Annotated in this window: 233 protein-coding genes, 1 tRNA gene and 5 pseudogenes (2 of these 239 cut by a window edge); 156 read left to right on the forward strand and 83 right to left on the reverse strand. The window is 63.0% G+C overall.

Annotated elements, in window-relative coordinates; genetic code table 11:
* A protein-coding gene (locus tag AFIDRAFT_RS04705; protein ID WP_009338046.1) for a DUF2865 domain-containing protein crosses the window boundary here: on the forward strand, positions 1-229 show its end. Its footprint begins 572 nt before the window's first position; only the last 229 of its 801 coding nucleotides appear in the window; the start codon falls outside the window, past its left edge; the stop codon is at positions 227-229.
* A gap of 21 nt (positions 230-250) precedes the next feature.
* Here AFIDRAFT_RS04705 and AFIDRAFT_RS04710 read toward each other — a convergent pair whose 3' ends face one another.
* Together AFIDRAFT_RS04710 and AFIDRAFT_RS04715 are read right to left on the reverse strand one after the other, a co-directional pair.
* On the reverse strand, positions 251-694 hold the full coding sequence (locus AFIDRAFT_RS04710; RefSeq protein ID WP_009338048.1) for a YbgA family protein: 444 nt from the start codon (positions 692-694) through the stop codon (positions 251-253).
* A 157-nt stretch (positions 695-851) separates the two neighbouring features.
* Complete coding sequence (locus tag AFIDRAFT_RS04715) at positions 852-1,553, reverse strand: winged helix-turn-helix transcriptional regulator (protein ID WP_009338050.1); 702 nt, start codon at positions 1,551-1,553, stop codon at positions 852-854.
* Between the two features lie 174 nt (positions 1,554-1,727).
* Here AFIDRAFT_RS04715 and AFIDRAFT_RS04720 point away from each other — a divergent pair, with 174 nt between their 5' ends.
* The gene (locus AFIDRAFT_RS04720; protein ID WP_009338052.1) at positions 1,728-1,949 is read left to right on the forward strand and encodes a tautomerase family protein; all 222 of its coding nucleotides are present in this window, start codon (positions 1,728-1,730) and stop codon (positions 1,947-1,949) included.
* A 60-nt stretch (positions 1,950-2,009) separates the two neighbouring features.
* Here AFIDRAFT_RS04720 and AFIDRAFT_RS04725 read toward each other — a convergent pair whose 3' ends face one another.
* Together AFIDRAFT_RS04725 and AFIDRAFT_RS04730 are read right to left on the reverse strand one after the other, a co-directional pair.
* Positions 2,010-3,626 carry a phosphoenolpyruvate carboxykinase gene (locus AFIDRAFT_RS04725; protein ID WP_009338054.1) on the reverse strand — a complete coding sequence of 539 codons (1,617 nt, stop codon included), beginning with the start codon at positions 3,624-3,626 and terminating at the stop codon, positions 2,010-2,012.
* A gap of 159 nt (positions 3,627-3,785) precedes the next feature.
* Positions 3,786-4,523: a HugZ family pyridoxamine 5'-phosphate oxidase gene (locus tag AFIDRAFT_RS04730; RefSeq protein ID WP_009338056.1), complete on the reverse strand. Its 738-nt coding sequence runs from the start codon at positions 4,521-4,523 to the stop codon at positions 3,786-3,788.
* 223 nt (positions 4,524-4,746) lie between these two features.
* On the opposite strand from AFIDRAFT_RS04730, the gene AFIDRAFT_RS04735 reads away from it, so the two are divergent.
* The 13 genes from AFIDRAFT_RS04735 (at position 4,747) to modC (ending at position 15,370) form a co-directional block, all read left to right on the forward strand.
* A complete protein-coding gene (locus AFIDRAFT_RS04735; RefSeq protein WP_009338058.1) occupies positions 4,747-5,451 on the forward strand; it encodes a response regulator transcription factor in 705 nt (234 codons plus the stop codon).
* A 74-nt stretch (positions 5,452-5,525) separates the two neighbouring features.
* Positions 5,526-7,358: a sensor histidine kinase gene (locus AFIDRAFT_RS04740; protein WP_009338059.1), complete on the forward strand. Its 1,833-nt coding sequence runs from the start codon at positions 5,526-5,528 to the stop codon at positions 7,356-7,358.
* A complete protein-coding gene (locus AFIDRAFT_RS04745; protein WP_009338062.1) occupies positions 7,355-7,798 on the forward strand; it encodes an HPr kinase/phosphorylase in 444 nt (147 codons plus the stop codon). The genes AFIDRAFT_RS04740 and AFIDRAFT_RS04745 overlap by 4 nt, the downstream gene beginning before the upstream one ends.
* A 211-nt stretch (positions 7,799-8,009) precedes the next feature.
* On the forward strand, positions 8,010-8,411 hold the full coding sequence (locus AFIDRAFT_RS04750; protein WP_002718288.1) for a PTS sugar transporter subunit IIA: 402 nt from the start codon (positions 8,010-8,012) through the stop codon (positions 8,409-8,411).
* Positions 8,412-8,414: 3 nt separating this feature from the next.
* Positions 8,415-8,711 carry an HPr family phosphocarrier protein gene (locus AFIDRAFT_RS04755; RefSeq protein ID WP_009338065.1) on the forward strand — a complete coding sequence of 99 codons (297 nt, stop codon included), beginning with the start codon at positions 8,415-8,417 and terminating at the stop codon, positions 8,709-8,711.
* A gap of 103 nt (positions 8,712-8,814) precedes the next feature.
* Positions 8,815-10,620 carry a translation elongation factor 4 gene (gene lepA / locus AFIDRAFT_RS04760; RefSeq protein ID WP_009338066.1) on the forward strand — a complete coding sequence of 602 codons (1,806 nt, stop codon included), beginning with the start codon at positions 8,815-8,817 and terminating at the stop codon, positions 10,618-10,620.
* Positions 10,621-10,771: 151 nt separating this feature from the next.
* Complete coding sequence (locus tag AFIDRAFT_RS04765) at positions 10,772-10,954, forward strand: YegP family protein (RefSeq protein WP_009338067.1); 183 nt, start codon at positions 10,772-10,774, stop codon at positions 10,952-10,954.
* A gap of 134 nt (positions 10,955-11,088) precedes the next feature.
* Positions 11,089-12,012 carry a penicillin-insensitive murein endopeptidase gene (mepA, locus tag AFIDRAFT_RS04770; protein ID WP_009338068.1) on the forward strand — a complete coding sequence of 308 codons (924 nt, stop codon included), beginning with the start codon at positions 11,089-11,091 and terminating at the stop codon, positions 12,010-12,012.
* Between the two features lie 195 nt (positions 12,013-12,207).
* Positions 12,208-12,417: a TOBE domain-containing protein gene (locus tag AFIDRAFT_RS04775; protein WP_009338069.1), complete on the forward strand. Its 210-nt coding sequence runs from the start codon at positions 12,208-12,210 to the stop codon at positions 12,415-12,417.
* Positions 12,417-12,920: a hypothetical protein gene (locus AFIDRAFT_RS04780; RefSeq protein WP_009338070.1), complete on the forward strand. Its 504-nt coding sequence runs from the start codon at positions 12,417-12,419 to the stop codon at positions 12,918-12,920. The genes AFIDRAFT_RS04775 and AFIDRAFT_RS04780 overlap by 1 nt, the downstream gene beginning before the upstream one ends.
* Before the next feature lie 257 nt (positions 12,921-13,177).
* Complete coding sequence (gene modA, locus AFIDRAFT_RS04785; RefSeq protein ID WP_009338071.1) at positions 13,178-13,990, forward strand: molybdate ABC transporter substrate-binding protein; 813 nt, start codon at positions 13,178-13,180, stop codon at positions 13,988-13,990.
* A gap of 17 nt (positions 13,991-14,007) precedes the next feature.
* Positions 14,008-14,703, forward strand: a complete 696-nt coding sequence (modB, locus tag AFIDRAFT_RS04790) for a molybdate ABC transporter permease subunit (protein WP_009338072.1) — start codon at positions 14,008-14,010, stop codon at positions 14,701-14,703.
* A 1-nt stretch (position 14,704) separates the two neighbouring features.
* Positions 14,705-15,370: a molybdenum ABC transporter ATP-binding protein gene (gene modC, locus AFIDRAFT_RS04795; protein ID WP_009338073.1), complete on the forward strand. Its 666-nt coding sequence runs from the start codon at positions 14,705-14,707 to the stop codon at positions 15,368-15,370.
* Here the strand turns inward: modC and AFIDRAFT_RS04800 are convergent.
* Positions 15,367-16,209, reverse strand: coding sequence for an ABC transporter substrate-binding protein (locus tag AFIDRAFT_RS04800; RefSeq protein WP_009338074.1), 843 nt, complete (start codon positions 16,207-16,209; stop codon positions 15,367-15,369). The genes modC and AFIDRAFT_RS04800 overlap by 4 nt on opposite strands.
* Before the next feature lie 94 nt (positions 16,210-16,303).
* Between AFIDRAFT_RS04800 and AFIDRAFT_RS04805 the strand changes: the two genes are divergently transcribed.
* Together AFIDRAFT_RS04805 and AFIDRAFT_RS04810 are read left to right on the forward strand one after the other, a co-directional pair.
* Positions 16,304-17,311, forward strand: coding sequence for a FecCD family ABC transporter permease (locus AFIDRAFT_RS04805; protein ID WP_009338075.1), 1,008 nt, complete (start codon positions 16,304-16,306; stop codon positions 17,309-17,311).
* Positions 17,308-18,093: an ABC transporter ATP-binding protein gene (locus AFIDRAFT_RS04810; RefSeq protein ID WP_009338076.1), complete on the forward strand. Its 786-nt coding sequence runs from the start codon at positions 17,308-17,310 to the stop codon at positions 18,091-18,093. The genes AFIDRAFT_RS04805 and AFIDRAFT_RS04810 overlap by 4 nt, the downstream gene beginning before the upstream one ends.
* Positions 18,094-18,111: 18 nt before the next feature.
* On the opposite strand, the gene AFIDRAFT_RS04815 is transcribed toward AFIDRAFT_RS04810, so the two are convergent.
* The gene (locus AFIDRAFT_RS04815; protein ID WP_009338077.1) at positions 18,112-19,905 is read right to left on the reverse strand and encodes a potassium/proton antiporter; all 1,794 of its coding nucleotides are present in this window, start codon (positions 19,903-19,905) and stop codon (positions 18,112-18,114) included.
* Between the two features lie 232 nt (positions 19,906-20,137).
* Here AFIDRAFT_RS04815 and AFIDRAFT_RS04820 point away from each other — a divergent pair, with 232 nt between their 5' ends.
* The 26 genes from AFIDRAFT_RS04820 (at position 20,138) to AFIDRAFT_RS04945 (ending at position 44,308) form a co-directional block, all read left to right on the forward strand.
* Positions 20,138-21,487, forward strand: a complete 1,350-nt coding sequence (locus tag AFIDRAFT_RS04820) for a mechanosensitive ion channel family protein (RefSeq protein ID WP_009338078.1) — start codon at positions 20,138-20,140, stop codon at positions 21,485-21,487.
* Positions 21,488-21,585: 98 nt separating this feature from the next.
* A complete protein-coding gene (gene map, locus AFIDRAFT_RS04825; RefSeq protein ID WP_009338079.1) occupies positions 21,586-22,413 on the forward strand; it encodes a type I methionyl aminopeptidase in 828 nt (275 codons plus the stop codon).
* An 86-nt stretch (positions 22,414-22,499) separates the two neighbouring features.
* Positions 22,500-23,117, forward strand: a complete 618-nt coding sequence (locus AFIDRAFT_RS04830) for a JAB domain-containing protein (protein ID WP_009338080.1) — start codon at positions 22,500-22,502, stop codon at positions 23,115-23,117.
* 148 nt (positions 23,118-23,265) lie between these two features.
* Entirely contained in the window at positions 23,266-24,564 is a 1,299-nt protein-coding gene (locus tag AFIDRAFT_RS04835; protein WP_009338081.1) for a site-specific integrase, read from the forward strand.
* A gap of 65 nt (positions 24,565-24,629) precedes the next feature.
* Positions 24,630-25,931: a PDDEXK nuclease domain-containing protein gene (locus tag AFIDRAFT_RS04840; protein ID WP_009338082.1), complete on the forward strand. Its 1,302-nt coding sequence runs from the start codon at positions 24,630-24,632 to the stop codon at positions 25,929-25,931.
* Positions 25,924-26,553 (forward strand): hypothetical protein, encoded by a 630-nt coding sequence (locus tag AFIDRAFT_RS04845; protein ID WP_009338083.1) that lies wholly within the window; start codon positions 25,924-25,926, stop codon positions 26,551-26,553. The genes AFIDRAFT_RS04840 and AFIDRAFT_RS04845 overlap by 8 nt, the downstream gene beginning before the upstream one ends.
* Before the next feature lie 57 nt (positions 26,554-26,610).
* Positions 26,611-27,426, forward strand: a complete 816-nt coding sequence (locus AFIDRAFT_RS04850) for a hypothetical protein (RefSeq protein WP_009338084.1) — start codon at positions 26,611-26,613, stop codon at positions 27,424-27,426.
* 7 nt (positions 27,427-27,433) lie between these two features.
* Positions 27,434-28,183 carry a hypothetical protein gene (locus AFIDRAFT_RS04855; RefSeq protein WP_009338085.1) on the forward strand — a complete coding sequence of 250 codons (750 nt, stop codon included), beginning with the start codon at positions 27,434-27,436 and terminating at the stop codon, positions 28,181-28,183.
* Positions 28,184-28,293: 110 nt separating this feature from the next.
* Positions 28,294-28,767 (forward strand): hypothetical protein, encoded by a 474-nt coding sequence (locus AFIDRAFT_RS04860; protein WP_009338086.1) that lies wholly within the window; start codon positions 28,294-28,296, stop codon positions 28,765-28,767.
* Complete coding sequence (locus AFIDRAFT_RS04865) at positions 28,764-29,069, forward strand: hypothetical protein (RefSeq protein WP_009338087.1); 306 nt, start codon at positions 28,764-28,766, stop codon at positions 29,067-29,069. Before AFIDRAFT_RS04860 ends, AFIDRAFT_RS04865 begins: the two co-directional genes overlap by 4 nt.
* A gap of 83 nt (positions 29,070-29,152) precedes the next feature.
* Positions 29,153-29,935: a hypothetical protein gene (locus AFIDRAFT_RS04870; protein ID WP_156786844.1), complete on the forward strand. Its 783-nt coding sequence runs from the start codon at positions 29,153-29,155 to the stop codon at positions 29,933-29,935.
* 38 nt (positions 29,936-29,973) lie between these two features.
* Positions 29,974-30,174: a hypothetical protein gene (locus AFIDRAFT_RS04875; RefSeq protein ID WP_009338089.1), complete on the forward strand. Its 201-nt coding sequence runs from the start codon at positions 29,974-29,976 to the stop codon at positions 30,172-30,174.
* A 313-nt stretch (positions 30,175-30,487) separates the two neighbouring features.
* Complete coding sequence (locus AFIDRAFT_RS04880; protein ID WP_009338090.1) at positions 30,488-31,441, forward strand: ArdC family protein; 954 nt, start codon at positions 30,488-30,490, stop codon at positions 31,439-31,441.
* A gap of 164 nt (positions 31,442-31,605) precedes the next feature.
* Positions 31,606-33,747 (forward strand): ParB/RepB/Spo0J family partition protein, encoded by a 2,142-nt coding sequence (locus AFIDRAFT_RS04885; RefSeq protein ID WP_040297808.1) that lies wholly within the window; start codon positions 31,606-31,608, stop codon positions 33,745-33,747.
* A gap of 99 nt (positions 33,748-33,846) precedes the next feature.
* Positions 33,847-34,326 carry a DUF6878 family protein gene (locus AFIDRAFT_RS04890; protein ID WP_009338092.1) on the forward strand — a complete coding sequence of 160 codons (480 nt, stop codon included), beginning with the start codon at positions 33,847-33,849 and terminating at the stop codon, positions 34,324-34,326.
* Positions 34,327-34,336: 10 nt separating this feature from the next.
* Positions 34,337-34,711, forward strand: a complete 375-nt coding sequence (locus AFIDRAFT_RS04895; RefSeq protein ID WP_009338093.1) for a DUF6915 family protein — start codon at positions 34,337-34,339, stop codon at positions 34,709-34,711.
* Positions 34,712-34,713: 2 nt separating this feature from the next.
* Positions 34,714-34,908 carry a hypothetical protein gene (locus tag AFIDRAFT_RS04900; RefSeq protein ID WP_009338094.1) on the forward strand — a complete coding sequence of 65 codons (195 nt, stop codon included), beginning with the start codon at positions 34,714-34,716 and terminating at the stop codon, positions 34,906-34,908.
* Positions 34,909-34,983: 75 nt separating this feature from the next.
* Positions 34,984-35,382, forward strand: a complete 399-nt coding sequence (locus AFIDRAFT_RS04905; protein WP_009338095.1) for a hypothetical protein — start codon at positions 34,984-34,986, stop codon at positions 35,380-35,382.
* A gap of 84 nt (positions 35,383-35,466) precedes the next feature.
* Positions 35,467-36,021: a hypothetical protein gene (locus tag AFIDRAFT_RS04910; RefSeq protein WP_009338096.1), complete on the forward strand. Its 555-nt coding sequence runs from the start codon at positions 35,467-35,469 to the stop codon at positions 36,019-36,021.
* Positions 36,022-36,108: 87 nt separating this feature from the next.
* Positions 36,109-36,381 carry a hypothetical protein gene (locus AFIDRAFT_RS04915; RefSeq protein ID WP_009338097.1) on the forward strand — a complete coding sequence of 91 codons (273 nt, stop codon included), beginning with the start codon at positions 36,109-36,111 and terminating at the stop codon, positions 36,379-36,381.
* A 68-nt stretch (positions 36,382-36,449) separates the two neighbouring features.
* Positions 36,450-36,875: a hypothetical protein gene (locus tag AFIDRAFT_RS04920; RefSeq protein WP_009338098.1), complete on the forward strand. Its 426-nt coding sequence runs from the start codon at positions 36,450-36,452 to the stop codon at positions 36,873-36,875.
* Positions 36,872-37,114 carry a DUF6117 family protein gene (locus tag AFIDRAFT_RS04925; protein WP_009338099.1) on the forward strand — a complete coding sequence of 81 codons (243 nt, stop codon included), beginning with the start codon at positions 36,872-36,874 and terminating at the stop codon, positions 37,112-37,114. The genes AFIDRAFT_RS04920 and AFIDRAFT_RS04925 overlap by 4 nt, the downstream gene beginning before the upstream one ends.
* Before the next feature lie 144 nt (positions 37,115-37,258).
* The gene (locus AFIDRAFT_RS04930) at positions 37,259-37,567 is read left to right on the forward strand and encodes a DUF4326 domain-containing protein (protein ID WP_009338100.1); all 309 of its coding nucleotides are present in this window, start codon (positions 37,259-37,261) and stop codon (positions 37,565-37,567) included.
* 98 nt (positions 37,568-37,665) lie between these two features.
* Entirely contained in the window at positions 37,666-42,003 is a 4,338-nt protein-coding gene (locus AFIDRAFT_RS04935; protein ID WP_009338101.1) for a strawberry notch family protein, read from the forward strand.
* Entirely contained in the window at positions 42,003-43,064 is a 1,062-nt protein-coding gene (locus tag AFIDRAFT_RS04940; RefSeq protein ID WP_009338102.1) for a DUF7146 domain-containing protein, read from the forward strand. Before AFIDRAFT_RS04935 ends, AFIDRAFT_RS04940 begins: the two co-directional genes overlap by 1 nt.
* A gap of 305 nt (positions 43,065-43,369) precedes the next feature.
* Positions 43,370-44,308: a DUF2493 domain-containing protein gene (locus AFIDRAFT_RS04945; protein ID WP_040298080.1), complete on the forward strand. Its 939-nt coding sequence runs from the start codon at positions 43,370-43,372 to the stop codon at positions 44,306-44,308.
* An 18-nt stretch (positions 44,309-44,326) separates the two neighbouring features.
* Here the strand turns inward: AFIDRAFT_RS04945 and AFIDRAFT_RS04950 are convergent, their stop codons facing one another.
* Positions 44,327-44,893: a flavin reductase family protein gene (locus AFIDRAFT_RS04950; protein WP_009338104.1), complete on the reverse strand. Its 567-nt coding sequence runs from the start codon at positions 44,891-44,893 to the stop codon at positions 44,327-44,329.
* Positions 44,894-45,062: 169 nt separating this feature from the next.
* Between AFIDRAFT_RS04950 and AFIDRAFT_RS04955 the strand changes: the two genes are divergently transcribed.
* The gene (locus tag AFIDRAFT_RS04955) at positions 45,063-45,545 is read left to right on the forward strand and encodes a hypothetical protein (RefSeq protein WP_009338105.1); all 483 of its coding nucleotides are present in this window, start codon (positions 45,063-45,065) and stop codon (positions 45,543-45,545) included.
* Positions 45,546-46,088: 543 nt separating this feature from the next.
* Positions 46,089-46,412, forward strand: coding sequence for a DUF736 domain-containing protein (locus AFIDRAFT_RS04960; RefSeq protein ID WP_009338106.1), 324 nt, complete (start codon positions 46,089-46,091; stop codon positions 46,410-46,412).
* Positions 46,413-46,678: 266 nt separating this feature from the next.
* Here AFIDRAFT_RS04960 and AFIDRAFT_RS04965 read toward each other — a convergent pair whose 3' ends face one another.
* Genes AFIDRAFT_RS04965 through AFIDRAFT_RS04980 form a run of 4 tightly spaced genes read right to left on the reverse strand, consistent with a single transcriptional unit; the run spans position 46,679 to position 49,528 of the window.
* On the reverse strand, positions 46,679-47,221 hold the full coding sequence (locus tag AFIDRAFT_RS04965; protein ID WP_009338107.1) for a phosphatase PAP2 family protein: 543 nt from the start codon (positions 47,219-47,221) through the stop codon (positions 46,679-46,681).
* A 42-nt stretch (positions 47,222-47,263) separates the two neighbouring features.
* Complete coding sequence (locus AFIDRAFT_RS04970) at positions 47,264-47,740, reverse strand: DUF2127 domain-containing protein (RefSeq protein ID WP_009338108.1); 477 nt, start codon at positions 47,738-47,740, stop codon at positions 47,264-47,266.
* Complete coding sequence (locus AFIDRAFT_RS04975) at positions 47,737-49,002, reverse strand: MFS transporter (RefSeq protein WP_009338109.1); 1,266 nt, start codon at positions 49,000-49,002, stop codon at positions 47,737-47,739. The genes AFIDRAFT_RS04970 and AFIDRAFT_RS04975 overlap by 4 nt, the downstream gene beginning before the upstream one ends.
* Positions 48,986-49,528, reverse strand: coding sequence for a Chromate resistance protein ChrB (locus AFIDRAFT_RS04980; protein WP_009338110.1), 543 nt, complete (start codon positions 49,526-49,528; stop codon positions 48,986-48,988). The genes AFIDRAFT_RS04975 and AFIDRAFT_RS04980 overlap by 17 nt, the downstream gene beginning before the upstream one ends.
* A gap of 430 nt (positions 49,529-49,958) precedes the next feature.
* On the opposite strand from AFIDRAFT_RS04980, the gene AFIDRAFT_RS04985 reads away from it, so the two are divergent.
* The 12 genes and pseudogenes from AFIDRAFT_RS04985 to AFIDRAFT_RS05040 all read left to right on the forward strand — a co-directional run bounded on the left by AFIDRAFT_RS04985 (position 49,959) and on the right by AFIDRAFT_RS05040 (position 57,686).
* Positions 49,959-50,237, forward strand: coding sequence for a hypothetical protein (locus tag AFIDRAFT_RS04985; protein ID WP_009338111.1), 279 nt, complete (start codon positions 49,959-49,961; stop codon positions 50,235-50,237).
* 50 nt (positions 50,238-50,287) lie between these two features.
* Positions 50,288-50,566, forward strand: coding sequence for a DNA -binding domain-containing protein (locus AFIDRAFT_RS04990; RefSeq protein ID WP_009338112.1), 279 nt, complete (start codon positions 50,288-50,290; stop codon positions 50,564-50,566).
* A gap of 123 nt (positions 50,567-50,689) precedes the next feature.
* Entirely contained in the window at positions 50,690-50,995 is a 306-nt protein-coding gene (locus AFIDRAFT_RS20495) for a transcriptional regulator domain-containing protein (RefSeq protein WP_009338113.1), read from the forward strand.
* Entirely contained in the window at positions 50,955-51,461 is a 507-nt protein-coding gene (locus AFIDRAFT_RS05000) for a DUF2285 domain-containing protein (RefSeq protein WP_245258115.1), read from the forward strand. The genes AFIDRAFT_RS20495 and AFIDRAFT_RS05000 overlap by 41 nt, the downstream gene beginning before the upstream one ends.
* 132 nt (positions 51,462-51,593) lie before the next feature.
* Positions 51,594-51,878: a helix-turn-helix transcriptional regulator gene (locus tag AFIDRAFT_RS05005; protein ID WP_009338115.1), complete on the forward strand. Its 285-nt coding sequence runs from the start codon at positions 51,594-51,596 to the stop codon at positions 51,876-51,878.
* An 11-nt stretch (positions 51,879-51,889) separates the two neighbouring features.
* Entirely contained in the window at positions 51,890-52,948 is a 1,059-nt protein-coding gene (locus AFIDRAFT_RS05010; protein WP_009338117.1) for a replication initiator protein A, read from the forward strand.
* Positions 52,945-53,582, forward strand: a pseudogene (gene parA, locus AFIDRAFT_RS05015) (ParA family partition ATPase). The gene AFIDRAFT_RS05010 and the pseudogene parA overlap by 4 nt, the downstream one beginning before the upstream one ends.
* Positions 53,579-53,833, forward strand: a complete 255-nt coding sequence (locus tag AFIDRAFT_RS05020; protein ID WP_009338121.1) for a hypothetical protein — start codon at positions 53,579-53,581, stop codon at positions 53,831-53,833. Before parA ends, AFIDRAFT_RS05020 begins: the two are co-directional and overlap by 4 nt.
* On the forward strand, positions 53,830-54,336 hold the full coding sequence (locus AFIDRAFT_RS05025) for a DUF2840 domain-containing protein (RefSeq protein ID WP_009338123.1): 507 nt from the start codon (positions 53,830-53,832) through the stop codon (positions 54,334-54,336). Before AFIDRAFT_RS05020 ends, AFIDRAFT_RS05025 begins: the two co-directional genes overlap by 4 nt.
* Positions 54,333-54,845, forward strand: coding sequence for a S26 family signal peptidase (locus AFIDRAFT_RS05030; protein WP_009338125.1), 513 nt, complete (start codon positions 54,333-54,335; stop codon positions 54,843-54,845). Before AFIDRAFT_RS05025 ends, AFIDRAFT_RS05030 begins: the two co-directional genes overlap by 4 nt.
* A 2-nt stretch (positions 54,846-54,847) precedes the next feature.
* A complete protein-coding gene (locus tag AFIDRAFT_RS05035) occupies positions 54,848-55,687 on the forward strand; it encodes a lytic transglycosylase domain-containing protein (RefSeq protein WP_009338126.1) in 840 nt (279 codons plus the stop codon).
* A 247-nt stretch (positions 55,688-55,934) separates the two neighbouring features.
* Entirely contained in the window at positions 55,935-57,686 is a 1,752-nt protein-coding gene (locus tag AFIDRAFT_RS05040; RefSeq protein ID WP_009338127.1) for a relaxase/mobilization nuclease domain-containing protein, read from the forward strand.
* Positions 57,687-57,733: 47 nt separating this feature from the next.
* Here AFIDRAFT_RS05040 and merBA read toward each other — a convergent pair whose 3' ends face one another.
* The 4 genes from merBA to AFIDRAFT_RS05060 form a co-directional block, all read right to left on the reverse strand.
* Entirely contained in the window at positions 57,734-59,998 is a 2,265-nt protein-coding gene (merBA, locus tag AFIDRAFT_RS05045) for a bifunctional organomercurial lyase/mercury(II) reductase MerBA (RefSeq protein ID WP_009338128.1), read from the reverse strand.
* A complete protein-coding gene (merT, locus tag AFIDRAFT_RS05050; protein WP_009338129.1) occupies positions 59,995-60,252 on the reverse strand; it encodes a mercuric ion transporter MerT in 258 nt (85 codons plus the stop codon). Before merT ends, merBA begins: the two co-directional genes overlap by 4 nt.
* A 31-nt stretch (positions 60,253-60,283) precedes the next feature.
* Complete coding sequence (locus tag AFIDRAFT_RS05055) at positions 60,284-60,592, reverse strand: heavy-metal-associated domain-containing protein (protein ID WP_009338130.1); 309 nt, start codon at positions 60,590-60,592, stop codon at positions 60,284-60,286.
* Positions 60,593-60,662: 70 nt separating this feature from the next.
* Positions 60,663-61,070 (reverse strand): mercuric transporter MerT family protein, encoded by a 408-nt coding sequence (locus AFIDRAFT_RS05060; RefSeq protein ID WP_009338131.1) that lies wholly within the window; start codon positions 61,068-61,070, stop codon positions 60,663-60,665.
* Between the two features lie 94 nt (positions 61,071-61,164).
* On the opposite strand from AFIDRAFT_RS05060, the gene AFIDRAFT_RS05065 reads away from it, so the two are divergent.
* Entirely contained in the window at positions 61,165-61,593 is a 429-nt protein-coding gene (locus AFIDRAFT_RS05065) for a MerR family transcriptional regulator (RefSeq protein WP_009338132.1), read from the forward strand.
* A gap of 46 nt (positions 61,594-61,639) precedes the next feature.
* Here AFIDRAFT_RS05065 and AFIDRAFT_RS05070 read toward each other — a convergent pair whose 3' ends face one another.
* The 3 genes from AFIDRAFT_RS05070 to AFIDRAFT_RS20165 all read right to left on the reverse strand — a co-directional run bounded on the left by AFIDRAFT_RS05070 (position 61,640) and on the right by AFIDRAFT_RS20165 (position 65,652).
* A complete protein-coding gene (locus AFIDRAFT_RS05070) occupies positions 61,640-62,365 on the reverse strand; it encodes a cytochrome c biogenesis CcdA family protein (RefSeq protein WP_009338133.1) in 726 nt (241 codons plus the stop codon).
* Positions 62,362-64,806, reverse strand: a complete 2,445-nt coding sequence (locus tag AFIDRAFT_RS05075) for a heavy metal translocating P-type ATPase (RefSeq protein WP_009338134.1) — start codon at positions 64,804-64,806, stop codon at positions 62,362-62,364. The genes AFIDRAFT_RS05070 and AFIDRAFT_RS05075 overlap by 4 nt, the downstream gene beginning before the upstream one ends.
* A 141-nt stretch (positions 64,807-64,947) precedes the next feature.
* Positions 64,948-65,652, reverse strand: a complete 705-nt coding sequence (locus AFIDRAFT_RS20165) for a MerR family DNA-binding protein (protein WP_009338135.1) — start codon at positions 65,650-65,652, stop codon at positions 64,948-64,950.
* Positions 65,653-66,073: 421 nt separating this feature from the next.
* On the opposite strand from AFIDRAFT_RS20165, the gene AFIDRAFT_RS05090 reads away from it, so the two are divergent.
* From AFIDRAFT_RS05090 to AFIDRAFT_RS05150, 13 genes are all read left to right on the forward strand, one after another.
* Complete coding sequence (locus tag AFIDRAFT_RS05090) at positions 66,074-68,059, forward strand: conjugal transfer protein TraG (protein ID WP_009338136.1); 1,986 nt, start codon at positions 66,074-66,076, stop codon at positions 68,057-68,059.
* Between the two features lie 5 nt (positions 68,060-68,064).
* Positions 68,065-68,502, forward strand: coding sequence for a hypothetical protein (locus AFIDRAFT_RS05095; RefSeq protein ID WP_009338137.1), 438 nt, complete (start codon positions 68,065-68,067; stop codon positions 68,500-68,502).
* Positions 68,503-68,695: 193 nt separating this feature from the next.
* A complete protein-coding gene (gene trbB / locus AFIDRAFT_RS05100; RefSeq protein WP_009338138.1) occupies positions 68,696-69,613 on the forward strand; it encodes a P-type conjugative transfer ATPase TrbB in 918 nt (305 codons plus the stop codon).
* A complete protein-coding gene (locus AFIDRAFT_RS05105) occupies positions 69,613-69,936 on the forward strand; it encodes a TrbC/VirB2 family type IV secretion system protein (protein ID WP_009338139.1) in 324 nt (107 codons plus the stop codon). Before trbB ends, AFIDRAFT_RS05105 begins: the two co-directional genes overlap by 1 nt.
* The gene (locus AFIDRAFT_RS05110) at positions 69,936-70,205 is read left to right on the forward strand and encodes a VirB3 family type IV secretion system protein (RefSeq protein WP_009338140.1); all 270 of its coding nucleotides are present in this window, start codon (positions 69,936-69,938) and stop codon (positions 70,203-70,205) included. The genes AFIDRAFT_RS05105 and AFIDRAFT_RS05110 overlap by 1 nt, the downstream gene beginning before the upstream one ends.
* 10 nt (positions 70,206-70,215) lie before the next feature.
* A complete protein-coding gene (gene trbE, locus AFIDRAFT_RS05115; protein WP_009338141.1) occupies positions 70,216-72,648 on the forward strand; it encodes a conjugal transfer protein TrbE in 2,433 nt (810 codons plus the stop codon).
* Positions 72,645-73,388: a P-type conjugative transfer protein TrbJ gene (trbJ, locus tag AFIDRAFT_RS05120; protein ID WP_009338142.1), complete on the forward strand. Its 744-nt coding sequence runs from the start codon at positions 72,645-72,647 to the stop codon at positions 73,386-73,388. Before trbE ends, trbJ begins: the two co-directional genes overlap by 4 nt.
* On the forward strand, positions 73,388-73,702 hold the full coding sequence (gene trbK-alt, locus AFIDRAFT_RS05125; protein WP_009338143.1) for a putative entry exclusion protein TrbK-alt: 315 nt from the start codon (positions 73,388-73,390) through the stop codon (positions 73,700-73,702). The genes trbJ and trbK-alt overlap by 1 nt, the downstream gene beginning before the upstream one ends.
* Positions 73,703-73,707: 5 nt before the next feature.
* Complete coding sequence (gene trbL, locus AFIDRAFT_RS05130) at positions 73,708-74,973, forward strand: P-type conjugative transfer protein TrbL (protein WP_009338144.1); 1,266 nt, start codon at positions 73,708-73,710, stop codon at positions 74,971-74,973.
* 3 nt (positions 74,974-74,976) lie between these two features.
* A complete protein-coding gene (gene trbF / locus AFIDRAFT_RS05135) occupies positions 74,977-75,657 on the forward strand; it encodes a conjugal transfer protein TrbF (RefSeq protein WP_009338145.1) in 681 nt (226 codons plus the stop codon).
* On the forward strand, positions 75,654-76,643 hold the full coding sequence (gene trbG, locus AFIDRAFT_RS05140) for a P-type conjugative transfer protein TrbG (protein WP_009338146.1): 990 nt from the start codon (positions 75,654-75,656) through the stop codon (positions 76,641-76,643). Before trbF ends, trbG begins: the two co-directional genes overlap by 4 nt.
* The gene (locus AFIDRAFT_RS05145) at positions 76,640-77,812 is read left to right on the forward strand and encodes a TraB/TrbI/VirB10 family type IV secretion system protein (protein ID WP_009338147.1); all 1,173 of its coding nucleotides are present in this window, start codon (positions 76,640-76,642) and stop codon (positions 77,810-77,812) included. Before trbG ends, AFIDRAFT_RS05145 begins: the two co-directional genes overlap by 4 nt.
* Before the next feature lie 10 nt (positions 77,813-77,822).
* Positions 77,823-78,092, forward strand: a complete 270-nt coding sequence (locus tag AFIDRAFT_RS05150) for a DUF2274 domain-containing protein (RefSeq protein ID WP_009338148.1) — start codon at positions 77,823-77,825, stop codon at positions 78,090-78,092.
* On the opposite strand, the gene AFIDRAFT_RS05155 is transcribed toward AFIDRAFT_RS05150, so the two are convergent.
* The 3 genes from AFIDRAFT_RS05155 to AFIDRAFT_RS05165 all read right to left on the reverse strand — a co-directional run bounded on the left by AFIDRAFT_RS05155 (position 78,075) and on the right by AFIDRAFT_RS05165 (position 80,597).
* The gene (locus AFIDRAFT_RS05155) at positions 78,075-78,962 is read right to left on the reverse strand and encodes a LysR family transcriptional regulator (protein ID WP_009338149.1); all 888 of its coding nucleotides are present in this window, start codon (positions 78,960-78,962) and stop codon (positions 78,075-78,077) included. The two genes, AFIDRAFT_RS05150 and AFIDRAFT_RS05155, sit on opposite strands and share 18 nt — an antisense overlap.
* Before the next feature lie 152 nt (positions 78,963-79,114).
* Complete coding sequence (locus AFIDRAFT_RS05160; RefSeq protein ID WP_009338150.1) at positions 79,115-79,780, reverse strand: acyl-homoserine-lactone synthase; 666 nt, start codon at positions 79,778-79,780, stop codon at positions 79,115-79,117.
* A gap of 91 nt (positions 79,781-79,871) precedes the next feature.
* Positions 79,872-80,597 (reverse strand): helix-turn-helix transcriptional regulator, encoded by a 726-nt coding sequence (locus AFIDRAFT_RS05165; RefSeq protein ID WP_009338151.1) that lies wholly within the window; start codon positions 80,595-80,597, stop codon positions 79,872-79,874.
* A 460-nt stretch (positions 80,598-81,057) separates the two neighbouring features.
* Here AFIDRAFT_RS05165 and AFIDRAFT_RS05170 point away from each other — a divergent pair, with 460 nt between their 5' ends.
* The 8 genes from AFIDRAFT_RS05170 to AFIDRAFT_RS05205 all read left to right on the forward strand — a co-directional run bounded on the left by AFIDRAFT_RS05170 (position 81,058) and on the right by AFIDRAFT_RS05205 (position 88,456).
* On the forward strand, positions 81,058-82,092 hold the full coding sequence (locus tag AFIDRAFT_RS05170; RefSeq protein WP_009338152.1) for a radical SAM protein: 1,035 nt from the start codon (positions 81,058-81,060) through the stop codon (positions 82,090-82,092).
* 377 nt (positions 82,093-82,469) lie between these two features.
* Positions 82,470-83,324 carry a methyltransferase domain-containing protein gene (locus AFIDRAFT_RS05175; protein ID WP_245258145.1) on the forward strand — a complete coding sequence of 285 codons (855 nt, stop codon included), beginning with the start codon at positions 82,470-82,472 and terminating at the stop codon, positions 83,322-83,324.
* A 13-nt stretch (positions 83,325-83,337) separates the two neighbouring features.
* Positions 83,338-84,408, forward strand: coding sequence for an inorganic phosphate transporter (locus AFIDRAFT_RS05180; protein WP_009338154.1), 1,071 nt, complete (start codon positions 83,338-83,340; stop codon positions 84,406-84,408).
* A gap of 182 nt (positions 84,409-84,590) precedes the next feature.
* On the forward strand, positions 84,591-85,160 hold the full coding sequence (locus tag AFIDRAFT_RS05185; protein WP_245258116.1) for a TVP38/TMEM64 family protein: 570 nt from the start codon (positions 84,591-84,593) through the stop codon (positions 85,158-85,160).
* Positions 85,161-85,163: 3 nt separating this feature from the next.
* A complete protein-coding gene (locus AFIDRAFT_RS05190) occupies positions 85,164-86,585 on the forward strand; it encodes a dihydrolipoyl dehydrogenase family protein (RefSeq protein ID WP_009338158.1) in 1,422 nt (473 codons plus the stop codon).
* A 5-nt stretch (positions 86,586-86,590) separates the two neighbouring features.
* Entirely contained in the window at positions 86,591-87,286 is a 696-nt protein-coding gene (locus AFIDRAFT_RS05195) for a TIGR04283 family arsenosugar biosynthesis glycosyltransferase (RefSeq protein WP_009338160.1), read from the forward strand.
* Positions 87,287-87,288: 2 nt separating this feature from the next.
* The gene (locus AFIDRAFT_RS05200; protein WP_009338161.1) at positions 87,289-87,897 is read left to right on the forward strand and encodes a TIGR04282 family arsenosugar biosynthesis glycosyltransferase; all 609 of its coding nucleotides are present in this window, start codon (positions 87,289-87,291) and stop codon (positions 87,895-87,897) included.
* Positions 87,898-87,964: 67 nt separating this feature from the next.
* Positions 87,965-88,456, forward strand: a complete 492-nt coding sequence (locus tag AFIDRAFT_RS05205; RefSeq protein ID WP_245258117.1) for a carboxymuconolactone decarboxylase family protein — start codon at positions 87,965-87,967, stop codon at positions 88,454-88,456.
* Between the two features lie 14 nt (positions 88,457-88,470).
* Here AFIDRAFT_RS05205 and AFIDRAFT_RS05210 read toward each other — a convergent pair whose 3' ends face one another.
* Genes AFIDRAFT_RS05210 through AFIDRAFT_RS19325 form a run of 5 tightly spaced genes read right to left on the reverse strand, consistent with a single transcriptional unit; the run spans position 88,471 to position 91,693 of the window.
* Positions 88,471-88,758, reverse strand: coding sequence for a DUF427 domain-containing protein (locus AFIDRAFT_RS05210; RefSeq protein WP_009338165.1), 288 nt, complete (start codon positions 88,756-88,758; stop codon positions 88,471-88,473).
* Positions 88,759-88,795: 37 nt separating this feature from the next.
* Entirely contained in the window at positions 88,796-89,668 is an 873-nt protein-coding gene (locus AFIDRAFT_RS05215; protein ID WP_009338166.1) for an S-methyl-5'-thioadenosine phosphorylase, read from the reverse strand.
* A 32-nt stretch (positions 89,669-89,700) separates the two neighbouring features.
* Positions 89,701-90,342 carry a TlpA disulfide reductase family protein gene (locus tag AFIDRAFT_RS05220; protein WP_083801622.1) on the reverse strand — a complete coding sequence of 214 codons (642 nt, stop codon included), beginning with the start codon at positions 90,340-90,342 and terminating at the stop codon, positions 89,701-89,703.
* A 26-nt stretch (positions 90,343-90,368) separates the two neighbouring features.
* A complete protein-coding gene (locus tag AFIDRAFT_RS05225) occupies positions 90,369-91,040 on the reverse strand; it encodes an NrsF family protein (protein ID WP_009338170.1) in 672 nt (223 codons plus the stop codon).
* Entirely contained in the window at positions 91,037-91,693 is a 657-nt protein-coding gene (locus AFIDRAFT_RS19325; protein ID WP_009338172.1) for a sigma-70 family RNA polymerase sigma factor, read from the reverse strand. Before AFIDRAFT_RS19325 ends, AFIDRAFT_RS05225 begins: the two co-directional genes overlap by 4 nt.
* Before the next feature lie 220 nt (positions 91,694-91,913).
* Here AFIDRAFT_RS19325 and AFIDRAFT_RS05235 point away from each other — a divergent pair, with 220 nt between their 5' ends.
* The 11 genes from AFIDRAFT_RS05235 to AFIDRAFT_RS05285 all read left to right on the forward strand — a co-directional run bounded on the left by AFIDRAFT_RS05235 (position 91,914) and on the right by AFIDRAFT_RS05285 (position 98,303).
* Positions 91,914-92,336 carry a DsrE family protein gene (locus AFIDRAFT_RS05235; protein WP_009338174.1) on the forward strand — a complete coding sequence of 141 codons (423 nt, stop codon included), beginning with the start codon at positions 91,914-91,916 and terminating at the stop codon, positions 92,334-92,336.
* Positions 92,337-92,441: 105 nt separating this feature from the next.
* A complete protein-coding gene (locus tag AFIDRAFT_RS05240) occupies positions 92,442-92,789 on the forward strand; it encodes a BufA1 family periplasmic bufferin-type metallophore (protein WP_009338176.1) in 348 nt (115 codons plus the stop codon).
* A gap of 101 nt (positions 92,790-92,890) precedes the next feature.
* A complete protein-coding gene (gene bufB, locus AFIDRAFT_RS05245) occupies positions 92,891-93,775 on the forward strand; it encodes an MNIO family bufferin maturase (RefSeq protein ID WP_009338178.1) in 885 nt (294 codons plus the stop codon).
* Complete coding sequence (locus AFIDRAFT_RS05250) at positions 93,759-94,565, forward strand: HvfC/BufC N-terminal domain-containing protein (protein WP_009338180.1); 807 nt, start codon at positions 93,759-93,761, stop codon at positions 94,563-94,565. The genes bufB and AFIDRAFT_RS05250 overlap by 17 nt, the downstream gene beginning before the upstream one ends.
* 29 nt (positions 94,566-94,594) lie before the next feature.
* On the forward strand, positions 94,595-95,089 hold the full coding sequence (locus tag AFIDRAFT_RS05255) for a DoxX family protein (protein WP_050789572.1): 495 nt from the start codon (positions 94,595-94,597) through the stop codon (positions 95,087-95,089).
* A 23-nt stretch (positions 95,090-95,112) separates the two neighbouring features.
* Positions 95,113-95,625, forward strand: coding sequence for a peroxiredoxin-like family protein (locus tag AFIDRAFT_RS05260; RefSeq protein WP_009338184.1), 513 nt, complete (start codon positions 95,113-95,115; stop codon positions 95,623-95,625).
* 45 nt (positions 95,626-95,670) lie between these two features.
* Positions 95,671-96,357 carry a haloacid dehalogenase type II gene (locus AFIDRAFT_RS05265; protein WP_009338186.1) on the forward strand — a complete coding sequence of 229 codons (687 nt, stop codon included), beginning with the start codon at positions 95,671-95,673 and terminating at the stop codon, positions 96,355-96,357.
* 22 nt (positions 96,358-96,379) lie between these two features.
* A complete protein-coding gene (locus AFIDRAFT_RS05270) occupies positions 96,380-96,922 on the forward strand; it encodes a carboxymuconolactone decarboxylase family protein (RefSeq protein WP_009338188.1) in 543 nt (180 codons plus the stop codon).
* Positions 96,923-96,955: 33 nt separating this feature from the next.
* A complete protein-coding gene (gene nrtS, locus AFIDRAFT_RS19985; protein WP_040297814.1) occupies positions 96,956-97,210 on the forward strand; it encodes a nitrate/nitrite transporter NrtS in 255 nt (84 codons plus the stop codon).
* A gap of 12 nt (positions 97,211-97,222) precedes the next feature.
* Positions 97,223-97,663, forward strand: a complete 441-nt coding sequence (locus AFIDRAFT_RS05280; protein ID WP_009338191.1) for a DoxX family protein — start codon at positions 97,223-97,225, stop codon at positions 97,661-97,663.
* A 37-nt stretch (positions 97,664-97,700) separates the two neighbouring features.
* Positions 97,701-98,303, forward strand: a complete 603-nt coding sequence (locus AFIDRAFT_RS05285; RefSeq protein WP_009338192.1) for a carboxymuconolactone decarboxylase family protein — start codon at positions 97,701-97,703, stop codon at positions 98,301-98,303.
* 52 nt (positions 98,304-98,355) lie between these two features.
* Here the strand turns inward: AFIDRAFT_RS05285 and AFIDRAFT_RS05290 are convergent, their stop codons facing one another.
* The 4 genes from AFIDRAFT_RS05290 to AFIDRAFT_RS05305 all read right to left on the reverse strand — a co-directional run bounded on the left by AFIDRAFT_RS05290 (position 98,356) and on the right by AFIDRAFT_RS05305 (position 102,534).
* The gene (locus AFIDRAFT_RS05290; protein WP_009338193.1) at positions 98,356-99,198 is read right to left on the reverse strand and encodes a DUF547 domain-containing protein; all 843 of its coding nucleotides are present in this window, start codon (positions 99,196-99,198) and stop codon (positions 98,356-98,358) included.
* Positions 99,185-100,606 (reverse strand): radical SAM protein, encoded by a 1,422-nt coding sequence (locus AFIDRAFT_RS05295; RefSeq protein ID WP_009338194.1) that lies wholly within the window; start codon positions 100,604-100,606, stop codon positions 99,185-99,187. The genes AFIDRAFT_RS05290 and AFIDRAFT_RS05295 overlap by 14 nt, the downstream gene beginning before the upstream one ends.
* A 62-nt stretch (positions 100,607-100,668) precedes the next feature.
* Positions 100,669-102,018 (reverse strand): dihydrolipoyl dehydrogenase family protein, encoded by a 1,350-nt coding sequence (locus AFIDRAFT_RS05300; protein ID WP_009338195.1) that lies wholly within the window; start codon positions 102,016-102,018, stop codon positions 100,669-100,671.
* Positions 102,019-102,075: 57 nt separating this feature from the next.
* A complete protein-coding gene (locus tag AFIDRAFT_RS05305) occupies positions 102,076-102,534 on the reverse strand; it encodes a DUF6789 family protein (RefSeq protein ID WP_009338196.1) in 459 nt (152 codons plus the stop codon).
* A 439-nt stretch (positions 102,535-102,973) separates the two neighbouring features.
* On the opposite strand from AFIDRAFT_RS05305, the gene AFIDRAFT_RS05310 reads away from it, so the two are divergent.
* Genes AFIDRAFT_RS05310 through AFIDRAFT_RS05335 form a run of 6 tightly spaced genes read left to right on the forward strand, consistent with a single transcriptional unit; the run spans position 102,974 to position 107,778 of the window.
* A complete protein-coding gene (locus tag AFIDRAFT_RS05310) occupies positions 102,974-103,237 on the forward strand; it encodes a heavy-metal-associated domain-containing protein (protein ID WP_009338197.1) in 264 nt (87 codons plus the stop codon).
* On the forward strand, positions 103,224-105,626 hold the full coding sequence (locus AFIDRAFT_RS05315) for a heavy metal translocating P-type ATPase (protein WP_009338198.1): 2,403 nt from the start codon (positions 103,224-103,226) through the stop codon (positions 105,624-105,626). The genes AFIDRAFT_RS05310 and AFIDRAFT_RS05315 overlap by 14 nt, the downstream gene beginning before the upstream one ends.
* A 19-nt stretch (positions 105,627-105,645) precedes the next feature.
* A complete protein-coding gene (cueR, locus tag AFIDRAFT_RS05320; protein WP_156786847.1) occupies positions 105,646-106,041 on the forward strand; it encodes a Cu(I)-responsive transcriptional regulator in 396 nt (131 codons plus the stop codon).
* Between the two features lie 10 nt (positions 106,042-106,051).
* Positions 106,052-106,402 carry a 4a-hydroxytetrahydrobiopterin dehydratase gene (locus AFIDRAFT_RS05325; protein WP_009338200.1) on the forward strand — a complete coding sequence of 117 codons (351 nt, stop codon included), beginning with the start codon at positions 106,052-106,054 and terminating at the stop codon, positions 106,400-106,402.
* A gap of 21 nt (positions 106,403-106,423) precedes the next feature.
* Positions 106,424-107,092: a DUF4396 domain-containing protein gene (locus AFIDRAFT_RS05330; protein ID WP_009338201.1), complete on the forward strand. Its 669-nt coding sequence runs from the start codon at positions 106,424-106,426 to the stop codon at positions 107,090-107,092.
* A 53-nt stretch (positions 107,093-107,145) separates the two neighbouring features.
* On the forward strand, positions 107,146-107,778 hold the full coding sequence (locus AFIDRAFT_RS05335; protein WP_009338202.1) for a class I SAM-dependent methyltransferase: 633 nt from the start codon (positions 107,146-107,148) through the stop codon (positions 107,776-107,778).
* Positions 107,779-108,101: 323 nt separating this feature from the next.
* Here AFIDRAFT_RS05335 and AFIDRAFT_RS05340 read toward each other — a convergent pair whose 3' ends face one another.
* From AFIDRAFT_RS05340 to AFIDRAFT_RS05380, 10 genes are all read right to left on the reverse strand, one after another.
* On the reverse strand, positions 108,102-108,722 hold the full coding sequence (locus AFIDRAFT_RS05340; RefSeq protein ID WP_245258120.1) for an SCO family protein: 621 nt from the start codon (positions 108,720-108,722) through the stop codon (positions 108,102-108,104).
* A gap of 53 nt (positions 108,723-108,775) precedes the next feature.
* On the reverse strand, positions 108,776-109,390 hold the full coding sequence (locus AFIDRAFT_RS05345; RefSeq protein ID WP_009338205.1) for a class I SAM-dependent methyltransferase: 615 nt from the start codon (positions 109,388-109,390) through the stop codon (positions 108,776-108,778).
* On the reverse strand, positions 109,387-111,591 hold the full coding sequence (locus AFIDRAFT_RS05350) for a protein-disulfide reductase DsbD family protein (protein WP_245258121.1): 2,205 nt from the start codon (positions 111,589-111,591) through the stop codon (positions 109,387-109,389). Before AFIDRAFT_RS05350 ends, AFIDRAFT_RS05345 begins: the two co-directional genes overlap by 4 nt.
* A 9-nt stretch (positions 111,592-111,600) precedes the next feature.
* Positions 111,601-111,723 (reverse strand): hypothetical protein, encoded by a 123-nt coding sequence (locus AFIDRAFT_RS20330; RefSeq protein ID WP_009338207.1) that lies wholly within the window; start codon positions 111,721-111,723, stop codon positions 111,601-111,603.
* A gap of 89 nt (positions 111,724-111,812) precedes the next feature.
* On the reverse strand, positions 111,813-112,088 hold the full coding sequence (locus AFIDRAFT_RS05355) for a hypothetical protein (protein ID WP_009338208.1): 276 nt from the start codon (positions 112,086-112,088) through the stop codon (positions 111,813-111,815).
* A 1-nt stretch (position 112,089) separates the two neighbouring features.
* A complete protein-coding gene (locus tag AFIDRAFT_RS05360) occupies positions 112,090-112,386 on the reverse strand; it encodes a hypothetical protein (RefSeq protein WP_009338209.1) in 297 nt (98 codons plus the stop codon).
* Between the two features lie 166 nt (positions 112,387-112,552).
* The gene (locus AFIDRAFT_RS05365; protein WP_009338211.1) at positions 112,553-113,389 is read right to left on the reverse strand and encodes a c-type cytochrome; all 837 of its coding nucleotides are present in this window, start codon (positions 113,387-113,389) and stop codon (positions 112,553-112,555) included.
* A gap of 12 nt (positions 113,390-113,401) precedes the next feature.
* Positions 113,402-113,860 carry a DUF411 domain-containing protein gene (locus AFIDRAFT_RS05370; RefSeq protein ID WP_009338212.1) on the reverse strand — a complete coding sequence of 153 codons (459 nt, stop codon included), beginning with the start codon at positions 113,858-113,860 and terminating at the stop codon, positions 113,402-113,404.
* Positions 113,857-114,489 (reverse strand): TlpA family protein disulfide reductase, encoded by a 633-nt coding sequence (locus AFIDRAFT_RS05375; RefSeq protein ID WP_009338213.1) that lies wholly within the window; start codon positions 114,487-114,489, stop codon positions 113,857-113,859. Before AFIDRAFT_RS05375 ends, AFIDRAFT_RS05370 begins: the two co-directional genes overlap by 4 nt.
* The gene (locus AFIDRAFT_RS05380) at positions 114,489-115,913 is read right to left on the reverse strand and encodes a multicopper oxidase family protein (protein WP_009338214.1); all 1,425 of its coding nucleotides are present in this window, start codon (positions 115,911-115,913) and stop codon (positions 114,489-114,491) included. Before AFIDRAFT_RS05380 ends, AFIDRAFT_RS05375 begins: the two co-directional genes overlap by 1 nt.
* 327 nt (positions 115,914-116,240) lie before the next feature.
* Here AFIDRAFT_RS05380 and AFIDRAFT_RS19715 point away from each other — a divergent pair, with 327 nt between their 5' ends.
* The 3 genes from AFIDRAFT_RS19715 to AFIDRAFT_RS05400 all read left to right on the forward strand — a co-directional run bounded on the left by AFIDRAFT_RS19715 (position 116,241) and on the right by AFIDRAFT_RS05400 (position 117,828).
* On the forward strand, positions 116,241-116,828 hold the full coding sequence (locus tag AFIDRAFT_RS19715) for a hypothetical protein (protein ID WP_156786848.1): 588 nt from the start codon (positions 116,241-116,243) through the stop codon (positions 116,826-116,828).
* Positions 116,829-117,077: 249 nt separating this feature from the next.
* Positions 117,078-117,311: a cation diffusion facilitator family transporter gene (locus AFIDRAFT_RS19090; RefSeq protein ID WP_050789574.1), complete on the forward strand. Its 234-nt coding sequence runs from the start codon at positions 117,078-117,080 to the stop codon at positions 117,309-117,311.
* A gap of 286 nt (positions 117,312-117,597) precedes the next feature.
* A complete protein-coding gene (locus AFIDRAFT_RS05400) occupies positions 117,598-117,828 on the forward strand; it encodes a helix-turn-helix transcriptional regulator (RefSeq protein WP_009338217.1) in 231 nt (76 codons plus the stop codon).
* A 193-nt stretch (positions 117,829-118,021) separates the two neighbouring features.
* Here AFIDRAFT_RS05400 and AFIDRAFT_RS05405 read toward each other — a convergent pair whose 3' ends face one another.
* The 4 genes from AFIDRAFT_RS05405 to AFIDRAFT_RS05420 form a co-directional block, all read right to left on the reverse strand.
* Positions 118,022-121,489, reverse strand: a complete 3,468-nt coding sequence (locus tag AFIDRAFT_RS05405; RefSeq protein ID WP_009338218.1) for a class I SAM-dependent DNA methyltransferase — start codon at positions 121,487-121,489, stop codon at positions 118,022-118,024.
* Between the two features lie 77 nt (positions 121,490-121,566).
* Positions 121,567-122,979, reverse strand: coding sequence for an exonuclease domain-containing protein (locus AFIDRAFT_RS05410; RefSeq protein ID WP_040297820.1), 1,413 nt, complete (start codon positions 122,977-122,979; stop codon positions 121,567-121,569).
* A gap of 15 nt (positions 122,980-122,994) precedes the next feature.
* Entirely contained in the window at positions 122,995-123,516 is a 522-nt protein-coding gene (locus AFIDRAFT_RS05415; RefSeq protein WP_009338220.1) for an ImmA/IrrE family metallo-endopeptidase, read from the reverse strand.
* Complete coding sequence (locus tag AFIDRAFT_RS05420; RefSeq protein ID WP_009338221.1) at positions 123,513-123,866, reverse strand: helix-turn-helix domain-containing protein; 354 nt, start codon at positions 123,864-123,866, stop codon at positions 123,513-123,515. Before AFIDRAFT_RS05420 ends, AFIDRAFT_RS05415 begins: the two co-directional genes overlap by 4 nt.
* Positions 123,867-124,025: 159 nt before the next feature.
* Between AFIDRAFT_RS05420 and AFIDRAFT_RS05425 the strand changes: the two genes are divergently transcribed.
* The 9 genes from AFIDRAFT_RS05425 to AFIDRAFT_RS19095 all read left to right on the forward strand — a co-directional run bounded on the left by AFIDRAFT_RS05425 (position 124,026) and on the right by AFIDRAFT_RS19095 (position 135,681).
* On the forward strand, positions 124,026-124,949 hold the full coding sequence (locus AFIDRAFT_RS05425) for an AAA family ATPase (RefSeq protein ID WP_009338222.1): 924 nt from the start codon (positions 124,026-124,028) through the stop codon (positions 124,947-124,949).
* A complete protein-coding gene (locus AFIDRAFT_RS05430; protein WP_009338223.1) occupies positions 124,946-125,422 on the forward strand; it encodes a CBASS system Cap8 protein in 477 nt (158 codons plus the stop codon). Before AFIDRAFT_RS05425 ends, AFIDRAFT_RS05430 begins: the two co-directional genes overlap by 4 nt.
* Positions 125,419-125,919, forward strand: coding sequence for a hypothetical protein (locus AFIDRAFT_RS05435; protein ID WP_009338224.1), 501 nt, complete (start codon positions 125,419-125,421; stop codon positions 125,917-125,919). Before AFIDRAFT_RS05430 ends, AFIDRAFT_RS05435 begins: the two co-directional genes overlap by 4 nt.
* Positions 125,919-126,815, forward strand: a complete 897-nt coding sequence (locus AFIDRAFT_RS05440; RefSeq protein WP_009338225.1) for a CBASS oligonucleotide cyclase — start codon at positions 125,919-125,921, stop codon at positions 126,813-126,815. Before AFIDRAFT_RS05435 ends, AFIDRAFT_RS05440 begins: the two co-directional genes overlap by 1 nt.
* A 32-nt stretch (positions 126,816-126,847) precedes the next feature.
* Positions 126,848-127,573: a CBASS effector endonuclease NucC gene (gene nucC / locus AFIDRAFT_RS05445; RefSeq protein WP_009338226.1), complete on the forward strand. Its 726-nt coding sequence runs from the start codon at positions 126,848-126,850 to the stop codon at positions 127,571-127,573.
* Positions 127,574-127,853: 280 nt separating this feature from the next.
* Positions 127,854-131,429 (forward strand): DEAD/DEAH box helicase, encoded by a 3,576-nt coding sequence (locus AFIDRAFT_RS05450; protein ID WP_009338227.1) that lies wholly within the window; start codon positions 127,854-127,856, stop codon positions 131,427-131,429.
* Complete coding sequence (locus AFIDRAFT_RS05455; protein ID WP_009338228.1) at positions 131,426-133,216, forward strand: phospholipase D-like domain-containing protein; 1,791 nt, start codon at positions 131,426-131,428, stop codon at positions 133,214-133,216. Before AFIDRAFT_RS05450 ends, AFIDRAFT_RS05455 begins: the two co-directional genes overlap by 4 nt.
* A gap of 198 nt (positions 133,217-133,414) precedes the next feature.
* Positions 133,415-134,224, forward strand: a complete 810-nt coding sequence (locus AFIDRAFT_RS05460; RefSeq protein ID WP_040297823.1) for a type IV toxin-antitoxin system AbiEi family antitoxin domain-containing protein — start codon at positions 133,415-133,417, stop codon at positions 134,222-134,224.
* Complete coding sequence (locus AFIDRAFT_RS19095; protein WP_009338230.1) at positions 134,221-135,681, forward strand: nucleotidyl transferase AbiEii/AbiGii toxin family protein; 1,461 nt, start codon at positions 134,221-134,223, stop codon at positions 135,679-135,681. Before AFIDRAFT_RS05460 ends, AFIDRAFT_RS19095 begins: the two co-directional genes overlap by 4 nt.
* Before the next feature lie 475 nt (positions 135,682-136,156).
* On the opposite strand, the pseudogene AFIDRAFT_RS20500 reads toward AFIDRAFT_RS19095, so the two are convergent.
* The 4 genes and pseudogenes from AFIDRAFT_RS20500 to qatB form a co-directional block, all read right to left on the reverse strand.
* A pseudogene (locus AFIDRAFT_RS20500) lies at positions 136,157-136,282 on the reverse strand (IS481 family transposase); the annotation flags it as partial.
* 69 nt (positions 136,283-136,351) lie between these two features.
* Positions 136,352-136,942, reverse strand: coding sequence for a Qat anti-phage system TatD family nuclease QatD (gene qatD, locus AFIDRAFT_RS05475; RefSeq protein ID WP_502685473.1), 591 nt, complete (start codon positions 136,940-136,942; stop codon positions 136,352-136,354).
* Positions 136,943-136,953: 11 nt separating this feature from the next.
* A pseudogene (gene qatC / locus AFIDRAFT_RS05480) lies at positions 136,954-137,922 on the reverse strand (Qat anti-phage system QueC-like protein QatC); the annotation flags it as partial.
* Positions 137,923-137,963: 41 nt separating this feature from the next.
* Positions 137,964-138,533, reverse strand: coding sequence for a Qat anti-phage system associated protein QatB (qatB, locus tag AFIDRAFT_RS20505; protein ID WP_009338234.1), 570 nt, complete (start codon positions 138,531-138,533; stop codon positions 137,964-137,966).
* 60 nt (positions 138,534-138,593) lie between these two features.
* On the opposite strand from qatB, the gene AFIDRAFT_RS19720 reads away from it, so the two are divergent.
* From AFIDRAFT_RS19720 to AFIDRAFT_RS19335, 16 genes and pseudogenes are all read left to right on the forward strand, one after another.
* The gene (locus AFIDRAFT_RS19720) at positions 138,594-139,004 is read left to right on the forward strand and encodes a hypothetical protein (RefSeq protein WP_009338235.1); all 411 of its coding nucleotides are present in this window, start codon (positions 138,594-138,596) and stop codon (positions 139,002-139,004) included.
* Positions 139,001-139,246 carry a helix-turn-helix domain-containing protein gene (locus AFIDRAFT_RS05495; RefSeq protein WP_009338236.1) on the forward strand — a complete coding sequence of 82 codons (246 nt, stop codon included), beginning with the start codon at positions 139,001-139,003 and terminating at the stop codon, positions 139,244-139,246. Before AFIDRAFT_RS19720 ends, AFIDRAFT_RS05495 begins: the two co-directional genes overlap by 4 nt.
* A gap of 51 nt (positions 139,247-139,297) precedes the next feature.
* Positions 139,298-141,295, forward strand: coding sequence for a hydrogenase 4 subunit B (gene hyfB, locus AFIDRAFT_RS05500; RefSeq protein ID WP_009338237.1), 1,998 nt, complete (start codon positions 139,298-139,300; stop codon positions 141,293-141,295).
* Positions 141,286-142,239, forward strand: a complete 954-nt coding sequence (locus AFIDRAFT_RS05505; RefSeq protein WP_009338238.1) for a respiratory chain complex I subunit 1 family protein — start codon at positions 141,286-141,288, stop codon at positions 142,237-142,239. Before hyfB ends, AFIDRAFT_RS05505 begins: the two co-directional genes overlap by 10 nt.
* Positions 142,239-142,901, forward strand: coding sequence for a hydrogenase-4 component E (locus AFIDRAFT_RS05510; protein ID WP_009338239.1), 663 nt, complete (start codon positions 142,239-142,241; stop codon positions 142,899-142,901). The genes AFIDRAFT_RS05505 and AFIDRAFT_RS05510 overlap by 1 nt, the downstream gene beginning before the upstream one ends.
* Positions 142,898-144,346 (forward strand): hydrogenase 4 subunit F, encoded by a 1,449-nt coding sequence (locus AFIDRAFT_RS05515; protein WP_009338240.1) that lies wholly within the window; start codon positions 142,898-142,900, stop codon positions 144,344-144,346. Before AFIDRAFT_RS05510 ends, AFIDRAFT_RS05515 begins: the two co-directional genes overlap by 4 nt.
* Positions 144,343-145,884: a hydrogenase large subunit gene (locus AFIDRAFT_RS05520; RefSeq protein WP_009338241.1), complete on the forward strand. Its 1,542-nt coding sequence runs from the start codon at positions 144,343-144,345 to the stop codon at positions 145,882-145,884. The genes AFIDRAFT_RS05515 and AFIDRAFT_RS05520 overlap by 4 nt, the downstream gene beginning before the upstream one ends.
* 9 nt (positions 145,885-145,893) lie before the next feature.
* The gene (locus AFIDRAFT_RS05525; RefSeq protein ID WP_009338242.1) at positions 145,894-146,403 is read left to right on the forward strand and encodes an NADH-quinone oxidoreductase subunit B family protein; all 510 of its coding nucleotides are present in this window, start codon (positions 145,894-145,896) and stop codon (positions 146,401-146,403) included.
* 13 nt (positions 146,404-146,416) lie between these two features.
* Positions 146,417-146,590 carry a hypothetical protein gene (locus AFIDRAFT_RS19725; protein WP_009338243.1) on the forward strand — a complete coding sequence of 58 codons (174 nt, stop codon included), beginning with the start codon at positions 146,417-146,419 and terminating at the stop codon, positions 146,588-146,590.
* Between the two features lie 176 nt (positions 146,591-146,766).
* Positions 146,767-147,138, forward strand: coding sequence for an ArsR/SmtB family transcription factor (locus AFIDRAFT_RS05530; RefSeq protein WP_009338244.1), 372 nt, complete (start codon positions 146,767-146,769; stop codon positions 147,136-147,138).
* Entirely contained in the window at positions 147,131-147,658 is a 528-nt protein-coding gene (locus tag AFIDRAFT_RS05535) for an arsenate reductase ArsC (protein WP_009338245.1), read from the forward strand. Before AFIDRAFT_RS05530 ends, AFIDRAFT_RS05535 begins: the two co-directional genes overlap by 8 nt.
* An 8-nt stretch (positions 147,659-147,666) precedes the next feature.
* A complete protein-coding gene (gene arsC / locus AFIDRAFT_RS05540) occupies positions 147,667-148,092 on the forward strand; it encodes an arsenate reductase (glutaredoxin) (protein WP_009338246.1) in 426 nt (141 codons plus the stop codon).
* A gap of 9 nt (positions 148,093-148,101) precedes the next feature.
* A complete protein-coding gene (gene arsB / locus AFIDRAFT_RS05545) occupies positions 148,102-149,157 on the forward strand; it encodes an ACR3 family arsenite efflux transporter (protein WP_009338247.1) in 1,056 nt (351 codons plus the stop codon).
* The gene (arsH, locus tag AFIDRAFT_RS05550; RefSeq protein ID WP_009338248.1) at positions 149,157-149,879 is read left to right on the forward strand and encodes an arsenical resistance protein ArsH; all 723 of its coding nucleotides are present in this window, start codon (positions 149,157-149,159) and stop codon (positions 149,877-149,879) included. The genes arsB and arsH overlap by 1 nt, the downstream gene beginning before the upstream one ends.
* Before the next feature lie 83 nt (positions 149,880-149,962).
* Positions 149,963-150,196: pseudogene (locus AFIDRAFT_RS05555) on the forward strand (helix-turn-helix transcriptional regulator).
* Positions 150,197-150,422: 226 nt separating this feature from the next.
* A pseudogene (locus AFIDRAFT_RS19335) lies at positions 150,423-150,590 on the forward strand (JAB domain-containing protein); the annotation flags it as partial.
* A 13-nt stretch (positions 150,591-150,603) separates the two neighbouring features.
* On the opposite strand, the gene AFIDRAFT_RS05560 reads toward AFIDRAFT_RS19335, so the two are convergent.
* The 5 genes from AFIDRAFT_RS05560 to AFIDRAFT_RS05580 are packed head-to-tail and all read right to left on the reverse strand — an operon-like array spanning position 150,604 to position 154,904.
* Entirely contained in the window at positions 150,604-151,305 is a 702-nt protein-coding gene (locus AFIDRAFT_RS05560) for an AprI/Inh family metalloprotease inhibitor (protein ID WP_009338251.1), read from the reverse strand.
* Positions 151,302-152,282 (reverse strand): 2-hydroxyacid dehydrogenase, encoded by a 981-nt coding sequence (locus AFIDRAFT_RS05565; protein WP_009338252.1) that lies wholly within the window; start codon positions 152,280-152,282, stop codon positions 151,302-151,304. Before AFIDRAFT_RS05565 ends, AFIDRAFT_RS05560 begins: the two co-directional genes overlap by 4 nt.
* Positions 152,283-152,287: 5 nt before the next feature.
* Entirely contained in the window at positions 152,288-153,085 is a 798-nt protein-coding gene (locus tag AFIDRAFT_RS05570; RefSeq protein WP_040298100.1) for an ABC transporter permease, read from the reverse strand.
* Positions 153,086-153,114: 29 nt separating this feature from the next.
* The gene (locus tag AFIDRAFT_RS05575; RefSeq protein ID WP_009338256.1) at positions 153,115-153,882 is read right to left on the reverse strand and encodes an ABC transporter ATP-binding protein; all 768 of its coding nucleotides are present in this window, start codon (positions 153,880-153,882) and stop codon (positions 153,115-153,117) included.
* Entirely contained in the window at positions 153,879-154,904 is a 1,026-nt protein-coding gene (locus AFIDRAFT_RS05580; protein WP_009338258.1) for an ABC transporter substrate-binding protein, read from the reverse strand. The genes AFIDRAFT_RS05575 and AFIDRAFT_RS05580 overlap by 4 nt, the downstream gene beginning before the upstream one ends.
* A 113-nt stretch (positions 154,905-155,017) precedes the next feature.
* Between AFIDRAFT_RS05580 and AFIDRAFT_RS05585 the strand changes: the two genes are divergently transcribed.
* Both AFIDRAFT_RS05585 and AFIDRAFT_RS05590 read left to right on the forward strand, forming a co-directional pair.
* The gene (locus tag AFIDRAFT_RS05585) at positions 155,018-155,830 is read left to right on the forward strand and encodes a creatininase family protein (RefSeq protein WP_009338260.1); all 813 of its coding nucleotides are present in this window, start codon (positions 155,018-155,020) and stop codon (positions 155,828-155,830) included.
* Between the two features lie 286 nt (positions 155,831-156,116).
* Entirely contained in the window at positions 156,117-158,096 is a 1,980-nt protein-coding gene (locus tag AFIDRAFT_RS05590) for a carbohydrate porin (RefSeq protein ID WP_040298102.1), read from the forward strand.
* Positions 158,097-158,100: 4 nt separating this feature from the next.
* Here AFIDRAFT_RS05590 and AFIDRAFT_RS05595 read toward each other — a convergent pair whose 3' ends face one another.
* The 4 genes from AFIDRAFT_RS05595 to AFIDRAFT_RS05610 form a co-directional block, all read right to left on the reverse strand.
* Entirely contained in the window at positions 158,101-159,726 is a 1,626-nt protein-coding gene (locus AFIDRAFT_RS05595; protein ID WP_040298103.1) for an FMN-binding glutamate synthase family protein, read from the reverse strand.
* A 159-nt stretch (positions 159,727-159,885) separates the two neighbouring features.
* A tRNA-Arg gene (locus tag AFIDRAFT_RS05600) sits at positions 159,886-159,962 on the reverse strand.
* Between the two features lie 127 nt (positions 159,963-160,089).
* Positions 160,090-161,106: an outer membrane protein gene (locus tag AFIDRAFT_RS05605; protein WP_009338267.1), complete on the reverse strand. Its 1,017-nt coding sequence runs from the start codon at positions 161,104-161,106 to the stop codon at positions 160,090-160,092.
* Positions 161,107-161,404: 298 nt separating this feature from the next.
* Positions 161,405-163,366: a methyl-accepting chemotaxis protein gene (locus tag AFIDRAFT_RS05610; protein WP_009338269.1), complete on the reverse strand. Its 1,962-nt coding sequence runs from the start codon at positions 163,364-163,366 to the stop codon at positions 161,405-161,407.
* A gap of 255 nt (positions 163,367-163,621) precedes the next feature.
* On the opposite strand from AFIDRAFT_RS05610, the gene AFIDRAFT_RS05615 reads away from it, so the two are divergent.
* Entirely contained in the window at positions 163,622-164,032 is a 411-nt protein-coding gene (locus tag AFIDRAFT_RS05615) for a VOC family protein (protein WP_009338271.1), read from the forward strand.
* A gap of 241 nt (positions 164,033-164,273) precedes the next feature.
* Positions 164,274-164,777, forward strand: coding sequence for a hypothetical protein (locus AFIDRAFT_RS05620; protein ID WP_009338272.1), 504 nt, complete (start codon positions 164,274-164,276; stop codon positions 164,775-164,777).
* 89 nt (positions 164,778-164,866) lie between these two features.
* On the opposite strand, the gene AFIDRAFT_RS05625 is transcribed toward AFIDRAFT_RS05620, so the two are convergent.
* Positions 164,867-167,239, reverse strand: a complete 2,373-nt coding sequence (locus tag AFIDRAFT_RS05625; RefSeq protein ID WP_009338273.1) for an efflux RND transporter permease subunit — start codon at positions 167,237-167,239, stop codon at positions 164,867-164,869.
* A gap of 251 nt (positions 167,240-167,490) precedes the next feature.
* On the opposite strand from AFIDRAFT_RS05625, the gene AFIDRAFT_RS05630 reads away from it, so the two are divergent.
* From AFIDRAFT_RS05630 to AFIDRAFT_RS05650, 5 genes are all read left to right on the forward strand, one after another.
* Positions 167,491-167,793, forward strand: a complete 303-nt coding sequence (locus tag AFIDRAFT_RS05630) for a DUF6496 domain-containing protein (RefSeq protein WP_009338274.1) — start codon at positions 167,491-167,493, stop codon at positions 167,791-167,793.
* Positions 167,794-167,954: 161 nt separating this feature from the next.
* On the forward strand, positions 167,955-168,551 hold the full coding sequence (locus AFIDRAFT_RS05635) for a YidB family protein (RefSeq protein ID WP_009338276.1): 597 nt from the start codon (positions 167,955-167,957) through the stop codon (positions 168,549-168,551).
* A gap of 40 nt (positions 168,552-168,591) precedes the next feature.
* Positions 168,592-168,861, forward strand: coding sequence for a GlsB/YeaQ/YmgE family stress response membrane protein (locus AFIDRAFT_RS05640; protein WP_009338278.1), 270 nt, complete (start codon positions 168,592-168,594; stop codon positions 168,859-168,861).
* A 67-nt stretch (positions 168,862-168,928) separates the two neighbouring features.
* Entirely contained in the window at positions 168,929-169,678 is a 750-nt protein-coding gene (locus AFIDRAFT_RS05645; RefSeq protein ID WP_245258124.1) for a thermonuclease family protein, read from the forward strand.
* A 3-nt stretch (positions 169,679-169,681) separates the two neighbouring features.
* Positions 169,682-171,169: a M48 family metalloprotease gene (locus AFIDRAFT_RS05650; RefSeq protein ID WP_009338281.1), complete on the forward strand. Its 1,488-nt coding sequence runs from the start codon at positions 169,682-169,684 to the stop codon at positions 171,167-171,169.
* A gap of 87 nt (positions 171,170-171,256) precedes the next feature.
* Here the strand turns inward: AFIDRAFT_RS05650 and AFIDRAFT_RS19340 are convergent, their stop codons facing one another.
* The 5 genes from AFIDRAFT_RS19340 to AFIDRAFT_RS05675 all read right to left on the reverse strand — a co-directional run bounded on the left by AFIDRAFT_RS19340 (position 171,257) and on the right by AFIDRAFT_RS05675 (position 177,460).
* A complete protein-coding gene (locus AFIDRAFT_RS19340) occupies positions 171,257-172,192 on the reverse strand; it encodes a CarD family transcriptional regulator (RefSeq protein ID WP_083801640.1) in 936 nt (311 codons plus the stop codon).
* A 217-nt stretch (positions 172,193-172,409) separates the two neighbouring features.
* Positions 172,410-172,748: a ferredoxin FdxA gene (gene fdxA, locus AFIDRAFT_RS05660; protein WP_009338285.1), complete on the reverse strand. Its 339-nt coding sequence runs from the start codon at positions 172,746-172,748 to the stop codon at positions 172,410-172,412.
* Between the two features lie 92 nt (positions 172,749-172,840).
* The gene (locus AFIDRAFT_RS05665) at positions 172,841-173,110 is read right to left on the reverse strand and encodes an RNA-binding S4 domain-containing protein (protein WP_040297828.1); all 270 of its coding nucleotides are present in this window, start codon (positions 173,108-173,110) and stop codon (positions 172,841-172,843) included.
* 9 nt (positions 173,111-173,119) lie between these two features.
* The gene (locus AFIDRAFT_RS05670; RefSeq protein ID WP_009338286.1) at positions 173,120-176,305 is read right to left on the reverse strand and encodes a helicase-related protein; all 3,186 of its coding nucleotides are present in this window, start codon (positions 176,303-176,305) and stop codon (positions 173,120-173,122) included.
* Between the two features lie 318 nt (positions 176,306-176,623).
* Entirely contained in the window at positions 176,624-177,460 is an 837-nt protein-coding gene (locus AFIDRAFT_RS05675; RefSeq protein ID WP_009338288.1) for a DUF3108 domain-containing protein, read from the reverse strand.
* Positions 177,461-177,741: 281 nt separating this feature from the next.
* Between AFIDRAFT_RS05675 and rpmB the strand changes: the two genes are divergently transcribed.
* A complete protein-coding gene (rpmB, locus tag AFIDRAFT_RS05680) occupies positions 177,742-178,035 on the forward strand; it encodes a 50S ribosomal protein L28 (protein ID WP_009338290.1) in 294 nt (97 codons plus the stop codon).
* A 139-nt stretch (positions 178,036-178,174) separates the two neighbouring features.
* Here rpmB and AFIDRAFT_RS05685 read toward each other — a convergent pair whose 3' ends face one another.
* The 7 genes from AFIDRAFT_RS05685 to cobS form a co-directional block, all read right to left on the reverse strand.
* Positions 178,175-179,686, reverse strand: coding sequence for a tripartite tricarboxylate transporter permease (locus AFIDRAFT_RS05685; protein ID WP_009338292.1), 1,512 nt, complete (start codon positions 179,684-179,686; stop codon positions 178,175-178,177).
* A gap of 51 nt (positions 179,687-179,737) precedes the next feature.
* The gene (locus tag AFIDRAFT_RS05690; RefSeq protein WP_009338294.1) at positions 179,738-180,238 is read right to left on the reverse strand and encodes a tripartite tricarboxylate transporter TctB family protein; all 501 of its coding nucleotides are present in this window, start codon (positions 180,236-180,238) and stop codon (positions 179,738-179,740) included.
* A 73-nt stretch (positions 180,239-180,311) separates the two neighbouring features.
* Positions 180,312-181,328, reverse strand: coding sequence for a Bug family tripartite tricarboxylate transporter substrate binding protein (locus tag AFIDRAFT_RS05695; RefSeq protein ID WP_009338296.1), 1,017 nt, complete (start codon positions 181,326-181,328; stop codon positions 180,312-180,314).
* Between the two features lie 214 nt (positions 181,329-181,542).
* Positions 181,543-182,583 (reverse strand): esterase-like activity of phytase family protein, encoded by a 1,041-nt coding sequence (locus tag AFIDRAFT_RS05700; RefSeq protein WP_009338298.1) that lies wholly within the window; start codon positions 182,581-182,583, stop codon positions 181,543-181,545.
* 7 nt (positions 182,584-182,590) lie between these two features.
* Positions 182,591-184,492: a cobaltochelatase subunit CobT gene (gene cobT / locus AFIDRAFT_RS05705; protein WP_009338300.1), complete on the reverse strand. Its 1,902-nt coding sequence runs from the start codon at positions 184,490-184,492 to the stop codon at positions 182,591-182,593.
* Entirely contained in the window at positions 184,489-184,899 is a 411-nt protein-coding gene (locus tag AFIDRAFT_RS05710) for a GNAT family N-acetyltransferase (RefSeq protein ID WP_009338302.1), read from the reverse strand. The genes cobT and AFIDRAFT_RS05710 overlap by 4 nt, the downstream gene beginning before the upstream one ends.
* Before the next feature lie 9 nt (positions 184,900-184,908).
* Entirely contained in the window at positions 184,909-185,907 is a 999-nt protein-coding gene (cobS, locus tag AFIDRAFT_RS05715; RefSeq protein WP_156186940.1) for a cobaltochelatase subunit CobS, read from the reverse strand.
* A 287-nt stretch (positions 185,908-186,194) separates the two neighbouring features.
* Between cobS and AFIDRAFT_RS05720 the strand changes: the two genes are divergently transcribed.
* On the forward strand, positions 186,195-186,836 hold the full coding sequence (locus AFIDRAFT_RS05720; RefSeq protein ID WP_009338306.1) for a DedA family protein: 642 nt from the start codon (positions 186,195-186,197) through the stop codon (positions 186,834-186,836).
* A gap of 8 nt (positions 186,837-186,844) precedes the next feature.
* Here the strand turns inward: AFIDRAFT_RS05720 and AFIDRAFT_RS05725 are convergent, their stop codons facing one another.
* Positions 186,845-187,486 (reverse strand): J domain-containing protein, encoded by a 642-nt coding sequence (locus AFIDRAFT_RS05725; protein ID WP_009338308.1) that lies wholly within the window; start codon positions 187,484-187,486, stop codon positions 186,845-186,847.
* A gap of 149 nt (positions 187,487-187,635) precedes the next feature.
* On the opposite strand from AFIDRAFT_RS05725, the gene AFIDRAFT_RS05730 reads away from it, so the two are divergent.
* The gene (locus tag AFIDRAFT_RS05730) at positions 187,636-187,902 is read left to right on the forward strand and encodes a BolA family protein (RefSeq protein ID WP_009338310.1); all 267 of its coding nucleotides are present in this window, start codon (positions 187,636-187,638) and stop codon (positions 187,900-187,902) included.
* Positions 187,903-187,923: 21 nt separating this feature from the next.
* Here AFIDRAFT_RS05730 and AFIDRAFT_RS05735 read toward each other — a convergent pair whose 3' ends face one another.
* Genes AFIDRAFT_RS05735 through AFIDRAFT_RS05745 form a run of 3 tightly spaced genes read right to left on the reverse strand, consistent with a single transcriptional unit; the run spans position 187,924 to position 191,032 of the window.
* Positions 187,924-189,234: an HlyC/CorC family transporter gene (locus AFIDRAFT_RS05735; protein WP_040298107.1), complete on the reverse strand. Its 1,311-nt coding sequence runs from the start codon at positions 189,232-189,234 to the stop codon at positions 187,924-187,926.
* Positions 189,235-189,239: 5 nt separating this feature from the next.
* Complete coding sequence (gene aroB, locus AFIDRAFT_RS05740; RefSeq protein ID WP_009338314.1) at positions 189,240-190,406, reverse strand: 3-dehydroquinate synthase; 1,167 nt, start codon at positions 190,404-190,406, stop codon at positions 189,240-189,242.
* An 11-nt stretch (positions 190,407-190,417) separates the two neighbouring features.
* The gene (locus AFIDRAFT_RS05745; protein ID WP_009338315.1) at positions 190,418-191,032 is read right to left on the reverse strand and encodes a shikimate kinase; all 615 of its coding nucleotides are present in this window, start codon (positions 191,030-191,032) and stop codon (positions 190,418-190,420) included.
* A gap of 175 nt (positions 191,033-191,207) precedes the next feature.
* Here AFIDRAFT_RS05745 and AFIDRAFT_RS05750 point away from each other — a divergent pair, with 175 nt between their 5' ends.
* The 4 genes from AFIDRAFT_RS05750 to AFIDRAFT_RS05765 all read left to right on the forward strand — a co-directional run bounded on the left by AFIDRAFT_RS05750 (position 191,208) and on the right by AFIDRAFT_RS05765 (position 195,028).
* Positions 191,208-191,354 (forward strand): hypothetical protein, encoded by a 147-nt coding sequence (locus AFIDRAFT_RS05750; RefSeq protein WP_009338316.1) that lies wholly within the window; start codon positions 191,208-191,210, stop codon positions 191,352-191,354.
* Between the two features lie 15 nt (positions 191,355-191,369).
* A complete protein-coding gene (xerD, locus tag AFIDRAFT_RS05755) occupies positions 191,370-192,329 on the forward strand; it encodes a site-specific tyrosine recombinase XerD (protein ID WP_009338317.1) in 960 nt (319 codons plus the stop codon).
* Between the two features lie 116 nt (positions 192,330-192,445).
* Positions 192,446-193,408 (forward strand): acetyl-CoA carboxylase carboxyltransferase subunit alpha, encoded by a 963-nt coding sequence (locus tag AFIDRAFT_RS05760; RefSeq protein ID WP_009338318.1) that lies wholly within the window; start codon positions 192,446-192,448, stop codon positions 193,406-193,408.
* 192 nt (positions 193,409-193,600) lie between these two features.
* Positions 193,601-195,028 carry a L,D-transpeptidase family protein gene (locus AFIDRAFT_RS05765; protein WP_009338319.1) on the forward strand — a complete coding sequence of 476 codons (1,428 nt, stop codon included), beginning with the start codon at positions 193,601-193,603 and terminating at the stop codon, positions 195,026-195,028.
* Positions 195,029-195,108: 80 nt separating this feature from the next.
* Here AFIDRAFT_RS05765 and secA read toward each other — a convergent pair whose 3' ends face one another.
* A complete protein-coding gene (gene secA / locus AFIDRAFT_RS05770; protein WP_009338320.1) occupies positions 195,109-197,943 on the reverse strand; it encodes a preprotein translocase subunit SecA in 2,835 nt (944 codons plus the stop codon).
* A 355-nt stretch (positions 197,944-198,298) separates the two neighbouring features.
* Here secA and AFIDRAFT_RS05775 point away from each other — a divergent pair, with 355 nt between their 5' ends.
* The 3 genes from AFIDRAFT_RS05775 (at position 198,299) to mutT (ending at position 201,032) form a co-directional block, all read left to right on the forward strand.
* On the forward strand, positions 198,299-199,195 hold the full coding sequence (locus tag AFIDRAFT_RS05775) for a peptidylprolyl isomerase (RefSeq protein ID WP_009338321.1): 897 nt from the start codon (positions 198,299-198,301) through the stop codon (positions 199,193-199,195).
* A 185-nt stretch (positions 199,196-199,380) separates the two neighbouring features.
* Positions 199,381-200,616 carry a bifunctional glutamate N-acetyltransferase/amino-acid acetyltransferase ArgJ gene (argJ, locus tag AFIDRAFT_RS05780; RefSeq protein WP_040298110.1) on the forward strand — a complete coding sequence of 412 codons (1,236 nt, stop codon included), beginning with the start codon at positions 199,381-199,383 and terminating at the stop codon, positions 200,614-200,616.
* Positions 200,616-201,032 carry an 8-oxo-dGTP diphosphatase MutT gene (gene mutT, locus AFIDRAFT_RS05785; protein WP_009338323.1) on the forward strand — a complete coding sequence of 139 codons (417 nt, stop codon included), beginning with the start codon at positions 200,616-200,618 and terminating at the stop codon, positions 201,030-201,032. Before argJ ends, mutT begins: the two co-directional genes overlap by 1 nt.
* A gap of 13 nt (positions 201,033-201,045) precedes the next feature.
* Here the strand turns inward: mutT and AFIDRAFT_RS05790 are convergent, their stop codons facing one another.
* The gene (locus AFIDRAFT_RS05790; protein ID WP_009338324.1) at positions 201,046-201,894 is read right to left on the reverse strand and encodes a methyltransferase domain-containing protein; all 849 of its coding nucleotides are present in this window, start codon (positions 201,892-201,894) and stop codon (positions 201,046-201,048) included.
* Positions 201,895-201,983: 89 nt separating this feature from the next.
* Here AFIDRAFT_RS05790 and AFIDRAFT_RS05795 point away from each other — a divergent pair, with 89 nt between their 5' ends.
* From AFIDRAFT_RS05795 to AFIDRAFT_RS05810, 4 genes are read left to right on the forward strand one after another with little or no spacing between them, the layout of a single operon-like run.
* Positions 201,984-202,784 carry a ComF family protein gene (locus AFIDRAFT_RS05795; protein ID WP_009338325.1) on the forward strand — a complete coding sequence of 267 codons (801 nt, stop codon included), beginning with the start codon at positions 201,984-201,986 and terminating at the stop codon, positions 202,782-202,784.
* 38 nt (positions 202,785-202,822) lie between these two features.
* Entirely contained in the window at positions 202,823-203,098 is a 276-nt protein-coding gene (gene grxC, locus AFIDRAFT_RS05800) for a glutaredoxin 3 (RefSeq protein ID WP_009338326.1), read from the forward strand.
* Positions 203,095-203,982, forward strand: a complete 888-nt coding sequence (locus AFIDRAFT_RS05805) for a carbon-nitrogen hydrolase family protein (protein WP_009338327.1) — start codon at positions 203,095-203,097, stop codon at positions 203,980-203,982. Before grxC ends, AFIDRAFT_RS05805 begins: the two co-directional genes overlap by 4 nt.
* Complete coding sequence (locus tag AFIDRAFT_RS05810; RefSeq protein WP_009338328.1) at positions 203,979-204,449, forward strand: DUF1178 family protein; 471 nt, start codon at positions 203,979-203,981, stop codon at positions 204,447-204,449. Before AFIDRAFT_RS05805 ends, AFIDRAFT_RS05810 begins: the two co-directional genes overlap by 4 nt.
* Positions 204,450-204,453: 4 nt before the next feature.
* Here AFIDRAFT_RS05810 and AFIDRAFT_RS05815 read toward each other — a convergent pair whose 3' ends face one another.
* The 3 genes from AFIDRAFT_RS05815 to AFIDRAFT_RS05825 all read right to left on the reverse strand — a co-directional run bounded on the left by AFIDRAFT_RS05815 (position 204,454) and on the right by AFIDRAFT_RS05825 (position 206,686).
* The gene (locus AFIDRAFT_RS05815; protein ID WP_009338329.1) at positions 204,454-205,350 is read right to left on the reverse strand and encodes a DMT family transporter; all 897 of its coding nucleotides are present in this window, start codon (positions 205,348-205,350) and stop codon (positions 204,454-204,456) included.
* 103 nt (positions 205,351-205,453) lie between these two features.
* A complete protein-coding gene (gene ubiG, locus AFIDRAFT_RS05820) occupies positions 205,454-206,206 on the reverse strand; it encodes a bifunctional 2-polyprenyl-6-hydroxyphenol methylase/3-demethylubiquinol 3-O-methyltransferase UbiG (RefSeq protein WP_009338330.1) in 753 nt (250 codons plus the stop codon).
* A gap of 12 nt (positions 206,207-206,218) precedes the next feature.
* A complete protein-coding gene (locus AFIDRAFT_RS05825) occupies positions 206,219-206,686 on the reverse strand; it encodes a PH domain-containing protein (protein WP_009338331.1) in 468 nt (155 codons plus the stop codon).
* 140 nt (positions 206,687-206,826) lie between these two features.
* Here AFIDRAFT_RS05825 and AFIDRAFT_RS05830 point away from each other — a divergent pair, with 140 nt between their 5' ends.
* The 6 genes from AFIDRAFT_RS05830 (at position 206,827) to AFIDRAFT_RS05855 (ending at position 214,327) form a co-directional block, all read left to right on the forward strand.
* Positions 206,827-208,083 (forward strand): aspartate kinase, encoded by a 1,257-nt coding sequence (locus AFIDRAFT_RS05830; protein WP_009338332.1) that lies wholly within the window; start codon positions 206,827-206,829, stop codon positions 208,081-208,083.
* 15 nt (positions 208,084-208,098) lie between these two features.
* The gene (locus AFIDRAFT_RS05835; protein WP_009338333.1) at positions 208,099-208,779 is read left to right on the forward strand and encodes a MarC family protein; all 681 of its coding nucleotides are present in this window, start codon (positions 208,099-208,101) and stop codon (positions 208,777-208,779) included.
* Positions 208,780-208,895: 116 nt separating this feature from the next.
* Positions 208,896-211,163 carry a phosphoenolpyruvate--protein phosphotransferase gene (ptsP, locus tag AFIDRAFT_RS05840; protein ID WP_009338334.1) on the forward strand — a complete coding sequence of 756 codons (2,268 nt, stop codon included), beginning with the start codon at positions 208,896-208,898 and terminating at the stop codon, positions 211,161-211,163.
* Between the two features lie 46 nt (positions 211,164-211,209).
* A complete protein-coding gene (prfA, locus tag AFIDRAFT_RS05845) occupies positions 211,210-212,292 on the forward strand; it encodes a peptide chain release factor 1 (protein ID WP_156786849.1) in 1,083 nt (360 codons plus the stop codon).
* Positions 212,289-213,167, forward strand: coding sequence for a peptide chain release factor N(5)-glutamine methyltransferase (gene prmC / locus AFIDRAFT_RS05850; protein WP_009338336.1), 879 nt, complete (start codon positions 212,289-212,291; stop codon positions 213,165-213,167). Before prfA ends, prmC begins: the two co-directional genes overlap by 4 nt.
* A 473-nt stretch (positions 213,168-213,640) precedes the next feature.
* Positions 213,641-214,327, forward strand: a complete 687-nt coding sequence (locus AFIDRAFT_RS05855; RefSeq protein WP_009338337.1) for a DUF4167 domain-containing protein — start codon at positions 213,641-213,643, stop codon at positions 214,325-214,327.
* A 13-nt stretch (positions 214,328-214,340) separates the two neighbouring features.
* Here AFIDRAFT_RS05855 and AFIDRAFT_RS05860 read toward each other — a convergent pair whose 3' ends face one another.
* Complete coding sequence (locus tag AFIDRAFT_RS05860; protein ID WP_009338338.1) at positions 214,341-215,084, reverse strand: class I SAM-dependent methyltransferase; 744 nt, start codon at positions 215,082-215,084, stop codon at positions 214,341-214,343.
* A gap of 113 nt (positions 215,085-215,197) precedes the next feature.
* Here AFIDRAFT_RS05860 and gloB point away from each other — a divergent pair, with 113 nt between their 5' ends.
* A complete protein-coding gene (gloB, locus tag AFIDRAFT_RS05865; protein WP_009338339.1) occupies positions 215,198-215,965 on the forward strand; it encodes a hydroxyacylglutathione hydrolase in 768 nt (255 codons plus the stop codon).
* A complete protein-coding gene (locus AFIDRAFT_RS05870; protein WP_009338340.1) occupies positions 215,965-216,408 on the forward strand; it encodes a cupin domain-containing protein in 444 nt (147 codons plus the stop codon). The genes gloB and AFIDRAFT_RS05870 overlap by 1 nt, the downstream gene beginning before the upstream one ends.
* 3 nt (positions 216,409-216,411) lie before the next feature.
* Here AFIDRAFT_RS05870 and yddG read toward each other — a convergent pair whose 3' ends face one another.
* The 3 genes from yddG to AFIDRAFT_RS05885 form a co-directional block, all read right to left on the reverse strand.
* Positions 216,412-217,284 carry an aromatic amino acid exporter YddG gene (yddG, locus tag AFIDRAFT_RS05875; RefSeq protein WP_009338341.1) on the reverse strand — a complete coding sequence of 291 codons (873 nt, stop codon included), beginning with the start codon at positions 217,282-217,284 and terminating at the stop codon, positions 216,412-216,414.
* Between the two features lie 60 nt (positions 217,285-217,344).
* A complete protein-coding gene (gene phbB / locus AFIDRAFT_RS05880; protein WP_009338342.1) occupies positions 217,345-218,070 on the reverse strand; it encodes an acetoacetyl-CoA reductase in 726 nt (241 codons plus the stop codon).
* Positions 218,071-218,218: 148 nt separating this feature from the next.
* On the reverse strand, positions 218,219-219,397 hold the full coding sequence (locus AFIDRAFT_RS05885) for an acetyl-CoA C-acetyltransferase (protein WP_009338343.1): 1,179 nt from the start codon (positions 219,395-219,397) through the stop codon (positions 218,219-218,221).
* 275 nt (positions 219,398-219,672) lie between these two features.
* Here AFIDRAFT_RS05885 and phaR point away from each other — a divergent pair, with 275 nt between their 5' ends.
* Positions 219,673-220,181 carry the 5' portion of a polyhydroxyalkanoate synthesis repressor PhaR gene (gene phaR, locus AFIDRAFT_RS05890; protein WP_009338344.1) on the forward strand. It continues 85 nt past the right edge of the window, so only the first 509 of its 594 coding nucleotides appear in the window; it begins with the start codon at positions 219,673-219,675; its stop codon lies off the right edge, out of view.

Here is a 220,181-nt window from a genome sequence, read left to right on the forward strand (position 1 = left end):
TGGGCAGACCGCCGAATTCACGCCGGTCGCGAATTATCCGGGCCTGACGCCGGAACTGCGCGCCAAGCTCGGCGAGATGAAGGTCGCGCCGGTCCGGGTCGACGTCAGCGAGGTCGCGCCGAATTCAAGCGTCGAGATCACCGGCACGCTGCCGGCTGTCCAACCTGTGCATGCGAACGGGGCCGCGCCAAAGATCGCGATGCCGAAAACGCGCGCGGCGCTTTATTGAAGATCGCGGCGAAGCCGTTTCCTAGCGGCTGACGATGACACCGATCACGTTCGGCACCGAACGGAAACGATCTTCCCATTCGAGCCGCGCAGCCGTGCGGTTTTCCGGCGTCAGCAGGCCGCGCTTTTCCGCGAGAATCATCCAGCAATAACCCCACCAATCGGTGAGGATGCCCTCGTCGCCGAGCAGATCGTAACCGTGCTCGGCCGCGAACAGGCGTGCGCGATACTCGTCGAGCGTGTCGAGAAACTCGTGGTCCTCCACCGAGAGCATGTCGTCGGAAATATCCTCGATGGTGTAGCCCCACACCGACATGCAGACCGCGTTGAAGGCACGGTCGATCTGGTCGTCGTCGATCATCTGATGACGTGCGGCGGCATGCAGGCGTGTCAGTGTCCGCGCGAAATCGGCTATCCGGGTCATGGCGACGGCATTGAGCGCGGTATTGGACGCGATATCGGACATGGCACCCTCGAAACAAAGGGGCGCCTCCAGCGGCGCCCGGCGAATCACCATGCTACAGCAATCGTTAAAAATGTTCTATATTTGTTCTTTTCGCTAAAGGCCCGCAGGAGCGCCGGTTTTCGGCATCCGGGCGCATTCCGGGCGGCCTCCGGCGTGTTCAGGCCACGCGCTTCTCAACCTTGGCGAAGCTGCTCAACCCGAGCCAGGTCTCCAGACCGGCCTCGAGTTCACGGCTGCCCGTCACGACCAGTCTTTCATCGGACTTGGCCCGGGCGATGGTCGTGTAGCCCATCCAGATCTCCGTCATCGTGCGCAGGTCGGTGACGAGATAAAGATCGACCTCGAAGCCGGGATCAATCGAACACAAATCGACCTCGTCGCCAGGCCCGACAACCAGCCACCAGTTGCGCTTGCTCTCCACCAGGTCGGTCAGGATGACCTGGATCGTGTGACGCTGCTGCGGCGGCATCGACTTCGGCGCGATCCGGCGGCGGATGTCCCACATCAGAAGATTGGGATCGAGATTGTCGAGCGACGATTTCGTGCTCACCCAGCGATGCCCCCACACGCCGACATGCTCGATGATCGGCTTCAATTCTTCTCCGGCCGGTGTCAGCCGGTATTCGTAAAGGTCTGGACCGGCCGCCGATTTTGTCCGGGTGACGACGCCTGCGGCTTCAAGCTCCTTGAGTCGCTTCGACAACAACGCCGGAGACATCCGCGGCACGCCGCGGCGCAATTCGTTGAAGCGCGTCGATCCGCAAACGAGTTCGCGCAACACGATCAGCGTCCAGCGCGTGCACAGGATTTCGGATGCCATCGCGACAGGGCAGAACTGGTTATAGCTGCCTTCGGCCATCGATCCCTCCGCAGGTCATGGAAGGCCCGTGTTTTACGCCTCTCCAACCGCTGTCTCCAGTTCAGATTCTGTACCGGGGCGATTCAGTTCCTGAACTGGCCGGGCCGGCGGCGGCGTGGGAATGCAGCGACAGCGGCGAGATCGTCTCGCGGCAGGCAACGAAGGAACGTTCCAATGCCATTGGTCGATATTCAACTCATCGAAGGCGTGTTCGACACAAGCCAGAAGCAGGACATGATCCGCAAGGTCACGGATGCGATGGTGGCGATCGAAGGCGAAGCGATGCGCGGCGTCACATGGGTCCGCGTGCACGAGCTTCCGGGCGGCAACTGGGCCATCGGCGGCAAGAGCCTCTCTGCAGCCGACGTCAAGGGAATGCAGCGCAAGAGCGCATGACCCGCACAGGCCAATAAAAAAGGGCGGCTGCAAAGCCGCCCTTTCGTTGCAATGACATCCCTACTCCGCGGCCTGTTTGAACTCGGGCGCGGCGGCCAGCACGTCGGCATCGACGAGCTTTTCGAACTTGGCGAAGTTCTTCTGGAACATGCCGACCAGGCCCTGCGCCGTCTTCGCAAACTCGGCCTTGTCCTTCCATGTCGTGACGGGATCGAGGATGTCGGCCGGCACGCCGGGGAGTGACGTGGGGACCGCGAAGCCGAAATAAGGATCGGTACGGAACTTGGCGTCGCGCAGCGAGCCATCGAGTGCTGCAGTCAGAAGCGCCCGCGTCACCTTGATCGGCATGCGATGGCCGACGCCAAACTTGCCGCCGGTCCAGCCGGTGTTCACCAGCCAGCAGTCGACGTTGTGCTCGGCGATCAGCTCGCGCAGCATCTTGCCGTAGACGGTCGGGTCGCGCGGCAGGAACGGCGCGCCAAAGCAGGCGGAGAATTCCGGCTGCGGCTCAGAGCCCAGGCCCCGCTCGGTGCCCGCGACCTTGGCGGTGTAGCCCGACAGGAAGTGATACATCGCCTGCGACGGCGTGAGTTTCGCGATCGGCGGCAATACGCCGAAGGCGTCGGCGGCGAGCATCACGATATTTTTCGGTTGCCCGGCGCGGCCGGTCGGCGACGCATTCGGAATCGCGTCGAGCGGATAGGCCGAACGGGTGTTCTCGGTCTTGGAGCCGTCGTCGAAGTCCACGGCGCGAGTCGCGGGATCGACCGCGACGTTCTCCAGAATCGCGCCGAACCGCAGGCTGGCGTCGTAGATCGCAGGTTCCGCTTCACGCGAGAGGCGGATGGTCTTGGCGTAGCAGCCACCTTCGAAGTTGAACACGCCATCCGGCCCCCAGCCGTGCTCGTCGTCGCCGAGCAGCGTGCGCCCCGGGTCGGCGGAGAGCGTCGTCTTGCCGGTGCCGGACAGGCCGAAGAACACCGCCGCGTCGCCCTTGGGGCCGACATTCGCGGAGCAGTGCATCGGCATCACGCCCTGCTCGGGCAGATAGAAATTCAGCGTGGTGAACACCGACTTCTTCATCTCGCCCGCGTAATGGGTGCCGCCGATCAGCACGATCTTGCGGGTGAAGTCGATCGCCACCACCGTTTGCGAGCGCACGCCGTGACGCGCGGGATCGGCGCGGAAGCTCGGCAGGTCGATGATGGTGAGTTCGGGCACGAAGTCCGCGAGCGCCGCCGTCTCCGGCCTGCGCAGCATCGTGCGGATGAACAGCGAGTGCCAGGCAAGCTCGGTGTAGACGCGGGTCCTGATCTGGAATTTCGGATCGGCGCCGCCATAGAGATCCTGCGCGTAAAGCGTCATGCCCTCGGCATGCTTGATGAAGTCGGCGTGAAGTGTTGCGAACTGTTCCGGCGTGATCGACTGGTTGGTGCTCCACGACATCGTCGTGTCGGTGAGCGCATCGCGCACCGTGAACTTGTCCTTCGGGCTGCGGCCGGTGAACTCGCCGGTCTCCGCGCACAGCGCACCCTCTTGCGTCAGCTCCGCTTCATAGTTCTGCAACGCATGTTCGTAGAGGGCGGCCGTGCCGAGATTCCAATGCACGGCCTTGAGGTCTTTGAGACCGAACTTGTCGACGCCGAACGCGCCGTTATGTACGCCACTCTGCTCCACGGAATGTTCTCCCCTTGTGCCGCGCATTTTACGCAGTCGTTCATTTGCGGTCGTTCAACTTGATGGGCGACATTATCGCCTCGAAAACGGGCTGACGACGAACCCGCCTTTCGCCTTTAGTCGTGCCTAAAGCGTTGGCGGTAAATCAAGCGATTTCGATCAACCGGCCTTTGCACGCGCTTGCGCGGCCAACTCCTTCAGAACCATCCGCAGGACCTCGGGAGTGGTCACCCGCTTCGGGAACGCCAACCGCAAGTACCGCCCTTCCGAGGCGAGATCGAGGCCATCGGGATCGCAGGCCACGCAGTGCCAGTCGGCCGCCGGGGCGCCTGCGAGATGGACAGCGTACAAATTCATCGTATCGCGGTGATCGGTATTAAGATGCGTCACGATCGCCTCCTCCGCCGCCAGCAGGCTTCCCGCATCGTCGATCGCGGTCAGAAACCGGAACGGCGGCAGATCGACGATGCGGCCAAACCCCGCGACCAGATGCACGCCGGTGGGAAAGACCTTGAGAAAGGAGAAATCGGCGAAGCCGGCGAAATCCGCGGCCGAGGGGTGAAAAGCGAGGTACCGCCGCCTGATCCGGGGCAGATCGTCCGGCGCCGCCGCCCTAGCCTCGCCCGCCAGCATGATCCGCGCGCCCTCGAGCGGATCGCCCTCCCGGCGCTCGTCCAGCATCAGGGAGACACGGGAGTCCGAGGCGATATTTTTGGTATGCAGCGCCAGCGCCGACACCAGCAGGAGCGGCGCGCCATCGGCGTCCGGCGCCACGTTAACCAGCGAACAATAGGGGGCCCCGCTGTCCGCCATCAGCGTCGCCAGTGCGCCCTGGCGGCTGGATCGGAGCAAGTCGCGGACCATTCCGGCGGAATCGGACGATAACGACGGTTTCATGGTCCAGAACCTTTCTTGAAATTAAAGGACTTTTTCCGAGCAAAAGGTGGTTCTTTTCGTGGTTTCGCGCATTATATGAGTGAAATCAGGTTGATTTGCCGGGGGTGTGGAACCCGGTCACATTTCAGCCCAGCTTGCATTGCTCGTGGATTATCCCGATTGCCTTATTTTGCTCGGCATCAGGGTCTCAACCAGACGCATCAAAACGCTCGGAAACCAGACCATGCCAACAATCGCTCTCGTTGACGACGATCGCAACATTCTCACTTCTGTCTCGATCGCGCTGGAAGCCGAAGGCTACCGGATCATGACCTATACCGACGGCGCCTCCGCGCTGGACGGCTTCAAGACCAGCCCTCCGGACATGGCGATCCTCGATATCAAGATGCCACGCATGGACGGCATGGAGACGCTGCGGCGCCTGCGCCAGAAATCCGACCTGCCGGTGATCTTCCTCACCTCCAAGGACGAGGAGATCGACGAACTGTTCGGTCTCAAGATGGGTGCCGACGATTTCATCCGCAAACCGTTCTCCCAGCGCCTCCTGGTCGAGCGCGTGAAGGCGGTGCTGCGCCGCGCGGTGCCGAAGGACCCCACCGCCACGCAGAAGGAATTGGACGCCAAGGCGCTGGAGCGCGGCATGCTGCGCATGGACCCCGAGCGCCACACCTGCACCTGGAAGAACGAACCGGTGACGCTGACGGTCACCGAATTCCTGATCCTGCAGGCGCTGGCCCAGCGCCCCGGCGTCGTGAAAAGCCGCAACGCGCTGATGGACGCCGCCTATGACGATCAGGTCTATGTCGACGACCGCACCATCGACAGCCACATCAAGCGCCTGCGCAAGAAGTTCAAGGTCGTCGACGACGATTTTGAGATGATCGAAACGCTTTACGGCGTAGGCTATCGTTTCAAGGAAGCCGCCTGAGCGGCTGTCCACTTTGCAATCGAAGCTGACGGCGGGCTTCCTGACATCAAGGTGCCCGCCGCAACGATAGGCGAATGGGTTTACGATTGCTCGATCGCACGCAATCAGATCAATCGAAGACCACCGGCGGTGCTGAACCGGCCGACTTCGCGGCTGACGACACCGTTGAGGATTTCGCGCCCGCCGAGACTCGCGCCAAACCGCTCAGCGTGTTCCAGCGCGCCAGCCGCTATTTCCTTGCCCTGACATTCTCCAGCCTGACGCGGCGCATCGTCTCGCTCAATCTCGCGGGACTGATCGTGCTGGTGGTCGGCATTCTCTATCTGTCGCAATTCCGCGCCGGACTGATCGACGCGCGCGCGCAGAGCCTTCTGGTGCAGGCTGAAATCATTTCGGGCGCGATCGCCGCCTCCGCCACCGTCGAGACCAACGCCATCACCGTCGATCCGGATCGCCTCGGCGACCTCAAGACCGGCGAGAGCTATGGGCCGAACGACGAAACCCTGTCCGGCATGGACTTTCCGATCAACCCGGAACGCGTCGCCCCGGTGCTGCGCCGCCTGATCTCGCCGACCAAGACGCGCGCGCGCATCTACGACCGCGACGGCGTGCTGCTGCTCGACAGCCGCAGCCTGTACGGACGCGGCGACGTGCTGCGGTTCGAACTCCCCGCGCCATCCGACAGCAAGCCCGGCCTGTGGGAGCGCACGGTGATCGCCATCCGCACCTGGCTCAATCGCGGCGACCTGCCGCTGTATCGCGAGTTGGGGCCCGAGAACGGCAACGGCTACGGAGAGGTGCAGCAGGCGCTCGACGGCCAGAGCGCGAGCCGCGTGCGGATCAACGACCGCGGCGAGGTGATCGTGTCGGTCGCGGTGCCGGTACAGCGATTCCGCGCGGTGCGCGGCGCGCTGATGCTGTCGACACAGGGCGACGACATCGATGAAATGGTCACAGCCGAACGTCTTGCGATTTTGAAAGTGTTCGGCATCGCCGCCATTGTGATGATCGCGCTGTCGCTGCTGCTCGCCTCGACCATCGCAGGCCCGGTACGCCGCCTCGCCGACAGCGCCGAGCGCGTGCGACGGCGCATCAAGACCCGCGTCGAAATTCCCGACTTCTCCCAGCGGAGCGACGAGATCGGCCATCTGTCGCAGGCGCTGCGCGACATGACCGGCGCATTGTATAAACGCATCGACGACATCGAGCGGTTTGCCGCCGACGTCGCGCATGAGCTGAAAAATCCACTGACCTCGATGCGCTCGGCCGTCGAGACGCTGCCGCTGGCGCGATCCGACGACAGCCGTGGCCGCCTGCTCGCTGTGATCGAGCACGACGTGCGCCGCCTCGACCGCCTGATCTCGGATATCTCGGACGCAAGCCGCCTCGACGCCGAATTGCAGCGTCAGGATGCCGAGCCGGTCGACATTCGCCGCCTCTTGGAAACGCTGACCTCCGTCGCCAACGAGACGCAGCAGGGTCATGAGGTGAAGGTCGAAACCCGCTTCGAGGGCACGGCGTTCGATGCCTTCTCGGTGCCCGGCCACGATTCGCGCCTCGGCCAGGTGATCGCCAATCTCCTCGCCAACGCCCAGTCCTTCTCCAACCCCGGCAGCAAGGTCCGCGTCACCTGCCGCCGCCGCCGCGATCAGGTCGAGATCGTGATCGACGATGACGGTCCCGGCATTCGCCCCGGCGCGTTCGAGAAAATCTTCGAGCGCTTCTACACCGACCGGCCGCATCAGGGCTTCGGCCAGAACTCCGGATTGGGTCTGTCGATCTCGAAACAGATCATCGAGGCGCATGGCGGAAAGATCTGGGCCGAGAATCGTGCCGGTCCGTCCAATGCCGACGGCGACACGCGCGTCGCCGGCGCGCGCTTCGTGGTGCGGCTACCCGCGACATGACGCCGCCACCCGCCAGCGTTCACGCCTCCGCCGTTTGTGTCGGCGAACAGGCCATTCTCATTCGCGGCGCCTCCGGCACCGGCAAGTCGCGCCTCACGCTTGATCTCATTCTCGCGGGCCGCACCGGCGTCATCGCGGAGACGCTGCTGATCGGCGACGATCGCGTGCGTCTCGATACGCGAGACGGCCGTCTCTTCGCGCACGCCGTGCCGGAGCTTGAGGGCATGATCGAAATTCGCGGCCTTGGCATCCGCCGCTGCGCATTCGTCCCCGAGGCCGCAGTCGCGCTGGTGGTCGATCTGGCGGCCCCCGACGCAGTGCGGCTGCCCCCGCCCGAGCGGCTCAAAACCTTGATTTCAGGGGTCGAATTACCCCGGATTCCAGTCGCTGCTGGAAAAAACCCGTTGCCGCTGGTGCTTGGGTTCCTCACCACGAATTAACCTTCCGGTCATCTGGCCGCAGGGCTCATTCGGATTGCCGGAAGGGATTTGGTAACCATATAAATCCCACTATAACCTCCAGTTTAGCCGGCACGGCTCCCTGCGGTTTGAGCGGGGGCAATGCCATTGACCCTCTTGCGCCCAAGCGCGGGATGGTCAACATGTGGCCCTTTCGTGCGGTGCACCATAACGCACCCGCGAGGAGTCTTTGATGATAGGTCTGGTTCTGGTGACCCACGGGCGTCTCGCCGACGAGTTCAAGGCGGCGCTTGAGCATGTCATGGGTCCGCAAAAGCAAATCGAAACGATCACAATTGGCGCGGAAGACGATGCCGATTTGTGTCGCAGCGATATTATCGAAGCCGTCAAGCGCGCCGACAGCGGGCAAGGCGTTGCGATTCTCACCGACATGTTCGGCGGCACGCCCTCGAACCTCGCGATCTCCTGCATGAGCCGCCCGAAGGTGGAAGTGCTTGCGGGCATCAATCTGCCGATGCTGGTGAAGCTCGCCAAGGTGCGCGAGGAGAAGTCGCTGCCCGATGCGATCGCGGCCGCTCAGGAAGCCGGGCGCAAATACGTCACCATTGCCAGCCGCGTTCTGGCAGGAAAATAGGTCATGGCGGGCGAGCAGACGTCACAGGCCGATGCCATCGTCCGGGAAATTCCCATCACCAACAAACGCGGCCTGCATGCGCGGGCATCCGCCAAGTTCGTGCAGACGGCGGAGAAGTTCGATGCCGAGATCACCGTCACGCGCAACGGCGAGAGCGTCGGCGGCACCTCCATCATGGGCCTGATGATGCTGTCCGCAGGCATCGGAACCTCGATCACCGTCGCCGCCACCGGCCGCGAGGCTCGCGAAGCGGTCGAGGCCATCACCACGCTGGTGACGAACAAGTTCGACGAAGAGTAACGCCGTTCCCTCGCACGGCCCGCCCCCGCATATCCGTCATTTTATCTCCCAAAGCGGCATTCGGCCTTTGCCGGAAAATGCTGCAAATGCTATCCCCGCGCGCATGACAACCACCCCGATATCGAACATCCGCAACTTTTCCATCGTCGCCCATATCGACCATGGCAAATCGACGCTGGCCGACCGCCTGATCCAGACGACGGGTGGGCTCGCCGAGCGCGAGATGAAGGAACAGGTGCTCGATTCTATGGACATCGAGCGCGAGCGCGGCATCACCATCAAGGCGCAGACCGTTCGCCTTCACTACAAGGCCAAGGACGGCAAGGACTACATCTTCAACCTGATGGACACGCCCGGCCATGTCGACTTCGCCTACGAGGTCAGCCGGTGCCTCGCCGCCTGCGAAGGCGCGCTCCTCGTGGTCGATGCCTCGCAGGGCGTGGAAGCGCAGACACTCGCCAACGTCTATCAGGCCATCGACAACAACCTCGAGATCGTTCCGGTCCTGAACAAGGTCGATCTTCCCGCCGCCGAACCCGAGCAGGTCAAGCAGCAGATCGAGGACGTGATCGGCATCGATGCGTCCGATGCCATCATGGTGTCGGCCAAGACCGGCATTGGCATTCCCGACGTGCTGGAAGCCATCGTCACGCGCCTGCCGCCGCCGAAAGGCGATCGCGACGCGACGCTGAAGGCGCTGCTGGTCGATAGCTGGTACGATGTTTATCTCGGCGTCGTCGTTCTGATCCGCGTCGTCGACGGTGTGATGAAGAAGGGCGACCGTATCCGTATGATGGGCACGGGTGCCGCCTACGACGTCGAGCGCGTCGGCTTCTTTACCCCAAAGATGACGCAGGTAGACGAACTCGGCCCCGGCGAAGTCGGATTCATCACCGCGGCGATCAAGGAAGTCGCTGACACCCGCGTCGGCGACACCATCACCGACGATCGCAAACCGGTCACCGAAATGCTGCCGGGCTTCAAGCCGGCGATCCCGGTGGTGTTCTGCGGCCTGTTCCCGGTCGACGCCGATGACTTCGAAACGCTGCGTGCGGCGATGGGCAAGCTGCGCCTCAACGACGCGAGCTTCTCGTTCGAGATGGAAACCAGCGCGGCATTGGGCTTCGGCTTCCGCTGCGGCTTCCTCGGCCTGTTGCATCTCGAGATCATTCAGGAGCGCCTGTCGCGCGAGTTCAATCTCAACCTGATCGCGACCGCACCGTCCGTGATTTACAAGATGCACCTCACCGACGGGCAGGAGATCGAGATTCACAATCCGATCGACATGCCGGACGTGGTGAAGATCGCCGAGATCGAGGAGCCGTGGATCGAAGCGACGATCATGACGCCGGACGAATACCTCGGCTCGGTGCTCAAGCTCTGTCAGGAGCGGCGCGGCACCCAGAAGGAACTCACTTACGTCGGCAGTCGCGCGATGGCGAAATACGAATTGCCGCTCAACGAAGTGGTGTTCGATTTCTATGACCGGCTGAAATCAGTTTCCAAAGGCTACGCCTCGTTCGACTATCACCTCACCGACTACAAGGCGGCGGACCTCGTGAAGATGCAGATCCTCGTCAACAACGAGCCGGTCGATGCGCTGTCGATGCTGGTGCATCGCTCGCGCGCCGAGGGCCGTGGCCGCGCCATGGTCGAGAAGATGAAGGAACTGATTCCGCCACACATGTTCCAGATCCCGATTCAGGCGGCGATCGGCGGCAAGGTGATCGCGCGTGAAACCGTGCGCGCGCTGCGCAAGGACGTCACCGCGAAGTGCTACGGCGGCGACATCACGCGTAAACGCAAACTTCTGGAGAAGCAGAAGGAAGGCAAGAAGAAGATGCGGCAGTTCGGCAAGGTCGACATTCCGCAGGAAGCCTTCATCGCCGCGCTGAAGGTCGATAGCTGAGAGAGATCGGCATTCTCACCGGCAAAATTCCGGTTGAATGATTTCATCAAGACCGGCACATCATACCGCGCGCCGATCCAACGCGCCTTGACTCCGCTCCGCCATGCCCCGACGCTTGCCTCCGCATGTATCTCAAGCAACGGAGGCAGCGATGGCCTACAGGTTTGAAGTCTACAAGGACAAGGCCGGAGAATTCCGGTTTCGTTTCAAGGCGCCGAACGGCGAAACGATGTGCAGTTCGGAAGGTTACGCGCAAAAGGCCTCTGCATTACACGCGATCGACTCGATCAAGCAGCACGCGCCGGGAGCAACCATCGACGATCAGGCCAAATAGCCTTTTCATTTTGAATGTGTTTTATCGATTGAGAATCCCCGGTTCCCGCCGGGGATTTTTTAATGACACACCTTGAAAGCTTCACACCGGCCGCTTCGCCTCGTTTGGAATTGCGTGATGGGTTATAAAGCGGCATGAGATTCGTGCGCCTGATTCTCGCTCTCGCTTGCTCTCTCGCACCCTTCGCGACGCTCGCGCAGGACAAAGGCACGCTGCATCCGCAACCTCTGCCGCCGCTCGCCAATCCGAACGATCCGCATCTCGCCGCGAAGCAGTTGTTCGGGCGCGAACTTGCGCCGGCGAAACTCGCGCCAAGCTCGATCGGCTTCTACGCCAAGGGCTGTCTCGCGGGCGCGCAGGCGCTGCCGATCGACGGGCCGACCTGGCAGGTGATGCGGCTGTCGCGCAACCGCAACTGGGGCAACCCCGCACTCATTGCCTTTCTGGAAAAGCTCGCGGCCAGGGCGCACAAGCTCGGCTGGCCGGGCCTCTTGGTCGGCGACATGTCGCAGCCGCGCGGCGGGCCGATGTTCACCGGGCACGCCAGCCACCAGATCGGGCTCGATGCCGACATCTGGCTGACGCCGATGCCGAACCGCACGCTCACGCGCATGGAGCGCGAAAACATGTCCGCGGTGCAGATGGTGCGGAAGGATCGTCTCGACATCGATCCGAGCGTCTGGACGCCCGAACATCTCAAGGTCATTCGCGCCGCCGCCGAAGCGCCGCAGGTCGAGCGCATCTTCGTCAACGCCGCGATCAAGAAAGCGCTGTGCCGCGAGGCCACCGGCGACCGGCACTGGCTCTCGAAGATCCGTCCGATGTATGGCCACGACTATCATTTCCACATCCGCATCAAATGCCCGGCGGGCAGCGCGGGCTGCGAGCCGCAAACGCCGCCGGATCACAACGAGCATTGTGCGCCCAAGGATTTCGCCTACTGGTTCAGCGACGCGGTGCTGCATCCGAGACCTCCGAAGGTGCCGCCGAAACCGAGGCCGCCCTTGACGTTGGCGGACCTGCCCGCCGCATGCCGCACGGTTCTTCATGCGCGCTGACTGAAGATCGCGGTCTCATCGCCCCTGTCATTAGTTTAGAAAATTCTAAAGTATAAAGCCTCTGAAGACGCCGCGCGCCGCTTGCTCATCCGAGCGTCATGCCGCATCCTGCAACTTTCCGGCACACACAATCCTGCCATTTTTTCGGAGCGTACCCTCCATTCCGAAGCCGACGAACCTCATAAGGAGACACACTTGCGCATCAGTGCCCGTAACCAGATCAAGGGAAAAGTCGTCGAAGTGACCAAGGGTGCGACCACGTCTCATGTCCGCGTTGATATCGGCGGCGGCCAGATCGTCACTTCGGCGATCACCAACGAAGCGGTCGATGAACTCGCCCTGAAGAAGGGCGATAACGTGATCGCCGTCATCAAGGCGTCCGACGTGATGATCGCGGTGAACTGATGCGCAAGCCTCTTGCCCTCGCCATCCTGATGCTAGGCCTTGCGCCCGCTTACGCGGCCGAGCCTGCCGGCTGCGAGCACTTCAAATGGCCGGTGACGCGCGAGCGCGCGCTCCTGACCACGCCCGATCTTCCCACTTTGAAATCGGGCGTGGATGCGCCGACGCTGCCGCCTCTCGCGGTAACGTTGTCGTTGCCCCCCGTGGCGGACGCGGGATTGCCGAAACCCTCCGAACGGACGCAAAAGCCGGGCACCTTTGCCGGATACCTGCGCCTCGGCCAGATTCCCGGCGGAATCTATACCGTCAGCGTCTCGGATTCCGCATGGGTCGATGTCATTCAGGACGGCAACTATCTCAAGCCGACAGAATTCAGCGGCGTGACCGGCTGCAACGGCATCCGCAGGACCATGAAATTCAGTCTCGCTGCCGGCTCCACGACCGTGCAGATCAGCGGTGTCGCGGCCAATGCGATCAAGCTCGCGGTGGTGCCCTCCTCCGATTGAGGAGACCACCGCATCGCGGCACGCAACCCATTGCCCTGTACCCGGCCAGAACATTGGCGCGGCTGGACAACCCGCCAAAGTGCGGCAGCACCGACCCTTTACGCGCCCGTCCTGCCTGATATGGTGCGCCTCGCACGACGCTTTGGCCCGCCGTAAGCCCGCCAAGGCCTTTGGAACGGCGCTTCCAATTTCTTATCTTCCCATCCGACATCAGGACTCCGTCCAGATTTTTCAGACGGAGGGATATGGAGCGCCTCATGCAATTGTTTTCCCGGATTTTTCTTGCCGCTGCGCTGGTTAGCGCGCCGCTCGCCACGCAGGCCTTCGCCCAGGATGCCAAGCCCGCCGCCGCAACCTCAGCCAAGACATTCATCAACTTCGCCGCAGCCTCGATGAAGAACGCGCTCGACGATGTCGACGCCGCCTATGCCGCGAAGTCCGGCAACAAGGTCACCGCAAGCTACGCCGCCTCGTCCGCGCTCGCCAAGCAGCTCGAACAGGGCGCGCCTGCCGACGTCTTCATCTCGGCCGACACCGCCTGGATGGACTACGCCATCAAGAACAAGAGCGTGAATCCCGCCACCCGCATCGACCTGCTTGGCAACAGCATCGTCCTGATCGCACCGAAGGATTCCAAGATCAGCCACGTCGACATCAAGCAGGGCTTCGATCTCGCCAAGCTCGCCGGTGACGGCAAGGTCACCACCGGCGACGTCAAGGCCGTGCCGGTCGGAAAATACGCCAAGGCCGCGCTGGAGAAGCTCGGCGCGTGGCAGGCCGTCGAGCCGAAAATGGCGATGGCTGAAAACGTCCGCGCCGCGCTGGCGCTGGTGTCGCGCGGCGAAGCCGTGCTTGGCATCGTCTATTCCACCGACGCCAAGGTCGATCCCGGCGTGAAGATCGTCGGCACCTTCCCGGCGGATTCGCATCCCCCGATCATCTATCCGGTGGCGGCGACCGCCACCGCCAAGGACGGCACCGCGGACTATCTGGCGTTCCTGAAGAGTTCGGCGGCAAAAGCCACGTTCGAGAAGTACGGCTTCAGTTACCTGATCAAGCCGACCTCATAAGTGATATTGTCCGTCGCGTGTTCGATATCACCCCCGAAGAATGGACGGCGATCGAGCTTTCGCTTCGTGTCGCCGTCGTCGCCACGCTGGTATCCACGCCAATCGGCATCGCCGTGGCGTGGCTGCTGGCGCGCCGCGATTTCTGGGGCAAGGCGCTCCTCGATGCGCTGATCCATCTGCCGCTGGTGCTGCCGCCCGTCGTCACCGGATATCTCCTGCTGCTGAGCTTCGGGCGGAAAGGGCCGGTCGGTGAATTCCTCGACCACTATCTCGGCATCGTTTTCTCGTTCCGCTGGACCGGCGCGGCGCTCGCCTGCGGCGTGATGTCTTTTCCCTTGCTGGTGCGGCCGATGCGGTTGTCGATCGAGGCGATCGACCGCAGGCTGGAGCAGGCCGCGGGCACGCTCGGTGCAACACCCTGGCAGGTGTTTCTCACCGTGACGCTGCCGCTCGCGCTGCCCGGCATCGTTGCCGGGATGATTATGGGTTTTGCCAAAGCGCTCGGCGAATTCGGCGCGACCATCACCTTCGTCTCGAATATTCCCGGCGAGACGCAAACCATTTCATCGGCGATCTATTCGCTGATCCAGACGCCCGATGGCGATTTGCCCGCGCTGCGGCTCGTCATCATTTCCGCCATCATGGCCATCGGCGCATTGGTTGCGTCGGAATTCTTCGCGCGGCGGGCGCTGCGCCGCGTTCACGGGCTGTGACATGCTGAACGTCGATGTCACCAAGCAGCTCGGCACACTGAAGCTCGAAGCCGCGTTCCAGAGCGACAGTCCCGTCATCGGCCTGTTCGGGCCGTCCGGTGCCGGCAAAAGCTCGATCATCCACATGATCGCAGGCCTGTCGAAGCCCGACCGCGGCACCATCGTCATCGGCGGCGAAACGGTTGATGACACCGCGAAGGGCCTGCATGTGCCGCCCTATCGCCGCCGCATCGGCTACGTGTTTCAGGACGCGCGGCTGTTTCCCCATCGCAACGTCGCACAGAATCTCGATTACGGCCGGCGCATGAACAAGCTCGCGCCGGACCCCACTCATCTCAAGCGCATCCTCGATTTGCTGGACATCGGCCATCTCCAGACCCGGCGGCCAGGGCAATTGTCCGGCGGCGAACGCCAGCGCGTCGCGCTCGGCCGTGCGCTGCTGTCAAAGCCGCGATTGCTTCTGCTCGATGAACCGCTCGGCTCGCTCGATCAGGATCGCAAGGCGGAAATCCTGCCCTATCTCGAGCGGCTGCGCGACGAGGAAAACATCCCGATGGTCTATGTCAGCCACGATCCGGACGAGACGCGCCGTCTCGCAGGCCATGTGGTGATGCTCAAACACGGACGCATCGTCGCACAGGGCGGCCCGGAGATTCTTCCCGCTTAACGAAGTTTCTTCAGCTCATCCTTCAGCACGCCGAGGCCTTCGAGCAAGGCCGGGCCGCCGCACAGCGTGTAGCGCGACGGCAGGCTGATGCGCCTGGTCTCGTCGTAGCGCGCGCGCAACGCAGGATGGGTGAGAAACAGCGCGCCCTGATCGGTGGCGTGGCTCGCCGTCTCCTGCAACACCAGAATATCCGGCCCGGCCGTCAAAAGCGTTTCCATGTCCATGAAGCCGCCGATGCCACCACGCGCATTCGGCGGCGGCTTCAATCCGGCCGTGGCCAGCATCGATGCGACAAGGCTCTCGGTGCCCTCCGTATAACCTTCCCGCTGCAAAACGATGGCGGTGCGTGGCGGCTTCAGCGCCACGGCTTTGAGATCGTTTTCGGCGCGTTGCAGTTTGTCGGCCAGCGCCTCGCCGCGTTCGGGATGACCGAGAAGCGCTGCGATCTCGCGCACCTGCGCGCGCGCCTCATCCAGATTGCGGACCAGCGCGACCTCCACCACGCGCAGGCCGGTCGCAGCCAGAATCGTCTGCGTCGGGCGATCGCTGAACCCGGACAGCACCAGATCGGGCGCGAGATTGACGATCGATTCCGAATTCCAGTCGATCTTCGGAAAGGCCGCGCCCTGCTTCGCCATGACCGACAGCGTGCCGTCCGTCGCATAGGGCGACAGGGCCGCGATCTGCGAAGGGTCGGCCAGCGCCAGCAGCAACTGGTCCGCGCAAAGGTTGAAAGACACCACATGCTTGGGGGGAGCGGCCCTGCAACCGGCGCTGCCAAGCAGCAGGAGACAAACGCCCAGGGACGCTTTCCAGATCGACATTTTCCAGACCGGCATTGCCCTGATCGCCATTTTCTTGATCGCAGCACCCTGTTATGCCACGCCCACCCTGTCGCGCCAGCCTTTGGCGCGCTGAATCAGCCGGAATGAGATGGCCTTCGACCGACCGGGAAGTTTGCTCACGCTTCTGCTCGCAGCACTCGTCACAGTGCTGTTCGCGGCGTCGTTGATGACGGGCCCCGCCCATTTTGGCGCGGAGACCGTGGCGAAATCTCTGGTCTCCGATCAGGGAGTCGCCTCGATCATCGTCCGCGACGTGCGCCTGCCGCGCACGCTGCTCGCTGCCTTGATCGGCGCCACGTTCGGGATCGCGGGCGCATCGCTGCAGGGATTGCTGCGCAACCCGCTTGCCGAACCGTCGCTGTTCGGCGCACCACAGGCCGCCGCCGCGACCGCAGCAGGCCTGATGGCGTTCGGGCTGGTCAGCCCTGTCTCGCTCGCGGTCCCGCTCGGCGGCATCGCTGGTGCATTGCTTTCGGTCGGCGCGCTGGTCGCCATCGCGGGCCGTCGCGCTTCGCTGACCATGACGCTGCTCGCGGGCCTCGCGCTTGCAAGCCTCGCAGGTGCCGCCATCGCGCTCGTCCTCAACCTCGCGCCCAATCCCTACATCGCGCTGGAGATCGCATTCTGGCTGCTCGGCTCGCTGCGCGACCGCAGCATGATCCATGTCTGGATCGCGGCACCGTTCATGATCGCGAGCTGGATCGTGCTTGCCGCGAATGCCCGCGCCTTTCGCGCCTTGACGCTCGGCGAGGATGCAGCCTCCTCGCTCGGCGTCAACGTCGGGCGGGTGCGAATCTGGGTCGTGATCGGCGTGGCGCTCGGCGTCGGCGCCGCCGTGTCGGTCGCGGGCGCGATTTCCTTCGTCGGCCTCGTAGCACCCCATCTGGTGCGGCGGTTCTACGGCTCCGACCCGGCGCGCACGCTGCTGCCGTCCGCACTGGCAGGCGCGGCACTTTTGCTCGCCGCCGACATCATCGTGCGGCTGGTGCCCGGCCCGCTGGAAATCAAGATCGGCGTCATCACCGCGTTGATCGGCGTCCCGTTCTTCATCGCGATGATCTTCCGCGAACGTCAGGTGCTGGAGGAATCGGCATGAAACCCGACCTCGCCCCTCGCCTTCGCGCGGACAACCTCACCGTCCATCGTGGCGCACGCATCATCGTCACCGGTGCCAATCTCGTTCTGAATGCGGGCGAGCTGACCGTGCTCGCCGGGCCGAATGGCGCCGGAAAGACCACATTGGCCCGCGCCATGGCGGGGCTTATTCCCTCGCAGGGCAATGTCAGCCTCGACGGCACCGTGCTCGCCGCCATGAGTGCACGCGAACGCGCCCGCGCGCTGGCCTATCTGCCGCAGGGCCACGAATTCCACTGGCCGATGAGCGTCGAGCACATCGTGGCGCTGGGCCGGGAGCCGCATGCCGATCCGTTCTCGCAAGTGACGCCCGAGGATCGCGCCGCCATCCTGGATGCGATGGAAGCAACCACCACCGACGCGCTCGCCACCCGCATCGTCACCACGCTGTCCGGCGGCGAACGGGCCCGCGTCGCGCTCGCGCGTGCGCTCGCCACACGGGCTTCCGTGCTGATCGCCGACGAGCCGATCGCCGCGCTCGACGAACGTCACCAGCTCATCGTCATGGAATTGCTGCGCGGCATCGCCCATCAGGGCGCGGCGGTGCTGGCGATCATTCACGATCTCACGTTGGCGGCGCGGTTCGCCGACCGCGTGGTGCTGATGAACGAGGGTCGCATCATCGCCAACGACACGCCGGTGGCGGCGCTGACGCCGGAACGCATCGCACAGATCTTCAATATCTCGGTGCACCGGATCGAGACTCCGGATGGGCCGCTGCTGATCCCCTCGCGCGCGCTCTAAAACTGAAGATTCCGTCCACTAAGTACTCGACAGCCTCTTCCAGAGCCGCAGGACCTTGCGCTGGATCGCCGGGATACGCCGCGGCACGCGGATCGGCCTTTCATCCTGCGACAGCCGCAGACCGATGACATTGACGCGGTTGCCGCCGATGCCGCGCGCCACCAGCGCGATGGAGCCGAGCGGCAACGCCGCGCCGACCCGCGGCGCGCCGTCCAGATGGATGTCGAAATAATCCGCCAGCGTCAGCGGCTTCACGTCCGCCGGGACATCGATGCCATAAACCTCGCCGACGGCCTCCAGCGTCACGTCTCCCGCGAGCATGAAGTCCCCGAGCAAATTCGGATCGGGAGCCGTGGCGGGCGCCATGTCGACGAAAAAGCGGTCGAGCGCGCCGGCTTTCTCCGGCGGCGCGAGCAGATAGAGATAATCGCCCTTCTGCACCGGCGCCGCTTCGGCCGCGGAGAGAATCTTCTCCTCGCGGATCACCAGCGTCGGCTTCGACCATGATGGAATGAGGCCCCGTTTCAGGAACAGGCTGTTCGGCCGCACGGCGTAACCGACCAGTTGCTGCTCAAGCTGTCCGGGCAGGTCCAGTTCGATACGGCGCGGGCCGCGATCGGTGCGCGGCAGAGCGACATGCAATTTCCTCGCGGCGAAACCGAGCGTCCAGCCCTGCAGCAACAGGGACACCATCACGACGATGAAAGCCACGTTGAAATAGATCTGCGCCTTCGGCAGGTCCAGCAGCAGCGGAATCGACGCAAGGAAGATCGCAACCGCGCCGCGCAAGCCGACCCATGAGATGAATATTTTTTCCCGCAATTGAAAAGGAAACGGCGCGAGACAGAGAAACACCGCCACGGGGCGTGCGACAAACATCAGCGCCAGCGCCACCACCAGCGCGGGCAGCGCCACCGCCACCAGCTTGTCGGGCGACGCGAGAAGGCCGAGCAGCACGAACATCACGATCTGCGCAAGCCATGTCGCGGCGTCGAGAAACGTCAGCACCGAATTGTGCGCGCGCGTGGGCCGGTTGCCGATCACGATCCCGGCGAGATAGACCGCGAGAAAGCCGGAGGCGTGATCGATCTGCGCGAAGCCGAAAATTACCAGCGCCGCCGTCGTCACGAACGGCGCGTGCAGACCCTGCGGCAGGGAAATCTTGTTCAGCGCGAACACCACGAGCCGCCCGCCGACCAGACCGATGACGATGCCGAGCACGGCCTCCTGCGTGAACTGCCAGAAGATGTGCGATGCCGAGCCTTTCCCGAGCGACAGGAATTCCACCAGCACCATCGTGAGGAACACGGCGAACGGATCGTTGGTGCCGGATTCGACCTCCAGCGTCGCGCCGATGCGCGGACGAAGACGCAGGCCCTGCGCATGAACCAGAAGAAATACCGCCGCGGCATCGGTCGAGGCGACCACGGCGCCGAGCAGGAAGGATTCCGGCCAGTTCAGATCGAGTACGTATTTGGCGACCGGGGTCGTCAGCAGCGCCGTCAGAAGGACGCCCACGGTGGCGAGGACCGCCGAGGGCGCGAGGACCGCGCGGATGCTCTGGAAGCGCGTCTTCAGTCCGCCGTCGAACAGGATCAGCGCCAGTGCCGTGGAGCCGACCAGATAGGCGATCCTCACATCGTCGAATTTCAGCTTGCCGAGGCCGCCTTCGCCCGCGAGCAAGCCGAGACCAAGGAAGACCAGCAACAATGGCGCGCCGAAGCGGAGGGCCAGCAAGCTCGACAATATGCCAGCCATGATCAGCACGGAGCCGAGCAGGATCGTGAGACTGACGGAATCGAGGATGGCCATGGGCGGCGGGGGCTTTCGACTTGCGCTTCAATCTGCTTATAGGTGTCACGGCGGATCGCCAAACAAAATCTCGGCATCATAAATGCGCCGGATTCCCGGCGCTAAACGCATCGCATCGCGACCGGCGCGCGCCATGTGCGACCCTTGCGCAAGCCTTGCCGATATTGACGCCTGCGTCGCAAGGACGCATGAGAAGACGAATTCCCCCTGCTTCACCTGACGGGACCTGCCAATGGATTGGGACGACCTGCGAGACGCCCTGAATCGCGCGCTGCAATCCATCGGCGGGGAAATCACCTCGCCGTGGTTCTATCTGCAGTTCGGCATCATCCTGGTCGCCGCCGGTATCTCGCTGGCCTTGGGAAGCAGCCTGCGGGCCCGATTCGACGTGACCTCGCTGACGATGGGCTGGCCGGCGCCGCTGCGGCTGTTCGCCCGGACCGTGATGCAACGCGCCGGCACGATCATTTTCGCGCTGCTGGCCGAAATATCGCGGGTGGTCATGGTCCAGACCGGGCTGCTCTATCGCGGTTACGTGCTGTCGACGGCGGTCAATCTCGCGACCGCCTGGCTCATCATCCGCATCGCCACCAGCGTAATCCGCAACGAATTCGTGGTCCGCGTGGTGTCCATCGCGGCATGGGCCGTGGCCGCGCTCAGCATCATCGGCCGCCTCGACGATGTGTCCAGCGCGCTCGATTCGATCTCGATCACCATGGGCACGCTGCGGCTGACGCCGCTGGTGCTGATCAAGGCGGGCGTGCTGCTCGCCATCGCGATGTGGCTCGTCAGCGCGGCCGGCAATTTCATCGAAGCCCGGATCGCCCACTCGCGCGACCTCACCCCGTCGGTTCAGGTCCTGCTGATCAAGCTCGTGCGGGTCGCGCTCGTCGTCGCCGCCATCGCCATGGTGATGTCGGCGGTCGGCATCGATCTGTCGGCCTTCGCGCTGTTCTCGGGGGCGATCGGCGTCGGTCTCGGCTTCGGCCTGCAGAAGATCATCGCCAATTTCATCAGCGGCGTGATCCTGCTCGCGGACAAATCGGTCAAGCCGGGTGATCTCGTCACCATCGGCGACAGCACCGGGAAAATCAGCTCGATGAACACCCGCTACATCTCGGTGGCGGCGGGCGACGGGCGCGAGATTCTGATTCCGAACGAGGATCTCGTCACCCAGCGCGTCATCAACTGGACCTATACCGACAAGACCATGCTGGTGAAGGTCAACTTCGCCACCAATTACGAAGCGGACCCGAACCGGGTCTGCGAATTGGCCGTCGACATCGCCCGCAACACGCACAACGTCGCGACCTTCAAGGCGCCGAATTGCCTGCTCACCGAATTCGCCGAAACCGGAATGAAGTTCGCGCTGACCTTCTGGGTCGCCGATCTCGATGTCGGCATGGACAATGTCCGCAGCAACGTGATGCAGGGGCTCTGGACCGCCTTCAAGAACGAAAACATCCGCGTGCCCTACCCGGTGCGCGAACTCCGTGTCCGCAGCGGCGCGCTGCCGGTGGAAACCATCCTCGAGGTTCCATCGGACAATTCCGGCCCCGCCGCCAAGCCCGGCGCGGAATGACCCGCACCCCGGGCGCAAAGGTTGCGAATTGGCGGCAAGGCATTAAATTAGCGTGATCCGGCCAGCGTGCCCGCAACCCCTTCGAAGTCAGACTTTCCATGAATTACGTTGACGCTACCCAGGCTGCCGCGCGCAAGACCGGCCAGATCAAGCTGCACGGCCCGGCTGGCTTTGCCGGAATGCGAAAGGCCGGTGCGCTGACCGCCCAATGCCTCGACGAGCTGGTGCCGATCGTGCGGCCGGGCATCTTCACCTCGCAGATCGATGAATTCGTCCGCAAGTTCGCGATCGCGCATGACGCCATTCCCGCGACGCTGATGTATCGCGGCTACCGCCACTCGACCTGCACCTCGATCAACCATGTGGTCTGCCATGGCATCCCCGGCGACCGCCAGTTGAAGGAAGGCGACATCGTCAACGTCGACGTCACCCTGATCGTCGACGGCTGGTACGGCGATTCCAGCCGCATGTACACGGCGGGGGCGATCTCACGGCGCGCCGAGCGGCTGATCGACGTGACCTATGAGGCGATGATGCGCGGCATCGCCGCCGTCAAGCCGGGCGCCACCACCGGCGACATCGGCCATGCGATCCAGAGCTTCGTCGAGCCGCAGCAGATGAGCGTGGTCCGCGATTTCTGCGGCCATGGCCTCGGCCGGCTGTTTCACGACGAGCCGAACATCATCCATATCGGCAAGCCTGGAGAAGGCGTGGCGCTGCGCCCCGGCATGATCTTCACCATCGAGCCGATGATCAATCTCGGCAAGCCGCACGTGAAAATTCTCTCCGACGGCTGGACCGCGGTGACGCGGGACCGCTCGCTGTCGGCGCAGTTCGAGCATTCCGTCGGCGTGACGCAGGACGGCGTCGAGATTTTCACGCTCTCCCCCGGCAAGCTCGACAAGCCTCCCTACAACGCGGCCTGATTTCGTAGCGGACGCGCCGCAATTGCTTCTTGCAAAAGATGGCAGGCACGGCATGGTGGCCACAGTCAGTTCGCGACCGTGCCCCCATGTCTGAAAACGCTGACGATCCGTCAGACCAGTCCGGCTTCTCCGAAGCGCCGCATTATCACGGCCATCGGGAGCGATTGCGGGACCGCTTTCGCGATGCAGGCCCCGATGCCCTCAGCGATTATGAGCTGCTGGAAATGGTGCTGTTTCGCGCGCTGCCGCGGCGCGACGTCAAGCCGTTGGCGAAAACGCTGATCGCGAGGTTCGGCTCATTCGCCGAGGTGGTCCATGCGCCGGAAGCGCGGCTGCGCGAAATCAACGGACTGGGCGATGCCGCCGTGACCGAGATGAAGCTGATCGCGGCAACCGCAAGCCGCGTCGCCAAGGGGCAGGTCAAGCAGCCTACCATGCTGTCGTCATGGTCGAACGTGATCGACTATTGCCGCACCGCCATGGCGTTTGCCGACAAGGAGCAATTCCGGATCCTGTTTCTCGACAAGCGCAACCAGTTGATCGCTGACGAACTGCAGCAGGTTGGCACCGTGGATCACACGCCGGTCTACCCCCGCGAAGTGGTCAAGCGCGCGCTGGAATTGTCGGCAACCGCGATCATCCTGGTCCACAACCATCCCACTCCAACCATTTTGATCACGTTCGATCACGCTGCTTCCTATTGAATCACTTGAATTTTCTGGCTTGTCGTAGAGCCGGACGTTATGGCATATTGGGGTCGGTTTTGAGGGGGATCAGTCGCCCTTTTGACCCCAGTCGCCGACCCCTACTACCCGTCTGGCGACCCCACTTGAGAGCCGATGGGAGAGCCCAGTGCCAAGCCTTACCGATGGAGAGATACGCCGCGCTCTGAAACAGGTGGAGCAGACCGGCAAGCAGCTAAGCCTGATCGATGGCGAGGGGCACGGCACCGGCCGTCTGGTCCTGGTCATGAAGCCGATGCCCACGCGCGTCACGGCGGACTGGATGGCACAGCAGTGGCGAGATCAGAAGCGCCTCAAAAAGAAGCTCGGCTCGTATCCGTCGATGTCGCTCAGCAAGGCGCGCGAAGTTTTCGGCCGCGATTTCGCCGACATGATTCAGAAGGGTCGGAGCATCAAGATCGCCGGCGACACACGCCCCGGCACCGTGGCCGATCTTTTCGAAGCCTATGTCGCTCACCTAAAGGCGTCGGATAAGTCGTCCTGGAAGGAAGCGGAGAAAGGCTTCAACAAGATCGCCGATACGCTCGGGCGCAACAGGCCCGCTCGGGACATCGAGCCCGACGAAATCACGGATCTCATTCGGCCGATCTATGACCGCGGCAAGCGCTCGATGGCGGATCACGTCCGCAGCTACATCCGATCCGCGTATAGCTGGGGCCTCAAATCGGAGCACGACTATCGTAGCGCGTCGCAGCGACGCTTCCGCCTCGCCTACAATCCCGCAGCCGGCATCCCCACGGAACCCAAGAAAGTCGGCACCCGCTGGCTTGATGAAGAAGAGTTCCTGCGCCTGTATCGCTGGCTGGAATGTCCGGACACGCCGGTTCACCCGCCCTACACGCGGGCCGTCCGCATTCTCATGCTCACGGGGCAGCGCGTCGAGGAGATCGCCCGCCTGCATGTCGATCAGTGGGACGCGAAGGAACGGATCATCGACTGGTCGAAGACCAAGAACGGCAAGCCGCATGCCATTCCCGTCCCAGAAGTCGCGGCGGAGCTGATCGGGTCCATCAAGCCCAACGCGCACGGCTGGTTTTTCCCTTCCGCGACCGACCCGACCAAACCCGTCAGCCACGGCACGCTTTACTCGTTCATGTGGCGTCAGCGCGAGCGCGAGGTGATCCCGGTCGTGACCAACCGCGATCTACGCAGGACCTGGAAAACGCTTGCTGGACAGGCCGGCCTGTCGAAGGAAATTCGCGACCGGCTGCAAAACCACACGCTCCAGGACGTCAGCTCGAAGAGCTACGATCGCTGGAACTACATGCCGGAGAAACGGGCCGCGATGAAGAAGTGGGATGCTTTCGTCCAGGCCATGCTGAACAAGAAGCGTCCCAAGGCGGCCAAAGCAAAGCGCGCGCCGATCACCCATGGCGCCGCTGAAGAAGCGGCTCAGCAAGCGGCCTGACAGTGACCAGCAGACGTTCCCGAAAAGCGCCCGCCAAGAAAGGCGATCCCCGTCGGCCGAGGACGGTGGCCGACGCTCCTTCTCCGGACGCGCAGGGTTACGTCACGCTGGTCGCCGAGCTGAAGCGGCGCATCACTGATGCCCGGCTTCGCGCGGCCCTGTCGGTCAACCGCGAGCTTGTGCTTCTCTACTGGGGGATCGGCAGAGACATCCTTTCCCGTCAGGAAAGCGAGGGCTGGGGCGCCAAGGTCATCGACCGGCTTGCGGTCGACCTCGGGCGCGCCTTTCCAGAGATGACCGGCCTGTCCGCCCGAAACCTCAAATATATGCGTGCGTTCGCAGAGGCGTGGCCAGATCTCGAATTTGTGCAACAGGTTGTTGCACTATTGCCCTGGGGCCATAACGTCCGCCTGCTTGACGCCGTGAAGGCGGCCCCGGAGCGGACATGGTACGCGCGCCAAGCTATCGAAAACGGTTGGAGTCGGAACGTCCTCGTTCATCAGATCGAGAGCGGCCTGTTCACCCGTCAGGGGGGCGCTCTCACGAATTTCACCAGGACGCTACCGGCTGGGCAGTCCGAACTCGCGCAGCAGATTCTCAAAGACCCCTACAGCTTCGATTTCCTGTCGCTCGGACCCGAAATGCTGGAGCGGGATCTTGAGCGAGGGCTGATCGAACATCTGCGCGCGCTGATCCTCGAGCTCGGCAAGGGATTCGCGTTCGTCGGCAGCCAATATCATCTCGAAGTCGCCGGTCAGGACTACTACCTCGATCTTCTCTTTTATCACCTGCGGCTGCGCTGCTTCGTCGTCATCGAACTTAAGATCGACGACTTCAAACCCGAATTCGCCGGGAAGATGAATTTCTATCTCTCGGCCGTCGACGACCAGCTACGGCACAAGGACGACCAGCCGACCATCGGAATTATCCTCTGCAAGGGCCGCAACGAGGTGGTGGTCGAATACTCGCTCCGCGACACCGCTAAGCCGATGGGTGTCGCCCAATACAAAGTCTCGCCCTCGCTCCCCTCCCGACTCCAGAGGGACCTTCCGACGATCGAGGAGCTCGGACGGGAGTTTCCCTTGATGTCCGTGGTCAAGCTGCGCATCGAGATCGAGCGCGCGCTTCGAGACTACGCTGCCGCCAACGGCTTCGCGCCGACCCGGCCAACCGGGATCGGCCCCATGTTGCAGGATCTCCAGCGGCGCGGCCTTGCGCCGCCGAGCGCCCGCGCGTTCATAGAGGCGCTGCGCGTGATGAACGAAGCTTCTCACGGCGTCGCAGTCGACCCGGACGCGACTGAACATGCCGTCTCCGTCGGCACGGCGTTTCTCGCGGAGCTAACTGACCAGCGTCGCGATGTTTGATCCGGAGCGCTCGCCGATCTCCTTTGATTGGCCCGATCGGACCGCGGTTCCGCTGATCGTCCCTTGGCCGACCAGGGGCGACATCGGCGGCATGCTCGAATTCCGCGAGACCTCGGAATGGTTGGCGTTTCTGCGTCAGCGTGATCTTCATCCCGCCGTGCCGCTCATTGTGGCGGCCAAATATCAGCGCGCCCAGAAGCTCTACGCGCTCGCTTGGCTGGAGTTCGACCTCATCAAGGCCGGCGAACTCGTGGCGCTCACCGCGCTCGAGCTGGCGCTGCGCGACCGATATGGCGCCTGCGCGCCAAAACGCGGCCGGCAATCGCCAACACTGGAAGGTCTGCTGCGCTATTTGGTCGAAGGCGACGGCCTCACCGATGGCGCTTTGTCCTTCGTGCGCCAGTACGGTGGTTCGGTCCTTCTGCAGCTGTATGAGACCGATGCCGCGCGCGCGGCGCGCCAGGCAACGCAATCACCTCCGCAGACCACTCTGGCGGCTATCCGCAATAGCTTGGCCCATGGCGATCCATTCGACGGCCTTCCCTGGAGCGGCCTTCTCGAATTGGTGCGAGACCTTATTCATTATGCCTATCGAGACATGATCTCCGAGATGACAACATAATCGGCGGGCAAAAAAGCATAGCGTCGACCACGACGATCCACAGCGAAGTAGACCTAAATGCGCACCATGCCCTTCACACGGCCCACATTGATCGCCGCGGTCGAGCTCCTCGAAGGGCATAGCCAAGGTCGCTTCAACCAGATGGTGCTGCGACTTGGGTTGGAAGACGACATCCCATCCAGCACGGGCTTGAGCGTCACCAAGAAGTGCGACCTCCTCGGCAGGATCGTTGTTCAAAGGCCGGCAGCGGTTCTTGAAACGACCGAGGGGAGCATGACGCTTGCCGAGGCCGTTGTGCGGGAGGCCCTGCAGCTCGCGCATAGCGAACCCACGCTCCCCATCCAGACCGCGTTCGCACGCGGGCTCGCACGCGACGGCTATGTTTTGTCATGGGACGACTACGGGCGGAATCCTACGCTACGCGCCGCTTTGCCCGACGAACTGAACCTGCCCGTTACCGACGATGAAGTTCATCAACTCCTCAAAGGCTTCCGGTTCGAAACTCCGCTGGGTCACCTGGGTCAAGCAATCGAGGCGCACACTCGTGGCGACTGGGCCGCTGCAAACAGTCAGCTTCGAACCTTCATGGAAAGTCTATTCGACGACATCGCTCGCAACGTTCGCCCCGCGGAGGCCGCCCAGCGTCCAACGGTGGAGAACCGCCGGGCCCTGCTCGCCGAGATCGGTTTTCTGGCTATCGACCGAAACGAGTGGACCCAGGACGGCAAGAACTACATCAACGGCGTGTTCAAGATGCTCCACACAGAGGGCTCGCATCCCGGGCTCTCCGACGAAGATCACAGCACGTTTCGGCTGCACTTGGTCCTCATCACGGCACGGACGTTCCTGCGCCGGCTCCAATTCGGACGGTGAGCTGCACATGCCAGTGAATCTTTCAGAGTTTGACGATCGGTTCCTGGCATCGTTTGTCCTGGGCTCGCCAGACTACGACGCGCAACTCTACGCCATCCGCGGTTTGCTGCGCCTGCATGGCCAAGCCGACGAGGCGCTGTCGAACGAGATCAAGGCAATCGAAGCCTTCGCCAAGCAGGCCTCCGGCAGCGCGAACGAACGCGCTGTCGATGATTGGGTCGATCATCTGCACCAGTCGGTGTTCCAGGATGCCGCGCACAGCATGGCGGCGGTCGGCATGCTGGCGCCATTCGTAGAGTCGCTATTCAAGCAAGCGTTCCCCGGCATCCGCGATCTTTTGGACCGCAATGGCCGAGCCCCCGCCGCCCATGCGCGATGGACGATGCCAAAAGACAAGCAGTGGGATTGCCGCCGCGCATCCCCGAATCGGCCGCACCTGGTCGACGGTATTGTAGAATTGGCGAAAGCGACCGGACTCGCCGCTGATCTGCCAGCCGATCTTCACAAGACGCTGGCCGCGCTCTTCGGCTACCGCAACAAGATGTTCCACCTGGGCTTTGAGTGGCCCGATACCGAGCGGAACGCCTTCGAGCGTAGAATTGCAGCGGATGGCTGGCCGCAGGACTGGTTCGCTCAGGCAACCAGCGACGGCAAACCGTGGGTCTTCTATCTTAGCGACACATTCGTGCAGCACTGCCTGACGATGCTCGACCAGATTTTTGCCGGCCTCGGATCGTTCGTTCGACGAAACGATTAAACGCGAGCGGATTGAGGTGGATAGTGCCAGCCGGCCGGCGGGCTTGTTGCAGCGGACTGGGCACGCCACATTTAACCGGCGCAGTCCCAACCCGAACTTGACCTATCGCCATGATCGCCCCGCTGACCACGTCCGAACGCGCCTTCGAAGCCTGGTGCCGCGCACAGGGCGTCATCTATCGGCGCGTCCGCGAAGCGCGCACCCCAGGCCATAAGCGCCCCGACTATGCCCTCCACCTTCAGCCGTACTGGTGCTTCGTCGAGATCAAGGAACTCGACGAAACGCCCGAGGATTCTGCGCCGCTGAGCGAGATTCGGGACGGCGGCGCCGGCTTTCGCTGGGTCGACCCAGGCGCCAGGCTGCGGCGGCCGATCAAGGCCGCGTCCGCCCAGTTGCAGAAGGCGTCTAAGCGGGGCTTCCCGACCGTCGTCTGCTTCTTCGACAAGACGATCGGTTTTCACCTGGAGCGGGTTCACGTCCTCCAAGCCATGTTCGCCGCGAGACTCTGCATTTCGAGATCTCAGCTGACCCCGCGCACGAGCCACGCTTCCTGGGGACGCGCTACGGAAGGAAAGCGGCCTTGACCCGCCAGGACAACACCTCGATCAGCGCGGTCGCGGTGATGCGCCAGCCCTCGGGCTCCGCGTTGGTGATCGACCTTTATCATAATCCGCACGCTCGTGTGCCGATCCCGCCCATGCTGGCCGCGCCGCTGGTGCGTAAGCAATATCGGGAGGGTCTTGACGATCCCGATCGCGAGGAACCCACCGTCCTCGACCTGATGCAAACCTCTGAATGGCAGGAATGGCTCGACGACCCTGAAGGCAAATGTGACCGCGAGATCGAGGCGTGCCTACGCGAGTTCCGAGCCGGACATCCCGCGTGACCGCGGTAGGGAGGCATCTCGAAGAACCCGTCGCCAACGGGGCGTCCCTCAGCCAGCCGTCGCGGGCCGAGGCGATCCTGTTGATGCGCGGCGGCCTCGCCGAGGCGATGCGGAATATCGCCGCCAACTACGTCATGCCAATCTGTTGGATCACCGCGCATGATCGCAAACCTTTGATTCTCGACAATGGGTCCGCCTTTCTCCTCGATTGCGGCGCCGGTCCGTTTCTGGTCACGGCCAACCATGTCTATCAGGGCTTCCTTGCGGCGAAGAACGAGCATCCCGACGCTGTCTGTATGGTCGGCGATGTCCGCTTCGACTTGGCGGACCGCCACATCGCCTCTGATTCCGCCTACGACGTTGCGACGTTCCGCGTCGCCCATGACGAAATCGGCAAGCTTGCCAACTACGCCAACGGTAAGATCATCCTGATGGGCAGTCAGGCATCGTGGCCGCCCGCGCCGCCGGCGATCGACCACGGCGTCTTCTTCGTAGGCTTTCCCGGTGATGGCCGGGAAATGCGCCCTTACCGGGGCAACTCGCTCGTCGAGATCGACTGGGTCGGTTACACCGCTCTCGCCGTGGCGAGCGGGGTCAGCGCCACCGACATCACGCTTGTGTTCGACCATGAGCATGACTTCGACGTCGGGCTGCGCCCCCGCATCCCCAGCGACTGGGCGCTTGGCGGCTGCAGCGGCGCGCCGTTGCTGACCTTTGTCGAGCAGCGTGGGATCTTTAGTTGGCGGCTCGGTGGGATCATCTACGAGTCCAGCAGCCTCATTCTCAAAGCCTCCCGCGCCGATTGCCTGAACCCCGACGGCACGCTCAACCGATATCCCGACCCCATGGCATATCGCGGGCGATAATCGTCGGGTCGCCCACATCGCCGCGCAGGAACAGAAGCATGTTGACAGTCACGCTCTCGGCCACCCCCAAAGGCAATGGCTATCAAGCCACCGTCACGTTTCCTGACGGCGTATCGATCAGCTCGGCGGAGACCTATCCGTCGATCGCGGAGGCCATAACCGCTGCCGCATTGAAGCTGCTCGACATGCCCCATCGTCTTCAAGCGCTCGACCGCGTGGACACGCCGGTCGCATCGTAAGGGGTGAAGCCTCGCGAAGCAGGACTGTGGTGTGGAGGCAATGCGAACTCGCTGGCGTTCTAGGCGGCGCGGCGCCATCGATCGACGCATATCGCGGGGCTGTCGATGAAAGGCGGGATTGCGCCGATACGAGAATACGGAAGTCTGGAGGGGAAGGTCTTCCCCTGCGGCCGAGCCTGTCGTCTCGGCCGACCCCTTCTGCGGGGAGGTCCCCGCAACGCCCCCTTAGAATAGAGTGAGAGTGCGGACGGGGTTTCCGTGACGGGTTGAGGGCTGGGAGAGAGGCTCCCGGCGCCCGTCGCGGAGATCCGCGATGTCCAGACACGCCGCGTGCGCCCGTTCCGGTTCCGGCCGGACGAGCCTCTACGATGAAATCACCGCCAAGATCATCGGCGAGTTGGAGGCCGGCCGCGTGCCGTGGGTCCAGCCCTGGGGAACGGCGGCGGCGAAGGCGCCGCTCGCCATGCCGAAGAACGCCGCCACCGGCCGGCAATACTCCGGCATCAATGTGCTGATCCTCTGGGGCTCGGTGATCGAGCACGGTTTCCCGGTCCAAGGCTGGCTCACCTTCCGCCAAGCATTGTCGCTCGGCGGAGCTGTCCGCAAGGGCGAGCACGGCACAACCGTCGTCTACGCCGACCGCTTCATTCCCGATGATGAAAAGAAGCGCGCGCAGGAGACCGGCGAGGAAGCGCAAGCGATCCCATTCCTGAAGCGCTTCACCGTCTTCAATCTGGCGCAGTGTGAAGGTCTGCCCGAAAGCCTCGTCGTCGCTGCGCCGCCGCTGGAGCCTGGCCTGATCGAGCCGACAGTCGAGGCGCTGATCAAGGCGACGGGCATCGATTTCCGCATCGGCGGCAGCCAGGCCTTCTACGTCCCGGCGCACGACTATGTGCAGGTCCCACCGCCACAAGCCTATTTCGAGCCGATCAACTGGCACCGCACCGCGCTACATGAGCTCGGTCACGCCAGCGGCGCACCGCACCGGCTGAACCGCGATCTCTCCGGCTCCTTCGGTTCGAAGAAATATGCGTTCGAGGAGCTGGTGGCGGAAATGAACGCCGCGTTCTGCTGCGCCTCGCTCGGCATTGTGCCGACCGTACGCCACGCAGACTACATCGGCTCCTGGCTCGAGGTGCTGCGCGACGACAGCCGCGCCATCGTTCGCGCGGCGTCACAGGCGAGCAAAGCCGCTGATTTCATCCTCGGTTTCCTTCATGGAAATGACGTGCCGGCGCCCACCGAAAACGCACAGGAGGCAGCGTGATGCGCGTCCGTTGCGGTGTGAGCCGGCCGTCACGCAAAGCCGTATTTGTGCGGATGCGCATCTCCGGATCTGCGGCGGCCCAGAGGAAGAGGGCTGCGCCGGTCTTCGTGACGGGTTGGAAGCCGAGAGAGAGTCTTTCGGCGCCCGTCGCGGAGTCTATCCCGATGGCACCTGCTGTTCAGAAGATCACCCTGTCGTCCTCGCACGACGTTCCCCTCAACAAGCTTATCCTCTCCCAGTCGAACGTCCGGCGCGTGAAGGCCGGTGTGTCGATCGAGGAGCTGGCCGCGGACATCGCCCGCCGCGGCTGTCTACTCCAGAGCCTCAATGTCCGGCCGGTGCTGGACGCCAACGGCACCGAGACCGGCATGTTCGAGGTGCCCGCCGGCGGCCGGCGCTTCAAGGCCCTCCAGCTCCTCGTCAAGCAGAAGCGCCTCGCCAAGACCGCGCCGGTGCCCTGCGTGGTCCGTGATCCCTCGACCGAAATTCTCGCAGAAGACGATTCACTCGCCGAGAACGTCCAGCGCGCGCCACTGCACCCGCTCGATCAGTTCCGCGCCTTCCAAACGCTGCGCGAGAATGGCCTGTCCGACGAAGACATCGCCGCCGCGTATTTCGTCGGCGTGAATGTCGTCAAGCAGCGCCTGCGCCTCGCCGCTGTGTCTGAGAAGCTGCTCGACATCTATGCCGAGGACGGCATGTCGCTCGAGCAGCTCATGGCGTTCACGGTGACGACCGACCACGCGCGCCAGGAGCAAGCCTGGGAAGCGCTTCAACGCTCCTATAGCCAGGAGCCATATCAGATCCGCCGCATGTTGACGGAGAAGACCGTTCGCGCATCCGACAAGCGCGTGCAGTTCGTCGGCGTCTATGCTTACGAAGCCACCGGTGGCGTCGTGATGCGCGATCTCTTCCAGCAAGACGATGGCGGCTGGCTCGAGAATGTCGCTCTGCTCGACAGCCTGGTCGCCGAGAAGCTGAAGGCCGAGGCGGAGAAGATCGCTGCCGAGGGCTGGAAGTGGATCGAGGTCGCGGTCGATTTTCCCTACGGCCACGACCAAGGCTTGCGTGAGCTCGACGGCGTGCCGGCCGATCTCACCGAGGAGGAGCGCGCGACGCGTGAGGTGCTGCGCAACGAGTTTGATCAGCTCGAGGGGCAATATCAGGATGCCGACGAACTGCCCGATGAGGTCGGCCAGCGGCTCGGCGAGATCGAGACCGCGCTCGAGGCCTTCGAGGCCCGACCGCGCATCTTCGATCCGGCCGACATCGCCCGCGCCGGCGTGTTCGTCAGCATCGGCCACAACGGCCAGCTCCTGGTCGATCGCGGCTATGTCCGTCCCGAAGACGAGGCGCCTGCCGTCGAGTCCGATCAGGAGGGCGATCGCGAGGCCGCTTCCGTCGACCAGTCCGGGACCGACACCGGCACGCCGGCGATTCAGCGCGCCGTCATCACCATCGGCGGCCAAGCCGAGCCGGAGGAGGACGAAGACGATGCCGTCAAGCCCTTGCCCGACCGGCTCATGAGCGAACTGACCGCCCATCGCACGCTGGCCCTGCGGGACGCCGTGGCGAACAATCCGCACGTCGCGATGACGGCGCTGTTGCACAAGCTCTGCCTCGACGCCTTCCAGCACGCCGCGGCGGGCAACTGCCTCGAAGCGACGGTGCGGCAGGTGTTCTTCTCGATCCAGCCCGCCGACCTGAAGGACAGCCCGTCCGCCAAGGCGGTCGCGGAACGGCATGAAGCCTGGAAGGCGGACATGCCGAAGGACGAGGCCGCGCTCTGGGATTGGCTCGCCGCGCTGGACGACGCCAGCCGGGCCGCGTTGCTGGCGCATTGCGTCTCCTTCGCCGTCAACGCCCTCTATGAGAAGGGTGATCGCTATGGCGGCCCGGGCGTGTCCGTCCATGGCGTCCAACGCCGTCTCGCCCAGGCCGACCGGCTCGCGCGCGCGGTCGGGCTCGACATGGTGGAAGCCGGCTGGCGGCCGACGGTCGACAACTATCTCGGCCGCGTCACCAAGCCCCGCATCCTTGAAGCAGTGCGCGAGGCGAAGGGCGAGCAGTCGGCGCAGCTCATCGACCATTTGAAGAAGGCGGATATGGCGAAGGAGGCCGAACGGCTGCTCGACGGCACTGGCTGGCTGCCCGAGCCGCTTCGAACCTCTGATGCGGCGGACGCCGACACACCGGAGGCCGATGCCGGCGGCGACGAGGAAGCGCTGCCCGCCTTTCTCGCCGACGAAGAAGACAGCACGGGTGAGGACGAGACCGACGAACCGGCCGTGATCGCCGCCGAGTGACGACCAAGAGCGGGGCGGCGTGAGCCGTCCCGCTCATCCCTTCATCCACCCCACTTCGCCCGGCCGTCGCGCCGGGCGATTTCGTTTCAGGAGATCACCATGACGCAAGCTTCCGACATCCCCACGGCTGACAGCGGCGCCCCGTCCGATTGGGAGACCAAGCGCGCCGCCCAAGATCGGCTGCATGCCGAACTGCAACCGCTCAACAAGGCCGCGCTGTTCGACGCGCTCGCAGCCGCTGGCGTTACGCTCGTCGTTATCAGTTTCGACGGCTATGGCGACAGCGGCCAAATCGAAAACGTCGAGGTGAAGGCCGGCGAGACTGTCGTCACCATGCCCGAAGGCGCGATCGAGACCGCCGAGGCCGTGTGGGACCGGCCGGAGCCCAACCGCACGACCATCAGCATCGCCGACCTCATCGAACGCCTCGTCTATGACCTTCTCACCGACACGCATTGCGGCTGGGAAAACAACGACGGCGCCTATGGCGATTTCACCTTCGATCTCGTCGAGCGGACGATCACGCTCGCCTACAACGAGCGCTACACCGCCTCCGATTATTCGCAGCACGTCTTCTGAGGAGGCGGCGATGGGACATTGTTATCATCACGCGCTCTCTTCGGTGAAGAAGTGGGGCGGCGTCGCGGAGGACTACCTGCCGCTGCATCAATGGTTCGACGAATCGAAAGCGATCACCGCCGACTTTCGCCACCGGGCCTTGCGCCACCACGCCGAAGGCATCTTCATGCTGGAACGCTTCTTCGGCGCAACCATCACCATCTCGACCGGGCGCGTTGTTCCGGTGCGGCTGATCGGCGAACAGCATGTGGTGGAGGATCTCGGCTTCATCCCGAGCTTCGCCGACTGGGTTCGCTGCATCCGGCCCGAGCCGTGGATGGGGCGCGCGCAACCGATCCACAAGCAGGTCGATCCCTTCGTGGCCGCGACAGCGGGAGGCGCCTGATCATGTACGGCACCTATCTGCGCCTCGCCATTACCGTCCATGACGGCTGGCGCGCCGTCATCCGCGCCGCCGCCAGCAAGCTTACACGCGAGGCCCGCCGCGATCCGGGGCATCGCGACGCGCGCCATCGCTTCTACCGGCAGATGCTGGCGCATCACCGCGAAGCACAGCGCCTCGTCAGCACTTGGCGTCTCTGACGCCGTTCGCTCGCCCGTCCCGTCCATCCCGAAGCCCGGCCATCGCGCCGGGCTTTCGCATTTTAGGAGGTCACCATGCCGTTCTTCACCATCGAAGCTACCTACCGCATTCCTGTCTATCGGCAGCGCGCCTATGAGGCTGACACGCTCGCGCAGGCCTGCCGCCTCGCTATAGAGGACGACGACTGGTCCGATCAAAAGGAGGATTTCGAATCCTCCAGCGAAACCTACGTCACCGCCGCCTGGCCGGGGCGCGACAACGCCTATCGCGTGACCGCGCTTCCCGTCCCGTCGCAGTTCGGCGAGACCGTGCAACGCAAGGCCGATCATTTCGAGACCTTGCTCGGCATCCTGAAGGTCCTCGCGCACGCGTCCGATGGCGCAGCGTCAAATCCGCCGTTCTGGCGCCAGCGTGCGGACGCGGCGATCGCGAAGGCCGAGGCCATCCTCGCCGGCGCCCGCGATCCCGACTGATCGGTCCGCGCGTCCGTCGCGTCACCACGCTTCCACCCCCCGCCCGGCCCTCGCGCCGGGCCTTTTCATTTCAGGAGACCCGCCATGGCCGACTACTTCGAACAGACCGTTGTTCAGCAGATCATTCCGAACGCCGACATGACGCCGCTGGAGCGGCTGCTCTTGTCGCTCATCTTCGAATGCGAGCGCGACGGCGACGGATGCTACTTCTTCGCCGAACAGAGCCCGTCCACCATGATCTTCGTGACGCGCGCGGAGCTGGAGGCCGTGCTCGCATCGTCGCCGGACGTCGCGAGCGCGGCGCATCTCCACGTCACCGAGCAGCTCGCGTGCGTCGATGCGGATGCGCTGGAGATCGATCTGGATCTCAGCGGCACATCCTGGGAGTTCTTCTTCCAGGACATCGTGAAGCGCTCGAAGACGCTGGCCTATGTCAGCGTCGTCGCCGCGTTCACCTGCAGCAAGATGCGGCCGGACGGATTCGGCGGCATGGCCGTCCTCATCACGCGGGACGCCATCGTCGGCAAATCGACCAGCGACCTGCTGGAGGATTTTCTCGCCGAAGCCGGGCTTGGCGGCGGCGAGGCGCCGGAAACGGAGACCCCGGATTCCGCGATAGTCCCGCCCGCGTCAGCGTGAGAGGCCGGCCGGGACACGGGTGAGCCCGGATGTCGAAAGAGAGCGCGCCACCGAGCTTGCCCATCGTCCGCTCTCGGAGTCCCGCACATGAGCGAATACATCGTCAAGATTGGCTTCTGGCTGCGCGCCTATGACGGCTTCACGGTCGAGGCCGATTCCGATGCCCAAGCGATCGAGAAGGCCAAGGCGGCCGCGACAGCGGCGATGGAGTCTGGCGCCTATCCCGAGTACATCGACATCGAGGAGCGGCGTGAAGGCGTGATCGCCTTCATCGATCACATCGCGTCGGACGGTCGCCACGCCGTCGCCGAGGACGTCGAATTCGACGACGACCGCCTCCACGACAGCCCGACCGGCTGATCCTCCCAACACCGCAATTCCAGAGAGCCCGGCCTTCGCGCCGGGCTTCGTCGTTTCAGGAGGCCGTCATGGCTGACTTCTTCACTCACTTTTCATGCGTGCTCGATGTCGGCACGCCCGACAACGCCACACGCGCACTCGATCTCTACCAGGTCTTCATGGAGGAAGCGGCGCGGGAGGACGTACCGCCCGACGGCTTCCTCCTCTCCATCCAGCCCGAGCACGGCGGCACCGTGCTGTGGATTCGCGATGAGGTCACCGGCGATCCGCAGCAGGTGATCCTGTTCGTGCTCCACTGCGCCAAGGCATTCGGGCTCACCGGCCGCTGGGGCTTCCAATGGGCCAACACCTGCTCGCGGCCGCGCGTCAATGCCTTCGGTGGCGGCGCCCATGTGCTCGATCTCGCGACCCGCGAAACGATCGCCTGGATCGATACCAATGGCTGGCTGGCGCGCACGCTCACCCCAAGTCGCGGAAAGCGAGGTGCGCGATGAGCATTCCCGATCACGCGCGCGCCAACTTCCAGACGCTGCTCCGGGCTGCCGCCGATGGCAATCTCGCGCTCATGGAATGCACGGATGCCGCCACCGGCGATACCCGCTTCGTCATCTGCGCGGTCGGGCGCGATGGCACGGATTTCATGTTCACGCCCTTCGGCCATCTCCCCGACGGCAATCCCTACGACGCCTATGTGCCGCCGCATCCAACCCTGCGGGACGATCCAGCCTCCTGACCTCTCGCGTCGTGACCTGTCTGGACGCGGCGGCCCGTCGGTCAACGGGCAAGCCGTTTCCGCATCCTTCGCGATGCGTGACCGCCGGGCCTGAGCCGCATCCGGCCGCCAGTCCGTCGCAACAGGATCAGGAGGCGATCGGCAATGTGCAGGGTTCTCAACAAGCATCATGCGGGCGTGCCGACGAACGCCGTTTATATCGGGCGTGGCTCGAAATGGGGCAACCCGTTCCGGATCGGCCCCGACGGCGACCGCGCCGCCGTCATCGCGAAGTACGAGCGCTGGCTCGCCGATCAGCACCATCTCCTGCGCGCGCTCGACGAGTTGCGCGGGCGCGGTCTCGTTTGCTTCTGCGCGCCGCGGGCATGCCACGGCGATTTGTTGCTGCGGCTCGCGAACGCGACACGCGAAGCGCGGATCGCGTGGTGGCGCGCCGTGAAGGCGGCGACCTGACAAGAGGGAGAGTGTGGCCGGAACGGGTTTGAGCCGATGCGGTCCAGAGAGAGCGCCGACCGGCTCGCCCGTGTCCCGCTCTCCCGAGGTCTCTTCCCATGTCTCATCCTTCCGTCGCGACGGCCGCGCCAGCCGTCGCTCCGATCCCGTGCGCCCGCACGGATGCTCCTGCGCCGCGGCTCGCCGAAGCCGCGCGTCTTCTTCTCCCCCATCTCGAGCAAGGCCGCCGCGTCGATGCCACCATCCTGCGCACGGCGATGGAGGCGGCCTTCGGCGCCTCCGACACGGCGGGCGCCTGGGACTGGAAGGCGGGGTATGACGCCTGCGAGGCGGCGACTGTTCTGTTGCTGCGCAAATACGGCAAGCCGCTATTCCGCAAAGCCGGCTCGCGCGCCGCGTCGCTTCCGCAATTCGCGAAGCTCACAAGCCTCTTGCCCTCCCACACGCGGCGGTCCGAGGAGAGCCAGGCGCTCCAGCAGTTCTCGACGCCGATTCCGCTCGGCCTCGCCGCGCTCTGCGCCGCGGTCATCGCGCCCGGCGACCGCGTGCTGGAGCCCTCCGCCGGCACCGGACTCCTTGCGATCCTCGGGGAGATCGCGGGCGGCGCACTCGTTCTGAACGAGCTGGCGGAGACGCGCGCCGATCTGCTCGCGCATCTCTTTCCCAGCCTCACGGTGACGCGCTTCGACGCGGCGCAGATCGACGATCACCTGGACCGCGCCATCACGCCGACCGTCGTGCTGATGAACCCGCCGTTCTCGGTTATGGCGAATGTCAGCGGCCGGATGGCCGACGCCGCCTACCGCCACGTCGCCTCGGCGCTGGCGCGCCTCGCCGATGGCGGGCGGCTGGTGGCGATCACCGGTGCCAACTTCGGCCCCGAGACGCCGGCATGGCGCGACGCCTTCGCCCGCCTGCAGGAGCGCGGCACTGTCGTCTTCACCGCGACCATCGACGGCGCCGTGTATGCCAAGTACGGGACGACGATCGAGACGCGCCTCACCGTCATCGACAAAGTGCCCGCGTCTGACGCCGGGATGTTTCCAACATCCGCCGGCACCGCCCCCGACGTGGCGACGCTGCTCGCCTGGATCGCCGAGCGCGTTCCGCCGCGTCGGTCTGTCGCCGCAACGCTTACCGCGCCGACCGGGGACAGTCTTGCAACGCCGCGGACCGTTCGTGGCTATCTCACGCGCGCCGCCTCCCGGCAGCCGGCTCCGGCGATCGCCGAGCCCGAAGGCGTCGAGCTCGCCTACGAGACGATCGAGTGGACGCCGCCCGAGGGCGCCCGACTGACGGATGCGCTTTATGAAGAATACGGATTGCAGTCGATCCGTATTCCCGGGTCTCAGGATCATCCCACCAAGCTCGTCCAATCAGCGGCGATGGCGTCGGTCGCGCCACCCAGGCCTTCCTACCGGCCGCGTCTTCCAGCGAACCTTGTCACAGATGGGTTGCTGTCGGACGCCCAACTCGAAAGCGCTATCTACGCCGGAGAGGCGCATGCCGATTTCCTCGCCGGCTCATGGACCGTGGACGAGACCTTCGATCTCGTCGCCGCCGCGCGGGACGACGCCGAGAATCACGTTCGCTTTCGTCGGGGGTGGTTTCTCGGCGACGGCACCGGCGCCGGCAAGGGCCGCCAGGTCGCTGGCATCCTGCTCGACAATTGGCTGAAGGGCCGCCGCCGCGCCGTTTGGATCAGCAAGTCCGACAAGCTGATTGAGGATGCGCAGCGCGACTGGTCGGCGCTCGGCATGGAGCGGCTGCTGGTCACGCCGCTCTCCCGCTTTCGTCAGGGCACGCCGATCCGGCTGGCGGAAGGCGTCCTATTTACGACCTACGCCACGCTGCGCACCGATGAGCGCGGCGAGAAGCTTTCGCGCGTTCGGCAGATCGTCGAATGGTTGGGCTCCGACTTCGACGGAGTGATCATTTTCGACGAGAGCCACGCCATGCAGAACGCGGTCGGCGGCAAGGGCGAACGCGGCGACCAGGCCGCCTCGCAGCAGGGCCGCGCGGGGCTGCGGCTGCAACACGCCCTGCCGAACGCCCGCGTTGTCTACGTTTCCGCGACCGGCGCGACCACGGTCCATAACCTCGCCTATGCCCAGCGTCTCGGCCTGTGGGGCGGCGAGGACTTCCCCTTCGCGACCCGCGCGGAGTTCGTCGAGGCGATCGAGGATGGCGGCGTAGCGGCGATGGAGGTGCTGGCGCGCGACCTCAAGGCGCTCGGCCTCTATGCCGCCCGCTCGCTCTCCTACGAGGGCGTCGAATACGAGTTGGTCGAGCATCAGCTCACCCCCGAGCAGATCCGCATCTACGACGCCTATGCCGGCGCGTTCTCGATCATTCACAACAATCTCGACGCGGCGATGCGGGCCGCCAACATCACCGGCGAGACGGGCACGCTGAATGCGCAGGCCAAGTCCTCCGCCCGGTCCGCCTTCGAATCCGCCAAGCAGCGCTTCTTCGGCCATCTGCTGACGAGCATGAAAACGCCCTCGCTGATCCGCTCGATCGAGCGCGATCTCGAACTGGGCCACGCCGCCGTCATCCAGATCGTCTCGACTGGCGAAGCGCTGATGGAGCGCCGGCTCGCGGAGATTCCGACCGAGGACTGGAATGACGTGCAAGTCGACATCACCCCGCGCGAGTACGTCCTCGACTATCTCGCTCATTCCTTCCCGGTGCAGCTCTACGAGCCCTTCACCGATAGCGAGGGCAATCTCTCCTCCCGGCCGGTCTATCGAGACGGCCAGCCCGTCGAGAGCCGCGAGGCCCTCGCCCGCCGCGATCGCTTGATCGAGAAACTCGCCTCGCTTCCGCCCGTGCCCGGTGCGCTCGACCAGATCGTCCAGCGCTTCGGCACCGACCTGGTGGCCGAAGTGACCGGACGCTCGCGTCGCGTCGTCCGCAAGGGCGATCGGCTGATGGTCGAGAACCGTGCCGGCTCCGCCAACCTCGCCGAGACCGCCGCCTTCATGGATGACGCCAAGCGCATCCTCGTCTTCAGTGACGCTGGCGGCACCGGACGTTCGTATCACGCCGAGCTGTCGGCGCGGAATCGCAGGTTGCGCGTCCACTACCTGCTGGAACCCGGATGGAAGGCCGACGCCGCCATCCAGGGCCTCGGCCGCACGAACCGGACCAACCAGGCGCAGCCGCCGCTGTTCCGGCCGATCGCGACCAACGTGAAGGCCGAGAAGCGCTTTCTCTCGACCATCGCCCGCCGCCTCGACACGCTGGGCGCGATCACGCGCGGTCAGCGCCAGACCGGCGGCCAGGGCCTGTTCAGGCCCGAAGACAATCTCGAAAGCCACTACGGCCGCGACGCGCTGCGTCAGCTCTACATGCTGCTTGTACGCGGCAAGGTCGAAGGCTGTTCCCTTCGGACCTTCGAGGACTCGACCGGGTTGAAGCTCATGGATGCCAACGGCATCAAGGATGAGCTTCCACCGATCACGACTTTTCTCAATCGCCTGCTGGCGCTCACTATCGACCTGCAGAACGTGCTGTTCACCGCGTTTGAGCAATTGCTCACCGCCCGCATTGAAGGCGCCATCGCGTCTGGCACCTATGATGTCGGCCTGGAAACGCTGCGCGCGGAGAGCTTCGTCGTCACGGACCGCAGCGCCATCTACACCCATCCGGCTACCGGCGCTGAGACACGGCTGCTCACCATCACCGAACGCCGCCGCAATCAGCCCGTGACGCTGGGCGAGGCGTTCGATCGTCTCTCCGATCCGCGCTCCGTCCTGCTCATCAACGAGCGCTCGGGCCGTGCCACCGTCCAGGTCCCAGCGCCGAGCCTCATGCTCGACGACGGCGAGATCGAGCGCCGCGTCCGGCTGATCCGGCCGATGGAGCATCACAGCCTTCCGCTGAAGGTGATGGCGGAAAGCCACTGGGCGGAAGCTGACCGCGCGCACTTTGCCGCGGCCTGGCAAGCCGAGCTCAGCGAAGTGCCCGAGTTCACCGACAGCACCATCCATGTGGTGGCGGGCTTGCTCCTTCCGATCTGGAAACGGCTGCCGAATGAGTCGACGCGCGTCTATCGGCTTCAGACCGACGCCGGTGAGTGCATCATCGGCCGCAAAGTCTCGCCCGCCTGGGTCGCCACTACGCTCGCAACCGACGCGCCCACGCTGACGCCCGACGCCGCCTTCACCGCCCTGATGGACGGACGTACGATTCTCGACCTCGCCGAAGGTCTCCAGCTTCGGCGCGTCCGCGTCATGGGTGCAAACCGCCTCGAGCTGTTGGGCTTCACCGACACGATGCGCGACCGGCTCAAGGCTTACGGCCTTTTCCACGAGATCATCTCCTGGAAGCTGCGCATGTTCGTGCCCACGGATGCGAGCGGCATCGACGTCCTCGCGAAAGTGCTCGATCGCTATCCGGTCGAGCGCATCGGCGAGCGTGAGGCCGCGTGATGCCGCGCGACGCCTCCGAACTGGCTTACCGTCTCGCGGGTGAGGCCGAGGCGGTGTGCCGCCATTATCTGTCCAATGGACGCCGTGAGGGCCGGTACTGGCTGGTGGGCGATGTCCGCAACGCGCCGGGACGATCCATGTTCGTCCGGCTGAAGGAGTCAGCGAAAGGACCGGCCGGCAAATGGACGGACGCCGCGACGGGTGAGCATGGCGATCTTCTCGACGTCATTCGCGAGAGCTGCGGTCTCATCGACTTCCACGACGTGGCCGACGAAGCCCGCCGCTTCTTGAGCCTGCCGCGCATTGAACCGGAGCCTCCGTCGAAGCCTTCACGACTTCTCGCACAGACCGGCTCGCCGGAAGCGGCACGGCGGCTCTTCGCCATGTCGCAGCCGGTGATACGTACACTCGTGGAGACGTATCTCCGCAATCGCGGCATTACGCCTTTGCACGAAGACGGCGCGCTGCGCTTTCATCCGCGCTGCTACTACCGGCCCGACGACCAATCGCCAACCGAGACCTGGCCCGCGATGATCGCGCGCGTGACCGATCTCGATGGACGCATCACCGGCGCGCACCGCACCTGGCTCGACCCCGACGGTTTCGATCCCATCCGTCTCGGCAAAGCGCCGATCGACACGCCGCGACGCGCGATGGGCGACCTCCTCGGCAACGCCGTGCGCTTCGGCGTGGCGAACGACGTGCTCGCGGCTGGCGAAGGCATCGAGACCATGCTGTCCCTGCGCTCAGTGCTGCCAACCCTGCCGATGGCCGCCGCGCTCTCAGCCAACCATCTCGCCGCTCTGTTGCTTCCACCGACACTGCACCGGCTCTACATCGCCCGCGACAATGATGCGGCCGGCGACGGGGCGACGATCGCTCTGACCGAACGGGCCCAATCGGCCGGTGTCGAGGCGATCACCTGGACGCCGAGGCACGGCGACTTCAACGAGGATCTGCGCGCCTTCGGCCGCGACGCGCTTCGAGCAGCCTTGCGGGTGGAACTCGTCCCGCACGACGTCGCTCGCTTTATGCTCCTGGCGACAGCCGAGACGGGATGAAAAGCGGCGGTTCGAGCGCCGCCATAGCCGGTCTGGCGAGGCCCACGAGCCGGACAGAGTCCGCGCCCTGGCCTTCTAGAGGGCGATCGGACGCCAGCCGGTCCGGCCCGGCAATGGCTGCGCCCGGCTATTTTCCGCCGGCCCTGCGGGCCTTTGCACCGCGAAGCAAAATAGCCGGTCTTCGCCATCCTCCGCTGACGCTGCGGCCCTGCGCTGCGCTCCGGGTTCTGGGCCGCACCGCCCGCCGTCTGGTGATCGCCACGAAGGCCGCGATCGGCGCGGCCGATCCGGCAAAGGACCTCACCATGACGACCGACCACGACGACACCGATTTCGAACCGCCGCACAGCTCATCCGCGACCGATCACGTTCTCAACGAGCTTCAGCTCTATGGCTACCGTCCCTTCCAGGACGAACCCGATCCGAGGCCGCTCCCCGAAGGCAATGCCGTGGCCGGCGCCGTCGCCGACATCTTCGACGCTCTCGTCTCGACCTTGGGCGACACTCGCCTCGAACCGGACCTCGAGGACTTGCTCTGGTCGACCGCCAATCTCTTCCACCGTGCCGTCGAACGCATCGAACGCGAGCTCGACGACAACGAGCAAGCGCAGCGGCGCAGCCAGCGCGAGCAGAATGGCTCGGAAGTGCGGTCCGTCGAGCTCGAACGGCTGACGGCCGAGGGCATTACGGTCACCGAGCGCCGCAATAGCATGGAACTCTTCCGCGACCAGGCCGCCGAACGCTTCGAGGTCCACACCGGATCATCCTGGCGTCCCCGCTCGGGATCGCTAGTCAATCATCGCACGCTTACCGCCGCGATGATCGATAGTCGGGACTTCCTCGCCGCCAAGCGCCGCGCCGAAACCGAGGTGATGCTGCCGCCCGGACCGAAGATCTCGCTCACCGGCGGGCTCGACTTCAACGACCATCGCCTGATCTGGGATCGGCTCGACAAGGTGCACGCCAAGCATCCCGACATGGTGCTGCTGCACGGCGGCTCGCCGAAGGGCGCTGAACTCATCGCGGCCAAATGGGCGACCAACCGCAAGGTGCCGCAGATCGCCTTCAAGCCCGACTGGACGAAGCACGCGAAAGCAGCTCCGTTCAAGCGCAACGACGCGATGCTCGCGGTCCTGCCGATCGGCGTCCTCCACTTCCCGGGCACCGGCATCCAGGACAACCTCGCTGACAAGGCGAAGAAGCTCGGCATCCCGGTCTGGAAGCACGGCGAAGGCGGCGCGTGAGCGCCGCCACCCACCGATTCACGTATCCAGCAGCTCCGGCCGGAACAGCCGTCGCCGGCTAATGATCTTGCCGGAGACCATGAACACGTCATCGCCGGTGTAGTGCAGCGTCTCGGGATGCTTCGGCGACTTGGCGACATGCGCCGTCACCACTTCGAAGATAAAGAAGTTGTACCTGTCGACCAGCGCATCGTCGATGAGGCGACACTCAAAGTTGGCGTGACACTCCACGATCAACGGCGCCTTCACGAGCGCCGCCGGCTGCGCCGTCAGGCCGAACTTCTTGAACTTGTCGACCTCCGCGCCCGTCGTGTTGCCGACTCCGACCACAATATCTGTCAGCGCCGTCGTCGGCAGATTGATCACGCACTCCCGGCTCTTGCGCATGAGGTCGAAGCTGTAGTTGCCGCCGGCGATGACGCAGCCGACGAGTGACGGTGTAAACTCCATGACGGTGTGCCAGCCCATGGTCATGATGTTTCGCCTGTCATCCAGCGCCGACGACACCATCACGATCGGTCCCGGTTCAAGATAACGCCGGACCTGCGTCACCGGGAAATCTGCCTTTTCCGCGTGCTTTGCCATTGTCCCGTCCTCTTATGCCGCTTCGTCCATCGGATGCCCGAAGTCACGTGGCGTGCGGCGAGGCTGGTTTCCCCTCCCATCGCCACCGGCTTTCGGCTATACTTCGAACTGCGCCGCGGTGGTGGTGGAAGGCGCGACCGTCACAGCTTTTGTCACGGAGGCTTCCGCCATGCTCGTCATCGGACTCATCCTCAGCATGTTCGGGATCGGCCTGTTCTGCTGGCTGATCTTCACGCTCGCTGTCTACGCCCTGCCGTTCTTCGTCGGATTGACGGCTGGAATGGCAGCGTTTCATGGCGGCGCCGGCGTCATCGGCGCCCTGCTCGTCGGCATTGTCGCCGGTGCTCTCACTCTCGGCGTCGGCCAGATCGCGTTCGCGGTTGTTCGCCCGCTGCCTCTGCGCGCCACCATCGCGGCCGCATTCGCCATACCAGCGGCGATTGCCGGCTATCATGCGGTTCTTGGACTCTCGCAGATCGGCATCCCATCGCTCGTCTGGCGCGAGGTGTTCGCCTGGATCGGCGCAATCTTTATCGGCGGCACGGCATGGACGCGGATGACGGTCTTCGCGGAGCCGCTCCCGTTGCGGCCTGGCGGGGCGTCACAGGACGGGCCTCAGCCGGTTCTGACCGCTGCGACGCGCAAGGGATGAGCATCGTCCTCGTCGTCGATTGAGGTTGCGTTGACGATCGGGCTTCAGGAACGCGTGCTCAAGTCCCGGAGTATGCGGCCCACGTCGGAAGCGCGCTTCGCCGGCGTCGGAGCGATCTCTAGCGGCCCATGATCCATCGGGCCGAACGTCCCGGTGCGGCGGTTGCGCGGCAAACGATCCCGCCTTTTCCTACGCCATGGCTTCTTTCTCTACGCCTGAACTCGCCGACATCTTGTGCAGGACAACCGACATTCGCCACGTCTTCTCCCGAGGATGCTGTTCAAGCACGGACGCACCTGGCCTCGTGATGGCCTGATCTGGCCGAAGACCGGCTGCGCCTCGATCGCCTGAGCCGCAACGACGTCGGATCGACTTTCTTCCCCTGGGCTAAAGCCCATTCCTCGCGAGGCAAGAAAGTCTCACCGCCGTCATCCTCCGCTGCGCTCCGGCCCGCGAGCGGGTGCGTCGTCGATCGTCCCCGGCCCGTCGATCGCCATCGAGGCCGCGGTGGTCGCGGGCTCGAAAACAGCAAGGAGAAGTGACATGGCTAACATCGGTTCTTTCAAGAAGGTCGGCAGCGACTTCCAGGGCGAGATCGTCACCCTGAGCCTCCAGACCAAGGGCGTCCGCATCGTGCCCGAGACCAACCGCTCCAACGACAACGCCCCCAGCCACCGGGTTTACGTGGGCCGGGCCGAGATCGGGGCCGCCTGGTCGAAGCGCTCCAACGAGGGCCGCGACTACCTCTCGCTCAAGCTCGACGATCCGTCCTTCAACGCGCCGATCTTCGCCAACCTCTTCGACGACGAGGACAGCGAGGGCTACACCCTCATCTGGTCGCGCCCCAGCAAGCGCAACGGCGACTAAGCCGAGCATCTCCGACGCCCCGCCCGGTCCCCCCGGGCGGGGCTTTCGCACGACAATCAGCACACCCGAGCCGCGCCGCCAGCCGCCTATTCTCATCCAACTTTGCGTCCCGCAGAGCCAGCCGGGGAACGCCGCCGACCCTCGTCGATGGCAAAACGCGGGTTCACAGAGACATTGCGGCACCAGAAAGCGACTATGCGGTATCGGGTCGCTTGCGTCCGCATCGTTCTTGCCGCGTGAGCGGCTACGCGATCCATCAGCGCTCGTTAAAGAATCCCCGTAATCAATCGATCGACCCGCGTCCCTTCCCAGTATAAACCGCGCACGACTGCGACCGCCAAGATACCAGTCATGACTCCACCGAGCACGTCAGTGAAGTAGTGGGTCCCGACATAGATGCGCGATACGCAAACAAGAAAAGCGCCAATCAAAAACGCAAGCCCTCGCCACTTAGGCCCACGGAGCAGGAACGCTCCGGCGATCGCAAAAGTCGCGGTGGCGTGATCGGAGGGAAACGACCAGTCGCTGCTACGGCTGATTATCAAGTGGCTGACGCCGGCGTCGTAGGGCCGGACCCGATGTACGAACAGGAGAATGACCTGATTCAGGCCGAGGCCGACAATGAACGACAAGCCAGCGGCGATACACGTGTGCCTCACATACAGCCTGTCATGCTTACTCCACCATTGCAGCACCACGAGCAAAACCAGCAGAGGTACGCCGTATTGCGTGAGCGAAATCATGATCGTATCGAGCAAGGCACTTTGGCCCGCAGCCGAATTGATCCATTGCGTAACGGCATTGTCCATCGCGCTTATTTGCTCCTGATCGGATAGATAGGCTTGCTCAGATCATCGTATCGACAGATGGCGTCTCACGAGCCTGTATTCGTGCCAAATGAGGCCCATCACAAAGACGTCGAAGACGGTAAGGACGACCAGGCCGGCTCCGTGTGTGTAGGAGAAACGGTAAAGCTGGTAGACGATGAACAGTCCGAGCACGATCAGCGAGGCGGGGTAGGACCAGAGTTTGCCTCTGAGCAATCCAACCACCAGGAAGATCTTTACCGCGCCATGACTGAGCAAATAGAAGGCGTAGAAAGTCTTCGTGCCGACCGAGAAGTTCTGGGCCCACGCAAGCAGGTGCGTCGCAACGAGATCGTGCGGGTCCTCGATAAGTTCGTCCTGAGTGAGCCCGTTGGCGAGGTCCGCGATCGTGTTTGTACTGATGAAGGCCAGTGCAATACCGCCGAGGCATTCGATGAGCGCGTGAGCTCCCTTAAGCAGGACACTCACTTCGAAGATTTGGTGGATCCGCTGCTCTTTCATGCATCCATCGCGACTGAGGGTCGGCGCAGCAGCTTGCGAACCGAGAGCAATACCGCGAGCGCGAGGATCGACAAAGCCGCACCGACGAAGAATGTGCTACCTGGTCCATGCGCGTCCCAGAATACCCCCGCGATCACACTGGCGCAGAACTGCGCCAATCCAGAGACGAGGTTGAACATCCCAAACGCGCTCCCCCGGCGATCTGGCTGCGCGGTGTCGGCGATCAAGGCCGCAAACAGGCCCTGGGTGAAGCCCATATGAAGGCCCCACAGGAGAACACCGACGACGAGCGCGGCCACCCCCGCAGCCTGGGCTAACACAAGATCGGCGACGATCAGAATGCAGAGGCCGACAATCAGCATCATTGTCCGGTCCATGCGGTCGGAAAGAGTCCCGACGGGATAAGCCGAGAGTGAATATGCGATATTCATCACGACCAGCACGGCTGGCACCAGCATCAGCGGCAGACCGATGGACTGGGCGCGCAGCACCAGAAAGGCCTCACTGAACCGCGAGAGCGTGAAGATCGCCCCGATGGCAATAACCAACCAGCAAGGCGTGCCTAGGCTGCCGAGATTCCTGAAACCGCCCGGCTCGCGGACACTGCGTGCGTCCTGTTCTAGTGTGGGCTCGTGTACCGCAATGAGGATCACCCCGACCGATACAAACGCTGGCACGACAGCGATCCAGAAGACCACCGCGAAATGATTGGTGGTCAGCCACATCAATGCGATTGCGAAGAGCGGGCCTAAAAGGGCTCCCACGGTGTCGAGTGATTGTCTCAGGCCAAAGCTCGCGCCTCGCAGATGTGGGGGACTGATGTCAGCTACAAGCGCGTCACGTGGGGCGCCGCGAATACCCTTGCCCAGGCGGTCGATGAATCGCGCGGCCACGAGCCAGCCAACAACGGAGGCAAGTGGAAAGATCAGCTTGGTACAAGCCGAAAGTCCATATCCGAACGTCGCAAGGGCTTTGCGCCTGCCAAGCCTATCGCTGAGCGCTCCTGAGAAGATCCTCGTGATCTGTCCCGTAGCCTCGGCGATGCCCTCAATGAAACCGACGGTAAGCGCCGAGGTGCCGAGCACCGTCACGAGATACAGCGGCAAGAGCGCGTGGATCATCTCGGATGAGATGTCCATGAACATCGAGACGAAGCCGAGTGCCCACACTCCGGTCGGAATCGCATTGCGGCTGCTTCTACCGTCCGACGCACGGACAGCCGCAGCCCCTGCTCCTAGATCGGCTTCATTGGTTCTCGCCATGGGCCTCAAAAACCTGCCGTGCGTAAGCGTCGAGAAGTTCCTCGCAGCCCTTCAAGCGCGCAGCGGCCTCCTGAGCTAGCGTTCCGCCGTAGAAATCGAGCTTACGGATTTTGTCGAGCCAACTCTGGAGTTTCTTGAGGTCGGTGTCCTCTTCCTCCAGTTCCGCATAAGTGAACTTGTTCGTGGCCCGCTCTTTGGCGATCTCAGCCTCGAACCCGGCGCACCGGCCGATAAATTCTCGGTATTGCTCGTCACGATCTGCTTTGAAACGGCCGACGACCTTGTCATCCTGCGCCTGATCGAGCGCGACTGTCTCCAGGATCACCGCCTCACCACCCATCCCGGCGATGTCGTTTTCCAACATCTTCAGCCGCCGCACATGGTCGTCCGTCTTGGGCAGCAGGCAAACGCCGTTTTGAAGATAGATCGCGCCCATACCCTTCAGGCGGCGCCATAGAGCGATCCGTTTTGCGGAGGGCTCGGGTGGAACCTTATAGGTTAGGAGAAGCCACGGCGGTGTTGCCATGAGTGCATTGTATGTAACGGTGGTTACAAGTCAATACGAACGGTCGCACGAGATAAGCGTACGAACGTCGCCCTGCATCGGGCGCTGACCCTGGTGTTAATTGCTGGCCTCCGGGGGATGTCTTTCGACTGTTGGCAAGCGCGCCCGCCTCACAGCGCCGACCTTGTCATAAATAACCAGCAGTCCAGCGATGGCCGTGCCTACAACGGCAACTGAGCCAGCCCATTTGTAGGCAGCACACCTCTTTCCTGCCCCAACTGAGCCGTCGTGCACACGCGAACAGTCAGTCCGCGAATCACTCGGCTCCCTGTGGGTCACCGACCCTCGCGGATCGACGTTTCCGCGCTCATAGGGCGGTTGCAGCGCTATAAGGCGACTATTATAGTCGTATTTCTGGTGCGCGCAGATCGTCTGTCGGAGGTGATCATGAATGATCACCGGCCGACAAGTTCGGGCCGCGCGAGCCTTGCTGAATTGGAAGCAGGAGATGCTCGCCGAGAAAGCCCTGGTGGCCCTAACCGCCCTGAAGCGTCTGGAGTCCGAAAGGCAGCTCCAGGTGCACGAGGGCACGCGCGACCAGGTGCGCCGTGTTCTAGAAGCCGCTGGAATCCTGTTCGTCGAATCCGACCGTGGCCGCGGCGTCATGCTCCTCCACGAGGCAGAGCCGGCAACGCGACCAGCCAGACGACCGGCGACCTTGAAACGATGAAGCTGGTTTGTGTTAACGTTTAGGAAACCCTATGCACCCGGGGAGCCTTGATGCAGTCACCGCCCTTGGACCCGCCCGTCGAGGATTTCGCGCCGAAGACCGCCGTGCTGACGGGCTACGACGAAAAGCATCTGGTGACCTATCTGCGGCTTCTCGACGCCGATGCGGATGGCGCCGACTGGAAGGAAGTGGCGAAGATCGTCCTGCACATCGATCCCGCGCGTGAGCCTGATCGTGCACGGCGCGCCTGGGAAAGCCACCTCGCCCGCGCCCGATGGATGACGGAGAAGGGCTATCGCCATCTCCTCGAAGGCGGCGCGCCACATTGACTTTGGTTCCGTGCGCCAGCGGCAACGTGTGTTGCCGGCTCAGTCTGTTTCGGAGCGCTACTTTGACGCGCATCCTCTCGGCTGACCCGCAATTGCGGCTGTTGGTGAGAGGAGACATTGTCCATGGCTCGCGCCGATTGGCGATCGGCGAGCGCGTATGAGGAGCTCCGGCCGCTCGACGCGCCTGCCTTCGCTTACGAGTTTCTTCGCCGCAATCCCGAGTTCCTGGCGGAGCATGCCCGGCTGAAGCGCATGAGCCGGAAGCGGGTGCTCGAGACCGCCGAGATAGAGGAATTCTCCCAGCGCTGGGGGGTGCGATTTCAAGCGCGGCTTAGATTCCGCGCGACACGGCGACGTTCTCTGGACGGTCCAGACGCTCCCGAGCGTGGTGACCCTGACCAAAACCCCGGGCGGCCTCGCCAATCCTAGACTCGGCCTCGACGCGCGCAGCCTTCAATCCATTCTCACAGTCGACGACGAAGATCAGGTCGTCGCGTTGCGCGGCGCACGCCTGCGGCTTCACCGCGAAGGCGAGGTCGGCGACCAGGTCGCCGTTTTCCTGCCGCTCGACCAGCTCTTCGACATCCGTGCCGACGCCGCACTGCGCCTGTGGCGCGCGCTGACCGGGCGCACGCCAGGCCCCGACCCCGGCGCGCTCACGCCCGAACGGCGCGGCCGGCTCATCCTCGCGCTGCGCGCGCTGGATGGCCGGCTTGAACGCGCGACCTATCCCGAGATCGCCGCCGTTCTGTTCGATACCGCCCCCATCTCCAAGCGCGATTGGATTTCGCACGAGTTGCGTGATCAGACGGGACGGATCGTCCGGCTCGGATTCTCGATGATGCGCGGCGGATATCGCCGCCTTCTGCTTCATCCGTATCGCCGCCGGGTCTAGCGCTCCGACTATCCGGATGCGCTCTCGCCACCCGGCGAGATCGCCCTATTTCGGACCGGCCCCCATCCGCCACCGTGATCGCTGACAGCCGCCGTCATCCGACGGAAGCCCACACGATCACGGAGGTATCCGATGTCCACCAATCTCGCAGGTCTGCCGCCGCGCTACCTGCGCACGCCAGAAGCTTCTCGCTTCGTCGGCCTCTCCATCCGCACGCTCGAGAAGCATCGCATCTACGGCACGGGGCCGCGTTATTCGAAGCTCGGCGGCCGCGTCGTTTACCGTATCGAGGATCTTCAGGCCTGGGTCGACGCCGCCGCCAAGGCGTCGACTTCCGACCCTGGCAAGGTCGTCGTGCTGCCGGCGCGGCGTCACACGCCGGCCGAGCTCGAACAAGCCCGCCAGCCGCGCCGCTGAGCTTCCACCTCATGTCAGCGCGCCACCGCACACGCTCCGAACGCGAGCAGCTCGAATTGTTTCGGGCGCTGCCAGGCGATCTCGCGCCGCGCGACGCACAGGACCTCATGGCCTACCCGTTCTTCTCGCTCGCCAAGACGCATCGCACGACGCCGATCGACTACCGGATGAACGACATCGCCATCCGTGTCGAAGCGGTGCCCGAGCACGGCATGGCGACCATCTGGGACGCCGACGTTCTGATCTGGGCCGCGTCGCAAATCGTCCAGGCACGCGACTCCGGTCTGCGCACGTCGCGTCTCATGGCCGCCACGCCCTATGAGATACTCACGTTCATCGGCCGCGGCACCAGCGTGCGCGATTATCACCGCCTGAAGGCCGCGTTCGACCGGCTGCAGTCGACCACCGTTGCCACGTCGCTACGCCAGGCGAGCGAGCGGCGCATGCACCGCTTCTCCTGGATCAATGAATGGACCGAGCACGCCGACGCGCACGGAAACGCCGCCGGCATCGATCTTATCGTGCCGGACTGGTTCTATCGCGCTGTCCTCGACGATGCGCTCGTGCTGACAATCGACCGCGCGTATTTCGGGCTGACGGGCGGACTGGAGCGTTGGCTTTATCGCCTGGTCCGCAAGCACGCCGGTAAGCAGCGTGCAGGCTGGCGGTTCGATTTCCGTCATCTCCATGCGAAGTCGGCGAGCCTCTCGCCGTTCAAGCGTTTCGCGTTCGAACTACGCGACATCGCGCGCCGCCAGCCGCTGCCAGGTTATCGCCTCGGCATCGATCGCGCGAACGGCGGCCGCGAACTGCTCGCCTTCGTCAGCGAGACGTCTCTGTCCACAAGGCCCTGTGGACAAGCTGTGGAAGCGATCGTGCTATCGGGAACCGCGAGGCACGTGCCATCAGGAACTGCGCCCTCGTGCTATCAGGAACCGAAGGCGGCATTTTCTCCAAGCGGGTCAACTGCTTCCGAGCCGCCTAACTTAGAGTCTAACGAAGAATCTAACTCTTCTGTTGTTGGCGGCGCGCTCGGCCGGGGAAAAGCCGGGAAGGAGGAGCGGCGGTGATCGTCGCGCTCCTCAACCAGAAAGGCGGCGTCGGCAAGACGACGCTCGCTCTGCACTTGGCGGGCGCCTGGGCGGCCCAGGGAAAGCGCGTCACGGTCATCGACGCCGATCCCCAAGGGTCGGCTCTCGACTGGTCCGCGCAGCGCGCCAAGGAGGCCGTGCCGCGCCTGTTCGGCGTGATCGGCCTCGCGCGCGACACCCTTCACCGGGAAGCGCCGGAACTCGCCCGCGACGCCGACCACGTGGTCATCGATGGCCCACCGCGCGTCGCCGGCCTGCTGCGCTCGGCCTTGCTCGCCGCCGATCTCGTCCTGATCCCCGCGCAACCGTCTCCCTTTGACGGCTGGGGCTCTGCCGAGATGCTGAAGCTGTTGCAGGAAGCGCGCATCTTCCGCCCGCAGCTTGTCGCGCGATTCGTGCTCAACCGCTGCGCGGCGCGCACCGTGATCGCCCGCGAGACCGCCGACCGCCTTGCCGATCACGATCCGCCGGTGCTTGCCTCTCGCATCGGCCAGCGCGTCCCTTCGCGGACTCCGCGCGTACCGGACGCCTCGTCTTCGACGTCGACGCCGCGTGTCACGCTGCGCGCGAGGTCTCCGCTCTGGCCGCGGAAGTCGATCGGCTAATGCGATGACCGCGCGCCCGTCCAATCGCCGCTTCGCCGCTCGGCCGGCCGATCCCGATGCGTGGGTCCGCACGCCCGAGCCTTCGGCTGCGCTGCCCGGCGCCGGCGATCTCTACACCGCGCGGCTCACCGTCGACGTGACGCCAGAGCTGCGGGGCCGGATCAAGATCACGGCCTTCCAGCGCGACCAGACCGTCGCAGACATGCTGCGCGACCTGCTCGCCCGCGAATTCCCCGCAATCGATGGAGGACAGACATGATGGCGAATCCCGCCTTCACGGAGGCACTGCCTTGTTCGCCCGACGCCCTCACGGCCGTCGAGCTCACTTGGCTCGAGAAGCGCGTCGAGCATTGGATCAGATTCGGCCGCGATGTATCCGAGACGATTATCGATCGCCGTCGCCGCGTGCTGAGCTTCGCGCCGAACACGATTTTCGCCTTCGTCCGCTGGGCGTCAAACGACTACGGCACCGTCGTCTCGCGCATCGACATCGTGCGCGCGATCGCGCCGGGCGAGGCCTATCAGACGCTACCCTTCGTCCGTCCCGGCGGCGAGATTCTGCTGCGCATCAGCGGCTGGCCCAAGGTCGAACGTGTGTTCGCGGCGATCGACGCCGTCGAGGCGCTCGGCGTCGATCCCGCCGACGCCGCGCCGGATCACTGGCGGCACGTCCACAATCGCCTCGGCGCCGGATACGAGCCGCGTCCCTATAGCCGCGACCAGCATCGCGCCTGGCTCTTGCGGCGGAGGGTACTGTCATGACGCGCTTCGGCTACGTCATGACGACGTATTTCGCCTCGCTCTGCATCGGAGCATCAGCGCTCTTCCATCCGCTGCCGCGGTTGATCTGGAACGCCAGCGCCAGCGTACCGATCGGCCTCTACGCCGTGCATCCGGCCGGCGTGCTGCACGTCACTGAGCTCGTGGTGGTGCAGCCGCCCGAGGCCCTCGCGAGCTTCCTCGACGAGCGCCGTTATCTGCCCAGGGGCGTGCCGATGCTGAAGCGTGTGCTCGCGCTTCCTAGGCAGACCGTCTGCCGCACCGATCGCGCAATCGCCGTCGACGGGATCGCCATGGGCGATGCCCTCAATCGCGATAGAAGCGGCCGACCGCTTCCCGTCTGGCAGGGCTGCCGGCGCATTCCTGCCGGCGAAGTCTTCCTGATGAACTGGCAGTCCGAGGACTCCCTCGACGGCCGGTATTTTGGCCTGCTTCCCGTCACCACGATCGTCGGCCGGGCTGATCCTCTCTGGACCCGCGAGGAGGATTGATCGTGCCACTCGACCGCAACGCAATGGCAGGCCTCGCACAGGCTACCCGCAAATTCCCTTCCTCCATTCCGGCCATGTTCGCGTTCGCCGCGCGCACCTCACCGAGAGAATGCACGCGCCGCCGCCACGTGTCGCTCGCCCTCGGTCTTGCGATTGTGGTGGCGCTCGGCTGCAACACAGTGCGCGCTGAACCTGCGACCGCGCGGCCTGTCGTGATCTTCGCTGCCCGCACGCCGTTCGCCGCCTTCGTCGCCGAGGCCTCGCAGCGGTTTGGCATTCCGGCGGCGTGGATAAGCGCCGTGATGCGCGCGGAGAGCTTCGGCGACGTGCGAGCCGTATCGCCGAAGGGCGCCGTCGGCCTCATGCAAATCATGCCCGAGACGTGGGCTGCCTTGAGTCAGCGCTACCGTCTCGGCCGCAATCCTTATGACGCGCACGACAACATCATCGCCGGCGCCGCCTATCTGCGCGAGCTACACGACCGCTACGGCATTCCCGGATTCCTCGCGGCCTATAATGCCGGTCCCGCGCGCTGGGAAGACCATCTCGCAACCGGCCGGCCGCTGCCTGCGGAGACGCGCGCCTATCTGTCCCGTCTCGCGCCAATCGTCGGCGGAAGTGCAACCGACGACACGCTCATTCTCGCCGCCGTGGTGAAGTCCTGGACCGAGGCGTCGTTGTTTCCTTCGCGCCCGTCGAGTCCTCCGAGCGACACTCCCTCTGCACCGACGCCGCAATCGTCTCGGCCCTCGATGGAGCGTTCTGCGCAAGACTGGACCGCGCTCGCGCCGCAGTCCGATGGGCTGTTCGTCGCATTGTCGTCCAGGGAGCGGCCGCAATGAGCCCGCTCGGAGATGATCATGCTATGGAGGGCAGTGGCGGAGGTTTGCGTGTGGTGGAGGGGCGGCACAGGAACCCAACCCACGGACGGCAAGGGAAAAGGCCGGCCTCCGGCGCGGCTTATGTGGTTGGGAAGATTGATGAATTTACCAACACCACAGACACCCCCTGCTGGCGATCCTTGCGATTTTCCCAACGAAATCAATCGGCCCCGCGCCGTCGGTCTGCCTCGCACTGCGATTTCGAGCCGTGACGGCGCGCGACGACGACCTGCGCATCCGGCCCGGGCGCATCCAGCATGGCAACCGCGGCGGTAAGCGTCCCCAGACGTTTGTCGGCGAGGTGATGCGGGCCGCGAAGAAGGCGGGGCATGTCGGCAACAGCTTCCGCTCGAGCCAGGGCCACAGCCGCTCGCGGTTCGGCCGCGGCCGGCGTGCGGCGGTCTCGATCCAACTGCGATCGAGCGCGCGCCGCGTGGTGATGAAAGCACGCGTCGTGCGGCACCAGGGCGCACGCTTTCGCTCGGCGCCGCTGCCCAAACATATCGCCTACCTGAAGCGCGAGGGCGTGACGCGCGATGGCGAGAACGCCCGCATGTTCGACGCCGCCTCCGATACGGCGGATGAACGCGCCTTTGCTGAGCGCTGCGAGGACGACCGCCACCACTTCCGCTTCATCGTCTCGCCCGAAGACGGGGCCAAGCTCGGCGACTTGAAGACGTTCACCCGCGAGCTGCTGCTCGATGTCGAGAAAGACCTCGGCACTAGGCTCGACTGGGTGGCGGTCGACCACTGGAACACCGACAATCCGCACGTCCATGTCCTCATCCGCGGCCGTGCCGACGACGGTCAGGATCTGGTGATCAGCCGTGATTACATCAGCCGAGGTTTTCGCGATCGCGCCGCGGAGCGCATGACGTTGGAACTGGGCCCGCGCAGCGAGCAGGAAATCCGCACTGCGCTTGAGCGGGAGGTCGAGTCGGAGCGTTGGACCAGTCTCGACCGGGCGTTGCGCGACATCTCCGATGAATGCGGCGGAGTCGCGGATCTGAGACCCGGCCCGAATGCCGAAGTCCCGGAGCTGCGGAGCCTGTTGCTTGGAAGAGCCGCCAAGCTCGAACGTCTCGGTCTGGCTGACCCGGTCGGACCCGCATGCTGGACGCTGAAGCCAGGCCTCGACCAGATCCTGCGCCAGCTCGGCATCCGCGGCGACATCATCAAGACCATGCACCAGGCCATGACAACCGGCGGCAGCGAACCGGATATCAGCACCTTCGCTCTGCATGGAGAGGAGCCATCCGATCCGGTGCTTGGCCGGCTAGTCAAGCGCGGCCTCGACGATGAACTGAGGGGGAGCGGTTACGCGATCGTCGCCGGCGTCGATGGCCGTACCCACCATCTCAAGTTCTCCGACCTCGAGATGACCGGCGATGCGCCCACGGGCGCCATCGTCGAGGCGCGGTCTTATGACGACACGAACGGACGGCGCCGCCTCTCGCTCGCCACACGCTCGGATTTCTCGGTCGAGGTGCAGGTGACCGCGTCTGGCGCGACCTGGCTTGACCGCCAGCTCCTCGCCAAGGATCCGCCACTGAGCGGTGGCGGGTTCGGCGCCGAGGTACGCCAGGCCATGGAAGTGCGTATCGATCATCTCGCGGCGGATGGACTCGCCCGCCGGCAAGGGCAGCGCGTGGTCTTCGCCCGCGATCTCCTCGCGACCCTACGTCGGCGAGAATTCGAGGACGCGGCAGCGAAGCTCTCTACGGAGACGGGACTTGCTTATCAGCCCGCGGCAGCAGGCGAGCGCGTCTCGGGCGTCTATCGACAGCGCGTGACGCTCGCCTCAGGCCGGTTCGCGATGATCGATGACGGGCTCGGCTTCCAGCTCGTGCCCTGGCGGCCTGCGCTGGAGAAGGAGCTTGGCAAGCAGGTTGGTGGTGTCTTGACGCCAGGAGGTGGTGTGGATTGGAGCTTTGGAAAGAAGCGGGGACTCGGACTGTAACGCTTGATGTCACGCCGGCGGTTGGCGAACCTCTTATCTGTTAGCGCTCACCCTGCACAACACGACAGCTTCGCGACTTCCTTGTCGAAGGAAAGTGCTGCCAACTTCAAACCCTCGACGGTTGTGAGGTACGGGAAGATTGTGTCGGCGAGGTCGCCGATGGTGAGCCCCTGACGAATAGCGAGCGCCGCCGTCTGAATGCTGTCGGCCCCTTCCGGCGCGAGGATATGCGCGCCGAGCAGCCTGCCGCTGACGGCATCGGCGACGAGCTTGATGAGCCCGCGCGTATCGCGCGCGGCAAGCGCACGCGGCACCTGATCGAGACCAATCGTCGAAACCCGGATGGAGTGGCCGGCGGCGCGCGCCGCCGCCTCCGTGAGCCCGACGCTCGCCACCTGCGGGTCGCTGAACACGACGGCCGGCATAGCCGTATTGTCGTAGCGTAGACTGTCGCCATTGAGGGCGTTCTTCGCCGCGAGCTTGGCGCCATAGGCGGCCATGTAGACGAATTGGTCGCGGCCGGTGACGTCGCCAGCGGCGTAGATGCCGGCCCTCGTCGTGCGCATGCGGTCGTCAACGACGATGCCACCCTTCGGCGTGACGCCGACGCCGCGCTCGGCAAGCCCGAGACCCTCGACGTTGGGTGTCCGCCCGGTCGTCAGCAACACCTGGTCGGCGTCGATCGTCGTCTTCTGGCCGTCACGCGTCACCGCGAACGAAATGCCGGTCGCGGTCTTGCCGATCGCACGGTAGGCGACGCCTGAGAGCACATCGATCCCCTCGTCCGCGAAGTACCCGGTCAGCGCCGCGCCGATTTCCGGCTCGGCCTCGGGCAACAGGCGCGAGCGGCAAACCAATGTCACCTTCACGCCGGCGCGGGAAAACATCTGGGCAAGCTCCGCGCCGATATAGCCGCCGCCGACCACGAGCAGCGTCCCCGGCAGCTCCGCGAGATCGAGCGCGGTCGTGCTGGTCAGATACGGCACGGCCTCGATGCCTGGGATCGCGGGGATCGCCGGCCGCGCGCCGGTCGCGATGATGATCCTGTCGGCGGCGATGCGTGCGCCGGCGGCTTCGATGCCGCCTTCGACCAGACGTGCCGGCCCTTCGCGGTAGGCAATGCCGTTGTAGGCGGGCAGCAGGTCGGCGTATTTGGCCTGGCGTAAGCCGGCGACCAAGGTGTCCTTCTGACGAATGGTCGCCCGCCAGTCGGTAATATGGGCCTCAGCCGTGATGCCGGCGAAGCGTGCGGCGACGCGGGCGTTGTGCAAGGTCTCGGCTGCGCGGATCAGGGTCTTCGACGGCACGCAGCCGATATTGACGCAGGTGCCACCGATCGTGCCAGCGCCGATGAGTGCAACCTGTGCGCCTTGATCGGCGGCCGTTATGGAGGCCGAGAAGCCGGCCGAGCCGGCGCCGATCACGACGAGATCGTACGCACGGCGATTGCGACCGTTCTTGCGGAAGGGGAGGTTCGCGACCACCGGGCTCTTCGACTCCAGGTCGACGGACGGTCGTGGTGTCACACCAAGCCCGGCGAGGCTCGGCTCGAACAGGGCGCGGCCGGCCTCCAGCCCTTCCTCGATCGATAGCCGGAAACCCGGCTCGTCGGCGGAACACTCGCGGCGCCAGGCGGAGAGATGCTCGTCCGAGCAGAAAAAGGCGGTCGTCGTGCACAGCGAGCTCGCGGCGCATGCGCCTTCATAGTGGACGCTTTGCCACATGACGGCCGCCCGCGGCTCGACGTCAGCCAGCACCCGCCCTCGGTCCCGCGTGGTGATCCGGATCGGGGCACCGCAATGGCGGCAGCGCGAGGCGATTGAGATGTCACGATCGGTCATTGCGCCGATGCCAAGCGCGTCGACCGCGCACATAGCATCGAGAACGCGCCCGTCCAGCGTGACCTGATGGCCCCTGTCTTGGTCGGTGAACGGATAGGCGCCGACGATCCGCTCGCCGTCGAGAATGACCAGATCGCGCCGGCGGAGATCTTCGAGCAACGGCCGGACGGCCGCCTCACCGAGTCCTGCACGGTCCGCAAGCGCGGCTATGGTCGGGGCTCGCCCTTCCTCCGCATAAAGCTTAAGCAGAGCAACACGAACTCGGTCCGTAGCAGGGTCGTAGCCGCTCCAGCGACCGAGCACATGATCCAATCCCACCATGGCTAGGACGGCATCTATGACCGTCGGCGACGTGACCATCGACCAGTCCGGAAATGTCACGCCGGGCCGCACAGTGTAGTTCGGTAATGTCGCGGATACGGAAGCTGCAGGCTTGCCCTGGGACGGGGAGGTTGCGCAGCAATCGTTCATAGGTTTGACTTTCGTTTTGCGCATTCGAGTGTGCAGCAATCGACAGCGTTCGGATCGGCTGAGCGGCTGCGACAATAGGCCCAGACGCCAACCAGCCCGATCCCCACGACGCCCGCGACGATCACGAACGAACCGGTGAGCACGGTCGCGGAGATCGCGACCGAGCCAATCGTCGCCAACAGGAGAGGTTCGGCGCAACACAGGACAGCCAGTCCCGCGACAACGATCGCGCCAATAGATTTTTCAGCGCTCATCCTTGATCTCCAGCGCCGAAGCAGCCGCGCTTCAGCCGTTCGTGCGCTTCGCGATTTCCGCGGGATAACCCTGGCCGGTGGTGGCCTTGATCATTGCCGCGGGAGAAGCTTGGGCGTCGTTAAATTTGATCGTGGCTAGCATGTCACCGTTGGCGTCGGCCTGCCCGACAGTCACGTTTGCCACGCCTTTGACATGCTCGAGCGTCTTCTTGACGATCGACGGACACAGCGCGCAATAGGCGTGATGAACGTCGAGAACCGTCGTGGCTTCCCCCGCATGAGCAGCTAACGGCGCGAGCAGCATGCCAAGCGCGGCGAATATTCCGATCTGGGTTTTCATGTCTCTAACCTTTCCTGAGATTGAGCATTGGATGTCGATGGCGGAGCGGCTCTCGCCGGACGCCAGCGCTTCAGAGGAAGTAGCTCGCGGCGTAGGGGAACCCGACTGCGATCACCACCAGCGCCGCAGCGGTCCAGAGCCCGATCTTCGCTATCCGGTCCGATCGTGGTGTGCCGCAGTAGCCGTCCTCGCAGACCTGCTTCGGCCTTCGGTAGAGACGCCAAGCGCCGTAACCGATAAAGCCGAGCGAAACCGCGGCGAAAATCGGCTGGTAGGGCTCAAGGATCGTCAGGTTGCCGATCCAGGCGCCGCTAACGCCGGCCAGGAACAGCGCAAAAGGAATGACGCAGCAGGATGCGGCGCCAAGAGCGCCAAGGATGCCGCCGACGGCGAGCAGACGTTGGGCCCGATCCCCGCCTCGCTGCGACGTCGCCGCATCGCGCGTGTGGCGCTCCGCTACGGCGTTTTCAGTTGGCATTGCACTCATGTCCGAACTCTCTCTGCTTGCTCAACTTCCGAGCTTGACGTAGCATCAGGTCTGTAGCGACTACAGGGTCAAGGGATATTTTGCGATGCGCGATCACGCCGTGGTGAAGGGCCTGCAGCGGGCCGAGCTCGCCCAGCGAACGGGCTGCAACCTGGAGACCGTGCGCTATTATGAGAAGGTCGGCCTTCTGCCCGAGCCGCCCCGGACGGCCAGCGGCTATCGCAGCTATGACACGACGCATGAGCGGCGTCTGCGCTTCGTGCTGAGAGCGCGCGAGCTTGGCTTCTCCCTGGATGAAATCCGCGCCTTGTTACGTCTGGTCGACGAGCGCGATCAGCCTTGCGCCGAGGTGCGAGGCCTCGCCTCGGTCCACCTCCAGGACGTGCGCTCGAAGATCGCCGATCTGCGGCGCATGGAGCGTGTGTTGAAGGATGTGGTGGCCCAATGTGGCGATGGCACGCTGCCAGAATGCCCGCTGATCGAGGCGCTGTTCCGCGAGACGGCTGTCAACTAGGGCGCAAAGCCGCGCGACGCTTCCGGTCGGTCCATATCAACGTTCACTATGGCCTCACCCATCCGCCATAGAGGGCGGCCTGATAGAAAAAATAGAGTGCTGAGACGAACATCAGCGCGGCGCCGATACGTTCAGCCCAGAGCGTGAAGCGATGCGTGTGTCTGAAACTCGCAAGGCGCCCCGCCATCGTCGCGACGACAATGATCGGAATCCCACGGGCAAGACCGAAGGCGCCCATCAGCGCCGCTCCGAGCAGCGGATCGGCCGTTCCCGCCGCCGCGGCCGCCACTGGTAACAGCAATGGCGTGCACCCTGGACAGGTCGACAGGCCGAATGGAATGCCGAGAAGATAGCTGCCGACAAGATTGTGCGTCGGCTTCGAAGACGGCGCCAGCGTGGGGATGACGATATGGACAAACCGCAGGAGCGCGAGCCCGACAACGATCATGATGACGGCAAGCAGGAGGTATGCGAGCGCAAGGTAGCTCGCCAGCACACGCAAAACGGCGAAGCCGAAGAGCCCGAACAGAGCGCCGAGCACCGCGTCGACGGTCGCAATACCAAGCACGAAACCGATCGAGAGCCGCAAGCCGCCAAAGTGCCGCGAGCCGGATTCCGTCGCGCCCTGACCTGCGGCGAAGCCGGTCGCGACGGAAATGAGCGGGAACGAACTCGGCGCAACGCCAACGACGAGCCCGGCAAGCATCGCCAGCGCGACCGTGAACGGTGTGAGCGCCGCAATGTCCTGCATCTGCGAATTGAGGTCTATCACAGGCTACGCTCCGCCGGTTTGCCGACACTGAGGATCGCCTGGAAGAACAGCGACGGCTGGCCCCAGAGCGAATTGAAGAAGATCGTCGTCACGCTCACCGCCATGGCCGCCATCGCCCACACCGGATAGAGGAAACCGGTCGCCGCCAACGGCACGCCGATGCCATTGAACAGGAAGGCGAGCGAGACGTTCTGCACCATCTTGCGATAGCTGCGGCGGCTGATGTCGCGGGCGATCACGATCCCGTCGAGCCGGTTCGACAAAATGATGATGTCCGCCGATTCGAGGGCAATATCGATTCCGCCGCCCATGGCGATGCCGACGTCCGCCTGCATCAATGCCGGCGCGTCGTTGATACCGTCGCCAACCATCGCCACCCGACCGTTCTGCTGGAGCCGCCGGATCAACTCCGCTTTCCCGCCCGGCAGCAGGCCGGCGTAGACCTCATCGATGCCAAGCTCGGCCGCGACGCGGCGGCCGCTGCGCTCGTTGTCGCCGGTGATGAGCACGGTTTTCAGGCCGGCTTGCCTGACCGCGGCCATCGCCCCGCCGGCTTCGGACCTCACGGCGTCGCCAAGCGCAAGCAGACCGAGCGGCCGTCCGCCGCGACCGATGGCGATCACCGTCCGTCCGGCGCTCTCGAGTGCCGTGATGCGCTCGGTCAGATGCGCAAGATCAATATTATTCTCGGTCATGAAGCGCGGGCTGCCGGCGAGCACCGTCTCGCCGTCGATACGCGCCCGGACACCCTTCCCTGGAACGGCCTCAAACTCGCTGACCGCGGGCGGCGTCACGTCACGCTCGAAAGCGGCCGTGACGATCGCGGCGGCCAGCGGATGTTCCGAGGCGGCTTCGATCGCGGCGGCCACGCCGAGCAACTCGTCCTCCCTGCCTTCGGTTGCTTCGATCTCGATGAGGCGTGGCCGTCCCTCGGTCAGCGTTCCGGTTTTGTCGAAGGCGATCTGCTTTACCAGGCGAAAGCCTTGGAATGCCTCTCCAGTGCGCATGAGGACACCGCGCTCGGCGGCTTCCCCAGCACCGCGTACGATCGACAGCGGCGCCGAGATGCCAACTGCGCACGGATAGCCCATGACGAGCACGCTGAGGCTCGCGAAGACCGCCCGCTGCAAGTCGGGCGCGATGCCGAAGAGCCATGGGATCGCGATCCAGCCAAGCGCCGCAAGGGCCGCGACCAAAAGCACCGTCGGCGTGTAGACGACAAGAATGCGATCGACGAGATGCAGCAGCCCCGGCTTCAGAGCGCGGGCATCCTCGACCTCGCGGACCACCCGCTGCAGGAAGCTCTCGTCACCGACCGCGGTGACCTCGACAAGCAATGTGCCCGTGCCGTTGATCGATCCGCCAATGACACGGTCGCCGATACCGCGTGCGATCGGAACCGGCTCGCCGGTGACGAGCGCCTGATCAACCGAGGAATGGCCGTCGACCACCTCGCCGTCGATGGGCAGGCGCTCGCCGGGGCGGATGCGCACAAGATCGCCAACTGCAACCGCCGCGATCGGGAGCTCCATCTCCTGGCCGTCGCGCACCACGCTGGCCACGTCCGGCTGCAGGTCAAGCAGGCGCTTGACGGCCTGCGAGCTGCGCGTCTTGACGATGAGCGACAGCCATTCGGAAAAGAGGTGATAGGTCGCGACCATGACGGCGACGGCGAAGAACGACGCTGTCGGATAACCGGGCTGGTTGAAGACAAGCCCAATCAGGCCACCCACAAGCCCGGCGAAGGCGCCAGCCTCCAGAAGCACATGCTGATTGAGAATGCCGCGGCGCAAGGCTTGGAACGCCATGCTGAGAATGTGGCGGGCGACGCCGAAGACGAGAATGATCGCAAGGACGCCAACCAGCCAGGGCGTGGCCAGCATCAGGCCCAGGGTCTCGCGGTAGAGAAGAAGCGCACCGGCGAGAACACCAAGCCCGGCAGCGCTCGCGGAGGCGGTCCACAGGCCCTGCGACCGCAGCACGAGGAACACGAAGCCAATGAGGCCGAGTGTGGCAACCAGCGGAAGTAGGGTCGATGCGATGCCGGTCGGCGTTGCGATCAGCGCAATCGCGATCAGACTGAAGGCGACGGCGACGAGGAAGCGCCGTCCTTCCCGCACCAGATCGCGCTCCTCCTCCTCGAAGGGGCGCAGCTTGCGCGGATCGTGCAGCGTATAGCCGATATCGAGCAGCGTCTGTAGGAGCTCGGCGGGATCGGCGCGCGCCGGATCGTATTCGACCAGCGCCTGCTCGTGGGTCAGGCTTACCGCCACCTTATCGACGCCCGGCTTGCGGCCAAGCGCCTTCTCGATGGTGCCGGTGCAGAGCGAGCAGTGCAGTCCGCCGATACGGGCCCGGATGCGGGCTCTATCCGGGCGGCTTGCCGGTTCCTCCGTCCATAGTGGCGAGGTTTTCGGTGCCGTTGCCGAGGCGATGGTCATGGCAGCCTCCGTTGAACCTATCGGTCGGCGCCGGCGCCCTTGCCGGGTTTCGGTCCGCCGACTCTCAAACGGCAGCCTGCACTCCGTACCGGCCTACGGAGTCAAGAGGCGACGGAAGCTAGCTCGACACCTCGGTCATGTTCAGCCAACGACCGAATATCCGGCCTGCCGGATCGTCGCGGTGAGGTGTTCCTCGCTCACGGCTTGCGGATCGAACAGGACGCGAGCCTCCCGCGTCTTGAACGAGACGTTTGCCTTCTGCACCCCGGGTTCCGCCGAAAAAAGCGCCTGGACGGTACGTGCGCAGCCGTCGCAGTGCATACCGTCAATCTTGAAGATGGCCGTCTTCATGCTGTGTCCTTTCACTTTCCGCTGTTGGCTGCGTAGTTCGCCGGAAGGCGCCGGTCCGGCCGCCTCCGACCGATTGGCCTTCGTGCCAGACCGTCCGGCCAAGGCGTCGATGATCGTACAGGCGCGCAGCGCGCCCCCGCCGGGGCAGGAAGCGATCAGTGCGTCGAGTGCCGCGCGAATGTGCTGAAGTTGCGCCATCTTGCGGTCAACTTCCGCGCGCTTGGCCACGGCTTGGACACGGACATCGCCGCAGTCGGCGGCGGGATCGGCCCGCAACGACAGCAGTTCCGTGATCTCGCGCAGCGAGAAGCCGAGTTCCTGCGCCTGCCGGATAAAGCGGATGCGCTCGACGACAGTATCGTCGTAGAAGCGATAGCCACCACTTCGCGGTCGCAGTGGTTGCTCGATCAACCCGCGGCGCTCGTAGAAGCGGATCGTCTCGACGCCGACGCCTGCCCGCTCGGCGGCTCGGCTGATGGTCATTGCGTTAGCCATGGCGTCTCTCTGGCGATGATGATGCACTCCGTACTAGGGTACGGAGTCAATAGCGGATCGTCACCCTGGTTTGTCGCGAATGCGCGCGCGCAACCCGCTGCGATCTGCCTCGCCGACATGCGGGCGAAGGTCGCCCATTTGAACTTATGGAAAGCATGCTCAACGATGTGGAGCTGGCGCGCCGCCGGGATTGCCACTGATCGCAACATTATTTTTGCAAACTCGCTCAAAATCGACTGAAGCGGCGCCGGTTCTCCGGAAAGGCTGAGTTATGCAAACTCGTTAACGGTGAGAAGTTGGCTGCTGCCCAGCATACGGGTTCAGCGCTCGTCCGATTCGCACGCTGCTCTATCCCAGGCTACGCCTCCTATAATTTTAACCTTGCCGACTCTTTCTCTGGCCGGACAAATCTTCCCTCACCATGAACGCGACCAAGATTCTCTGGGTCCAGATGCTTTTCGTCTGTGCTGCCGTGCTCGCCTTCATGTGGGCGGCGACGGAATGGACGGCTTGGCAACTCGCCTTCCAGCCGCAGCTTGGCCGACCCTGGTTCGCCTTGTTCGGTTGGCGGATCTACCAGCCGCCCGCGTTCTTCTGGTGGTGGTTTGCCTACGACGCCTACGCCCATGAGATCTTCGTCACGGGAGGCTTCATCGCGGGCGCCGGAGGTGTCGCAGCGTTCGTCGTCGCAGTCGCGATGTCAGTGTGGCGGGCGCGCGAGGTGAAGAAGGTGACGACTTACGGCTCCGCACGTTGGGCCGAGGCGCGCGAGATTCGCAAGGCGGGCCTCCTTCATCCCGACGGCGTTCTGCTCGGTCGCTGGCATAGCGCCTATCTTCGACACCACGGCCCAGAGCATGTGCTGTGCTTCGCGCCGACCCGCTCCGGCAAGGGCGTCGGCCTGGTGGTGCCGACGCTGCTCACCTGGCCGGGCTCGGCGATCGTGCATGACATCAAAGGTGAGAATTGGGGCCTGACCGCCGGCTGGCGCGCGCGCTTCGGTCGGGTGCTGCTGTTCGATCCGACCAACACCAAGAGCACCGCCTATAACCCGCTGCTCGAGGTCCGCCGCGGCGAGTGGGAAGTGAGGGACGTCCAGAATATCGCCGACGTGCTGGTCGATCCCGAAGGCGCGCTCGAGAAGAGAAACCACTGGGAGAAGACGAGCCATTCGCTGCTCGTCGGCACGATCCTGCACGTCCTCTACGCCGAGAAGGACAAGACGCTTGCCGGCGTCGCCAACTTCCTCTCCGATCCGAAGCGGCCGATCGAGACCACACTGCGCGCGATGATGTCGACGCCGCATCTGGGGAAGACGGGCATTCACCCCGTGGTCGCCAGCACAGCGCGCGAGCTGCTCAACAAGAGCGAGAATGAACGCTCCGGCGTGTTGTCGACCGCCATGTCATTCCTCGGGCTCTACCGCGATCCAGTTGTCGCCGCCGTCACAGCACGCTGCGATTGGCGCATCCGCGATCTCGTCGAGGCCGAGCATCCCGTGACCCTCTACCTCGTCGTGCCGCCGTCGGACATCAGCCGAACCAAGCCGCTGATCCGCCTGATCCTCAATCAGATCGGCCGGCGCCTCACCGAGGAATTGGACTCGAAGCGCCGCCGGCATCGGCTGCTGCTTATGCTCGACGAGTTTCCAGCGCTCGGCCGCCTCGACTTCTTCGAGAGCGCGCTCGCCTTCATGGCCGGCTACGGGCTGAAGAGCTTCCTCATCGCTCAAAGCCTGAACCAGATCGAGAAGGCTTACGGTCAGAACAACTCCATCCTCGACAACTGCCATGTGCGCGTGAGCTTCGCCACCAACGATGAGCGGACCGCCAAACGCGTCTCCGACGCGCTTGGAACCGCGACCGAAATGCGCGCGATGAAGAACTATGCCGGCAGCCGGCTCAGTCCATGGCTCGGCCATCTCATGGTTTCGCGTCAGGAGACGGCGCGGCCACTCCTCACGCCCGGCGAGGTCATGCAGCTCCCGCCGGACGATGAGTTGGTCTTAATGTCCGGCTGCGCGCCTATTCGGGCGAAAAAGGCGCGCTATTTCGAAGACGCTGAAATGCAGGCGCGGATCCTGCCGCCGCCGGCATTGACTAGCTCAGGATCGCCACCACCCGAGAAAAATCCGCCGGCCCGAAATAGGGGCGATTGGGCCGGTGCGGTCGTCGCGCCACCGTCGACCTCCTCGACCGAAGACTCTGCCAACGCCGGCATCCGGCGCGAACCGGAATTGCCCGAACATGAGGAGATCGTGCCTGAACCGGCGAAGCCCGTTCAGGAGTTCGAGCCGATCGACGAAGAGCCGGATGACGAAGTTCAGCGCCAGCGCGTCATGCAGCGAACCTTTGGAACCGTCACCCGCCAGGTCTCGCTCGATCCCCGTGACGACATGCAGATGTGACGCTCATGCGGACCAAGCACACGTTTCGTCTTCCCCCTGATCTCGCGGAAAAGCTCGCCGACTATGCCGCCCGCAAGCGCGTGCCGCAGGCCCTCGTGGTAGAAGCAGCGCTCACCTCGCACCTGTCGCCCGACGGCGCCGATCGTCTGGAGGCCGCGCTGGCGCGGCGCCTCGATCGTATGACGCGGCAGATGGAACGCATCGAGCGGCACGTCACGATCTCCAATGAGGCGCTGGCAGTATTTGTGCGCTTTTGGCTTACAAGCACGCCGACGTTACCGGACACCGCTCTCGCGGCCGCGCAGACCAAAGGGCGCGAGCGCTATGACGGATTCGTTGAAGCCCTCGGTCGGCGGCTGGCGCGCGGACGCAAGCTTGCCGACGAGGTGAGCCAGGACGTCGCTTCCGAGTCGGAACAGGACGCTCCGGCGAAAGACTCCTGACCGCCGACCATCCCGCCGACCTGTCTTTCTATCCCAGAGCCCTATGGCCTTATCGTCGTTGTTGCAGAGACCCAGTTCCGGCTCTTTCTACTCAACCCCGCTGACACATGCGCCTCCGAGTGAGGCGAACTTGCGGGGTACTTGAGTGACGACGATCTCTCTTCGGTCTGAAGCTTTCGCCCGCGGCGCGCGCATGTTGCGCACCGCACTCGGGCCGGCGATCTCCGCCTACCTGGAAGATCCGAGCATCGTCGAGGTGATGCTCAATCCCGACGGTCGGTTGTGGATCGACCGGTTGTCGGGCGGCCTCGAAGATACCGGCTGCCGTGTCACGGCCGCCGATGCGGAACGGATCGTTCGCCTGGTCGCGCATCACGTCGGCGTCGAGGTGCATGCTGGCAGCCCGCGCGTTTCCGCGGAGCTGCCGGAAAGCGGGGAGCGGTTCGAGGGCTTGGTGCCGCCTGTGGCCGCGGCGCCGTGCTTTGCTATCCGCCGCCCGGCCGTCGCCGTGTTCACGCTCGGCGACTACGTCGATGCCGGCATCATGTCCGGCGACCAGGCCGAGCTGCTGCGCGTCGCGGTGCGGGAATGCAAGAACATCCTCGTCGCCGGCGGCACGTCGACCGGCAAGACCACCCTGGTCAACGCGCTCCTCGCCGAGGTCGCCAAGACCGGCGACCGTGTGGTGCTGATCGAGGATACGCGCGAGCTGCAATGCGCCGCGCCGAACCTGGTCGCGCTTCGTACCAAAGATGGCGCCGCCTCGCTGTCCGATCTCGTCCGCTCCGCCCTTCGGCTCCGGCCGGATCGCATTCCCATCGGCGAAGTGCGCGGCGCCGAGGCGCTCGACCTGTTGAAGGCTTGGGGCACCGGCCACCCGGGCGGCGTCGGCACCCTTCACGCCGGCTCCGCGATCGGCGCGTTGCGCCGCCTCGAGCAACTCATCCAAGAAGCCGTCGTCACCGTCCCGCGCGCGCTGATCGCCGAGACCATCGACCTCATCGCGGTCCTCGCCGGCCGCGGCTCCGCGCGACGGCTCGCCGAACTCGCCGCGGTCAAGGGCCTCGGCCCGACCGGCGACTACGTCCTCACCCCCGCAGGAGAACCGTGATGCTGCTCAACCGTGCCCGCCAGGTGTTCGCCACCGCCTCGACCTTCGCCTTTGTCGCGCTCGCCACCGCGCCGGCCTACGCCGCCGGCTCCAACATGCCCTGGGAGCAACCGCTCAATCAGATCCTGGAATCGATCCAGGGGCCGGTTGCCAAGGTCATCTCGGTCATCGTCATCATCGTCACCGGCCTGACGCTGGCCTTCGGCGAAACCTCTGGTGGCTTTCGGCGGCTCATCCAGATCGTCTTCGGCCTGTCGATCGCCTTTGCCGCATCGAGCTTCTTCCTGACTTTCTTCCAGTTCGGCGGCGGAGTGCTGATCTGATGGAGCAGGATGCACTTGTCACCGGCTTCTACGCGCCCGTCCATCGCGCATTGACCGAGCCGATCCTGCTCGGTGGCGCGCCGCGCGCGGTGGCGATCGTCAACGGTACGCTCGCCGCCGCCGTGGGGCTTGGGCTTCGCCTCTGGATCGTTGGCGGCGCGATCTGGCTGATCGGCCATGTCGCCGCTGTGTGGGCCGCGAAGCGCGATCCCGCCTTTGTCGATGTGGTGCGCCGGCATCTCCGCTATCCGCAGCATCTGGTCTCGTGAGGTTCGATCGATGATGAATCTCGCAGAATACCGCCATCGCACGCAAAGCCTCGCCGACTTCCTGCCTTGGGCGGCGCTGGTCGAGAAGGGCGTCATCCTCAACAAGGACGGCTCTTTCCAGCGCACCGCGCGCTTCCGCGGACCCGATCTCGATTCCGCGACGCCGGCCGAGCTGGTGGCGATCACCTCGCGTCTGAACAACGCGCTCCGACGCCTCGGCTCCGGCTGGGCGGTGTTCATCGAGGCGCAGCGTGTGCCCGCCCATCGCTATCCCGTCGGGCAATTCCCCGACAGAACGTCGGACCTGGTCGACGCCGAACGTCGCGCGCAGTTCGAGGAGGAAGGCGCGCATTTCGAGAGCCGGTATTTCCTGACGCTGCTGTGGCTGCCGCCGGCCGACGACGCCGCGCGCGCCGAAAGTTGGCTCTATGAGGGCCGTTCCCATGCGGGTGCCGATTGGCGCGCGGTGCTGGAAGGATTCAACGACCGCACCGATCGCGTGCTCGCGCTGATCGAGGGCTTCATGCCTGAAGCCGAGTGGCTCGATGACGGCGAGACTCTGACCTACCTGCATTCCTGCATCTCGACCCGTCGCCAGCGCGTGCGCGTGCCCGAAACGCCGATGTATCTCGACGCTATCCTGGTCGACGAGGACTTGACGGGCGGGCTCGAACCACGGCTCGGCCACGCGCATCTGCGCACGCTCACCATCATGGGCTTCCCCTCGCAGACCTGGCCGGGCTTGCTCGACGACCTCAATCGCTTGGCCTTTCCCTACCGCTGGGCGACACGCGCCATCTGTCTCGACAAGACCGATGCGGCCAGGCTGCTCGGCAAGATCCGGCGCCAGTGGTTCGCCAAGCGCAAGTCGATCATGGCGATCTTGAAGGAGGTGATGACCAACGAAGCGTCGGTGCTGATGGACAGCGATGCCGCCAACAAGGCGCTCGACGCCGACGCCGCGCTGCAGGAGCTCGGCACCGACCTTGTCGGCGAGGCCTATGTCACCGCCACGGTAACGGTCTGGAGCGAGGACCCGCGGATCGCCGATGAGTGCCTGCGTCTGGTCGAGAAGACCATTCAGGGCCGCGACTTCACCTGCATGCGGGAGGGCGTCAACGCCATCGAGGCGTGGCTCGGATCGCTCCCCGGTCATGTGTACGCCAATGTCCGCCAGCCGCCGGTTTCGACGCTCAACCTCGCACACATGATGCCGTTTTCGGCGGTCTGGGCCGGGCCGGAACGGGATGAGCATTTCCAGGCGCCGCCGCTCTTCTTCGCTAGGACGGAAGGGTCCACGCCCTTCCGGTTTTCGCTGCACGTCGGCGATGTCGGCCACACTTTGATCGTCGGCCCGACTGGCGCCGGCAAGAGCGTGCTGCTGGCGCTGATGGCGCTGCAGTTCCGCCGCTATACCGGTGCGCAGGTCTTCGCCTTCGACTTCGGCGGCTCGATCCGCGCGGCCGCGCTGGCGATGGACGGAGATTGGCATGATCTCGGTGGCGCGCTGGCCGACGACGCAAGCGCGCCAGTCGCCTTGCAGCCGCTGGCGCGCATCGAAGCCGCCGGCGAGCGGGCTTGGGCAGCGGAATGGATCGCGGCGCTGCTTGCCCGCGAGTCCGTCCCCGTCACTCCCGAGCTGAAGGAGCACTTGTGGTCTGCCCTGACTTCGCTCGCCTCCGCGCCGGTTTTGGAGCGGACAATCACCGGCCTCTCTGTCCTCTTGCAGTCCAACGCGCTCAAGCAGGCGCTGCAGCCTTACACGGTGGCCGGACCTTGGGGCCGTTTGCTCGACGCCGAAACCGAACGCCTTGGCGAGGCGGAGGTGCAGGCCTTCGAGACCGAGGGCCTGATCGGCACCGGCGCGGCGCCCGCCGTGCTGTCCTATCTGTTTCACCGGATCGAAGATCGCTTCGACGGCCGGCCGACCTTGCTCATTGTCGACGAAGGCTGGCTCGCGCTCGACGACCCCGGTTTCGCCGGACAGTTGCGCGAGTGGCTGAAGACGCTGCGGAAGAAGAACGCCTCCGTCATCTTCGCCACCCAATCGCTCGCGGATATCGACGGCAGCACCATCGCACCCGCGATCATCGAGAGCTGCCCCACACGGATTCTGCTGCCGAACGAGCGTGCGCTCGAACCGCAGATCGCGGCGATCTACCGGCGCTTCGGTCTCAATGACCGGCAGATCGAGGTTCTGAGCCGGGCAACGCCGAAGCGTGAATATTACTGCCAGTCGCGGCGCGGCAACCGGCTGTTCGAGCTCGGCCTCTCCGAAGTGGCGCTCGCCTTCACCGCCGCATCCTCAAAGACCGACCAAGCCGCCATCGATCAGATCCTCGCCGCCCATGGCCGCGAAGGCTTCGCCACTGCGTGGCTGCGCCGCGCGAACCTCGACTGGGCAGCCGACATGCTCACCCGTAACCAGGAGATTCCGTCATGATTATGCGTCGCCTGCGCGCCGGTCTCACCGCCGGCGTCGCCGCCTTATCCATCGCCGGCGTCAGCGTCCCCGCGCACGCGCAATGGATCGTCTTCGATCCGACCAACTACGCGCAGAACATCCTGACCGCCGCGCGCGAGCTTCAGCAAGTCAACAACGAAATCCACATGCTGGAGAACCAGGCGACATCGCTGATCAATCAGGCGCGCAATCTCGCAAGCCTACCGTATTCATCGCTTGCGACCCTCGAACAGTCGATCGCCCAGACACAGCAGCTTCTCACGCAGGCGCAGCGCATCGCTTACAGCGTGAGCACGATCGACCAGGCGTTCACACAACAATATCCGCAAGCCTATTCGAGCGGGACTTCATCGCAGCAGCTTCTTACCGACGCGCAATCACGCTGGCAGAACGCGCGCGCCGGATTCCAAGACACCATGCGCGTGCAAGCCGGCGTCGTACAGAACCTCGACTCGACGCGCACCCAGATCGATGCACTGGTGACAGCCAGCCAGGGCGCGACCGGCGCGCTCCAAGCCGCGCAGTCCGGCAATCAGCTCGTCGCCATCCAGACCAAGCAGCTCGCCGACCTCACCGCCGTCATGGCATCGATCGCGCGCGCCCAGAGCCTGGACGCCGCGCGGACGCTCGAGACCCAGGCACAAGCGCAGGCGCAGATGCAGAACTTCCTCAACTACGGCTCCGGTTATCAGCCGGGCTCCGCGCAGATGTTTCACTGATGCGGGGCCGTCTCCTCAATCTCCCCGCAGTCGCGCGCGCCGTCGGCTTCGCCCTGGTCGTCATCGCAATCGTCGCAGCCACGCTGCACTTTCGTGAGGCTCCCTCTCGCCCGCGGGACCAGACTGCGAGTCCTGCAGACACCTCCGATCCGCGCTCTGACGAACTGAAGCGGTGCCAGCTCCTCGCGAGCGAGGCGAAGGATGACGCGGCCTGCGAAGCCGCATGGGCCGAGAACCGCCGCCGTTTCTTCAGCTATCGGCCGACGCCCAACGCGACGACGCCCGCGGCATCAGCCAAATCTCCCGACAGGTAAACACAATGGGCGGCACCGGCGTCATCGACAATTTCTTGGGGACGTTCACCCAATACATCGATTCCGGATTTGGACTGGTCCAGGGCGATGTGCGGTGGCTCGCCGGCGTTCTCATCGCCATCGACATCACGCTCGCCGGCCTCTTCTGGGCGATGGCGCCGGACGAGGATGTGCTCGCACGCCTTATCAAGAAGACGCTCTACATCGGCGTCTTCGCCTTCATCATCGGCAACTACAACAACCTTGCGCAGATCATCTACAACAGCTTCGCCGGGCTCGGCATCGAAGCGGGCGGCGGCACCATCAACGCCTCCCAGCTTCTTCAGCCCGGCAAGATCGCCGAGGTCGGTATCGACGCCGGCAAGCCGATCCTCACCGCGATCTCCGGGATGATGGGTTTCACCAGCGTCTTCGCGAACCTGGTGCAGATCATCATCCTGCTCGTCGCCTGGCTGATCGTCATCATCAGCTTCTTCGTCATGGCGATCCAGCTCTTCGTCAGCCTGATCGAGTTCAAGCTGACGACACTCGCAGGGTTTGTTCTCGTCCCCTTCGGGCTGTTCGGCCGCACCGCGTTTCTCGCAGAGCGCGTGCTCGGCAACGTGGTGTCGTCCGGCATCAAGATCCTGGTGCTCGCCGTCATCATCGGCATCGGCTCGACGATCTTCAATCAGTTCACCAGCGGCTTCAACAGTCCGCCGACGATCTCCGACGCGCTGACGCTCATCCTGGCGGCGCTCTCGCTGCTCGGCCTCACGATCTTCGGTCCTGGCATCGCCAACGGCCTGATCGCCGGAGGTCCGCAACTGGGTGCCGGCGCCGCGGTCGGCACGGGTCTCGCGGCGGCGGGTATCGGCGCCGCCGGGATTGCAGCCACCACGGGCGGACTCGCCGCCGCGGGTGGTGCGATCGCGGGCACGGCGCGCGCGGGCGCATCCGTCGCCGGCGGCGCCACCGCCGCCTATCGCGCCGGAGGCGCGACCGGTGTCGCTCAGGCCGCCGGGTCGGTGGCGATGAGCCCGCTTCGCCGCGTTGCGGCCAGCCTGAAAGAGAGCTTCGCATCGGGCGAGCGCGCTATGATGCGCGGAGGCGCGCCAGCGAGCGCCGGCAGTGCGGGATCCTCGATACCTTCAGACGGTCCGCCCGCCTGGGCGCAGCGCATGAAGCGGAGTCAGACCATCAGCCGTGGCGTGTCCGCCGCCGACCACGCCATCCGCTCCGGCGACCGGGCGAGCGGCGGTCACCGGATCGACCTCTCGGAGGGGGATTAGCCCATGTTCAAACGATCCACCGTGCGCTACGGCAAAACGCCCGAGCCGGAGACACCGTATCAAAAGGCCGGCCAGGTCTGGGACGAGCGGATCGGTTCCGCCCGGGTTCAGGCGAAGAATTGGCGGCTCGCTTTCTTCGGAGCATTGGCGCTAAGCGGCGGCCTCGCCAGTGGGCTGGTCTGGCAATCGGCCCGTGGGACTATCACCCCTTGGGTCGTGCAGGTCGACAGGCTGGGCCAGGCGCAGGCCATCGCACCGGCGGTCGCCGACTATCAGCCAACCGATCCGCAGATCGCCTGGCATCTCGCTCGGTTCATCGATGAGGTGCGCAGCATTCCCGCCGACCCCGTCGTGCTGCGGCAAGACTGGCTCGACGCCTACAACTACGTCACCGACAAGGGCGCGCTGGCGCTCAACGATTATGCCCGCACCAACGATCCATTCTCGAAGGTCGGGAAGACGCAGGTGTCCGTCGAGGTGGCGAGCGTGATCCGCGCCTCCGACAGCAGCTTCCGCGTCGAATGGGTCGAGCGGCGCTATGTCGACAACGCGCTCGCCGCCACGGAGCGCTGGAGCGCGATCCTCACCATCGTTGTGCAGACGCCGACCGACGCCGATCGGCTGAAGAAAAATCCGCTCGGCGTCTACGTCCACGCCCTCAACTGGTCAAAGGAGCTCGGATGATGCGCTCGCTGCCTCTCGCAACCCTTCTGCTTGTTTCGACGTCCCTGGCAGCGTGCTCGACGTGGAAGCCGCCCGAGATCACCTACGATGACACGCCGAAGCAAGCTGTGCTTCAGCCCGATCCACCCAAGCCTGTGCAGATCGTCGAGCTGCCGAAGCCGCTGCCTCTGCCCGGCCAGCTCAAGCGGCTGCCGGGTTCGGCGAAAACGCGGCCAGAGTCCCCTGATCCGCACGTGCGCGTCGACCAGGCGAATGGCGCCGCGCGCGTTCAGCCGACACGGGCGGGATATCTCAACGCCATTCAGGTCTATCCGTTCTCCGACGGCGCGCTCTACCAGGTCTACGGCGCGCCCGGCGAAATCACCGACATCGCGCTTGAGCCGGGCGAGCAGCTTGTCGGCTCCGGCCCCGTCGCGGCGGGCGACACCGTGCGATGGATCATCGGCGACACGGAGAGCGGCACCGGCGCGGCCAAGCGCATCCACATTCTCGTCAAGCCAACGCGCGCCGATCTCATCAGCAACCTCGTCATCAACACCGATCGGCGGACCTATCACCTCGAGCTGCATTCCGACGAGAAGACCTACATGGCATCGGTCTCCTGGGCCTATGCGCAAGACCAGCTCATCGCCCTTCGTCAGCAGAACGCGGCAGCCGACGCTGCGACGCCCGTGGCGACCGGAGTCGATATCAACGCGCTGAACTTCCGTTACCGCATCGAGGGCGACAATCCCGCGTGGCGGCCGCTGCGCGCGTTCGACGACGGCCGGCAGGTGTTCATCGAGTTTCCGAGCGGCATCAGCCAGGGCGAGTTGCCGCCGCTCTGGGTCATCGGCGCCGAAGGCGACGGCCAGCTCGTCAACTACCGCGTCAAAGGCAATCACATGATCGTCGATCGGCTGTTCGCCGCGGCCGAACTCAAGCTCGGCGGCAAACATCAGCAACTCGTGCGCATTGTCCGCACGGACGGGAGGCCGCAGTCGTGACGGATGGAGCCCGTGAAGAAGGCGGGCCGACTGAAGGCAGTCGCCCGCCCGAAGAGATGCGGCTGCGGTCGAGCCGACCGCCGGTCACCCGTCTATCGCGAAGAGTGCTCCTCGGTCTGGGCACGGCAGCGGCGCTCGGCATCGGCGGCGCATTGTTCTTCGCTCTGAAGCCGCAGCATCAGAGCGCGGGCTCCGAACTCTACAACACGAACAACCGCAACACGCCCGATGGCCTGGCGAATCTTCCCCGGGATTACGCGGGGCTGCCCAAGCCCGCACCGCAGCTCGGCCCGCCGCTTCCCGGCGATCTCGGCAAGCCGATCCTCAGTAGCGGAGCCCTAGCCCCCGGCATGCCGGCCGGCACCGATCCCGAACAGCAGCGGATCGCCCAAGAACAAGAGGCGGCGCGGACCAGTCGTCTCTTCACGACGACGAATGTCCGCCAAACTGGCGAAACGACCACGGCGCCAACTCCGGCCGGCGTGACGCCTGCCGTAGCGACGGCGGGTTCAAACGACCTGACCTCGCAGGATCATAAGCTCGCGTTTCTCAACGGCGCCGTCGACCGTCGCACCACGAGCCCGGACCGCGTCCAACCCGCCGCCAGCAAATACATTCTGCAAGCGGGCGCGGTGGTCCCCGCGGCGCTGATCACCGGCCTTCGCTCCGACCTTCCCGGTCAGGTTACCGCTCAGGTGACGGAAGACGTCTATGACAGCCCGACGGGAAAGCTCCTTCTGATCCCGCAAGGCGCGCGCCTGGTCGGGCAGTACGACGCGCAGATCGCCTTTGGGCAAACGCGCGCGCTGCTCGTCTGGAATCGCCTAATCATGCCGAACGGCCGCTCAATCGTGCTGGAACGTCAGCCGGGCGTCGATACCGAAGGCTATGCCGGCCTCGAGGACGAGGTCGACAACCATTGGGGCATGCTGTTCAAGGCGGCGATCCTCTCCACGCTCTTGAGCGTCGGCTCCGAAGCGGGCACGAGCAACAGCGAGAACAATCTGGCGCAGGCGATCCGACAGGGCGCGTCGCAGAGCTTCAGTCAGGTCGGCGAACAAGTCGTCGGGCGCTCTCTCAACATTCAGCCGACGATCACCATCAGGCCGGGCTTCCCCGTGCGCGTGATGGTCACCCACGATCTCGTTCTCGAACCGTATGGTTCATAAGGAATCAGGCATGGCAAAGCTGAAACTCGGAACAATCCCGGACGACAAGCCGATCAAGCTGACCATCGAGCTGCCAGCGGCCGTGCATCGCGATCTCGTCGCCTACGCCAATGTCCTTGGCCGCGAAACCGGCCAGGGAGCGGTCGAGCCGGCGAAGCTGATCGGCCCGATGCTGGCGCGGTTCATGGCGACGGACCGCGCCTTCGCGAAATCGCAGCGCGCGAGTTCGGCGGCGCAGCGGCAGCAACCAGAGAGAGCGAGCTCAGAAAAGACGGCGTAACCGGGCTTCATCGCGCATGAAGGCGACGAACCTTCCGACCGCAGGATCTTCCGCTTGCGGACTCCACGCGAGCTCCACCTGAACCCAGGCGTTCTCCTCGTGGATCGCGCGATAGGCAATCCCGGGGAACGTGACCTCGGACTGGCTTTTAGTGACGAGCGTGATGCCGAATCCGGCCGCGACCAGCGCGAAAATGCATTGCTTGCTGGCGGCGTGCGTATGGAAGCGTGCGCCGCATCCCATAAGCGAAGCGTAGAACTCGCGAGCCAACTGGCTGTTGTCCCACCCCTGCACGAGCAAGATCTCCTTCCTCACGCACTCCCAATCGAGCGTCTCCTGCTCGAGCAGGGGGTGCCCGCAGGGCATCGCTGCGAGCAGCCGCTCCCGATAGAGCGGCGCGGACGCCGCATCAGCCCAAAGCGTATGTCTCGTCATCAGCGCCACATCGATGCGGCGCTCCTGCATGGCAGCCTGAGTCTCCCACTCGTTCAGCTCCGACACCGTGAGCGCGACCTCCGAATGCCGCTTTCGCCACCGGCTCAACAAATCGCGCAGCGGTTCGCCAACCGGCGGCATTCGCACGGCGAGACGCACCTCGCCTACAATGCCGTTGCCGTTCCGATCACCAGCTTCTCTGATTGCCTCGAGCTCGGCCAGCGCGCGACGGATATGAGGCATTACCGCCTTGCCGCCCGAGGTCAAACGGACACCCGCGTGCCCACGTTCGAAAAGCGCGAGACCGAGCTCGTCCTCGAATCGCCCAACGCGGCGGCTGATAGTGGAGCTGTTGACTCCGAGCGACTCGGCGGCCCTCGTAAAGTTACCAGCCGTCGCCGACGCATCGAGGTACATGAGATCGCGGATCTCCATGTCCGGCAGCCCCTACAGACTCTCCTACGTGCCTCCCGCGGTGGGATCGGCAGCCGAAGCTGGCTCCATGCACAATCGGGTGGGGTCTCCAGCGAAGCCACACGGCACCCGTGGTGATCGCCCCTCCGGTCTTGCGGCTGCCGATCGGAGTTTCACGCTGCGGCTCCAATCGTTTCGCTCAGACCGTCATTCTGGGTGCCGCTGCCCATAGCGCCGATTACTGTACCGGAAAGACCACCGGCATCGCAGACACGCGCGAGCCGCTCGGGTGACACTTCAAGGTAGCCCGTGACGGCCAGCGTCTTGCCGATTGCCCGCGGCGAGCCAAGCCGCCGCAGCGGCCAGTTCGCGCGGCACAGGATTCGCTCCATCCGCGCGTCCGTCACGGTGACGATGTCCGAAAGCTCGCGCATCAGACCGAATTCGATCATGCCGGCGAACAGCTCGAAGGTTGCTCGCGCGATGCTGCGCGCGGTCTTCTCGGCCCGCGAACTGATATCGACGCCGAACCGACTGCTTTCCCAGACTGCGTGGCACGCTGGCGCAGATTCGCCGTCCAGGATCACTGGGAAGGTATCCCGGAGCATGGTTGGGCCGATCGTCGGCAGGAGCCGCACGCATCCCTGAATGCGGCCGTCGTCATTTTTCTGCAGAAGATACGCCGGCTGGCAGGCATCGAATTCGTCGATTTCCATGTCGCCGCTGACCTGCACGTCCCAGCCGAGACGCTCCTTGAAAATGCGGTGGCGGAGCCGATGCATTTCGGCGAGTTCGCCGAGAAACGCTCCATAACGATCGGCGGTAATGAGTTGGATCATGTTCGCCTCCTGGCAGGGTTGGTCCTGCACGATTGGAGGCGATCGCGGTACAGCCCACATCCTGTGCAGTTGCACAGGGGGAAAAAGGGACTTATTCGCTGATGGATTTAGACGCGGCCAGCTTTGCCACAGCTTGGCAAATTGTCCTGACGCCAAACTTCATCTTCGCATTGTCGAGATGAAACGCCGCCGTGCGGCGGGAGATATTTAGTAGGCGCCCGATTTCCCATGCGGATTTACCCTGTGCAGCCCATTCGAGGCATTCAAATTCGCGCGGCGACAACGCGACGCCATCAATGACACGATTGATCGACAGCCTTCGGCGTGCGTGAGCATGAAAATACATCGCCATGAGCTGCAGCACAGACCGATTTTGCTCGATGCAGCGCTGGAACGTCGGGCGGCGCTCATCAGCCGCGAATGTGACCGCTGCGACCGGACCACGGGAGTCGTGAATGGGCACTGTGAAGCCACAGCGGATCCCGAACTGCGCCGCTTCGTCGAGCAGCGCGCATTGCGACTTCGACAAACGCTTCGCCGCAAATTCTTGTCCCCACTCGAACGGCTCTGTGCCAGCCAGCGCCACGGCAATGACCGGGTCAACCCGCTCATAGTGTTCCCGCAGATAATGATCGGTCCACTCGACCGGGTAGTTCGAGATGAGTTCGGGCACACCGCCCCTTCTCGGCGACATGGAAAGATACGCAAAACAGCTCAAATCGAGCGCCGCACCCGCATCGGCGAGTACGGTACGGAGGCTGTTGGCATCACCGTTGGCCGCCAGACCGTCGACAAACGACTGGAAAACACGATGCATGCGGTACCTCCGCGTCACCCGCAGTTTGTTGAAGTCTGCTCGGCCGATCCTGACCCCACAGCAAGCTTGGTCTGGCCGACGAAGCCAGATCTCGGGTGCGGACAGCCGCAAACTGCGATCCAGCCCATCCAAAGCGTCCTGTTGTTGCGTCTCCTTCAATGGCACGCGCGAAGCACGCGACGCTGGGCGCGCGCGGACACCGCAGGAGGCGTTCGGCACACGCTCCGTTTTGGCGCCTAGGCGTTGATCCATGAGAAGATTCGCCGCAACAGGCGGAAAGGTTACGGAGCGTCAGGGTGAACACCCGTGCGGGACCGTGGCTCGAGACTTCCGCCTTTCCGTGCAGGAAGGAACTGGATTGACGCCGCAGGCTTCGTTTTGGGCCGCCACCATGAAACCTCTCAGGCCCGGCCGGCGAACCTCAGAGAGGGATACGCCGCAACAGGCCAAATGAGTGAGCATGGATCGAGCCCTCTCCAACACGCGAAGCCGGCAACCAACCGCTCTAGCCCGGGTCCTGGATTCGGGCGAGGGACAGTCGCCGAGAGCCTCGGAGCCTCCATACCGGGCTGCCACCGCAACGAAATTCAGCCATCCAGACGTCACGGCGACGGGCGAACGCCGAGCGAGCGTCTCCCTCAAGGCTCTCAAGACGCTGTGGTTCAACACAGGAACGCTTTGCAACCTGGCCTGCGAGAACTGCTATATCGAATCGAGTCCGAGGAACGACCGTCTCGCCTACCTGTCGCGTTCCGAAGTAAGCCGCTTCTTAACCGAGGCGACTAGGCTCGACCCGCCACCGACCGAGATCGGCTTCACCGGCGGCGAGCCGTTCATGAATCCGGATATCGTGGGCATGCTGGAGGACAGCCTCGCCGCCGGTTTCTCCGTCTTGACGCTGACCAACGCGATGAAGCCTATGCAACGGCTAAAGTTGGCGCTGCTCGGCCTCAATCGGAGATTTCCGGGCAAGCTGACCCTGCGTGTTTCGCTGGACCATTACGAACCACAGGGACATGAGCGGCTGCGCGGACCGAAGAGCTGGCGGCGTACGATCGACGGGTTACTCTGGCTCGCGCAGAGCGGGTTCGCCGTCTCGGTTGCCGGCCGAACCATCTGGGGAGAAACAGACTCCCAGATGCGTGCGGGCTACGCGGCGTTGTTCGACAGGCTGGGCGTGAGCATCGACGCGCACGATCAGGCGCTCCTCGTGTTGTTTCCCGAGATGAAGGCCGACGAAGACGTTCCGGAAATCACCGAGCGCTGTTGGGGCATCCTTGGCAAAAGCCCGGATTCCGTGATGTGCGCCACCTCGCGGATGGTCGTGAAGCGAAAAGGCGCGCGTAGGCCGGCGGTCCTCTCCTGTACGCTGCTCCCCTACGACGGCGCCTTCGAGCTAGGGGCGACCTTGGCCGAGGCCTCGTGTCCCGTGAAGCTCAATCATCGCTATTGCGCGCGCTTCTGTGTGCTTGGCGGCGCGTCGTGCAGCGGATGAGGGCGGTTTGCGAATGTTCGCTTCGCGGGGACAATGCTCGCCGCGCCCGTGGTCGCCGAACGGCGTGTGTATAGCGCGTCGCTGATGAGGAACCCGATGCTTCTCACCCTCTGTCGAACGCGGCGATCTAACAGCGGAGTTGGTGCTCACTCGATAACTATAAGCGAGAAAGTCTAAAGGACATGACGCAACATCAACGCTCTCTCGAATCGATTCAGCGGTATTACGGAGAAGTCCTTCAATCGTCGGACGATCTTCAAACCTCGGCATGTTGCATCGGCGCGACGCCGCCGCGCCATGTCGCCGACGCGTTGGGCCACGTTCACGACGAGGTCAAAGCCCGGTTCTATGGTTGCGGCTCGCCAATTCCGCCGACGATGAAGGACGTGCATGTCCTCGATCTCGGATGCGGCGCCGGGCGTGATTGCTACGTCCTCTCCCAGCTTGTCGGAGCGAATGGCAGCGTCATCGGCGTCGACATGACCAAGGAGCAGCTCGCCGTCGCCCGCAAGCATCGCGACTATCACGCCAAGAAATTCGGTTTCGCCAATGTCGAGTTTCGGGAGGGATTTATCGAAGATCTGCGGACCGCACGGATTTCGGATGAAAGCGCGGACGTCGTCATCTCGAATTGCGTCCTCAATCTTTCGCCAGACAAGACGAGCGCCTTCGGGGAAATCTTTCGAGCCCTTAAAAAGGGCGGCGAGCTCTACTTCTCGGATGTCTTTGCGGACCGGCGCATTCCTCCCGATGTCGCAATCGATCCGGTCTTGCGCGGAGAATGCCTGGGCGGCGCACTCTATTGGGAGGATTTCCGGCGCCTGATAGCGGCGGTGGGTTGCCGCGATGTCCGGACCGTCGAGCGGCGGCGCGTCGCCATCAACAATCCCGACCTTGAGCACAAGACCGGTCTCATCGAGTTTTACTCCGTAACAATCCGCGCGTTCAAACTCGACCTCGAAGACCGGTGCGAAGATTACGGTCAGGCGGCGGTCTACAACGGCACAATCCCAGAAGCCCCGAACGCTTTCGATCTCGACGACCATCATCGCTTCGTTGCGCATAAGGCCGTTCCGGTTTGCGGCAACACGGCGGACATGCTGTCGCTGAGCCGCTACGCCCCTCATTTCGAAATCATCGGCGACAAATCTATCCACTTTGGATTGTTCGACTGCGGTTCACCCCCGACCCCAACAGTCGGGAACGCGGCCGCTCCGATCAAATGCTGCTGAGAGGATCGGCATCGTGCTCTCAGCAGCTCTGCTTTCGGTCGTCATCCTGACGCTCGCTTGGGCGAATGGCTCAAACGACGTGTCGAAAGGGGTTGCGGCGTTGGCCGGCAGCGGCATCGCCACCCCGCGCGCGGCCTGGATTCTCGGCGTCTTTGCGACTCTCGCGGGCGGACTGGGCGCGATCCCGTGGGGCGGCACGCTCGGTGCCTTGTTCGGCGGCGGATTTTTGAAGGGCGCAGACGTGTTGTCCGTCGGCGCGGCGCTTGCGGCGCTGGCCGCCGCCGCTGGCTTCGTCGCCCTGTCGACGTGGCGGCGCTGGCCTGTTTCCACGACGCATGCCTTGATTGGCGGGATCGTCGGCGCCGCCATCGCGCAGTTCGGCATCCGCGAAGTGGCCGTTCGAGCCGTGACCGCGAAGTTTCTGGTGCCCCTGCTTGCGAGCCCCGCTCTCGCCATCGGCCTCTGCTGGACGCTTATCTTACTGAATCGCTATGTCGAAGCTCGGATGCCGCAGTGGACCCCTGGCTGTTGCGCGCCCGAGGACCACAAGAAAGACCCGTTCATCTGTGCGCCTCCCGAACAGCGCCCTTCAGCCATGACACGCCGGGTATGGCTGGCGCTGCATTGGCTGAGCGGCGGAGCAGTGAGTTTCGCGCGCGGCCTCAACGATGTGCCCAAAATGTCCGCCCTGATGATTCCCGCCCTTGCCGCGTGGCCCGCTTCCGCAATCGCGGCCAAGGGACCGGCCTTGGCGATCATGCTGACGTCGCTTGCCATGACCGGCGGCGCCTTGATGGCTGGACGCCGCTTACTGCCCGTTTTGGCCCAAGAAGTCTCGGCGATGACGCCGACGACCGGTCTACTTGCCAATCTGGGCACTGCCCTTCTGGTGCTCGGAGCGACGCCTTTAGGGTTGCCGGTCTCCACTACGCATGTGGCGGCCGGATCAATCATCGGGGTACGCGTAGCCGATCATGCGCCGCCGCGCGCTCGGGACGCGCTACGAACGATCCTGCTGGCCTGGTTCGTGACCCTGCCGGCGACAGCCGCCCTTTCGGCCGTCCTCGTGATGGTGGGGGCCTGATGCGCCACACCAGCGAACGGACTTCCGCGAGCCGCAACGGGCGGATGCGACGAAACTGGGCTCGGATAGCTTTGCTTCCAGGCCTTATCGCGCTCGGATTTTTCCTCGTCATCGGATTACATCTCGACCGATACCTCACCTTCGATGCGCTTGCGGCCAATCGATCGTGGCTCTTGTCGCAAGTGGCGGAGACGCCCACGCTCGCCGCCTTGGCGTTCGCAGCTGTCTACGTAGCCGCGACGACCCTTTCCCTTCCCGGCTCGTCGATCCTTACGATGAGCGCGGGTTTTCTTTTTGGATTGTACCTGGGCACGGCCATGGCCGTCGTCTGCGCGACGGTTGGCGCGACGCTACTTTACTTGATCGCCCGCACCAGTTTCGGCGAGTTTTTGCGTGGCCGCGCCCTCGGCGCCCTTCAACGACTCAAGGACGGCTTCCGGGAAGACACCTTCAATTATCTTGTCTTCCTGCGGCTTGTTCCGCTCTTTCCCTTTTGGCTTATCAACCTCGCTGCCGCCTTTCTCGACGTGCCGCCGCGGACCTTCGTTGCCGGCACGTTCCTTGGGATCATTCCAGGCGCTGCGGTGTACGCCGGCGTCGGAAACGGTCTCGGCCGGATCTTGGATCAGGGCCGAAAGCCCGATCTCGGCGTTCTGTTTTCGCCGAGCATTCTCGTGCCCCTTTTGGCGCTCGCGGGTCTTTCGCTGATCCCAATCGGATACCGACGGCTACGGCGTGGCAGGTCGAGGTAGCACATGCCGAAAGCACTGCGATGCGATGTTTGCGTCATCGGCGCCGGGTCGGCGGGCCTCTCTGTGGCGGCCGGCGCCGCGATGCTCGGCGCCCGCACCATCCTCTTCGAACGCGGCGAGATGGGCGGCGATTGCCTCAACTACGGATGCGTGCCCTCCAAGTCACTGCTCGCGGCGGCCCACGCTGCCCGAAATATCCGACAAGCTGCCCGGTTTGGCATTCATGGCTCCGACGTGCGGATCGATTTCTCGGCAGTCGTCGCCCATGTGCGCCAGGTGATCGCGGCCATCGCGCCACACGATTCGGTTGAGCGGTTCGAAAGCTTAGGGGTACGGGTGATCAAAGCCCCCGCGCGCTTTGCGGGACCCGGCGAGATCGAAGGCGGCGGTGTGCGCGTCCGGACGAAGCGGATCGTGATCGCCACGGGGTCCACGGCCGCGGTGCCGAATATTCCGGGCATCGACACAGTTCCTTACCTCACCAACGAATCGGTCTTTTCCCTCAACGCCCGTCCCGATCATCTCCTGATCATCGGCGGCGGCCCGATCGGCGTCGAGATGGCGCAAGCCTTCCGCCGCCTCGGCAGCTCGGTCACGATCTTCCAGCGACGACGGTTGCTGCCGAAGGACGAGCCCGAATTTGTTGAGCTATTGCGCGCGGAGCTCGCGGCCGAGGGAATCGCCATCCACGAAGAAGTCGAGATCGCAAGCGTCGCCTCGACCAGTAATGGAATCGCCATCGGATTGGGCGGTCAGCCGGAGCCGATTATCGGCTCACACCTGCTGGTGGCCGCCGGCCGGCGACCGCGGCTGGCCGGGCTCGACCTTCAAACGGGCGGAGTCCTTCACACCGAAAAAGGCGTTGTCGTGGATGCCCAGCTACGGACATCGAACAAGCGCGTCTATGCGTTGGGCGACGTGATCGGCGGCCCTCTGTTCACGCACGCCGCGAGCTATCAGGCTGGGATCGTCATCCGTAATGCCCTCTTCCGCCTGCCCGCCAAGGCCGATTATCGGGCGCTTCCGTGGGTTACTTACACGGATCCTGAGCTCGCGCACGTCGGACTCGCTGAGGCTCAGGCGCGCGAGTTGCTCGGTGATCGTGTCCGCGTGACGCGAGCCGACTTCACGGACAACGACCGCGCCCAGGCCGAGCGGGAGATCTCTGGCGGGATCAAGATCATAACCAACCAGAAAGGGACGATCCTGGGCGCGACGATTTTGGGGAGCCAAGCGGGCGAACTCATCCAGCTTTGGGCTCTCGCGATTTCGCGGAAATTGAAACTGAGCGCTCTTACTGCGCTGATCCTGCCTTACCCCACCCGCGGTGAAATCTCGAAGAGCGCGGCAAGCGCATTTTATGCGCCGAAACTCTTCCGCCCATGGCCGAAGCGGCTGGTTCGTCTCCTCCTGTGGTTGAGTTAAGCGCCATGACCGGCGACGACGCGTGCTCGCATTCTCTCGAAGTGTCGGTGATCATTCCGACGATCAACGCAGCAGGCCATCTGCGCGGAACCATCTCTGCCTGCCGCGGAGTCCGAGAGATTGTCGTCGTCGACGGCGGCTCGCGCGACGACACGACCGAAGTCGCACGATCGATGGGCGCGCGAGTTGTCGTAACCGGCGCCAGCCGCGGCATTCAATTGCACGAAGGCGCGATGCGAAGCGAGGGCGAATGGCTCCTGTTCTTGCATGCGGATACGGTTCTGACCGGGAGCTGGAAAGAAGAGGCGAAGAGGTTCATCGCGGACCCCTCCAATCTGATGCGCGCCGCTACCTTCCGCTTCGGGCTCGATGATCCGAGTGCCGAGGCACGGCGTCTCGAGCGCCGCGTCGCGTGGCGCACGCGGTATCTACGCCTACCCTATGGCGATCAGGGCTTGTTGATACAACGCGATTTCTACCTCTCTCTTGGCGGGTTCCGCGCCTGGCCGCTCATGGAGGACGTCGATCTCGTGCGCCATATCGGACGGCGTCGGCTGACGATCCTCGAGTCTGCTGCCAAAACCTCGGCCGAACGCTGGTGCCGCGACGGCTGGCGACGCCGAAGTCTGCGGAATCTAGCGTGCCTGACGCTCTATCTCCTAGGCGTGCCGCCTCACCTGATCGCAAGGCTCTATGGTTGAACATGCGCTGCGCACGGCACCTTGTCATCTTCACGCGGCAGCCGCGCTTGGGCCGGGGCAAGCGCCGGCTGGCGCGGGACATCGGCGCGGTCGAAGCCCTCCGGTTCCAGCGCGTCACGCTGGCGGGGCTGCTGCGCCGCCTGGGCCGCGATCCCCGCTGGACGACCTGGCTCGGTATCACCCCCGACCGCTCCGGTCCCTGGCCACGCGGCGTTGCAACCCTCCCGCAGGGGAGCGGCGATCTCGGACGGCGCATGGCAAGGGTCGCGCGCGGATTGCCGCCCGGGCCGGTAGTGATCATCGGCAGCGACATCCCGGATATCGCCGCGTCCGACATCGCTGCGGCGTTCCGCGCCCTGGGGCCAAAGAGTGCAGTCTTTGGGCCGGCCACGGACGGCGGCTACTGGCTTGTCGGGCTCCGTCGCCTGCCGCGGTTCATCGATCCGTTCGCGAAGGTGCGGTGGTCGAGCGAGCACGCGCTCGCCGATACGCTGGCGAATCTTACCGACAACGAGGTTGCGATGCTGAGGACACTCTGCGACGTCGACGACGGCGAGGCTTGGCGCCTCAACGGGCGGCGGGAGGTCTCCGATGCCTACCGTAGCGTCTAAACCGATTGGGCGATATCCCTGGTTCATTCGCCTGTTCTTTTGGAAACAGCGGCGGACCTACGGGCGCGTGCTCGACCCGGGCCTCCTCTGGGGCCGCTCCCCATGGGTCTTTGCGGGCGTCGCGCTTCTTTACGGCGCCCTCGATCGCCGATCCTCGCCCATCGCGCCGGCTCTGCGTTCGCTCGTCACTGTTCGCGTATCGCAGATCAACCATTGTGCCTTCTGCGTCGACATCAATGCGGCGACGCTTGCGAAGCGAGGCGTCTCGATGGAGAAGATCGACGCGCTGGCTCAATGGCAAGGCAGCGCACTGTTCGACGGCGAGGAGCGGCTGGCGCTCGAATATGCGGAAGCGATGACGCTCAATCGGGTAGACGACGATCTGCGCACGAGGATGAAGGCGCATTCGGGCGACGACGCGCTGGTCGAGCTCACAGGGCTGATCGCCTTTCAGAACCTGTCGTCGAAGTTCAACGCTGCATTGGATGTGCCCGCCCAGGGATTCTGCCGCATCCCGCAACGGCCTTCGGAACCTCGCGCCGTCATCCACGACAGCTAAGGGTTGCCCGGCGGTCAGGTCGTCTCAACGCCGACACCCTTCCAGAACGCCACTCGGCCTGCGATCTTGCGCGCCGCCGGTTTCGGGTCCGGATAATACCAGGCCGCATCGGGATTGCTCTTACCGTCAACCTCCAGCGTGTAATAGCTCGCGACGCCTTTCCAGGGGCACACGGTATGCGTCTCGCTGGGCCGGAAGAATTCTGCGCGCAGCGACTCGGCCGGAAAATAGTGGTTACCCTCGACGATCTCCGTGCGATCCGATTCGGCGATCACTCTTCCGTTCCAAATAGCTTTGATCATGATGGTCTCTTCCAAGTCGCGTGGACGACAAGCTCGATCATTGCTTCAGCACGCGACCGGCGATGGCGTCGAGCTTCGCGAGCATATCGGGGGAACGTGCCGCGGGAGCGGTGATGACGGCATGATCGAGCGCGCGATCGCAGCCCGCCGGACACGGGATGGACCGTGCGTCCCGCAGTCGAGGCGCCAGCATGCGTATTAGCAGCTTCGCTCTTTCCGCATTCTCTTCGAGGATTCGCACGACGTCGGAGACTTGAACGTGGGCATGATCCGGATGCCAGCAGTCGAAGTCGGTGACCATCGCGACGGTCAGGAAGCAGATCTCCGCTTCGCGGGCGAGCTTCGCTTCCGGCATGTTCGTCATCCCGATCACGTCGCAGCCCCAGCTCCGATACATCCGCGATTCCGCAAGACTGGAGAATTGCGGGCCCTCCATCGCGAGATACGTGCCGCCGAGGGTCACGGGAATTTCGGCCATACAGGCGCATTCGTACGCGGCTTGCGCAAACCTGTCGCAAGTTGAGTGCGCCATCGACACATGGGCGACCAGCCCTTCTCCGAAGAAGGTCGTCTCTCGCCCAACTGTGCGATCGACAAACTGGTCGACGACCACGAACCGGCCTGGGGACAGATCCTCGCGTAGAGACCCGCAGGCCGAGACTGAGAGGAGATCGGTGACACCAATGCGTTTCAGAGCGTCGATGTTGGCGCGGTAGTTGATCGAGCTCGGCGTATGCCGATGGCCCCGACCGTGCCGCGGGACAAAGACGACTTCCAGGCCATCCAGCTCTCCAAACAGGAACTCGTCCGACGTTTCTCCGAACGGCGATGAAACCCGCCGCCACGCGGCGTTCTTGAGACCGGCCATGTCGTAGACGCCGCTGCCGCCCAGAACGCCCAAGATCGTCATATTCTCCTCGTTTGCCGCATCGAGAAATGCCGTCAGTTCGCGTTGATGAAGTAGTTGAGAAACGCCTGCGCTTTCGGCGAGTCCCATTCGGCGGCCCCCGTGATGTAGCCCACGACCTCGCCGTGCTTGTCGATGATATAGGTGATCGGCAAGCCCCAGAGAGGCAGCGCGTCGGCGGACACGTGGCCGGTATTGAGGGACCCCAAGCGTTGGTCAGGATCGAGCCCGACGGTGAGATGCGTGAGGCCGTGCGCGCGCAGGAACGACACGACCGCCGCAGCGCCTCCCTGATCGATTGCGACGGCGACGATGCCGACGCGAGACGGATCGACGGTCGCCGCGAGTCGGTCGAGCGAAGGCATTTCGTAAGCGCAGGGCAGGCACCAGCTTGCCCAAAAATTGAGAAGAACTACTCGGCCGCGAAACCGAGTCAGATTAACAGGCGAGCCGTCGATTCCTTCGATTGTCGTAGAAGGTGCCGGGTCAACAGGGCGCAACAAGATGAACTGGCTGCTCCTGCTTCGAAAGACGGGCGGTTGCAGGGTGCCGCCCCTGGCAACGGGAACTGCCCCGAGAACCAGTAAAGCTACGAGGACAGCCGCGAGACGTTGGCCCGAAGCAAAAGACGGGTTCGCGCCTTGTAGCCGCAGCAGATGAACCGCTACCCGAATCATGTGCCGGAAACGTTCATGTGCGACCGTCACGCGACGTGGAGGTCGGGGCGAGGCGCCACCCACGAGAACATGGTCTTGCCGAAAATGCTGCCGAGGCCGACGAACATGCCGGCGGTGCCGAGATTCCACATCAGAATCATCGCAGTTGCGTCGGCACCATGAAACAGCGAAAGGGCGACCGCCGTGATCGCCGCAACGGCGAGGCTGCCCGCGAACACGACGGAAGTCGGCCGCAGCGCCGCCGCATAGCGGAGCATGAGGAGCAATGCGAGCGACAGCGGGAGGCTAGTCAGCACGAGTGTTGCAAAGCATCGAGCGGTTTCGCCCAGTGTCACCGCACCGGGTTGCACGCTGACCCAGTTGGTCAGGCACTGGTATCCGATGCTGGAGAGCCAGAGCGCCAGCGCTGGCGCCGGAAGGACGATCCAAAGGCGGGAGCGGTCCGGGAGGCTCAGCATGAAGGCGGCGATGGTAGCCAACACGCCCGTCAGCACTGCGCCGCCAAGGCTCACCAGGAAGCCCGATTGACGCGAAACCATCGCGATATCAGGCCGCAGGCCCTGGGCAATGGCCAGCAGCGCGACAATGGCGGCAGCCAGCGCCAGCCAGGTCGCCGCGCGCGCCATCGGCGGGCGCAGGCGGCGGACAGGCGTGAGGTTAGCGGCAAGCAGGTCGATCAGGTCAGGTGTTGTGGTCACTGGTCTCCGCTCCCTCGAGAGAGCATCTTTCGAAGGCTGTTGAGCGCCCGGTGAGTTGCTACTTTCAGTGCCGTAACTGACATGCCGGTTGCCTCTGCGGCCTCCTTCAAGGACATCTCTTTCAGCTTCAGCAGTCGGATGGCTTCACGTTGGCTGGCGGGCAGGTGCTCGACGGCCTCGTGCAACTCGCGCCGATCCGACATCTCATCAACAATGTTCGTTTGCTCGGTCGGCAAGGTTTCGTGTTCGGCAGTCAACGGCTGCTCGCGGGACTGCAATCGTCCGCGTCGCCGGAGCCGGTCGATGATGCGGCGATGAGCGATGGTGACGAGCCATGGCCCGAACGGCCGAGTCGGATCGTAGGTGTTTCGGATCGCGTGGATCGTCAGGAGGATGTCCTGGACCGTATCTTCGACATCGGCCGGATCTCGGTGGCGTCGCGCGGCAAGGCTGCGCAGGTAGGGCGAGATCTCTGCAAGGAGGCGGCGGTAGGCACCGGCGTCACCGGCCTGCGCATGCGCCATCAGGATCGACCAGTTGAGCTCGCGCCCACCCGAGGCGTCATCACCTGAATCGCGTGGCGCGTCGCCGCTCCCTGACGAACCTTTGACAAGGGTCAAGGGTGGCACGCGTTTGCGCGGGCCAGAGGTCATCTTCAAAACGTCCTTCACGCGATACGGGCTATTTGGCCGCTTGCTCGACCCTCTGAGGGATACACGAGATTACTCGCCGTTCCGACCTGAATATTTTTCGCGGTCTCCGTAACCTTCGAGGAGAAAAGGTCGAATCTTTAATCGTAGTTGCTGCGAGGGGGACGGCGGGGTGAGATTGGCTTGGCTGCACTCGAGGAGGGCCTGGCTTGCGGTCTCCGCCATGATCGTCATCACCCTCGGCATCGGCGGGGTCTTGGCCGAGACCCTTCACCCGCGTGCCCACCAGGTCGTGTTCCAGATCAACGCCGACGATGTCGCGCCGATGAAGCACGTGGTCTCGAACTCCGTGAATCTGGTCCGAAATTTCCGGGACACGCGCGAACCCGTTGAAATCGAGATCGTCGCCTACGGCGCCGGCATCGCCATGTTCCGGGAAGACAAGTCGCCGGTCGGGGACGTGCTGGAATACATCCACACGAACTTCCCTGAGATCGCGTTCACGGTGTGCGGAAGCAGCAAGACCATCATCGAGCAGCGAGAGGGGCATCCGATGCCTCTCATCGAGGGAACCCGGATCGTTCCATTCGGCATCGTCCGCATTGTCGAATTGGAGGAGGCGGGCTGGTCTTATATCCGGCCGTAGCGACTGTCCGCGGGAATATTCTGCCCCCCGTAACCCAGGAACGCCTCCCAGCGAACCTCAGATTGTCAGCCTCGATCCGAGGCCGTCAACAACGGAGGAGTAGGCATGTCCAATCGAACTCTATCGCTGCTGGTCGCGGGCGCTTTGGCCACGGCCGTCGGCTCATTCGCTGCGGTGCCGGCCAACGCGCAAATGAGCAAGGCCGACCAAGAAAAGATGATGAAGGAAAATCAGGCCAAGACGATGGCGCAGATGAAGACCGGCAAATTCGACCAGTGTTACGGCGTGGCGCTGAAAGGTAAGAACGACTGCTACGCCGGAGCGGGCACCACCTGCGCCGGTACGAGCACCGCCAACTACCAGGGCAACGCCTTCAAGCTGGTGGCGAAGGGAACCTGCACCACGATCAATACGCCGAATGGCCCCGGAAGCCTGACGCCGAAGTCGACCTGAGCGAAAGCAGCAGTCGGTTGCCCGGCGACGACCGAAGGTAGGCGGGGCACCTGCCTATCTTCGGTCCGCCAACCAGCAACGAACGGCGGAGGGAAGCAGCTATGGCATCGCATGTAGCACGGGAGCACGGGGTCCCGCCACGCGCCGGCGTGGGACTCAAGGCGGACCATTACCGCACGATCCTTGAGACGCGCCCGGACATCGGCTTCTTCGAGGTTCACGCCGAGAACTACATGGGAGCGGGAGGACCCCCGCACCGCTATCTCGGCGCAATCCGCGACCGGTATCCGCTCTCGCTGCACGGCGTGGGCCTTTCGATTGGGGCGGATCGTCCGCTCGATCGTGCGCACTTGCAACGCCTGAAACACCTGATCGAACGCTACGAGCCCGGATTGTTTTCGGAGCACCTCGCCTGGTCGACACATGGGTCCGCGTTTCTCGACGACCTGCTGCCGGTGCCCTACACGACCGAGTCTCTCGCGCGCGTCTGCGCGCATATCGACGAAACGCAGGATGCGCTTGGCCGCCGGATGCTGTTGGAGAATCCCGCAACCTATCTCGCCTTCGCCGAGAGCACCTATTCCGAAATCGACTTCATCACCGAGATCGTCCGGCGGACGGGCTGCCGCCTACTCCTCGACGTCAACAATGTCTATGTCGCCTCGACCAACCAGCAATGGGATCCAGTGCCCTACATCGACAACTTTCCGCTCGCGCATGTCCAAGAGATCCACCTCGCCGGTCATGCGCACGAACAGGACGAGAAAGGGCGACCGCTTCTGATCGACAGCCACGATCAGCGCGTCGCGGACATCGTCTGGGGCCTGTTCGAACACGCTATCGAGCTGATCGGACCGGTACCGACGCTCATCGAATGGGACGCCAACATACCCGCGTGGCCCGGACTAAAAGCCGAAGCCGATCGCGCCGAAGCGGTCATGCTCGCGGCATGCCAAAAGGAATACCACCGTGCCCTCGCTGGCTGAGCGCCAGGCCGACTTTGCCGCGGCGCTGCTCGATCCGGCGCGTCGGATGCCGCTGGGGCTTGTCGGCCCCGACGGTGAGAACAGCGCGCGGCGCTTCGCCGTCTACCGCAACAATGTCAGCGTCGCCCTGATCGATGCGTTAGCGGCCAATTTTCCGGCGACGCGCCGGATCGTCGGCGAGGAGTTCTTCCGCGCCATGGCCCGCACCCATGCGCTCCTCGAGCCACCGGACTCGCCCATCCTTCTTGATTACGGTGCGGGCTTCCCGGATTTCATCGCCCGGTTCGCGGCGGCGGGTTCCTTGCCCTACCTCGCCGACGTCGCCCGGATAGAGCGGGCTTGGACCGAAGCGTATCACGCGCCGGAAGGCAGCCCGCTCGATCCGGCGATGTTGTCCTGCATCCCGGGCGACGAAGCTGCCGAGCTTTGCTTCATGCTTCATCCGTCCGTTCGGATCGTTCGCTCGCAATTTCCGGCGCTGACGATCTGGCGCATGAACGTCGCCGATGGCGTGCCTGCCCCGGTCAATCTCGATTCCGGGGGCGAAGATGCGCTTGTGACGCGGCCGGATGCGGAAGTCGAGGTCCGTTCCGTCCCCGCGGGAGGCGCGGAGTTCATCAAGGCTTTGGCTCAAGGTCATCGCCTCGTCGAGGCTGCGAAGGCGGGTTTACACAAGTCGGCGCAGTTCGACCTTGCAGCAAACCTGACGGCGCTTCTCGGCGCCGGCGTCTTCGTCGGTAGTCGTCCAGCGACGAGCACCAATCACCGTGTGGGGTCGCACACACGATGAATGGCACGAGGCTCTCCCTTCCAGGACTCATGGCCGCGCTCGAAGCGGTCATTGCTTGGCTTGCTTGCGTCGCGCAGGTCGTTGCGCCTCCGCTGCTCCGGATCGCGCTCGCGGTGCCATTCTTCAAATCCGGCCTGACCAAATGGGACGGCTTCCTGTCGCTGGCGCCAACCGCGCAGTTTCTGTTCGAAGACCAATTCAAGCTCCACATCTTCGGGCAGGCTTACAGCTTCCCCATGCCGGACACGCTCGCGTTGCTCGACAGCGTGGCCGAGATCGCCCTTCCCGTGCTCCTGGTGATCGGACTCGCAACACGGTTCAGCGCGCTTGGTCTACTGGTGATGACCGTCGTCATCCAGCTTGTTGTGCCCGAGGGATGGGCGAATTTTCACCTTCCGTGGGCGTCGCTCGCCGTCGCTATCATCGCGTTGGGGCCGGGAAAGCTGTCGCTTGACCATCTGATTGCGCTGAGCTGGTCCTGGCGACGTCCGGGACGTCAGACGGCGCAGGCGAAAACGGACTGAGGAAACCACAAACGGAGTTGGCCATGTTGCTCAAGCCACGCACTGAGATTCCCGCTCTCGATTTGCCGATTGTAGGTGGCGGCCGCTTCAACCTCTCTGCCAGAGCGCCGCAGTCCTTCTCGATGCTCGTGTTTTACCGCGGACTGCACTGCCCGATCTGCAAAGGCTATTTGCGTGACCTCGACCGTAAGCTCGAAGACTTTGCAAAGCGCGGCGTCGACGCCGTCGCCATCAGCACCGACACTCAAGAACGCGCTGAGCGCTCGCGGAGCGAATGGGGCATCGAGCACCTCACGATCGCTTACGCTTTGAGCATCGAGCAGGCCCGGCAGTGGGATCTCTACATTTCGAGCTCGATCAAACCGGAGGAGCCCGCCCTATTCGCCGAACCGGGCCTCTTTCTGGTGCAGCCCGATCGCACGCTCTATTGCGCCTCTATCCAGACAATGCCTTTCGCGCGGCCGTCGTTTGCGGAGATCCTGCAGGCCGTCGCCTTCATCATCGAAAAGAATTACCCGGCCCGTGGAGAGGCGTGATCGCATGTTCCCAAAAGCGGAGCATGAACTTCCAAGGAGGTCATCATGACCGTAGCTCGCCTGGAGGGAATTCGCGCATGCGTTTTCGATGCGTACGGCACTTTGTTCGATTTCACCTCCGCGGCGGCGAGCTGCAGCGACCTGCTTGGCGACAAGCTCGATCGGCTGAACACGCTGTGGCGCGACAAACAGCTTCAATATACATGGCTCAGGAGTATTCAGGGGCGGCATGCGGATTTCTGGCAGGTCACTGGCGACGCGCTCGATTTCGCGTTGGATGCGCTCGCTATCAACAATCCTGATCTACGCCCGCGGCTGATGGATATCTACCGGACGCTCGATGCCTTTCCGGAGGTGCCGGCAACGCTCGAACGTCTGCAGCGGGCGGGCCTCAAAATCGCGATCCTTTCGAACGGCTCGCCCGCCATGCTCGAGGCGGCGGTCCAGCACGCACGTATCAGCCATCTTATCGACGCCGTTCTGTCGGTCGAAGAGGTCGGCATCTATAAGCCCCACCCAAAGGTCTATCAGCTTGCGGTCGATCGGCTTGCGCTCGAGCCCACCGCGATCGCGTTCCAGTCATCGAACGCTTGGGATGCTTATGCGGCTTCCGCTTTCGGGATGCGTGTTGTCTGGTGCAATCGCAATGCTCAGCGTCCGGAGCACCTTCCAGGCAAGCCCGACCGTGTCGTTACAACCCTCGCGGAGCTGCCTGGGATTCTTGGTGCCTAGGTCAAAATCGCTGGAGAGCACCATGCCAATTCTGCCCTCGTTGCGCCCCGGTTCGAGTCTTCTCGATGTATTCAAGGCTTTCCCCGACACCAGCAAACCGCTGATCGAATTCCACGAGCTTCTGCTGCGCGGTTCATCGCCGTTCACTGAAGCGGAGCGCGAACTGATCGCGGCTTATGTATCCGGCCTCAATCATTGCCGCTACTGTCACGCCGTGCATACGGCAACTGCTGAGAGGTTGGGCATCCCTCAAGGAGCGGTCCGACAGCTGGTCGAGGGCTGCGAGACCAACGTCATACCTGAGAAAATGCGGCCGGTCTTACGGTACGCGCAAAAGCTGACCGATCGACCCGACAGCGTGACCAAGGACGATGCCGACGCCATTCTCGCGGCGGGCTGGAACGAGACGGCGCTTTATCACACGGTCGCGGTAACAGCACTGTTTAACTTCATGAATCGGCTGGTGGAAGGGCTCGGGATTGAACTCGATCAGGGTTACGTAGAGCCCGCATCGGAGCGCCTCGCCGATCGAGGCTATCTCCCGTTGATCGCCATGCTCCGGTAGTCGCCAATGGATCCGACTCTCTATACTAGGTCCATGACCGGCCAGCGCCCGACGCCACGCCTCTTTGCGATTTGCCAATGCTGCGTCTCGGATGGTGTGCCGCGGCGATCATTTATTGTCGCGCTGATCGTCGGAACGATCCTCAATCTGATCAACCAGGGAGATGCTCTATTCGGTGATGGCCGGGTCAACTGGGCCAAGATAATTTTGACCTTCGCCGTACCGTACTGCGTTGCCACCTATGGCGCAGTCTCCTACCGCCTGACTGCTCCGCGGAGTGCGAGATGACGCCCACGGCCAATGTCTCACGATTCTGCTGCGGACCGGCGCGCGGCCATAGCTGTTCTGATTATGCGTTTTACGCTCGGCATCTTTCTGCTGCTGTGGAGCGTAGGGAAGCTGGTGGTACCAGGCGCAACGCTTCGGATCGCCGCGCATTTCTACGGAATCGCGCTGCCCGAGGCGGCGCCAGCCTTCATGGGATCGGCGGAACTGGCGCTCAGTGTCGCGTTGCTGCTTGGGTTTGCGCAGCGGCCGGTCTACGGTCTTGCCATTCTCCTGCATGCCACATCGACGCTCGCCAGTTGGCGTCAACTTCTCGATCCGTTCGGCATCGCGAGACCTGGCGACGATTTGTTCCTCGCCGGTGTCCCCGTACTTGGAGCGCTCATCGCGCTTTATCTGCTGCGCGGGTTCGATATCTATTCGCTAGATGGGTGGCTCCGCCTCCGACGTACTTAGCTCAGCGACCGCAACCTTCACTTCGGGAGGGTCCCGCATGCCAAGATTGGAACCGTTGTCACTGAATGACGTGAATGATCTAAGGCCGTTGCTGGAAGCAACCCAGAACCGCATGGGGTTTCTGCCAAATTCGCAACTCATCCTCGCGCGCCGGCCAGAAATCCTTCGAGCCTTTCAGCAGCTTGTTGCCGCTATCCAAGGACCGACCTCCACGATAACGCCGCAACTCCGCAGCATGGTCGCACAGATGGCGAGCCGTGCTGCCGGTTGCGGATACTGCATGGCCCACGGTGCGCATGGCGCCGAGCGCAGTGGCATCCCGCCCGAGAAAGAGGATGCGCTCTGGGAATATGAAACGAGCCCGTTGTTCTCTGAGGCGGAGCGTGCAGCGCTGCGCGTGGCGCAGTGTGCGGCGCAGGTCCCGAACGCGGTGACAGATGCTGATTTCGCGGCGCTGAAGCAGCACTACGCCGACACTCAGATTGTCGACATCGTCGCGGTGATCGCGTTGTTCGGCTTCCTCAATCGCTTCAACGATACGATGGCGACGGAGCTGGAAGCTTCGCCGATCGAGGCTGCCAAGCGTCACCTTTCGCAACACGGCTGGACCCTGGGCAAGCACGCGCCCGACCCGGCATAATTCTCGACTTCCTTGTCAAGGCGGCGCTCCCATTTTCCTTGCACCTCAATTCTCAATCTGAAGCGGAATGCCCGATGCCGCGCTGTTTGTTGATCGTCCAGTCGTAGTCGGCGAACCGCACCTTGTAGTCGGCAGGCACAGCCACCGCGCGATAGTGATTGACGTACGCGATTAGGCTTGGCGCCTTGGCGAGAAAATCCTTCGTATAGAAGTCGAAGATCGCCGAGAGCGTGACCGTCCGCGTTTCGCGATCGACATGGACATTGCGGTCCTCACCGACGAACTCGCGAGCAGCCGTGTCGAGTTCGCGGTCCAACCCATCGGCGGTGTACGCCGTTCGAGGAAGCCTCGGGCAGCTCACGCTCATGCAGTTGAGTGCGAAATGCACACGCGGGTCCCCTATCGGCCGGATGACGTCGTTCTCGAGGCTGTAGAGCGAAATCGACCGACCGCCTACGACGAACTTCCGAAGATAAAAGAACCTGATCCGGCCGAACCAGTCAAACCGCTCGGGCACCCCGGTGTCGACCACGCCATACATTGCAAGCGCGTTGTAGGCGTCTATGTAATAGGCCAGCCGAGCCTCTGCGGTCGGAAAGAGGGCCGGCGCCGAGGCCGGATCGACCGCCGCGACGAACTTCACGGCCTCGTCGAGACCGGCGCGGTCGTTTGCGAGACCAGAAAAATCGACTCTTCCCCTCGCATCCACATGCCGTTGGAGTACCTGGGTCCACTCAGCTTGCCATGCTTCGATACGTCGATTCTCCAGCGGGGAGGCCGCGGACGGACTGAGCAGCATGGATGTCAATCCTAGGGCGACCGCAAGTCGTCCCGTATGGGCGCAAATGAGCCTGATGATGGTTCGGCTTTGCCAGGAGGCGTCAATCCGCACCATCGGCGACTCCCAGCACCTTGTTCTTCCTTCGTAGGCTAGGCGGTGGAAGAGGCCCATGTGCCGGGAGATCTTCAATGTTCAAGGCCGACTGGCCCGAGACAGGATCCCACCACCCACCCTTATCGGCCCCAGCCTGCTTCAGCGGCCGGAGGATGTACTGGTCACGTTGTGCATTGTGCAAGCACATCGAAACCGGACCGTCTTGGGTCGCCGCCATGAAGATACAGGCCTTGATACGCTCCGGATCGAGATCGCAGGCGTCCATGAAGTTATGGACAAAAAACGACAGTTTGTTCGCGCGACAGCGCGCAGCGACAAGGTCGTGCCTCATCTGCCAGAGCTTCCTTAGAAACCAGGGCGCACCTTTGGCTACGATTTCGGGATTTGTAGCAAGGCAGCGCAGGAACGTAGCGACGGCACGCTTGCGGCTTTGGCGGTCGAACCGGTATGGGGCGGTGCGGGCAATGATGAGATTGTAGAGCTCACGATTGTCGAGAACGTCGTAGACATTCCCGTTGGCCACGAAGGTCATTGCATACCGGTTGCACTCGGAATGTCCGGCATGGGCAGTATCAAAAGAGATCGGCGTTCTCGTCCCCCTCTCGATTTGCCTGATGACCGAGGCGGTGTTGACGGCCTGAGAGTGCCTGTGCAGAGTCCCGCGGCCGGTCTGAGCCAGCGGCTGGAACGACGCCAGACGGACAACGTCACTGTTTTCAACGAAGAAGGCCACCACGTCGGGAATCTGATCGACGTTCCCCTGAAAGACCGTAGTATTGAAGAATACCGACAGCGGCAGCCCGCGAGCCCGCTCGATGTATGTGCGACGGAGATCATTAAGCTCGCGTTCGGTTTGATACCCGCGGCGGCCTTGCGTCAGGTCGACATGGAACGCAACGTCGATGAGGCCGGCCTCGACAACGCTAATAAGGAGATCGCGGGTAGCCCTGATGCCATTCGTAAATAGTGCGGGCCGCATGCCGATTTCGCGCAGGCGGCGCACGATCGCGATCAGCTCGTCGCGCTTGCGCAACGTGGGATCTCCGCCCGTGACCTGAACGTCGACGTCGGAACCATACGTCTCTCGAATCAGCTCGATCCGGCGATAGACCTCCTCGAGCGGCAAATCCTTGACAGCCTCAGAATGCTCCGAGAGGTAGCAGGCGCCGCAATCGAGATTGCAGCGCTGGGTGATCTCAAGCGCGATGCAGCCAATCGGCAAACGTCGTCCGATGTGTTGAGGGGCGTCCCATTGACCTGTCTCGATCATCGTCTGTCGGGCTTGGTCCAGCGCCGTTCCTTCGACCTTCGTGCCGCCGTGAAGCCGCCGTGCGTCCTCTGCCGGGGCGATATCAGCGGAGTCTTCCTTGGGCCTGAGCCCAGCGGGTGCGGACCAGAACTTCATCATTTAAGATTCGTCAGACCGCCGGGAAAGGTTTCGGCAAGCCTACATGCGGCGGCTGCGCGCCCTCACAGCATGTAACCAATATCGGAGCCGGCTGTCGGATAGGCGAAGATCACCTCTTTCAATCGCGACGCCGGCAGGTCCGCACGGATCGCGAGCGCGAAAACATTGATGACTTCCTCGGCATGCGGTCCGACGAGATGGGCGCCGAGAATCCGGTCTGTGCCCTCCTCGATGAGGAGCTTGAACCCCGAACAATCCTCACCAACACGCCGCGCGGTGTACCAGTCCGTGGTTTTCTCGTGACGGACTCGGAATCGCAAATTCCGCTCGCGGGCCTCTTCTTCGAGCAGCCCTACGCGGGCGAGCGGCGGGATCGTGAAGACCACGCTTGCCACGCCTTCGTAGTTTGGGCGCTGATGATTGCCCTCGATCATATTAGCAGCGACCACCGCGGCATCACGGCTTGCGACGGGGGTCAGCGGCGGTCCGCTCGACGCGGCGTCGCCGGCAGCGTAGACGACAGGGTTGGACGTGCTTTGCAGAAATTCGTTCAGCCTCAACCGTCCCTTATCGTGCTCGACCTTTCCAGCGGCGAGATCGAGCGCTTCGATGTCAGGCGTGCGACCAGCAGCATGCACGACAAGATCGGCTTCCAGAGCCGATCCCAATCCATCGGATGCGACGGCGATACGAAAGCCGCTGCCGGTCTTTTCGATCGAATCGACGCGCGTCTTTACACGGGTATCGATGCCCAGGGCGGCAGATTTCGCCTTGAGCATGCCCACGAGTTCCTGATCGAATTGCGTCAGGATCTCGGGCGATTGCTCCAGGATGGTGACGGCAGCACCGGCCCGCACAGCGATGTGGGAGAATTCCGCCGCGATGAAGCCGCCGCCGACAAACACCACCCGCTTCGGCAGTTTGTCGAGTTCGAGAAAGTCGGTGCTGGTCGTGAGAAGCTCCTCACCCCTAATGTCGAGGCGCATCGGCACGGCGCCTGTCGCGATCAGGATGAGGCGCGCCGCCAGCGTCTGATCGCCAACCTCGATTGCCTGCGGTCCCGCAAAACGAGCTCGGCCGTGAAACGCGTCAATTCCGTTCTTGGCAAGCTCGTCTTCGCGCTGGCGCGGCACCGGGTCGGTGAAGCTCCGCTTGAACCCAATGAGCTGACGCCAATCGATCGACGGTTCCGCACCGCCGATGCCTTTGCCTCGCAACCGCCGGCTCTGGTCTAGCGCCTCCGCTACACCGACCAGAACCTTTTTCGGATCGCAGCCGCGCAGCGCGCAGGTCCCGCCAAACGGCAGATGATCGATGAGCGCAACCCGCCAGCCGGCAGATCGGCAACGAAACGCGGCAGTCGTAGCGGCGACGCCAGAGCCGATAACGACCAGATCATATTGGGTTGGCATCAGCGCCTACCTATTCCCGTTAGACCAAGTGGCTCATGCCACTAATCGCTTGTTTGCTTATCGAGCATGGGCAGGCTGTGCGTGCTCCGCATGCGCCCAGACTCCATAGATGCCGCCGAGTACGGCCCCATAGATCCAGTGCAAAATGAGCGCGGCGATTGGCGCCATCATGCCGAGATGCAGGCCTAAGAGTCCGGCGCCCGCCATGGGCATCATCACGACCATCATGACAAGCCAGGCGCCGGTCGCGAATATGGCACCCCGGAACCAGTGCTGGCCTGGCAGGAATGGGTCAAGCCAAGCATAAAGGGCACCCCACAGGATTGTTCCGATGAAGAAGTGTGCGAGCCAGCCGACAGCCGGCGACGCGGCGCCGCTCATTTGAGTGATCATCTGGATCGGGTTCAGCTCAGGCATGAGGCCCATATCCTGCTTCATCAGCATGATCACGGATAAGACGAGGGTCGCGACGAAGCCGCTCCCGATGCCCTTGGCTATGTTCGTTCCATAGTTCATGACGGGTTGACCTCCACGAGGATTGCAACGGCCCACGCCGATAAAAGGCGTCATCCAGGACAAGGTTTCCCCCACTTTAACGAGTAAGAGATTGATTTATAACAGTAATACGTCAAAGCGGTATGGCTCTCAGAACCGAAGGTTTGAGTCGTACGTGCGGGGCCTGACCGATCGACCGAAGCTATGGGATTTGGGCCAACGCAGGGTCACCGCACCGCAGTTCACAAGCCTTTGGCCACGAGCGCTTCGCCCTCGGTCTTGTTGAACGGTTCGGTGGGAGCGGCTCGAAGGTTACTGGGGCTTGGGCAGCGCCAATCGGGGAACTGATCCGGGACCTCATGCCCTGCATGAAAGAGAGATAGGCCGAGGAGACGGCCTTGACCTTCCAGGTACTGGAAACCTTACATAGGTTCCAGCTCACTGGAAGGAATACGATTCCATGGTTGAATTGGAAGCAAAGAGCCCCGGAGGCATCACGCTGTCGATTTCGGGAATGACCTGCGTGGGATGCGCCAACACGGTCACGCGGGTGCTCGCCCGAGTAGCCGGCGTCGACAGCGCGACGGTCGATTTCGCGAGCGGCCGCGCAATGGTTGCAGGCGGTGCGCGCCTGGAAGACCTGATCGCAGCCGTTACTGCCGCCGGTTATGGCGTGCAGCCACTGCAAGGTATGACTGCAGGAGGACAGCATGAGCGCAGTTGACGCTGCTGCTGAACCGGCACGCGTCCTTCTGCCGATCGAGGGGATGACCTGTGCTACCTGCGCTGGCCGGGTCGAGAAGGCGTTGCGTGCGCTTCCCGGCGTTGACGCCACGGTCAATCTCTCGAGCGAGCAGGCCGATGTCCAATTTGATTCAGCGCGTGTGGCCCCGGCGGCATTGGCCGAGGCGGTGACGCGCGCCGGCTACGACGTGCTCCACGAGACGCGCGAGCTCGCCATCGCCGGCATGACCTGCGCCACCTGCGCTGGCCGCGTTGAGAAGGCGCTCTCGTCCGTGAGGGGCGTCATACGTGCCGAGGTAAACCTTGCGAGTGAGAAGGCATCGGTTGAAGGTATCGCCGGAATTCTGAGGCCCGCCGACCTGATCGCGGCGGTGCAGCGCGCCGGTTATGGTGCCGAGTTGCTGACCGGCGATGCCGAGCGCGATCGGCAGATTGTCGCCGCCGATGAGCGCCGCTTGAAGCATGAGACCTGGCGCATCGTGGCCGCCATGGCGCTGAGTGCACCGCTGCTCCTGCCGATGTTCGGGATCATGCTGCCGGCCTGGCTGCAGCTTGCTTTGGCGACGCCGGTGCAGTTCGTCGTCGGCGCGCGGTTCTATGTGGCCGCGTGGAAGGCGCTCCGCGCCTTCACCGGCAATATGGACCTGCTGGTCTCACTCGGTACCTCGGCCGCCTACTTCTACAGCCTGTATCTCATGTTCGCCGGGCCGCCCGGCACGCATCTGTATTTCGAGGCTGCGGCGGTCGTGATCGCGCTAATTTTGGTCGGCAAATGGCTCGAAACACGGGCCAAGCGCTCGACCACCGCGGCGATTCAAGCGCTCATGTCGTTGCGGCCGGAGCGCGCCCGTGTCGAGCGCGACGGCAAAGAGGTCGAGGTGCCGGTCGCTGCGGTTGCTATCGGCGATCTAGTCGTGGTCCGCCCCGGCGAGCGGTTGCCAGTCGACGGCCTCGTAACCAGCGGGCACAGTGAGGTCGATGAGAGCCTGCTAACCGGCGAGAGTCTGCCGGTCGCAAAAGATTCGGGTGACAAAGTCACCGGCGGATCGATCAACGGCAGCGGCTTGCTGCGGATCGAGACGACGGCGGTGGGCGCGCAATCGACCTTGTCGCGCATCATCGCGCTCGTCGAGAGTGCCCAGGCGAAGAAGCCGCCGGTGCAGCGCCTCGTTGACCGTGTGGCCGCGATCTTCGTGCCTGTCGTGGTAGCGGTCGCGCTGGTAGCCTTCTTCGGCTGGTGGCTAATCGGCGGCAACTTTCCCGCCGGCGTCATTGCCGCCGTTTCGGTGATGGTCATCGCTTGCCCCTGTTCGCTCGGGCTCGCCACGCCGACTGCGCTGATGGTCGGCACCGGCGCCGCCGCGAAGGCCGGCATCTTGATCCGCGATGCCGAGGCGCTGGAGCGCGCGCATCGCCTCGATACGGTGATCCTCGATAAGACTGGCACTGTGACGGAAGGAAAGCCCGCGGTCACCGAGATCATGCCGGACGGCATCCCTGAAGCGGAACTGCTGTCACTCGCCGCCGCGGCGCAGAAAGGCAGCGAGCACCCGCTGGCACGTGCCGTCTTGGCAAAGGCCGAAGGCCTCGCTCTGCCGGTGCTCGATGATTTTCAGAGCTATCCCGGCATGGGATTGACGGCACGCGTAGCCGGCCACCGCATCGCGATCGGCAACCGTCGTCTCATGCGCGAGAACGGCGTGCCGACCGATGCGATGGAAACTCAGGCCGCAGCGCTTGAAGAGCGGGGACGCACGGTGATGTGGGTTGCAGTGCTCGAGGCGCCCTCACGCTTGCTCGGACTGATCGCCGTCGCCGATCCGCTCAAGCCGACCGCTGCGGCAGCGGTGCGGCACCTGCACGAGATCGGCATCGATACTGTGCTGCTGACCGGCGACAACGAACGCACAGCGGCTGCGGTCGCGGTTCAGCTTGGCATCAAGCGGGTGCTGGCCGGCGTATTGCCGGGCGAGAAGGCCGCCGAGGTGCAGCGACTTCAATCCGAAGGCCGCCATGTCGGCATGGTCGGCGATGGCGTCAATGACGCCCCGGCCCTGGCTGCGGCCGATATCGGCATTGCCATGGGCACCGGTGCCGATGTCGCGATGCAGACCGCCGGCATCACGCTGATGCGTGGCGATCCACTCCTGATCGGTGATGCCATCGCTATCAGCCGCGCGACCTACACCAAGATCCGCCAAGGGCTGTTCTGGGCGTTTATCTACAACGTGCTCGGCATGCCGGCGGCGGCGTTGGGCCTCCTGAGCCCGGTGGTCGCCGGCGCCGCCATGGCGTTGTCGTCGGTGAGCGTCGTCTCGAACGCATTGCTGCTGCGCCGCTGGCGGCCCACAACCAAGGGAAGGGCCTGAACCGATGAGCAACGGTGTCATGTCAATCGGCGATGTGGCATCCCGTTCGGGCGTGCCCCCGAAGACGATCCGCTACTACGAGGAGATCGGTCTCATCGCGCCAGCGGAGCGGATGGAGAACCGATATCGCGCGTACAGCGAAACCGATGTCCAGACGCTCCGTTTCATACAAAGGTCGCGCAGCCTAGGCTTCCCGCTCAAGGAAGTCGGCGAGTTGCTGGCGCTTTACCGCGACCGCCGTCGTCATGCCAAGGACGTGAAACGGCTCGCGCTCGCACACATCGCCGAGCTCGACCGCAAGATCGCCGAGCTCACTGCGATCCGCAGGACGATCGCCGATCTCGCGGAGCGGTGCCATGGCGGTCAGCGTCCCGAATGTCCGATTCTCGAGGAACTCGAAGCCTCGCCGCATTGACGGAGGAAACATGACTGCACGGCTCGCTGAGAAAACCTGCACGCCCTGCCGCGGCGGCATCCCGCCCCTCACGCGGGAAGAAGCCGAAGCTCTCCTCGCCCAAGCCCCCGAATGGGGACTGATGGACGACGCGCACCGGATCGAACGGACCTTCCGCTTTAGGAACTTCGTGGAATCGCTCGCATTCGTGCAGAAGGTTGGCGAACTCGCGGAGAGCGAGGGCCATCACCCCGACATCAGCTTCGGCTGGGGCTATGCGACCGTGTCGCTGCGCACCAAGAAGATCAAGGGCCTCCACGAGAACGATTTCATCATGGCGGCAAAGATCGACCCGCTCGCTCCTGCTCGTACAGGTAGTTGAATTAGGCGCCGGGAGGCAATCATGCCGCAGTGGCTCGTGCTCTTGTCATGGATCTCAATCACTCTTGGCCTTGTCACCGCCGGTACGATCGCGGTCGATGTCATGCGCCATCCCCAGCACATGAAGATCATGAACATCGTCTGGCCCGTGACCGGGCTTTATTTTCCTCTCATCGGTTGGTGGCTCTACTCCGCGATGGGCCGCCCAATGGCAGTCGGCGCACCGAAGATGGCCGAGCGGCAACCCTATTGGAAGAGCATTTTCCTCTCTGCCACGCATTGCGGCAGCGGTTGCGTCCTCGGCGATATCATCGGCGCCCCAATCGTGCTCGTCACCGGTTGGATGCTGTTCGGCGAACGGCTCTATGCGGAATATGTCGTGGAGTTCGGCCTCGCCTACCTCTTCGGCATCGCCTTTCAATATTTCCCGATCCGCGCGATGCGCCACGTGCCGCCCCATGAGGCGATCATCGACGCTGTGAAGGCAGACACGCTCTCGCTGACCGCCTTCGAGATTGGCATGTTCGCATGGATGGCCGTTATCTGGTTCGTGCTGATGCCGACGCAGCGCCCCGACTCCTCATCCGTCGTGTTCTGGTTCATGATGCAGATCGGCATGGTGCTCGGATTCGCGACCACCTATCCAGCGAACTGGTTACTGGTCAAATGGGGCGTGAAGAGCGGCATGTAGAACATGACCGACAAGCGATCACGATTCCTCGGAATTGCGCCCACGATCGGCTAATGGCGATGACCGAAGACACTCACAACCTGCGTCGCCGATATGAGCGGATCGCGCCTCTTTACGATCTGCTCGACCTCCCTTTTGAATACGCACGCTATCGCTGGATTAGACCGCTCCTCTTTCGGGGACTCTCCGGCAGGATTCTGGACGCCGGCGTCGGCACTGGTCGGAATATGCCTTCTTATCCACCGGGCTCAGAGGTTGTGGGTGTAGACCTCAGCTCAGCAATGCTGAAGCGAGCCGAGCGCCGGCGGCCCCTTTCCCCTGCGTCGGTCCAACTCATGGAAATGGACGTCACGCATCTGAATTTTCCTGACGCTTCATTCGACGCGGCAGTCGCGACCTTTCTGTTTTGCACTCTCCCCGAGGAGCTTCAGGTGCCAGCGCTTCGCGAGATCGGTCGCGTTGTAAAACCCAATGGCACGATCAGACTGTTAGAATATACGCGTCCCCATGGACGCATTCGGGAATTTATCACCGAGCTCTGGAAGCCCTGGATAAGTTGGGCCTACGGTGCGAGCTTCGACCGTCGGACGGAGCAGCACATCCCCGAGTCGGGGCTAGTACTCACGGCGGCCCGCTTCGTAGTCGACGACCTCATACGGATGATCGAGGCCAAACCGGGAGTCTAACCCCAGGTGGAGGACACAACGTTCAGTGGTGTCGGCGGTCGGAATCGAGCCGACGCTCTGTCACCAAAACTGGATTTAGAAAATGTACCTTGTGAGGCACAAAGGAGCGGCTATATCGGCAGGACGTCTTGAGTGGAATGTAGCTTAGAGATGTCACCGTCAATCTCTTGCTCGTGCCAGCACATGGGCTTCACCTGAAGAACAGGTACTTCACGAGCGCTGCGGCCGCCAGCACAAGCACGACGATGACGATCAGCCAAAACAGGCCCATGCCCCACATCATCGTGCCCATGTCGCCCATCATTGTTTGTGCTCTCAGTTTTCTAGTTTGACGCGGAGTGCTCAGCCGCAAGACGGGATCGCAAAGCCTTCGCCAGTTTGTCCGCGGTCACGTCCTGGGAGAAGAGGGCGTTCAACTTGCCACCGGGATTCATCAGGTAGAGAAATGTCGAGTGACTGACGAGGTCGGTCCCGGATTGCTCGTTCTGGCCTGGCGCGTAATAGACGCGGTACGCCTTCGCGACCGCTGCGATCTGTTCATCGCTGCCCGTCAGTCCGACGATGCGGGTGTCAAAGTTCTCAAGGTAGCTGGCAAGCCTATCGGGCGTGTCGCGCGCTGGGTCCACCGTGATGAACAGGGGCGCTATGCGATCGGCGAGCGGCCCCACATCCTTCAGGGACGTCGCCATCTTCTGGAGCGTCAGCGGACATTCGTCGGGACAGTTGGTGTAGCCAAAGAAAACCAGCATCCACCGCCCGCGATAGTCGGCATCGGTGACGGTGACGTTCTTGTCACTCCTTAGTGTGAACGGACCACCGATCGGAACACCGGCCGGAACGGTCACAGCATCTCCGGACGCAGTGGACGCGGTTTTCTCAGACGCGGGCTCATTGAAATGCCGAAGATTCGGTGCGAACTTCAAAACGGCAATTCCGAGCAGCAAGATAGCAATTCCCGCGATTGAGGCCCAGCGGATGAGCCGCAGCGTTCTGATCATCATGCCGGCCTCGCGCTGCCTTCGTAGAGGAATGTGTGGGTTCGCGGCCCCGGGATCCGGACATTTGTCAGGGTCGCCATTCGAAATCCATTTCCCGTGATCAGATCGTCCATCTTGCGATTGAGGTGACAACCGCCGGCGAGGCGCGACCACAGCGGGTCGAGCCGATCCTGCCAGCGCGCGACGCCCGGCTCTGGCGCGCGCCCGTGCTCGACAAACAGCAGGGCACCGCCGGGCTTCAATACGCGGCGCATCTCGCCAAGCGCGAGAGGCGCGTTCGGAATCGTGCACAGCGTCCAGGTCGTAACCACGGTATCGATGCTGGCGCTGTCGAGCGGAATTGCTTCGGCCGACGCATCGAGCAGCGTGATCGGGATCGCTGCGGCTGCGGCACGCGGACGCGCCATGCGCAGCAGCTCTGGCGATGGCTCCAGTCCGATTACTGATTTCACCGCGCCGCGGTACAGAGGGAAGTTCAGTCCTGAGCCGATGCCGATCTCCAGCACCCGCCCTTCGGCTGCATCGATGACCCGCTGGCGGAACGGGCCGAGCTGTTTCTGGCGCATCGCCAAATGCGTCAGTCGCGGGATCACATAGCGCTGATAAAAGCTCATTGGGCAGCTTCCTGTTTTCGGGCGTCGGCCGTGGCGGCGCGCCGGAAGGCGTCCATCACCGCCTCTGCGCTCAGCAGCTCGGAGAGCGCTATGCCCTGCGGCGCTCCCGGGCCGTAAACCACATCGAGCGGCACGCCGTAGCGGCCGAAGTTTTGTAGATAAGCGGTGATCTGCGGATCCGGACGCGTCCAGTCCGCCCGCATCGCGATAACGCCGGGATCATGGAGCCGCGCCGCGACGGGTGGCCGATCGAGCACGGCCAACTCATTCGCCTTGCAGGTCAGGCACCAGGCGGCCGTGACATCGACAAAGACAAGCTTGCCGTCCGAAACCATCTGGCGCAGCGCCGCTTCGTCGAACACTTGCCATTGTTGGGTGTCGCTCGGCGAACTGGTGGGTCTGATGGCCAGGGCCTGACCGCGCAGTGAAGGCAACAGCACTGCGAGCGCGGCCAGCATGAGCGCGGCGATCCCAACCACGCCTCGCGCGGAGCGACCGACTGGAAGTCGATGACGCCAAGCCACTGCCGCCAAGAGCAACGCGAGCATGACGCTGACCACAATGGCGACTTTAACCCCGGCTTCGAGCGCCAGGACCGACAGCAACCATACTGCCGTGCCGAGCAATGCCAGTCCGAGCGCGCGCTCGAGCCAGACCATCCAGCGCCCCGGCCGCGGCAGGTAGGCCACCAGTCCGGGAAGCGCGGCAACGGTCAGGAACGGCGCCGCCATGCCGAGGCCGAGCGCGCCGAACACCAGGGCGATGTCCAGCGGAGCGCGGGCCAGCGCGAAACCGATCGCCGTTCCGACGAACGGCGCCGAGCAGGACGCGGCAAGCAGCGTTGCGAACGCGCCCATCAGGAAAGCATTCGTGAGCCGGCCATGGCCGCGCATCGAACCGACTGTGCCGGCGATGCCGGCAGGCAAGCCGATCGGCAGCCAGCCCCAAAGGCTCGCCGCGAAAAGCGTCGTGATCAGCGCCATGCCGGCGAGAAACCATGGCTGCTGAAACTGGATGCCCCAGCCGATCGCCGCCCCCGCTGCTTTGAGTCCGATCAGGGCGCCTGCCAACGCGCCGAAAGAGAGGATCACGCCTGCCGCCGTCGCGAGCAGCCCCAAGCGTGCGGCGCGCCGTTCCGCACCGGCATAACCGGTCAGGGCCAGCAACTTCAGCGACAGCACCGGCAGTACGCAGGGCATCAGATTGAGGATCAGGCCGCCGAGCAAGGCGATGCCAAGAATGGCACCGAGCGTCGCGTCGGCTCGGATCGGCGCCAAGATGCCGAATTGAGGGATAACGTCAGCTTCTCCGGCGCGCGCTCCATCGACGACGGTGATCCGAAGTTTTGTTCCAGCGATCGCGTCGGGCGCCTCGCTCAGGATCGGCACGCGAAGGGTTGCCGTCCGTCCAGAGTCCGCCAACGAGACTTCCGGCCGCCCGGCCGAGCCTTTCGCCAAGCCCTCGACAAACAGATCCGGCGAAGCAAACGGCCCCGCCACGCTGGCCAATCGAACCGAAAGCGCCGCGCCACCACGCTCCGTTCCGACCGTGGCGCCCAGCAGCTTCCATTGCGCGGCGGTGAGGTCTTCCGGCACGCGTCTTTGAGCAGCGGCGATCAGCGGCGCTTCCGTTCCAGGCTGCGCAAGTCCGGACGGCAGCACCAGGTCGAGGCTCGCGTGATAAGGGATGCAAATGTCCTTGCACGACGCGTAGTCGACCTCGGCATGTAGATGCAGCGGCGCCCCCGGATGCACGAGCCGAACGGCGATTGGCAGAACCACGCCGTCCTCGTAACCGAGCGTCTCCAAGCCGCCGAGCGACGGAAGGCGCACCGGCGCCGGCCAGGCGATCTCCGCGCCGGCGAGGTTCTCGGAGCCTTTCCAGTCGATCACCGGCGGGATGCCCGCGTCACCGGGCCTCCGCCAATAGGTGTGCCAGCCCGGTGTCAACCGAAGCTGCAAGCCGATATCGAGCTGGGTGCTCGATCCCGTGGCCTCGACGGCAGAAATCAGACGCGCCGCGCCGTGCTGTTCGTTGACCCAATCGCTGGTCGCTGCCTGCGCTGATCGGCCGACAATCGCTAGCACGAGCAAAATAAGCAGTGCCGTCCATCGGCCCATAACCGCGTGCGCACGGCGCAGCCGCGCATGGCGCCGACCGATCACCACCTCTCTTGCTGTCCGTCCCAGCAGTGAGCTCATAATGCCACGCTACGTCACACGCGCGGTGACGGGCCACGCCGCCGCATCGATCCACGCACGTCGCGAAGCTTCGAAGCCCTTCACGGCAATTCGAATATCTTCCAAGATCGCGGTCCCCTCGAGTTCAGTCATCTCGCGCCTCTCGGTACTTGCATCATGGTGCATGCGGCTCCGATCAGAAGATCAGCGCCAGATCGAGCCGCGTGCACCTGATCGATGGTTCATCCGCCGTTCTGTGGATTGCGGGGCGGATGCTTCTGCCATTGGCTGTTCGGCCGACCGTCGTCGCCGTTGTTCATCGACTGCATCATCTCCGAACAGCCGTGCATCATGCCGCGGGACATCATGCCGCCACCCATCATGTCCCGGCCCATATGGCCCATGGTCATGCCCTGATCCCCGTTGCCCGCAGTGCCGTTCTGGGCAAAGGCAGGAGCGATGAGACCGCCTAGGGCTGCGGCGAGGATGGCGATGCTCAGCTTGTGTCCAATGCTCATGCTACTTCTCCTGTTGCGGTGAAGGTCTTTCCGAAGTTGGGTTTTCGGCCGCGCCCGTGGGGCTGCTCATGCGATGCATGCACAAGCCGAGCGCGCACATCGCGACGCACGGCGCGGCGCTCAGCAGCAAGGGCGCCACGCCGATCGCGACAAGCCAGCTCCATTGCCAGATCAAGCCGGCAGCGATCAGAGCCAGAGCCGCGCCGCCGACCAGCAGGCGGTTGCGCCCAAACCGGCTGATGATCGAACGCACGCCAAATGGCATTGACGAACGAAGTAGCGTTGTTTCCGTCTGCATTGCCTAATCTCCCTAGACTGTTGTGCGCGGAATTAAGGCGGCTCCGCCTGCACCGTCGATGATTGCCATCAAGACAGATCGCCGATTCAGCACAGAGTTTTTCGTCTGAGTGATCTTGCGTTTAGTGCTGGTCTTCGAGGATTTCATCGTTGTGATTCTCCGTGTGTCAGCACCGGTGCTTGATGAACGGGCTGATTTCGTCCGGCGACGCAAAGAACACCGAGGCGCGGTCGCCCATCATGCCGGCGGGCAGGATGACCGGCTTCCCGCTCAGCGGACCCGTCTCGCTTGAATCCGTCTTAAAGCGGAGATTGGGTTCCCAGAACGGGACCCTCTTGCCGTCCGCAGTGGTGACAAAATAGCTGTCGTGACAGACACGGATCGAGCTCACCTGCCGATCTGGCCCGACTGTTTTGAGATCGGTGAAATGGGGCGTCATTCCACCCATCATCCCGCCGCCACGTTCAGCGCTGGGCGTCTGTCCGTTAGCTGCTTCCTTGAGAAAGGCGACGAGATCGGCGCGCTGTCGGGCATCCACGATGCCGGCGAAGGTCATGTAATTGTTCGGGATGAATCGGGCCGGTGATTTGAGCCACTGACCGAGCGTGCTCTCGTTCCACACGACATTGGATGACTTGAGCGCCGGCGAGTAGCGTTCGAAGCTCTCAAGACTTCCCGCCTTGCGTCCCCACACACCTGCGAGACTCGGCCCGGTCATGTTCTGACCGGGCGCGAGCGAATGACAGGCAGCGCAAGCGCGATAAAGCTGCGCGCCCTGTTTCGCGTCGCCCGTCGGGGTCGCGGCGCGAGCGCCGGCAGTTAGCAACACAATGATCACCAGGGTGGAGCGAACGGCTTTCTGCATTGTCATCCCCACGCGACGCGGATGATGCTCATCATCCCGCCCTCCTGACGGCCGAGGATGGGGCTCTGGAATGTCCAATCGCCGCCGGCCGACGACGAGGCCACCGCGGCGCGCTTTTTCCCACGGGATCATCCGCATTGGGCGGTCTCCCTAGATGGTGGCAAAGACCTGCGGCGGCTTGCCGTCCTTGGTCACGGCATAGATCGTCCAGATTTCCGTCTTGGTGCCGGTCATGCCGGGTGATCCCGAGGGCATGCCGGGCAAGGTGATGCCGGCGATGGCCGGCTTTTCCGTCAGCAGCTTGCGAATGATCTCGACCGGCACATGGCCATCGACGACATAGCCGCCGACGAACATCGTATGGCAGCCTTCGAGGTCTTCCGGAACGCCGGCGCCACGGCTGATCTCGGCGAGATCGTTGGTCGGCTTTACCTCGACCTGGAATCCGTTCTTCTCGAGATACTGCGCGTAACCCTCGCAGCACGTGCATTGCGGGTTCTTGTAGAGCGTCGCCCGTATCGGCTGCGCCGCATGTGCAAGGTTCGCGGTGAACAGCGCCGAGGTCGAGGCCGCTGTCGCCAGCAGTATGATAAGGTCTCGTCGCGTCATGGTGAGTTCCTTTCTTCAGATGTTTGTGGATTTGATGCGCTACGCAGGAAGACGTGCTGCAGAGTGTCGGTCACGGCAGCGCTGTCCCACTGCAGCGGACCGACCTTTCTGCCGATCTCGCGACCTTGGGCGTCGATCAGCAAGGTGGCGGGGAGACCTTCAATCCCGAAAACGGATGGCGCTCGGCCGGACGGATCGAGATCGATCCCCAGCGAATGCAGTCCGAGATCGCGATAGAAGGGCCGCACGACCGAGACGCCTTGCCGATCAATCGAGACCGCGAGCACTTGAAGCCGCGCGCCACCGAGCTTCGCTTGCAAGCGATCGAGCGATGGCATCTCCTCGCGACAAGGCGCGCACCATGTGGCCCAGAGATTGAGGAGCACCGCGCGGCCTTTGAGATCCGCAAGCCGGAACGTGTGGCCCGCTTCGTCCACGAAGCTGAAGGTTGGAACCGGCTTCGGAGGAGCGATAGGCGTTATCCCGATTGCGGAAAGCGCTGCCATCTCGTGCGGCGGAGCACGGTACATCGTCAGGCTTATGCCGAGGATGATCGCGACCACGCCGAGCGCTGCGGCACCCGAGAGCAGCAACCCGCGGCGCGACCTGTTTGGAGCCACGATCGACATCACGCTACCCGGATTGTGGTCATCAGGCCGCCGACCTGGTGTTCCATGACGTGGCAGTGGAACATCCAATCGCCGGGATTATCCGCGACAAACGCGACCCGGACGCGCTCGCGCGGCTTCACAAGCACCGTGTCACCCCAAACATCATGGGGCACCGGTGCGTCATCGCGGTCGAGCACCTGGAAACTGTGTCCGTGTAGGTGCATCGGGTGCCACCAGGCGGTGTCGTTGTGCATATCGAGAATGCAGCTTCGGCCGCGCGCGATCTGAAACAGCGGCGGCATATCCGCCCTGCCGTCGCCCGTCATTGATTGGCCATTGATCGCCCAGTCGGCTTTATCGCCCATCCCCATCATTCCGCCCATACCCGCGCCGCTCATCATCCCGCCCTGGAGCCGCACGTCGTGCACGATGGCGGTTTTGAGGTCGGGGCGCGGCACCGGATTACGCGGCAGGCGCAAGGGCGCATCGGACGGATGCGACCGAAGGGGCGGCGCCGGATCGTATGCGAGCCGCGCCAGCGTGAAGGCTAGCCGGTCGTAGAAGTCGTCGATCACCCGGTACGACCGGCCCGGCTCGCCATGCATGTCAAGCATCACGTCCGCGCGCATCGCGGGGCCGAGCAGAAGCCGGCCATCCGGCGGTTCGTGCGGCTCACAAGGCTGGCCGTCGAGTGCGACGATGACCGGACGGTGTCCCTCGAAGCGCAGCGCCATGATGCGGGCGATCGCCGCATTGAGGAGCCGCAAGCGGATCCGCTCGCCGGCGCGCACGCGCACCGTATCGGGCACCATGCCATTGATCGTGACGGTGTTGCCGACCCGGCCGTCCATCGCCATTTCCATGCGATTGCTGAAGCCGGGCGCGATCTGCGCGTCGCGCGTCAGTCGCCAGTCCTGGATCGTCCACAGCCACTCGCGATCGACCGCGGGCGGATCGGTTTCCTCGACGATGAGAGCGCCGGCCAGACCGCGCCCCATCTGCACCAGGCTGTTGTCGTGCGAGTGGTACCAAAAGGTGCCCGCATCCGGAGGCGTGAACGCATAGTCGAAGCGCTCACCGGAAGAGATCGGCTTCTGCGTCAGGTCCGGCACGCCATCCATCGCGTTCGGGAGACGAATACCGTGCCAATGCACCGTTGTGGATTCCGTCAGCTGGTTTTCGACAGCGGCGCGGAATGGAGCACCTTGGCGGACACGGAGGACCGGGCCGGGCTCGACACAGTTATAGGTCCAGACCTCGGTTTCCGGGAATTCGTCGCCGACCATCCGAATGCGCGCCGGGCCCGGCCGAAGGGTCAGGCCCTCGGGCCCTAGAGCGGCGTTAGCGCCCAAGGCGGGCCGCGTCAGCGCACCGAGCGCGCAGGCGGCTCCCGCTTGCAGGAATTGCCGGCGGCCCAAGGCCGAGGCGGAAATAAATCGCATACCAGGTCGTCCTCTTGGCGCCCCTCAGCGTCAGACCAGACGCGGATGGGGGCACATGCCCGGCGCTGGACGCGCGGGCTCACGGGGGCTCAGAACCGCGCGCCGCTTAGGACGGCTGGCGGTTTAGAGGAGGACGATGGGTCTTGGAGGGAACGGGTCGGGAGCGGGATCGGCTCCCGCCAGAAGCGCGGTTACCGGCCACGTATATTCCGTCCGGTAGGAGATGCGCCCCGGGAGACGCGCGGGGCTCGGAACCACCGCTGGAGCAGCGATGCAGGCCAGAGCCGGACAGCCGGGCATTTTATCGGGGGCTGTGCTGCCAGACTGGTGTTCGGGACAATTCTGGCACGGCTGATCGGCGACCTTTTCCATCATGCCCATGGACGTCGGCATCCCGCTGCCTACCAACGGCATCACGCGCGCGCCAGCCGGCACCGCCACCGCGAAGGCGACGATGAGGGCAATCAGCATCTGGGCGACCGACCTCGGCATAGTTGGAAGCTACTGCCGCCGGGTCTCGATTTCAAGCCGACCCCGATTAACGCCGCCGCTATGCTGCCTCGAACGGGTGGCGGCAACGCGAAGGACGAGATGCAAGAACACGGCCTTGCGGTGCTTTTTGGAATCGGCGTGCCGGCGAGCCTGCTGTTGGCCGGATCGATTGTGTTGTTCTTCAGAGAAAGGAACGCGTCCTCCTTCCTCCAATTGCTCGGCGCGGGCGGCTCGGCCTTGGTCGTCCTGACGCATTTTGCCGAAGCCTTCGACCTGCTTCCGTGGATGCGTTGGGGCTTCGACAATAGTCCAGATCACTACCTACCTGGACCTCGGGAATGCTGCCCTTGCCGTAACGCTGTTTCCCGCGGGATATCTGATCTATGCGCTCAGGAAATGACCAGCCGCGCGACCCAGCAATAGCCTCGAGGCCGGCGCCGCCACTCGCAGCCTCCGATCGCGCTGCGCGCGTGCGCCGGGCCTTCGTCCTCGAATGGCTCACCGTTGCCTGGATGATCATCGAGTCCATTCTCGCAATTACCGCCGCGCTCGAGGCGCGAAGCACGAGCCTGCTTGCGTTCGGAATCGACGCCTCATCGAGATCATCTCCGCCGGCGTTCTTCTCTGGCGCCTTACATTGAGCTCAAACAGGGGCAGGCCTTTTCGGAGCAGGTGGAGCGGTCGGCGAGCCGGATCGGCGGCGGTCTTCTGTTCGCGCTGGCGCTCTATGTCGTCGCGAGTGCTGCCTTCAGTCTTTGGCAGGGCCGCGGTCAGGAATTCTCTGCGCCGGGCCTGGCGGTCACGATCGCTGCGATCCCGATCATGTGGTGGCTCGCGCGACGGAAACTGGCGATCGCCGCGCAACTCGGCAGCGGCGCCCTCGGATGGTCCAGGCCTTCACTATAACCCGGCCGATGGCTGCTCAGCCGCGTCCGAAAGCGAGTCGGGAGTCATGTGGTTGACCGATCTCTATCCCCGGGTATCCGTCTCTACGATACTCCTCGGTTTGCTCTTTTTCGTTTCGCACCTCTCTGCTCAAGTCTCGGCCGTGAGCGAATATGAGTGACCGACCTCGTGGCATCTTGACCGTGCTCCTGCCGTCAATCGACAGCCTAGCTTCAGCGGTCTTCACATCGCACGATCAATGGGCTCCCCCGCCCCCTTGAAAACCGTGCATAGCGTGGAGGAACGAATGACCGAGACTCGATTCCTGACCGCTGAAGAGGTCTCCGAACGCTATCGCGGTGAAGTCTCCGTGGGCACTCTTCGGAATTGGCGAGCGCAGCGCGTCGGACCACCGTTCATCAAGATTGGCAAGTCGGTGCTATACCCCGTGCAGGGTCTCGATGAATGGGATAGCAAGAACCTCGTGATCTGCCGTGCTTCGCGCAAACTCAGCGTGGCTGACGATGCGGGAGAATGACAATCACGTATGATCACGAACTGCCGATCCCAAGTCCATACCCCAACGCGTTTTCAAGATGTCAAAAACTCCTTTGAGTTCAAGGCGATGGTTTCTGAACGAAGACTGGTGCATAACTATCCTTCTCACTAACCGTCTTACCGCTCAATCACGCTCGATCATTCCTAACCCATGACTGAGCGTGATTGAGCGGTTAGGCGGCGTAGCGACCATCGTCGAGCCGACGGGCTTGCCCCATAGCGGCCAGCGCATCGAGAACTGGGCGGATACTTGCTGCCCGCTTGCCAACAAAGGCGCGTGCCACGTCCGCAGCGGCGAGCGGCTTTCGCGCTGTCGCTAAAACACGACCGACGGATACCACTTGCTCGGCGAGTGACTCGGGCCAATGCACTCCGTTGCCCCGGTCCGCTGCCTCCGCGATTTCCAATTCGAGCGATTGCGTCCGCTCTTTCGAACTCCCACGCGCCTGGAACTCGGGGCGGATGTATCGGATCACGCCTCGCCCTTCCTCTATTGCACGCTCGGAGTTCAGCCTCACCAGCGTCTCAAGAACGGTCTCTTCATCAGCGTCTGGAGAAAGATCGTAGGCTTCACTAACCGCCGCATCTATTTCGTCTAAGCGCTCCTGAAGTGGCCGAAGGTGCGCCGCGTCGTAGATCTGCTTGTCCCGACCGTTCAGCGGTCTATTTGAATTACGGAGCATCTGCACGACGTTGTACGCATCAGTTAATGTCAACGAGGGATGCTCAGCCACCACCCGTGTCTGGAGAATATCCAACGCTTCAGCGGCTGAACGAATCCGTGCGACCAAACTCGCATTCTCGATTTTCGGAAATGGAAACGGATCGAAGCAGACTTCGTTTTGATATCTTGGATCATTGCCTGCTCCTTGGCGACCGCCAGCTCTCTCGGCCCAGATGCGATGGACTCGTGATGAGAGAATGCCCAAGACGAGCGGATCGTCTGAGGCCACAGCAATCACCGACCCGTCAATGATCGTTCCTTCCGTCGGCAGGAACCGAAAGATGCGATGCTTGGATGTTTCAGAAGTCACGATGTAGCGCTTCAGACCGGCGATCGATGCTCGCAACCGTGGCCGCGGCTCCGCGAAAATCCACCAGTTCTCCCTATAGGACTGTCGGTCGTTCTGATCGCGCTCGGGCTTCACGCGATCGAACAAACGCTGATAGACGCCAGGAAAGCTCTCTCTCAGATCGCTTAGCGTCAGGCCAAAGCAGTCAATCGCAAAAAGATTGCTTGGCGGGTCCGTGACATCCGCTCCCGCGACGATTCTTGGCATTCGCTGCAGCGGAAAACCCTCCCGGGCGAACCGATCACGCAATCCCTCATCGATCCGAAAGCCCTCGCCAGACATTTTCATGCCCATCCAGGACAGTCTGGCGTTTGCGGCTAAGGGAGCTGCGGCAGCAACGGCTGCGCCGACAGACAAATCAACCTGTATCGTCCCACGCTGCTCGACAATGTCGAACACCGATTCCCTACCAACTCGCCGCTCATTCACGACGCACGCCAGGACGCCTTCTCCATTGCCTTTTGCGATTACGGTCATTGCGATGCGCACCGCAGCGGTAGTCTCGGTGTCATACCAAGGATGATTCGGGATAGCGAAGGAAAGATGCACTGGATGCTTTCGGTCATTGACCCGAGCACGAACAACTGGCCGATTGCTGGCTTGCGCAATTGTCTTTGTCGTAATCAAGCCTGCTCGACGAACACGTCCTGTTGAAACCAACTGCGCAACATGATCCCACCAGTACATCACAAAATCTATTTCTTGAGATAGCGCCGGGTACGCTTTGCGGACAGCCTCCGCATAACCAGCGCCAAGCCGCTTCCGCATTCGCTTATTTCCGATGAAGGGAGGATTGCCGACGATGAAATCAGCACGAGGCCACTTAGCACCTCGGGGATTTATATATCGATAGGTCTCAACCTGCGCCGCTTCATCGGGGACCAACTCACCTGTTGTTGGATGCGGCTTCACGGTGACACCATCCCAAACAGTGATAGGGTCTCCGCGATCATCGGTAGCAAGGATCTTTTGATCCCATTCGATCACCGCATCCCGCGCATCGATTGTCCTCACGTCCCGCAACACCGGCTCCGGAGGCATCTTGTCAGATCCGACCGTGCGGAAGTGCCACTGCAGATATCCGATCCAAAGGACGAGTTGGGCAATAGCCGCTGCGCGAGGATTGACTTCCAGGCCGAGAAAGTTTTCGGGCATAATTGTACGACCCGTGATCTCTAGAACGTCTTGATACTCACCGAATGCTACGGCCAGTTCGATGACCTCGGCCTCGAGCTCCTTCATCTTCGCCATCGCGACGTAGAGAAAGTTTCCAGTACCGCAAGCGGGATCAAGGACAAGGGTCTTCGCCAATTTGCGGTGAAACGCCTGCACGACTTTAACAGCCTCGTTCCGCCGATCTTGATCCAGCAACTCCACCACAGCGGTCTTCACGCCCGACCATTCGTCCCGAAGCGGTTCCATAATCGTCGGAATGACGAGCCGCTCTACTGATGCTGGCGGCGTAAAATGAGCACCGAGCTTGGCTCGTTCCTTAGGATTCAGAGCGCGCTCGAGCAACGTCCCGAAAATCGCAGGCTCCACAAGCGTCCACTGCGCCTCGGCGGCCTTTATTAGTACCTCCAGCTCCTCGGCCTCAAGCGGAAGAGCTGTATGGTCTTTGAACAGATAGCCGTTGAATTTCCGTACTCTCTCGCCCGCGTGCCCAAGTGCCCCCACAAACCCACTACTGTCCATCTTCGACCAAAGTTCGGATAACTGATCATGCAGAACTTCGGGCCTTCCCCGCTGTCGCTTGAGAAGATCCTTGAACGAATCTTTAGGGATCAACCCAGTATCCTCGGCGAACATCGTAAATAACAAACGCATAAGGAAGGCGGACGTTGTCGTAGCGTCATGGCGAGTCTCAAGTCGACGCGCGAGAGTCGCCAGCAACTCCCCAATCTCACGTGTAACTTTCAGGGCTTCTTTGGCTGGATCGAGACTTAGCGGTTCCGTCCAGATGGCCGCGAGTCGTGCCACGACGGTCTCGTCTCGAAGGTCATCGAGCATGATCCGATAACGGCTTCGATCTGGAAACTGGGTATAAGCCTTGCCGCTTCGTGTGAAATCCGCATAAACCTCAATGCAATAACCGACGTCACAAATCAGTAGGAACGGCGGCCATCCGTGGTCGGAGGGCAGTGCCTTTGCATATCGCTCAGCCTGCCCCTTGGCTTGTGTCATTGCCTTAATCCAACCGGCCGTCCCCCGCATCGCGGTGCCTCGCTTAACGCGAATGGCGGCGGTCTGCCCGAACAGATCCAAGTCAAGTTCATTGCGTGCTGCGGCTGAGCGATCAGACTCAGAACCCTGCTTCGCCTCTAGAACAAAGCAATTACGCTTGTAGCAGTCGACTCGGCCGAAGCTGGTAGTCCCATCCCCATTATCCTGAAACACTCGGCGCTCGAAGACATAGTCGTTTTGAGCGTCATTGGCCCTGCTGCCGCGAGGGGGGTGAACGTTGAGAATCGAACACAGGCCGTTGATGAAGCTCTGCGTGTTCGCGAGCTCGGATCCCCCGGTGTCACGCCATTCGTCGATGAACTTCTCGACCTCGACCTTAGCCATTATTATCTGCCCCTCCCCACATAAGTCGAATGCGATCTCCTTCTCAACAGGCCAGGAGCCCACGCGGCCAAAGCTGCCTAAATCGCAAACTGCTTGGCCCGGAAGTCCGCAACCCGCTCCATGCGCCCCACAAGATATGTTCGATAACCCGTCAGGAGCCCGGCCGCATCCGATGCATCGTCGCTCGGCGCTTCATCGATCGCACGGAGGGCCTGTTCGAGAGTTAGGCCGCCGGCCTCAGCATCAACCAAACGACCACTCAGGGCATAATCAAGTTCAAGTCTAAGAGCTTCTGGTAGAACCGATCGCGCCTCGAAGTACAGCAAACGAAGCCCGAAAGATCGCAAGCGTTCATCATCGAGACTTTGGACAATCGCTAATCTGTCCGTCCAATCCGCATCATGAAATTCGATCATGCGGGCTTCATCTTGCGGACCAGGAAATCCGTCATAGAGGCGCTCCTCGGCGTGCCGCGAAGGACTCCGGGGTTCACGCGTTGAAGTGTAGGCCGAGACGAGACGATTACAGAGCGCCGGATCACTCTTCACCCGGCGTGCTCGTGCTTCAACAGCATCAATATCGAGGCCATCCAGCATCACCTCCGGCGCGTCATAGAAAGCCGTCAATGTTGGCGCTGCGTTGATCCGAAGCCGACGAACCGGACAGGGCTTCTGAGCCAGCTCGGCTCGAAGCTCATCGTCTGTCATCGCGGCAAAGCGATCCGCGTCACGGTTTAGATTCAAACAAAAGCGGCCATTGGATTGATCCGGATCTCGACCAATGCACACCACCGGCGCATGATACGCCTGATTGGCAAAGAACTCGGTGAGCATAAATCCATCTTCAGCTTCGACGAAGTCTGCGACGGTCGCTTTCTTTGAAAAGCGTACGAAGCGCTGCCAAAGTTCTGGCGATCGCTGATGCACGAGGCGACACAGTTCGAGCGTGGCGATGGCGTCGGACAGTGCATCGTGGGCCTGTTCTTGAGCGACGCCGTTGGCGAGCGCTAATTGTTCAAGGCGAAAGATCGATCGCCCCTCAGGACCAATTGGAACGTTGAGACACGCCGGCGACACGGCGGCTGCGGCCATGACCAGTCCCCACACGTCCGCACGGCTGTTGTTGTGGTTGCTCGTGAGATAGGCGGGATGAAGAGTTTGGAACAACGCGTGCCGCAACATCTCCTCGTCGAAACGGACCGAGTTGTAGCCCAGAAAGATCGACGGCGACCACGAGAGCAGCCTCTGCCGGATTGATCTGACCATGTCGTAATGGGACGGAAGACTCCCGTCTAAGAGCCTTCCGATAGGCAGACCGTTGGTGCGCAGCGCCGCCGGATGGGGAAGCACATGTGGGAGAAGACGCGAGCGTGCCTCGAAACGCCCGATCTCATTCAGATTTGCGTCGGTCCGGATGGCCGCGAAATGCACGATCTGGTCGAAGCCGTGCTTCAGGCCAGTTGTCTCGGTGTCAAAGAAGACGAAGCTCAACGGGCCCACCTATTCCTAGAAGCGTCCTGCTAATCGATATCGCATCGCCGCGGCGCTTACGCGGAATTTGCGGGCAAGCGCTTCGATCCCAGCGTCATCCTCGATATCCAAGCCACCCGCATCCAGCGCGCCCATGAGGAACTCCCTTGGCATCAGCAGTTCCGACGCAAACGCGTTGGCCTCAATCTCGAGCGGATCGATGCCCTGCGAAGAGACGTCATCCCGCAGAAGCACGCGAAAGCCCTTATCGACGTGAACCGCCTTCCCAATCTCCTGGGCGTGCAGCTCGTGGTGACCCAGCTCGTGCGCCGCCGAGAATCGCTGACGATTGGGATGATGCAGGGCGTTCACGCCGATGATGCCGACGCCGTCCTTGATGTAGGCCATTCCGGAGAGATCCTCCTCTAGCGGAGCGTATTGGAGGACGATGTTTCTGGCTTTGATAATGCGTTCGACCGGTACAGGCACACCTTTTACGCCGAACGCCCGCAAGATAACGCGGGCAGCCTCCCGGGCCCGCTCGGGATCCGCCATCATGACCCAGCCTTTGCGGCGCCGCGTTGTGCAAGCGCACTGGCAATCAGATCGGTGATTTGGGCTTTACCGCGCGGGGTCACAGTTTCATCTGAAAGGATCATGTCTAAGTCCTCCTGTGTCGCTGGTTTTGGTTGCGCCGGCAGCAGGTCCGAGACTTTGGAGAACTCGAGCGCCGACGCCAGTCGATAGACGTGGTGCAGCAGCACGTTCTGACGACCGCTCTCGATGTTGGCGATCGAGGCGCGCGAGATGCCCACTCGGGCAGCTAGCGTAGCCTGGGTAAGGTTCAGCCCCTTCCGCCGCGTGGCTACCGCCTGCCCGAAAGCCTTATAGATCGCTTCGTCCGACATGCAGGATGATTGCTACGCGCGAATCTGAATGTCAATATCACAAACACTTGTGCTTAATAAGCACATGCCGATGTGCTTGTTGACAGCATCGGTTTCTTCTGGAATCCATGCTGGGTCGGCGAGCGTGTTCAGTCGGCGACAAACAAAGGATCGTCGACGATGCAGAAGCTGGCTGCGGTGCAAAGTGAAGATTTCAATCGACCAAAGGGGATCCAGCGATCACGCCGGCTTCCCGATCCGGCGCTCGGCGCCCTGTGGGACTCAATTATCCTGGAAGAACGTCTGAAGGCTCAGCTCCTCTCCCAAGCGATGCTGAACTTCACGATGCGCGGCAAGGTCGATCGTAGCGTCATTCCGCTGCACGGCGTGATCCTTCTCGTCGGACCCCCGGGTACAGGAAAAACCTCTCTTGCCCGTGGACTGGCACATCGCACCGCCGAATCCTTCCAGGGCGGCGGGTTCCGTCTCCTCGAGGTCGAGCCGCACGCGCTGACCAGTTCGGCGATGGGCAAAACCCAGCGCGCGGTCTCGGAATTGTTTTCGCAGTCGATCGCAGAGTCAGCCGCGGCCGGTCCGACCATCGTTCTCCTCGACGAGGTTGAGACGCTCGCGGCTGACAGATCGAAGATGAGCCTTGAGGCCAACCCGATCGACATCCATCGCGCGACTGATGCCGTTCTGGTTCAGCTCGATGCTCTCGCCGAGCAGCATCCGAACCTGCTGTTTCTTGCCACTAGCAATTTTCCTCAGGCCGTGGATGCGGCCTTCACGTCGCGGTGCGACCTTGTGGTCCAGGTGCCCCTGCCGGACCGCGACGCCTGCGCGCGCATCCTGAAAGACTGCCTCACTGGGTTGGGTAAGACCTATCCGGCCATCGCGCGGTTGGCGACCAGCGCGAATTTTGACCGCTGCGCCGCGGAGTGCGTGGGGCTCGACGGGCGCGCCATCCGCAAGATGGTCGCCAACGCTCTTGCCAGCACGCCCCAGACCGCGATGAACCCAGACCGGGTAACCGCCGAAGATCTGCTGGCGGCGGCGCGCGCCGCCAAGGCGGGACGCTTGTCGGGAGGCAAAGTCCCGTGAGCACAGTCGCCAGCCGCACCTTTAAGAGTACGCCCGAACGTGACGCCAGTCGAACCTGGACGGCGATCGTCGACCTGCTGACTCTGGGGAAAGCCAGTGAGGCGCGGACCGAGCTTCTGGCCGTCGCCGGCGTGGCGGCAAGCATCATAGCTGATCAAGCACCAAAGGAGGCAGCCATCACGGTGACCTGCGACGGTCCTCGGACACGCATCTATTGTCTCTATGACGATGACGCGGTCGAAGGCTCCGACGCGAACGAGGACGCCCTTGGCTTCGATCCGTTGAAGGGAGATTGGCGCGTCTCGCTTCCGTGTCTCGCGGACGACCTTGCCTGGGTCCAGGGCGCCTTGAAGAAACATAGCACCCGCATAACGGCGCGCGATCTTGGCGCCGCTGTGTCTGCCGTGGATGAAGCCGCAACAACGAAATCCCAGGCGCTTGTCTTCGATCCGAAGGGGTTTCTCGGCTCATGACCAACGTCGCCGTCAACACCTACACGCATTCCGTCACCTATGTGGCGGACAACATCCTGAAAAGCCTAAAGGACATCATTCGCCTCAGCGGCCTCGATCCATCGGAATTTGTCGGTGACTGGGCCACGCATATGCGTGGCGTCCAGACATGGCTGAACACCGGCGATCTCGAGACTGTAGAGCTTGAGATTTATGACCCCAAAACCGATGCGCTCATTTTTCGCTGGGACATCGAGATCTCCTATGGATGGTCGGGCGGAGACGGCAGCTTTTGGACGGACACCGACCAGCTCCGATACGCGATCCGAAAGGCCGGCCTGGCTCCAAGCGAAGCGCGCTACCGGTTTCTTTTGCAAACGAAGCCCGGGCGGCCCGATGTGATCGGATGGAGTAAGACGAGCGGGCGCTCAACGGACGGGATGATCCGCCAGAGCCTGGGCACAACGATCGAGCATAGCGGCCTCGGCGCGAGAACATCCTATCTGAGGAGAGCCTGATGCTGACGATTGATGAAGCCTTTCGGAAATTCAAAAGCCGCCTCGAGCTGAACGACAGAGAGCAGGCGAACGCTTCGGCACGTCAGACCGAGGTGCGAGACTATCTCGATACCAAGTTCAAAATCGACCGGAGCTTTTTGACTGGCTCATACGCACGCTGGACCAAGACGAAGCCGTTGAAGGATGTCGATATCTTCTTCGTCCTGAAAACATCTGAGGATCACTATCGCTCGAAAGCGCCATCGATTGTTCTGACCGATTTTCACAATGCGTTGGTCGAGAAATACGGCGACAAGGCCAAGAAGCAGAATCGCTCGATCAACGTGGACTTCGGGGTGAAAGCCGACGCCGAGGACAACACCGACTATCGCGTTATCAGCGTCGACGTTGTCCCGGCTTTCGACAAAGATGATGACTTCGAGATTCCCGACAATGAGGTGGGAAAGTGGATCGAGACCAATCCGAAGGTCCACGCTGAAAAGGCCACGGCCGCGCATCAAGCCTATTCCAGCGAGTGGAAGGGATTAGTGCGGATGGTCAAATACTGGAACAACAACCCCAAGCATGGCGAAAAGCCGGTAAAGCCCTCCTTCCTCCTCGAGGTCATGGCGCTGCAGTGCCTCCATGGCGGTTGGGGCGGCAGCTTCGATCGCGAGATGCAAGCGTTCTTCGCGACGCTTGCCGACCGGATTTTCGATGAATGGCCCGATCCCGCCGGCCTCGGCCCGGCTGTCAGCAATGGGATGGATTCGGCACGCAAGACTCGGGCACGCGACCTTCTGCGCGCGGCGGAGCGGGAAGCGACGCTCGCGATCGATCATGTTCGCCGTGGCCGAAATGGCGAGGCGCTCCGAGTCTGGCGCGAGCTGTTCGGCCCCAAATTTCCGTTGTCCTGACGAGCGCCGGCCAACTCCTGTAGAGGTCTTCGATGTCAGAATGGTCCCTGTCTCAGCTTCTCTCGTCGCTGCACGAAGATATTCAGCAGCGTCTGGCGACCGTGCGGAAGACGTTCAGCCATCCTGGCACCAAGGGTGACGCCAGCGAGAACGTCTGGATCAGCTTGCTGGAGACTTACCTGCCCAAGCGCTACCAGGCGGCGAAGGCGCATGTCGTGGACAGTCTCGGAAATTTTAGCCAGCAGATCGACGTCGTCGTCTTCGATCGCCAGTATTCACCCTTCATCTTCACCTTTGAAAACGAGACAATCATTCCCGCTGAAAGCGTCTACGCTGTCTTTGAGGCCAAGCAGACCGCGGACGCCGCTCTCGTCGCTTACGCACAGGAGAAGGTCGCCAGCGTCCGGCGTTTGCACCGTACCAGTCTTCCCATTCCCTACGCGAAAGGCGTTTATCCGGCCAAGCCGCTGATTCCGATCCTGGGAGGCCTCTTGACGTTCGAGAGTGAATGGAGCCCGGCGCTCGGGCCGTCATTTGAAAAGGCGCTAATCGCTGAGGTTGATGACGGGCGGCTCGATCTTGGCTGCGTCGCATCGCACGGCCATTTCTTCTTCGACCAAACCGCTGCCCGCTACATGTTCGTGAACGAGAACAAGCCGGCGACGGCGTTCTTGTTCAAGCTAATTTCACAGCTCCAGTTCAGTGGGACCGTCCCGATGATCGATGTGGAAGCCTATGGCCAATGGCTTACGAAGTAGCCAGTCGGCAAGAACAGACCGACCTCCGCCACCACGTCCCGCGAGCACCCGCGTCAATGGAGCCGACGGCGGAGTTAGACATATGCCTCCAGTATCTGACTGCATTATCTAATTATCTGAATTATCGTCATTTTATTCGCTCCGAGCCCTGTTTGCTGTGTCGTTACCAAGGCTTGGCTGGGGAGAACCAAAGGGCGACTCGGCAAGAGCTGCCATCGTCGAACGAAATTCGATTACTGTTGATTGAGGTCACAACGCCCACGCGATCGTCGAGAGGCCGATGGCAAAGAGCAAGCAAACGAAACGATCGAGACTCGCGCTCGAGGATCGCTTTGATTTCATCGGAGACGGTGTCGCCGTCGGCGAACGTGCCTCGTTGGGCACGGCAATCTTCGACGTCGAGGAGAAGAGCACAGGCGCGGAGCTAAGCCTGAAACTCTGGCGAAAGACCGGCAAACCGGTCGACGAAGATCTCCGACAGCTTTGGCTGCACGAGATGCGGCAGGTCCAAAGGGTAATGTCCTACGCCGGTGCGCGTGATGTCGTGGTCGACGTGATGGAGTTCGTTGAAGACGACCGTGAGTTTGGTGTTCTTCTGGAGCGTGTCGGGCAACCCCTGAGTGAAAGGCGTAAACGTGTTTCGCGCCAACACTGGCTGCACAACCTTGGTGCGCCGCGTCCGCGGATACTCTTCTGGAACAACATCAAGCGCGTTGTACGCGCGCTCGGCATCATCCATGCCCAAGGCTTGGTCCATGGCCGCTTGGCTGCGGATGTGATCATGACTGAGGGCGCCGATGAAGCCGATTTCCGACTCGGCGGCTTCGAGTGGAGTCTGTGGCTCGCTGCAAATTCCGCTGACCGATCTCACGCGAAGATTGGCCCAGACGCGGCGGCTCGCCGCGCCGGGAGCTACTCCTTCGAAGCCGATTGGCGAGCGCTGGGCCTCGTCGTCGCGGAATGTCTTGATGCTGAAATCAAGCCTTCGGGCGAGGTGCAGGCATCTGGAAAGGGCGGCTCGTCCATCGCGTTGCACGTTCCAGAACGCGTGCTGATCAAACGGCTCCTCGCGCCGTCACGAATGGACCAGCTTGATGCTGATTCGATCAGCCGGGCGACCGATGACCTCATCGCCAGTGTCGCGCGCGCGGTATCCGCCCGCGCCGGCACCTTTATCCTGACATTCGATCGACAGTCGAAGCTTGGCGAAGCGGTATACGATGCAACAAGCGGCGAAATACCGATCGACGAATATCGTCGCCAACTCGAATGGGTCCGCGCCGACCTCGATGGCGGCGCGACGCTGTTGGTTCCGAGGGCCTTCGAGCCGGCAACCTCGTGGCTAAGACTTGTTACGGACGCCATGGTTTACAGGCTCCGGGCTTTTCGCGATGAGGGCGCAGCCGTCTGGGATGTCGCGGTCTGCCAAGCCGTCGACGTGCGATCTGGAGCATTCAGCCTGGGCGAGAATGACGAGCACCCAATTCTTCAGCCCGTTTCGGTAGCGGGGAATTCCCGAGAGGCACAGGAGCTGCGGGCGCGCCTGGGGCCCGACGCCTTGGACTGGAGCACCTTTGCTGATCGGGACAAGGATATCGGCGGGTTGACAGAGAATGATTCAATTCGCCGTGCCCTTTTGCTGGTGCAAGTAGTCGAAGCCGTCGTCAAAGCGCTCGAAGTCTATCCGGTCGAGATCCTCGATAGAGGGCGACGAGATGGTCGGAAATTCGTCATCCTACGTGCGGAGCCGAATAACGACCGGGATCGCATCGCCAAGAAAATTGGACTTTCAGAGAGTGCCGTTGCGCTATCGAGGTTATTTGAGGAGGAGCATCGGGACGCTGAGGCAAAATGGCGATTGAGCCAGGCGTCCAGTCTCGGTGCCACCCGCGTCGGTGACGTTGTGGTTACATTCGTCGACATCGCCGATCACAAGGGCCGGCGCGGTTATCAGTTTGAAATTGACGAAGAACTACCTGATAGCGGCCCCTTCTTTCTTCGCACGGAGCGCGATACTGGCACCGAGCAGGTCATCGCCAGACGCCTTCGCAACATCAAAGCGTTGGATACGCGCGTCGATCTGACCGACATGCTTGCTGATCCTTGGCGTGTGCGCCAGTCAAGTCGCGACGTGTTCAGTGACGAAGACAAGAAGGACGAAGCGTTTCTCGACCTCGATAAGCCGAAACAGGACGCCCTCGTCGGTCTATGGTCCACGCTTCCGTCATACTTTGTCGTGGGACCGCCCGGCGTCGGAAAGACCAAGCTTGCTACCGAAGTCGTGCGACGGCGCTTCCTTGCCGATCGCTCAACGCGTATGCTTATTAGCGCCCAAGGACATGACGCACTCGACAATCTTCAAGAGAAGATTACCGAAACTCTGAGCAAAGCCGGGCTGGCAGACCTCTTAGTGGTCCGCTCGACTACATCCGAGCGCCGACCCACAAGCGATGAAGAGGTGCACCGGGCAGGCCTCGCCTATCTTGAGCGATTGTCACGGAGCGCCCTGGCGCGTGACGCCCCAGCCCCGACCCGTTCCCGTATATCGGTGCTGAAAGCAGCGGCGAGCCGCTTGGAAACCGCTAAGGACACGGTCGATCGAGATGAAAGATCCGGACTGGGCGCGGTGTCGCATCTTGTCTTGGATGCCGCCAACATCGTCATTTCGACTGCTAATTCACCGGACGTCGAGCGGCTGGTCGAGGCACGCGAGCAGTTTGACTGGGTCGTGGTCGAAGAGGCCGCGAAAGCAACAGGGCCCGAACTGATCGGTCCTCTAATGCTGTCCGGCCGCCGTCTCCTGATAGGTGATCACCACCAATTGCCGCCCTTTGAGGCTGATCGGCTCGTCAAGATTCTGGCCGACCACAGCTTAGTCAGCGAGGCGCTTCAGATAGCAGAGCAGCTCATAGGCCCACTGCTTCGCGATGGCGAATTGGATGAGCTTGATGCCACCGCCGCGGACGCTCCAAGGCTTCGCGAAACTGCCGACATGGCTCTACGGCTGCTCGAGCCGTTCCGGACGTTCGTCGAGGATGATGAGCGACGAACAGTGGCAAACCCAGGGCACAGGCGGATCGCCGCTACGCTCACTGAGCAGCGCCGCATGGACCCGGCGATCGCGGAGATCGTCTCGAAGGGCTTTTACCAAGGTCGGCTGACGACAGAGGCCGGTCGTGCCCGTGCGGCGGAGAAAGGCGAGTCTCCCATTATCCAACTGGGAGCTCTTCCCATGTCGCCCGTGGTTGTGGTCAATTTTCCGCACGTTAGTTCGACGGGACAAAGCAGTGAAATAGAGCGCGGACGGCCCCGCTGGCACAATCCGTCTGAGGTGCAGAGCGTCGTCGATGTTTTGCGGCTTGTTCGAGCGAAGGATGCGAAGAAGCCGCCGACGCTCGCAATCCTGTCGCCCTACAAGGCACAAGTGGAAAAGCTCCACGAGCGGATCGCCTCAATCCGCACGCGAGACCTCCCACACCTGGATCAGTTTCGGGCCGTTCGCAGCAACGGAGCATTTGTCGGTACGGTCGACTCGTTCCAAGGCAGCGAAGCCGACTTAGTAATCTTATCGCTTGTTCGGAATAACTCCCGCACCGGCGGTGGTGCTCTCGGGTTCTTGCGCGACAGGCGCCGCATGAACGTCGCGCTGAGCCGTGCGAAGTCTCAATTGATAATCGTCGGCAGCCTAGCGTTCCTCAAAGAAGCTGTCCGGGGTGTCAACCCAGATGCCGAAAGCCACGACATATCGTTTCTCTCCGAAATAGCGGACGCGATTGACGATCTGGCGGAACGTAAGCGCAACGATGTGCCTCTCGCCACACTTATCCCGCCTTCGATCCTGAAAGACCACCGATGAGCGTGCTGATCGCCGTTCCAGTCTTTCGAGTAGGTTGCAAGGTCGGAATCGATCGCGGGCGCGCCTGGAGCGTGATCGATGAAGTTATTCTGTGGGCAATTACGCGCCAATCGAAGACCATCGCATCACTCGCGGCTGATGCCGATCTTCCGCACCAGGTGGTCGTTGCCTCGATCGCGCGGCTAATGCGGTTCCGCTTGGTCGAGGTGACGATCAACGACGCTTCCGTTGCGTTTCGGGCAAGTGAATATGGCTTCAAGGTGGTGAGCAGCGGCAACCCACTTCCATTCTTTCCGAAGCGAATCTCGCGCCGAGTCAGCTTTGTGATCGAGTGGGCAACCGGCGATTTCTTTCCAACCCGCCAAGTTCGTCTCATGACGCCCTATAAGCTCGAAGAGGCTCGGAAGGGCGGCTCAGAGGTTCGCATCGTATCGGTGGAAGGTGGGGGACCTTCGATGTCACACGAAGCTAACCTCAACCGGCTCTCCGACATAGCTGCCCGTGGCTGGGACGAACAAATCGCGCTGATCGACGGGCGAACCGCGACCATGCGCGACGACGAATACATGGTGTTGCGCGTTATCGACGGTGAGCCCCAGGGACTTCCGGAATCAGCCGGCCAAGAACTTTGCCGCCTTGTCGGAGAAGCAGCAGCACTTCCTCGGGGCACCAGCAGCATCCCGGTAGCCTACGCTGGTCCGCGGGAAATTTCCGACGACGAACCAATAGGTCATGCATGCACCATCAATGCAGACGACGTCGTGATCGGCGGTTCGGTGCAACGAGAATGCCTTGAACGGCTTCTGGAGCAGGCTCACCGCCGTGTTATCGTGCACTCCACCTTCCTTGATGCGGCGCGCTTTAAGGACATGAGCGCCGCGATCCGGGCTGCTTGTGTGAGAGGGGTTTCCTTCGACCTCCTATGGGGTGCGGAAAAAGACGAGGATACGGAGAGCCGGAACGCGGCCGCCGCTTCACAGATTGCATCGATAGTTCGCGAAGACGCCGATCTCAGGGGGCGATTCCGGGTTCACATGCGCACGACGGGGTCGCATGCCAAGCTAATCCTCCTCGATACCGCCGACGATGGATGGATTGCTGGCGTCGGATCTTGCAACTGGTTCTCTTCGCCATTCCAATCTGTTGAGTTGTCGGTTGTCTTACGAGATCAGCACGCGGTCGCCGACATCGCCGTCGCGCTGCAGCGCTTGGTGGGCCGGCGCGGCTTGTCCGATAACATTGCCACCGAAATGGCGATCAACGCGCGAGACATGCGACGCACGCCATCGCCAGGCGACAACGCGACCGTCTCCATCTTGGTCGGTACCGCCCATGACCGCCTGATTCGAATGGCTAGCAGCGAAGCGAAACGCAGATTCGTGATTGGCAGCAACCGGCTGGGCTCTACCGCCCGCCCAGGTGCCTTGATGCAAGGGGAGGTCGCCGCTAGTCGCGATGGCGTACAGGCTACCCTTCTCTACACCCAGACTGCGGGTCCCCTAAAGAACCGTCATGCCCGGGCCCTCGCCGAAGAGGCAAAAGCCGATGGCGTCCTTCTCCGTCGAACCAAGAAGGTTCCCCTTCATGGTAAGTTCGTGGCTTGGGACGACGACGATCTCGTTGTCACTAGCTTGAATTGGGCGTCTGCGTCCGCTGACCCGGACTTTCCGTGGGGCGAGATAGGGGTTCATATCCATGCGCCCCGCATTGCAACCGACACTTTGTCGCGGTTGGCGCAGATATTCCCCGAACTCACGGACGAAGCTTCGGTGGCTCAGGATGCTTAAGGACTTGTCCGAACGTTCTGGCGCGGCGTGCCGCATTCCTCGGAGCTCGCCGCTTTACCGACACAGGCTGAAAGCCGTGTTCGCCGGTTAGCGATAATTTGCGATTCTTGCGAATTAGAGATGATAGAGCAATAGACTCTCCGGCCACCACCTGTTATCCCATATGCTTTAATTCGCACTTTGTGCTAAGTGTCGCATATGGAACAAGGCACTCCCCGTCTTCCTCAAGGTCGTGCACAGCTAGTCCGTGTCCTGTCTGCGGCGGGGGACGTGATCCATGTCGACGACGTTGCCAGCACTCTTCAGCTCGACCGCACTGCGGCGGCCCAGCGCCTTTCGCGCTGGACCGAGCAGGGTTGGCTGAGACGCGTCGGTCGGGGAGCCTATGTCGCCGCTTCCATCGACACGATGGGATCCGATCGCGTTCTCGACGATCCCTGGGTGCTCGTCCCCGCGCTCTTCGCGCCGGCATATATCGGCGGGCGCACAGCGGCCGAGCATTGGGATCTCACCGAGCAAATCTTCAAGGACATCGTCGTGATGACGGCTCAAGCCGTGCGCCAGAAGCGACAGGAGCGGCATGGCGCGCTGTTCTCGCTGAAGCACATCGATGAACGGAAACTCTTCGGCACGAAGAGTGTCTGGCGTCATCAGACCCGCGTGCCCGTCTCCGACGTGCACCGCACGATCATCGATATGCTGGATGACCCCGCGGTAGGCGGTGGCATCCAGCATGTAACTGATTGCCTTGCCGCCTATCTGCGGCGCGACGATCGCGACAACGAGACGGTCATCGAGTACGCGGTGCGTCTCGGCAACGGCGCCATCTTCAAACGTCTCGGTTTTCTGGCCGAGCGCTTTCCCGACGGTGCCGCGCTCGCCCGCCTTTGCGAAGACCATCTGAGCGGTGGCCATGCGAAGCTCGACCCTGCGCAGGATGGATCACATGTGGTGACAAAGTGGCGGCTGCGCGTGCCCCAACGGTGGGCTCGCGAGGAACCGACATGATCGAAAAGCGTGAAATCCTCGCGATCTCCCAGCAGACGTCCCTCACGCCACACGTCGTCGAGAAGGACTATGTCCTCGGATGGATGCTCGCGGGCATCTACAGCCACGAAGACCTGGCGGAAAATTGGGTGTTCAAAGGCGGCACCTGCCTGAAGAAGTGTTTCTTCGAGACCTACCGCTTCTCCGAGGACCTCGACTTCACGCTTACAAAGCCGGAGCACCTCGACGCTGACTTTCTGAAGAACGCATTTTCTGAGATCGGCGAGTGGATTTACGAACAGACCGGCATCGAGATTCCAGCCGACAAGCAGGAATTCGAAATCTATCAGAACCCGCGCGGACAAATCTCGTGCCAGGGGAAGATCAGTTATAAGGGGCCCGTCTCATCGACCCACGGCCTTCCGCGGATCAAACTCGACCTGACAGCGGACGAGCGGGTCGTTCTGCCGCCCGTTCAAGCGCAGATTTTTCACCCGTACAGCGACGCGCCAGACGAGGGCATCCAGGTCCTGGCCTACGACTACATAGAGGCGTTCGCCGAAAAATTCCGGGCTCTCGCCGAGCGAACGCGTCCTCGCGATCTTTACGACGTGGTGAATCTTTACCGAAACGGCGAAGCGCGCCCGGAACCACGGCGCTTCATGGAAGTCCTGCGCGCCAAATGCGAATTCAAGGGCATCGGCATTCCGAGCATAGCTGACCTTGAGCCTCACCGTGCGGATCTTGAGGCCGGTTGGACCCACATGCTGGAACACCAGCTCCCGGCGCTTCTACCAGTTGCGACTTTTTGGGGCGCGCTCCCAGAGATCTTCGCCTGGCTCCAAGGCGCCATTCTGCAACCCCTCGCGGCGATGCCCATCGGCGCCGGTGATACACTCATCCGCGAGCGCATCGTCGGCTTGCCTGCCGGCGGCCGAGGGCAAAACTATATCGAGATGATCCGCTTCGCAGCGGCCAACCGTCTCCTCGTTGAAATCGACTATCGCGATAAGCAGGGCAACCGCTCAACGAGAGCAATCGAGGCTTACTCGCTCCGCCGCTCGCAAGCGGGAGACGTGTTGCTCATGGCCGTGCGCGCGGACAACGGTCAACCGCGCAGCTATCTGGTCGGTAGCATCCTTGGAGTTACAACTACCCAGACGCCATTCTCGCCGCGCTACCCGATTGAACTTACGCCGTCTGGCCCTCAGAGCATTCCGCAGGCAGCGAGCTCTGACTCAGGAGGGGGTTTCGGCGTCCGGCATACGCCAGTCATTCGGCGTTCGCCCGCCCGCAGGGCGACGCGCAGCACAAGTTTTGCCGGCGCAAGCGGCCCAACCTACGTATTTAAATGTTCAGTCTGCGGAAAAACTTTCAACAAGAAGAGCTACGACGCGACGTTGAACAAGCACAAAAACAACCAGACGGGATACGAATGTTACGGCACGTTCGGAACCTTCGTGAAGACGAAATACTAGCGAGACCGCAGTCAATGGTTGAAGAGAATAAACCCGACGAAAAGGTGCGGACGAGGCGGATCCGTATGCGAGCGATCCGTTCTTAAAGAGAATCTTCGATGGAGAGTGGACACTACGTCCTGATCGACGATGACCGGATTGTTGCGCACGGACGAATGCAGAGACCCAATGACGGAAAGGTCGCCGACAATGGCAACTTCATCCTGAACGATTGGCGGTTCGCGGCGGAACTCTCGGGGACGTTCTGGGCTTTCAAAGCAGACGGGTCGCCTATCCTGTCACAGCCCTTCGCGGCCAATCTCTTCAATAACGGACTTTCGGCTGACGGCACCTTCGCGGCTTGCCATACCTGCAATTCGGGAAGCGAGCCGGATAGTGCCGTCCTCGCGATCTTTGACCTATCGCGCGGCAAGGAATTGACTCGTTTCCGAGCCGAGTCTGGCTGGCCCAATACCTATGAGTTTTTGGTTGACGAGCGCACCGTGCGAGGGCAAACGCCTACGGCTTCACCGACGGCCTTCGGCGTTTGCCCGCCGACAACCATGTTGACCATGCGCTCTCGACCGTACGGCGTCAGGCGGGCATTGTTATGGATGTCCATTCGGCTCCTCCAAGGACAAGTTGACGTCTCGACAACATCAGCTTCCTCGGCCGGGGCCGGATGGACAACCTATTGAAAGCTCACACCTAGCGGGAATGCGCGGTTGGCGACAGTCCGCTTTTCATTCGCGAGCATCTCAGCGTTGACCGAGAAATAGCAACCGAGATCGACAGCGCGCCGGATTTCGGCCGCCGTCCCGGTGAACCAATGCAACACCACTCGGCCGCGCGTCGGCGGCAGATGTTTCTCCATCATGTCGAGCACGATCTTCGTCGCGCGAACGCTGTGAACGGTTAGTATCTTGTCGGACGCTGCGGCGCATGAGGTAAGTATCTCGACGAAAACCTCCTTCTGCCGCTCGAACGAAGGATAAAATTTGGGTCCTGCGTCGAGACCGACCTCTCCGACGTACCGTGTCCGCGGCAACAACTGCTTCCAGAGCGCAATTTCGTGGCTCCGCTCGGCGACGAGCTGCGGATGCAATCCCAAAGCGGCCCGGACGTGGCGCGTCGCTGCTGCAAGTTCCTGATTGCGTGGCCAAGCCTTCGGCGTCGTTGTCACGGCGAGGGTGAAGACACCTTCGCGCTCACACCGCGCCACCGCTTCGGCATGGTCGGGGTAAAGATCGAGGTGGCAGTGGAAGTCTACGAGCGGCCGCACTTTGTCCGAAATCACGCTGGAGCCGTCTGGACACCGGTCAAAAGCCGGCCGACCTCCTCTAAACCCCGACGATAGACACCGGCCAGCGCGTCATGTCGGGCGGGATCGTCGTAAAGCGGTCCGGGCTTATGGATCAGCACCTTGGCGAGATCAGGACGGGCTGCGAGACGCGCGATCGCTATCTGAAACGAGCGGACCTGCTGACCTGCGGCCTGCTTCGTGTCGAGGGGACCGGCACGGAGATTCGCAAGCGTGTATGTCGTCGGATCGTTCGGCTCGAGAGCGGCGCGACGGATCAAACAGGGCAGACAGAAACCACAATGGCCTTGCGGCTGCTTCGTCCAGCGTCCCTTGGTCGGCGACGAACACGACAAGGACGACGGCGCGAGCTTCGAGAGGACCGCCTGGCTCGCACAGGCGGCCACCATCTCGCCCTTGGTCTTGTCCCAATATGGATTGTCGATGCGACCACCGACCCCAAGCGCAGCGAGCATCTCGTTCCAGCGAGCGATATAGAAGGGGTGCGTCGTCCGCGTGCTGAGCGCCCCGAGCCTCAGGCGGTCGAGCGGCACATTGAGCGCGATCAGGCCATTCTCCGGCACCTTGAGCACGAAGGGACTCGCCAAGCACGTTCCGGCCGTCACCCCAAGGGAGAAGAACAAAAAGGATCGGCCGCGCGTCGTATCCTCGGACGCCACATCATCAAATAGACCGGCGTCGAAGCTCATCCAAACCCGGAGCCGATTGAACGTCGACCCGGGGTATGCGGCCTTGAGGCCGTCGAAGCAGCGCTCTTGTGATTTGCTCACCAACCCTTCGCCTGCATGGCTCACGAGCAGCGGCACCCCGTTACCTTCAAGGGTATCGATCGCACCGATCAGGCTGTCGAGGCCGCCTGAAAACAGGCTGACGCCGTCGAACGGGGGCGGCAGCAGAGTTGGCGCGGAGGCTGGCACGATCGTCTTGAACGTCCTCGGTCGTTTCCGGAACCCAACCTCCCACCGATCGCCGGTAAGGAAGTTTAGCGCCCGGCGAGGTCGGCGATCGTCTCGATGAAAGCGTCGCGAGCGATACCTTCGTCAATCGACCCGCCTTCCGGACAGATATAATCCGCGAGCCCGGCGAACACCTCTTCGATCGGCCGGCCGGCCAGGCTTTCGAGGTTCAACGCCCTTAGGGCCTCGCGGACGCCGTTGACGCTCGCGTCGTTCAGGAAGCGGACCAATCCCGCCCCGGCTCCCCGCGATGAACCCATGCGCTGGGCGGCACGACGAGATCCGCCCGCCGAGGTCGACACATAGCGCGAGATCGCGCGGCCCAAGCCGCGACGGTCGGTTCCCCCCGAACTGGCGAACCGCGAGAAACTGGTGCGCGCTCCGGTGTAACGGTCAGAAGCCCCAGCCGCCGGGATGACAGGTCGCGGCGCCGGCGCCGGGGGGACCGCCGGCGGCGCACCGGTCGCGGGTGCAGGCGTCGACCCGTCGCTGGGCGGCGTGGCGCCGCCTCCCGCGCCGCCGCCGTCGTCCTGCAGCCAACTCGGGATCAAGGGCGTCCCACCGCCAGCACCGCCATACGCGTTCGAGGTTCCCATCAGCGGCGATTCCCGCGCGTGCGTAGCGCCGCCGCGGCCGTCGTCTTCAGGAACGAGCCCTTGGATGTGGACCAGGTCTTCAGAAGCCGCTCGAAGCGGGCCACCGATTCCCCCTCCTTGATCACGCCCTCCCAGCCGGACGCCGGCCACGGACCGCAGCGGTCCGCCGGTAGAGCCTCGGAGATCGAGGAGATTCGGCTGCAAGGTCGGATGGGCGCGCACCAGAACGGCGACACCATCGATGCCCCGATCTATCTGCAGGTCGACGGCGCCGCTTGGTCCGCGCCGCAGTTGGGTTCGCGATCGCACGTTCCGTCCGTGCTCCTGCTCGGCCGCTCCGCAGGGTCGGGCGGCAAGCCCACAGCCCTGGAAGCTCTAAGAGCAGGCATAATGCATGTATCGGACGTTTACATTGATGTTCGAAACATGTATATGGATGCTTCAACACCGTATGTGGACGGAGCAACATGATCACTGCTGGGCAGATGCGAGCGGCCCGTGCGCTCCTTGCGCTGGACCAACGCGATCTGGCCGAACAATCCGGCCTTTCGCTTCCAACGATCCAGAGAATGGAAGCCAGCGAAGGCGTAATCCGCGGCAACGTCGATTCCCTCATGAAGCTGATTGCCGGGCTCGATGCGGCGGGCATCGAACTCATCGGTGAGGGCGCAACCAGCTCGGGCGGAGGCCGTGGCGTCCGGCTGAAAGGCTGAGGCAGACGACATGGACAAGAGCATGCATCCGCGCCGGCCAAGGGGTTGCTGATGCCCATTGTGTTGACGTGTATCACCGGGCTGCTCGTTGTGTCGGCTCTGTCGCTTATCCTGATCCCTCATCGCGCCGCCACGCCGATCATCTACGGCGCCTGCCTGACGATCTCGCTTACGTTGTGCGCGGACTCCCTTCTGTCTATCGGCCAAGCGTCCTCGGAGGCGGTTCTGCCGCTGGGGCTTCCTTGGCTTGGTGCGCATTTCCGGCTCGATCCGCTCGCGTGCGCCTTTCTTGCCATCATCAATTTCGGCGCGGCGAGCGCGTCTCTCTATGCGCTAGGCTACGGACGGCACGAAGCGGAGCCCGCCCGCGTGCTGCCGTTCTATCCCGCTTTTCTCGCGGCCATGAATCTCGTGGTCGTCGCCGACGACGCCTACAGCTTCCTGTTCGCCTGGGAGCTCATGTCGTTGGTGTCGTGGGCGCTGGTGATGGCGCGCCATCACGCGGCGAAGACAGCCTACGCGGGATTCGTCTATCTGATCATGGCGAGCTTCGGCACATTCGCGCTGCTGTTCGCCTTCGGGCTGCTGGCCGGTGCGCACGGCGATTACGCTTTCGACGCCATTCGCGCGCACCACCTCTCGCCCGGCCTGGCAGGGCTTGCGCTCGTCCTGGCGGTCATCGGCGCCGGCTCTAAGGCGGGCCTCGTCCCATTGCACGTCTGGCTGCCACTCGCGCACCCGGCCGCGCCGAGCCATGTTTCGGCGCTGATGAGTGGCGTGATGACGAAGGTCGCCATCTACGCCTTCATCCGGGTCGCCTTCGATCTGATGGGAGATCCGAGTTGGTGGTGGAGCCTGCCAGCCCTCCTGCTCGGCGGCGCAACGGCTGCGATCGGTGTGCTCTACGCGTTGATGGAAACCGATCTCAAGCGCGTGCTCGCCTACAGCACCATCGAGAATGTCGGCATCATCTTCATCGCGCTTGGCCTTGCGTTGGCCTTCAAGGCCAGTGGTCTGGCTGGCGCCGCCGCGCTGGCGTTGACCGCCGCGCTATTCCACGCCCTCAACCACATGCTGTTCAAGAGCGCCCTGTTCTATGGCTCTGGCGCCGTGATCGTAGCGACGGGAGAGCAGGACATGGAGCGGCTGGGCGGCCTGATCCATCGCATGCCGATCTCGTCTGCCGCCTTCCTCGCCGCCAGCATGGCCATTTCGGCGCTGCCGCCGTTCAACGGCTTCGCCTCCGAATGGCTGATCTTCCAGAGTATCCTGGTCAGCCCGCAACTGCCGCAGATGGGGTTGAAGTTGCTGGTGCCAGCGGTCGGCGTCCTGCTGGCGCTCGCCGCCGCGCTCGCCGCCGCCTGCTTCGTGCGTGCCTTCGGAGCCACCTATCTGGGCCGCCCGCGAACAACCGCTGCCGCAGAGGCGCGCGAAGCCGATCGTTGGTCGCTCGCGACGATGCTCATCTGTGCTGCCCTTTGCCTGTTGGCCGGTCTGTTCCCTGGCATCATCATCGATTGGCTGCAGCCGGTTCCGGCCACACTTGTGGCCGGGCATATGCCGTCCCAGGCGAGCATTCCTTGGCTATCCATTGTGCCCGTATCGGCAAGTCGCAGTTCCTACAATGGCCTCCTGCTGTTCGGCTTCGTGGTGGCCTCTGCCGGTCTTGCGGCCGTCGTGGTCCATCGCTTCGCCTCCCGAACGGTGCGCAAGGCGCCGTTCTGGGATTGCGGTTACCCGGGGCTTGGCATCGTCGCGCAATACTCCGCCACCAGCCTGGCGCAGCCCATACGGCGGGTCTTCGCAACCGTCACGTTCGCAGCACATGAGCAAGTCGAGATGCCGCCGCCCGGCGATCCGCGACCGGCAACCCTCCGAAGGTTCCTGCGCGATCCAGTCTGGGATTTTATGTACGCGCCGATCGCCAGCGCCATCGGCGCATCGGCGACGTTGTTGAATCACATTCAGTTCTTTACGATCCGCCGCTATCTCAGCTTCGTCTTCATCGCGCTCATCGTCCTCCTGGTGGTTCTCGCGTTATGGGGATGACGTCCGCGCTCGCAGCCCAATTCGGGCAGATGCTGCTGGTTCTGGCGCTTGCCCCGGCGTTGACCGGCGTGACCCGCAAGATGAAGGCGCGGCTGCAGCGCCGGATCGGGCCGCCGATCCTGCAGCCTTATCGCGACTTGCGGCGTCTATTCGGAAAGGACGTCGTCCTCGCCGACAACAGCTCGTGGCTCTTTCGGGTGGCGCCTTACCTGATCTTCGCCGCCACCTGGGTGGCGGCGGCGCTCGTCCCGACCTTTCAAACCGGCCTTCTGTTTAGTTGGGTGGGCGACCTGATCGCTATCGTCGCGCTCCTCGGCACGGCGCGCTTTGTTCAAGCCGTCGCAGCACTCGATACCGGAACCAGTTTCGGCGGCATCGGCGCCAGCCGTGAGGTCATGATCGCCTCTCTCGCCGAGCCGGCGATGATCATGGTCGTGTTCACGGTCGCTCTCGTCGCGGGATCGACGCAATTGTCAACCATCGCGGCATTCATGGCAGACGCGGGAGGCCTGCGCGTTTCGCTCGCCATGGCACTCGTCGCGCTCATCATCGTCGCGCTGGCGGAAAACGCCCGCATCCCGGTCGACAATCCGTCCACGCATCTCGAAGTAACGATGGTGCATGAAGCGATGGCACTCGAATATTCCGGCCGTCACCTCGCGATGATTGAACTGGCGGCGTCGCTGAAACTGCTTCTCTACATATCGATCATCGCCTGCATCTTCTTTCCGTTCGGACTGATCACCGATGGAGCCGGACTACCGGCGCATGCGATCTCCCTCGCGGCTTATCTTCTGAAGGTGATCGTTGCAGGCCTGCTATTGGCGACGCTCGAAACCGTCATCGCCAAGATGCGTGTGTTTCGCGTGCCTAATCTGCTCGGGATCGCGCTGATGCTCGGCCTGCTGGGCACATTGCTGCTGTTCGTGTCGGGGGGCATGTGATGTCGCCGTTGGCCTTTGACATCGCCCATATGTTCGCCGGCGGACTCGTCCTCGTCAGCTTCATGATGCTTTACCAGGATCGGCTGCTCCCGCTGATCAACGTCCTGTCCCTACAATCCCTTCTCCTGGCCCTGTCGGTCGCATGGCAGGCGCATATCCAGGACAAGCCCGATCTCTACGTGACGGCCATGATCGCGCTTGGCTTCAAGAGCATCGTCATCCCGATGGCACTCCGCCGCATGGTGGTGCGCATGGGATTGCATCGGGAGATCGAGGTCGCCGTCGGTACCGGCCTGACGATGCTGCTTGGCATCGGCCTCGTCGCGCTATCCATGGATCTGATGCTGCGCGTGACGGCCGGCGCCAGCGCTCTGATCCGGGAAGATGTGGCCCTTGCGCTCTCTGTCGTGCTCCTCGGGCTTTTGATCATGGTGACACGGCGTAACGCCGTCAGCCAGGTGATCGGCTTCATGTCGATCGAGAACGGGCTGATCCTCGCGGGCACCGGCGCGCGCGGCATGCCTTTGGTGGTGGAAATCAGTGTCGCGTTCTCAGTCTTGATCGCCTTCATCGTCATCGGAATCTTCTTGTTCCGGATTCGGGAGCGCTTCGACACTGTCGATATCCAGGTGCTGGACCGCTTCCGCGGAGAGCGCCGATGAGCATCCTGGCGTTCAACCCCCTCATCGCTCTGCTCCTAACCTCGCTGGTCGCGGCCGCGGCGCTCGCCTTTGTGCGGGATTATCGCTGGTCGGCACGGCTGAATATTTTTGCCAGCTTTGTTGTGCTGCTTTTCGCGCTGCTGCTCTTCCGCAGCCGGCCGCCGGTCGACGACCTGCTGCTGGCCGACGACCTCAACGTGGTGTTCATCACCCTGAATGCCTTCGTGGGTTTCACGACGAGCGTCTTCAGCGCCAGCTACATCGGGCATGAACTGGAGACGGGACGTCTCACGCCCGGCTATCTGCGCTTCTACCATGTAATGTTCCAGCTGATGATGTTCGGCATGGACCTGGCGCTGACGGCCAACAATATCGGCCTAATGTGGGTCGCGATCGAACTGGCGACGCTCTCGACCATCATGATGGTCGGCATCTACCGTACGCACGAAGCGCTGGAGGCCGCCTGGAAGTATTTCATCCTCGGCAGTGTTGGCATAGCGCTGGCGCTGTTCGGAACGATCCTCGTTTATCTGGCAGCGGTGTCGACCATCGGCGAGGGCATGGGCGCGATGGCGTGGACCAACCTGCTGCGCCATGCGGCCTTCCTCGACCCGTCGCTGCTCAATATTGCCTTCGTGTTTCTCCTGCTTGGCTACGGCACCAAGGTCGGCCTGGCGCCAATGCATGCCTGGCTGCCGGACGCCCATGCCGAAGGGCCGACGCCGGTCTCCGCCGTGCTCTCGGGATTGCTGCTGAATGTGGCGCTCTACGCATTGCTGCGGTTCAAGATGATCGTCGCGGCAAATCCCGGAACGATCGCGGTCGGACCGCTGATGATCACGCTCGGTCTCGGCTCACTGATCTTCGCCGCCTTCATGCTTTACCGGCGCCGCGACATCAAACGCATGTTTGCCTATTCGTCGATCGAGCACATGGGGATCATCGTCTTCGCCTTCGGGATGGGCGGCCCGCTCGGCAATTTCGCCGGTCTTCTGCAGATGACCATGCACAGCCTGACCAAATCGGCCATCTTCTTCTCGGTTGGCCATGTCGCGCAGGTGAAGGGCACCCAGAAGATCGCCGATATCCGCGGGCTGACGAGCAGTCATCCCCTCCTCGGTTGGACGCTCGTCGCCGGCGTCATTGCGATTGCGGGGCTGCCGCCCTTCGGTATCTTCATGAGCGAGTTTCTGGTTGTCACCTCGGCCTTCTCGCGCGCGCCAGCGCTCGCCGCTCTCGCGGCCTTCGGGCTGCTGGTTGCTTTCGGTGCGCTGCTGCTGCGCCTGGGCTCGATCGCCTTCGGCGAACCCACCGGGCCGACGACACCGGTACGCGCTTCCTACCTGCCGATCTTCGCGCATCTGAGCCTTGTGCTGATCGGCGGGCTTTATATGCCGGGAGCCATGGTCGCCTGGTTCCAGAATGTCGCGGGCCTGCTCAAATGACGGAACGCGATCCATCCGTCCTAGATCCGTTCGACCGTTTGAACGGACGCATCGTTGCCGAACATCGCCCATGGCCCAGAATAGACGTGCAGGCCGACGTCTGGACGGAAGCGGCGGATCGGTTGAGCCACGGTATCCTCAACCTGCTCGGGCTCTGGGGCGAATCACAGGCCGTCCATATGGCTGTCGCAGACGCCAGTGACCCGAACCGCATCCTGGTGTTGAGCCTCACCTGCCCGGAGGGCCGCTATCCTTCCGTAGGACGAGTACATCCACCAGCGATCCATCTGGAGCGTGCTGTCGCCGATCTGTTCGCACTTGTTCCGGTCGGCCTGCCGGATACGCGCCCCTGGCTCGATCACGGGAAATGGGGCGTGCATGCCCCACTTGCCGCGCAGCGAAACGACGCTCGGCCAGCCGAGGAGTACGGATTCCTTCCCGTCGAAGGAGAGAACATTCACCAACTGCCGGTCGGACCAGTCCATGCCGGCATTATCGAGCCCGGTCATTTCCGCATCAGCGCCGATGGCGAGACCGTGGTGCGGATCGAGGAACGTTTGGGCTACACCCACAAAGGAATTGAGAGTCTCCTGCAAGGCGCCGACCTGGAGCGGGCGGCGCGATTGGCCTGCCGCTGCTCCGGCGATTCAACGGTCGCCTATGGCCTGGCATTTGCGCGTGCAGTGGAAGCGGCGCTTGGTTGGATGCCGCCCATACGCGCCGCCTGGCTTAGAGCGCTGATGGCGGAACTGGAGCGCCTCGCAAATCATCTCGGCGATGTTGGCGCAATCTGCAACGACGGCGGATTCGCCATCATGCTCGCCCATTGTTCCGTGCTGAGGGAACAAGTGCTTCGGGAAGCAGTCGCTTGCTTTGGGCACAGGCTGATGATGGATCGCATCGTGCCGGGCGGCGTCGCCGCCGATATCGACCCCGCTGGCGCCGCACGTATTGCCGCCTTAATGGCAGACATCCGTCGTCGTTTTCAGCGGCTCGTCGAGCTCTATAATACAACCGCATCATTGCAAGACCGCACCGTTGGAACGGGTATCCTGCAGCCGGCACTTGCCGCGCAATTCGCGGCCGGTGGATTTGTCGGTCGCGCGTCAGGCCGGCGCTGTGATGCGCGACGCTGGCCCGGCTACGCCCCCTATGACGAACTCGAATTCGAAATCCCTGTGCTTGAAGAGGGCGACGTGAATGCCCGTCTGTGGATACGTGTCCGCGAGGTAGAGCAGTCCATCAGGCTGATCGAGCAAATCCTCGCCAAATTGCCGGATGGCCCGATCCGGACGGAGAACAGCAGCAGCCTCGCGAGCGCGGCAAGCGAGGGCATGGCGATCGTCGAAGGCTTTCGCGGCGACATTCTTGCCTGGGTTCGAATCGACGCTACTGGCCGCATCGAACGCTGCCATCTACGCGATCCGTCTTGGTTCCAGTGGCCGCTACTGGAGGCTGCGATCGAAGGCAACATCGTTGCCGATTTTCCGATCTGCAACAAATCCTTCAACTGCTCCTATTCGGGGCACGATCTCTGAAAGCGGTCCATGCGCAAGACACTGTTCGAGAGTCTCACCCGCCGCCCCTTCACCGAGAAGTTGGCAGTTCCGACCGATCCGAACATCGTTCGCATGGCCGCCGAATTGGACGTCAAGGCTCGCCGCCGGCTTGGCCGCAGCCTGTCTCTGCGGCTCGTCGATGCGGGTTCGTGCAACGCCTGCGAACTTGAGCTCAACGCCTTGAGTAATCCTTATTACGATCTCGAACGCTTCGGCTTGCGGTTTGTCGCCTCGCCGCGCCATGCCGATGTGCTGCTCGTGACCGGCCCGGTGACGAAGAACATGCGCGAGCCGCTTCTACGGACCTACGACGCCATGCCGGCGCCGAAATGGGTCGTCGCTGTTGGTGACTGCGCCGCTTGCGGTGGACTATACGCCGATAGCTATGCGTGCGAGCGCGGCGCCAATGCGGTGCTTCCCGTCAACCTTCGCATCGTCGGATGTCCACCATCGCCAACCCAGTTGCTGGAGGGACTTCTGGCCCTGATCGGCCCGTAACCGGCGAGAAGCCGTGATCGACTTGGTCGCCCACGCCTACGGCGGATATCTGGCGACGCTGCGCGGTTCGAGTTGGCGGGACGGCATGATCGCGCGGCTCGCGGATTTGCTCGACCGCATGACTGCGGACGGGCTTATTGAAGAGCGCGACGGCGCATTGCGCTTGACTATGCCGGGGCGCGCCTGAGGGGAGTCGTTCCCCTGACGCTGGAATCAGCACTGCAGGCAGTCGAACTCCTGTGCGGCCTCGCCCCCGTTGCGCTGTAGGGTGAGCTCGCCGCTTGCCCCCGATTCTCAGGCTATGGGGTTACAGGACCGCCGCTGAGTCTTGCATCACGTCCATATGTCGGGCAGTATCGACATATGGACGCAAACCAAGCCATCCTCGCCTTCTCGGCGCTCTCCCAGCCCACCCGGCTCGAGGTGTTCCGCCTGCTCGTGAAACACGAGCCCGACGGCCTGCCGGCCGGCGAGATCGCGCGCTTCATGGGCGTGCCCCACAACACCATGTCAACGCATCTCGCCATCCTGACGCGCGCCGGGCTGATCGAGGCTGCGCGGCAGAGCCGCTCCATCGTCTATCGCGCCCAGATCGAGGCCGTGCGCGGGCTCGCCGGCTTCCTTGTCAAGGATTGCTGCGGCGGTCGACCGGAACTCTGCGCGCCGCTGATCGCCGACCTCTCGTCCTGCTGTCCACCGCAAAAGCCGTCGTCCAAGGAGGTCGCCCATGGCTGACCGCATCTATAATGTGCTGTTCCTCTGCACCGGTAATTCCGCCCGTTCCATTCTGGCAGAGAGCATCCTGCGCAAGGATGGCGCCGGTCACTTCCGAGCCTTCTCGGCTGGAAGCGATCCGAAGGGTCGGGTCAATCCTTTCGCGCTGAAGGTGCTCGACAGCTTCGACTATCCGACCGACGGATTCCGCTCCAAGAGCTGGGAGGAGTTCGCCCGGCCTGATGCACCGGTCATGGATTTCGTGTTCACCGTCTGCGACAACGCCGCCGGCGAGACCTGTCCCGTTTGGCCGGGCCAGCCGATGACGGCGCATTGGGGCATTGAGGACCCGGCCGCAGTCGAGGGCTCCGACGTCCAAAAGGAAGCCGCCTTCGTTACGGCATTCCGTTATCTCAAGGCCCGCATCGGCGTGTTCGCGGCGTTGCCGCTGATGAGCCTCGACAAGATCGCACTCGGCACGAAGCTGCGGGAGATCGGCCAGAGCGAGGGCGCGACGTCGCCGCGTCCGAGCGCAGCGTAAGGCACACCATGGACGTCGTCATCTATCACAACCCCGACTGCGGGACCTCCCGCAACACGCTGGCGATGATCCGCAATGCCGGCATCGAACCTCACGTCATCGAGTATCTGAAGACACCGCCCTCGCGGACGATGCTCAAGCAGCTCATCGCGCGCATGGGCATCTCCGTTCGCGCGCTACTGCGCGAGAAGGGCACGCCCTATGCGGAGCTTCGCCTAGACGATCCGAACCTCACGGACAAACAGTTACTCGATGCCATGCAGGCACACCCGGTCCTGATGAATCGGCCAATCGTCGTGACGCCCACGGCCGTCCGGCTCTGCCGTCCTTCGGAGGAGGTGCTCGGTCTGCTGCCGCCGCAGCGGGGCGAGTTCGTCAAGGAAGACGGCGAGCGCGTGGTGGACGAGCACGGCCGCCGCGTGGCGACAGCTTAAGGCAGCCCCATGTCCACCTTTGAACGCTATCTCACCCTCTGGGTCGCACTCTGCATCGTTGCCGGCGTCGCGCTCGGCCATTTCATGTCGGGCGTTTTTCATGCGATCGGCGCTGCCGAGATCGCCAAGGTCAATCTGCCAGTCGCTGCTTTGATCTGGCTGATGATCGTGCCGATGCTGATCAAGATCGATTTTGCTGCCCTCGGCCAAGTGAGGGAGCACTGGCGCGGCATTGGCGTCACGCTCTTCGTCAACTGGACGGTCAAACCCTTCTCGATGGCGGCGCTGGGCTGGCTATTCGTCGGATACCTGTTCCGACCATATCTGCCGGCCGCCCAGATCGACAGCTACATCGCGGGTCTCATTATCCTCGCTGCCGCACCCTGCACGGCCATGGTGTTCGTCTGGTCGAACCTCACGAAGGGTGAGCCTCATTTCACGCTGAGCCAGGTCGCGCTCAACGACTCCATCATGGTGTTCGCTTTCGCGCCGATCGTTGGCCTGCTGCTGGGATTGTCGGCCATCATCGTGCCTTGGGACACGCTCGTTCTGTCGGTCGGTCTCTATATCATCGTGCCCGTAGTCGCAGCACAGCTCCTGCGCCGGCACCTCCTCGCAAGCGGTGGAGAGCCGAGGCTGAGGGCCTTTCTAGACCGACTGCAGCCGGTCTCGCTCATCGCCCTGTTGGCGACGCTGGTGCTGCTGTTCGGTTTCCAGGGCGAGCAAATTCTGGCACAGCCACTCGTCATCGCACTGCTCGCCGTGCCCATCCTGATCCAGGTCTATTTCAATGCCGGTCTCGCCTATCTGCTGAACCGGATTTCCGGCGAGCAGCACTGCGTCGCCGGCCCTTCCGCCCTGATCGGCGCCTCCAACTTCTTCGAGTTGGCGGTCGCCGCCGCCATCAGCCTGTTCGGTTTCCAGTCCGGCGCTGCCCTGGCGACCGTCGTCGGCGTGCTGATCGAAGTGCCGGTCATGCTGACCGTCGTCTGGATCGTGAACCGTTCGAAGGGATGGTACGAGCGCGGTCAAGCAACGCCGCGCGTCATCAAAGAAGCGCGTTGATGCAGGCTTCTGATCTGTCGGATTTGCCGAATATCGATGCCGATGCGTTCGAACGTCCGACGACGGCTGCGCTGATCCCAGAGCCGCCGATGCACCCGCCGCGCATCCTGCTACTGTACGGTTCGCTGCGCGAGCGATCGTTCAGCCGGTTCCAGGCCCAGGAAGCCGCGCGCCTTCTGGAAGCGTTCGGCGCCGAGGCTCGCATATTCAACCCCAGCGGCCTACCGCTTCCGGATGATGCGCCGGCCGCTCATCCCAAGGTCCAAGAGTTGCGCGAACTGTCGGCTTGGTCGGAGGGACAGGTCTGGTGCAGCCCGGAACGCCACGGCGCCATGACGGGCATCATGAAGGCACAGATCGACTGGATACCGCTATCCCTCGGGGCGGTCAGGCCCACCCAAGGCAAGACGCTCGCGGTGATGCAAGTGAGCGGCGGATCGCAGTCCTTCAACGCCGTCAACCAAATGCGTGTCCTCGGGCGCTGGATGCGCATGATCACGATCCCGAACCAGTCCTCGGTCGCCAAAGCTTACGAGCAGTTCGATGAGGACGGGCGGATGAAGCCATCCCCATATTACGATCGCGTCGTCGATGTTGTGGAGGAGCTGGTGAAGTTCACCCTGCTGACGCACGGTCCTTCCGCCTACCTCACCAGCCGCTACAGCGAGCGCAAGAAGGCCGTAGGGAAGCTTGCCGCGCGCGTTAAGCTGACTGTGATCTAACGCAGTAGGCTATTTGAAGGAGTTCCCAAAGGCGCATCCAATTGTGCAACGGGCTGCTGCACAATCGCTTGTCAGGAGACCTCGTGCCGTCACCCACCTATCTAACGCTCGAAGAAGTCATTACCCGCTAGCGCAGTCAGGTCAGCGAAGGCACGCTCCGAAATTGGAGAGCCATGCGGATCGGACCGTCCTTCATCAAGATAGGCAAGGCGATCCTCTATCCCGTCAGCGAACTCGATCGCTGGGACAAATTCAATCTCGTGGTTTGCAGACCCTCCCGATCTTTGTCGCTGGAGGAATATGCTTCGGCCGGTTGATCCGAATCGTCATGGCTGGCTATTTAAGTCCCAGGCGATGCGATATGGCGAGACTCATGATGCGGAATCCGTGATCCGGCATGACGTTGGAGTATCATCTAAGATCCTACATGATCAGGAATTGTTCATCACGACCAGTCACGCACCACATATACCAATTAACGACCCCTGTTGATTTAAGCGTGTCGGCAATGTGTTGAAAAATAACAGAAACTGATCTTCGAGTATATTGATCCACAATCACCCCTCGGGCGATCCGACGCCATCACAGGCCGACATCCAGATGACGAAATCCATCGTCGCCATCGCGGCCCCGCTCGGCATTTCCGTGCACGACCACATCATTGTCGGCAAGAACGGCCATTCGAGCCTCAAGGGCATGAAGCTGATGTAAGTCGCGCGCAGGCTTACTGGCGCACCATGATGAACGGATCGGCGCTGTCGGGAATCCGCCGCCATTGCGCATGATCGTCGGCACCGAACCGCCAGACTTCGCCGCTTGATGAGATCAGCAGCATCTCGCCGCGCTCAAGCCGCCACATCACCGGTCCGAAGCGACTCACCAGCGGATCGCATTTCGGCTTAAGGAAGACCTGGAAGTTCTCGGGATTGCCCGCCTCGTTGTTGGTGAGCGTCAGGCCGCAGATCGGATTGCCGTTGCCGCGCACCATCGCCCAGTCGCCGATCATCTGGTCGGTCGATTTCGACAGCGCACGCGCCGCCGCCAGGCCTTGAAGAATGTAGACGCCCTCGCCGCTGCGCACGCCCTCGAGAATGCCGTTCTCGACTTCGGTGACATCCAGCACGGAGGCACCCTTCGCATCCTGAAAACGGACGATGTCGAGGCCCTTCACCGTCCATGACGCAATCGCGCCGGTGAACGGCAGGGCTTCCGCACATCCCTTCTCCAGATCGAGTTTCATGCCGAGCGGCACGGTGTCGTTCTTCAGCGTCACCACGCAGGTCCGGTCGCGCCCCGCCGTGGCCAGTTCCCACTGGCCTAACATGGCCTTGGTCTGGGCCGCGCCATCCTCTTGCGCGAACGCCGCCGTCGCAGGCCAAAAGCCTGCGGCGACACAGACAGCCAGAACGGCGGCACGGCAGATCATGCACGCTTCCCGAAAGGCGTCTCGGGCACCGGCGTCAACGCCGGCTTGCCGGAGAACCAGTTCAGCAGATTATCGACCACAAGCTGATCCATCGCGTCTCGCGTCGCCACCGAGGCCGACGCGATATGGGGCAGCAACACCACATTGTCCATCGACCAGAATGCCTCCGGCACATTTGGCTCATGTGCGAAGACATCAAGCCCGGCGGCCATGATCGTTCCATCCTGAAGGGCCGCGATCAGCGCCTCCTCGTCCACCACCGAGCCGCGCGCGACATTGATGAACACACCGCGCGGCCCCAGCGCCTTCAGCACTTCGGCATTGATCATCTTCAATGTCGAAGCGCCGCCCGGCGTGATGGCGATCAGGGTATCGACCGCCTTCGCCATCTCGATCAGGTTCGGATAGTGCTTGTGGGAGACACCCGCCGCCGGATTGCGCGAGTGGTAGACGATCGGCACGCCGAAAGCGTCCAGACGTTTTGCAATCGCCTGACCGATCCGGCCCATGCCGACAATGCCGACGGTGCGGTCGCGCAGCGATCCGGGGCTGAGACGATAACTCTGCTTGGCCCAGCGGCCTTCGCGCACATAACGGTCGGCGGTGATGAATTCGCGCAGCGTTGCGATCAACAGCCCGATCGCCGTGTCGGCGACCTCATCGGTCAGCACGTCCGGCGTATGGGTGACAACGATGTTGTGCTCCGCCGCATAGCGGAAATCGACGTGATCGTAGCCGACGCCGAAGGAGGCAATCATTTCGAGCTTCGGGAAACGCGCCAGCATCGCGCGGTCGGCCCTGACCAGATTGGTGATCGCCATGCCGCGAATGTTTTGGGCCTGCTCGGGCGAGAGTTTGGCGAGGTCATCCGGGTGGTGGAAGATGTGCACATTGAAGCGCTCGGCGAGACCCCGCTCGATCAGAGGCTTCTTCGGACCATAAATCAGGATGTCGGGCTTCGCCGTCTCGTTCGCCATCGTCGTCAATCTCCTTCCACCGCACTCTCATGCCAGTGTCGTAGCACGAGGCGCGACACCGCCGAGAGCCCGGCATAAATCACAATCCCGGCAGCCGACAAGAGCGCCAGTGCCGCAAACATCCGCGGAATGTCGAGGCGATAGCCCGCCTCCGCGATCCGGAAGGCAAGGCCCGAGCCGGAGCCGGCGGAGCCCGCCGCAATTTCCGCGACCACTGCACCGATCAGCGACAGGCCGCCCGCGATCCGCAAGCCGCCCATGATGTAGGGCAGCGCCGAGGGCAAACGAAGCTGCCACAGCTTCTGCGCCGGCGAGGCATCGTACAATGCGAACAATCCAGCCAGATTCCGGTCGACAGATTTGAGCCCGAGCAGCGTGTTCGACAGCACGGGAAAGAATGCCACGATCCAGGCGCAGGCGACCACGGCCAGATGCTGCGGCAGATAGACCAGCAACAGCGGCGCGATAGCGATAACCGGCGTAACTTGCAGGATCACCGCATAGGGCAGGAATGCATCCTCCACCCACCTTGCGCGGTTGAACAGCAACGCAAGGCCGACGCCGCCGATGACCGCGGCGAGAAACCCCTCCAGAGTTGCGCGCAGCGTGGTCAGCAGCGAGGCAAACAGGATGCCCCAGTCCTTCACCAGCGTCTGCACGATCAGGCTCGGGGCGGGCAGGATGTAAGGCGGGATCTCGCGCAGGCGGACCGTCGCCTCCCAAAGCCCCATGAGCACGGCAAAGACGATCACGGGCAGCAGCACGCGCAGCGCCTGCGGCAACGGGCGATCTTGGGAGGGCATCGCTCTGGTTTGCTCTTGATCCTTGCCCATCAGGCAACCCGTCCGCTGTCCTGCACGCTCGCCTGCCCCAGCATGGCGGAAACCTCGCGGCAGAAGCCGGCATAGGATGCCGAGGTGCGGAAGCTCTCGCCGCGCGGCTCGGGTGCATCGATCCGGTGTTCCGCGAAAATCCGGCCGGGCCGTGCGGTCATGACAATCACGCGCTGCGACAGAAAGACGGATTCGAACACCGAATGGGTGACGAACACCACCGTCTTGCGCAGGTCGCGCCACAGCGCCAGCAGGTCGTTGTTGAGGCGAAAGCGGGTGATTTCATCGAGCGCCGCGAACGGCTCGTCCAGGAGCAGGATATCGGGGTCCGTCACCAGCGCGCGGGCAAGTGACGCCCGCATCTTCATGCCGCCGGACAATTGGCGCGGATAGGCTTCGGCGAATTCGGTGAGGCCGACGCGGGCGAGACAATCGTCGATCCGCGCATGGCCTGCCGGGCTGTCATCTCCCGTCAGCCGGAGCGGCAGGCGGACATTGTCGCGCACGCTCGCCCACGGCATCAGTGTCGGCTCCTGAAACACAAAACCGATCCCGCGCGACGATCGCGCGCGTGCATCGACAGCGACGCTCCCCGTGCTCGGAGCATCGAGCCCTGCGATGATCCGCAGCAAGGTCGACTTGCCGCAACCCGAAGGGCCGAGCAGCGAGACGAACTCGCCTTCGCGGATTTTCAGATCGACCGGGCCGAGCGCCTCCGTGCCGTTGGCATAGCGCCGCGTGACGCCCTTGCAACTGATGGCCGTCATTTCGCGAGACGCAGGTCGAGGCCGACGCCTTTGTTGACGAAGCGCAACGTATAGGCCTTGCGGAAATCGACCTCCCGCTTCACGACACCGGCATGCACCATGGTCGAGAAGAAATCCTCCATGCGCGCATCGCTCATCGCGCCGATCCCGTTCTTGAGCGTGTCGCCGGAATCGACGATGCCGTATTCCTTCATCTTGGCGACCGAGTAATCCAGAATCGCATCGGTCATGTCCGGGTTCATCTTCTTGATGAGCGCATTGCCGGCTGTGTTGTCGCCGTAGAGATAGTGGTACCAGCCGATGATCGAGGCATCGACGAAACGCTGCACCAGATCGGGCTTGTTCTCGACCAGATCGGTTCTGGTCTCGATGAAGGTCGAATAGGCGTTGAAGCCGTAATCGGCGAGCAGGATCACGGTCGGCTTGAACTTGGCTTTCTGCTCGATGGCAAAGGGCTCGGACGTCACATAACCCTGCATCGCGCTGTTGCGGTTCGCCAGAAACGGCTGCGCGTTGGAGGTGTAGGGTTTGACGCGATCTTCGCTGAAGCCGTGCTCGCTTTTCAGCCACTGAAAATAGGTCGGCATCCCCTCCTTCGAGACGAACAGCGTCAGCGGCTTGAGATCGTCAAGCGTTTTGACTCTCGACTGCGGGTGCGCAATGAAAACCTGCGGGTCTTTCTGGAACATCGCCGCGACCGCAACCACCGGCACCTTGTTCGCGACCGCATCGAGCGACTGCAGATTGTTGGCGGCGATATCGAAATCGAGCTTCTTCGACAGCAACAGGATGCGGTTATTGACGTTGGGTCCGCCCGGCACGATCGTCACATCCAAGCCGTATGCCTTGTAGGTGCCGTCCGCAAGCGCCTGGAAGAAGCCGCCCTGCTCGCCCTCCGCCAGCCAGTTGGTGCCGAAGGCAACCTTGTCGAGCTTTTGCGGGGTTTGTGCCTGCAAGGGTATCAGCATCGACATCAGTAGCCCGGCCGCCGTTAACGCTCGTAACGAAAGGGCAGGCTGCATGATTGGACTCCGCTGGTCGTTCTGGCTCATGATAGAAGCCGAGGGCTCTGGTCTGAAAGAGCCCATCGCCTTCTAATCGATCAGCTCCACCGCATCCAAAGATATCTTCATTCATGAGCGCCACACCACCCCGCGACTGGACGACCATCCATTGGCCGGAGACCGATCCCGCAGCCGCGAGCGAATGGATCGCGGTGCTGCCGCTGGCCGCCACCGAACAGCACGGCCCGCATCTGCCGGTCGGCACCGATACCTTCATCGCGGAGGCTTATCTTGCGCGCGTGCAGGCGCTGCTTCCCGGACACGTTCCGGCCTCATTTTTGCCGGTCCAGAGCATCGGCTTTTCAATCGAGCATATCGACTACCCCGGTACGGTGACGCTGCCCTATCATGTCGCCATCCGCCACTGGATGTCGCTCGGGGAAAGTGTCGCGCGCAGCGGCGTGAAGAAGCTTGTCATGGTGACGAGCCATGGTGGCAACAGCGCGCCGATGGCGATTGTCGCGCAGGAATTGCGTGCCCGCCTCGGGATGCTGGCGGTCACGACCAACTGGCACCGTTTCGGTACGCCGGAAGGGCTTTTCCCGCATGAGGAAATCGCTCACGGCATTCATGGCGGCGCGGTCGAGACCTCGATCATGCTGGCGGCGCAGCCTGATCTGGTGCGCAAGGACAAGATTGCCAACTTCGAGCCCGCAAGCGTTGCGATGGCGCGTGAATTCCGCTGGCTGTCGCCGCACCGTCCCGCGCCCTTCGCATGGGCGGCGCAGGACCTGCACCCGAGCGGCGTTGCGGGCGATGCCACACTGGCCAGCGCCGACAAGGGCCGGCAATTGATCGAGCACGGCGCCAAGGCGTTATGCGAACTGCTCGCCGACGTCCATGGCTTTGACATGGCGCGGCTCGCGAACCGTCCCGCGACCTGACGAAATTTCTGCTCCGCAAAATTCGGCTTCAGCCTGCGATCATCCCGGATCGCGGCAATGAAAGCGCATGCCCTCACTTCGACCAGCTTCCATCAAGTCTGGACAGCCGTTCCGTTGCTTCCAGTTGCAAATCACTCTCAATGCTATTGACAATCATTTGCAATTATTGTTCTTAGCGGTCATGGGGAGCAACCATTTTTTGCAGCAGGTCCGTGACGGCCTGACGACAGTGCACACAACGCAACGGCCTGTGGCGCGGCGGTTGGCGGCATGGCACCTGTGGCCAATGATCGCGATTCGTCGGCCCCGTTTATCGATCGGCACGCCTGCCACCTGCGCGCTTGCAGCGACGATGGCAGCAGCCTCGCCGTGCGCCATCGCCTTCGCCGCCGACTTCCCGGTCAAAGCTGCGCCGGTCTTCGACTGGAGCGGCGCCTATGTCGGCGCCCATTTTGCATATGGCTTTGGCTCCTCGCACGCGAGCGTGTTCGATGGCGCCAGCTTCAACACACGCAACCATTTCGGCACCGCCACCGCAGGCGTGCAGGCCGGTTACAATGTGGTGCTGCCGTCACGCGTCCTGCTCGGCGTCGAAGCCGACCTGAGCTTTCCGAACTACATCGAGTCCAGCGGCGGCGTCGCCGTGACACCGACGATGAATGGCACTCTTACCGAACGGCTGGATTATGCCGGTTCGCTGCGCGCGCGGCTTGGTTACGCCGCGCCGCGCTGGTTGCTTTACGTCACCGGCGGTCTTGCGTTCGCGGGCGAACGCTTCGAATACACATCGCCTGCTTTCGACGACAAGAAGCTGTCGCTGCGCACAGGATGGATCGCGGGCGTCGGCGCCGAATACGCGATCGGCCCGAAATGGAGTGCGCGAGTCGAATATCTGTACAGCGATTACGGCCGCGACCATGTGCAACTCGGCTCCGGCCTGCAAAGTGCAAGCACGTTCGATGTCCAGACCATCCGTCTTGGGCTCAACCGGAAGATCGACTTCACCGGGAACGACAGCAACTTCGGTGACGGCTTGCCGTCAAATCTGGAAATCTCCGGGCAATCGACCTATCTGGCGCAAGCCTATCCTGCCTTCCATGCGCCCTATTCCGGCCTGAACAGCCTTGCCCCAAATGGACAAGCCAAGGCGACATGGAGCAACAGCCTCTATATCAACGCGCGGCTCTGGGACGGCGGCGAGCTGTATTTCAATCCCGAACTGGTGCAGGGCTTCGGCCTCAGCGACACGGTCGGGCTGGGCGGATTCTCCAGCGGCGAAGCGCAAAAATCGAACTTTCCCTATCCGCGCTTCAACCCATCGCGCATGTATCTTCGCCAGACCTTCGGCTTCGGCGGCGAACAGGAGACTCTTGAAAGCGGCCCGAACCAGCTTGGTGGCAAGGCCAACGTCTCCCGCCTGACGGTGCAGGTCGGCAAGTTCGCCGTGCTCGATATCTTTGACGGCAACGCCTATGCCAAAGATCCGCGCAAGGATTTCATGAACTGGTCGATCTGGGCACCAGGCGCGTTCGACTACTCCGCCGACAAGGTCGGCCTGAGCTACGGCGCGACTGCCGAGTTGAACCAGAAAAACTGGGCGCTGCGTTTCGGCTATTTCCTGATGGATGCCGAATCCAATTCCAATAATTTCGACATGCATCTTTTCCGCCGGGGCGAATACGTCGCGGAATTCGAGCAGCGCTACATGTTGTTCGGCCAACCGGGTAAACTGCGCACGATCGGATGGATCAACAGCGCCTTCTCGGGCAGCTACCGCGCGACGCTCGACAATCCCGCGCTTAATCTCGATATCGCCGCCACGCGTGAAGGCCGCATCAAATACGGCTATGTCGTCAACCTCGAACAGGCGTTAAGCGACACCGTCGGCCTGTTCGGCCGCTGGAGCTGGAACGACGGCAAGACTGAGATCATGGCCTTCACCGACATCGATGCGAGCCTCTCGGGTGGGTTGTCGATCAAGGGCAAGTCATGGGGCCGCCCCAACGACACCATCGGGCTTGGCGGCGCGATCAACGCTCTGTCGCGCGACCATCGCGATTTTATCGCGGCGGGCGGTATGGGCGTTCTCATTGGCGACGGCCGGCTGAATTACAGCCAGGAGCGGCTGATGGAGGCCTATTACGCCTACGCCATCACGCCAAAGCTGACGGCAACCGCCGATTATCAGTTTGTCGTCAACCCCGCCTACAACGCCGACCGTGGGCCGGTGTCGATCTTCTCCGCGCGGCTGCACGGCGAGTTCTAAAATCTCACACCTTCGGTGCGAACGTCTCGGCCTGCGCAAGCTCCCACGCTTCACCGAACCACGCGTTCTCGGTGCCGGACAGCAACTCGCCCGGCTGAAGCTGCGGGTAAAGCTGCGCGAACGACACCACCTCGTTGCCGGAAATGCGCTGCGAGAAATGGATCGGCCTGATCTCGCTGGGATGCTCGAGCCCTGCGGCCGCGATCAGTTCGGCGAGCGCGCGCACCATGGCGCCGTGATAATTCGCAACCCGCACCCTCTTGTCCTCGACCACCAGCGCGCGGCTACGCTGTGGATCCTGTGTGGCAACACCGGTCGGACAGCGGTCAGTATGACAGCTCAGCGACTGAATGCACCCCAGCGCGAACATGAAACCGCGCGCGGAGTTGCACCAGTCCGCACCGAGCGCCATTGCCCGCGCCATGTCGAAGGCGGTCGCGATCTTGCCCGATGCGCCGATGTGGATTCGCTCGCGGGCATTTATACCGATCAGTGCGTTATGGACGAAATTGACACCGTCGCGCATCGGCATGCCGATATGATCGGCGAACTCGATTGGCGCAGCGCCGGTGCCGCCTTCCTTGCCATCGACCACGATGAAATCAGGATAGATACCGGTCTGCAGCATCGCCTTGCAAATCGCGAGAAATTCCCATCGATGGCCGATGCACAGCTTGAAGCCCGCGGGCTTGCCGCCGGAGAACCTGCGCATCTCGCCGATGAATTGCATCAACCCCACGGGGGTGGAGAAGGCGCGATGATAGGCGGGCGAAATGCAATCCTCGCCCATCGCCACGCCGCGGATCAGAGAAATCTCCTCTGATACTTTCGCGGCCGGCAGCACACCGCCATGACCGGGCTTCGCGCCCTGGCTGATCTTGAGCTCGACCATCTTGATCTGGTCGTCGGACGCAACGCGCGCAAACGCTTCCGGATCGAATTGCCCGTCGCGGGTGCGACAGCCGAAATAACCCGAGCCGATCTCCCAGATGATATCGCCGCCATTCTCACGATGATACGGACTGACACCACCCTCGCCGGTGTCATGCGCAAAGCCGCCCTGACGCGCACCGGCATTGAGCGCGCGAATGGCGTTTGCACTCAACGCACCGAAGCTCATCGCCGAAATGTTGAAGATCGAAGCTGAATACGGTTTGGCGCATTCTGTTCCGCCGATAACGATGCGAAAGTCCGATTCCGCCGGCGCCTTCGGCGTGATCGAATGGTGCATCCATTCAAAGCCATCGGAATAGACATCCAGCTGAGTGCCGAAGGGCCGCTTGTCGAGTGCCATCTTCGCGCGTTGATAAACGATCGCGCGCGTGTCGCGGCTGAACGGCCTGCCATCTTTTTCGCTCTCGAAGAAATACTGCCGCATCTCAGGGCGGATTTTTTCGAGCAGAAAACGGAAATGCGCCGTGATCGGATAGTTGCGCAGCACCGAATGGCTCCGCTGCATCAAATCGTTGATGCCGATACAGGTGAAGCCGGCGAATATCGCGACCGCCACCCACAGGGCGGCGGGCAACTCTCCGTTCGCTAGGCCCGCGCCAAGCAGGACCAGCGTGGCGAGCGTGCAAATGGTGAGGAGGATGAAGCGTGGGGCGAAAGGTAGCAGCAGCGTCCGCATGTAGGCCTCGGAGAGAATCACAGGCATGCGAGATGACCTGAGAGCTTTTACCCTCTCATGGATCACGGCGTCACGGCAAAGAGCGATTGACCCCGGCGAAATGGCGCCCGAACCAGCAAATGGGCCTGATAACCACCTGGAGGGCCATATCAGGGTTCATGGCGATCCCGGGAAGACTCGAACTTCCGACCTACGGTTTAGGAAACCGTCGCTCTATCCGGCTGAGCTACGGGACCGGCGAGGCCGTTGATAGCAGAGGAGAGGCAGGGAGGCTACGGGGGACACCTCTGCCGGCGCAGGGCGAGGAATCCCGCCCTGCGCTCGCTGGACCATCGCAATGATCTAAACGCTGACACTACTCCGCTAGAAGCTGAAGCCGACGCCAGCCGCTGCCAGATGGTGAGACGTCCCGTCGAAGCTGGCCGTCCACGGACTCGTCGCAACATGTGTGGGATACACGGTCGAGCCAAAAACCTGATTCACCGCGCCGACATACAAATAGCGATACTCGCCGAACAGGTAAGCCCCGCTGTCGCCGAGGGGCATACGCGCACCAACCTTTGCCTGTGCCGCAAAAGTCCAGGCTGAGGCATCGGGGTTTGCATTGAAGTGGTTGATGCCTGGCTCCGCCGGATCGGTCTGAGTCGACGTGGCGCCCTTGATGGAGACATTGGCTGCTCCGATGCCGCCGCCGATATAGGGTGTGAAGCCCTGATAGGGCGTGCGGAAGCCGACAACCATATTCGCCAGAAGCACCGTGGTGCGGGCCGGGAAAGTGTCGCTGAAGGTGTGCTCGTCAAGCCGGGCTGTGGAATTCGCCAGTGTCGCACGTTGCTGGTTGCCTGCCAGATAGAACCCTTCGAGCTCCAGAGCCGGCTGCAAATATTTGCCATACGACCATTCATAACCGACATGCGCGCCACCGAACCCGACGCCACCGCTATTGATCCGCCCCCTGGCATCGACAGCCAGGGGCCCTCCCTGGGCCTCGGTGAAAAAGGCGGTGCCGGACTGACTGACGCTGGTACCGCTGCGACTGCCCCCACCACCGAAAACGCCAACATAGGCGCCGCGGCTGGATGCCGGCAAAACTGAAGCTCCCTTGGTGTACATCGCATAGGCCTGAGCCGGCGGAGTTGCCGCCACGGCGACGGCGTGTCCCGATGGCTTGGCTGCCGGTGCCGCCTCGCGGGCCCTTCTCAAAGTTTCGGCGTGCCGCTCCTGTTTCGCCTGCCTCAATTCGGCGCGCAGCTCGGAAATGGTCTGCTGCTGCGCTTTGAGCATGCGAAATAGCTCTGCATTGGATGGAATCTGCTCGGCATGTGCGGCACTCGCCGTCATCAAGCCTGCAGCCACGATGAAACACTTGCGCGCTGTCATTTGATTGCCCCTTTTGATCCCCGTTACCGCTGGCACTATGGAACTGGGCCGGAAACGCGCAAAGGCATCACGTTCTCAGCAGCGAGCGTTTCAGGTGCAAACTGCAGATTTCAAACGCAGTGTGGATTTTGGGCGACATGCGCCTGCATGCGCACTGGAGAAGACATCGCGCCAACGCGGGGACGAGAAGCGTTTGAGCCGGCCTATGAAATATCTCTGACGCTCAGCCTGCTTCCCGGAGACGGAAGACGCTGGCGGCGGCATAAGCGCCGCCAGCAAGGATTGGCAAAGTTGGTGATCAGGCCGCGCGGACTTCGTTGAGGAAGGCCTGGACCTGCTGCTTCAGCGTCTCGCCGTTTTCGGACAATGCCGACGCCGCATCGACCACGCGCCCGGCGGTAACGCCGGTCTCGCGCGCGGCATCGCGCACGCCTGCGATGTTGCTCGACACCTCGCTGGTACCTTCCGCCGCCTGGGAGACGTTGTTGGCGATCTCGCGCGTTGCCGCGCCCTGCTCCTCGACCGCCGACGCGATCGCGCTGGCGATCTCGTTCACCCGGCCGATCGTCTGTGTGATCTCGTCGATCGCATCGACCGAGGTGCGCGTGGCAGACTGGATCGCCGCCACCTGCGCCGCAATCTCGTCGGTCGCCTTCGACGTCTGGGTCGCAAGCTCCTTGACCTCGGACGCGACAACCGCGAAGCCACGGCCCGCATCGCCCGCGCGCGCCGCCTCGATGGTGGCGTTGAGCGCCAGCAGGTTGGTCTGCGCCGCGATCTCGCTGATCAGCTTCACCACGTCGCCGATCCGCTGCGCGGCCTGCGCCAGATCGCGAACGCCGGCATGGGTCTCATTGGCCTGCGCCACCGCATCGCCCGTCACCTTGGTCGATTCGTTGACCTGCTGGGCGATTTCATTGATCGAGGCGTTCATCTCCTCGATCGCCGCCGCAACCGCCTGCGAACTGCGCGACACATCTTCGGAGACGCGCGCCACGAGGTCGGTCTGGCTGGTCGCTTCCTCGGCGGTGCTGGCCATCGATTCCGCCGTCCCGCGCAGATCGACCGCCGACGAACTGACCGAGGAAACGATCTGGCCGACGCCTTCCTCGAACCGGGTCGCCAGTGCGTGCAGCGTCTGGCGCCGTTCCGCTTCGGACGCGGCGCGCTGCTCTTCCTGCGCGGCGCGCAGACGTCCGGTTTCCGCGAGGCTGTCCTTGAAGACCTCGACCGCAGCCGCCATGGAGCCGATTTCGTCGGCCCGCTGGGCGCCCGGCACCACAAGCTCATGATCGCCCGCGGTGATCGCGCGCATCGCCCCTTCAAGCGCGCGGATCGGCTGGGCAAGCCCGCGCCCGATCCATACCGAGACCAGACCGGCGAGAAGCACCGCGGCGAGTGTCATCAGCCCGAGCCACATCGCCGAGCTGTGCTTCAGCGCGGCATAAGCCGAGGCATCGCGCACAATTTCAAACACCGCAACAGGCTTGCCGGAATAGCTCTTGATCGGGCCGAAGGCGGTGCCGACAGGACGGCCCGCCTGCTCGCCTTGGCGCGTGAAGACTTCGCCGCTCAACGCGCGCTTGACGTCGTCCACGCTCGTCGCGGAATCCGTGAGCGTGGTCGCAAGCGTCTTCATCTTGTCGCCGTTCATTTGATGGATCGCGACATCGACGCCGAACCGCGCTTTCATGTTCTTCACAAAGGCGTCGCCAAAGGGTTCGCCGATATCGACATTGCCGATCACCTTGTCGCCATCGATCATTGGCGACGAACCGAACACGTTCAGGATTTCGCGACCCACCTCGACGCCGCCAATGGCTTTCTTGTCGGCCATCGCCTCGACCACCATTTTGCGGCGAGGCCCCACATCGTCTCCGAACACCTTCGGGGCATGAGCGCGCATGAAGGAGATCGAGGGCGGCGTCTGGATCGTGATCAGCTCAAGACCCAACGGCTTGATCTTATCCAGCACCTTCTGCGTCAGTGCGATCGTACCGTTACGGTCGCCGGCACTCACCAGCGCCTTGAGTTCGGGAATGACGGCGAGAGAATTTGCCACGGCAAGCGTCGTGCGCGTGTCCGCATCGAGAGCCGCCGTCAGGTTGGCGTAATCGGCGCGCGATTCGCGCTCCAGCGCCGTGTCGACCGTCGCCTGCTGGCGCCACAGGCCGAAGCCACCCAAAACCACACATGAAGCTGCGGCGACGAGAGAAATCGCCACCATGATGCGAACCGAAATGGACTTGAATTTCACCATTGCCCCCAACCATCCGATACAATGCCCGGCGACACAGTAGAGAAGGGGACTCAATAACGAATTAACGCCGTCAGCCTTGGACGAATTCAATTCGCGAGCCGATTCCATTTTTCAGAATTTGCACGACATGTAAGCTTCGTGATCGCTGATTTCCGGAATATGTCGTGAGGCGAGCGCCGCCGCACTGTTGCCAACCGATTCAAGGTTGCCGCAAAATTCGTCATCCCCCGGGCAGCCGTCAATTATGGAGATCACATGACAATCACCGTCGATGCGCTCGATCATCTCGTTGTCAATGTCACGGATGCCGTCGCATCCGCCGAATGGTATGAGCGCGTGCTCGGCATGGCCCGTGTCGTCTTCGACCCCGGACACGGCAAGGCCCCGCGCATTTCCATGCGGTTCGGGCGGCAGAAGATCAACCTGCGGCCAGTCACAACCGACAAGGTAGAATGGTTCACCGCCGATCACGAAGCTGCGGGCAGCGATGACCTGTGCTTCCTCACCTCCGCCGGGCCGGAGGCTGTCATCGCCCATCTGCGGGCCTGCGGCGTCGCCATCGAGGAAGGCCCAGTGAAAAAACAGGGCGCGCTCGGCACCCTCACTTCGGTCTATTGCCGCGACCCCGACGGCAGCCTGATCGAAATCTCATCATACGACGGATAGTTTTTCTCCCGGACGTCCGGGCCATGTAAAATCCTTTGAACCTTTTCCCGGTTCTGCCGACTTATGAGCATGGAGGCGAACCGGGAGCCTGCGACCCTTACCCCTTGGCGCTCCCGAGCCGGTTCCTATATCCTCCGGGCCAGTCATCCATGTGCTGCGGCCCAACTCACGTTGCGGCCTGAAACTAGCCATATCGGTTCGCGGAACAACAGCAAACACGTTCACTGCAGGAACTCGCCACATGATTCGTTTTTCAAGAACTTTGCCGGGCACTGTCGCCGCCGTCGTACTTGGCGCCGCGATGCTGTTGCCATGTTCGGCCAGCTACGCCGATGGCGGTGCGTTCGCCGATTATGCCGGCCACTGGTCCGGCAACGGCACGATCACCATTGCTTCCAACAACGGCACCAGCAACGAGCGGATCCGCTGCCGCGGACAATATACGACCAGCAGCGGCAATAATGTCGTGAACATCAATCTGCGTTGCGCGAGCGACAGCTACCGCTTCGACCTCGCAAGCGAAGTGCGCTCCAGTGGCGGCCAGTTAAGCGGCTCATGGACGGAAACGAGCCGCGGGGTGAACGGCAGCGTCGAAGGACGCGTATCCGGCGGACAGGTGACCGCTCTAGTGCAGACCAACGGATATGCCGCGACCTTCAACATCTCAACGCGCGGCAACAAGCAGTCGATCGCCATCGCCTCGAAGGGCGAACTGCGCGCGGTTAATATCTCGCTGACCAAATAAGCCTTCCGAACTGACAGTCAAAAAACATCTCCGGGCTTTCGGGCCCGGAGATTTTTCGTTTTGAAAACCTGCCTCAAACCGAACCTGCCTCACTCGGCGGGTTTCGGATCGGTGCGACGCTCGCCGCGCAACCGGTTCGACAGACTGATGAGGAACATCGCCGTCGGGCGCAGGATGAACAGGTCCGCGACCAGCGCGGCAATCATCGAGAAGGCGCTGAGCCAGCCGAACAGCCGCAGCGACGGCAGATCCGAAAACACCGTCACCACCAGTCCGCAGGCCAGCACCACCGTGGTCAGGATCAGCGCCGGCCCGACCAGCACCGTGGCGCGCTCCACCGCAAGCCCTTCATCCACGCCGGGCTGCTCCTCCAGCCGCAGACGATTGAGGAAGTGGATCGTCGCGGAAAGGCCCAACCCGAACGAGACGGTCAGCGCCACCACGCTGGCGAATTGCAGCCCCTCCCCCATCAGCCACAGCACCGTGCCGGACAGCACCACCGGGAAAATGCCGGGCAGGATGCTCACGAACATCACGGTGAGCGAACGGAACGCAAGGCCGATGAAGGCTGCTACCAGGCCGAACTCGATCGTCAGACCATGGTTGAGCTTGTCGATCATGCTGGCGCTGTTACGCGCCGCAATCGCCGACAGTCCGGTGACAGCTATCTGGTAACCCGGATGAGCTTGCCGCACCGCAGCCATCGCGGCATCGAGCTTGTTGACGGTCGGCAGGATCTGGCTGGAATCGAGATCCGGCACACGGCCCGAAACTACCACGGCATCATGATCGGGGGAGATGAAACGGCCGACCAGATGCTTCGGCAGCATGTCGACATATTCCTTGAGCGTGGCGACATCGGAGCGGCCCGCCTTCTCGGCAAGCCAGCGGCGCAGCGTTTCCAGCGACCACACATTGCCGACACCGGCCTGCTTCTCGACAATGCTGTGAACGTCAGCGATCACCTGCAAGGTCTGCGGCGAATACAGGCTTTCGCCTTTGGGGAATTCGATCAGCACATCGATTGGATTGGCGCCGGTCAGCTTGGCGTCGAGCCGGCTCGATGCCTCGACCGCCTGCTTTTTGTCCGGCACCTGATCGGCGAGACGATACCGCGGCTGCAAATGGGCGTAGATCGTGCCAAGGCCGACCACCACCAGCAGCGCGATCAGGCTGAAAAAGCCGGGCCGTCCGACCATGCGCACGGCAATCCAGCGGCAGAACGAGCGTAGTGCCTCGACGCCGGCGTCGGCGCCCTTGATCTTGGTGGCGAACACATTCTCCTTGCGCACCAGCAGCACGCCGAATACGGGCACCAGCGACAGCACCGCAACAAGCGCGATGATCGTCGCCAACAGCCCGGCTTCTCCGAATTTCCGGATCAGGTCCGAATCGGAAAATTGCAGCGCGATGAAGGACAGCGCCGCAGTGCCATGCGTCAGCACGCAGGCCGGGCCGACGACCAGCACGGCATTGCGGAACGCCGTGCGCTTGTCCTCGCCCGCGATCAGGCGGTCGCGCGCGGCGAAGGTGAGCTGCATCGAGTCGGCGAAACTGATCACCATGATGAGCGGCGTCATCACGTTCAGGAACATATTGAGGCTGAAGCCGAGCCAGCCGAGCGTACCGAGCGCCAACAGGATCGCCAGCAGCGGGGGAAACGCCGCCGCGACCATGAATGATATTCGCCGGAAGAACACGATAGCGATCAGGCAGCCCGCCAGAATTCCCGCGATGTTGTAGGTGAGGCCATCCCGCTCGACGGCATTGCGGATTTCGAGCTGCATGACCGGCACGCCGGACAACTGGCTTGTCAGTCCGGTCCCGGCAAGATCTTCGCTCATCAGCTTGCGGATGTCGCCAACGGTCTTGCCAAGACCCTTGCTGCTGACGACCTGCGGATCGAGCGCCAGCACCACAAGCGCCAGCGTGCCATCTTCGGACAACAGCTTGCCGCGAATGACCTCGTTGCTTCTGACCTTGGCAATGAAGTCCTGATACGCCTGCCCCTGCGGCAGCGTCTCAGGGAAAAGCGCCGCCGGCAGATTGCCGTTCTCGGGCGGCTGACGCGCGGAAAACAGCGAGATGATGCCGCGGGTGCCATCTACAAGCTGCAGGTCGGTGACGAGGTCGCGCAACTTCTCCAACGAGTTGCGCGCGAGTAGCGACTTGCCTTCGACCACCACCAGCACGTCGTATTCGCTGGAGGGGAAGCGCTTCGTCACCTCCTCATATTGCTTGTATTCGGGGGTGTCCGAGCGAAACAACTGGCTGAGCGAATCGTCGATCTTGATGCGCTGAAGGCCGAAGAATGCCCCGACGCACAAGGCAACCAGGATCACCAGCGACAGGACCGGCGCCTTGACTGCGATCAGGCCGATCCGCTCGAGGCCGAAGGCAATCGAAAAGTTACGGCGAGGGTCGGCCGGAACGGAAGAGGTGTTTGGCGGAGGAACGGTCATAGGTGATCCGGGTGACGATTGAGAACGGAATTCGGACGCGATCGATCAACGGCTGACGACGCAACTGCGAAACACTTCGATCTTCGCGGTGCGCCGCACGTTGATACCAGAGCGGTTCCACTCTCGCCAGCGGACATCCCCTCTCGACCTCTATCCTTGGGACCAAAGATACCTCGACTTGACGGCGAAATCTGGAAATTGGGAACCAGGCGGGAGCCTGCGGATTTTATTTCAACCAACAGGAGCATGACATGGCGAGAAAATACTCCAAGGGCGCAGCCCGCAAGGTTGAACGCGCGATGAAGAAGCGCAAGGCCGGCACGCTCAAGAGCGGCCGCAGCGGAAAGAAGGTGAAGAGCCGCAAACAGGCGATCGCCATCGGGCTCTCCGAGGCACGCAAAGCAGGCAAGAAAGTCCCCAAGAAAAAGACCGGCCGTAAAGCGGCCAAAAAGAGCACCCGGAAAACCGCGAAGAAGGCCACTAGAAAGACGGCACGCAAGACTTCCAAGCGTCCGGTGCAAAAGCGCAAGGCAGCCCGCAAGCGCCGGCGCTGAGCGAAGTCTCGCTCCTGCCCCCTCCTCCAGTCGATGGTATCGACGTCTTGAAGGCGTCACACTGTCGTGGCGGCATTGTGCAAATTGTAGCCAGCCATTCCCTTGTCGGGTGTTTTAGTCGCACCTATCCTGAATGGAACTAGGTACCGAAGGAGGTTGTCATGGGTTTGCTTGATGTTCTCAACGGGATGCAGAATGGGCCGCGCGGCCCGAAAGACCCCACCGCCTCCGGCGGCATGTCGCCAATAACCATGGCAGTCCTGGCCCTGCTTGCCTACAAAGCCGTCAAGCATGTCACCGGCTCGACCGGCACGGCGACCGCGCCCACGGGCGGCAACTCAACCTTGCCCGGAAGCACGACTGCTCCAAGTGGGGGCATGGCGACCGGGGGCCTGAGCGGCGGCCTCGGGGGACTCCTGCAGGGCAATCTCGGTGGCGTACTCGGCGGCCTCTTGGCCGGTGGCGCGGCCGGCAGCGTGCTGAGCGGCGGCCTCAATGACCTGCTCAAACAATTCCAGGATGCGGGCCATGGCGACGCCGCCAATTCCTGGGTCGGGCCCGGCGCCAACAAACAGATTTCATCGGGCGATCTGGCGAGCGCACTCGGCGCCGACCAGATCAACACACTGACCACCCAGACCGGTCTGTCACGCGATGAACTGCTCGAAGGACTGGCGCAGCAGCTCCCGAACATCATCCATCAGCTCACGCCCGATGGCCGGCTGCCGAACGCACAGGAAGTGTCGCGCTGGCTGTAAGCCAGCTGTGTCTCCCCGTCTTTTGCAAAAGGAATTCGCAATGCTCTACATCATTCTGGTCGGGTTCGTTGCCGGCATCCTAGCGCGCTTTTTGTCTCCCGGCCCAAACAACCCGTCAGGATTTATCCTGACCACCGTGCTCGGCATTGTCGGCGCCTTCGTCGCAACATGGATCGGTCAGGCGATCGGTCATTACGGTCCCCATCAAGGCGCGGGATTCATCACCGCAACGATCGGCGCGCTGCTGGTGCTGTTCATCTGGAACAGGCTCGTTGCCCGCGGTGTGATTTCCGATCCGGGCAATCGCTGACATCATGCGCGCCGGCGTCTCAACGATCTGCCGGCGCATTTTCTTTTTTCTTGCCACGATATCGAGCGTGACGCTTGCGGGCGCAGCCGCGCAAGCGGCTTGCGACAGTCCCCTTCAGGGCGAGGGACAGGTATCCGCCATTCTCGATGCCCGCACGCTGCGGCTTGACGATGGCCGCGAGGTTCGCCTGAGCGGAATCGAAGTTCCGAAGTCTGCCGAGATTGCGGGCACGGCATGGCTTCGCGAACATGCCCTCAGGCAAAAGATCACCTTGCGCGGCATCGATGATGCACCGGACCGCTACGGGCGGCAGCATGCATTCGCGCTGCTCGACGGCAGTGAGATGACATTGCAGAGCGCGCTCGTCGGGGAAGGACACGCCATCGTATCAGCCAGTCCCCGCGATAGGACCTGCACGGCGGAATTGAGGGAGGCGGAATCACGTGCCGAGGGTTCCCGGCTCGGCGTCTGGTCACAGCCCGCCTTCGTTCAGGAGGCTACCGCGACAGCCGGTATCTTGAAATATATTGGCCGTTTTGCCCTCGTTGAGGGTACAATATTATCCGTCCGGCAGGCTGGCGCGACGGTTTATCTGAATTTTGACCGGCGGCGGATTCAAGGCTTTGCCGTGACCGTTTCCCGTCGCATGATGGCGAGCTTTGCGGCTGCGGGAATGACCCCCGCCACGTTGCAGGGGAAGCGGGTTCGGGTCCGGGGATGGATCTCGCAGCATGGCGGGCCGCGCATGGAAGCGAGGCTCCCCAGCCAGATCGAGTTCGTCAGCGACACAAGGACGGCTGCGGCCGGAGGCAAATAACGCGTGGGACGACAGGCGCTGACGCACCATGATGGAGCAGGCCGCTTCGCGGCAGCGGCTGTGCTGTGCCTTGCGCTCGGAATGAGCGCCTGTACCGACATGGGCCGCTTCCAGGTCTCAGGCAACGAGAAGCCGCCACCAACCATCAAGGCGACACGCCCCTCCCCGGAAACCAGCGCGACCGACCGCGAGCATCAGCGCATCCTCGCCTCCTATGGCGGAGCCTATAACGATCCGAAACTTCAGGCCCTGATCACCAAGGCGGTGGATCGCCTCGTCGCGGCTTCCGACCGGCCGGACTTCTCCTATCGGGTGACGATCCTCAATTCAGGCGCGGTGAATGCCTTCGCACTTCCGACGGGCCAGCTTTACGTCACACGCGGATTGCTCGCGCTGGCGAGCGACACCTCGGAATTGTCCAGCGTGCTGTCGCATGAAATGGCGCATGTGCTCGCCAAGCACGCCTCGATCCGCGAGGAACAGGCCAAGCGCGCCGCCCTCGTCAACAATATGGTCGGCGAAGTGGACAGCGGCGACGCCAACATGCAGGCGCTGGCGCTGGCAAAAACCAAACTGACGATGGCGAGCTTCTCGCGCGCGCAGGAGTTCGAAGCCGATGCGATCGGCGTAGCACTTGCGGCGAAGGCCAATTTCGATCCCTACGGCGCGGCCCGCTTCCTCTCGGCGATGGAGCGCAATGCCGCGCTGAAGACATCGCACACCGCGGACCCTCGCTCGCAGGATTTCCTGTCCTCTCATCCGGCAACGCCCGAGCGCGTGGAGAATGCCGAAACCAGCGCCAAGCAATATGCCGCGTCAGGCAGCCATGAGCGCGACCGCAACGCCTATCTCAGCGCGATCGACAATCTTGTCTACGGCGAAGACCCCAGCGAGGGCTTCGTGCGCGGACGGCGCTTCCTGCATCCCAAGCTCGGCTTCACCTTCGTCGCACCCGAGGCCTATACGCTCGACAACACCGCGCAGGCCGTGGTCGGCGTCCGCGAGGGCGGCACGCAGGCGCTGCGGTTCGACGTGGTGCGTGTGCCGCAGGAATTGCCGCTGTCGTCCTATCTCAATTCCGGCTGGATGGAGAACGTCGACAAAAGCTCCGTCGAGGAAAGCACCATCGGCGGCTATCCTGCCGCGACCGCAGCCGCCAGCAGCGATCAGTGGCAATTCCGCATCTACGCGCTGCGTGTCGGCGGCGATGTCTATCGTTTCATTTTCGCGGCGAAGGACAAGACGGGAGATGCCGAGAAGTCGTTCCGGGAGACGGTCAATTCGTTCCGCCGCCTGACTCTCGCCGAAATCCAGGCGGCCCGGCCGCTGCGCGTCAAGATCGTCTCGGTGAAGCCCGGTGACACCGTGGAATCGATGTCGCGGCGGATGCAGGGCGTCGACCGCCCGCTGGAGCGTTTCCGGATCATCAACGGTCTGGACCAGCGCGCGGCGCTCAGGCCGAACGACCGCGTCAAGATCGTCGTGGATTGAAGCCCCCACAAGCGGCTTTCATTTTCTGCGAGGCAATAAAAAACCCGGCCGCGAGGCCGGGTTTTTAAATCGATCGGATGGCTGCACTCAGGCCGCCTCGTCCTCGCTGAGGGAATCGTCGTCGTCGCCATCGTCGTCGGAGGCTTCGCCCACCGCATCGGCACTGGCTTCCGCCTTGGCCGCACCGCGGCGCGGACTCTTGGCGAGATTGGCTTCGACTTCCTTGACCGCTTCGGTCTCGGTGATGTGCTGCACCACCGCGATCTCGCGCGACAGGCGATCGAGCGCCGCTTCATAAAGCTGGCGTTCGCTGTAGGACTGTTCGGGCTGCGACTCCGAGCGATAAAGATCGCGCACGACTTCGGCGATGGCGACGATGTCGCCCGAATTGATTTTCGCTTCGTATTCCTGCGCGCGGCGCGACCACATCGTCCGCTTGATGCGCGCACGGCCCTTCAACGTCTCCAGCGCACGCTTGACGAGTGCAGGGTCCGACAGCTTGCGCATGCCGACATTGATGACCTTCGCGGTGGGCACGCGCAGCGTCATCTTGTCCTTGATGAAGCTGATAACGAACAGCTCCAGCGTCGCACCCGCGATCTCCTGCTCCTCGATCGCAAGAATCTGACCGACGCCGTGCGCCGGATAGACGACGAATTCATTGGTCTTGAAGCCCTGGCGCTGCGTCAGAACCTTCTTCGGTTCCTCCACCTTCGCCACCGGCTTGGCGGCCGGCTTCACCACCGGCTTCGGCGCAGCCTTCGCGGCGGGTTTGACGGGGGCCTTGGCAACCGGCTTGACGGCCGGTTTGGTTTTGGCAGCGGCCGGCTTCGCCGCTCCCTTGGCAGGGGACTTCGCGGCAGGCTTGGTGGTCTTCTTTGCTGGCATTACACTTCTTTTGCTTTTTGAGGTGCTGGCTGCCACGGCGGCAGCCTTCTTGCCGGAGGCGCCACGGGCGGGCGTCTTGCCGGAGTGCTTGTCTTTGGTTGCTTTGGTTTTGTTATGACGCGATTTGTCTGCCACGGCGCCTTGCGTGGAACCGCCACGCCCCTGATCGACCCGGTTGCCCTTCGACGCCGGTATCCGGAAGCGGACAAGGCGTGAACAACCGACGGAATGTGCCAATAATAGCACATTTTCCGCAAAAATCAAAGGTTTATGGACAGTTGAGGTGTATCGATACCGTCGCCGGAAGGTGCGCCACCAACTACGGTTAAGAGGATTCCGTGCTTGGGCCGTTTCAGTCCCCGGTGCCGGGGTTGGGCGAGAAATAATTATCGAACTTGCCCTCGGCCCCATCGAACTCCTTGGCGTCGGCAGGCGCGTCCTTTTTCTGGGTAATATTGGGCCAGGTCTTGGCGTATTCGGCGTTCACGCCGAGCCATTTCTCCAGATCGGCCTCGGTATCGGGCTTGATCGCTTCCGCCGGGCATTCCGGCTCGCACACGCCGCAATCGATACATTCGTCCGGATGGATCACGAGCATGTTCTCGCCTTCGTAGAAGCAGTCGACGGGACACACCTCAACGCAGTCCATGTATTTGCACTTGATGCAATTTTCGGTGACGACGTAAGTCATCCAGATCTCCGGAACCTTTCTAAATTCGGGTGTTGGCCTAGCGCAGGATATGCAGCGCCGCAAGAGAATGAAGCCTCTGCTATCGCAGATAGTTACTTCTCTTTCCCGTTCAATTCGTCATAGAGGCTCTGCGCTGATGGCGCATCGCCTCGCCGTTCGCTGAAAGCGGCGACCCTCAAGATACGGACCCGCGTATCGAGCACCACCGTCAGCACATCACCGGATTTCAACGCATGGCCGGGTGAAGTCTGCCGCAGGCTGTTGAGACGGACCCGGCCACCCGACACCAGTTTCGCCGCATCGCCACGCGTGCGCACGATCCGTGCATGCCATAGCCATTTGTCGAGACGCTGGCGATCCAAATGCGCGTGTCAGTCCTTGCGATTGCCGAGTTGTTCCTTAAGCGCGGCGAGCTTGGCGAATGGCGAGTTCGGATCGGCCACGCGCTCGCGCTCACGCGGCGCGCTGGTCGCGAAGGTGCGGAAGTTTGAACCGTTGTCCTTGCGGTCACGGCCCTCGCGCTTGCCCTCGAACTTGCCTTTGCCCTTGAAGCGCTGATGTGGACGATCGCCGCGCTCCTCGCGCGGACCACGCGCCTGAGCGCCCTCTCCTTCCGGACGCGGCTTGCGGTCTTCCCGCGCACGATCGCGGTGATGGCGACGCGGTCCACCCGAACGCTCGGCCTTGTCTCCCGCCTCGGCAGTTCCTCCCTCCGGCGTCGCCGCGCGCGGCTGGTGGCGGTGATGACGGTTGCGATCATGGTGATGACGGCGCTCGTCGTGGCGACCCGCAGGACGCCACACTTCGACAAGCTCCGGCTCCGCAGGTGTGGCGGCGGGTACAGTTCCGTCGGACGAAGCAGCTTCTACGGAAGTTGCTGCCGTATCGGGCTGCGATGTTTCCACGCCTTCTGCGGCAGGCGTTTCCTCACTTGCCGGTTCAGCCTCTGCCGGTGCGAATGCGACTTCCGGCAACTTCGTAGCGCTCGCGAGATCGACGGCGGTCTCTGCCGCCACCTCGGCCTCCACTGACGCAGTCTCGACAGCAGCAGTTTCGGTTGCCGCTTCGGGGGTGGCATCTGCCTGCAAAGCAGCGGATTCGGTTTCGGTCGCGGCAGTGGCAGGTGTTTCCGCAGGCTTTGGCTCCTCCGGCAACGGCGCGCGGCGGTCCATGCGATAGCCGAGCGAGCGCAGCACGGAGGCAAAATCCTCACCTGCTGAACCGGTGAGCGATGTCATCGCCTGCGTGACCGTGAACGAGCGGCCGTCGAACGCACCTGCGGGCCTCTCCGCGCCGGTGCCGGGACGCCACGACAGAGCGGGACGAATAAGATCGGCCAGCCGCTCGAGAATATCGACGCGGACCGCGCGCTCACCCGCGAGCTTGTAGCCGAGCACACGATAGGCATCCTGCGACAACGCCTTGTCCGCCGGGAATGATGTACGGCCCGAGGCCCCGAGATGCTGCGCGCCGCCAAGCGCGTTCATGTCAATCTCGTCCTGCTTCAGCGCCCACAACAGCGACGCCAGCGTGCGTGCACCGGGCTTCAAGAGCGCCGGGAAGAAAATATGATAGGCGCCGAACCGCACGCCGTATTTGCGCAATGTTGCGCGCGACGGCTGATCGAGATCCTTCATCTCGGCCGCGATCTTCGGCCGCTCCAGCACGCCGAGCGCCTCGACGAGTTGGAAGGCGATGCCGCGCGCGATGCCGGTGACATCCTCGGCCTTCGAGAGGTCGAACATCGGCCCGAGAATCTTTTCGACATGGGTCTTGAACCACAGATCGAGCCGCGCCTGTACCGCATCGCGCGATGCCCCGGTGAGGCGCTCGTCGGCAATGATGCGGATACGCGGATGCAACACATCGTCCGCGGCGGTGAGCTTGCCGACCGCATCGCCGGTCCAGCGCAGCGTGCCATCGGAGGCCAGCGCGAACTGATCGTCGGCAGCCGCAGAGAGCTTCTCCGCGCGCGCATCGATCTCGCCCGCCAGCGCCTTGAGCGCGGTGGCCTGCAACGCCTTCGCCTCGGATCCCGCCTCGGCGGCATCTGGCGCAAACATGAAGCCATCGAGGCGGCCGATCACATGGCCCTCAACGGTGACTTCGCCGGTCTTTCCAATTTCAGTCGTCAACATCGTGTTTTCCCGCAAGCGGCGCATCAATACACTGGTCCGGCGATCAACGAAACGCTCAGTTAGCCTCGAATGCAGTGCATCAGACAATTTATCCTCCACCGCACGGGTGGTTTCCTGCCAATAAAGGGGGTCGGAGAGCCAGTCGGGGCGGTTGGCGGCAAAGGTCCAGGTCCGGATTTGTGAAATCCGCGCGGACAAGGTGTCGATATCGCCGTCGATCCGGTCCGCCTGCGCCACCTGGGTCGCGAACCATTGATCCGGAATCCGGCCCTTGCGCATCAGAAAGGTAAACAGCGCCGTGACGAGTTCGGCATGAGCGGCGGGCGATAATTTCCGGTAATCGGGAACCAGACAGGCCTCCCATAGCTTCTCGACCGCATCTGCATCCACCGCCATGTCGCGCACTTCAGGGTCGCGCGACGCATGATCGAGCACGCGCTGGTCTTCGCCGAGCGGCGAGCGCGTCAATGCCTCGTGTCCCGGTGCCGCCGCGAGCGACACCTGCAACGCCGCGAGCGACGAGAAGTCGAGCGCGGTGTTCCTCCATTGCAGCATCTTCACGCTGTCGAAGGTGTGATTCTGCAACGCGTTCACCAATTCCGGCTCGAACGGCGCGCAGCGTCCTGTCGTTCCGAACGTACCATTGCGCGTAGCGCGGCCCGCACGGCCCGCGATCTGGGCGAATTCGGCGGGCGTCAGACGGCGGAACTGATAGCCGTCATATTTGCGGTCCGATGCAAAGGCGACGTGATCGACATCGAGGTTGAGGCCCATCCCCACCGCGTCCGTGGCAACGAGATAATCGACATCACCGGACTGGAACATCTCCACCTGCGCGTTGCGGGTGCGTGGGCTCAGCGAACCCAGCACCACCGCCGCGCCGCCATGCTGGCGCCGGATCAGTTCGGCGATGGCATACACTTCATCTGCGGAGAACGCGACAATCGCGGTGCGGCGCGGCTGGCGCGTAATCTTGCGGTCGCCCGCGAATTCCAAAAGCGACAATCGCGGCCGCGTCACGATATTCGCGCCGGGCAACAGCCGCTCAATCAAAGGCCGCATCGTCGCGGCGCCGAGCAGCAGCGTCTCGTCGCGGCCGCGCCGATGCAGCATGCGGTCGGTGAAGACATGGCCACGTTCGAGATCGGCCGCGATCTGGATTTCATCGACCGCGAGAAACGACACATCAAGATCGCGCGGCATCGCCTCGACGGTCGATACCCAATAGCGCGCCTTCGGCGGCTTGATCTTCTCCTCGCCGGTGATCAGCGCCACGGAGTCCGCGCCGACGCGCGCGGCGATCTTGTTGTAGACCTCACGCGCGAGAAGCCGCAGCGGCAGGCCGATCATCCCCGAGGAATGCGCAAGCATCCGCTCGATCGCCAGATGCGTCTTGCCGGTGTTGGTCGGGCCCAACACGGCCGTCACCCCTGCGCCGGGCGCCCGATCTGGCCGAAGATGAGTGGTTGAAGGAGAGGAGTGTTTCACAACGCGACGCTTTTCGGCTCGGAATGCCTTGAGAATTCAGGATTGGAACGAGTCCGGAACGAAAGCAGCCCGAATCGCTGACTCATGTCGTGTCCGGCTTCGTTCACCGCAAGATGTCGTGTGAGCAGTATTGCTCTGCCACCAGATCGCGGATTCCGGGGCGATGAATTGAGCGTAACACGCGGCGATTCCTTAATTGCACGGAGGACTCCGTTTGCCCTGTGAGTCAAGCCATCGCGAGGCGAGAATCTAGTTGGCGCGCTTCGATGCCTGCGACTGCGCTGCGGTGTTGAATTCGGTCGCCTGCACCATACCAAGGCCAATGGGTGTCGGAATCCGCACCCGCACCGGCACCATCACCCGTGTGCCCGCGATCGGCGCAAGCGCCACATCCATGTCCTGGCGCTTGACCAGATATTTGATCGCCGCGCGCGACGGCACATAGCCCGCCAGCGGTTTGAAGCTCACCGAACAGACGACCGTCGAAAGCCTTGCGCCGTTGGCCAGCGTCACCGTCTCCAGCGCCTTGAAGGCGAGCTGCAGATCGTAGCGCATCCGCCCGTCGAAGATCGCCGCCCCGGTGGCGCAGCCTTGCGGGCTGGGCAGTTCGTCCTTGCCCGGCGCTACAAACATCACCCCCGACATCGGGTCGCTCACGCTGCGCCGCTGGGCATCCATCACCGGAATACGATCCGGCGTCGGAGGCGGTTCAGGCTCGATGGTCGAAGCCGTCACGCGCTCACCGGCAAAGGCGATCCGGATGGTCTCGTTCTTCTTGCCGTAGAACACCGAGCTCAGATAGGCCTCCGGCACCAATCGGCCCGCGAGCACCTTGCCTTGCGCAGATCCCGTGCCGTGCCCGCCGCCGATGGCCTTGACGAGCCCCGTGGTGCCGCCGGACGTCAATCCCGAATAATCCTTGTCACCGATCACGATCGTCCAGTTGCCCTTGCCGATGACGATTCCGCTCAAGGTCGCCTGATATTTGGCGTCCAGCCGGCCCTGCGCATGAGCAGGGCCGCTCAGAAGAAGCATCGGCGCGACGTAAAGCAGCCGGCTCCAGAGGCCTCGATCGAAAAAATCCATCAAATGAGAGTCCTGATCCGTCCGGGCAATGCGTCACCGCCGGCAACAAAATCGGGAACCGGCAAAAGCATTGTCTTCCGCTTGATTGCGCCGATTATATGTTGGGAAATGCTTGGCTTTGTTCATAAAATCGCTATTCTCCCGGCGTTTTCGGGCATTTCGGCGCCTCCGCCGTCTTGACGCTGAGCCACCCTCCGACTATACGTCCGCGGTTCCTGAAATGGACGGTAGCAACCCCCGCGCGGGCCTTTTCTGGCTCCGGGAGACACAAGGATTTCGCCATGTCACGGCGCTGCGAGTTGACGGCCAAGGGGCCGCAGGTTGGCCACAGGGTCAGCCATTCGAACATCAAGACCAAGCGCCGGTTCCTGCCGAACCTGTGCAACGTCACGCTGATCTCCGAGACGCTCGGCCAGTCGGTGCGCCTGCGGGTGTCCACCAACGCGCTGAAGAGCGTCGACCACAATGGCGGCCTCGATGCCTTCCTGCTCAAGGCCAATGTGGCGACCCTGTCGCCGAAGGCCGCTGATCTGAAGCGTCAGATCGAGAAGAAGAAGCTCGCCGCAGCGAACTGAGCCTGGACAAGGCGGCCTCTGCGCTTCGATAGCCTGCAGACAGCATTAAAAAAAGCCGGATCGTTCGATCCGGCTTTTTCGTTGTTGGTGGCATTTGATCCTCCCGAGGCTTTCGCCTCGAGAGGAGATTGAGTGCAGATCAGGCCGCAGCCTTCGCCGGCTTGCGGAGCTTCGCCCAGAGGTCAGAGATCACACCCCAGAACAGGGCGACGAGACCCAGAACCATGATCGTCGAGACCAGCCCGTTCGAGAAGAAGACGCTGAGGTGGCCGCTCGAGGCCAACAGCGACTGACGGAACGCTTCTTCCGCCTTGTCGCCGAGCACGATGGCCAGAACCATCGGCGCGAGCGGATAACCCGTCTTCTTCATGAAGTAACCGACGATGCCGAAGATGAGCATCAGGATCACGTCGAAGCTGGAGTTGTGCACTGTGTAGGCACCAATCGCGCAGATCACGAGAATGACCGGAGCGATGATGCTGAACGGGATGCGCAGGATCGCCGCGAACAACGGCACGCAGGTCAGCACCAGGATCAGGCCGACGAGGTTGCCGAGGTACATGGAAGCGATCAGGCCCCAGACGAAGTCCGGCTGTTCGACGAACAGCAGCGGTCCCGGCTGCAGACCCCAGATCAGGAGACCGCCGAGCAGCACCGCAGCCGTCGGCGAACCCGGAACGCCGAGCGCCAGCATCGGCAGCAACGCGGAAGTGCCCGCGGCATGCGCCGCAGTTTCCGGTGCAACCACGCCTTCGATCTCGCCGTTGCCGAAATTATGGCCACGCTTCGAGATGCGTTGGGCGATGCCGTAGCTCATGAACGAGGCCGGCGTCGCACCGGCGGGCGAAATGCCCATCCAGCAGCCGATCAGGCAGGAGCGCAGCGACACCATCCAGTAGCGCGGAAGCTCCTTCCAGGTCTGCCAGACCACTTTCGGATTGATGCCCGCAGCCTTGCCCTTGAACGCGAGGCCTTCTTCCATCGTGAGAAGAATCTCACCGATGCCGAACAGGCCGATAACCGCGATCAGGAAGTCAAAGCCGTTGAGCAGGTCGGTGAAGCCGAACGTCAGGCGCAACTGGCCGGTGACGCTATCGAGACCGACTGCCGCCAGCGCGAAGCCGATCATCATCGAGGCGACCGTCTTGAACGGCGGTTCCTTACCCATGCCGATGAAGCTGCAGAAGGCGAGGAAGTACACCGAGAACTTTTCAGCCGGACCGAATTCGAGAGCGAACTCTGCGACCAGCGGCGCCACCAAGGTAATGACGATGACCGCGAACAGCGCACCGACGAACGACGAGGTGAAGGCTGCAGTCAACGCCTCACCCGCGCGGCCCTGCTGGGCCATCGGATAGCCGTCGAATGTCGTGGCCACCGACCACGGTTCACCGGGTATGTTGAACAGCACCGACGTGATGGCTCCGCCGAACAACGCTCCCCAGTAAATGCAGGAGAGCATGATGATCGCGCCGGTCGGCGTCATGCTGAAAGTCAACGGCAGCAGAATTGCGATGCCGTTGGCGCCGCCTAGTCCCGGCAGCACGCCGACGATCACACCAAGCAAAATGCCTATGATCATCAGCAGAATATTGGATGGCTGTAACACGACGGCAAAGCCGTGAAACAGATTGGCGATATCTGCGAGCATGGACGTTTTCCTACCTAAATCTCTTTTATCGTTTCGAGCGCACTGCTCGCGTCACAGGCCGAGCCAATACTCGATCGGGCCCTTCGGCAGCGGAACGAGAAACCACTTTTCAAACATGAAGTAGATTCCGACCGGCACGCCCACGCCGTACAGGACTGCCTTGTACAGTGGGTATTTACCGAGCCACATCATGAAGCCGCCGATCAGCACCATCGATGCGATATAGATGCCGGTGTAGGGCAACACGAAAACATACACGGCGGTCGGAACAATCACCGCCAGCACCTGCTTCAGCTGATACCAGGTGGCAAACTCGCGCTCGCCATCGATGGTGCGGGCGCTGTTCAGGTTCATCAAGCTCGACAGCACGATGATGATACCGAGATAGAACGGGAAGAAGCCGGACTTCGGACCTTCGGCGCCCCAGCCGATGCCGACCTGCATGCTTCCTATAATTGTGATGAGGCCAAAAATGATGCAGGCAACGGCAACACCCATCTCCACGGTGCGATGAGCCGGGCCGCCCGACTGGTCATGTGATGCTTCGCTCATTGAGTCGAATCCTTGCGCGGAAAGAGTTCGCCCGGCGAACAGTCATGTTCGCCGGGTTCACAGTTGTGATGATTTACTTCTTCGCGATGAAACCCGCGTCCTTCATCAGGGTCTCGTGGGTCTTCTCAGCATTGTCGACCCACTTCAGGTACTCAGCACCGCTGAGGGCGGTCTGGTTGAAGGCACCGTCCTTCATGAGCTGGGCCCATTCCGGAGTCTCGCGCACCTTCTTCATCAGGTCGACATAGTAGGCGACCTGCTCCGGCGTTGCGCCGGGAGCCATGAAGAAACCACGCAGCATCAGGTATTCAACGTCCAGGCCCTGCGACTTGCAGGTCGGGATGCTGGACCAGGCCTGATCACCCGCCACCTTGTCGTTGTAGGCGAGCGTCTTGCTGTCGAACACGCAGAGCGGACGCAGCTTGCCACCGCGCCACTGCGCCACGGCTTCGATCGGGTTGTTCACGCTGGAGTCGATGTGATTGCCGACGAGCTGAACGGCAACTTCGCCACCGCCCTTATAGGGGATGTAGGTGAGCTTCTTGCCGGTCGCCTTTTCAAGCGCGACGGTGATGATCTGGTCTTCCTGCTTCGAACCGGTGCCGCCCATGCGGAACTGGCCATCCGGCGCAGCCTTGATCGCGTCGATGTATTCCTTCGCGGTCTTGTACGGCTTGTCCGCATTCACCCAGAGGATGAATTCATCCAGCGCCATCATCGTGACCGGGGTGAGATCCTTGTAGGAGAAAGGAATACCCGTCGCGAGCGGCGTGGTGAACAGGTTCGACAGCGTGATAATCAGCTTGTGCGGATTGTTGCGCGAACCCTTGACGTCGAGGAAGCCTTCGCCACCCGCGCCGCCCGATTTGTTCACGACGATCATCGGCTGCTTCATCAGATTGTGCTTGCTGATGATGCCTTGAACGACGCGCGCCATCTGGTCGGCGCCGCCGCCCGTGCCTGCCGGCACGACCAGTTCAACAGGACGCGTAGGCTCCCACGCCGCCATTGCAGACATCGGCGCCAGCCCGAAAGCAGCAGCACCGAGCAATGCGGCAAGGGCATAACTCGTCTTCGTACGTACACTCATGCATATCCTCCCTGAAACACCAGCCGGTCTTGGATGCCGGATTATTTTGGAACGGTAATTGGCACTACCGCGATAGGGATCGTGCAACGGACTGGAAAGATTTTACATATGCCAGATGGGGGGATGAGACGATCTGTCGCAGGGCGTTCTGTCGCACCCCCCTTTAATTTTATTGCAGAGCATCATTTTGCTGCAATTGCGCAAAGAGCGGCATTTACCGGTCGAGCAACGTGAACTGGACCAGCAGCGTTCTTTGGATCACTGAAAAATTATCATCTGAAATCAATGTAATAACTGTCTCTCCGGATCGCGCCACATGAGCTGCGATGCCTTCGAAGTTATCGATTTCAGCACCTAAATCAGCCGCGAAGAGAACGGGCCCATCAACCAGTGAACCCGGGGCAAATGTCGAAACTGGTATACAACGTACTTGGATGCCAACTCCCTTGGTCAGGGAAAACTTCCGTTCCAGCAGCAGGACATCCCCTGACGGCAACAGTGTAGCATCACTGACGTCGAAGTCATTCGACCGCTTGATATGAAAAATACCAGGCGAAGGACCGCCGATCAGAAAGGCCGCGATGTTGCCGTCGGCATCGAGCGAGCGTTCGGAAATCGCAAGTATCGTACCGGCGAGCCGATGCCCTTTGCCGATATAAACGAGCGATTCCAGCCCGCGATTATAAGGCAGTTTTGCGATTTCCGGCGGCGCGGCGACCTCCTCCGCACGCGCCAGGATACCGCCCTTGTCGAAATCGAACCGCACGATCTTGTTGACCCGCTCGATCCCGACATAAGCGATCGATCCATCAAAGGTCAGCGATTCGGTATCGAACCAGCCTTTCGCCGCGAGCGGCTGGCCGTCGCGGTCGCGCATCGGCGCCGACCTCACATCGGCCAGGCCGCTCAGAGCATCGCCGCTATAGACAAGGCGTCCGTTGAACCAGTCGCCCTTGTCACTCGCCATCACGAAATTTTCGCCGGCGGCATCGAGATGCAGCGATGACAGCCCGCCGAATTTGCGGAATGGCGAAGTCAGCACCAATCCGCTGCGGAATTGAAACGAACCAAAGCGGACATGCGAGGGATCGCGCAGGTCGAAGGAACCCATCGCCCGCGCATTGACTTCGACCGGAACGATGGCGTCCGCGGGTCGCGCCTGCGCACGGTTCTGAAATAAAGGAATGATCTGCGCAGCGGCGAGGCCGCCAACCGCTCGTCCCAGAAACGCGCGGCGGGAAATGCAGCGCGCCATGGCCTGCTCAGTGCAGTTTGCGGCGACGGTCTGCCGGAGGCGCGCCGTGGGTTTCGCTGAACAGTTCGGCGAGCTTTTCGGTAATCGCGCCACCGAGCTCTTCCGCGTCTACGATCGTGACCGCACGTCTGTAGTAGCGCGTGACATCATGGCCGATGCCGATGGCGATCAATTCCACGGGCGAGCGTGTCTCGATCTCCTCGATGACCCAGCGCAGATGCCGCTCCAGATAGTTTCCGGAGTTCACCGAGAGCGTTGAATCGTCAACCGGCGCGCCGTCCGAGATCATCATCAGAATCTTGCGCTGCTCGGGGCGCGCAAGCAGACGCTTGTGCGCCCAATCGAGGGCCTCGCCGTCGATGTTCTCCTTGAGAAGCCCCTCGCGCATCATCAGGCCGAGATTCTTCCGCGCGCGACGCCACGGGGCGTCCGCCGACTTGTAGATGATGTGGCGCAGATCGTTCAACCGGCCGGGATTGGCAGGCTTGCCTGCCGCAAGCCACGCCTCGCGCGATTGTCCACCCTTCCAGGCCCGCGTGGTGAAGCCAAGAATCTCGACCTTGACGCCGCAACGCTCCAGCGTCCGCGCCAGAATGTCGGCGCAAGTCGCCGCCACTGTGATCGGGCGACCGCGCATCGAGCCGGAATTGTCGAGCAGCAGCGTCACCACGGTATCGCGGAAGGTCGCCTCCTTCTCGTGCATGAAGGAGAGCGGATGGAACGGATCGGTGACGACGCGCGACAGCCGCGCCGGGTCGAGCATGCCTTCCTCAAGATCGAATTCCCATGCCCGGTTCTGCTGCGCCATCAGCCGGCGCTGCAGGCGGTTGGCAAGGCGCGCGACCACATGCTGCAAATGCGCAAGCTGCTTGTCGAGATAGCCGCGCAGCCGCGTCAGTTCCTCGGCGTCGCACAGTTCGTCTGCGGAAATGACCTCGTCGAATTTCGGCGCAAAGGCATGATATTCCGGCCCTTTTGGCTCGTTGCGTCCATGCTGGTGCGGCCGCGTGGCGTCGCCGGGCGTTTCTTCTTCGCCCATATCGCCTTCGTCGTAGTCCTCACTGGAGGCGAGTTGCGATGCATCGACGACGCTGTCCGACGAGGCATCCTCGCTCTGCGACTGTGACTGGTCAGCGGACATCTCGTCCGTCTCGTCCTTGTCGGCCTCAGCCTCCTGACCGGCCTCGCCCTTGTCGCCGCCCTTCTTGTCCTCTTCCTCGTTCTCATCCTCGTCCGGCTCGGCGATTCGTTCATCGCTGAGTTCGAGCGCGGTCAGCACGTCCTGGATGGATTCGCCGAACTTCGCCTGATCTTCGGTGAGGCTCTGCAACTGATCGAGCCGGTGACCGACCTTTTCCTCCAGGGTCGGCCGCCACAGATCGACGATCCGGCGCGCCGCCACCGGCGGCGCCTGCCCTGTCAGGCGTTCGCGCACCAGCATCGCCAGCGCATCCGCCAGCGGCGCATCGGCGCGGTCGGTGATTTCGTCATATTTGCCGCGATGGAAATGGTCGTCGAGCATCGCGTTGAGGTTCTTGGCGACGCCCGCCATCCGCTTCGAACCGATGGCTTCGACACGCGCCTGCTCCATCGCCTCGAACACCGCGCGCGCCTGCTGGTTGCTCGGCGCAAGCTTGCGGTGAAGTTTCGGGTCGTGACAGGCGAGCCGCAGCGCGATCGAATCCGCATGGCCGCGCACGATCGCGGCGTCCTTCCGGGTCAGCTTGCGCGAAGGCTCCGGCAGCCGCGCCTTGCCGGGCGCGATGCCCGGCCGCTCCGCGGAAAACGTAACGTCAAGCTCGGATTTCTTGGCGATCGCCTTCAGGCAGGACGTCACCGCACGCTTGAACGGCTCCGCCGGAGATTCCTTCGGACCCGTCTTGAACTTGTTTGTCGTCGCGGTGCTCATAGCTTTTTCGTGAACCAGTGACGCGTCGTGTCTTGCGGATAACCGTCGATCGAACCGAATTCCTTATAGCCGCACGATCGGTAGAAACCGGGAGCCTGAAAGCTCATGGTGTCGACATAGGCACGCACGGCGCCGAACTTTCTTGCCGCGTCCTCGATCGCTGCAATGAGCCTGGTGCCGTAATCCTTGCGGCGAAGCCGCGCTTCGATCCAGAACATCTGGATGAACAACACATTGATCCAGACTTCGCCGGTGACGCCGCCGACGATGACATTCTTTTCGCGCAGGGAGACGGCAAACCGTTTATGCCGGTGTTTTCCCAACTTCTCCGTATTGTAGCTCCAAAGCCCCTTCAGCACGGCTCTGTTCGTCTCGCCGACAGTCCGCTCGACAGCGATCTTGGGCATCTATTCAGCTCAGCTCAGTGCGACGTTGACAGCACTTTCCGGCAGATCGACGTTGAAGCAGCGCTGATAGAATTCAGCCACCAGCGGGCGCTCCAGTTCGTCGCACTTGTTGAGGAAGGTGACCCGGAACGCAAAGCCGAGGTCGCCGAAGATCTCCGCGTTTTCGGCCCAGGTGATGACCGTACGCGGGCTCATCACGGTGGAGAGATCGCCATTGGCGAAAGCGTTGCGCGTGAGGTCCGCAAGCCGCACCATCTTGTTGACGATGTCGCGGCCGGCGTCGTTGCGATAGTGCTTCGCCTTGGCGAGCACGATCTCGACTTCTTCGTCGTGCGGCAGGTAATTCAGCGTGGTGACGATCGACCAGCGGTCCATCTGGCCCTGGTTGATCTGCTGGGTGCCGTGATAGAGGCCCGACGTGTCGCCGAGACCGATGGTGTTGGCGGTCGCGAACAGGCGGAACGCTGGATGCGGCTTGATGACCTTGTTCTGGTCAAGCAACGTCAGGCGGCCGGAAACTTCCAGTACGCGCTGGATCACGAACATCACGTCGGGACGACCAGCGTCATACTCGTCGAACACCAATGCGATGTTGTTCTGAAGCGCCCACGGCAGGATGCCGTCACGGAATTCCGTAACCTGCTTGCCGTCGCGCACCACGATCGAATCCTTGCCGACAAGGTCGATGCGGCTGATGTGGCTGTCGAGGTTGACGCGCACGCACGGCCAGTTCAGCCGCGAGGCTACCTGTTCGATATGCGTGGATTTGCCGGTGCCGTGAAAGCCCGTGACCATCACGCGGCGGTTCTTGGCGAAGCCCGCAAGAATCGCGAGCGTGGTCGCGCGATCGAAGCGATAATCCGGATCGACATCCGGCACATGGGGATCGACTTCCGAATAAGCGGGGACCTCAAGATCGGTGTCGATGCCGAAAACCTGGCGCACGGACACCTTCATGTCCGGCAGTCGCGTGGTTTCCTGCGATTGCAAAGTGGCAGCAGTCATCATTCCTCCGTGGTCTCGGATGCTCCCGAAACCAGACGTGCATTGTTCGCGCGGGTGGGATGCGGGGTGAACCTAGCAGAGAGCCGCAAACGGCAGAAGCCTTGCGGCTGCTAAAAGTTCTTTCGTTACATCAAAAACATAGTCCATTTATCGGAATTATTGAAGGGCCCCCGGTACCGCATGTTTGCCGGGCAGGGCCTGCAGATTTGCAACCCCGCATTGGTTTTCTTCTCTGCGTTCCCACCTATAGGCGGTCCGACCGTTCCTTCATTCCACATTTTGGATCGTGCGTGAGCCAGTATCTCGATCTCATCGTCGCCTTTGTGTCGTCGCATGGCGCCGTTGCTTATGTCGTCATTTTCCTATCCGCCCTGCTGGAAGCCGTGCCGCTGGCGGGCTCCGTCGTGCCCGGATCGACGGTGATCCTGGCCTTGAGTGCACTGGTGCCAAGTGGGAACCTGAAGCTCGCGCCCATTCTCATTGCCGCCATCGCCGGTGCGGCACTGGGCGACGGCCTCGCTTACTGGCTCGGCTACACGCAGAAGCGGCGCGTGCTGTCGCTGTGGCCGATGTCGAAATACCCAGCTCTGATCGCGGAGAGCGAGCGCTTCTTCCTGCGCTACGGCACGTTCGCGGTGTTCTTCGCCCGCTTCGTGCCGCCGATCCGGGCTTTCGTGCCGATCACGGCAGGCGCGCTCGACATGCCGCCACCAAAGTTCTTCGCCATCGATGTCCTGGCCGTTCTGGCCTGGGCGCCCGCGATGATCCTGCCCGGCGTGCTGGCGGGGTCCGCGGTCGAACAATGGGGCGCGAAAGCCGAACATTACGCGCTGCCGCTGGTCGGCGGCTTGCTCGTGATCGGCGCGGCGATATGGGCGTTTCGCTGCTGGCGAGCGCGCCGCCGTGCACTGCACGCCACGCCCTGCAAATAACCGTCAGCCTACGGACGAACCACGGTCTTCAGATAATTATACGCCTTGACGATCTCGATCAGGCGATCCTCGGTCGAGCGATCGCCACCATTGGCGTCGGGATGATGTTGCTTCACCAGAAGCCTGTATTTCGTCTTGACCATCTCGAGCGTCGCGTCCGCACCCAGCCCCATCACCTGCAGCGCCTTGCGCTCGGCGTTCATCACCTTCCGCGTTTCGGTCTTGGTTTCAGCCTTGGCACCCGGGCCCGGACGCCAGCGGCCCCGCCCGTTCATTTCCTGGAACATCGCGAACGGATCGAGCGCACCCTCGAACTCGTCCTCCACGCCGGGCTTACCTTTGCCCTTGCCGGTGTTCGCGCCCATCTTCCAGGTCGGACGATGGCCGGTCTGCGCATCCTTCTGATAACGCGCGACCGCCTCGTCGCTCATGCCTGAGAAGAAATTATAGGACTGGTTGTATTCACGAACGTGGTTGAGACAGAAGTGCCAATATTCGCGCTCCTTGCCACGGCCCTTCGGCGCACGATGCGGGGCAGGATTTTTGCAATCCGGCCATTCGCACATCACCGCCTCTTCCTTGACGCGGGCTTTTCCCTTCGCGGCAGGCTTGATGCGGATCTTGTCAAAATATTTCGAATCGAAAGACATCAGCTCGGACAACGTGGCTCAAGAGGACGGGAAATCGCGAATTTCGCGAACCGCGGACTATACATCGCCGAGACCGCAGACCGCAAATCATAGGGGTCGCGCATCAAGCGCATTGACGGCGCTCAATAACGCACGATATTGCGCATATCATGACCGCCAAAGACACGATCGCCAAAAAACTGACCGACGCTTTCCATCCGGAAAGCCTCAGCGTCATCGATGAATCTCATCTGCATGAAGGGCACGCCGGGCACCGCCCTGGCGGCGAAACGCATTTCAGGGTTCATATTGTGTCTCGCGCCTTCGAAGGGAAGAGCCGCGTCGAGCGCCACCGGATGATAAACGCGATTCTGGCGGACGATCTCGCGGGTGGCGTTCATGCGCTGGCGCTGAAGACGCTGGCGCCCGGCGAATAGCCGCGCATTCTGCCGTAAATCCTAGAAAAAACTGAACGCCCGGCCCGCACGGCGCGGCATCGGCTCGTCCGTTGCCGGCGGCAGCGGGAAGATGCGCAGCGCGGTGATGCGATTGCGCTCGCGGCGGAGCACCCGGAAACGAAAACCGTGGAAGGTGAAGATCTGGCCACGGTCCGGGATCGAACGCGCCTCATGAATGACGAGGCCCGCAATGGTCGTTGCCTCCTCGTCCGGTAGCTTCCAGTCCATCGCGCGGTTGAGATCGCGGATCGGAACCGTGCCGTCCACGATCACCGAACCGTCGGGCTGAACGCGCACGCCGGCCACGACGACATCGTGCTCGTCGGAAATGTCACCGACGATTTCCTCCAGAATGTCCTCCAGCGTGACGAGGCCTTCCACTTCGCCGTACTCATCCACCACCAGCGCGAAATGCGTCTTGCGGCGGCGGAAAGCCTTCAGCTGCTCCGACAACGGCCGCATTTCCGGCACGAACCATGGCGGCAATGCGATCGCGCTGACATCGACCTTGGAGGTATCGCCTTCCGTCACCCGGATCGCGCGCAACAAATCCTTGGCGTGCAACACGCCGATGATGTTCTCCGGCTTGTCGCGCCACAGCGGGATGCGGGTGTATTCGGTGGCGAGCACTTCGCGCACCAGTTCTTCCGCCGGCAGGTCGGCGTTGATCATCACCATCTCGGTGCGGTGGACCATGACGTCGGAGACATCGAGGTCTTTGAGGTCGAGCAGGCCGCCGAGCATGTCGCGGTCCTGCTTCTCCACACCGCCCTCATGATGCATGAGATCGACCGCGCCGCGCAGCCGTTCGGTCGGCGACAACAGGTTCTGGTGCGCGCCGATCGGAATACGCAGCAGCTTCATCAACAGCCGCACCACCACGTCGATCACGGTGAGGAGCGGGCTGAGGATCAGCAGGACCCACTGCATCGGCCGCGCGACCAGCAGCGAGACCCGATCCGGCGCATTGATCGCCACCGTCTTCGGCAGCACTTCGGCAAAAATGATGACCAGCGCCGACATCACGCCGGTCGCGTACAACACGCCGACCTCGCCGAACCATGCCGTGAACACGCCGGTGGCGAGCGCGGACGCGCCGATGTTTGCAAGGTTATTGCCGACCAGCAGCGCGCCGATCATGCGCTCGCGGTTCTCAAGCAGCCGCGTGACGATGCCGGCCTGACTGCTGCCCTGCGTCTTCAGCCGCAGCATGCTCGCGCGGGACGAACCGGTCAGCGCGGTCTCGCTCGCCGAGAAGAATGCGGAGACCAGCAGACAGGCAATAACGATGGAGAACGTGATCCAGCCCATGCTCATCAGTTGGGTTTTTGCGACAGTTTCTCGCTCAGGAAATCGCGCACCGACGCCGGGTCGACATCGTTGACGATGACGGCGCGGCCAAGCTGTTCCAACAAGATAAAGGTGAGCTTGCCGCGCTTGACCTTCTTGTCCTGGAACATCAGCGACAGCAGCGCATCCGCATCGCCGACACCTTCCTGGGTGAAGCCTGCGATATCCTGCAACCGCGTCGGCAGGCCGACGGCAGCCAGATGCGCCTGTACGCGCGCCACGTCGTTCTGAGAAATCATCCCGCGCCGCGCGGAAAATTCCGCGGCAAGCGTCATGCCGACGGCAACACCCTCGCCATGGAACAGACGATCGGAAAATCCGGTCGCGGCTTCCAGCGCGTGGCCGAAGGTATGGCCGAGGTTGAGCAACGCGCGCTCGCCGGTCTCAAACTCGTCGCGCGCGACGATCCCCGCCTTGGCGCGGCAGCTTGCGGCGACCGCATGTTCGCGCGCCGTATTCCCTGAGAAAATCCCGTCGTGATTTTTCTCGAGCCATTCGAAGAAACCGAGATCGCCGAGCAGCCCGTATTTCGCGACTTCCGCATAGCCCGCGCGAAACTGGCGCGGCGACAGCGTGTCGAGCACGGCGGTGTCGGCCAGCACTAGAATCGGCTGATGGAATGCGCCGATCAAATTCTTGCCCTTCGGCGAATTGATCCCGGTCTTACCTCCGACGGAAGAATCGACCTGCGCGAGCAGTGAGGTCGGCACCTGCACGAAATCGACGCCGCGGCGCACGATGGCGCTCGCAAAACCTGCGAGATCGCCGACCACGCCACCGCCGAGCGCGACCACGAGATCGTTGCGTTCGATTTTGGCCGCGATCAGCCCTTCACTGACATCCTCAAGCACGCCGTAGCTTTTTGATCCTTCGCCATCCTCGACGATGATCGGCTGCGCCGCTTCAACGCCAGCGGACTGAAGCGCATCCATCGCCGGGGCCAGCCAGTGCTTCGCCACCGTGCGGTCGGTGACGATGGCAGTACGCGCGCCGGGCCGGAGCGCCTTGATGCGTTCACCGAGCGAGGGCAGCAGACCGCGCCCGATCGCGATGTTGTACGAACGCGCACCGAGGCCGACCTCAAGCATCGTCGTATCGTCGGAACGGGATTTGGTTTCAGCGGCGGCGGGCATCGGTATCCTATTTAAGTCTTATTTGCGAAAGCGATAGGCGTTCCGCACAAATATTCATGGAGAGCATCGATGCATTCATCGACAATTTTATCGTGCGGCACGTCGCGCGACACGATGGAAATATCGGCGAGGCCGTAGAACGGCTCGCGTGCGGCAATCAGGCGCTCGATGGTCGCGGCCGGGTCCTCGGTCTGCAGCAGCGGGCGATCGGAGCGCCGCTTCACCCTGCGCAGCACGGTCGGCCCATCCGCTTTCAACCAGATCGATACCGCCTTGTCGCGAATTCGCGCGCGCGTATCCTCGCGCAGGAAGGCGCCGCCGCCGGTCGCGAGCACCTGCGCGCCGCCATCGAGCAGCGCCGAGATCACCTTGGCCTCGCCCTCGCGGAAATACGGCTCGCCGTGATTCGCGAAAATCTCGGTGATCGTCATGCCGCCGTGCCGCGTTTCGATCTCATGATCGGCATCGACGAACGGCAACCGCAGACGCGCGGCCAGCCGCCGCCCGACGGTGGATTTTCCCGATCCCATCATGCCCACAAAGACAATCGCCCTCGGCCCGAGCGCCGACAGGATGTCGGCGATCTGGTTCTGGGCAACACCTTGCCGGGCAAGGATTTCGGGCATTTCCGCAGGCTCGTCAGGGCTCATATGCAGCCATCTTACCGCCTTCGGCCGCCTCGCCATAGGGGACATTATGGAAGGCTTGCTGAAACGGCCCGAACATGGTGGATGTCGTTAACGCTCCGAGATTGCCCGGGCGGCCGGAGATGGGACGGCAGAAGACCAACGCCGAGAGCCAATGCCAAGTCTGTTTCGCTTCCTGAGCGTGATCGCGATCATCGGCGGCCTCATTTATGGCGCCGTGTACGCGCTGGCGAATTTCGTCAAGCCGACGCCCCGCGAGATGACGATCAACATCTCTCCGGACAAGTTCCAGAAGAAGTAACGGGCGGGAGGCGTGATGGCCGCATCCTCCGACGCAAGAACGATCGATCTGTTCCTCGACATGCTCGCCGCCGAACAAGGCGCGGGCGACAACACGCTCAACGCCTATCGCAGCGACCTCGAGGATCTCGCAGCCTTCCTCGCACGCGCCAAACAGGATTTTGCGCACGCCGATACGCAGGTTCTACGCGACTACCTCGCCGACCTCGACCAGCGCGGCTTCAAATCCTCAAGCGTCGCGCGGCGGCTATCGTCGATGCGACATCTGTTTCGTTTCCTGCTCAACGAGCGCAAGCGAACCGACGATCCCGCCGCGATCCTCTCCGGCCCCAAGCGCGGCCGCGCGCTGCCGAAAGTTTTGTCCATCGCCGACGTCGACCGGTTGCTTGGCAAGGCCCGTGAGTTCGCGGACCGCGACCAGCCGCCACTCCAGAAGGTGCGCGCGATGCGGCTGTGGTGCCTGCTCGAAGTGCTCTACGCTACCGGCTTGCGCGTCTCGGAACTGGTGGCATTGCCGCTGTCAGCGGCGCGGCGCGATGCACGAATGATCGTGGTGCGCGGCAAGGGCGACAAGGAACGCCTCGTTCCGCTCAACCAGAGTTCACGCGATGCAATGGCCGCCTACCTCGCTGCCGCCGGTACCGCCAAGGAGGAAAAGGGCGAGAAGGCCAAATCTGAACCCGCTTCAAAATGGCTGTTTCCGTCCTCGGGAGAAAGCGGACATCTGACACGGCAGCATTTTGCACGCGATCTGAAAGAGCTTGCGGTCGCGGCTGGAATTTCTCCCCGTCTTATCAGCCCGCACGTGCTACGCCATGCCTTCGCAAGCCACCTGCTGCACAACGGCGCCGACCTGCGTATCGTCCAGACGCTGCTCGGCCATACCGATATCTCCACGACGCAAATCTATACCCATGTGGTGGAGGAGAGATTGAAGAGTCTGGTGCGCGATCTTCACCCGCTCGCCGAAAAATAATATTTCAAATATATCAGGCGTTTATCTTTCGTTCCGCCGCGCTTGACTTGAGAGGGTCCTAAGTCCAGTTTCCGCCCGCCGCACACATCCCTTCATTCCATCCTATATTTGTTTTCATGGCCGATCCGATCCGCAGCTATCTCGACTTCGAAAAGCCCGTCGCCGAACTCGATTCGAAGATCGACGAGTTGCGCACGCTCGCAGCCGGTGGCAGCGACATCGGCGAGGAAATTTCGCGGATCGAGGACAAGGCGAAGATCGCGCTGCACGATCTCTACGCCAACCTGACACCGTGGCAGAAGACGCAGGTCGCGCGGCATCCGCAGCGGCCGCATTGCGTCGATTATATCGCAGGCCTCATCACCGAATTCACGCCGCTCGCGGGTGACCGCAAATTCAGCGACGACGATGCCATGATCGGCGGCTTCGGACGTTTCCGCGGCGAAAGCGTCTGCATCCTCGGCCAGGAGAAAGGCTCCACCACCGAGAGCCGTCTCAAGCACAATTTCGGCATGGCGCGCCCCGAGGGCTATCGCAAGGCCGTGCGGCTGATGGAGATGGCCGACCGCTTCGGCATTCCGGTGCTGTCACTCGTCGACACCGCAGGCGCCTATCCCGGCATCGGCGCGGAGGAGCGCGGACAGGCCGAAGCCATCGCGCGCTCGACGGAAGCGTGCCTCAACCTCACAGTGCCGAACGTCGCCGTCATTCTCGGCGAAGGCGGCTCGGGCGGCGCGATCGCGATCGCCACCGCCAACCGAGTGCTGATGCTGGAGCATGCGGTCTACAGCGTGATCTCGCCGGAAGGCGCGGCCTCGATCCTGTGGCGCGACGCCACCAAAGCGCAGGAAGCCGCCACCAACCTGAAGATCACCGCGCAGGACCTCGCACGGTTCGGAATCATCGACACGATCCTGAAGGAACCGCCGGGCGGCGCGCATCGCGACTCCGCCGACATGATCGCGCGCACGGGTGATGCCATCGCGCAATCACTCCGCGACCTCGGCTCACTCGATCCGGTGGCGATCCGCACTCAGCGGCGGCAGAAGTTTCTCGATATCGGACGCCGCCTCGGCTGAAGGCGTCCCGCCGCAATCGTGGCTTTTTCGTGAAATTTGACTTAACTTTACTTTCACTATGGAGCGGGTTCCTCACACCCCTCCAGCTTGCGGGTGAAGGTTCTTTAAGGATAATAATCGGAAATATCCGCTCGTTCAGGTTCCCGCACGCCGCGGCATTCGCGCCGTGGAATCCGAAGCGCAGGGTGCATCTTGATCAACCGTTCCCTCATCCGCGCATTGATGGTTTCCGCAGCCTTGGCGACCGGCACTTTACTGGCCGGCTGCAACGGCGAGAACCTTGCGCAGAGCGCCAAGGCCACCAAGCCTATTCCTGAAAAACTCCTGGCCGAGATGGAAGCCAAGAACATGGACAAGGGCTCGCCGATCCTGGTGCGCCTGTTCAAGCAGGAATCCGAACTCGAAGTCTGGAAGCAGGATCGCAGCGGACGCTTCGCGCTCTTGAAGACCTATGCGATCTGCCGCTGGTCCGGCGATCTCGGCCCGAAGATCCGCGAGGGCGACCGCCAGACTCCGGAAGGCTTCTACTCCATCACGCCGGGGCAGATGAACCCGGCCTCGGCCTACTATCTCTCCTTCAACATGGGCTATCCGAACGCCTATGACCGCGCCTGGGGCCGCACCGGCTCGCAGCTCATGGTGCATGGCGACTGTTCGTCGCGCGGCTGCTACGCGATGACGGACGAACAGATCTCGGAAATCTATTCGCTCGGCCGCGAATCCTTCTTCGGCGGCCAGACGGCGTTCCAGGTGCAGGCCTATCCGTTCCGGATGACGCCGCAGAACATGGCGAAGTATCGCGACAATCCGAACATGCCGTTCTGGCGCATGCTGAAGGAAGGCAACGACATCTTCGAGGTCACCAAGACCGAGCCGAAGGTCGATGTCTGCGACAAGAAATACGTCTTCGATGCCGAACCCCTGCCGGGCGGCAAGCCGCTGACCTTCAACCCCACCGGCAAGTGCCCGGCCTATCAGCTCAACCCGGAAGTCGCCCAGGCGCTTCAGGACAAGGAGCGCGCCGACCGCAGCAAGCTCGCCGAGCTGATCTCGCATGGCGCACGGCTCGCGAAGTCGCGCGCGGGCATCGACGGCGGCATGCATCCGGTGTTCGCCACCAAACTGCCGGACGCCCAATCGATCGCGATGAGCGACGTCAACGACTACACCATTTCAGCCACGGGCCCTGCACCGGGGACGATCCCCTCTTACGTCAATCCGCCGCGCGCGCCAGAAGGCGCGGTGATGGAAACAGCCGCGACGAGCTCTTCGTCCGAGACGACGAGCCAGACCGGCGGCCCGAATGTTTTCTCGGCCCTCGCCAGCAAGGTCGGCTGGAAGCGCGAGCAACCCGCCGAACCGCAGGCTGCGCCCGCGCCAAAGCCCACTCCTGCGCCGAAGTCGAAGGCCATCGCGAAGAACGTGGCGCCCGCACGCGCGCCGGAAGTCAGGATGCCCGAGCCCCGGATCATTCCGCTCAACCGCACGGCACAGGCCGGGCCCGAGACCAAGCCTTCGGAAACGAAGTCCTCTGCTCCGGTGCCGCCCGAAACGATCGCCGGCGCACAACCCACCGCGCCCGCCAATTCGTTCAACAGCCGCTGGTCGAGCTTCCAGTAAGCCGCATCAATCCCAGCCGTCAATAAAAAACGCCGGTCCTTCGACCGGCGTTTTTTATTGGCACAGCAATCGCAGCACGCTTACGCGAAGCGGCCGTGACAGTGCTTGAACTTCTTGCCCGAGCCGCAAGGGCAATCCTCGTTACGCCCAACCTTGCCCCACGTTGCCGGATCGGACGGATCGCGCTGCGACGGCGACACCTGCGCCGCCGCCATCGCCGTCTGCACGCGCGCCACCTCGTCTTCGCCGGTGTTCGGATCGAACTTGTGCGCTTCCATCACCGGCATCGGCGGCTGCTCGTCCGGCGGCACAATCTCGACGCGCATCAGCTGCGCGGTCACCGCCTCGCGCAAATGCGCGATCAGCGATTCGAACAGCTCGAACGCTTCCGACTTGTACTCCTGCAACGGATCGCGCTGACCGTAGCCGCGCAGGCCGATCACCTGACGCAGATGATCGAGCATCACGAGATGCTCGCGCCACAGATGGTCGAGCGTCTGCAGCAGAATGGTCTTCTCGACGTAGCGCATCACGTCGGGACCCCACTGCGCGGACTTCGCCGCCATGTGTTCGTCGACGTGCTTCTCAAGCCGCGCCAGCATCTCCTCGTCGGCGATGCCTTCTTCCTTGGCCCAGTCCTCGACCGGCAGATCGAGATCGAGCACGCGCTTCAGTTCCTCATGCAGCCCGGCAACATCCCACTGCTCGGCATAGGCATGCTCGGGGATGTGCTTGGCGATCAGACCTTCGATCAGGCCATGGCGCATGTCGGTGACGGTTTCGCTGACGCTCTGGTCGCGCATCAGATCGATGCGCTGTTCGAAGATCACCTTGCGCTGATCGTTCTGCACGTCGTCGTATTTCAGCAGGTTCTTGCGGATGTCGAAGTTGCGCGCCTCGACCTTCTGCTGCGCCTTTTCCAGCGCCTTGTTGATCCACGGATGGATGATCGCCTCGCCTTCCTTGAGGCCGAGGCGCTGCAGCATGCTGTCGAGGCGGTCCGAGCCAAAAATGCGCATCAGGTCGTCGTCGAGCGACAGGTAGAACTTGGTGCGGCCGGGGTCGCCCTGACGGCCGGCGCGGCCGCGCAACTGGTTATCAATGCGGCGAGACTCGTGGCGCTCGGAGCCGATGATATAGAGACCGCCCGGCTTCTGGATCGTCTTACCGCCGGGCTTGCCGGGATCGAGTTCGACGGTTTCCTCCGCCGCGAGCACCATGGTCTTGAATTTCTCGATATCGGCCTTGATGCCCTCGACGATCTTTTCTTTCTCCGCCGCATCCTCGATACCAGCGGTCGCGGCGGCTGCGCGCATTTCCAGCGAGCCGCCGAGTTTAATGTCGGTGCCGCGACCCGCCATGTTGGTCGCGATGGTGATCGCGCCCGGCACGCCCGCTTCGGCCACGATGTAGGCTTCCTGCTCATGGAAGCGCGCGTTCAGCACCGCGAACAGTTTCGACGGCTTGCCCGCGCGCGCCGCGTCATAGAGCTTGGCCATCGATTTCGGATTGGCAAAATCGATCTGCTTGTAGCCGTGCTCCTTGAGGAAGTCGGCCAGCACCTCGGACTTCTCGATGGATGCGGTGCCGACCAGAACAGGCTGCATCCGCGAATTCGCGCGTTCGATCTCGGCGAGGATCGCCGCGTATTTCTCCCGCGAGGTGCGATAGACCTCGTCATCCTCGTCGAGACGCGCGATCGGCAGGTTGGTCGGAATCTCGACCACCTCTAATTTGTAGATGTCGTAGAATTCGTCCGCTTCCGTCGCCGCGGTGCCGGTCATGCCCGCGAGCTTCTTGTACATGCGGAAGTAGTTCTGGAACGTGATCGAGGCGAGCGTCTGGTTCTCCGGCTGCACCGGCTGGTGCTCCTTCGCCTCCAGCGCCTGATGCAAACCTTCGGAATAGCGGCGGCCCGGCATCATGCGGCCGGTGAACTCGTCGATGATGACGACCTCGCCATCGCGCACGATGTAGTCCTTGTCACGCGTGAACAGCGAGTGGGCGCGTAGCGCCTGATTGACGTGATGGACGACGGAAACGTTCTCGACGTCGTAGAGTGACTCGCCCTTGAGCTGCCCAGCGTCGCGCAACAGCGTCTCGATCTTTTCCATACCCGCCTCGGTGAGCGTCACCGTGCGCTGTTTCTCGTCGACCTCAAAATCCGTGACCTTCTCGAGGCTCGGCATGAAGGTGTCGATGGTATTGTAGAATTCGGAGCGGTCGTCGAGCGGACCGGAAATGATGAGCGGGGTGCGCGCTTCGTCGATCAGGATCGAGTCGACTTCGTCGACGATGGCGAAGAAGTGCTCGCGCTGGACCATGTCCTCCAGCCGATACTTCATGTTGTCGCGCAGATAGTCGAAACCGTATTCGTTGTTAGTACCGTAGGTGATGTCACAGGCGTAGGCCGCCTGCCGCTCGGCGTCGTCGAGGCCGTGGACGATGATGCCGGTGGTGAGGCCGAGGAAGCCGTACACCTGCGCCATCCATTCGGCGTCACGCTTGGCGAGGTAATCGTTGACGGTGACGACATGGACACCCTTGCCCGCGAGCGCGTTGAGGTAGACCGCAAGCGTCGCCACCAGCGTCTTGCCTTCGCCGGTCTTCATCTCGGCGATGTCGCCCTCGTGCAGCACCATGCCGCCGATCAACTGCACGTCGAAATGGCGCTGGCCAAGCGTGCGCTTGGCAGCCTCGCGCACGGTGGCGAATGCCGGAACGAGAATGTCGTCGAGCGTCTTGCCGCCTGCGAGTTGCTCTTTGAACTCCGCGGTGCGCGCCTTCAGCGCCTCATCGGAGAGCGCGACAAGCTCAGGCTCCAGCGCATTGATGGCATCGACCCTCGCCTGATATCCCTTCACCCGCCGGTCGTTGGCGGAGCCGAATAATTTGCGGGCGAGCGCGCCGATCATCGTTTAATCCCGTCTGTCAGTTTGACTTGCGACCCCGAAGCCGGATCGTCCGTTAAGGCCATCCGTCATCAAGACTGCACGCATGGCCTTTTTGCGACCGGTCCTTGCGGGCGGATGCCTGCAGGGTGTGGAGCAGCAAAATGCTGAAGATCACCAGTCCAAGGGCGCGCGGTAAAAACCCCTGCGCCAAAAGCCGGTTGCCGGGAGAGATATGGGTCCCCCAAGGGCTTGTCAACGCGCCAACCTCTCAAGGATTTCATGATTTTGACGGGTTTTCGCGTTGCCATCGGCGGGCGGTTGAGCGAGTGTCCCGCGACTTCGCTGTTCTCCGCTTTTGATCAGAAAAGGATATTCCATGACCCTCCCGACCCGCACGACATCTGCCGTGCGCCTTGGCCTGCTCTCGACCGCCGCGCTTTGCATGGCCATGACCCTGATGGCGGCCCAGCCGCTGCGCGCCGACGACAATCCTGTCCTCGCCAAGGTTAACGGGTCCGAGATCCGGCAAAGCGATGTCACCGCTGCGGAAAAGGACATCGGCCCGAGCCTCGCCCAGCTCGACCCGGCCTCCCGCCAGGCCAGCGTCGTGCAGCTCCTGATCGACCTGAAACTCGTGGCCAAGGCCGCGGAAGACAAGAAGATCGCCGACACGCCGGACTTCAAGCAGAAGCTCGCCTTCACCCGCAGCCGGCTCCTGATGGACACCCTGCTCGATCAGGAGGGCAAGGCAGCCGTCACCGACGCGGCCCTGAAGAAGGTCTATGACGACGCCGCCAAGCAGATTTCCGGCGAGCAGGAAGTTCACGCCCGTCACATCCTGGTCGGGACCGAGGCCGAGGCCAAGGAGATCATCGCCGAACTGAAGAAGGGCGCCGATTTCGCCGAACTCGCGAAGAAGAAATCGAAGGACCCGGGTGCATCCGATGGCGGCGACCTCGGCTACTTCACCAAGGACCAGATGGTGCCGGAATTCTCCGCCGCCGCTTTTGCGCTGGAGCCCGGCAAGATCTCCGAACCGGTGAAGTCGCAGTTCGGCTGGCACGTCATCAAGGTCGAGGACAAGCGCGCCCGCAAGGCTCCGCCCTTCGAACAGGTGAAGCCGCAGCTTGAAGCCTTCGTCATCCGCAAGGCGCAGGCCGAGTACGTCGCCAAGCTGCGCTCGGACGCCAAGATCGAACGGCTCGACCAGAAGACCGACGCGGCCAAGCCCGCCGATCCGAAGGCCGCACCGGCGGCACCCGCGAAGAAGTAAATCGACTTCGCAAAGCTCCCTATGGTGGTTTGACATCATGCCCGGCCTTGTGCCGGGCATGCACGTTTTAAACATCAGGTCTTTTAAACATCAGGTCTTGGAGCCTTCATCGACAAGGATGTAAGACGTGTATGGCCCAAACCGGCCGCTCACGTTCGATCCTGGACATCAAGGCATCCCATCTCATGTCGACCGCCGTCTCCCCCCTCGCACCGACCTCCGTCCCCGAACTGCCGGTCATCGACGGCGTCAGGCTCGCAACCGCCGCCGCAGGCATCCGCTATCAGGGCCGCACCGACGTGCTGCTGGCGCTGTTCGACAAGGGCACCACGGTCGCAGGCGTCTTCACCAAATCAAAATGTCCGAGTGCCGCCGTCGACTGGTGCCGCGCCAAACTGAAGAAGGGTGTTGCCCGCGCACTGGTGGTGAATTCCGGCAACGCCAACGCCTTCACTGGCAAGACCGGCAAGACCGCGACCGCGCTGACCGCGAAGATCGCGTCAAGCGCGACCAGCGGCAGCGCCGACCAGATTTTCCTCGCTTCCACCGGCGTCATCGGCGAGCCGCTCGACGCCACCAAGTTCAACGGCGTCCTCGACGACCTCGCGCAGAAGGCAGAACCCGGCGGCTGGAATGAGGCCGCGCGCGCCATCATGACCACCGATACCTTCCCGAAGCTCGCGACCAGAACCGTGAAACTCGGCAAGGCCAAGGTCACCATCAACGGCATCGCTAAGGGCGCGGGCATGATCGCGCCCGACATGGCGACGATGCTGTCCTTCGTGTTCACCGACGCGCCGATTTCAGCCACCGCATTGCAGGCGCTGCTCAAGAGCGGCGTCGAGGACACGTTCAACGCGGTGACGATCGACGGCGACACCTCGACCTCCGATACCCTGCTCGCGTTCGCCACCGGCACCGCGACAAACGCGCCGAAAATCACCCGCGCATCCGACCCGCGCCTGAAGGCCTTCGTGAAAGCCTTCCGCGCCGTGCTCGCCGATCTCGCCGAGCAGGTGGCGCGCGACGGCGAAGGCGCGCGCAAGCTCGTCGAGGTGCTGGTCGAAGGCGCGACTTCAAAGAAGTCCGCGCGAAAGATTGCGATGTCGATCGCGAACTCGCCGCTGGTGAAGACCGCGATCGCAGGCGAGGACGCCAATTGGGGCCGCGTGGTGATGGCTGTCGGAAAAGCCGGCGAGCCCGCCAATCGTGATAAGCTCGCGATCTACTTCAACGGCGTGCGTGTCGCCCACAAGGGCATGCGCGATCCATCCTATGACGAAGCGGAAGTGTCATCGCTGATGAAGCAGCCGAAGATCACCATCAAGGTCGCGCTCGGCCTCGGCAAGGGCCGCGACCGGGTGCTGACCTGCGACCTCACCAAGGAATATGTCGCGATCAACGGCGATTACAGGTCGTGATGGACAAGCCCGCCACGAAACTGGTTTTCGTCGTCGCCTGCGCGCTGATCGATACCGACAACCGCGTGCTGATCGCGCAGCGCCCGGAGGGCAAGCAGCTTGCCGGGCTATGGGAATTTCCCGGCGGCAAGCTCGAGCCGGGCGAGCGGCCCGAGCCTGCGCTGATCCGCGAACTTCACGAAGAACTCGGCATTACAGTGCAGGAATCCTGCCTCGCGCCGCTGACGTTCGCGAGCCACGCCTACGAGACCTTCCATCTTTTGATGCCGCTTTACATTTGCCGGCGCTGGGAAGGCACCGTGACAGGCCGCGAAGGCCAGCCGATCGCCTGGGTGCGCGCGAATAAACTGCGCGACTATCCGATGCCGCCCGCCGACATTCCGCTGATCTCGCATCTGACGGATTTGTTGCTGTAGCCGTGCACTGCGCCTATTTGCGCGCGCCCGCCTTCTTCACCGCTTCCTCCAGCGACATCTTTGCCGAGCCCGGCTTGAGCGGCTTCGGCTGGCTTGCATCCGGCGACCAGCCCGCCATCCAGACGATGTCGAACGTTGCGCGAATGCGGCCGTCGGCATCGGAAAAGCGCTGCGCGTAGATTTCAGCGGCGCGCAAAAGCGTCGCGCGGCGCAGCGGCGTGCGGCGGCGATCCGCCAGCATGTTGGTCGCGCCCATCCGCCGCAGATCGCGCATCAGCCCGAACATGTTGTCGTAGCGCACGGTGACGCGATCGACATCCGTCACCGGCAGTGCGAAGCCCGCGCGCTGCAACAGCGCACCGGCGTCGCGCAGATCGAGCATCGGAATGACGCGCGGCGACAGGCCGCCATCAAGTGCGACCTCGGCTTCGGCGAACGACTGACGTAGCTCGGTGAGCGTGTCGCCGCCAACCGTCGCGGCGAGGAAATAGCCGTCCGGCTGCAATGCCCGACGAATCTGCGCGAGCACCCCCGGCAGGTCGTTGACGAATTGCAGCCCCAGCGCGGAGACGACGAGATCGAGCGAATTCGCTTCAAGCGGCAGCGCCTCCTGCTCGCCTACAGACCAATCGACATGTCGCGATTGTTTGACCGAGGCCGCGAGCACATCCGAGACGCCATGCCCCGGCGAACCGAGATCGACCGCGTTCCGAAAATCGCGTACCACGGCATGAAGCCGCTCGCTTAAGTCTTCCACGACGCGGTCGAGCAGGAACGTCTCCGCACCGGCTTTCGCAGCACGCGTCTGCCGCTTCTTGAGCAGCGCGAGATCGAACACTTTCGGCGGTGACGTGGATGTCATGGGCCGCTTGTTACGCCCAACGCCGCCTGCATTCAATCGCGGGCGCGAACCGGCTTGAGCGGTCTCATCGGCAAGGCTAGGCTCGACCCATGCCGATGCAGCCGATGCCGATGCGGCCTTTCTTGCGTGGCGCGTGGAACGCCTGCCACGATGTAGGTCGCCGCGTCGCACGACTCGCGCTCGATATTGCCTTGCCGACGCTGTGCATTTCCTGCCGCGAGCCGGTTTCGGGTGAGGGGCTCTGCCCTGCCTGCTGGGCAAAACTCTCCTTCATCGCGCCGCCTTACTGCGCGCGGCTCGGCATTCCGTTCGTGTACGATCCCGGCCCCGGCCTGTTGTCGATGGAGGCCATCGCCGCTCCACCCGCCTATCACCGCGCCCGCGCCGCCGTGCGCTATGACGATGTCGCGGGCACGCTCGTCCATGCGCTGAAATATCAGGATCGCACAGATTTGGCGCCCGCAATGGGCCGCTGGATGGCACGCGCCGGGGCAGAACTGCTGCATGACGCCGATACGCTGATCCCGGTGCCGCTGCACTGGAAGCGCGGCTGGTCGCGGCGCTACAACCAGTCGGCAGCGCTGGCCAATGTCATCGGCCGCCAATCCAAGATCCCCGTACGGGCGGACCTCCTCCAACGCACCCGCGCTACCCATCAGCAGGTCGGCCTGTCGCGGGCCGAGCGCGCCCGCAACATGCAAGGCGCATTCGCAGTCGGCGATGACCAGCGCGCGTCCGTCGCGGGGCGGCACCTCATTCTGGTGGACGACGTGCTGACCTCGGGTGCAACCGTCGATGCCTGCGCCCGCGCGCTGTTGCGCGCCAAGGCGGCCTCGGTCGATGTGCTGGTGTTTGCGCGGGTTGTGGAGGCGTTCCGCCCTCCCATATAATCAACTCATCAGCCCCGATATTTTCCATGGAATGCACAATGTCCGCCGCTGTCGAAATCTATACCAGGCCGGGTTGCGGCTACTGCTCGGCCGCCAAGGCGCTGCTGAAGCGCAAGCATGTCGACTTCACCGAATTCGACGCCGGCAAGAATCCGGACTTCCGCCAGGAGATGCTGGCGCGCGCCAATGGCGGCACCACCTTCCCGCAGATTTTCATCGACGGCTTCCATGTCGGCGGCTGCGACGACCTGTATGCGCTCGACGATGCAGGCAGGCTCGACGCCCTGCTGAACGGAGAGAAAGAGCCCACATGACCGAGACGGCTTCCGTCACGCCCTTCAAGGCGGCGCTGGTCCAGCTTCGCACCGGCCTGATGCCCGCCGAAAATCTCGTGCAGGCCACGCAACTCATCCGCGAGGCGGCGGCACAGGGCGCGCAATACATCCAGACGCCGGAAGTCACCAACGTGATGCAGGAGAACCGCACGGCGCTGTTCGAACTGCTCGCGAGCGAGGCCGATGACGTCTCGCTGAAGGCGTATCAGGACCTCGCGGCGGAATTGAAGGTTCATCTGCATATCGGCTCGCTGGCGCTGAAGGCTTCGCCGGAGCGCGCGGTGAACCGTTCGTTCCTGATCGGGCCGAGCGGCGACGTTCTCGCCAGCTACGACAAGATCCACATGTTCGACATCGATCTGGAGAACGGCGAAAGCTACCGCGAATCCGCCAACTATCAGCCGGGCGAAACCGCGGTGCTGGCCGATCTGCCCTGGGGCCGTCTCGGCCTCACCATCTGCTACGACCTGCGTTTTCCGGCGCTGTTCCGTGCGCTCGCAGAGGCAGGCGCATCGTTCATCTCGGTACCCGCCGCCTTCACCAAGCGCACCGGCGAAGCCCACTGGCACGCGCTGTTGCGCGCCCGCGCGATCGAGAACGGCTGCTACATCTTCGCTGCCGCGCAAGGCGGCCTGCACCAGAACAAGCGCGAGACCTTCGGTCATTCGCTCATCATCGATCCGTGGGGCACGGTGATTGCCGAGGGCGGCACCGAGCCTGGCATCATCGCCGCGGAGATCGATCCCGCGCGGGTCGTTGCCGTACGCAAGAGCATCCCGTCGCTCCAGCATGGCCGTCGCTTCAGCGTTCGCGACCCGGGCCAGCATCCCGACTATCTGCGCGCTGTCAGGGGATCGTCATGATCCGCTATGCGCTGCGCTGCGAATGCGGCCATACCTTCGAGAGCTGGTTTCAAAGCTCCAGCGCCTATGAGACACAGCACAGGCGGCATCTCGTGACCTGTCCGGCCTGCGAGTCCGCCAAGGTCGAGAAGGCGATCATGGCCCCTCGCCTTGCCTCGAAAGGCACGAAGGCTGCGCCAGCGCCCGAACCGGCGGCAACGCCGGATACCCCTGCGGCAACCTCGCCTCTGGCGATGGCGCCCGAGGTGCAGGAGCTTGTCACCAAGTTGCGCGAATTGCGCGAGCATGTGGAGAAGAACGCAGAAAATGTCGGCCGTCGCTTCCCCAACGAGGCCCGCAAGATTCATTATGGAGATTCCGAACACCGCGCCATCTACGGTCAGGCCACTGCGGAAGAAACCCGTTCGCTGCTTGATGAAGGCGTTGAGGTGATGCCGCTGCCGCTTCTGCCGGACGAGCGGAACTGAACTTCTAGCCCGCCACCAGTGCCGTCACGCCGATCAGGATCAGCAGCACGCCCGCCACTTCCCGCGCTGTGATCGACTGCTTCATGCCGTAATGCGCCGCCACCTGCGCGATCAGCACTTCGACCAGCGCCAGCGTGCGCACATTGGCAGCAGGGGTCAGCGCGAAGGCGAGAAACCAGAACAGCGACGCGAACGCGCCCATGAAGCCCGCGAACATCGATGGCTTCCACAGCCGGAAGATCGACGTCATCACGCCCGGCTTGCGCGCGATCAGATAGGCCGAGAGCACCAGCGTCTGCAACAGCAAGGCCACCGCAAGCGTAAAACTCGCCGCGGCCATGAAGCTCACGCCCTTCACCTCGAGGATTGCGCCGCGATAGCCAACGGCCGAGAGCGCCATGAAGGAGGCCGCGAACAGTCCAAGCAGCGTCGGGCGCAAACTGCCGAATCCTTTCGCGCCCGGTCGCAACGCCGTCAGCACCACGCCAGCGGTCGCGATCAGGATACCCGCCACCTTCATGCCGGTGAGATGATCCGCCAAAAACACGAAGCCGAAGATCGCCGCCTGTATAGCTTCCGTCTTGAGATAGGCCGTTGTGACGACGAAGGAATGTTCGTGCATCGCCGCGAGCATCAGCGCGGTGCCCGCGATCTGCGCGAGACTCCCCGCCAGCAGCCACGGAACAAAGCCGGAAGCCGGCCAGCCGATATGCTCGCCGGTGGCGAAAAGGATCGCGCCCAGAAACAGGACCGCGAACGGAAAGCCGAACAGGAAACGGATATGCGTCGCGCCGAGCGTGCCGAGCGGCCCGGTCAACCCGCGCTGCATGGCGTTGCGCGCCACCTGGCCAACCGCGCCCACCAGCGTGAAGGGTATCCAGAGCCAGGTCAGATTGGTCATGAGCAACCGCAGCGGTGATCTTTCATCGCTGCAAAAGGCTATGATGCTGCGGTTGCCGTCAAGCGAGCCGCCTGCATATCAGAACCGCGAAACCACAGCGGCCTTACAGGCTCTCCGCGATCACCATGTAGTTGACGTCCATATCGGACGACAGGCCCCAGCGGTCGGCGAGTGGATTGAACACCACGCCGGTCTGCTCGGTGATGCCGAGCTTGCACGCGTCTAGATAGTTCGTGAGTTCTTCGGGCGTCACGAACTTGTCCCACTGGTGCGTGCCGCGCGGCAGCCAGCGCAGCACATATTCGGCGCCGACGATGGCGAGCGCGAAACTTTTCCAGGTGCGGTTGAGCGTCGAGACCGCCATCAGCCCGGAGGGCTTCATCGCCGCCGCGCAGCGCGCGAGAAACGCACCGACGTCCGTGACGTGCTCGACCACTTCCATCGCCAGCACGATATCGAACCGCTCGCGCAGATCGATCTGTTCGACCGTGGTGCAGCGGTAATCGACGCTGAGATGGCCGCGCTCAGCATGCAGCTTCGCCACCGAAATATTCGTCTCGGACGGATCGATGCCGACGACCTGCGCGCCGAGCCGGGCCAGTGGCTCGCACAGCAGGCCCGCGCCGCAGCCGATGTCGAGAATCCGCAGGCCCGACAGGCAATTCAGGCTTTTGGGATTGCGTTCGAACTTGCGGCAGGCGGCGTCGCGGATATAGGCGAGCCGCAGCGGGTTGATCCGGTGCAGCGGCTTCATTTTGCCATTCGGGTCCCACCATGTCTCCGAGAGCTTGGAGAAGCGCGCGATCTCGGCGGGATCGACGCTCGGAGAAGCAGTGGCGTGAGAGGTGTCGGTCATGGGTGTCCGCCCTCAGTGCGCGGTAATGGAATTGCGGAATTGCAGCGGCGAGGCGATCATGTTCATCGTTTTATGCCCTTCGCCGACGCCCTTCACCGTCACATCGCCCCAACCGAAAATTCTCCCCAGAATGCTTTGGGCAACATCGACGCTTTCGACCTTGTCCAGACTCATCTCGAACGTGTTGCGCTTGATGAAACCCTCCTTGTGCACCACCCGCAGGCTGGTGACATCGGTTTCCGTGGTCCAGCGGCGAAACCACGCGCTCAACAGCAAAACGAGGGCCAGGGCGGCCAGAACCGCGGCGACGCCGATCAGCACGGCGACCAGGGTCCCTTCGGTTGTCGCCCATGCCCCGATCAGGGCCGCCGCCGCCAGAACGAGGCACATCAGCCCCGGCGCATAGACGATGCCGTGGATCGACGTCGAATAGCGAAGCTGTTCGCCCGGCTGCAAAATCTCGTCGACATAACGGCCCATCGTGCCCACTCTCCCAGTCCCCGGAACTCATGGCTTGCCCCGGGCGGCGCAGGTATGTATAGCCGCGTTTTCGGAGCGGCGCTGCGGTTTTGAGCGGAACCGATCCTCCACCCTGAACCATAACGGGACTGCGCCACTCCATGGGCCGCCTTGTCATGAAGTTCGGCGGCACATCCGTCGCCAACATCGAGCGTATCCAGAACGTCGCCCGCCACGTCAAACGCGAGGTCGATGCCGGGCATGACGTCGCCGTCGTCGTCTCGGCGATGTCGGGCAAGACCAATGAACTGGTCGGCTGGGCGCAGCAGACCTCAGCCCTGCACGATGCGCGCGAGTACGACGCCATCGTCGCCTCCGGCGAACAGGTGACGTCGGGACTGCTGGCCATCGCGCTGCAGGCGCTCGGCATCCAGGCCCGGTCCTGGCAGGGCTGGCAGATTCCGATCGAGACCAGCGATGCCCACGCCTCCGCGCGCATCACCGGCATCGACGGCAGCGAACTGATCAAGCGCTTCAAGGAGAACAAGGAAGTCGCCGTCATCGCCGGCTTCCAGGGCATCCATCAGGACACCGGCCGCATCACCACGCTCGGCCGCGGCGGTTCCGACACCTCGGCGGTGGCGATCGCGGCCGCGATCCATGCGGACCGTTGCGATATTTATACCGACGTCGACGGCGTCTACACCACAGACCCGCGCGTGGTGCCGAAGGCGCGCCGTCTCGACAAGGTGGCGTTCGAGGAAATGCTGGAAATGGCCTCGCAGGGCGCCAAGGTGCTGCAGGTCCGCTCGGTCGAACTCGGCCTCGTGCACAACGTGCCGGTGTTCGTCCGCTCCAGTTTCGACAAGCCAGAAGACATCGACCCGCACGGCACACCGCCGGGCACGCTGATCTGCAGCGAGGAGGAAATCGTGGAAAGCCAAGTCGTCACCGGCATCGCCTTCTCCAAGGACGAAGCCCAGATTTCGGTGCGTCACATCCAGGACAAGCCCGGCGTCGCGGCTTCGATCTTCGGACCGCTGGCCGATGCCAACATCAACGTCGACATGATCGTGCAGAACGTGTCGGAAGACGGCCGCTTCACCGACCTCACCTTCACGGTGCCGGCCGTGGATTTCACCCGCGCACAGGACGTGATCGCCAAGGCCAAGGACAAGATCGGCTACGAGCGGGTCGACACCGCGACCGATGTTGCCAAAATCTCGGCGATCGGCGTCGGCATGCGCAGTCACGCCGGCGTCGCCGCGCGCGCCTTCGCGGCGCTGTCGGAGCGCAACATCAACATCCGCGCGATCACGACCTCGGAAATCAAGTTCTCACTCTTGATCGACGCCGCCTACACCGAGCTTGCGGTCCGCACACTGCATACGCTCTACGGACTAGACGCCAAAACCTGACACAGGCCAGCCTGCGTGAACAATTTTGCAGAGATCGTGAATGCGTTTCTGCTGGTCTACGCGGCGCTGTTTCCCGTGGTCAATCCGGTCGGCGGCGCACCGATCTTCCTGCGGCTGACCAATCGCATTCCGAAAGCGCGGCTGCCCGCGCTCGCCCGTGGCGTCGCGATCAACAGCTTCCTTCTGCTGCTCGGCTCGCTGTTCATCGGCTCGCATGTGCTGGTATTCTTCGGTATAACGCTGCCGGTGGTGCGCATCGCCGGCGGCATCGTGGTCGCGGCGTTCGGCTGGCAGCTTCTGCACCAGGGCGACGACATCGAAACGCGCGAACACCCCGGCCCCCGCAGCACGGTCGATGCCTTCTATCCCCTCACCATGCCGCTGACCGTCGGCCCCGGCTCGATCTCGGTCGCGATCACGCTCGGCAGCCAGCGGCCGGCTTCCGAGGCCGACCTCACCCAGCTTGCCATGCTCGGCGGCGGCGCTCTTGCGGGACTTCTGGCGGTCGCCGCGACGATCTATGTCTGTTACCGCTTCGCCAGCAACATCGTCAGCGTGCTCGGCGAGCGCGGCACCAGCGTGATGATGCGATTATCGGCATTTCTGCTGTTCTGCATCGGCATTCAGATCATCTGGAGCGGGTTGCGCAGCCTCGTTCCTCCGGCCACCTTCGCCTCGCTGGGCCTGTCCCTGTAACCCTTCCATACCGCCGGAATGGCAGGCCTTTTGCTTGGCAAAGGGAGGCCCAATTCGCTATAGCCTGTAAAGGCGAAGGTGACGCCCAAACCATGTCGGAAGCGAGGAACGAGCGGATGCGCAGCGCGCTGGGAGGCCCCCGCGTCTTGTTAAGGCGGCTGCGCGAAGTGATGGCCGAACAGGTCAGCGCGCAGGATCGCCTCGACAAGATCGTGGTGCTGATCGCCGCCAACATGGTGGCGGAGGTCTGCTCGACCTACGTGCTGCGCGTGGACAACACCCTCGAACTCTACGCCACCGAGGGTCTCAACCCCGACGCCGTTCACAAGACCGTGCTCAACGCGCATGAAGGCCTCGTCGGCCTGGTAGCGAGCGAGGCCCAGCCGCTCAACCTGTCCGACGCGCAGAACCACCCGGCCTATTCGTACCGCCCGGAAACCGGCGAAGAAATCTACCACTCCTTCCTCGGCGTGCCGATCCTGCGCGCTGGCAACACCCTCGGCGTGCTCGTGGTGCAGAACCGCGCACGGCGTACCTATGTCGAGGAAGAAGTCGAGGCGTTGCAGACCACCGCGATGGTGCTCGCGGAGATGATCGCCTCGGGCGAATTGTCCTCGCTCGCCAAGCCCGGCGCCGAGCCCGCCGCCCGCATCTCGGTTCACAAGTCCGGCTCGATCCTGTCGGACGGCATCGCGCTCGGCCACGTCGTGCTGCACGAACCGCGCGTCGTCATCACCAACTACATCGCCGAGGACGTGCCGCGCGAGATCAAGCGGCTCGACAGCGCCGTCACCAAATTGCGGGCCGACCTCGACCGCATGCTGGAGCGCGGCGACATGGCCGAGGGCGGCGACCACCGCGACGTGCTCGAAGCCTACCGCATGTTCGCCAATGACCAGGGCTGGCAGCATCGCTTGCGCGAAGCCGTCGCCACCGGCCTCACCGCCGAAGCCGCCGTCGAACGCGTGCAGTCCGATACCCGCGCGCGGATGCTGCGTTCGACCGATCCTTACCTGCGCGACCGCCTGCACGACCTCGAAGACCTCGGCCATCGCCTGATGCGCCAGCTCGTCGGCCGCGATCACGCGCCCTCGCGCGAGCAATTGCCCGACAATGCGATACTCGTCGCGCGCGCGATGGGACCCGCTGCTTTGCTCGATTACGACCGCAACAAGCTGCGCGGCCTCGTACTCGAGGAAGGCACCGCGAATTCCCACGTCTCGATCGTGGCGCGCGCGCTCGGCATTCCGGCGATCGGCGAAGTCGCCAACGCGCCGGGCCTCGCCGATCCCGGTGACGCGATCATCGTCGACGGCACCTCCGGCTCGATCTATGTGCGACCGTCGCAGGAAATCCAGTCGGCCTATGCCGAGCGCGTGCGCTTCCGCGCCAGGCGGCAGGAACAGTACCGCGAACTGCGCGACAAGCCGTGCCGGACCAAAGACGGCCAGCCGGTCGAACTGATGCTTAACGCAGGCCTCGTCATCGACCTGCCGCATATCGAGGATGCGGGCGCCGCCGGCATCGGCCTGTTCCGCACCGAACTGCAGTTCATGGTTTCGACCAGCCTGCCGCGCACCAGCGAGCAGCTCGCGCTGTACCGCACCGTGCTCGACGCCGCAGGCGACAAGCCGGTGACGTTCCGCACGCTCGACATCGGCGGCGACAAGGCGCTGCCCTACATGGATACGATCGTCGAGGAGAACCCTGCGCTCGGCTGGCGCGCGATCCGGCTCGGCCTCGACAGGCCCGGCCTGTTGCGCGGCCAGATCCGCGCCTTGCTGCGCGCTGCGGCGGGCCGCGCGCTGCGAATCATGTTCCCGATGGTCACGGTTGTGCGCGAATTCGACGAAGCCAAGACCATGGTCGAGCGCGAACTGACTTATCTGCGCCAGCACGGCCACACGCTGCCCGAGCGCATCGATGTCGGCACCATGATCGAGGTGCCGGCGCTGCTCTATCAACTCGACGATTTGTTCGAGCGCGTCGATTTCGTCTCGGTCGGCTCCAACGACCTATTCCAGTTCCTGTACGCGGTGGATCGCGGCAACGCGCGCGTCACCGACCGCTTCGATACCATGTCGGCACCGATCCTGCGGGCGCTGCGTCACATTGCGCGCAAGGGCAAGGAAGCCGGGAAATCCGTGTCGCTGTGCGGCGAGATGGCGTCGCAGCCGCTCGGCGCGCTGGCGCTGATCGCGCTCGGCTATCGTTCGATGTCGGTGAACGCCACCGCCCATGGTCCGGTGAAGGCCCTGATCCTCGAACTCGATGCCGCCAAGATCGAAGCCGAGATGGCGACATGGCTCGACACGCCCTATGACCTCGTGCCGATTCGCGAAAAGCTGACGGCGTTCGCCGAGGCGGAAGGTCTGCCGTTGTAGCGAGGTTCACGCCCGCCTGCACCATTCCCGCTGCCTTCGTGAGACCATTCCCATGTTACCCGACGCCAAACTCGACATCCTGCTCGCCCGGCATGCCGCCCTCGAAGCGGAGCTGATGGCACAGGTCAGCGCCGAGACTTACGTGCGCGCGACCCGCGAACTCGCAGAAATCTCGCCTGTGGTCGAAGCCGTCAAGGCCTATCGCGCAGGCGCATCAGAGATCGCTGACCTGGAGGCGATGATTGCCGACCCCGCGACGGACGCCGATATGCGGGCGATGGCGGAAAGCGAACGCCCCGTTCTGCTTGAGAGGCAAGAGAGCCTGGAACAGCAGATTCGCGTCGCACTGCTGCCGAAGGATGCAATGGACGAGCGCAACGTCGTGCTGGAAATCCGTGCCGGCACCGGCGGTGACGAAGCATCATTGTTCGCGGGCGACCTGTTCCGCATGTACGAGCGTTTCGCCGCACTTCAGGGCTGGAAGGTCGAAGTGATGTCCGCCAGCGAAGGCACCATGGGCGGCTACAAGGAAATCGTCGCCGAAGTGCAGGGCCGCGGCGCGTTCGCCAAACTGAAATTCGAATCCGGCGTGCATCGCGTCCAGCGCGTGCCGGATACCGAAGCCTCCGGCCGCATCCACACCTCGGCCGCCACGGTGGCCGTGCTGCCGGAAGCCGAGGACGTCGACATCGACATCAAGGACAGCGATCTGCGTATCGAGACAATGCGCGCGCAGGGTGCGGGCGGCCAGCATGTCAACAAGACCGAATCCGCGATTCGCATCACCCACATCCCGACCGGCATCGTCGTCATGATGCAGGACAGCCGCTCGCAACACAAAAACCGTGCCTCCGCGATGAATATCCTGCGCTCGCGCGTGCTCGACGGTGAACGCCAGCGCGCTGCCGCCGAACGCTCGGCCGACCGGCGCGGACAGGTCGGCTCCGGCGACCGCTCCGAGCGTATCCGCACCTATAATTTTCCGCAGGGCCGCGTCACCGATCACCGCATCAACCTGACGCTCTACAAGCTGCCGCAGGTGATCGCAGGCGAAGCACTGGGCGAATTGGTCGATGCGCTGACGACCGAGCATCAGGCCGCGCTGCTGGCCGCCGAGACGGCCGCGTGAGCACCGCAGGCCGCTCCCTCGATGAGGCGCGGCGCGACATCCGCGCGCGGCTCGAGGCTGCGGGAATCGAAACACCCGAACTCGATGCGCGGCTGCTGCTGGGCGATGTTCTTCAGCTCGACCTCACCGGGCTGATCGCCGCCGCCGCGCGCACGCTCAATGCAAATGAAACCGCAGCGCTCGAATCTCGCGTTCAGCGCCGGATCGACGGAGAACCGATCGCGCGGATTCTCGGCCACAAGGAATTCTGGGGACTTTCTTTCACATTGTCCCCTGCGACACTGGTGCCGCGCCCCGACACCGAAACCATCGTCGAGGCAGCGCTCGATATCCTCAAACAAGACGGCCGCCTGAACGACGCGCTGCATATTTCCGACATCGGCACCGGCTCAGGCGCGATCCTGCTCGCGCTGTTGTCCGAACTGCCGAATGCACAAGGCATCGGCACCGACATCAATCCTGATGCGATTCACACCGCCACGCGTAACGCCGCAGCACTTGGCCTGAACGGGCGCGCGCGCTTCATCGAATGCAATTACGCCGACGCCTTGCGCGGACCGTTCGACCTCATCGTCTCGAACCCACCCTACATTCCCTCGCGCGACATCGACGATCTTGCGATCGAGGTGCGCGCGCACGATCCGCGCCTTGCGCTGGATGGCGGCCCCGATGGGCTCGATGCCTATCGCGTGATAGCGCCCGCAGCCTTCGAACTTCTGGTGCCCGGCGGCGTTGTTATCCTTGAAATTGGACAGGGCCAGGAGCGCGATGTGGCCCGCCTGACGGCCGGTGCCGGGCTTGATGCAGAGGTCTCCGTAAAAGCCGACCTAGGCCGGATTCCGAGGGCCGTCATAGGTAGGAAACCCTTGGTTTAAAGGGGTTTCCGGATATAAAAAAATCACTTGGCGATTGGCTTAAGAGCGATTAGGTTCCGGATATATCGGTTGGCCCTCCGGTTCCGCAAAGCGGATGGAAGGGCGAAGTCCTCGGGGAACTCTTTCGGGAAACAGAGGACCACCGGATAGGGGTTCCGAAAGCGGATTGATTTGGGCGCGAAGGGCGACAGAGCCGCGCTGCCCGCTTCCAGCAAATGAAAGCTGTTTAGGCTTGAACATTCAACCATGACATCGGCAACTGCCCGCTTAACGCTCAGGGCAGGAATTGAGGTCAACCCGCCATGGCGGCGTGCCATGGCCGTATAGTGACATGGCTTGCAGACGCTATGTGCTGCTGAACGCCGGACGATATGTCCGGGTTACGCTCAACGGTACATCGTCATCGAGTACGGACGAGACGCGGAATTGCTCCATTTCGATCAACACCATCAAGGATCGGTAAAAGGCACGACATGAGGAACGGTCAGAACAACAACAAGCGTATGCGCGGTCGCAACAATAACAACAACCACAACAACCGCCGCAGCCAGAACCCGATGACACGGGTGTTCGAATCCAACGGACCAGACATCAAGATCCGCGGCACCGCATCTCATATTGCCGAAAAATACGTTCAGCTTGCACGCGACGCGCGCTCCTCGGGCGACCCGGTCGCAGCCGAGAACTACTACCAGCACGCCGAGCATTATTTCCGCCTGATCGCCGCTGCGCAGGAACAGCTCCGGCAGAACCAGCCGCAGCAGCAACAGCCGCGCCTCGACAACGATCTCGGCGAGGACGCCGGCGAGGACGACAATTATTCGAACTTCGGCGCTGAGCCGGGCTTCGCTCCGCAGCCGCAGCAGTTCGCGCCGCGCGAGCAGCCACAGCCTTCTTATGCCCCGCGCGAACAACCGCAGCCGCGTGAATATCGTGAGCCGCGCGAGAACCGTCAGCCGCAAATCCAGCCGCAGGAAACCGGCGCAGTCGATCGGCTGCCGTCCTTCATCACCGGCGGCGCCCCACAGCCCGCAGTAGGGTTGGACTCCAACGGCGCGCCGCAGGGCGAACGCTTCGCCCATCGCCGCCGCCGTCCGCGTGGCCCGCGCCCCGAGGGACAGGCTCCGGTGCAGGAAAGCGGCGACATCGCCAGCGAGTAATTCACTTAACGGATCAGGGCCGCTGCCGTCGCAGCGGCCTTGGCACCAGTGCGGGCTCCAGCGATGGAATGAGGCGCGTGCGTTCGCGCTTCGCCGGGATACCGCGATAGACCTGCTTCGTCGCCTCGACGAGCAGTACTCCCGGAAACGGCGACGACAGCGCCGCGCCCATTTTTTCCCACGCCATCGCCGAACGCAGCATCCACCCGCTGTCGATCGGCGGCACGAACAAGGCCTCGCTCCACGCGATCGGTGTGAACCACGTCCGCCGCAGCAATTGCGTGATCTGACTGCGCGAATAAGGTTGGCCGTGCCCGAACGGCGTGTTGTCGCCGCGCGCCCAGACGCCGCGGCGATTCGGAATCACCATCATGATCCGGCCCGACGGTGCGAGCACCCGCCACACCTCGCGCATGAAACTGTCCGGATCGTCCGACATCTCTAGCGCATGGACCAGCAGGATGCGATCCACCGCCGCATCCGGCAGCGGCAGCGAGAATTCGTCGACCAGCGTGGACAGCGTCGGCCTCGCCGTCGGCCATTTCAGCACGCCCTGCGCGGCCGGCATGAACGCGAAGCAGCGTTCACAATTGTCGCGGAACAGCCCGAGGTAAGGCGTCGAATAGCCGAGGCCGAGCACGCGCTGCCCTTCCGCATCGGGCCAGTGCCGCGTAATGCCGCGGCTGATCAGGCGCCGCGCCACCGCGCCGACGCGCTGCGAATAGAACCCGCGAAGATCGATGACGTCGATGGTCATGCAATTTCTTACCACGCCGCTCGCGCTTGCATAAGCCTGCGACCGGAATGCAGGGTTAACCCCTCCCCTGCGGCATGCTAAACACGGCCGCCCTCGAAATTGCCGGAGCGACCATGGCTGCTGAAATCCGCGTATTCCCGTGTCTTAGCGACAATATCGGTTACCTCATTCACGATCCCTCAACCAAGGCGACGGCCGCCATCGACGCGCCGGAAGCCAAGCCGATCATCGCTGCGCTGGAGCGCGAGGGCTGGCGGCTGACGGACCTTCTCATCACCCACCATCACGCCGACCACACCGACGGCATCGCCGAGCTGAAGGCCAAATACAAATGCCGCGTCGTCGGTCCCTATGAAAAGCGCGCGCATATCGACGGGCTCGACATCCACGTCAAGGAAGGCGACACGGTGAAGGTCGGCAATCTCACCGCGCGGGTGTTCGAGACACCGGGCCACACGCTCGATCACGTCAGCTACATGTTCGACGAAGCGCACGCGCTGTTCTGCGCCGACACGATCTTTTCCATCGGCTGCGGCCGAGTCATCGAGGGCACCTATCCGATGATGTGGGATTCGCTGTTGAAGCTGCGCGCGCTGCCGAACGACACCCGCGTCTATTGCGGCCACGAATATACCGCCTCCAACGTCAAATTCGCGCTCGGCATCGAGCCGAACAATCCGGCGTTGAAGAAGCGCGCGGACGAAGTGACCAGACTGCGCGCCGAAGGCAAGCTCACCATCCCCTCACTGATGCGCGATGAGAAGGAGGCCAATGTGTTCCTGCGTGCCGACGTGCCTGCCGTCGCGGCTTCGCTCGGCATGAGCGGCAAGACGCCGGCGGAAGTGTTCGGCGAAATCCGCGAGCGCAAGAACCGCGCGTAATGAACCACACGCCGCTCACCGCGGCCGAGGTGATCGCCCGCCTCGGCCTTGCCCCGCACCCGGAGGGCGGCCATTTCCGCGAGACCTTTCGCGACACGGCCACCACGCCGGATGGGCGCGCGCGTTCCACCGCGATCTATTTCCTGCTGGCGGCGGGTGAGCGGTCGCATTGGCATCGCGTCGATGCGGTAGAGACCTGGCATTATTACGCGGGCGCTCCGCTGATCCTCAGCATCGTCGAGAATGGCGCGCGGCGCGACATCACGCTCGGCGGCGACCTTGGCGCAGGCGAAATTCCGCAGGCCATCGTGCCGCCGCACGCCTGGCAGGCCGCACGTTGCCTCGGGGCATGGACGCTCGTCGGCTGCACCGTCGCACCGGGATTCGAATTCACGGGCTTCGAGCTTGCGCCGCCGGACTTCAATCCGGGACTCACGATTTAAGCCTCAGCGCTTCGCGCGAAACGCATCCCTTGCCGCGAGCAGACCGCCGCCCGCGATCAGAAAGGCCGCGAGCCAGAGCGACGATGTCGGCTCGGCATAGCCGACGACAATCAGCAGCAGCGTCGACAATAACGGCGTCGCATAGGACGCAGCACCCAGCAAGCGGATGTCACCGCGCTTCATGCCAATATCCCACGCATAGAAAGCAAAGCCGACCGGGCCAAGCCCCAGCACGACGATCGCCAGCCATTGCGTCACCGTCTGCGGCATCACTGTTGGCTCAAAAGTGAAATGCACCAGCGCAGCCAGCACGGCGGTCGCGATGCAGAAGCCCGTCACCACATCGGTCGGCACTGTGCCGAATTTGCGCGACAGCACCGAATAGCTCGCCCAGACAAAAGCCGCGCAGAGTGCTGCAAGAAATCCCGGCGCATAACGCCCCTGAACCGCGCCCGACAGATCGCCGCCGAACAGCATCACCACACCCGCGAAGCCGAGGAGCGCACCGACGATGTGGTGCAAGGCGAGCCGCTCTCCCGGCAGCCACGCCGACATCAGCACGATCAGGAGCGGCCAAAGATAGTTCAGCAGCCCCGCTTCCGCCGCGGGCGCAAAACGCAACGCCAGGAAATACAGCGCGTGATAGCCGAACAGCCCGGCCACGCCGACAAGCCACACCACCGGCCGCTGGCGCAAGGCGGCCATCGCGGCAGGCCGAAACAACCAGCCCGCCATGCCCGCGAGCGCGCCAATGGCGAACGTCATCGCCAGCAACTGAAATGCGGGGATCGCCCCCGTCGCGACCGTCAGCGCGGCAAGTGCGGACCACAGCACCAACGCCACAAGGCCGATCAGGGTCGCAGTGGAAGAACGCATGGGTCACACAGGCGGCATCGCCGCGCTTCAGTCAACGGTGCCGCCGGTGACGTGACGTCATCACGCCAAATACTGCCCGCCATTCACCGACAGCGTCGAGCCGGTAATGAAGGCCGAATCGTCCGCCGCCAGAAACACCACGGCGCGCGCGATCTCCTCCGGTTCGCCGAGCCGGTTGACGGGGATCAGCGGCAGAATCTTCTGCTCCAGCACATCCTTCGGCACCGCCTGCACCATTTCGGTGTTGATGTAGCCGGGGCAGATCGCATTCACGGTGATGCCGCCGCGTGCTGTCTCCAGCGCCAGCGCCTTGGTGAAGCCGATGTCGCCCGCCTTCGAGGCCGAATAATTCACCTGGCCGAACTGTCCCTTCTGCCCGTTGATGGAGGAGATGTTGATGATGCGGCCGAACTTGCGGGCGCGCATGCCCTCGATCACCTGACGCGACATATTGAACAAAGAGCCGAGGTTGGTGTTGATGACAGCATTCCACTGATCCAGCGTCATCTTGTGGAAGGGCGTATCGCGCGTGATGCCGGCATTGTTGACCAGCACATCGACCGGGCCAACCTCCGCCTCGACCTTCTTGACGCCAGCGGCACAAGCATCGAACGAGGCGACGTCCCACTTGTAAACGGCGATGCCGGTCTGCGCCTTGAACTTCGCGGCGGCTTCGTCATTGCCCGCATAACTCGCCGCGACATTGTAGCCCGCGCCCTTCAGTGCCTTGCTGATAGCTGCTCCGATGCCGCGGGTACCGCCTGTCACCAATGCCGTGCGAGTCATGACGTCCTCCTCAGTCTCTTAGTCGTTGCACTAACCGTCCATCACGACAGTTTCACGATCAAACGTCAAACCAAAAAAGAATGCCCGGCTTTGAACCGGGCATTCGTCGTATCGTCAGGTATCTGCGCGTCGTTCTGTGTATACCAGATCAATCGCGCTCCACGCACATCGCGATTCCCATGCCGCCGCCGATGCACAGCGTCGCGAGACCCTTCTTGGCATCGCGCTTCTGCATCTCGTAGAGCAGGGTAATCAGGACCCGCGCGCCGGAGGCGCCGATCGGATGACCGATCGCGATGGCACCGCCATTGACGTTGACCTTCGTGGTATCCCAGCCGAGGTCCTTGTTGACGGCGCAGGCCTGCGCGGCGAACGCCTCGTTGGCCTCGATCAGGTCGAGATCATCGGCCTTCCATCCGGCCTTCTCGAGGGCGCGGCGGGACGCCGGAATCGGCCCGGTGCCCATGATCGCGGGGTCGACACCGGCCTGTGCCCAGGAGACGATACGCGCCAGCGGCTTCTTGCCTTCCTTCGCGGCCCGCGAGGCCGTCATCAGCACGATGGCGGCAGCGCCGTCATTAATGCCGGACGCGTTGCCCGCGGTGACGGAGCCTTCCTTGTCGAAGGCAGGCCGCAGTTTCGCCATGGCCTCCAGAGTCGCGCCGTGGCGGGGATACTCGTCGGTATCGACGGTGATGTCGCCCTTGCGGGTCTTGACGATGAAAGGCACGATCTCGTCCTTGAAGCGTCCGGCCTTCTGCGCGGCCTCGGCCTTCTGCTGCGAGGCGACCGCGAACTCGTCCTGCTGCTGGCGCGTGATCTGATATTGCTTGGCGACGTTCTCGGCGGTGTTGCCCATGTGGTAGCCGTTGAAGGCGTCCCACAGGCCGTCCTTGATCATCGTGTCCACGAGCTCAGTATTGCCCATCTTCACGCCGGCGCGCAGATATTGCGCATGCGGGGCCATGCTCATGGATTCCTGGCCGCCGGCCACGACGATCTCGGAATCGCCGTTCTTCAGCGCCTGATACCCGAGCGCAACCGCCCGCAGGCCCGAGCCGCAGAGCTGGTTGACGCCCCAGGCCGGGCTTCCCACCGGAATTCCGGCCTTGATCGAGGCCTGACGCGCCGGATTCTGGCCCTGTCCCGCCGTCAGAATCTGACCCATGATGACTTCCGAGACCTGTGAGGGATCGACGCCAGCGCGCTCGAGAGCCCCCTTGATCGCAACTGCACCGAGATCATGCGCCGGCACAGAGGCAAAAGCACCGTTGAACGAGCCGACCGGGGTGCGGGCGGCGCTGACGATGACGACATCGTCTGACATGGGACTCTCCTTGACATTGAAGCGCGAGGCTTGAGCGTGGGACTTGGGTTGATCCGGCATGGGGGACGCCGGACCCATTAGCTTAATCCTTTCCAGTCAAACGGCCAGACATCATCTCTCTACTTTCGTCGAGAATAAGCGGCTGTGGTCCCGCACCGCCGTTAACCTGCCATTCACAAAACGGTAGCCGAGCCCGGCTGAACGTGCTTACTTTCCGCATCGCACTATTTGCTGTGCGAGGTTCTTGTCTTCTCAATTCTGCGGCGTGTGAGTTCATGGCGAAATCCGACCAGCCCATTACGATCAAGAAATACGCCAACCGGCGACTCTACAATACCGGTACCAGCACCTATGTGACGCTCGAAGACCTCGCGAGCATGGTCAAGGAGGGCGAGGATTTTCTCGTCTACGATGCCAAGACCGGCGACGACATCACCCGCTCGGTCCTGGCTCAGATCATTTTCGAGCAGGAAAACAAGGCGGGACAGAATTTGCTGCCGACCACCTTCCTGCGCCAGTTGATCCGGTTCTATGGCGACAGCATGCAGATGGTGGTGCCGAAATATCTCGAGCAGTCGATCGACACGCTGACCCGGGAGCAGGAAAAGTTCCGCAAGCAGATGACCAACACCTTCAGCGGCACGCCGTTCGCGCCGCTTGAGGAGCACGTCCGGCGCAACATGGAAATGTTCGAGCGGACCTTCGCGATGTTCAAGCCGTTCGCGGCGCCCGCGACACGCAACGGTACGGAGACGCAGACGCCTCCGTCCGGCAGCGAGCCCGA

The sequence above is a fragment of the Afipia sp. 1NLS2 genome, from assembly GCF_000178995.1.
In the GTDB taxonomy this organism is placed as follows: domain Bacteria; phylum Pseudomonadota; class Alphaproteobacteria; order Rhizobiales; family Xanthobacteraceae; genus Afipia.

Coding starts and splice junctions, on each gene's coding strand:
- AFIDRAFT_RS05580 (WP_009338258.1), bottom strand. CDS start 154,904: ATGCAGCCTGCCCTTTCGTTACGAGCGTTAACGGCGGCCGGGCTACTG.
- AFIDRAFT_RS04710 (WP_009338048.1), bottom strand. CDS start 694: ATGTCCGATATCGCGTCCAATACCGCGCTCAATGCCGTCGCCATGACC.
- AFIDRAFT_RS04905 (WP_009338095.1), top strand. CDS start 34,984: ATGCCGTTCTTCACCATCGAAGCTACCTACCGCATTCCTGTCTATCGG.
- AFIDRAFT_RS05220 (WP_083801622.1), bottom strand. CDS start 90,342: ATGATTCGGGTAGCGGTTCATCTGCTGCGGCTACAAGGCGCGAACCCG.
- AFIDRAFT_RS04850 (WP_009338084.1), top strand. CDS start 26,611: ATGCGCACCATGCCCTTCACACGGCCCACATTGATCGCCGCGGTCGAG.
- AFIDRAFT_RS05825 (WP_009338331.1), bottom strand. CDS start 206,686: ATGGGCCGTTATGTCGACGAGATTTTGCAGCCGGGCGAACAGCTTCGC.
- AFIDRAFT_RS05265 (WP_009338186.1), top strand. CDS start 95,671: ATGACCGTAGCTCGCCTGGAGGGAATTCGCGCATGCGTTTTCGATGCG.
- AFIDRAFT_RS05375 (WP_009338213.1), bottom strand. CDS start 114,489: ATGTCGATCGTGGCTCCAAACAGGTCGCGCCGCGGGTTGCTGCTCTCG.
- AFIDRAFT_RS05725 (WP_009338308.1), bottom strand. CDS start 187,486: ATGTCTTTCGATTCGAAATATTTTGACAAGATCCGCATCAAGCCTGCC.
- AFIDRAFT_RS04890 (WP_009338092.1), top strand. CDS start 33,847: ATGACGCAAGCTTCCGACATCCCCACGGCTGACAGCGGCGCCCCGTCC.
- AFIDRAFT_RS05030 (WP_009338125.1), top strand. CDS start 54,333: ATGACGCGCTTCGGCTACGTCATGACGACGTATTTCGCCTCGCTCTGC.
- AFIDRAFT_RS04880 (WP_009338090.1), top strand. CDS start 30,488: ATGTCCAGACACGCCGCGTGCGCCCGTTCCGGTTCCGGCCGGACGAGC.
- AFIDRAFT_RS05760 (WP_009338318.1), top strand. CDS start 192,446: ATGGCCGATCCGATCCGCAGCTATCTCGACTTCGAAAAGCCCGTCGCC.
- AFIDRAFT_RS05635 (WP_009338276.1), top strand. CDS start 167,955: ATGGGTTTGCTTGATGTTCTCAACGGGATGCAGAATGGGCCGCGCGGC.
- AFIDRAFT_RS05560 (WP_009338251.1), bottom strand. CDS start 151,305: ATGATCTGCCGTGCCGCCGTTCTGGCTGTCTGTGTCGCCGCAGGCTTT.
- AFIDRAFT_RS05610 (WP_009338269.1), bottom strand. CDS start 163,366: ATGGTGAAATTCAAGTCCATTTCGGTTCGCATCATGGTGGCGATTTCT.
- merBA (WP_009338128.1), bottom strand. CDS start 59,998: ATGAACGATTGCTGCGCAACCTCCCCGTCCCAGGGCAAGCCTGCAGCT.
- AFIDRAFT_RS05575 (WP_009338256.1), bottom strand. CDS start 153,882: ATGACGGCCATCAGTTGCAAGGGCGTCACGCGGCGCTATGCCAACGGC.
- AFIDRAFT_RS04750 (WP_002718288.1), top strand. CDS start 8,010: ATGATAGGTCTGGTTCTGGTGACCCACGGGCGTCTCGCCGACGAGTTC.
- AFIDRAFT_RS05065 (WP_009338132.1), top strand. CDS start 61,165: ATGCGCGATCACGCCGTGGTGAAGGGCCTGCAGCGGGCCGAGCTCGCC.
- AFIDRAFT_RS19095 (WP_009338230.1), top strand. CDS start 134,221: ATGATCGAAAAGCGTGAAATCCTCGCGATCTCCCAGCAGACGTCCCTC.
- AFIDRAFT_RS04830 (WP_009338080.1), top strand. CDS start 22,500: ATGTCTGAAAACGCTGACGATCCGTCAGACCAGTCCGGCTTCTCCGAA.
- AFIDRAFT_RS05210 (WP_009338165.1), bottom strand. CDS start 88,758: ATGATCAAAGCTATTTGGAACGGAAGAGTGATCGCCGAATCGGATCGC.
- AFIDRAFT_RS04970 (WP_009338108.1), bottom strand. CDS start 47,740: ATGAAAGAGCAGCGGATCCACCAAATCTTCGAAGTGAGTGTCCTGCTT.
- AFIDRAFT_RS05570 (WP_040298100.1), bottom strand. CDS start 153,085: ATGCCCTCCCAAGATCGCCCGTTGCCGCAGGCGCTGCGCGTGCTGCTG.
- AFIDRAFT_RS05805 (WP_009338327.1), top strand. CDS start 203,095: ATGACCGAGACGGCTTCCGTCACGCCCTTCAAGGCGGCGCTGGTCCAG.
- AFIDRAFT_RS05615 (WP_009338271.1), top strand. CDS start 163,622: ATGACAATCACCGTCGATGCGCTCGATCATCTCGTTGTCAATGTCACG.
- AFIDRAFT_RS05640 (WP_009338278.1), top strand. CDS start 168,592: ATGCTCTACATCATTCTGGTCGGGTTCGTTGCCGGCATCCTAGCGCGC.
- nucC (WP_009338226.1), top strand. CDS start 126,848: ATGTCAGAATGGTCCCTGTCTCAGCTTCTCTCGTCGCTGCACGAAGAT.
- phbB (WP_009338342.1), bottom strand. CDS start 218,070: ATGACTCGCACGGCATTGGTGACAGGCGGTACCCGCGGCATCGGAGCA.
- AFIDRAFT_RS05270 (WP_009338188.1), top strand. CDS start 96,380: ATGCCAATTCTGCCCTCGTTGCGCCCCGGTTCGAGTCTTCTCGATGTA.
- AFIDRAFT_RS04815 (WP_009338077.1), bottom strand. CDS start 19,905: ATGGCCATCCTCGATTCCGTCAGTCTCACGATCCTGCTCGGCTCCGTG.
- AFIDRAFT_RS05315 (WP_009338198.1), top strand. CDS start 103,224: ATGAGCGCAGTTGACGCTGCTGCTGAACCGGCACGCGTCCTTCTGCCG.
- AFIDRAFT_RS05095 (WP_009338137.1), top strand. CDS start 68,065: ATGCGGACCAAGCACACGTTTCGTCTTCCCCCTGATCTCGCGGAAAAG.
- AFIDRAFT_RS05750 (WP_009338316.1), top strand. CDS start 191,208: ATGCCAAGTCTGTTTCGCTTCCTGAGCGTGATCGCGATCATCGGCGGC.
- AFIDRAFT_RS05215 (WP_009338166.1), bottom strand. CDS start 89,668: ATGACGATCTTGGGCGTTCTGGGCGGCAGCGGCGTCTACGACATGGCC.
- AFIDRAFT_RS05330 (WP_009338201.1), top strand. CDS start 106,424: ATGCCGCAGTGGCTCGTGCTCTTGTCATGGATCTCAATCACTCTTGGC.
- AFIDRAFT_RS04805 (WP_009338075.1), top strand. CDS start 16,304: ATGGCCTTCGACCGACCGGGAAGTTTGCTCACGCTTCTGCTCGCAGCA.
- AFIDRAFT_RS04730 (WP_009338056.1), bottom strand. CDS start 4,523: ATGAAACCGTCGTTATCGTCCGATTCCGCCGGAATGGTCCGCGACTTG.
- AFIDRAFT_RS05625 (WP_009338273.1), bottom strand. CDS start 167,239: ATGACCGTTCCTCCGCCAAACACCTCTTCCGTTCCGGCCGACCCTCGC.
- AFIDRAFT_RS05460 (WP_040297823.1), top strand. CDS start 133,415: ATGGAACAAGGCACTCCCCGTCTTCCTCAAGGTCGTGCACAGCTAGTC.
- AFIDRAFT_RS05360 (WP_009338209.1), bottom strand. CDS start 112,386: ATGCAGACGGAAACAACGCTACTTCGTTCGTCAATGCCATTTGGCGTG.
- AFIDRAFT_RS05535 (WP_009338245.1), top strand. CDS start 147,131: ATGGCTGACCGCATCTATAATGTGCTGTTCCTCTGCACCGGTAATTCC.
- AFIDRAFT_RS04895 (WP_009338093.1), top strand. CDS start 34,337: ATGGGACATTGTTATCATCACGCGCTCTCTTCGGTGAAGAAGTGGGGC.
- AFIDRAFT_RS05345 (WP_009338205.1), bottom strand. CDS start 109,390: ATGAGCTTTTATCAGCGCTATGTGATCCCGCGACTGACGCATTTGGCG.
- AFIDRAFT_RS05790 (WP_009338324.1), bottom strand. CDS start 201,894: ATGACATCCACGTCACCGCCGAAAGTGTTCGATCTCGCGCTGCTCAAG.
- AFIDRAFT_RS05150 (WP_009338148.1), top strand. CDS start 77,823: ATGGCAAAGCTGAAACTCGGAACAATCCCGGACGACAAGCCGATCAAG.
- AFIDRAFT_RS05690 (WP_009338294.1), bottom strand. CDS start 180,238: ATGAGCGAAGCATCACATGACCAGTCGGGCGGCCCGGCTCATCGCACC.
- AFIDRAFT_RS05450 (WP_009338227.1), top strand. CDS start 127,854: ATGGCAAAGAGCAAGCAAACGAAACGATCGAGACTCGCGCTCGAGGAT.
- ubiG (WP_009338330.1), bottom strand. CDS start 206,206: ATGACCGACACCTCTCACGCCACTGCTTCTCCGAGCGTCGATCCCGCC.
- AFIDRAFT_RS05190 (WP_009338158.1), top strand. CDS start 85,164: ATGCCGAAAGCACTGCGATGCGATGTTTGCGTCATCGGCGCCGGGTCG.
- yddG (WP_009338341.1), bottom strand. CDS start 217,284: ATGCGTTCTTCCACTGCGACCCTGATCGGCCTTGTGGCGTTGGTGCTG.
- AFIDRAFT_RS05235 (WP_009338174.1), top strand. CDS start 91,914: ATGATCGTCATCACCCTCGGCATCGGCGGGGTCTTGGCCGAGACCCTT.
- AFIDRAFT_RS05495 (WP_009338236.1), top strand. CDS start 139,001: ATGATCACTGCTGGGCAGATGCGAGCGGCCCGTGCGCTCCTTGCGCTG.
- arsH (WP_009338248.1), top strand. CDS start 149,157: ATGCAGGCTTCTGATCTGTCGGATTTGCCGAATATCGATGCCGATGCG.
- AFIDRAFT_RS05285 (WP_009338192.1), top strand. CDS start 97,701: ATGCCAAGATTGGAACCGTTGTCACTGAATGACGTGAATGATCTAAGG.
- AFIDRAFT_RS05595 (WP_040298103.1), bottom strand. CDS start 159,726: ATGCGGACGCTGCTGCTACCTTTCGCCCCACGCTTCATCCTCCTCACC.
- AFIDRAFT_RS04745 (WP_009338062.1), top strand. CDS start 7,355: ATGACGCCGCCACCCGCCAGCGTTCACGCCTCCGCCGTTTGTGTCGGC.
- AFIDRAFT_RS05420 (WP_009338221.1), bottom strand. CDS start 123,866: ATGTCGGACGAAGCGATCTATAAGGCTTTCGGGCAGGCGGTAGCCACG.
- AFIDRAFT_RS04810 (WP_009338076.1), top strand. CDS start 17,308: ATGAAACCCGACCTCGCCCCTCGCCTTCGCGCGGACAACCTCACCGTC.
- AFIDRAFT_RS05620 (WP_009338272.1), top strand. CDS start 164,274: ATGATTCGTTTTTCAAGAACTTTGCCGGGCACTGTCGCCGCCGTCGTA.
- AFIDRAFT_RS05290 (WP_009338193.1), bottom strand. CDS start 99,198: ATGGTGCGGATTGACGCCTCCTGGCAAAGCCGAACCATCATCAGGCTC.
- AFIDRAFT_RS05335 (WP_009338202.1), top strand. CDS start 107,146: ATGGCGATGACCGAAGACACTCACAACCTGCGTCGCCGATATGAGCGG.
- AFIDRAFT_RS04930 (WP_009338100.1), top strand. CDS start 37,259: ATGTGCAGGGTTCTCAACAAGCATCATGCGGGCGTGCCGACGAACGCC.
- aroB (WP_009338314.1), bottom strand. CDS start 190,406: ATGCCCGCCGCCGCTGAAACCAAATCCCGTTCCGACGATACGACGATG.
- qatB (WP_009338234.1), bottom strand. CDS start 138,533: ATGGGAACCTCGAACGCGTATGGCGGTGCTGGCGGTGGGACGCCCTTG.
- AFIDRAFT_RS05870 (WP_009338340.1), top strand. CDS start 215,965: ATGAACCACACGCCGCTCACCGCGGCCGAGGTGATCGCCCGCCTCGGC.
- AFIDRAFT_RS05090 (WP_009338136.1), top strand. CDS start 66,074: ATGAACGCGACCAAGATTCTCTGGGTCCAGATGCTTTTCGTCTGTGCT.
- AFIDRAFT_RS05605 (WP_009338267.1), bottom strand. CDS start 161,106: ATGACAGCGCGCAAGTGTTTCATCGTGGCTGCAGGCTTGATGACGGCG.
- AFIDRAFT_RS05685 (WP_009338292.1), bottom strand. CDS start 179,686: ATGCTCGCAGATATCGCCAATCTGTTTCACGGCTTTGCCGTCGTGTTA.
- AFIDRAFT_RS05300 (WP_009338195.1), bottom strand. CDS start 102,018: ATGCCAACCCAATATGATCTGGTCGTTATCGGCTCTGGCGTCGCCGCT.
- AFIDRAFT_RS05025 (WP_009338123.1), top strand. CDS start 53,830: ATGATGGCGAATCCCGCCTTCACGGAGGCACTGCCTTGTTCGCCCGAC.
- AFIDRAFT_RS05355 (WP_009338208.1), bottom strand. CDS start 112,088: ATGAGCATTGGACACAAGCTGAGCATCGCCATCCTCGCCGCAGCCCTA.
- AFIDRAFT_RS05170 (WP_009338152.1), top strand. CDS start 81,058: ATGGATCGAGCCCTCTCCAACACGCGAAGCCGGCAACCAACCGCTCTA.
- trbL (WP_009338144.1), top strand. CDS start 73,708: ATGGGCGGCACCGGCGTCATCGACAATTTCTTGGGGACGTTCACCCAA.
- AFIDRAFT_RS05310 (WP_009338197.1), top strand. CDS start 102,974: ATGGTTGAATTGGAAGCAAAGAGCCCCGGAGGCATCACGCTGTCGATT.
- AFIDRAFT_RS05695 (WP_009338296.1), bottom strand. CDS start 181,328: ATGAGTGTACGTACGAAGACGAGTTATGCCCTTGCCGCATTGCTCGGT.
- cueR (WP_156786847.1), top strand. CDS start 105,646: ATGTCAATCGGCGATGTGGCATCCCGTTCGGGCGTGCCCCCGAAGACG.
- fdxA (WP_009338285.1), bottom strand. CDS start 172,748: ATGACTTACGTCGTCACCGAAAATTGCATCAAGTGCAAATACATGGAC.
- grxC (WP_009338326.1), top strand. CDS start 202,823: ATGTCCGCCGCTGTCGAAATCTATACCAGGCCGGGTTGCGGCTACTGC.
- AFIDRAFT_RS19325 (WP_009338172.1), bottom strand. CDS start 91,693: ATGACCTCTGGCCCGCGCAAACGCGTGCCACCCTTGACCCTTGTCAAA.
- AFIDRAFT_RS05400 (WP_009338217.1), top strand. CDS start 117,598: ATGACCGAGACTCGATTCCTGACCGCTGAAGAGGTCTCCGAACGCTAT.
- AFIDRAFT_RS05435 (WP_009338224.1), top strand. CDS start 125,419: ATGACCAACGTCGCCGTCAACACCTACACGCATTCCGTCACCTATGTG.
- AFIDRAFT_RS04920 (WP_009338098.1), top strand. CDS start 36,450: ATGGCTGACTTCTTCACTCACTTTTCATGCGTGCTCGATGTCGGCACG.
- modA (WP_009338071.1), top strand. CDS start 13,178: ATGCAATTGTTTTCCCGGATTTTTCTTGCCGCTGCGCTGGTTAGCGCG.
- AFIDRAFT_RS04820 (WP_009338078.1), top strand. CDS start 20,138: ATGGATTGGGACGACCTGCGAGACGCCCTGAATCGCGCGCTGCAATCC.
- modC (WP_009338073.1), top strand. CDS start 14,705: ATGCTGAACGTCGATGTCACCAAGCAGCTCGGCACACTGAAGCTCGAA.
- AFIDRAFT_RS05260 (WP_009338184.1), top strand. CDS start 95,113: ATGTTGCTCAAGCCACGCACTGAGATTCCCGCTCTCGATTTGCCGATT.
- AFIDRAFT_RS05165 (WP_009338151.1), bottom strand. CDS start 80,597: ATGCATCGTGTTTTCCAGTCGTTTGTCGACGGTCTGGCGGCCAACGGT.
- AFIDRAFT_RS05565 (WP_009338252.1), bottom strand. CDS start 152,282: ATGGCGAACGAGACGGCGAAGCCCGACATCCTGATTTATGGTCCGAAG.
- arsB (WP_009338247.1), top strand. CDS start 148,102: ATGTCCACCTTTGAACGCTATCTCACCCTCTGGGTCGCACTCTGCATC.
- AFIDRAFT_RS04965 (WP_009338107.1), bottom strand. CDS start 47,221: ATGGACAATGCCGTTACGCAATGGATCAATTCGGCTGCGGGCCAAAGT.
- AFIDRAFT_RS04885 (WP_040297808.1), top strand. CDS start 31,606: ATGGCACCTGCTGTTCAGAAGATCACCCTGTCGTCCTCGCACGACGTT.
- AFIDRAFT_RS05630 (WP_009338274.1), top strand. CDS start 167,491: ATGGCGAGAAAATACTCCAAGGGCGCAGCCCGCAAGGTTGAACGCGCG.
- AFIDRAFT_RS05515 (WP_009338240.1), top strand. CDS start 142,898: ATGAGCATCCTGGCGTTCAACCCCCTCATCGCTCTGCTCCTAACCTCG.
- secA (WP_009338320.1), bottom strand. CDS start 197,943: ATGATCGGCGCGCTCGCCCGCAAATTATTCGGCTCCGCCAACGACCGG.
- AFIDRAFT_RS05830 (WP_009338332.1), top strand. CDS start 206,827: ATGGGCCGCCTTGTCATGAAGTTCGGCGGCACATCCGTCGCCAACATC.
- trbF (WP_009338145.1), top strand. CDS start 74,977: ATGTTCAAACGATCCACCGTGCGCTACGGCAAAACGCCCGAGCCGGAG.
- AFIDRAFT_RS04765 (WP_009338067.1), top strand. CDS start 10,772: ATGGCCTACAGGTTTGAAGTCTACAAGGACAAGGCCGGAGAATTCCGG.
- hyfB (WP_009338237.1), top strand. CDS start 139,298: ATGCCCATTGTGTTGACGTGTATCACCGGGCTGCTCGTTGTGTCGGCT.
- merT (WP_009338129.1), bottom strand. CDS start 60,252: ATGAGCGCTGAAAAATCTATTGGCGCGATCGTTGTCGCGGGACTGGCT.
- lepA (WP_009338066.1), top strand. CDS start 8,815: ATGACAACCACCCCGATATCGAACATCCGCAACTTTTCCATCGTCGCC.
- gloB (WP_009338339.1), top strand. CDS start 215,198: ATGGCTGCTGAAATCCGCGTATTCCCGTGTCTTAGCGACAATATCGGT.
- AFIDRAFT_RS05710 (WP_009338302.1), bottom strand. CDS start 184,899: ATGCCCAAGATCGCTGTCGAGCGGACTGTCGGCGAGACGAACAGAGCC.
- AFIDRAFT_RS05815 (WP_009338329.1), bottom strand. CDS start 205,350: ATGACCAATCTGACCTGGCTCTGGATACCCTTCACGCTGGTGGGCGCG.
- AFIDRAFT_RS05200 (WP_009338161.1), top strand. CDS start 87,289: ATGCGCTGCGCACGGCACCTTGTCATCTTCACGCGGCAGCCGCGCTTG.
- AFIDRAFT_RS05280 (WP_009338191.1), top strand. CDS start 97,223: ATGTCTCACGATTCTGCTGCGGACCGGCGCGCGGCCATAGCTGTTCTG.
- AFIDRAFT_RS05505 (WP_009338238.1), top strand. CDS start 141,286: ATGGGGATGACGTCCGCGCTCGCAGCCCAATTCGGGCAGATGCTGCTG.
- AFIDRAFT_RS04735 (WP_009338058.1), top strand. CDS start 4,747: ATGCCAACAATCGCTCTCGTTGACGACGATCGCAACATTCTCACTTCT.
- AFIDRAFT_RS05855 (WP_009338337.1), top strand. CDS start 213,641: ATGAGGAACGGTCAGAACAACAACAAGCGTATGCGCGGTCGCAACAAT.
- bufB (WP_009338178.1), top strand. CDS start 92,891: ATGGCATCGCATGTAGCACGGGAGCACGGGGTCCCGCCACGCGCCGGC.
- AFIDRAFT_RS05585 (WP_009338260.1), top strand. CDS start 155,018: ATGAGCGCCACACCACCCCGCGACTGGACGACCATCCATTGGCCGGAG.
- AFIDRAFT_RS04990 (WP_009338112.1), top strand. CDS start 50,288: ATGCAGTCACCGCCCTTGGACCCGCCCGTCGAGGATTTCGCGCCGAAG.
- AFIDRAFT_RS04935 (WP_009338101.1), top strand. CDS start 37,666: ATGTCTCATCCTTCCGTCGCGACGGCCGCGCCAGCCGTCGCTCCGATC.
- AFIDRAFT_RS04915 (WP_009338097.1), top strand. CDS start 36,109: ATGAGCGAATACATCGTCAAGATTGGCTTCTGGCTGCGCGCCTATGAC.
- AFIDRAFT_RS04720 (WP_009338052.1), top strand. CDS start 1,728: ATGCCATTGGTCGATATTCAACTCATCGAAGGCGTGTTCGACACAAGC.
- AFIDRAFT_RS05590 (WP_040298102.1), top strand. CDS start 156,117: ATGATCGCGATTCGTCGGCCCCGTTTATCGATCGGCACGCCTGCCACC.
- AFIDRAFT_RS05530 (WP_009338244.1), top strand. CDS start 146,767: ATGGACGCAAACCAAGCCATCCTCGCCTTCTCGGCGCTCTCCCAGCCC.
- AFIDRAFT_RS05195 (WP_009338160.1), top strand. CDS start 86,591: ATGACCGGCGACGACGCGTGCTCGCATTCTCTCGAAGTGTCGGTGATC.
- AFIDRAFT_RS05700 (WP_009338298.1), bottom strand. CDS start 182,583: ATGGCGCGCTGCATTTCCCGCCGCGCGTTTCTGGGACGAGCGGTTGGC.
- mepA (WP_009338068.1), top strand. CDS start 11,089: ATGAGATTCGTGCGCCTGATTCTCGCTCTCGCTTGCTCTCTCGCACCC.
- trbE (WP_009338141.1), top strand. CDS start 70,216: ATGATGAATCTCGCAGAATACCGCCATCGCACGCAAAGCCTCGCCGAC.
- AFIDRAFT_RS05175 (WP_245258145.1), top strand. CDS start 82,470: ATGAAGGACGTGCATGTCCTCGATCTCGGATGCGGCGCCGGGCGTGAT.
- AFIDRAFT_RS04870 (WP_156786844.1), top strand. CDS start 29,153: ATGCGCGGCGGCCTCGCCGAGGCGATGCGGAATATCGCCGCCAACTAC.
- AFIDRAFT_RS05295 (WP_009338194.1), bottom strand. CDS start 100,606: ATGATGAAGTTCTGGTCCGCACCCGCTGGGCTCAGGCCCAAGGAAGAC.
- trbJ (WP_009338142.1), top strand. CDS start 72,645: ATGATTATGCGTCGCCTGCGCGCCGGTCTCACCGCCGGCGTCGCCGCC.
- AFIDRAFT_RS05255 (WP_050789572.1), top strand. CDS start 94,595: ATGGCCGCGCTCGAAGCGGTCATTGCTTGGCTTGCTTGCGTCGCGCAG.
- AFIDRAFT_RS20330 (WP_009338207.1), bottom strand. CDS start 111,723: ATGACTGAACTCGAGGGGACCGCGATCTTGGAAGATATTCGAATTGCC.
- AFIDRAFT_RS05365 (WP_009338211.1), bottom strand. CDS start 113,389: ATGCGGATGATCCCGTGGGAAAAAGCGCGCCGCGGTGGCCTCGTCGTC.
- AFIDRAFT_RS05110 (WP_009338140.1), top strand. CDS start 69,936: ATGGAGCAGGATGCACTTGTCACCGGCTTCTACGCGCCCGTCCATCGC.
- AFIDRAFT_RS04925 (WP_009338099.1), top strand. CDS start 36,872: ATGAGCATTCCCGATCACGCGCGCGCCAACTTCCAGACGCTGCTCCGG.
- cobS (WP_156186940.1), bottom strand. CDS start 185,907: ATGATGACTGCTGCCACTTTGCAATCGCAGGAAACCACGCGACTGCCG.
- AFIDRAFT_RS04910 (WP_009338096.1), top strand. CDS start 35,467: ATGGCCGACTACTTCGAACAGACCGTTGTTCAGCAGATCATTCCGAAC.
- trbK-alt (WP_009338143.1), top strand. CDS start 73,388: ATGCGGGGCCGTCTCCTCAATCTCCCCGCAGTCGCGCGCGCCGTCGGC.
- arsC (WP_009338246.1), top strand. CDS start 147,667: ATGGACGTCGTCATCTATCACAACCCCGACTGCGGGACCTCCCGCAAC.
- AFIDRAFT_RS05885 (WP_009338343.1), bottom strand. CDS start 219,397: ATGTCAGACGATGTCGTCATCGTCAGCGCCGCCCGCACCCCGGTCGGC.
- AFIDRAFT_RS04780 (WP_009338070.1), top strand. CDS start 12,417: ATGCGCAAGCCTCTTGCCCTCGCCATCCTGATGCTAGGCCTTGCGCCC.
- map (WP_009338079.1), top strand. CDS start 21,586: ATGAATTACGTTGACGCTACCCAGGCTGCCGCGCGCAAGACCGGCCAG.
- AFIDRAFT_RS05160 (WP_009338150.1), bottom strand. CDS start 79,780: ATGATCCAACTCATTACCGCCGATCGTTATGGAGCGTTTCTCGGCGAA.
- AFIDRAFT_RS05520 (WP_009338241.1), top strand. CDS start 144,343: ATGACGGAACGCGATCCATCCGTCCTAGATCCGTTCGACCGTTTGAAC.
- AFIDRAFT_RS05350 (WP_245258121.1), bottom strand. CDS start 111,591: ATGAGCTCACTGCTGGGACGGACAGCAAGAGAGGTGGTGATCGGTCGG.
- AFIDRAFT_RS05370 (WP_009338212.1), bottom strand. CDS start 113,860: ATGACGCGACGAGACCTTATCATACTGCTGGCGACAGCGGCCTCGACC.
- AFIDRAFT_RS05440 (WP_009338225.1), top strand. CDS start 125,919: ATGCTGACGATTGATGAAGCCTTTCGGAAATTCAAAAGCCGCCTCGAG.
- nrtS (WP_040297814.1), top strand. CDS start 96,956: ATGACCGGCCAGCGCCCGACGCCACGCCTCTTTGCGATTTGCCAATGC.
- AFIDRAFT_RS04860 (WP_009338086.1), top strand. CDS start 28,294: ATGATCGCCCCGCTGACCACGTCCGAACGCGCCTTCGAAGCCTGGTGC.
- AFIDRAFT_RS05860 (WP_009338338.1), bottom strand. CDS start 215,084: ATGACCATCGACGTCATCGATCTTCGCGGGTTCTATTCGCAGCGCGTC.
- AFIDRAFT_RS20495 (WP_009338113.1), top strand. CDS start 50,690: ATGGCTCGCGCCGATTGGCGATCGGCGAGCGCGTATGAGGAGCTCCGG.
- AFIDRAFT_RS04980 (WP_009338110.1), bottom strand. CDS start 49,528: ATGGCAACACCGCCGTGGCTTCTCCTAACCTATAAGGTTCCACCCGAG.
- AFIDRAFT_RS05675 (WP_009338288.1), bottom strand. CDS start 177,460: ATGGATTTTTTCGATCGAGGCCTCTGGAGCCGGCTGCTTTACGTCGCG.
- trbG (WP_009338146.1), top strand. CDS start 75,654: ATGATGCGCTCGCTGCCTCTCGCAACCCTTCTGCTTGTTTCGACGTCC.
- AFIDRAFT_RS05020 (WP_009338121.1), top strand. CDS start 53,579: ATGACCGCGCGCCCGTCCAATCGCCGCTTCGCCGCTCGGCCGGCCGAT.
- AFIDRAFT_RS04800 (WP_009338074.1), bottom strand. CDS start 16,209: ATGCCGGTCTGGAAAATGTCGATCTGGAAAGCGTCCCTGGGCGTTTGT.
- AFIDRAFT_RS04740 (WP_009338059.1), top strand. CDS start 5,526: ATGGGTTTACGATTGCTCGATCGCACGCAATCAGATCAATCGAAGACC.
- AFIDRAFT_RS05055 (WP_009338130.1), bottom strand. CDS start 60,592: ATGAAAACCCAGATCGGAATATTCGCCGCGCTTGGCATGCTGCTCGCG.
- AFIDRAFT_RS05425 (WP_009338222.1), top strand. CDS start 124,026: ATGCAGAAGCTGGCTGCGGTGCAAAGTGAAGATTTCAATCGACCAAAG.
- AFIDRAFT_RS04875 (WP_009338089.1), top strand. CDS start 29,974: ATGTTGACAGTCACGCTCTCGGCCACCCCCAAAGGCAATGGCTATCAA.
- AFIDRAFT_RS05305 (WP_009338196.1), bottom strand. CDS start 102,534: ATGAACTATGGAACGAACATAGCCAAGGGCATCGGGAGCGGCTTCGTC.
- AFIDRAFT_RS05775 (WP_009338321.1), top strand. CDS start 198,299: ATGACCCTCCCGACCCGCACGACATCTGCCGTGCGCCTTGGCCTGCTC.
- AFIDRAFT_RS05510 (WP_009338239.1), top strand. CDS start 142,239: ATGTCGCCGTTGGCCTTTGACATCGCCCATATGTTCGCCGGCGGACTC.
- AFIDRAFT_RS05405 (WP_009338218.1), bottom strand. CDS start 121,489: ATGGCTAAGGTCGAGGTCGAGAAGTTCATCGACGAATGGCGTGACACC.
- AFIDRAFT_RS04940 (WP_009338102.1), top strand. CDS start 42,003: ATGCCGCGCGACGCCTCCGAACTGGCTTACCGTCTCGCGGGTGAGGCC.
- ptsP (WP_009338334.1), top strand. CDS start 208,896: ATGCGCAGCGCGCTGGGAGGCCCCCGCGTCTTGTTAAGGCGGCTGCGC.
- AFIDRAFT_RS04955 (WP_009338105.1), top strand. CDS start 45,063: ATGCTCGTCATCGGACTCATCCTCAGCATGTTCGGGATCGGCCTGTTC.
- AFIDRAFT_RS05005 (WP_009338115.1), top strand. CDS start 51,594: ATGTCCACCAATCTCGCAGGTCTGCCGCCGCGCTACCTGCGCACGCCA.
- AFIDRAFT_RS04755 (WP_009338065.1), top strand. CDS start 8,415: ATGGCGGGCGAGCAGACGTCACAGGCCGATGCCATCGTCCGGGAAATT.
- AFIDRAFT_RS04845 (WP_009338083.1), top strand. CDS start 25,924: ATGTTTGATCCGGAGCGCTCGCCGATCTCCTTTGATTGGCCCGATCGG.
- AFIDRAFT_RS04900 (WP_009338094.1), top strand. CDS start 34,714: ATGTACGGCACCTATCTGCGCCTCGCCATTACCGTCCATGACGGCTGG.
- cobT (WP_009338300.1), bottom strand. CDS start 184,492: ATGAGCACCGCGACGACAAACAAGTTCAAGACGGGTCCGAAGGAATCT.
- AFIDRAFT_RS05010 (WP_009338117.1), top strand. CDS start 51,890: ATGTCAGCGCGCCACCGCACACGCTCCGAACGCGAGCAGCTCGAATTG.
- mutT (WP_009338323.1), top strand. CDS start 200,616: ATGGACAAGCCCGCCACGAAACTGGTTTTCGTCGTCGCCTGCGCGCTG.
- AFIDRAFT_RS05525 (WP_009338242.1), top strand. CDS start 145,894: ATGCGCAAGACACTGTTCGAGAGTCTCACCCGCCGCCCCTTCACCGAG.
- argJ (WP_040298110.1), top strand. CDS start 199,381: ATGTCGACCGCCGTCTCCCCCCTCGCACCGACCTCCGTCCCCGAACTG.
- AFIDRAFT_RS04855 (WP_009338085.1), top strand. CDS start 27,434: ATGCCAGTGAATCTTTCAGAGTTTGACGATCGGTTCCTGGCATCGTTT.
- AFIDRAFT_RS05325 (WP_009338200.1), top strand. CDS start 106,052: ATGACTGCACGGCTCGCTGAGAAAACCTGCACGCCCTGCCGCGGCGGC.
- AFIDRAFT_RS04950 (WP_009338104.1), bottom strand. CDS start 44,893: ATGGCAAAGCACGCGGAAAAGGCAGATTTCCCGGTGACGCAGGTCCGG.
- AFIDRAFT_RS05455 (WP_009338228.1), top strand. CDS start 131,426: ATGAGCGTGCTGATCGCCGTTCCAGTCTTTCGAGTAGGTTGCAAGGTC.
- AFIDRAFT_RS04985 (WP_009338111.1), top strand. CDS start 49,959: ATGATCACCGGCCGACAAGTTCGGGCCGCGCGAGCCTTGCTGAATTGG.
- AFIDRAFT_RS20165 (WP_009338135.1), bottom strand. CDS start 65,652: ATGGCTAACGCAATGACCATCAGCCGAGCCGCCGAGCGGGCAGGCGTC.
- AFIDRAFT_RS05105 (WP_009338139.1), top strand. CDS start 69,613: ATGCTGCTCAACCGTGCCCGCCAGGTGTTCGCCACCGCCTCGACCTTC.
- rpmB (WP_009338290.1), top strand. CDS start 177,742: ATGTCACGGCGCTGCGAGTTGACGGCCAAGGGGCCGCAGGTTGGCCAC.
- AFIDRAFT_RS05240 (WP_009338176.1), top strand. CDS start 92,442: ATGTCCAATCGAACTCTATCGCTGCTGGTCGCGGGCGCTTTGGCCACG.
- AFIDRAFT_RS05795 (WP_009338325.1), top strand. CDS start 201,984: ATGCCGATGCAGCCGATGCCGATGCGGCCTTTCTTGCGTGGCGCGTGG.
- AFIDRAFT_RS04960 (WP_009338106.1), top strand. CDS start 46,089: ATGGCTAACATCGGTTCTTTCAAGAAGGTCGGCAGCGACTTCCAGGGC.
- AFIDRAFT_RS04715 (WP_009338050.1), bottom strand. CDS start 1,553: ATGGCCGAAGGCAGCTATAACCAGTTCTGCCCTGTCGCGATGGCATCC.
- AFIDRAFT_RS05155 (WP_009338149.1), bottom strand. CDS start 78,962: ATGGAGATCCGCGATCTCATGTACCTCGATGCGTCGGCGACGGCTGGT.
- AFIDRAFT_RS05735 (WP_040298107.1), bottom strand. CDS start 189,234: ATGGGCTGGATCACGTTCTCCATCGTTATTGCCTGTCTGCTGGTCTCC.
- AFIDRAFT_RS05730 (WP_009338310.1), top strand. CDS start 187,636: ATGACCGCCAAAGACACGATCGCCAAAAAACTGACCGACGCTTTCCAT.
- AFIDRAFT_RS04945 (WP_040298080.1), top strand. CDS start 43,370: ATGACGACCGACCACGACGACACCGATTTCGAACCGCCGCACAGCTCA.
- AFIDRAFT_RS05060 (WP_009338131.1), bottom strand. CDS start 61,070: ATGCCAACTGAAAACGCCGTAGCGGAGCGCCACACGCGCGATGCGGCG.
- AFIDRAFT_RS05745 (WP_009338315.1), bottom strand. CDS start 191,032: ATGCCCGAAATCCTTGCCCGGCAAGGTGTTGCCCAGAACCAGATCGCC.
- AFIDRAFT_RS05075 (WP_009338134.1), bottom strand. CDS start 64,806: ATGACCATCGCCTCGGCAACGGCACCGAAAACCTCGCCACTATGGACG.
- trbB (WP_009338138.1), top strand. CDS start 68,696: ATGTTGCGCACCGCACTCGGGCCGGCGATCTCCGCCTACCTGGAAGAT.
- AFIDRAFT_RS05380 (WP_009338214.1), bottom strand. CDS start 115,913: ATGCGATTTATTTCCGCCTCGGCCTTGGGCCGCCGGCAATTCCTGCAA.
- xerD (WP_009338317.1), top strand. CDS start 191,370: ATGGCCGCATCCTCCGACGCAAGAACGATCGATCTGTTCCTCGACATG.
- AFIDRAFT_RS04975 (WP_009338109.1), bottom strand. CDS start 49,002: ATGGCGAGAACCAATGAAGCCGATCTAGGAGCAGGGGCTGCGGCTGTC.
- AFIDRAFT_RS05810 (WP_009338328.1), top strand. CDS start 203,979: ATGATCCGCTATGCGCTGCGCTGCGAATGCGGCCATACCTTCGAGAGC.
- AFIDRAFT_RS05415 (WP_009338220.1), bottom strand. CDS start 123,516: ATGATGGCGGATCCCGAGCGGGCCCGGGAGGCTGCCCGCGTTATCTTG.